187 protein-coding genes and 2 tRNA genes (2 of these 189 only partly in view) are annotated in these 230,686 nt (G+C 61.3%); 102 read left to right on the top strand and 87 right to left on the bottom strand.

Annotated elements, in window-relative coordinates; translation table 11 throughout:
• The 3 genes from NAP1_RS09825 to NAP1_RS09815 form a co-directional block, all read right to left on the bottom strand.
• A protein-coding gene (locus NAP1_RS09825) for an acyl-CoA dehydrogenase family protein (protein WP_007165134.1) crosses the window boundary here: on the bottom strand, positions 1–1,186 show its 5' portion. Its footprint begins 149 nt before the window's first position; the window shows 1,186 of its 1,335 coding nt (coding positions 1–1,186); its start codon is at positions 1,184–1,186; the stop codon falls past the left edge of the window.
• Positions 1,187–1,280: 94 nt separating this feature from the next.
• The gene (locus tag NAP1_RS09820) at positions 1,281–2,768 is read right to left on the bottom strand and encodes an MFS transporter (RefSeq protein ID WP_007165133.1); all 1,488 of its coding nucleotides are present in this window, start codon (positions 2,766–2,768) and stop codon (positions 1,281–1,283) included.
• On the bottom strand, positions 2,768–3,640 hold the full coding sequence (locus tag NAP1_RS09815; RefSeq protein WP_007165132.1) for an SDR family NAD(P)-dependent oxidoreductase: 873 nt from the start codon (positions 3,638–3,640) through the stop codon (positions 2,768–2,770). The genes NAP1_RS09820 and NAP1_RS09815 overlap by 1 nt, the downstream gene beginning before the upstream one ends.
• A gap of 198 nt (positions 3,641–3,838) precedes the next feature.
• Here NAP1_RS09815 and NAP1_RS09810 point away from each other — a divergent pair, with 198 nt between their 5' ends.
• From NAP1_RS09810 to NAP1_RS09790, 5 genes are all read left to right on the top strand, one after another.
• Positions 3,839–5,032, top strand: a complete 1,194-nt coding sequence (locus NAP1_RS09810; RefSeq protein WP_040464906.1) for an acyl-CoA dehydrogenase family protein — start codon at positions 3,839–3,841, stop codon at positions 5,030–5,032.
• A gap of 3 nt (positions 5,033–5,035) precedes the next feature.
• A complete protein-coding gene (locus NAP1_RS09805) occupies positions 5,036–5,419 on the top strand; it encodes a PH domain-containing protein (RefSeq protein WP_007165130.1) in 384 nt (127 codons plus the stop codon).
• A gap of 24 nt (positions 5,420–5,443) precedes the next feature.
• Positions 5,444–6,583, top strand: coding sequence for an acyl-CoA dehydrogenase family protein (locus tag NAP1_RS09800; protein ID WP_007165129.1), 1,140 nt, complete (start codon positions 5,444–5,446; stop codon positions 6,581–6,583).
• 14 nt (positions 6,584–6,597) lie between these two features.
• The gene (locus tag NAP1_RS09795; protein ID WP_007165128.1) at positions 6,598–7,404 is read left to right on the top strand and encodes an SDR family oxidoreductase; all 807 of its coding nucleotides are present in this window, start codon (positions 6,598–6,600) and stop codon (positions 7,402–7,404) included.
• Between the two features lie 510 nt (positions 7,405–7,914).
• Positions 7,915–9,342, top strand: a complete 1,428-nt coding sequence (locus NAP1_RS09790) for a serine hydrolase (RefSeq protein ID WP_007165127.1) — start codon at positions 7,915–7,917, stop codon at positions 9,340–9,342.
• Positions 9,343–9,486: 144 nt separating this feature from the next.
• Here NAP1_RS09790 and gmk read toward each other — a convergent pair whose 3' ends face one another.
• The 3 genes from gmk to NAP1_RS09775 form a co-directional block, all read right to left on the bottom strand.
• Positions 9,487–10,131 (bottom strand): guanylate kinase, encoded by a 645-nt coding sequence (gmk, locus tag NAP1_RS09785; RefSeq protein ID WP_007165126.1) that lies wholly within the window; start codon positions 10,129–10,131, stop codon positions 9,487–9,489.
• A gap of 48 nt (positions 10,132–10,179) precedes the next feature.
• Positions 10,180–10,650, bottom strand: coding sequence for a hypothetical protein (locus tag NAP1_RS09780; protein ID WP_007165125.1), 471 nt, complete (start codon positions 10,648–10,650; stop codon positions 10,180–10,182).
• 70 nt (positions 10,651–10,720) lie between these two features.
• Positions 10,721–11,221: an SspB family protein gene (locus NAP1_RS09775; protein WP_007165124.1), complete on the bottom strand. Its 501-nt coding sequence runs from the start codon at positions 11,219–11,221 to the stop codon at positions 10,721–10,723.
• A 116-nt stretch (positions 11,222–11,337) separates the two neighbouring features.
• Between NAP1_RS09775 and hisB the strand changes: the two genes are divergently transcribed.
• The 12 genes from hisB (at position 11,338) to pal (ending at position 19,423) form a co-directional block, all read left to right on the top strand.
• Complete coding sequence (hisB, locus tag NAP1_RS09770) at positions 11,338–11,943, top strand: imidazoleglycerol-phosphate dehydratase HisB (RefSeq protein WP_007165123.1); 606 nt, start codon at positions 11,338–11,340, stop codon at positions 11,941–11,943.
• Positions 11,936–12,562, top strand: coding sequence for an imidazole glycerol phosphate synthase subunit HisH (gene hisH, locus NAP1_RS09765; protein ID WP_007165122.1), 627 nt, complete (start codon positions 11,936–11,938; stop codon positions 12,560–12,562). Before hisB ends, hisH begins: the two co-directional genes overlap by 8 nt.
• A complete protein-coding gene (hisA, locus tag NAP1_RS09760; protein ID WP_040464904.1) occupies positions 12,559–13,287 on the top strand; it encodes a 1-(5-phosphoribosyl)-5-[(5-phosphoribosylamino)methylideneamino]imidazole-4-carboxamide isomerase in 729 nt (242 codons plus the stop codon). Before hisH ends, hisA begins: the two co-directional genes overlap by 4 nt.
• Positions 13,284–14,084 (top strand): imidazole glycerol phosphate synthase subunit HisF, encoded by an 801-nt coding sequence (gene hisF / locus NAP1_RS09755; protein WP_007165120.1) that lies wholly within the window; start codon positions 13,284–13,286, stop codon positions 14,082–14,084. The genes hisA and hisF overlap by 4 nt, the downstream gene beginning before the upstream one ends.
• A gap of 16 nt (positions 14,085–14,100) precedes the next feature.
• Positions 14,101–14,412, top strand: coding sequence for a phosphoribosyl-ATP diphosphatase (locus tag NAP1_RS09750; RefSeq protein ID WP_007165119.1), 312 nt, complete (start codon positions 14,101–14,103; stop codon positions 14,410–14,412).
• 22 nt (positions 14,413–14,434) lie between these two features.
• Complete coding sequence (locus NAP1_RS09745; RefSeq protein WP_007165118.1) at positions 14,435–14,818, top strand: histidine triad nucleotide-binding protein; 384 nt, start codon at positions 14,435–14,437, stop codon at positions 14,816–14,818.
• Between the two features lie 99 nt (positions 14,819–14,917).
• Positions 14,918–15,388 carry a YbgC/FadM family acyl-CoA thioesterase gene (locus tag NAP1_RS09740; protein WP_007165117.1) on the top strand — a complete coding sequence of 157 codons (471 nt, stop codon included), beginning with the start codon at positions 14,918–14,920 and terminating at the stop codon, positions 15,386–15,388.
• Positions 15,389–15,391: 3 nt separating this feature from the next.
• Positions 15,392–16,114, top strand: a complete 723-nt coding sequence (tolQ, locus tag NAP1_RS09735) for a protein TolQ (RefSeq protein ID WP_007165116.1) — start codon at positions 15,392–15,394, stop codon at positions 16,112–16,114.
• The gene (locus NAP1_RS09730; protein ID WP_007165115.1) at positions 16,115–16,564 is read left to right on the top strand and encodes a biopolymer transporter ExbD; all 450 of its coding nucleotides are present in this window, start codon (positions 16,115–16,117) and stop codon (positions 16,562–16,564) included. It begins immediately after the preceding gene.
• A gap of 12 nt (positions 16,565–16,576) precedes the next feature.
• Complete coding sequence (locus tag NAP1_RS09725) at positions 16,577–17,386, top strand: hypothetical protein (protein WP_007165114.1); 810 nt, start codon at positions 16,577–16,579, stop codon at positions 17,384–17,386.
• A 4-nt stretch (positions 17,387–17,390) separates the two neighbouring features.
• Positions 17,391–18,812: a Tol-Pal system beta propeller repeat protein TolB gene (tolB, locus tag NAP1_RS09720; protein ID WP_007165113.1), complete on the top strand. Its 1,422-nt coding sequence runs from the start codon at positions 17,391–17,393 to the stop codon at positions 18,810–18,812.
• Between the two features lie 83 nt (positions 18,813–18,895).
• Positions 18,896–19,423 carry a peptidoglycan-associated lipoprotein Pal gene (gene pal, locus NAP1_RS09715; protein WP_156777242.1) on the top strand — a complete coding sequence of 176 codons (528 nt, stop codon included), beginning with the start codon at positions 18,896–18,898 and terminating at the stop codon, positions 19,421–19,423.
• Between the two features lie 74 nt (positions 19,424–19,497).
• Here the strand turns inward: pal and NAP1_RS16480 are convergent, their stop codons facing one another.
• Complete coding sequence (locus NAP1_RS16480; RefSeq protein ID WP_007165111.1) at positions 19,498–19,650, bottom strand: hypothetical protein; 153 nt, start codon at positions 19,648–19,650, stop codon at positions 19,498–19,500.
• A gap of 181 nt (positions 19,651–19,831) precedes the next feature.
• On the opposite strand from NAP1_RS16480, the gene NAP1_RS09710 reads away from it, so the two are divergent.
• From NAP1_RS09710 to NAP1_RS09700, 3 genes are all read left to right on the top strand, one after another.
• Complete coding sequence (locus NAP1_RS09710; RefSeq protein ID WP_007165110.1) at positions 19,832–20,365, top strand: J domain-containing protein; 534 nt, start codon at positions 19,832–19,834, stop codon at positions 20,363–20,365.
• A gap of 227 nt (positions 20,366–20,592) precedes the next feature.
• Positions 20,593–20,847, top strand: a complete 255-nt coding sequence (locus tag NAP1_RS09705; protein ID WP_007165109.1) for a hypothetical protein — start codon at positions 20,593–20,595, stop codon at positions 20,845–20,847.
• A 78-nt stretch (positions 20,848–20,925) separates the two neighbouring features.
• Entirely contained in the window at positions 20,926–21,120 is a 195-nt protein-coding gene (locus NAP1_RS09700; protein ID WP_156777241.1) for a hypothetical protein, read from the top strand.
• Between the two features lie 83 nt (positions 21,121–21,203).
• Here NAP1_RS09700 and NAP1_RS09695 read toward each other — a convergent pair whose 3' ends face one another.
• From NAP1_RS09695 to NAP1_RS09670, 6 genes are all read right to left on the bottom strand, one after another.
• Positions 21,204–22,034 carry an SDR family NAD(P)-dependent oxidoreductase gene (locus NAP1_RS09695; protein ID WP_007165107.1) on the bottom strand — a complete coding sequence of 277 codons (831 nt, stop codon included), beginning with the start codon at positions 22,032–22,034 and terminating at the stop codon, positions 21,204–21,206.
• A gap of 43 nt (positions 22,035–22,077) precedes the next feature.
• Complete coding sequence (locus NAP1_RS09690; RefSeq protein WP_007165106.1) at positions 22,078–23,394, bottom strand: cystathionine gamma-synthase family protein; 1,317 nt, start codon at positions 23,392–23,394, stop codon at positions 22,078–22,080.
• Positions 23,395–23,642: 248 nt separating this feature from the next.
• On the bottom strand, positions 23,643–24,863 hold the full coding sequence (locus tag NAP1_RS09685) for a DUF547 domain-containing protein (RefSeq protein WP_007165105.1): 1,221 nt from the start codon (positions 24,861–24,863) through the stop codon (positions 23,643–23,645).
• A gap of 111 nt (positions 24,864–24,974) precedes the next feature.
• Positions 24,975–26,126, bottom strand: a complete 1,152-nt coding sequence (locus NAP1_RS09680) for a DUF547 domain-containing protein (RefSeq protein ID WP_007165104.1) — start codon at positions 26,124–26,126, stop codon at positions 24,975–24,977.
• 12 nt (positions 26,127–26,138) lie between these two features.
• Positions 26,139–27,365, bottom strand: a complete 1,227-nt coding sequence (locus NAP1_RS09675) for a DUF547 domain-containing protein (RefSeq protein ID WP_007165103.1) — start codon at positions 27,363–27,365, stop codon at positions 26,139–26,141.
• Between the two features lie 160 nt (positions 27,366–27,525).
• The gene (locus NAP1_RS09670) at positions 27,526–28,650 is read right to left on the bottom strand and encodes a DUF547 domain-containing protein (protein ID WP_007165102.1); all 1,125 of its coding nucleotides are present in this window, start codon (positions 28,648–28,650) and stop codon (positions 27,526–27,528) included.
• Positions 28,651–29,089: 439 nt separating this feature from the next.
• On the opposite strand from NAP1_RS09670, the gene NAP1_RS09665 reads away from it, so the two are divergent.
• Together NAP1_RS09665 and NAP1_RS09660 are read left to right on the top strand one after the other, a co-directional pair.
• A complete protein-coding gene (locus tag NAP1_RS09665) occupies positions 29,090–29,479 on the top strand; it encodes a hypothetical protein (RefSeq protein ID WP_007165101.1) in 390 nt (129 codons plus the stop codon).
• A 17-nt stretch (positions 29,480–29,496) separates the two neighbouring features.
• Positions 29,497–30,081, top strand: a complete 585-nt coding sequence (locus tag NAP1_RS09660) for a GNAT family N-acetyltransferase (protein WP_007165100.1) — start codon at positions 29,497–29,499, stop codon at positions 30,079–30,081.
• A 3-nt stretch (positions 30,082–30,084) separates the two neighbouring features.
• Here the strand turns inward: NAP1_RS09660 and infC are convergent, their stop codons facing one another.
• Both infC and pdeM read right to left on the bottom strand, forming a co-directional pair.
• A complete protein-coding gene (gene infC, locus NAP1_RS09655; protein ID WP_007165099.1) occupies positions 30,085–30,603 on the bottom strand; it encodes a translation initiation factor IF-3 in 519 nt (172 codons plus the stop codon).
• Between the two features lie 99 nt (positions 30,604–30,702).
• Positions 30,703–31,410 carry a ligase-associated DNA damage response endonuclease PdeM gene (gene pdeM / locus NAP1_RS09650; RefSeq protein ID WP_007165098.1) on the bottom strand — a complete coding sequence of 236 codons (708 nt, stop codon included), beginning with the start codon at positions 31,408–31,410 and terminating at the stop codon, positions 30,703–30,705.
• A gap of 106 nt (positions 31,411–31,516) precedes the next feature.
• Between pdeM and hemF the strand changes: the two genes are divergently transcribed.
• Positions 31,517–32,374 (top strand): oxygen-dependent coproporphyrinogen oxidase, encoded by an 858-nt coding sequence (gene hemF / locus NAP1_RS09645; RefSeq protein WP_007165097.1) that lies wholly within the window; start codon positions 31,517–31,519, stop codon positions 32,372–32,374.
• Between the two features lie 6 nt (positions 32,375–32,380).
• Here the strand turns inward: hemF and NAP1_RS09640 are convergent, their stop codons facing one another.
• Positions 32,381–34,210, bottom strand: a complete 1,830-nt coding sequence (locus NAP1_RS09640) for an ATP-binding protein (protein WP_007165096.1) — start codon at positions 34,208–34,210, stop codon at positions 32,381–32,383.
• 139 nt (positions 34,211–34,349) lie between these two features.
• Between NAP1_RS09640 and NAP1_RS09635 the strand changes: the two genes are divergently transcribed.
• The 3 genes from NAP1_RS09635 (at position 34,350) to NAP1_RS15950 (ending at position 38,710) form a co-directional block, all read left to right on the top strand.
• Complete coding sequence (locus tag NAP1_RS09635) at positions 34,350–36,440, top strand: bifunctional (p)ppGpp synthetase/guanosine-3',5'-bis(diphosphate) 3'-pyrophosphohydrolase (protein ID WP_007165095.1); 2,091 nt, start codon at positions 34,350–34,352, stop codon at positions 36,438–36,440.
• Positions 36,440–36,805 carry a VOC family protein gene (locus NAP1_RS09630; protein WP_007165094.1) on the top strand — a complete coding sequence of 122 codons (366 nt, stop codon included), beginning with the start codon at positions 36,440–36,442 and terminating at the stop codon, positions 36,803–36,805. Before NAP1_RS09635 ends, NAP1_RS09630 begins: the two co-directional genes overlap by 1 nt.
• Positions 36,806–36,910: 105 nt before the next feature.
• On the top strand, positions 36,911–38,710 hold the full coding sequence (locus NAP1_RS15950; protein ID WP_007165093.1) for a methyl-accepting chemotaxis protein: 1,800 nt from the start codon (positions 36,911–36,913) through the stop codon (positions 38,708–38,710).
• Here NAP1_RS15950 and NAP1_RS09620 read toward each other — a convergent pair.
• The 3 genes from NAP1_RS09620 to NAP1_RS09610 form a co-directional block, all read right to left on the bottom strand.
• Positions 38,707–39,225, bottom strand: coding sequence for a CBS domain-containing protein (locus NAP1_RS09620; RefSeq protein ID WP_007165092.1), 519 nt, complete (start codon positions 39,223–39,225; stop codon positions 38,707–38,709). The genes NAP1_RS15950 and NAP1_RS09620 overlap by 4 nt on opposite strands.
• 234 nt (positions 39,226–39,459) lie before the next feature.
• Entirely contained in the window at positions 39,460–39,777 is a 318-nt protein-coding gene (locus tag NAP1_RS09615) for a DUF1905 domain-containing protein (RefSeq protein WP_007165091.1), read from the bottom strand.
• Entirely contained in the window at positions 39,774–40,892 is a 1,119-nt protein-coding gene (locus tag NAP1_RS09610) for a peptidylprolyl isomerase (protein WP_040464392.1), read from the bottom strand. The genes NAP1_RS09615 and NAP1_RS09610 overlap by 4 nt, the downstream gene beginning before the upstream one ends.
• Positions 40,893–41,195: 303 nt before the next feature.
• On the opposite strand from NAP1_RS09610, the gene NAP1_RS09605 reads away from it, so the two are divergent.
• Positions 41,196–41,286 (top strand) — tRNA-Ser (locus NAP1_RS09605).
• Positions 41,287–41,369: 83 nt separating this feature from the next.
• On the opposite strand, the gene NAP1_RS09600 is transcribed toward NAP1_RS09605, so the two are convergent.
• Entirely contained in the window at positions 41,370–41,936 is a 567-nt protein-coding gene (locus tag NAP1_RS09600; RefSeq protein WP_156777240.1) for a hypothetical protein, read from the bottom strand.
• Between the two features lie 184 nt (positions 41,937–42,120).
• Here NAP1_RS09600 and NAP1_RS09595 point away from each other — a divergent pair, with 184 nt between their 5' ends.
• Positions 42,121–45,195 carry a TonB-dependent receptor domain-containing protein gene (locus NAP1_RS09595; protein WP_007165088.1) on the top strand — a complete coding sequence of 1,025 codons (3,075 nt, stop codon included), beginning with the start codon at positions 42,121–42,123 and terminating at the stop codon, positions 45,193–45,195.
• 86 nt (positions 45,196–45,281) lie between these two features.
• Here NAP1_RS09595 and NAP1_RS09590 read toward each other — a convergent pair whose 3' ends face one another.
• Complete coding sequence (locus NAP1_RS09590) at positions 45,282–45,821, bottom strand: helix-turn-helix transcriptional regulator (protein WP_007165087.1); 540 nt, start codon at positions 45,819–45,821, stop codon at positions 45,282–45,284.
• 149 nt (positions 45,822–45,970) lie between these two features.
• Between NAP1_RS09590 and NAP1_RS15945 the strand changes: the two genes are divergently transcribed.
• From NAP1_RS15945 to NAP1_RS09565, 5 genes are all read left to right on the top strand, one after another.
• Positions 45,971–47,083 (top strand): histidine kinase, encoded by a 1,113-nt coding sequence (locus NAP1_RS15945; RefSeq protein WP_162013480.1) that lies wholly within the window; start codon positions 45,971–45,973, stop codon positions 47,081–47,083.
• Positions 47,076–48,191, top strand: coding sequence for a sensor histidine kinase (locus tag NAP1_RS15940; protein ID WP_007165085.1), 1,116 nt, complete (start codon positions 47,076–47,078; stop codon positions 48,189–48,191). Before NAP1_RS15945 ends, NAP1_RS15940 begins: the two co-directional genes overlap by 8 nt.
• Positions 48,188–48,970, top strand: a complete 783-nt coding sequence (locus tag NAP1_RS09575) for a LytTR family DNA-binding domain-containing protein (RefSeq protein ID WP_007165084.1) — start codon at positions 48,188–48,190, stop codon at positions 48,968–48,970. The genes NAP1_RS15940 and NAP1_RS09575 overlap by 4 nt, the downstream gene beginning before the upstream one ends.
• 781 nt (positions 48,971–49,751) lie before the next feature.
• On the top strand, positions 49,752–51,749 hold the full coding sequence (locus NAP1_RS09570) for a TIR domain-containing protein (RefSeq protein WP_007165083.1): 1,998 nt from the start codon (positions 49,752–49,754) through the stop codon (positions 51,747–51,749).
• Positions 51,750–51,786: 37 nt separating this feature from the next.
• Entirely contained in the window at positions 51,787–51,999 is a 213-nt protein-coding gene (locus NAP1_RS09565) for a hypothetical protein (RefSeq protein WP_007165082.1), read from the top strand.
• Positions 52,000–52,079: 80 nt separating this feature from the next.
• Here the strand turns inward: NAP1_RS09565 and NAP1_RS09560 are convergent, their stop codons facing one another.
• The gene (locus tag NAP1_RS09560; protein WP_007165081.1) at positions 52,080–54,362 is read right to left on the bottom strand and encodes a trypsin-like serine protease; all 2,283 of its coding nucleotides are present in this window, start codon (positions 54,360–54,362) and stop codon (positions 52,080–52,082) included.
• Between the two features lie 163 nt (positions 54,363–54,525).
• On the opposite strand from NAP1_RS09560, the gene NAP1_RS09555 reads away from it, so the two are divergent.
• The 4 genes from NAP1_RS09555 to NAP1_RS09540 all read left to right on the top strand — a co-directional run bounded on the left by NAP1_RS09555 (position 54,526) and on the right by NAP1_RS09540 (position 63,195).
• On the top strand, positions 54,526–56,475 hold the full coding sequence (locus NAP1_RS09555; protein WP_007165080.1) for a hypothetical protein: 1,950 nt from the start codon (positions 54,526–54,528) through the stop codon (positions 56,473–56,475).
• A gap of 206 nt (positions 56,476–56,681) precedes the next feature.
• Entirely contained in the window at positions 56,682–57,932 is a 1,251-nt protein-coding gene (locus tag NAP1_RS09550) for a serine hydrolase (protein WP_007165079.1), read from the top strand.
• Positions 57,929–59,362, top strand: coding sequence for a metallophosphoesterase (locus NAP1_RS09545; RefSeq protein ID WP_007165078.1), 1,434 nt, complete (start codon positions 57,929–57,931; stop codon positions 59,360–59,362). The genes NAP1_RS09550 and NAP1_RS09545 overlap by 4 nt, the downstream gene beginning before the upstream one ends.
• Entirely contained in the window at positions 59,359–63,195 is a 3,837-nt protein-coding gene (locus tag NAP1_RS09540) for a GMC family oxidoreductase N-terminal domain-containing protein (RefSeq protein ID WP_007165077.1), read from the top strand. The genes NAP1_RS09545 and NAP1_RS09540 overlap by 4 nt, the downstream gene beginning before the upstream one ends.
• Here the strand turns inward: NAP1_RS09540 and NAP1_RS09535 are convergent, their stop codons facing one another.
• Both NAP1_RS09535 and NAP1_RS09530 read right to left on the bottom strand, forming a co-directional pair.
• The gene (locus NAP1_RS09535; protein ID WP_156777239.1) at positions 63,196–64,332 is read right to left on the bottom strand and encodes a hypothetical protein; all 1,137 of its coding nucleotides are present in this window, start codon (positions 64,330–64,332) and stop codon (positions 63,196–63,198) included.
• A gap of 113 nt (positions 64,333–64,445) precedes the next feature.
• Positions 64,446–65,960: a tryptophan halogenase family protein gene (locus NAP1_RS09530; RefSeq protein WP_007165075.1), complete on the bottom strand. Its 1,515-nt coding sequence runs from the start codon at positions 65,958–65,960 to the stop codon at positions 64,446–64,448.
• Positions 65,961–66,200: 240 nt separating this feature from the next.
• Between NAP1_RS09530 and NAP1_RS09525 the strand changes: the two genes are divergently transcribed.
• The 6 genes from NAP1_RS09525 (at position 66,201) to NAP1_RS09500 (ending at position 77,088) form a co-directional block, all read left to right on the top strand.
• Positions 66,201–69,482 carry a TonB-dependent receptor gene (locus NAP1_RS09525; protein ID WP_241761208.1) on the top strand — a complete coding sequence of 1,094 codons (3,282 nt, stop codon included), beginning with the start codon at positions 66,201–66,203 and terminating at the stop codon, positions 69,480–69,482.
• 135 nt (positions 69,483–69,617) lie between these two features.
• Positions 69,618–70,610 (top strand): family 16 glycosylhydrolase, encoded by a 993-nt coding sequence (locus NAP1_RS09520; RefSeq protein WP_241761207.1) that lies wholly within the window; start codon positions 69,618–69,620, stop codon positions 70,608–70,610.
• A 24-nt stretch (positions 70,611–70,634) separates the two neighbouring features.
• Positions 70,635–71,690 carry a LacI family DNA-binding transcriptional regulator gene (locus NAP1_RS09515; protein WP_007165072.1) on the top strand — a complete coding sequence of 352 codons (1,056 nt, stop codon included), beginning with the start codon at positions 70,635–70,637 and terminating at the stop codon, positions 71,688–71,690.
• The gene (locus NAP1_RS09510; protein WP_007165071.1) at positions 71,687–72,886 is read left to right on the top strand and encodes an MFS transporter; all 1,200 of its coding nucleotides are present in this window, start codon (positions 71,687–71,689) and stop codon (positions 72,884–72,886) included. The genes NAP1_RS09515 and NAP1_RS09510 overlap by 4 nt, the downstream gene beginning before the upstream one ends.
• A 255-nt stretch (positions 72,887–73,141) precedes the next feature.
• Positions 73,142–75,382: a glycoside hydrolase family 3 protein gene (locus NAP1_RS09505; protein ID WP_241761206.1), complete on the top strand. Its 2,241-nt coding sequence runs from the start codon at positions 73,142–73,144 to the stop codon at positions 75,380–75,382.
• 122 nt (positions 75,383–75,504) lie between these two features.
• A complete protein-coding gene (locus tag NAP1_RS09500) occupies positions 75,505–77,088 on the top strand; it encodes a sodium/sugar symporter (protein ID WP_007165069.1) in 1,584 nt (527 codons plus the stop codon).
• A gap of 7 nt (positions 77,089–77,095) precedes the next feature.
• Here NAP1_RS09500 and NAP1_RS09495 read toward each other — a convergent pair whose 3' ends face one another.
• Both NAP1_RS09495 and NAP1_RS09490 read right to left on the bottom strand, forming a co-directional pair.
• Positions 77,096–78,607, bottom strand: a complete 1,512-nt coding sequence (locus NAP1_RS09495) for a tryptophan halogenase family protein (RefSeq protein WP_007165068.1) — start codon at positions 78,605–78,607, stop codon at positions 77,096–77,098.
• 17 nt (positions 78,608–78,624) lie between these two features.
• A complete protein-coding gene (locus NAP1_RS09490) occupies positions 78,625–79,320 on the bottom strand; it encodes a DUF6445 family protein (RefSeq protein ID WP_256364605.1) in 696 nt (231 codons plus the stop codon).
• A 392-nt stretch (positions 79,321–79,712) separates the two neighbouring features.
• Between NAP1_RS09490 and NAP1_RS09485 the strand changes: the two genes are divergently transcribed.
• Complete coding sequence (locus NAP1_RS09485) at positions 79,713–82,487, top strand: TonB-dependent receptor (protein WP_040464386.1); 2,775 nt, start codon at positions 79,713–79,715, stop codon at positions 82,485–82,487.
• Positions 82,488–82,579: 92 nt separating this feature from the next.
• Here the strand turns inward: NAP1_RS09485 and NAP1_RS09480 are convergent, their stop codons facing one another.
• From NAP1_RS09480 to NAP1_RS09465, 4 genes are read right to left on the bottom strand one after another with little or no spacing between them, the layout of a single operon-like run.
• The gene (locus NAP1_RS09480; protein ID WP_007165065.1) at positions 82,580–84,103 is read right to left on the bottom strand and encodes a tryptophan halogenase family protein; all 1,524 of its coding nucleotides are present in this window, start codon (positions 84,101–84,103) and stop codon (positions 82,580–82,582) included.
• Position 84,104: 1 nt separating this feature from the next.
• Positions 84,105–85,133, bottom strand: a complete 1,029-nt coding sequence (locus NAP1_RS09475) for a LacI family DNA-binding transcriptional regulator (protein ID WP_007165064.1) — start codon at positions 85,131–85,133, stop codon at positions 84,105–84,107.
• Positions 85,134–85,136: 3 nt separating this feature from the next.
• The gene (locus tag NAP1_RS09470; protein ID WP_007165063.1) at positions 85,137–86,792 is read right to left on the bottom strand and encodes an alpha-amylase family glycosyl hydrolase; all 1,656 of its coding nucleotides are present in this window, start codon (positions 86,790–86,792) and stop codon (positions 85,137–85,139) included.
• A complete protein-coding gene (locus NAP1_RS09465) occupies positions 86,789–88,552 on the bottom strand; it encodes an alpha-amylase family glycosyl hydrolase (RefSeq protein WP_007165062.1) in 1,764 nt (587 codons plus the stop codon). Before NAP1_RS09465 ends, NAP1_RS09470 begins: the two co-directional genes overlap by 4 nt.
• 353 nt (positions 88,553–88,905) lie before the next feature.
• Between NAP1_RS09465 and NAP1_RS09460 the strand changes: the two genes are divergently transcribed.
• Together NAP1_RS09460 and NAP1_RS09455 are read left to right on the top strand one after the other, a co-directional pair.
• Entirely contained in the window at positions 88,906–90,513 is a 1,608-nt protein-coding gene (locus NAP1_RS09460; protein WP_007165061.1) for an MFS transporter, read from the top strand.
• Positions 90,513–91,892 carry an alpha-amylase family glycosyl hydrolase gene (locus tag NAP1_RS09455; protein WP_007165060.1) on the top strand — a complete coding sequence of 460 codons (1,380 nt, stop codon included), beginning with the start codon at positions 90,513–90,515 and terminating at the stop codon, positions 91,890–91,892. Before NAP1_RS09460 ends, NAP1_RS09455 begins: the two co-directional genes overlap by 1 nt.
• Here the strand turns inward: NAP1_RS09455 and NAP1_RS09450 are convergent.
• The gene (locus tag NAP1_RS09450) at positions 91,889–93,571 is read right to left on the bottom strand and encodes a CRTAC1 family protein (protein WP_007165059.1); all 1,683 of its coding nucleotides are present in this window, start codon (positions 93,569–93,571) and stop codon (positions 91,889–91,891) included. The genes NAP1_RS09455 and NAP1_RS09450 overlap by 4 nt on opposite strands.
• 178 nt (positions 93,572–93,749) lie before the next feature.
• Here NAP1_RS09450 and NAP1_RS09445 point away from each other — a divergent pair, with 178 nt between their 5' ends.
• Complete coding sequence (locus tag NAP1_RS09445) at positions 93,750–95,822, top strand: glycoside hydrolase family 97 protein (RefSeq protein WP_007165058.1); 2,073 nt, start codon at positions 93,750–93,752, stop codon at positions 95,820–95,822.
• A gap of 8 nt (positions 95,823–95,830) precedes the next feature.
• Here NAP1_RS09445 and NAP1_RS09440 read toward each other — a convergent pair whose 3' ends face one another.
• Both NAP1_RS09440 and NAP1_RS09435 read right to left on the bottom strand, forming a co-directional pair.
• Entirely contained in the window at positions 95,831–96,643 is an 813-nt protein-coding gene (locus tag NAP1_RS09440; protein WP_241761205.1) for an alpha/beta hydrolase, read from the bottom strand.
• 125 nt (positions 96,644–96,768) lie between these two features.
• Complete coding sequence (locus NAP1_RS09435) at positions 96,769–99,984, bottom strand: bifunctional cytochrome P450/NADPH--P450 reductase (RefSeq protein WP_007165056.1); 3,216 nt, start codon at positions 99,982–99,984, stop codon at positions 96,769–96,771.
• 29 nt (positions 99,985–100,013) lie between these two features.
• On the opposite strand from NAP1_RS09435, the gene NAP1_RS09430 reads away from it, so the two are divergent.
• Positions 100,014–101,237 (top strand): acyl-CoA dehydrogenase family protein, encoded by a 1,224-nt coding sequence (locus tag NAP1_RS09430; protein ID WP_206740588.1) that lies wholly within the window; start codon positions 100,014–100,016, stop codon positions 101,235–101,237.
• Positions 101,237–102,259 (top strand): acyl-CoA dehydrogenase family protein, encoded by a 1,023-nt coding sequence (locus tag NAP1_RS09425; RefSeq protein ID WP_007165054.1) that lies wholly within the window; start codon positions 101,237–101,239, stop codon positions 102,257–102,259. Before NAP1_RS09430 ends, NAP1_RS09425 begins: the two co-directional genes overlap by 1 nt.
• Here the strand turns inward: NAP1_RS09425 and NAP1_RS09420 are convergent.
• The gene (locus tag NAP1_RS09420; RefSeq protein WP_007165053.1) at positions 102,256–103,782 is read right to left on the bottom strand and encodes a DASS family sodium-coupled anion symporter; all 1,527 of its coding nucleotides are present in this window, start codon (positions 103,780–103,782) and stop codon (positions 102,256–102,258) included. The two genes, NAP1_RS09425 and NAP1_RS09420, sit on opposite strands and share 4 nt — an antisense overlap.
• Positions 103,779–104,921, bottom strand: a complete 1,143-nt coding sequence (locus tag NAP1_RS09415) for an acyl-CoA dehydrogenase family protein (protein WP_007165052.1) — start codon at positions 104,919–104,921, stop codon at positions 103,779–103,781. The genes NAP1_RS09420 and NAP1_RS09415 overlap by 4 nt, the downstream gene beginning before the upstream one ends.
• A 233-nt stretch (positions 104,922–105,154) precedes the next feature.
• Here NAP1_RS09415 and NAP1_RS09410 point away from each other — a divergent pair, with 233 nt between their 5' ends.
• Both NAP1_RS09410 and NAP1_RS09405 read left to right on the top strand, forming a co-directional pair.
• Positions 105,155–106,351, top strand: coding sequence for an acyl-CoA dehydrogenase family protein (locus NAP1_RS09410; protein WP_007165051.1), 1,197 nt, complete (start codon positions 105,155–105,157; stop codon positions 106,349–106,351).
• A 30-nt stretch (positions 106,352–106,381) separates the two neighbouring features.
• Positions 106,382–107,515: an acyl-CoA dehydrogenase family protein gene (locus NAP1_RS09405; protein ID WP_007165050.1), complete on the top strand. Its 1,134-nt coding sequence runs from the start codon at positions 106,382–106,384 to the stop codon at positions 107,513–107,515.
• Between the two features lie 75 nt (positions 107,516–107,590).
• Here NAP1_RS09405 and NAP1_RS09400 read toward each other — a convergent pair whose 3' ends face one another.
• The 5 genes from NAP1_RS09400 to NAP1_RS09380 form a co-directional block, all read right to left on the bottom strand.
• A complete protein-coding gene (locus NAP1_RS09400) occupies positions 107,591–110,377 on the bottom strand; it encodes a DUF3857 domain-containing protein (RefSeq protein WP_007165049.1) in 2,787 nt (928 codons plus the stop codon).
• Between the two features lie 44 nt (positions 110,378–110,421).
• Positions 110,422–111,642 (bottom strand): two-component regulator propeller domain-containing protein, encoded by a 1,221-nt coding sequence (locus NAP1_RS09395; RefSeq protein ID WP_007165048.1) that lies wholly within the window; start codon positions 111,640–111,642, stop codon positions 110,422–110,424.
• 19 nt (positions 111,643–111,661) lie between these two features.
• Complete coding sequence (locus NAP1_RS09390; protein ID WP_040464381.1) at positions 111,662–112,783, bottom strand: histidinol-phosphate transaminase; 1,122 nt, start codon at positions 112,781–112,783, stop codon at positions 111,662–111,664.
• Between the two features lie 24 nt (positions 112,784–112,807).
• Positions 112,808–113,629 carry a sulfite exporter TauE/SafE family protein gene (locus NAP1_RS09385; protein ID WP_371170579.1) on the bottom strand — a complete coding sequence of 274 codons (822 nt, stop codon included), beginning with the start codon at positions 113,627–113,629 and terminating at the stop codon, positions 112,808–112,810.
• A 70-nt stretch (positions 113,630–113,699) separates the two neighbouring features.
• Positions 113,700–115,412: an FAD-dependent oxidoreductase gene (locus NAP1_RS09380; protein WP_007165045.1), complete on the bottom strand. Its 1,713-nt coding sequence runs from the start codon at positions 115,410–115,412 to the stop codon at positions 113,700–113,702.
• 410 nt (positions 115,413–115,822) lie between these two features.
• On the opposite strand from NAP1_RS09380, the gene NAP1_RS09375 reads away from it, so the two are divergent.
• The 4 genes from NAP1_RS09375 to NAP1_RS09360 are packed head-to-tail and all read left to right on the top strand — an operon-like array spanning position 115,823 to position 125,704.
• The gene (locus NAP1_RS09375; RefSeq protein ID WP_007165044.1) at positions 115,823–117,190 is read left to right on the top strand and encodes a multiheme c-type cytochrome; all 1,368 of its coding nucleotides are present in this window, start codon (positions 115,823–115,825) and stop codon (positions 117,188–117,190) included.
• A gap of 2 nt (positions 117,191–117,192) precedes the next feature.
• Positions 117,193–119,187, top strand: a complete 1,995-nt coding sequence (locus tag NAP1_RS09370) for a heme-binding protein (RefSeq protein WP_007165043.1) — start codon at positions 117,193–117,195, stop codon at positions 119,185–119,187.
• 2 nt (positions 119,188–119,189) lie between these two features.
• Positions 119,190–121,193, top strand: coding sequence for a hypothetical protein (locus NAP1_RS09365; protein WP_007165042.1), 2,004 nt, complete (start codon positions 119,190–119,192; stop codon positions 121,191–121,193).
• Positions 121,193–125,704 carry an LVIVD repeat-containing protein gene (locus NAP1_RS09360; protein ID WP_007165041.1) on the top strand — a complete coding sequence of 1,504 codons (4,512 nt, stop codon included), beginning with the start codon at positions 121,193–121,195 and terminating at the stop codon, positions 125,702–125,704. The genes NAP1_RS09365 and NAP1_RS09360 overlap by 1 nt, the downstream gene beginning before the upstream one ends.
• Before the next feature lie 287 nt (positions 125,705–125,991).
• On the opposite strand, the gene NAP1_RS09355 is transcribed toward NAP1_RS09360, so the two are convergent.
• Genes NAP1_RS09355 through NAP1_RS09340 form a run of 4 tightly spaced genes read right to left on the bottom strand, consistent with a single transcriptional unit; the run spans position 125,992 to position 132,224 of the window.
• Positions 125,992–126,876 (bottom strand): phosphodiesterase, encoded by an 885-nt coding sequence (locus NAP1_RS09355; RefSeq protein ID WP_007165040.1) that lies wholly within the window; start codon positions 126,874–126,876, stop codon positions 125,992–125,994.
• A 2-nt stretch (positions 126,877–126,878) separates the two neighbouring features.
• Positions 126,879–128,834: a cytochrome c3 family protein gene (locus NAP1_RS15935; RefSeq protein WP_007165039.1), complete on the bottom strand. Its 1,956-nt coding sequence runs from the start codon at positions 128,832–128,834 to the stop codon at positions 126,879–126,881.
• Positions 128,835–128,844: 10 nt separating this feature from the next.
• On the bottom strand, positions 128,845–129,708 hold the full coding sequence (locus NAP1_RS09345) for a hypothetical protein (RefSeq protein WP_007165038.1): 864 nt from the start codon (positions 129,706–129,708) through the stop codon (positions 128,845–128,847).
• Positions 129,708–132,224, bottom strand: a complete 2,517-nt coding sequence (locus NAP1_RS09340) for an NAD(P)-binding domain-containing protein (protein WP_050750423.1) — start codon at positions 132,222–132,224, stop codon at positions 129,708–129,710. Before NAP1_RS09340 ends, NAP1_RS09345 begins: the two co-directional genes overlap by 1 nt.
• A 111-nt stretch (positions 132,225–132,335) precedes the next feature.
• Here NAP1_RS09340 and NAP1_RS09335 point away from each other — a divergent pair, with 111 nt between their 5' ends.
• Positions 132,336–133,277, top strand: coding sequence for a tetratricopeptide repeat protein (locus tag NAP1_RS09335; RefSeq protein WP_007165036.1), 942 nt, complete (start codon positions 132,336–132,338; stop codon positions 133,275–133,277).
• An 84-nt stretch (positions 133,278–133,361) separates the two neighbouring features.
• Here NAP1_RS09335 and gdhA read toward each other — a convergent pair whose 3' ends face one another.
• Entirely contained in the window at positions 133,362–134,714 is a 1,353-nt protein-coding gene (gene gdhA / locus NAP1_RS09330) for an NADP-specific glutamate dehydrogenase (RefSeq protein ID WP_007165035.1), read from the bottom strand.
• A gap of 221 nt (positions 134,715–134,935) precedes the next feature.
• Here gdhA and NAP1_RS09325 point away from each other — a divergent pair, with 221 nt between their 5' ends.
• The 3 genes from NAP1_RS09325 (at position 134,936) to NAP1_RS09315 (ending at position 141,727) form a co-directional block, all read left to right on the top strand.
• Positions 134,936–136,651, top strand: coding sequence for a BCCT family transporter (locus tag NAP1_RS09325; RefSeq protein WP_007165034.1), 1,716 nt, complete (start codon positions 134,936–134,938; stop codon positions 136,649–136,651).
• Positions 136,652–137,025: 374 nt separating this feature from the next.
• On the top strand, positions 137,026–139,683 hold the full coding sequence (locus NAP1_RS09320) for a TonB-dependent receptor (RefSeq protein ID WP_040464377.1): 2,658 nt from the start codon (positions 137,026–137,028) through the stop codon (positions 139,681–139,683).
• A gap of 79 nt (positions 139,684–139,762) precedes the next feature.
• Complete coding sequence (locus NAP1_RS09315) at positions 139,763–141,727, top strand: tetratricopeptide repeat-containing sulfotransferase family protein (RefSeq protein ID WP_007165032.1); 1,965 nt, start codon at positions 139,763–139,765, stop codon at positions 141,725–141,727.
• Here NAP1_RS09315 and NAP1_RS09310 read toward each other — a convergent pair.
• Entirely contained in the window at positions 141,724–142,065 is a 342-nt protein-coding gene (locus NAP1_RS09310) for a tRNA-binding protein (RefSeq protein WP_007165031.1), read from the bottom strand. The two genes, NAP1_RS09315 and NAP1_RS09310, sit on opposite strands and share 4 nt — an antisense overlap.
• Positions 142,066–142,141: 76 nt before the next feature.
• On the opposite strand from NAP1_RS09310, the gene NAP1_RS09305 reads away from it, so the two are divergent.
• From NAP1_RS09305 to acs, 6 genes are read left to right on the top strand one after another with little or no spacing between them, the layout of a single operon-like run.
• Positions 142,142–142,621, top strand: a complete 480-nt coding sequence (locus tag NAP1_RS09305; protein WP_007165030.1) for a (2Fe-2S)-binding protein — start codon at positions 142,142–142,144, stop codon at positions 142,619–142,621.
• A 3-nt stretch (positions 142,622–142,624) separates the two neighbouring features.
• Positions 142,625–144,877, top strand: a complete 2,253-nt coding sequence (locus NAP1_RS09300) for a xanthine dehydrogenase family protein molybdopterin-binding subunit (RefSeq protein WP_007165029.1) — start codon at positions 142,625–142,627, stop codon at positions 144,875–144,877.
• Positions 144,878–144,893: 16 nt separating this feature from the next.
• Complete coding sequence (locus NAP1_RS09295) at positions 144,894–145,334, top strand: cytochrome c family protein (RefSeq protein ID WP_007165028.1); 441 nt, start codon at positions 144,894–144,896, stop codon at positions 145,332–145,334.
• 5 nt (positions 145,335–145,339) lie between these two features.
• Complete coding sequence (locus tag NAP1_RS09290) at positions 145,340–146,284, top strand: XdhC family protein (protein WP_007165027.1); 945 nt, start codon at positions 145,340–145,342, stop codon at positions 146,282–146,284.
• Positions 146,277–146,855: an NTP transferase domain-containing protein gene (locus NAP1_RS09285; protein ID WP_007165026.1), complete on the top strand. Its 579-nt coding sequence runs from the start codon at positions 146,277–146,279 to the stop codon at positions 146,853–146,855. The genes NAP1_RS09290 and NAP1_RS09285 overlap by 8 nt, the downstream gene beginning before the upstream one ends.
• A 54-nt stretch (positions 146,856–146,909) precedes the next feature.
• Complete coding sequence (gene acs / locus NAP1_RS09280; RefSeq protein WP_007165025.1) at positions 146,910–148,835, top strand: acetate--CoA ligase; 1,926 nt, start codon at positions 146,910–146,912, stop codon at positions 148,833–148,835.
• Positions 148,836–148,841: 6 nt separating this feature from the next.
• Here acs and NAP1_RS09275 read toward each other — a convergent pair whose 3' ends face one another.
• Positions 148,842–150,236: a TolC family protein gene (locus NAP1_RS09275; RefSeq protein ID WP_371170577.1), complete on the bottom strand. Its 1,395-nt coding sequence runs from the start codon at positions 150,234–150,236 to the stop codon at positions 148,842–148,844.
• On the opposite strand from NAP1_RS09275, the gene NAP1_RS16780 reads away from it, so the two are divergent.
• A complete protein-coding gene (locus tag NAP1_RS16780; RefSeq protein ID WP_371170012.1) occupies positions 150,139–150,357 on the top strand; it encodes a hypothetical protein in 219 nt (72 codons plus the stop codon). The genes NAP1_RS09275 and NAP1_RS16780 overlap by 98 nt on opposite strands.
• Here NAP1_RS16780 and NAP1_RS09270 read toward each other — a convergent pair.
• On the bottom strand, positions 150,317–151,363 hold the full coding sequence (locus NAP1_RS09270) for an HlyD family secretion protein (RefSeq protein ID WP_007165023.1): 1,047 nt from the start codon (positions 151,361–151,363) through the stop codon (positions 150,317–150,319). The genes NAP1_RS16780 and NAP1_RS09270 overlap by 41 nt on opposite strands.
• A complete protein-coding gene (locus tag NAP1_RS09265; RefSeq protein WP_007165022.1) occupies positions 151,360–153,069 on the bottom strand; it encodes an ABC transporter ATP-binding protein in 1,710 nt (569 codons plus the stop codon). The genes NAP1_RS09270 and NAP1_RS09265 overlap by 4 nt, the downstream gene beginning before the upstream one ends.
• A gap of 244 nt (positions 153,070–153,313) precedes the next feature.
• Here NAP1_RS09265 and NAP1_RS09260 point away from each other — a divergent pair, with 244 nt between their 5' ends.
• The 4 genes from NAP1_RS09260 to NAP1_RS09245 are packed head-to-tail and all read left to right on the top strand — an operon-like array spanning position 153,314 to position 158,557.
• Complete coding sequence (locus NAP1_RS09260; RefSeq protein WP_156777237.1) at positions 153,314–154,441, top strand: FAD-dependent oxidoreductase; 1,128 nt, start codon at positions 153,314–153,316, stop codon at positions 154,439–154,441.
• A 54-nt stretch (positions 154,442–154,495) separates the two neighbouring features.
• A complete protein-coding gene (locus NAP1_RS09255) occupies positions 154,496–156,634 on the top strand; it encodes an FAD-dependent oxidoreductase (RefSeq protein WP_040464881.1) in 2,139 nt (712 codons plus the stop codon).
• A gap of 38 nt (positions 156,635–156,672) precedes the next feature.
• Positions 156,673–157,950 carry a NupC/NupG family nucleoside CNT transporter gene (locus tag NAP1_RS09250; RefSeq protein WP_007165018.1) on the top strand — a complete coding sequence of 426 codons (1,278 nt, stop codon included), beginning with the start codon at positions 156,673–156,675 and terminating at the stop codon, positions 157,948–157,950.
• A 4-nt stretch (positions 157,951–157,954) separates the two neighbouring features.
• Positions 157,955–158,557 carry a CDP-alcohol phosphatidyltransferase family protein gene (locus NAP1_RS09245; RefSeq protein ID WP_007165017.1) on the top strand — a complete coding sequence of 201 codons (603 nt, stop codon included), beginning with the start codon at positions 157,955–157,957 and terminating at the stop codon, positions 158,555–158,557.
• Between the two features lie 7 nt (positions 158,558–158,564).
• Here the strand turns inward: NAP1_RS09245 and NAP1_RS09240 are convergent, their stop codons facing one another.
• A complete protein-coding gene (locus NAP1_RS09240) occupies positions 158,565–159,368 on the bottom strand; it encodes a DUF1499 domain-containing protein (RefSeq protein WP_007165016.1) in 804 nt (267 codons plus the stop codon).
• A gap of 288 nt (positions 159,369–159,656) precedes the next feature.
• Between NAP1_RS09240 and NAP1_RS09235 the strand changes: the two genes are divergently transcribed.
• Entirely contained in the window at positions 159,657–160,130 is a 474-nt protein-coding gene (locus tag NAP1_RS09235; protein WP_156777236.1) for a cytochrome c family protein, read from the top strand.
• Between the two features lie 137 nt (positions 160,131–160,267).
• Here NAP1_RS09235 and hemA read toward each other — a convergent pair whose 3' ends face one another.
• The 14 genes from hemA to bchF all read right to left on the bottom strand — a co-directional run bounded on the left by hemA (position 160,268) and on the right by bchF (position 175,946).
• Positions 160,268–161,488 (bottom strand): 5-aminolevulinate synthase, encoded by a 1,221-nt coding sequence (gene hemA, locus NAP1_RS09230; protein ID WP_040464880.1) that lies wholly within the window; start codon positions 161,486–161,488, stop codon positions 160,268–160,270.
• Positions 161,489–161,526: 38 nt separating this feature from the next.
• Positions 161,527–162,366 (bottom strand): putative photosynthetic complex assembly protein PuhE, encoded by an 840-nt coding sequence (gene puhE, locus NAP1_RS09225; protein ID WP_007165013.1) that lies wholly within the window; start codon positions 162,364–162,366, stop codon positions 161,527–161,529.
• Entirely contained in the window at positions 162,360–163,421 is a 1,062-nt protein-coding gene (gene acsF / locus NAP1_RS09220) for a magnesium-protoporphyrin IX monomethyl ester (oxidative) cyclase (protein ID WP_007165012.1), read from the bottom strand. Before acsF ends, puhE begins: the two co-directional genes overlap by 7 nt.
• Entirely contained in the window at positions 163,418–163,759 is a 342-nt protein-coding gene (locus tag NAP1_RS09215) for a hypothetical protein (protein ID WP_007165011.1), read from the bottom strand. The genes acsF and NAP1_RS09215 overlap by 4 nt, the downstream gene beginning before the upstream one ends.
• 3 nt (positions 163,760–163,762) lie before the next feature.
• On the bottom strand, positions 163,763–164,242 hold the full coding sequence (gene puhC / locus NAP1_RS09210) for a photosynthetic complex assembly protein PuhC (RefSeq protein ID WP_007165010.1): 480 nt from the start codon (positions 164,240–164,242) through the stop codon (positions 163,763–163,765).
• The gene (gene puhB, locus NAP1_RS09205) at positions 164,239–164,961 is read right to left on the bottom strand and encodes a photosynthetic complex putative assembly protein PuhB (protein WP_007165009.1); all 723 of its coding nucleotides are present in this window, start codon (positions 164,959–164,961) and stop codon (positions 164,239–164,241) included. The genes puhC and puhB overlap by 4 nt, the downstream gene beginning before the upstream one ends.
• Positions 164,952–165,779: a photosynthetic reaction center subunit H gene (gene puhA / locus NAP1_RS09200; protein ID WP_007165008.1), complete on the bottom strand. Its 828-nt coding sequence runs from the start codon at positions 165,777–165,779 to the stop codon at positions 164,952–164,954. The genes puhB and puhA overlap by 10 nt, the downstream gene beginning before the upstream one ends.
• Positions 165,780–165,864: 85 nt before the next feature.
• Positions 165,865–167,298 carry a BCD family MFS transporter gene (locus NAP1_RS09195; RefSeq protein WP_040464375.1) on the bottom strand — a complete coding sequence of 478 codons (1,434 nt, stop codon included), beginning with the start codon at positions 167,296–167,298 and terminating at the stop codon, positions 165,865–165,867.
• Positions 167,295–168,002 (bottom strand): magnesium protoporphyrin IX methyltransferase, encoded by a 708-nt coding sequence (bchM, locus tag NAP1_RS09190; RefSeq protein WP_007165006.1) that lies wholly within the window; start codon positions 168,000–168,002, stop codon positions 167,295–167,297. Before bchM ends, NAP1_RS09195 begins: the two co-directional genes overlap by 4 nt.
• Complete coding sequence (bchL, locus tag NAP1_RS09185; RefSeq protein ID WP_007165005.1) at positions 168,002–168,898, bottom strand: ferredoxin:protochlorophyllide reductase (ATP-dependent) iron-sulfur ATP-binding protein; 897 nt, start codon at positions 168,896–168,898, stop codon at positions 168,002–168,004. Before bchL ends, bchM begins: the two co-directional genes overlap by 1 nt.
• 14 nt (positions 168,899–168,912) lie before the next feature.
• Complete coding sequence (locus NAP1_RS09180; RefSeq protein ID WP_050750421.1) at positions 168,913–172,551, bottom strand: magnesium chelatase subunit H; 3,639 nt, start codon at positions 172,549–172,551, stop codon at positions 168,913–168,915.
• Complete coding sequence (gene bchB, locus NAP1_RS09175) at positions 172,541–174,103, bottom strand: ferredoxin:protochlorophyllide reductase (ATP-dependent) subunit B (protein ID WP_007165003.1); 1,563 nt, start codon at positions 174,101–174,103, stop codon at positions 172,541–172,543. Before bchB ends, NAP1_RS09180 begins: the two co-directional genes overlap by 11 nt.
• Before the next feature lie 2 nt (positions 174,104–174,105).
• On the bottom strand, positions 174,106–175,404 hold the full coding sequence (locus NAP1_RS09170; protein WP_007165002.1) for a ferredoxin:protochlorophyllide reductase (ATP-dependent) subunit N: 1,299 nt from the start codon (positions 175,402–175,404) through the stop codon (positions 174,106–174,108).
• A complete protein-coding gene (bchF, locus tag NAP1_RS09165; protein WP_040464374.1) occupies positions 175,401–175,946 on the bottom strand; it encodes a 2-vinyl bacteriochlorophyllide hydratase in 546 nt (181 codons plus the stop codon). The genes NAP1_RS09170 and bchF overlap by 4 nt, the downstream gene beginning before the upstream one ends.
• Before the next feature lie 253 nt (positions 175,947–176,199).
• On the opposite strand from bchF, the gene NAP1_RS09160 reads away from it, so the two are divergent.
• The 7 genes from NAP1_RS09160 (at position 176,200) to NAP1_RS09130 (ending at position 183,121) form a co-directional block, all read left to right on the top strand.
• The gene (locus NAP1_RS09160; protein WP_007165000.1) at positions 176,200–177,114 is read left to right on the top strand and encodes a B12-binding domain-containing protein; all 915 of its coding nucleotides are present in this window, start codon (positions 176,200–176,202) and stop codon (positions 177,112–177,114) included.
• A gap of 13 nt (positions 177,115–177,127) precedes the next feature.
• On the top strand, positions 177,128–178,552 hold the full coding sequence (gene ppsR, locus NAP1_RS09155) for a transcriptional regulator PpsR (RefSeq protein WP_007164999.1): 1,425 nt from the start codon (positions 177,128–177,130) through the stop codon (positions 178,550–178,552).
• Between the two features lie 273 nt (positions 178,553–178,825).
• A complete protein-coding gene (gene chlG, locus NAP1_RS09150; protein ID WP_040464372.1) occupies positions 178,826–179,752 on the top strand; it encodes a chlorophyll synthase ChlG in 927 nt (308 codons plus the stop codon).
• Positions 179,752–181,113, top strand: coding sequence for a BCD family MFS transporter (locus NAP1_RS09145; RefSeq protein ID WP_007164997.1), 1,362 nt, complete (start codon positions 179,752–179,754; stop codon positions 181,111–181,113). The genes chlG and NAP1_RS09145 overlap by 1 nt, the downstream gene beginning before the upstream one ends.
• Positions 181,110–182,318 (top strand): geranylgeranyl diphosphate reductase, encoded by a 1,209-nt coding sequence (locus tag NAP1_RS09140; protein ID WP_007164996.1) that lies wholly within the window; start codon positions 181,110–181,112, stop codon positions 182,316–182,318. The genes NAP1_RS09145 and NAP1_RS09140 overlap by 4 nt, the downstream gene beginning before the upstream one ends.
• Before the next feature lie 34 nt (positions 182,319–182,352).
• Positions 182,353–182,841 carry a TspO/MBR family protein gene (locus NAP1_RS09135; protein WP_241761204.1) on the top strand — a complete coding sequence of 163 codons (489 nt, stop codon included), beginning with the start codon at positions 182,353–182,355 and terminating at the stop codon, positions 182,839–182,841.
• A gap of 22 nt (positions 182,842–182,863) precedes the next feature.
• On the top strand, positions 182,864–183,121 hold the full coding sequence (locus NAP1_RS09130) for a hypothetical protein (protein WP_156777235.1): 258 nt from the start codon (positions 182,864–182,866) through the stop codon (positions 183,119–183,121).
• A 606-nt stretch (positions 183,122–183,727) separates the two neighbouring features.
• Here NAP1_RS09130 and pufM read toward each other — a convergent pair.
• From pufM to NAP1_RS09095, 9 genes are all read right to left on the bottom strand, one after another.
• A complete protein-coding gene (gene pufM / locus NAP1_RS09125; protein WP_007164992.1) occupies positions 183,728–184,654 on the bottom strand; it encodes a photosynthetic reaction center subunit M in 927 nt (308 codons plus the stop codon).
• Entirely contained in the window at positions 184,654–185,490 is an 837-nt protein-coding gene (gene pufL / locus NAP1_RS09120) for a photosynthetic reaction center subunit L (RefSeq protein WP_007164991.1), read from the bottom strand. The genes pufM and pufL overlap by 1 nt, the downstream gene beginning before the upstream one ends.
• 128 nt (positions 185,491–185,618) lie before the next feature.
• Positions 185,619–185,747: a light-harvesting antenna LH1, alpha subunit gene (pufA, locus tag NAP1_RS16320; RefSeq protein ID WP_007164990.1), complete on the bottom strand. Its 129-nt coding sequence runs from the start codon at positions 185,745–185,747 to the stop codon at positions 185,619–185,621.
• A gap of 86 nt (positions 185,748–185,833) precedes the next feature.
• Positions 185,834–185,992: a light-harvesting antenna LH1, beta subunit gene (gene pufB, locus NAP1_RS16315; RefSeq protein ID WP_007164989.1), complete on the bottom strand. Its 159-nt coding sequence runs from the start codon at positions 185,990–185,992 to the stop codon at positions 185,834–185,836.
• 120 nt (positions 185,993–186,112) lie between these two features.
• Entirely contained in the window at positions 186,113–187,570 is a 1,458-nt protein-coding gene (gene bchZ, locus NAP1_RS09115; protein WP_007164988.1) for a chlorophyllide a reductase subunit Z, read from the bottom strand.
• Positions 187,567–189,045, bottom strand: a complete 1,479-nt coding sequence (bchY, locus tag NAP1_RS09110) for a chlorophyllide a reductase subunit Y (protein ID WP_007164987.1) — start codon at positions 189,043–189,045, stop codon at positions 187,567–187,569. Before bchY ends, bchZ begins: the two co-directional genes overlap by 4 nt.
• Positions 189,046–189,097: 52 nt before the next feature.
• On the bottom strand, positions 189,098–190,087 hold the full coding sequence (locus tag NAP1_RS09105) for a chlorophyllide a reductase iron protein subunit X (protein WP_007164986.1): 990 nt from the start codon (positions 190,085–190,087) through the stop codon (positions 189,098–189,100).
• Positions 190,084–191,019: a chlorophyll synthesis pathway protein BchC gene (gene bchC / locus NAP1_RS09100; protein ID WP_007164985.1), complete on the bottom strand. Its 936-nt coding sequence runs from the start codon at positions 191,017–191,019 to the stop codon at positions 190,084–190,086. Before bchC ends, NAP1_RS09105 begins: the two co-directional genes overlap by 4 nt.
• Before the next feature lie 138 nt (positions 191,020–191,157).
• Positions 191,158–192,291, bottom strand: coding sequence for a methyltransferase (locus NAP1_RS09095; RefSeq protein WP_007164984.1), 1,134 nt, complete (start codon positions 192,289–192,291; stop codon positions 191,158–191,160).
• A 124-nt stretch (positions 192,292–192,415) separates the two neighbouring features.
• Between NAP1_RS09095 and crtD the strand changes: the two genes are divergently transcribed.
• Positions 192,416–193,990 carry a 1-hydroxycarotenoid 3,4-desaturase CrtD gene (gene crtD / locus NAP1_RS09090; protein ID WP_007164983.1) on the top strand — a complete coding sequence of 525 codons (1,575 nt, stop codon included), beginning with the start codon at positions 192,416–192,418 and terminating at the stop codon, positions 193,988–193,990.
• Positions 193,924–194,832, top strand: coding sequence for a hydroxyneurosporene dehydrogenase (locus NAP1_RS09085; protein WP_241761246.1), 909 nt, complete (start codon positions 193,924–193,926; stop codon positions 194,830–194,832). The genes crtD and NAP1_RS09085 overlap by 67 nt, the downstream gene beginning before the upstream one ends.
• Positions 194,833–194,838: 6 nt before the next feature.
• On the opposite strand, the gene NAP1_RS09080 is transcribed toward NAP1_RS09085, so the two are convergent.
• The 5 genes from NAP1_RS09080 to NAP1_RS09060 all read right to left on the bottom strand — a co-directional run bounded on the left by NAP1_RS09080 (position 194,839) and on the right by NAP1_RS09060 (position 200,355).
• Positions 194,839–195,030: a hypothetical protein gene (locus NAP1_RS09080; protein ID WP_007164981.1), complete on the bottom strand. Its 192-nt coding sequence runs from the start codon at positions 195,028–195,030 to the stop codon at positions 194,839–194,841.
• A 15-nt stretch (positions 195,031–195,045) separates the two neighbouring features.
• Positions 195,046–195,939 carry an alpha/beta fold hydrolase BchO gene (gene bchO, locus NAP1_RS09075; protein WP_007164980.1) on the bottom strand — a complete coding sequence of 298 codons (894 nt, stop codon included), beginning with the start codon at positions 195,937–195,939 and terminating at the stop codon, positions 195,046–195,048.
• A complete protein-coding gene (locus NAP1_RS09070) occupies positions 195,936–197,606 on the bottom strand; it encodes a magnesium chelatase subunit D (protein ID WP_007164979.1) in 1,671 nt (556 codons plus the stop codon). Before NAP1_RS09070 ends, bchO begins: the two co-directional genes overlap by 4 nt.
• Positions 197,603–198,604 (bottom strand): magnesium chelatase ATPase subunit I, encoded by a 1,002-nt coding sequence (gene bchI, locus NAP1_RS09065; protein WP_007164978.1) that lies wholly within the window; start codon positions 198,602–198,604, stop codon positions 197,603–197,605. Before bchI ends, NAP1_RS09070 begins: the two co-directional genes overlap by 4 nt.
• Before the next feature lie 77 nt (positions 198,605–198,681).
• The gene (locus tag NAP1_RS09060) at positions 198,682–200,355 is read right to left on the bottom strand and encodes an iron ABC transporter permease (RefSeq protein WP_007164977.1); all 1,674 of its coding nucleotides are present in this window, start codon (positions 200,353–200,355) and stop codon (positions 198,682–198,684) included.
• 32 nt (positions 200,356–200,387) lie between these two features.
• Here NAP1_RS09060 and NAP1_RS09055 point away from each other — a divergent pair, with 32 nt between their 5' ends.
• From NAP1_RS09055 to NAP1_RS09015, 9 genes are all read left to right on the top strand, one after another.
• On the top strand, positions 200,388–201,413 hold the full coding sequence (locus tag NAP1_RS09055; RefSeq protein ID WP_007164976.1) for an ABC transporter ATP-binding protein: 1,026 nt from the start codon (positions 200,388–200,390) through the stop codon (positions 201,411–201,413).
• Between the two features lie 60 nt (positions 201,414–201,473).
• Complete coding sequence (locus tag NAP1_RS09050; RefSeq protein WP_007164975.1) at positions 201,474–202,520, top strand: Fe(3+) ABC transporter substrate-binding protein; 1,047 nt, start codon at positions 201,474–201,476, stop codon at positions 202,518–202,520.
• A gap of 150 nt (positions 202,521–202,670) precedes the next feature.
• Positions 202,671–203,504 carry a ferredoxin--NADP reductase gene (locus tag NAP1_RS09045; RefSeq protein WP_371169993.1) on the top strand — a complete coding sequence of 278 codons (834 nt, stop codon included), beginning with the start codon at positions 202,671–202,673 and terminating at the stop codon, positions 203,502–203,504.
• A gap of 86 nt (positions 203,505–203,590) precedes the next feature.
• Positions 203,591–203,986, top strand: a complete 396-nt coding sequence (locus tag NAP1_RS09040) for a hypothetical protein (protein WP_007164973.1) — start codon at positions 203,591–203,593, stop codon at positions 203,984–203,986.
• Positions 203,987–204,078: 92 nt separating this feature from the next.
• Entirely contained in the window at positions 204,079–205,221 is a 1,143-nt protein-coding gene (locus tag NAP1_RS09035) for an acyl-CoA dehydrogenase family protein (RefSeq protein WP_007164972.1), read from the top strand.
• A 97-nt stretch (positions 205,222–205,318) separates the two neighbouring features.
• Positions 205,319–205,624 (top strand): hypothetical protein, encoded by a 306-nt coding sequence (locus tag NAP1_RS09030; protein ID WP_007164971.1) that lies wholly within the window; start codon positions 205,319–205,321, stop codon positions 205,622–205,624.
• A 137-nt stretch (positions 205,625–205,761) separates the two neighbouring features.
• Entirely contained in the window at positions 205,762–206,502 is a 741-nt protein-coding gene (locus NAP1_RS09025; protein WP_007164970.1) for an SDR family NAD(P)-dependent oxidoreductase, read from the top strand.
• A gap of 194 nt (positions 206,503–206,696) precedes the next feature.
• Positions 206,697–207,719, top strand: a complete 1,023-nt coding sequence (locus NAP1_RS09020) for an aldo/keto reductase (RefSeq protein ID WP_007164969.1) — start codon at positions 206,697–206,699, stop codon at positions 207,717–207,719.
• A 134-nt stretch (positions 207,720–207,853) separates the two neighbouring features.
• On the top strand, positions 207,854–208,540 hold the full coding sequence (locus NAP1_RS09015; protein WP_007164968.1) for a response regulator transcription factor: 687 nt from the start codon (positions 207,854–207,856) through the stop codon (positions 208,538–208,540).
• An 86-nt stretch (positions 208,541–208,626) separates the two neighbouring features.
• Here the strand turns inward: NAP1_RS09015 and NAP1_RS09010 are convergent, their stop codons facing one another.
• Positions 208,627–211,335: a TonB-dependent receptor domain-containing protein gene (locus NAP1_RS09010; RefSeq protein WP_007164967.1), complete on the bottom strand. Its 2,709-nt coding sequence runs from the start codon at positions 211,333–211,335 to the stop codon at positions 208,627–208,629.
• A 118-nt stretch (positions 211,336–211,453) separates the two neighbouring features.
• The gene (locus NAP1_RS09005; protein WP_007164966.1) at positions 211,454–213,016 is read right to left on the bottom strand and encodes a hypothetical protein; all 1,563 of its coding nucleotides are present in this window, start codon (positions 213,014–213,016) and stop codon (positions 211,454–211,456) included.
• Between the two features lie 328 nt (positions 213,017–213,344).
• Between NAP1_RS09005 and NAP1_RS15930 the strand changes: the two genes are divergently transcribed.
• The 11 genes from NAP1_RS15930 (at position 213,345) to NAP1_RS08950 (ending at position 226,012) form a co-directional block, all read left to right on the top strand.
• A complete protein-coding gene (locus NAP1_RS15930) occupies positions 213,345–213,767 on the top strand; it encodes a tetratricopeptide repeat protein (protein ID WP_162013478.1) in 423 nt (140 codons plus the stop codon).
• Between the two features lie 282 nt (positions 213,768–214,049).
• The gene (locus tag NAP1_RS08995) at positions 214,050–214,730 is read left to right on the top strand and encodes a lytic transglycosylase domain-containing protein (RefSeq protein WP_007164964.1); all 681 of its coding nucleotides are present in this window, start codon (positions 214,050–214,052) and stop codon (positions 214,728–214,730) included.
• Between the two features lie 48 nt (positions 214,731–214,778).
• Complete coding sequence (locus NAP1_RS08990) at positions 214,779–215,084, top strand: TrbC/VirB2 family protein (RefSeq protein WP_040464869.1); 306 nt, start codon at positions 214,779–214,781, stop codon at positions 215,082–215,084.
• 8 nt (positions 215,085–215,092) lie between these two features.
• Positions 215,093–215,377, top strand: a complete 285-nt coding sequence (locus tag NAP1_RS08985; RefSeq protein WP_007164962.1) for a type IV secretion system protein VirB3 — start codon at positions 215,093–215,095, stop codon at positions 215,375–215,377.
• 35 nt (positions 215,378–215,412) lie between these two features.
• Entirely contained in the window at positions 215,413–217,863 is a 2,451-nt protein-coding gene (locus NAP1_RS08980) for a VirB4 family type IV secretion/conjugal transfer ATPase (protein WP_007164961.1), read from the top strand.
• Complete coding sequence (locus NAP1_RS08975) at positions 217,860–219,044, top strand: type IV secretion system protein (protein WP_007164960.1); 1,185 nt, start codon at positions 217,860–217,862, stop codon at positions 219,042–219,044. The genes NAP1_RS08980 and NAP1_RS08975 overlap by 4 nt, the downstream gene beginning before the upstream one ends.
• The gene (locus tag NAP1_RS08970) at positions 219,044–219,889 is read left to right on the top strand and encodes a TrbG/VirB9 family P-type conjugative transfer protein (RefSeq protein WP_007164959.1); all 846 of its coding nucleotides are present in this window, start codon (positions 219,044–219,046) and stop codon (positions 219,887–219,889) included. The genes NAP1_RS08975 and NAP1_RS08970 overlap by 1 nt, the downstream gene beginning before the upstream one ends.
• Before the next feature lie 13 nt (positions 219,890–219,902).
• The gene (locus NAP1_RS08965; RefSeq protein WP_241761202.1) at positions 219,903–221,039 is read left to right on the top strand and encodes a TrbI/VirB10 family protein; all 1,137 of its coding nucleotides are present in this window, start codon (positions 219,903–219,905) and stop codon (positions 221,037–221,039) included.
• A 21-nt stretch (positions 221,040–221,060) separates the two neighbouring features.
• Positions 221,061–222,110, top strand: a complete 1,050-nt coding sequence (gene virB11 / locus NAP1_RS08960) for a P-type DNA transfer ATPase VirB11 (protein WP_007164957.1) — start codon at positions 221,061–221,063, stop codon at positions 222,108–222,110.
• A gap of 168 nt (positions 222,111–222,278) precedes the next feature.
• Positions 222,279–224,480, top strand: a complete 2,202-nt coding sequence (locus NAP1_RS08955) for an RNA degradosome polyphosphate kinase (RefSeq protein ID WP_007164956.1) — start codon at positions 222,279–222,281, stop codon at positions 224,478–224,480.
• Entirely contained in the window at positions 224,477–226,012 is a 1,536-nt protein-coding gene (locus NAP1_RS08950) for a Ppx/GppA family phosphatase (RefSeq protein ID WP_007164955.1), read from the top strand. The genes NAP1_RS08955 and NAP1_RS08950 overlap by 4 nt, the downstream gene beginning before the upstream one ends.
• On the opposite strand, the gene NAP1_RS08945 is transcribed toward NAP1_RS08950, so the two are convergent.
• Positions 226,009–226,899, bottom strand: a complete 891-nt coding sequence (locus tag NAP1_RS08945) for a queuosine precursor transporter (RefSeq protein WP_007164954.1) — start codon at positions 226,897–226,899, stop codon at positions 226,009–226,011. The genes NAP1_RS08950 and NAP1_RS08945 overlap by 4 nt on opposite strands.
• A 72-nt stretch (positions 226,900–226,971) precedes the next feature.
• Here NAP1_RS08945 and NAP1_RS08940 point away from each other — a divergent pair.
• Positions 226,972–227,048 (top strand) — tRNA-Arg (locus NAP1_RS08940).
• A gap of 121 nt (positions 227,049–227,169) precedes the next feature.
• Positions 227,170–227,520: a hypothetical protein gene (locus NAP1_RS08935; RefSeq protein WP_007164953.1), complete on the top strand. Its 351-nt coding sequence runs from the start codon at positions 227,170–227,172 to the stop codon at positions 227,518–227,520.
• 9 nt (positions 227,521–227,529) lie between these two features.
• Here the strand turns inward: NAP1_RS08935 and NAP1_RS08930 are convergent, their stop codons facing one another.
• From NAP1_RS08930 to leuD, 6 genes are all read right to left on the bottom strand, one after another.
• Complete coding sequence (locus NAP1_RS08930; protein ID WP_050750420.1) at positions 227,530–228,318, bottom strand: NUDIX domain-containing protein; 789 nt, start codon at positions 228,316–228,318, stop codon at positions 227,530–227,532.
• A gap of 286 nt (positions 228,319–228,604) precedes the next feature.
• Positions 228,605–228,937, bottom strand: a complete 333-nt coding sequence (grxD, locus tag NAP1_RS08925; RefSeq protein WP_007164951.1) for a Grx4 family monothiol glutaredoxin — start codon at positions 228,935–228,937, stop codon at positions 228,605–228,607.
• 39 nt (positions 228,938–228,976) lie between these two features.
• Complete coding sequence (locus NAP1_RS08920; RefSeq protein WP_040464368.1) at positions 228,977–229,210, bottom strand: BolA/IbaG family iron-sulfur metabolism protein; 234 nt, start codon at positions 229,208–229,210, stop codon at positions 228,977–228,979.
• Positions 229,211–229,217: 7 nt separating this feature from the next.
• The gene (locus NAP1_RS08915) at positions 229,218–229,541 is read right to left on the bottom strand and encodes a DUF1476 domain-containing protein (protein ID WP_007164949.1); all 324 of its coding nucleotides are present in this window, start codon (positions 229,539–229,541) and stop codon (positions 229,218–229,220) included.
• Positions 229,542–229,625: 84 nt separating this feature from the next.
• Entirely contained in the window at positions 229,626–230,624 is a 999-nt protein-coding gene (locus NAP1_RS08910) for an NADPH:quinone oxidoreductase family protein (RefSeq protein ID WP_007164948.1), read from the bottom strand.
• A 14-nt stretch (positions 230,625–230,638) separates the two neighbouring features.
• Positions 230,639–230,686 carry the end of a 3-isopropylmalate dehydratase small subunit gene (gene leuD, locus NAP1_RS08905; protein ID WP_007164947.1) on the bottom strand. 552 nt of this gene lie beyond the right edge of the window, so 48 of the gene's 600 nt are visible here — the last part of the coding sequence; its start codon lies off the right edge, out of view; the stop codon is at positions 230,639–230,641.

Genomic DNA, 230,686 nt, shown 5'->3' with positions numbered 1-230,686 from the left:
CGGGACCATCGGCAAGGCGAAGCGTGCGCTGGTGAGCGTAGGCACTCGCGAGGCCATAATCCTCGGACACGCCGCCGCCGCCATGGGCCTGGATCGCATCGTCGATGATCTTGAGGGCCATGTTCGGGGCCTGCACCTTGATCATGGCGATTTCCTGCTTGGCCGACTTGTTGCCGACCTTGTCCATCATGTCTGCGGCCTTGAGGCACAGGAGGCGCGTCATGTCGATGTCGATGCGGGCACGCGCAATGCGCTCTTCCCAGACCGAGTGCTTGTAGATCGGCTTACCGAACGCTTCGCGCTCTTGCAGACGGCGGCACATTTTCGCCAGCGCTTCTTCGGCAACGCCGATGGTGCGCATGCAGTGGTGGATACGGCCCGGGCCGAGGCGCCCCTGTGCGATCTCGAAACCGCGACCTTCGCCCAGCAGCATGTTGGAGACAGGGACGCGCACGTCCTTCATCTCGACTTCCATGTGGCCGTGCGGTGCATCGTCATAGCCGAAGACGGGCAGGTGTCGGATCACGTTCACACCGGGCGTGTCGATCGGCATGAGGACCATCGATTGCTGCGCGTGACGCTTGGCTTCGAAGTCGGTCTTGCCCATGACAATCGCGACCTTGCAGCGCGGATCGCCAAGGCCCGACGACCACCACTTGCGGCCGTTGATGACATATTCGTCGCCGTCGCGCTCAATCCGGGTCTCGATGTTCGTCGCGTCCGAGGATGCCGTGTAAGGCTCCGTCATGAGGAAGGCGCTGCGGATTTCGCCGTTCATCAGCGGACGCAGCCACTCTTCCTTCTGTTCACGCGTGCCGTAGCGGTGGAACACTTCCATGTTGCCGGTGTCGGGAGCGGAGCAATTGAAGACTTCCGATGCCCAGCCGATGCGGCCCATTTCCTCTGCGCACAGCGCATATTCGAGGTTGGTGAGGCCGGGACCTTCGAATTCGAAGGTGTCGTCGACATGGTGGTGGCTGTCATTGCGCGGGGGCATGAACAGGTTCCAGATGCCTTCGTCCTTGGCGATGGCTTTCTTGTCTTCGATGATCTGGATCACCTTCCAGCGGTCGCCCTCGGCGTCCTGCTGCTTGTAGGTGTCCATGTTGGGACGCACGTGCTTTTCGATGAAATTGCGCACGCGGTCGCGCCAATAGGCCTGGCGTTCTGTGGGTTCGAAATCCATGGGGGTGTTCCTCTCTCGTCCTTATCTGAAACCGAATCTGTTGAAATCGACCGTGGCAGAGCCGGTAAGCTGCGCCAAGGGTAAGTTTTGCCGATCAAATCACCGAATGGGCATCGGGGTCGGCGCGCGCGGCGTCTCCGATGGTCTTGCCTCCCAGTGGCACGCCTTCATCCTTGCCGGCATGCCGACGATGGAGGCGTTCGAGCCGCGCCTCGTGCTCTTCACGTCCGATTGGAAAGCTGCCGAGCCAGTATGCCGCGAGCAGTGCGAGCACGATCGAGGCGCTGCCATAGTAGAGCACCATGTCGTTAATCACCGCGCCGGGTACCGAGCCGGGATCGGCGTCGGTCGAAAGCTGTGCAAGGCCGATAATCTGCCCGGTCAGAAAAATGCCTGCTCCGGTGGCGCATTTCTGGATCAGCCAGTTACCCGAATAAAAAGCAGCCTCGGCGCGGCGGTGGGTGCGTTCTTCGAAGGCTTCGACAATCTCCGCGATCATGGAGGTGGCCGAAATCATCATCACGACGCCCAGCGTGTTGCCGAACAGAAGGAACGCGAAATAGCCATAGGTCGAAGCAGGCGTGCCGCGCTCGAACCACAGACCGGCAAGCAGCAGCGCGTAGGGCGTGAAACCGATCAGCAGCGCGCCCAGCGCGGCAATTGCGGCTGAGCGGGCCTTGCCCCATCTGCGGTGCATCGGGCCGACGATGACGAACATCAGCACTACGGACAGGAACAGTGTCGCCGGGAACAGGATCAGCTCGTTTTCCTTCAACTGCCAGACGAACAGGTTGAGGTAGTTGAGGATCGAGAACGTCATCCCTTGGCTGATATATGCCGCGAGCGCGCCCGCGGCGAAGATCAGGAAGCTTTTCTCAGAGAACGCATCGAAGATCTCGGCGAACGCGCCCTTCAATGAAAAAGGTGGCGGCTTGTGCTCGGGCAGGTGGGCGACAAGGTAGTGCTGGCCCGCAGCCGACCCGATCACCGAAATCGCCATCAGCCCGGCTCCGAACGCACCGAAGTAAATGTAACCCTCTTCCTGCAGGAGCCCGTCCGCCCCCGGCATGAAGACGGTGTAGGCGAGCGCCATCATCAAGAGCCCGCCAAGCCAACCCGACAGGAAGCGATAGCGGAAGAGCGTGGTACGCTCGTCATAATCCTGCGTGATTTCAGGCACGAGGCTGACCGAAGGCACTTCGCAGGCTGACAGCAGAATGCGTACCGCGATGGCGATGCCGACGAGGCCATAGAAACTCGGCGCTTCGCCCCCCGGCGGGGACCACAGCATCACCCAAACCACTGCAAGCGGGATGGGCGCGATGTAGAGCCACGGCAAGCGCCTGCCCCAGCGGGTGTAAGTGCGGTCGGAGAGGTTGCCGATGATCGGGTCAATCACCGCATCGACCAGAAGCGCAATCAGCAAAGCGAGGCTGACCAACCGCGCATCCATGCCGAGCACCTGATTGTAAAAGATCAGCAGGAAGAATGAGAAACCGGAATCCTTCACCCCGAACGCAACTGCGCCGAAGCCGTGGATCAGCTTGAGACGACCGGGAAGCTTGCCTTGCGTAAACGCCATTACTGGCCTGCCGCATCAGCAGCGGCGGCGGCCTTGGCTTGTTCTTCCATCGCTTCGAGCCCGGCAAACAGCGTCTCTTCCTCCGGGTCCCAGCAATGTCTCGGGCCAATGGTGATCCCGCCATCGACGATGAGGGACGTGCCGGTTACGAAGCTCGCAGCCTCGCTTGCGAGATAAGCCACCGCTTCGGCAATGTCATTGGGCTGCCCACCGCGTTTGACCGGCTGGGCGTTGGAGGAAAGCTGCGCGATGGCAGCGTTCGCCATCGTCTTCATCTCGTCCGGAATTTCGAGCGTGGAGGTGAAGATGTTGGTGTTGATGAAGCCGGGCTGGATCGCGTTCACGCGGATATCGTGCTGGGCCAGATCGGCAGCGGCACACTTGGTCAGGTGAAGAACGCCCGCTTTCGCAACGGCATAGGCGGTCGGCGAATAGCCCGGACCGACTGCTGCGACGCTGGAGACATTGACGATGCTCGCGCCTTTTCGCCCCTTCATGTGCGGCACGGCATAGCGGATGCCGAATGCGACCGAGCGAAGGACAAGGTCCATCGTCATGTCCCATTCTTCAGGCTCGATCTCGTCGATGCCGGGGCGCGCGCCGCCCGCTGCTGCATTGTTGAAGACGGTGTCGATGCCGCCTGTCTCGCTCGCAGCCTTGTCCATCAGGGCCTTGATCGAAGCGGGGTCGGTGACGTCGCTATGGACGAAGCGGACATCGCCCTCACTCTCCGCCGCCAGTTTTTCACCGCCGACGCTGTCGATATCGCTTGCAAAAACGGTAGCACCCTCGCGGGCGAAAAGCTGCGTAGTGGCAAGGCCGATGCCCGATGCCGCGCCCGTGATGATTACCGTTTTTCCGGCGAATCTCATTAATTGTTACCCTCTCTTGCATCCTCAATTGCAACCTAATCGCAATGAGGCTTGCGTCAACGTAATCCGGATGACGTTACGGCATGCAAGCACACGCGAAGTGTGCTTGCGGCGCATGGGCAAATGACGATAACGTAAGCGTCAACTTATCCCGCGAGAGACAAGAGAGAGGAGTCGCCTCCAATGGCTGACCAAACTGTGACCGATCTGGAAGCCTTCCGTCAGGAAACCCGAGAATGGCTTGAAGCCAATTGCCCCCCAGAAATGCGCCAACCCGTGCGCGAGGACGATGACGTCTACTGGGGCGGCCGCAATGCAACCTTCAAGAACGATGCGCAAAAGGCATGGTTCGAAGCCGCCCGCGACAAGGGCTACACCGTGCCAAGCTGGCCCAAGGAGTATGGCGGTGCAGGCCTCAGCGCACCCGAGGCCAAGATCCTGCGTCAGGAAATGAGCCGCATCGGCGCGCGTCCGCCGCTCTCATCTTTCGGCATCTGGATGCTCGGCCCTGCGCTTCTGCAATTCGGGACCGAGGGCCAGAAGAAGCGCTTCCTCAACGAAATCGCACGCGGCGAAATCCGCTGGTGCCAGGGCTATTCGGAGCCGGGCAGCGGTTCGGACCTTGTCTCGATGCAGACCTATGGCGAAGACAAGGGCGACCACTGGGTCGTCAACGGTCAGAAGATCTGGACCTCCTACGCCGATCAGGCCGACTGGATTTTCTGCCTTGTCCGCACCGACAAGAACGACAAGTACAAGGGCATCACCTTCATGTTGTTCGACATGGCGGGTGAGGGCGTCTCGACAAAGCCGATCCTGCTGATCAGCGGCAACAGCCCGTTCTGCGAAACCTTCTTTGACGACGTGAAAGTACCCAAGTCCTACGGCGAGGACGTTCCCGGCCATGTCGGCGAGGTGGGTCGCGGTTGGGACGTGGCGAAGTACCTCCTCGGCCACGAGCGCGAGATGATTTCGGGCATGGGCGGCGGTGAACGCACCGCAGCCATCGGCTCTGCCATGAAGCGCCATGCGGGCAAAACCGGCGACGACCTCGATCCGATCCTGCGCAGCGAGCTTGCGCTGTTCGACGTCGACGCGCTCGCCTTCACCGCCATGGCCGAAAAGTTCATGGACGAGATGAAAGCGGGCAAGGGCCACCCGGCTCAGCCCAACATGATGAAGTATGTCGGCACCGAGCTGAACAAGCGCCGCCACGAACTAATGATGAGCGCAGGCGGTTCGCGTAGCCTTGAATGGGAAAGCGAAGAAACGAGCGGCGGCAAGCCCTCGCGCAACTGGCTCCGCACCAAGGCAAACTCGATCGAGGGCGGAACCTCGGAAGTCATGCTCAACGTCATTTCGAAGCGCATCCTCGAACTGCCGGGGTCGTAAGCCGTGGGCGACACAAACATACTGCTCTCGCATTTCTGGGGAGCAGCTCTTGGTGATGAGACGGGCGGTGGGGAAACCATCGAGCAGGTAAACCCACTGCTCCTTGATGGTGAGGAAATAGAGATCGCGACCCGTGGCGAAAGCGGCGGCGCGGCCTTCACCAACCTCCGCCTCATACTCGTCAACAATGCAGGCCTGTTCAAGAAGCGTTCGATCATCAGCTTCATCCGCACAGCGTCGATTGATGTCGTTTCGGTAGATGCAGGGACGCTCTTCGAAGTGAAACTGGCAGGGCGCGGCTTCGATGGCGCCTACCTCCTGTTCAACGACCCGATCGACAAAATCAAGCTGACCCGTTGGCTGTCCAACGCGGTTTCACAGCAATAAGAAGACAAATTCGAGGACCCTGAAATGCCCCTTTTTCACGACGAAGATCAGGCCATGCTGGCCGACAGCGCCAGCGGCTTCATGGCCGAAGAAGGCAACATCGCGAAGCAGCTGCGCCACTGGCGTGACCGCGATTGTAAGGACGGTTTTGGCCACGGTCTGTGGAAGCAGATGGCCGAAATGGGCTTCACCGGCATGCTGGTTGCCGAGGATGATGGCGGGCTGGGCATGGGCCATGTCGAGGCAGGGATCGTGCTTGAAGAGATCGGCCGCAACCTGACGCCATCGCCGTTTCTGACATCATCCGTACTCGCCGCGACTGCGCTCGGTCACGGCAGTTCGGACATGAAGGGCCGCTATTTCCCGGGCCTGATCGAAGGCGAGAGCGTCTTTGCCGTCGCCATCGACGAGACCGCCAAGCACCGCCCTGACCGCATAACCACCCGCGCCGAGAAATCGGGCAACGGCTTCAAGCTGACCGGCTCCAAGAGCTTCGTGATCCACGGCGCCAGCGCGGACATGCTGGTCGTCGCCGCTCGCACCAGCGGGGCAGACGATGACGAGGATGGCATCACGCTCTTCGCCGTTCCCAAGGATGCGGCCAACATGAGCCACGACAGCGTTCGCCTCGTCGACAGCTCGATGGCGACACACACGAAGTTCGACGGGACCATGCTCGATGGCGATGCAGTCATCGGCGAAGTCGATGGCGGGCGCGAGATCCTGAACGCGATGCTGAAAGCAGGCCGCGTGGGTGCAGCGTCCGAAGGCGTCGGCGTTGCGCAAGGGGCGATGGACATGACCGTCGACTACCTCAAGCAGCGCAAGCAATTCGGCAAGGTCATCGGCGAGTTTCAGGCGCTCCAGCACCGCGCATCGCACCTCTATTCCGAAGTCGAGATCGCCCGCGCCGCCACGATCAAGGCGCAGCAATTGCTCGACGCCGACAGCGAGCGCGCCGACCTGATGATCTCGGTCGCCAAGGCCAAGGTCGCCAAGGCAGCCGGGCTCGCGGTCAAGGAAGGCGTGCAGATGCATGGCGGTATTGGCATGACCGACGAATACGACATCGGCCTTTACATGAAGCGCGACCGTGCGCTGCAGGAGTTCTTGGGCGATGCCTATTTCCACGCCAGCCGCGTTGCCGAGCTGAGCGGGTACTGAGGAGTTTACGAAGCATGGACATCAATTCACTTTTCGGCCTCGAAGGCCGCATCGCTCTTGTCACCGGCGGATCGCGCGGCATCGGCAAGATGATCGTCGAAGGACTGCTCGCTGCAGGTTGCGCGCGGGTCTACATCGTCGCCCGCAAGAAGGAGCAGGTCGACGAAACCGCCGCTGAGCTTGGCGAGAAGGTCATCGGCCTTGTCGCAGATCTCTCCCAGATGGATGGCATCCAGCAGCTTGCCGACGAGATCGCGAGCCGCGAGGACAAGCTCGACATCCTCGTCAACAATGCAGGCGCTGCGTGGGGCGAACCCTTCACCGAGTTCAGCGAGGCGGGCTGGCACCGCACGATGGACCTCAACGTCAAGACGCCGTTCTTCCTGACCCAGAAGCTGCACGGCCTGCTCAAGGCCGCCGGCACGCCCGAGCGTCCGGCCAAGGTGCTGATGATCGCCTCGATCGACGGGATGAAGACCAATCCGTGGCCGACCTATCCCTATCAGGCATCGAAGGCTGGCCTCATCCACCTCACCCGCCGCATGGCCGCAGAGCTGGTGAACGACAACATCATCGTCAACGGCATCGGCCCGGGCGCTTTCCCGAGTTCGATGAACAAGGCCGCGCGCGACAACGAAGACCTCGTCAAGCGCGGCATCCCTTCAAAGCGTGTCGGCGTGACCGAGGACATGGCAGGCGGCGCGATCTATCTGCTCAGCCGTGCAGGCGATTATGTCGTCGGCACCACCATCGCGATCGACGGCGGCGTCGTGAACGCCAATGTCGGCGCGGGCAACTTCGTCGATCCGTCGGGCGAGTGATCGCCATCGGCAACTGACTTTTCCAGCCTTTCGCGCCCTGGAAGTGGACCGCATGTTACACGGTCCAGGGCCGAAAGCTGGCGAAGCGTCACCCTAGTAAGCAAAGGCGTCACTCTGGCGCCAAAAGTGTGACCCTTGCAGGTCCAAGCGTCACTGTGCGAGCATGCAAAGTGTGACCTTGGGGCCGCGCGACTTGGGTTTTTCAAACGCCGACAATGTAAAACAACACTGCGCCGGTTAGCAGTTCGTCCGTGAGTAGGAAAATGTCGGCAAGGTGACGGGGAGCGGAATATCTGGTTGCAGAAGCGAAGGCCCGAGTTTCCGGGGCTTTCTTCGCAGACTTCCTATGTCTGCTTGGTCCGCTTGAGACCCTAATTGCGGTCATCTAGGCTCAGGCCGGCATTTCGTCGCAATGTGAGAAGCAGTTCAGTTGGAGCCGAGCCTTTCTGACCTTCCCGTTTCGTTTTCGGGTCCAGTCGACTAGCTTCGAACCCATAGGGGGATTTGAGCATGATGAAGGGCTGGACGCTCGGAGCTTTGTTTTTTCTGGCCTCGGCCCTTTCAGCAAACACGACCAGCTCTCGTATAGATGCTTTTGTAGAAGCAGAGCTTCCACAAAGCGCAGCACCGGGGCTCGCCTATGCGCGAGTGGAAAACGGAGAGATCACCACAAAAGCTTTCGGCGAACGGACCAAAGGAGGCGGCGAGAGCGTGTCCTCCGAAACGCTGTTCCCGGTCGGATCGGTCACCAAGAGCTTTACAGCGCTCGCCATCATGCAGCTGGTCGAAGCCGGAGAGCTCACGCTGGATGACTCTGTCTCGCAGCACCTGTCCGCTTTCGCGACAGGGCCAGCACGCGGCGTGACTGTGCGCCAGCTCCTGAACCACACAAGCGGGTTTTCGACCGTTCAGGGCAATAACCTACATGGCAATGCCGATGCATCGCAGTTTGGACTTGTCGAATATGCGGAGCAGCTTGCGCAAATGGGCCCCGCCAATGCGCCGGGCGTGGTCTGGGAATACTCAAACGCAAACTATCAGATCTTAGGAGCGGTGATCGAGGAAAAGAGCGGCCAACGCTACCCGGACTACATCGACGAACGGATTTTCAAACCCCTTGGAATGACAAGCAGCATTGTGGTGAGCGGACCCAATCCTGCCGGCTTGGCAACTGGGCATCGTCCGTGGTTTGGCAGTGTCCGTGCCTATGGAAGCGGTGAAGGCTATCCGATCAACGCCCCGGCTGGCGGGATCGTGGCGAGCGCGGAGGATATGGGACGCTATTTAGCCATGTGGCTTAACGGCGAGGACGACATCCTCTCGGCCGAAAAAAAGACGGCGATGGTAACATCATCGGGTCCGGCCTCGCCTTTCTACGGACTGGGCTGGTCGATCGATGCTGATCGCGGGGCAGTCTATCACACCGGATTGGTGCCCGGGGCCGAAGCGCTGGCCTCCTTCAGACCCGCTGAAAAGAAAGGCGTGGTGGTTTTGGTCAACGCCAATGGCGGTTTGGGCTTTGCGGATACGTGGTACCTAATAGGTGGCGTTGGGGCGCGAGCCTTGGGCCAACCTCATGATGATGACGGGTCACGTTTGGGACCGAAGGTCGCCTATCTCTCAATCGCGATCTTGCCCCCACTGTTCGTGCTGTTCGCCTTCGTCTCCTGGAGAGGAAGATCAGCTTTGATTGCGAAAAGGGAGAGCATGAGCGGCAAGCTCAGCCTCTGGTTCCCACTGGCGGCGATGCTCGGTCTTTCATGGTTCCTGATCTCGACACTGCCGAACATATTCGGCGGGTCGATCGCAACCCTCCAACTCTACCAGCCCGACTTCGCCTTGTGTTTGATCGCAGCAGCATGGCTCGCTCCCGCTTGGGCAGTGTTTCGCTTGGCTCTGGCATACTCCAAAGGCAAAGCCTCTGCATCAACAGGGTAGACCTGAGGGTCTCAGATAGCCTCTCGTTGCGCTTTCCACCCAATTTTGCCGTTTAAACAATCAGCGCAAACCGTGTCCGCTAATCGCAGCGAGGAGACACGCATTGTGTGGCCAAGGTTCGGGCCGCAAGCAGCCCGGCACCACCTACCCCATCAACTCCCGCACAAACGGGATCAGCCCGGTTTGCCGCGTCCTGCGCATGCGTTCTGCGTCGAGCACTTCGCATACCCGCGCGAAGCATTCATCGACATTGTCGTTGATGACGACGTAATCGTATTCTGCCCAGTGGCTGATCTCGGCGCGGGCGCGTTCCATGCGAGCGTCGATCACCTCGTCTGTGTCCTGCGCGCGCGCTTCGAGGCGGCGGCGAAGTTCATCGAGGCTGGGCGGGAGAACGAAGACGGTAACGACGTCCTGGTCGTCCTTCTGCTTCAGCTGCTGCGTGCCCTGCCAGTCAATATCGAACAGGTAGTCCTGCCCCTGTTTCAGCCCCTCGCGAATATGGCCCTTGGGCGTGCCGTAGCGATGGCCGAAGACGTGCGCCCACTCGTAGAAATCGTCCTCCTCGACCATGCGGTCAAACTCGGCATCGGACACGAAGTGATAGTGCACGCCGTCTTCCTCGCCGGGGCGTGGCGGGCGAGTGGTGGCGGAGATCGACAGTCGGATTTCGGGATCTTTCGCCAGCAGCATGCGCGAAAGCGTCGTTTTGCCTGCGCCCGATGGCGAGGACAGGATGAAAAGCAGGCCGCGGCGTGCGAGTTTGTCGATGGTTTGGAAGTCGCCCATATCGCCCACTGACGTTATCGCGGCTCCAAATCAAGGGGGCTTTCGCCGCTATTCCTCCGAAGAGGTGAGCTTCGCAGCCCCTTCGCGGCGTTTGCGCAGCTGGCGGCTCTTGCCTCGGTCGTAGAGCGTCTTTGCAACCAGCGCGCCGGTCACGACGCCCAGGCCAAGTGGCGAGCGCGTGGCAAGCTTGCTCGCGCCGTAAAGAGCGAGCGAGGTGACGATGGTACGTCCGTCGAGAACTTCGCGGGCCTTGCCTTCATCGCCGTAGCTCGCCTTTGCGACCTGGCGTTCGACGTTCTGGCGAAACAGGGTCGATGCCCCGCGCATGATGATCTCTGCGATGACGAGGTTGGTGGCCGGATTGGTGCTGGGCACCGGGATGCGGGAATTGGCCTTTGCATCGGCGCTTGGCCGGACAAGTTCGCGCGCAACACTATCCCTGCCCAGCGCCTCATCCTTGAGTTTGCTGGCCTTGTCGCGGGCGTAGTCACGCGCTCTGCGGGATCGTTTTTCGCTCATACCTTATCAACAAGGATAGCCGCAGATGGTTTCCAGCGCGTGTAAATGCACCAGATCAGGTGAGGCTTTGCTATTTCTTGCGCCCGAAATCGACGGTCACGACGTTCGAGCCATCGCCGCCATCATCGGGATCGCCCTGAACCAGCACTTCGGCGTCGTTTTCAGCGTCTTCGTGCTCTTCAGGAGCAAGTTCACTGACCGATGCCTGGAATTGAAGGCCGAAATCCACCGCCGGATCGACGAAGGCCGTGATCGCGGCAAAGGGAATCTCGAGCTTGGCCGGGATCTGGTTGAAAGAAAGGCCAACGGTAAAGCCGTCCTCGCGCACTTCGAGGTCCCAGAACTTGTTCTGCAGGACGATGGTCATTTCGTCCGGGAAACGTTCGCGCAGGTGAGCGGGAATCGAAACGCCGCTCGCCCCGGTCTTGAAAGTGATGTAGAAATGATGGTTGCCGGGCAGTTCGCTGCCCCCACGCTCGATCTCTCCGAGCACACGCCCAACCACGGCGCGCAGCGCCTCCTGAACGATCTCGTCATACGGGATCAGGCTATCGGGTGTGTCTTCGGTCATCACGATACAAAGCGTGGCGAGCCTCGCGGCGCGGGTCAAGCGTTTCGTGAGCGATTGTATGCAATTATGCCAATCACCCGTTTGCACACCCCGACGAGAAGCCTATAGCGCGCGCCATGACTGACCAGCCAAGAACCGGAAAAGTTGAGCGGAAAACCGCAGAGACCTCGATCGAGATCGCGGTGAACCTCGACGGAACAGGCACTTATGACGTTTCGACGGGAATCGGTTTTCTCGATCACATGGTTGAGCAATTCTCGAAGCATTCGCTCATCGACGTGACGATGAAGGTCGAAGGCGACCTGCATGTCGACCAGCACCACACGACCGAGGATTCTGCGATTGCGCTGGGTCAGGCGCTCACCGATGCGCTTGGCGACAAGGCCGGGATCGGGCGGTATGGCAGCGCCTATTCTCCTATGGATGAGACGCTGAGCCGCGTGTCGCTCGACATTTCGGGCCGGCCTTATCTCGTATGGAAAGCACAGTTCAGCCAGGAAAAGCTGGGCGAATGGGACACTGAGCTGATCGAGCATTGGTTCCACTCGGTCGCGCAGTCGGCTGGTCTGACGCTCCACTGCGAGCTGCTTTACGGCACCAACAACCACCACATCTGCGAAAGCCTCTACAAGGGCTTTGCCCGCGCGATGCGCATCGCGGTCGAGCGCGACCCGCGCAAGGGCGGCGCTATTCCCAGTACGAAAGGGCAGCTCGGTGGCTGAGGTTGTCGCTCTCGTCGATTACGGCGCGGGCAATCTGCATTCGGTTTACAATGCGCTCAAGGCGGTGGGGGCGAATGTCAAAGTTACCGCCGATGCCAGCGTCGTGCGCGCAGCCGACCGCATCGTGCTTCCCGGAGTGGGCGCGTTCAAGGCGTGTGCCGATGGGTTGAAGGCCGTGCCGGGCATGGTCGATGCGCTGCATGAGCGGGTCGAGATCGGCGGTGCGCCGTTCCTCGGCATCTGCGTCGGCATGCAATTGCTTGCAGATCGCGGGCTCGAATATGGCACGCATGAAGGCCTTGGCTGGATTCCGGGCGAAGTGCGCCTGATCGAGCCGCACGACCCGGCGATCAAGGTGCCTCACATGGGCTGGAACGACGTTGCGATCATGCCTCATGCGCGCGGCCATCAGGTGATTGAGGAGGGGGAGGCCTATTTTCTCCACTCCTACCACTTCGTTTCCGAGGACCCGTATCACGTCGCGGCTTTGACCGACCACGGCGAAGGCCTTGTGGCAGCGGTCAGCCGCGCGAATATCGCCGGGGTGCAATTCCACCCCGAAAAGAGCCAGGCCTATGGTCTGGCGACCCTCGAACGTTTCCTGGAGTGGCGGCCTTGATTGTATTCCCAGCCATCGACCTCAAGGGCGGCGAAGTCGTGCGCCTTGCCGAAGGCGACATGGACCGCGCCACGATCTACGGCGATGATCCGGCAGCCCAAGCCATGATCTTCGCCGAAGCAGGGGCCGAGCACCTCCACGTGGTCGATCTCGACGGAAGCTTTGCTGGCGAGGGCCGCAACATCGAGGCGGTCAAAGCCATCGTCGAGCGCTTTCCCGGCTACGTGCAGTTAGGTGGCGGCATCCGCGATGCCAAGGCAGTCGAGGGCTGGTTCGACCTCGGTGTTGCGCGCGTGGTGATGGGTTCGGCTGCGCTCAAGGACCCCGAGTTCGTGCGAGAAATGGCGCGCGAATGGGAAGGCGGCATCGTCGTCGCGGTTGACGCGAAAGACGGCATGGTCGCGACCGAGGGCTGGGCGGAAGTGTCCGACGTGCCCGTGGTCGACCTCGCGCGCCGGTTCGAGGATGCGGGCGTCGCTTCGCTTCTCTTCACTGATATTGGGCGCGACGGGCTGCTCAAGGGCGTGAATATCGACGCGACCGTCGACCTAGCGCAGCGGGTCGACATTCCCGTGATTGCGAGCGGCGGGGTGAAGGGCCTCGATGACATTCACGTCCTCAGCCTCAACGCGCATAACGGGATCGAGGGCGTCATCACCGGACGTGCTCTCTACGAGGGCAAGCTGGACCTCGCGGCAGCAATCCAGATGGGAGCGCGGGCGTGACCGTCCGCATCCGCGTCATCCCCTGCCTCGACGTCGCCGATGGGCGTGTGGTGAAGGGTGTCAATTTCGTCGATCTGAAGGACGCAGGCGACCCGGTCGAACAGGCGCGCGCCTATGACGAGGCGGGTGCGGACGAGCTGTGCTTTCTCGACATCTCGGCCAGCCATGAAGGGCGCGGGACACTGCTCGATATCGTCAAGCGCACCGCAGAGGTCTGCTTCATGCCACTTACCGTCGGAGGCGGGGTTCGCAGCGTCGAGGACGCGCGTGCGCTGCTGCTCGCGGGCGCGGACAAGGTTGCAATCAACTCAGCGGCGGTCGCGCGGCCTGAACTGGTGAGCGAGATCGCGGCGAAGTTCGGCAGCCAATGCGTCGTTGCCAGCGTCGATGCGCGCCGCGTCGCGCCCGAAATCCCGGTGCAGGGTGAAGCACCAGAACAAGGGCCCAAGTGGGAAATCTTCACCCATGGTGGGCGTGAGGCCACCGGCATTGACGCGGTCGAATATGCGAAGAAAGTCGCCGAGCTTGGCGCTGGCGAATTGCTCGTAACCAGCATGGACGGCGATGGGACGCAGGCCGGGTACGACCTCGAACTCACCCGCACCATTGCCGATGCAGTGAGCATTCCGGTGGTCGCGAGCGGCGGCGTGGGCAATCTCGGACACCTCGTCGAAGGGGTACGCGAAGGGCATGCGAGCGCGGTTCTGGCCGCCTCGATCTTTCACTTTGGCACCCACTCGATTGCCGAGGCGCACAAGGCCCTGCGCGATGCAGGCTTGCCTGCGCGCGGCGTTTGAGCGAGACCTCGCGTCCATGGAAACCCTCGAACGCCTCGAAAAGACCATCGCGCAGCGCCGTGCTGCCTCGCCCGAGACCAGCTACGTCGCGAAGCTCAACGCCAAAGGCCTGCCCAAGATCGCGCAGAAGCTCGGCGAGGAAGCGACCGAAGCGGTGATCGCGGCGGTCTCCGGCTCGAACGAGGAACTGGTCAGCGAAAGCGCCGACCTCATCTTCCATCTGCTCGTCCTGCTTCAGGCCAAGGGCGTCAGCCTCGACCACGTCCTTGCCGAACTCGACCGGCGCGAAGGGCTTTCGGGGCTCGAGGAAAAAGCTTCACGCCCCTGATTCTAGTAGCACGGAGTAATTCATGCCGATCGACCCGACGCTGCCTTACGACGACGACAACATCTTCGCGAAAATCCTGCGCGGGGAAATCCCGTCAAACAAGGTCTACGAGGATGAGTGGGCTTTCGCGTTCGAGGATATCAACCCACAGGCGGAGATTCACACGCTGGTGATCCCGAAGGGCAAGTATGTCAGCTGGGACGATTTCAGCGCCAAGGCGAGCGCCGACGAGATCGCCGGTTTCATCCGCGCGGTCGGCGAAGTCGCACGGATGAAGGGGCTCGTCGAACCCGGCTATCGCCTCATGGCGAATATCGGCGCGCATGGCGGGCAGGAAGTCCCGCACCTGCATGTCCATATCTTCGGCGGCCAGCCATTGGGGCCGATGATCTGGAAAAAGGGCTAACACCTCACCGCAGCTGAGATTCGTTTCGTCCCCGTTCATGCGGCCAGCGACAAACGCACCTTTCCAGCGAATCTCCGCTGCGCTAGGTGGCTTTGCAACATGGTAAAACCAACTCCTCCGGGCGGCGTCATCGATGGTTCGCAGCACCTTTATGCGGTGCGCGTCTATTACGAGGATACCGACCTGTCGGGCATCACCTATCACGCCAATTATCTGCGTTGGTTCGAGCGTGCTCGCAGCGATCTGTTGCGCATGCTCGGCATCGACCAGCGCGCCGAGATCGAGGCTGGGGCGGACGGCGCAGGCGTTGGCGGGGCCTATGCGGTTTCCGAAATACATCTCAAATATCTGCGGCCCGCAAAGCTCGATGACGACGTGGTGATCACCACCACCTGCACCGAGCTTGGCGCGGCAAGCTGCCGGATGCACCAAGTGGCGCGGCGCGGAGACGAAGACCTGTGCGAAGCAACCTTGCGCGTCGGGTTCATCTCGCTCGAAGGCCGGCCCAAACGCCAGCCTGCCGAGTGGCGCGCCGCGTTCAAGACCTTCATGACACGAGAGGATAGCTAGAGAGTGCTGATTGACCTGTTGAGCGCCGGACTTGCCGAGGCTGGGGTGACCTCTCTTGGGCCGACGCGGCTCGATCCGATCGAGCTGTTTCTGGAAGCCGACATCGTGGTGCAGGCGGTGATGATCGGCCTGATCCTCGCCAGCATCTGGACCTGGGCGATCATCGTTTCGTTCCTGCTGCGCATCGGCAAGCTCAACTCCGCCTCGCGCGAATACGAGGCCGAGTTCTGGGACACCCGCGACCGAGAAGCCGTGCTGACCAAGCAGCGCCGCGCCAAGGTTCCCTCGGCGCGCGTTGCGGGCGCTGGTTTGGACGAATGGCGCCGGTCGACCAAGGGCGGGGCACCCGATCGCCCCGCCGCTCGCCAGCGGATCGGTGCTGCGATGGAGAGCCAGGTTGCCGAAGAGGCAGACGATCTCGCGGGCAAGCTGAACTTCCTTGCCACCACCGGATCGGTCGCGCCCTTTGTGGGCCTGTTCGGGACCGTGTGGGGCATCATGAACAGCTTCTTCCAGATCGGTGCGCAGCAATCGGCCTCGCTCGCCGTGGTCGCGCCGGGCATCGCAGAGGCATTGTTCGCCACCGCCATCGGCCTGTTCGCCGCTATTCCGGCGGTGATCGCTTACAACCGCTTCTCGAATTCGGTGAACCAGTACGAGGCAAAGCTGCAACGCTTTGCCGACAAGGTTCACGCAGGCCTCAGCCGCGAGCTGGACCGCGCATAAATGGCGATGGGCCTCACCACTCCCGGCAAACGCCGAGGGAAGCGCGGAAAGCGCGCGGCCATGGCGGAGATCAACGTCACGCCGCTCGTCGACGTGATGTTGGTGCTGCTCATCATCTTCATGGTGACGGTGACGCTTCCCGCCGTGGGCGTGCCGATCGAACTGCCGGAAAGCAGGGCTAACGCGGTCGAGGAAGCACCCGAGCAGGTGACTATCAGCATCGACAGCGAAGGCCGCGTCTATATCGGCGATAATGCCGTGCCCACGGGCGCTCTGCCCGACGCGCTGGCCACGCTTGACCGCAACGCTGCGGGCGAGCTTCCGACGATTGTCCTGCGCGGCGATCGCAGCCTCGACTATGGCCGGGTGATGGCAGTGATGGGGGAACTGGGCCGCGCCGGCTTCACCTCGATATCGCTGGTCACCGACGGTTCAGTTACTCCCCCATAGCGAGTGGCAGAGATGGGAGAGAGCACGTTCAGGAGAGAAGACAGGATCGGGCTGATCGCCGCGATCGTGCTGCACGGCGCGCTGGTCGCGTTGCTTGCCGCGCAGGTCCTGTTCGCGCCTGAACCCTTCGCCCCACCTCAACGCGTCGCGGTAAGTCTCGCGACCGAGGTTAGCCTTGAATCGACAGCGCCCAATCCAACGCCCGAAAGCCGCGCGGCGATTGCGCCGACGCTTACTGATGTGCCTTCTCCGCCTCAGGAGGCTTCGTCCGAGCCTGCCGAGGAAACCGCGCCGCCAACCCCGCCGCGCCCGCAGTCTCGCACTCAGCCACGCACACAAGCGCCGCCCGACACCCGCGACCGTCGCCGTCCAGAGGAAACGCGCCAGCAACCCTCACAGCGCCGCGCCGAGCAGCCCGCAGGCGGCAGCCGCATCGGCGACAACTTCCTCGAAGGGCAGGGCAGCTCGACTCAGACCGACGCGACGAGCGCCCCGGCAGCAGCATTTGGCCGCGCCGAACGGGCCGCATTGGCATCGGCGATCACCCGCCAGCTTCGTCCGCATTGGAACGCGCCGTCAGGCGTTGAAGCGGAATTGCTGGAGTCGGTGGTCACTTGGCAACTCAACGAAGACGGCAGCCTCAAAGGCCGCCCGCGTTGCCGCAACGTGTCGAGCAGCGTCACCGACAGCAACCGACCACAGGCGGGCCTGCACTGCGAACGCGCAATTCGCGCGGTCCAGCTTGCCGCCCCTTTCAACTTGCCCGAGCAATTCTACAATCGCTGGAAAGACCTCGAATGGGAATTCAACAGAAGGCTCTGACCCCATGAAGACCAAGATTTTCGTCACCCTACTCGCCGGCCTGATGGCCACGTCCGCGTCGATAGCGACCGCTCAGAATCAGGACCTTGGCGAACCGCTTGGTGAAGGCGGCGAGGTCGAGGATATCGCGATCGAGGGCGGTGACGGCGAGGAACTCGGCCCGCTGCGCGGTACCGTGACCGACGAAAGCGACTGGCAGGATCTCGGTATCGCGATCCCGTCTTTCGCGACCGACTCCAACCGTCCGACGCCTGCGAACAGCGATGGCACCGCAGCGCTTGGCCGCGAGATCGCGCGCGTCATCACCGCGAACCTTCGCAACAATGGCCTGTTCAAGCCGACCGGTCCCGACAGCCTCCCCGAACCGCGCTTTCAGCAGATCACTGCTCCCAGCTGGTCGAGCTGGACCGGGCGCGGGGCGGAGATGCTGGTGCACGGCTATGTCCGCGCGCGTGGTGACGATCGGCTGGTGGTGGGCTGCTACCTCTACGACGTCGCGCTTCAGGACGAACTCATCCGCGAAGGCTGGGTTGTGAGGCCTGCAGACTGGCGCCGCGCGGCACACAAATGCTCTGACCTTATCTATGCACGTCTGACGGGGGAGAGCCCGTTCTTCGACAGCCGCATCGCCTATATCGCGGAAACCGGGCCCAAGGATAACCGGGTCAAGCGCCTCGCGGTGATGGACAGCGACGGCGCGAACCACCGCTTCCTCACCCTCGGCAGCGCAACCGCGCTCACCCCGCGCTATTCGCCCGATTATTCGAAGATCCTCTACCTGTCCTATGTCGACGGGAACCCGCGCATCTATGTCTATGATATTGGCAGCGGTCAGCAGACGCTGGTGACCGAAAACCAGAATCCGACGCTTGCGCCGCGCTGGTCGCCCGATGGGCGCCATATCCTCTATTCGATGGCCGTTGCGGGCAACACGGACATCTACCGCGTGCCTGTCACGGGCGGTCGCAGCGAGCGGCTGACCGATACGCCGGGGATCGACATTGGCGGCTCTTATTCGCCCGATGGTCGTCGGATCGTGTTCGAGAGCGACCGTTCGGGCACGCAGCAATGCTATGTCATGGATGCGGACGGTTCCAACCAGCGCCGGATCACCTTTTTCGGAGGCCGCTGCGCGACGCCCGAATGGAGCCCGCGCGGCGACCAGATCGCCTTCACGCGCATTGCAGGCGACTTCAACGTTGCCGTCATGACGCCATCAGGGGGCAGCTTGCGCGTCCTCACTAACGGTTGGCAGGACGAGGCCCCGACATGGGCGCCCAATGGCCGAATCATCCAGTTTTTCCGGACCACCCGCGACGCGGGACGGTCCTCGCTATGGCAGGTCGACCTTACGGGTCGCAACGAAAGGAGATTGCCGACGCCGGTGGACGCGTCGGATCCCGCATGGGGACCTATTCGGCCCTGATTGCGTTTTATCCTCACCAACTTACAAGGTTAAACCTGACCGGCGCGCTCTGCCGCCCGGTTCAAAGACAGGAGATCACCGATATGACTTTCTCCATTTCCAAAGCGGCCACCGTTGCCCTGATGACCTCGGCTCTCGCGCTGGGCGCGTGTTCGAAGAAGGCTCCCGAAGAGCTTCCACCCGCACCGGTCTCGACCCCGACCCCGGCGCCGGCGCCGGCTCCGACCGCTCCGACTGGCCCCGTTCCCGGCACTCAGGGTCACTTCGAGGCCGCAGTCGGATCGTCGAGCGTCATCTATTTTGACACCGACCGCTTCAACATCGACAGCACCGATGCTGCCGCGCTTCAGGCGCAGGCGCAGTACTTCGCACGCTTCCCGCAGCTGACCTTCACCATCGAAGGCCACTGCGATGAACGCGGCACGCGCGAATACAACCTTGCTCTTGGTGAGCGGCGCGCCAATGCGGCGAAGAATTACCTCGTCAGCCTGGGCGTGTCGCCGAACCGCATCCGCACGGTCAGCTACGGCAAGGAGCGCCCTGTCGCGCTTGCCTCAACGCCTGCGGCCTGGTCGCAGAACCGCCGCGCCGCGAGCATCATCATCAACTGATCGCGATAATCACGAACCATGCGCCCGTCTCTCCCGATAGGGAGGGGCGGGCGTTTGCTTTTGCGTTGGAGCGCTTACTTCGCGCTTGAGCTTGTAGAGATGACCTGAGCCACGGGACCGGCAGCGCTGATCTGCACGTCGCGGTCCGCTCCGACCCGCGCGACAAGCGCGAGGCAGACCAGCGCGAGGGCTGAAAACAGACTGGATATGGTCAGTTGCTGGCTCATCGTGTCCTGATTGAGTGCTGCGATATGCAGCGAAGAAGTGAACGCTTAGTTGCAATGCAACATTTCACATCGCAACTGGTTCCACATCTTTGCAATCTGCGCCACCGACCCTAGGTTAGGCGCGTGATCTATCCGACCAACGACATTTGCTCACGCGAGCCCAGCCCAATCGCTTTCTGCCATGCCTAAGGCGCGTCGCTCGAATGACTGGGGCTTCCCGCGCTGGCGTGGCTACGGCTCGTCGCGCGAGACAACCAATGTGCGCATCTGCGACCGGCATGGCTGCGATGAGCCGGGTGACTGTCCCGCGCCCAAGTCACCCAACAGTCCCGACCGCTGGTATTTCTGCCAGGCCCACGCCGCTGAATACAACAAGGGCTGGGACTATTTCGAAGGGCTCGACAAGGAGCAGAAGGAAGAACGCGCCAAGGCCGAGCGCGCCGAGAGCGCGGGCTATGCCGAGGCTTCGCATTACGGCTGGACCGGATCAGGCGATGGGTCGCGCTCGGCAGATGAGATGCGCGCGCTCGATGTGCTGGAGCTGGAGGCGGATGCCGATTTTTCGGCGATCAAAAAAGCCTACCGCGCCAAGGCCAAGCTGGTGCACCCTGACGTGAAACCGGGAGACGAGGAGGCCGCTCAGGAGTTTCAGAAGCTCCAGGTCGCTTATGAAGTCCTGCGCGCTGCCGAAGAGCGACGCGAGTGGAAAGGTTAGGCCGCCCTACCCGAAACCGGGCGTTTACCGCAGACTTGGTTCACACAAATATATAATGCGATGGCGGCTGTTGTATTCATGGCCCGGCATGGCCATCTACTAATCAGCTACCAGTCGTAATCGACGGTAATCGCTTTCTACATCGAAAGCCCTTTCCTTCAGTTCCGCCTCATAGTCGCAGCCGGGTCAATTCTGGCGCGCTGCAAACTCGTATGAAGGAATGACACATGGCACACTTTGGCAAAATCAAGAGCTACGACAGTAGCATGGGCGCAGGCTCGATCACCGCAGAGAAAGGCGGCGACGTGCTCAGGTTCAAGAAGGCCGACCTTCAACAGGAAGGTCAGGTCCCGAAGGTCGATCAGCGTTACAGCTACGAACCGAAGGAAGTCGATGGCGGCAAGAAGTCCGCCGTGAACCTGCAACACCAGCAGGGCGACGGCCAGAACCAGAAGAATCAGGCCAGCAAACAGCAGGGCTGACAACAACGCAGGGCCGGGGGGCAATCATCCTCCCGGCTCACGCTTCCTTCCCTCTTGCAAGGGTGCACCGAGATGCCGATGAACCAGTTTCTGTTCGATCACCAGCTCGCCGCAATGAAGGTCGATCGCTCTGGCTCGCTGCGCGAGCGCAGTCTCGCAATCGAGCTGCTGGAAGCGCGTGCGAAGAGGGTAGCCGACTGGCGATTTGAGAACGGGCTGTCCAATATGGGATGGCCTGGCGAGGTCGTTTCTCCTGTCTCAAAAGGCCGATAGGACGAACGTGCTCCCTGCCGCTGAGCCTAGGCCAGTCTGAGGCAACCTGAAAAAGCAGGCTTACGGTCAATCCTGATCGAAGCTTAGTCCTTCTCGCCTCCGAACGCGGCCTTGCCGTCGCGTGCAGAGGTGTTGATCGCGGCTGGCGGATTGTCGTTCCACCACGGTGTGTCGGTCCAGGGACGCACATCGATTTCGTGGGTCCAGCAGTTTCTAGGCTGCTGCGCGAGATGCCAGTAAGTGTCGGCAAGGTTCGCAGGGTCGAGCACGCCATCTTCGCCCTTTGACGCCTTGTAGGCATCGAACTTGTCGCCAAGCAGCTTGCCGAGCGTGTCAGGCGCATCGACCGATCCGTCGACGACTACATGCGCAACGTGAATGCCCTGCGGCCCGAATTCAGCGTTCATCGTCTGGCACAGCATCCGGCGACCGCCCATCGCGGCGGCGTGGCTGTGTTGCCCCGCATTGCCCCGCACGGCTGCCGTAGCCGAGGTGACAAGCAGCGTCCCACCACCTCGCTCAAGCATCGCCGGGAACATCGCGTGAGCGAGCCGGAACAGCCCGAAGCACCCTAGCCGCCAACCCAGCTCGAACGTCCTGTGCGGCGTATCCAGCAAGCGCCGGTTCCCGATCTGCGCGCCCAGATTATAAAGCGCGGTATCGATCGGCCCGATATCGCTCTCGATCCGGGCGACCATGTCCTCGATAGAGCCGTCCTCGCTTGCATCGACCATCATTCCGGTGGCGCTGCCGCCGCCGCTCTCGATGGCGCTGACAAGCCGGCCCAGACCTTCCTCGTCAGATCGGCGTGCGAGGACCGCGTGATACCCTTCACGTGCGAAGCGGGCGGCGACATGCCCCCCGATCCCCGCGCCTGCGCCAAGCACGAGACAGACCTTTTCAAACTTACTCATGTGAAGCTCTCCCGTACTTTCACGGGAAAGCTTAGTCTGACAGTCAGACTTTCTCAAGCGCCTGTTCGAAGTCGGCGATGAGGTCGTCTGCGTCCTCGATCCCGATGCTGATGCGCACCAGGCTATCGGAAATGCCGAGCATCTGGCGGCGCGCATGCGGCACAGACAGGTGAGTCATCGAAGCCGGGTGGCTCGCAAGCGTCTCGGTCCCGCCAAGGCTGACTGCGAGCTTGGCGATGGTGAGGTTGTCGAGGAAGCGGAAGCACTCCGCCTCGCCGCCTTTCAGGAAAACGCTGAAGGTCGAGCCTGCACCCAGGCAATGCCGGTCGTAGATGTCCTGCTGGCGCTCATCCTCGATCATGCCGAGATAGCCGAGGCCTTCGACCTTGGGGTGATCTTTGAGGAATGCGCAGACCTTGGCCGCGTTCTCTCCGGCACGCTGCATGCGAAGTTCGACCGTCTCGAGGCTGCGCAGGAGCATCCATGCGGTGTTTGGATCGACGATGCCGCCCATCGTGTTGCGCAGCGCGCGCACCGGGTCCATCCACTTTTTCGCGCCCGCAATCGAGCCTGCGACGAGGTCGGAATGGCCACCGACATATTTGGTCAGCGAATAGGCAACGATATCCGCGCCGTGGTCGAGCGGACGCTGCCACAATGGCCCAAGGAACGTGTTGTCGATTGCGATCGGGCAGGGCTTGCCCAGCACCTTGTCGCGCGCAGCCTTCACTGCTTCGATATCGACGAGTGCATTGGTCGGATTACCCGGGCTTTCGAGGTAGATCATCGCAACCTGGCCGCCATTCTCGCCAGCCTGGCACTTTGCCTTTTCTATCACTTCCTCGATTTCTTCAGGCGACGCGCCTGCGGGGAAGTCGACATAGGTGACGCCGAACTTCGCAAGCACTTTCGCAACGAAGCCTTCGGACGCGGCGTAAAGCGGGCCCGAGTGGACGATCACGTCGCCCTGGCTGACATAGGCCATCATCAGGATGCAGATCGCGGTCATGCCGCTGGAAAATGTCAGCGCATCTTCCGCGCCGTCCCAGATCGCGAGCCGGTCCTCGAGGATTTCCTGGTTCGGTCCATTGAAACGCGAATAGACGAGGCCCTCCGCGCCGCCCGGGCGCTTGCCGGTGATGCCTTCGAAGTGGCGCTTGCCGTCGGCGGCGCTGGGGAATGCGAAGGTCGAGGTGAGGAAGATCGGCGCCTTGAGCGAGCCTTCCGACAGCTCAGGGTCATAGCCATGGCCCATCATCAGCGTGGATGGCTTCAGCGGGCGGCCTGCGATCTCGGTGCGCTCTGGCTTGGGCTTGCGGCGAGGGGTGGGCGTGTCGGTGGCGTCAATTGCGTCAGTCATGGCGCAGCGTCCTTCCTAAAAAAGCGCTCCCAGGAAGGCAGGAGCCGATTGGCAGGACGAACGGGGCACCCGCTTCTAACCTCCGCAGAAGCGCCTCTCCCCTCGGCCCTTTGAACGGGAGTTATCGCGCACTGGTTGCACTTGCAACCGGTTTGAGGCGGGCTTTCGGCAGGATCATGTGGGCAAACGAAACAGCCCCGCGCAAAGCATGTCACGTTGCGCGGGGCCGCCGAGGATCAGGCGAAAAACTATTCGACTTCGGGCGGCGCTTCGCCTTCGGCGTATCGGCCATCGCCGAAGATCACCATACCGGTGCGAATACCGGCACGCCGCGCCCGCTCGAGCTTCTCGGCACGCTCTGCCATCAGCCTTTGAATGGCGGGATTGGTACGGGTGAGGGTGGTCGCGCAGTTCGCGACATCGACGACGGGGGGCTGACCGCCATTCATGCCCGGGGGCTGGACGCAAAGGTTGGTGTAAGACGGCTCACGCTCACCGCGCGAAAGATCAGCGAGGTCCGTTTCGAGCGGTCGGTATGCGACCTCTGTGGTCTCGCTCACCAGCTCGCGCACTTCGTCACGTGCATATTGCGACAAGTGCGCGCGCAAATATTCGCTGTCCTCGAAATAGAAGCGCTTGGCTTCCTCGTATATTGGGCTCACGCGCAAGGCGCCGCCCCAGCGCTCAACACCACGAAGCGAATTGACGAAGTCCTCAGCCGAAAGAGCAAGGAGCGGGTCGACATTCGCGCCGTTGAAGGCAAGCCGCTGGATCGATGGCCCCCCCAGGATACCGCGCCAGAAGCCATAGATGACCTTCGGATCGCGCCAGTTGGGGTAGACAATGCCTTCCCGGATATCACGCGGCGACAGCGGCACGCCGGCGACCGTCACCAGTTTGGCATCGTCGAGCGCGGTCTCGTTCGGACCGAACGTGCGGTCATCTGGCTTGACCATCGGATACTCGCCCGAAAGCGCCTCAACCATCGCGACATTGTGCAGGTTCAGCCAGTAGGCGAGCTGCTCGTTGCGCGGCAGGCTTGAGATATCGAGCTCGGAGCCGACCCGCTCAAGATCGGCCCGATAGTCGCTGATCGCCTGCCTGATGTCAGGGGTGATGTAGGAAAATGCGAGCCGGTTGCCTTCGAGGCGAAGGCGCGATTCGTGGCCGTAAGTGCGGCGAGTGCCAGTGCGCGGATCGACGCGCGGCGCAGTTTCGCGGATTGAGGGACCCATTGGCACCACGAGCCATTCGAGCGCCTCGTCCCAATGTTCGTAATCGATACGATGCTCGCGCAGTTCGGACTGCGGAGCGAAGCGGGCTAGCTCGGATTGGGCGTCCACAGAGGAGGCGTCTGCCTGATTTTGAGCGGGCGACACAAAGGTCGTACTCTCGGCAGCGAGCGGCAGGGTGAGGCCGCTTGTAACAAAAAGAGCCGCGGCGAAGCGGTATTGCGTGGAATTGAACATAAAGTGTCTCCACCTGACAGTTTGCGTCCGAGAATCAGGAGTTTAGCCTGAATCGATGCACCCAGAATGAACGCGCGCGGCCTAGGTCATCAGGCCCATGACCTAGCTCACCTACTCGACCGCGTTCTTGTTCGGCGGATCGCCGGGCAGGTCGATATTGGAGAAGATCACGCGGCCGGTAGGCGCATCTTCGCGGCGCAGCACCTCTAGCTTGCGCTCGCGCTGAACCAGCAGAAGCGCCGCGCCTGGAGGAATACCTGGGCGGCTGCCACTCGATGACCCGTTGAGATAGTTTGCCCCGCGCGATCCGCCTGCCAGATCGGCGATATCCTGCTCCGCTATCGAAGCGCGGATTACGCCGGTTTCGGCGAGGATCTCTGCGACTTCCTCATTGGCATATTCGGCCAGATGCGCGCGCAGGTCGTTCTCAAAATCCGGGAAGTAAAAGGGAGCCGCTTCGGTGTAGAGCCGCGAGACATTGAGCTGGTCGCCGCGCTTCTGAGTGCCGCGAAGCGAGTTGACGAAGTCTTCTGCCGCCACGTCGAGAAGCGAGCCGACATTGTTGCCGGTGTAAGCCATGCGCTCAAGCGCCGGGCCGCCGATCTCGCCGCGCCAGAAGCCGTAGATGACTTTCGGGCTCTTCCAGTTGGCAAAGACGATCCGCTCTCGGATGTCCTTGAGGCTCATCGAAACGCCGGCAACCGTGATGAACTTCGCGCTATCGAGCAGTACGCCGTCCACTTCGATCCGGTGCGGCTGGCGCACGGGCCATTCGGCCGCAATCTTCTCCATCAACGCGACATTGTGGAGGTTGATCCAGAAGGCGAGCTGTTCGTTGCGCGGAAGGGTGGAGATATCGAGCTTGTCGCCGACGCTTTCGAGGTCGCGGCGATACTCGGCAAAGCTTTCGATGGTCTCGGTCTGGAAGCTGGAGAAGGAAACCATCGAACCTTCGAGGCGGTACCGCGAATTGTGCCCCTGGCGGATGCGCGTGCCCACTGGCGGGACTTCGGCATAGGGCCGCGACCTAGTGGAAGGCCCCATCGAGATGACGATGTTCTTGAGCGCGAAATCCCAGATTTCGTAGTCGATCCGGTGGCGGATCGGATCGGTCGTGGGCACGAATTTGGCAAAGGGGTCCGCGCGCTCCCCGCCCGACTGGACCGAGGCATTAACAGCGCCTTCCTGCGCAGCCGAAAGCGGCGCGCCTAGAAGCGCAAGAGAAGAGACGCCGAGAGCGGCGGCTTTGCGGAATTTATTCATTAAAGAGCGTCCTTATTCGACCGCGTTCTTATTCGGCGGATCGCCCGGCAGGTCAATATTGGAGAAGATCACGCGGCCTGTCGGAATATCGTCGCGCGCCATGCCCTCAAGTTTGCGCTGGCGATCGTTGAGATGCAGCCACAGCGGGATCGGTACCCGGCTGGACGGCGCATCGTCGTAGAACATCGGATTGCCTTCGGTCGAATTGAACAGATAGTTCGCAAAGCGCGCTCCGCCCGAAAGATCCGCGATGGTGCGATCGCGGATCGAGGCGTTCACCATGCTGGTTTTGGAAAGAATCTCGCTCACTTCTTCATTCGCATAGGACGATAGGTGCGCGCGCACATCGGTCTCGAAATCGGGGAAGTAGAACGCGCGCGTTTCGTCATACAGAGTCGAGACATCGAGCCGGTCGCCGCGCTTTTGCGTACCGCGCAGCGAGTTGATGAAGTCCTCCGCTGCGATATCGAGAAGCGAGTTCACATTGGCTGCGGTGAAAGCTTCGCGTTCAAGCGCCGGACCGCCAATTTCGCCGCGCCAGAAGCCATAGATCACCTTCGGGCTCTTCCAGTTGGCGAAGACGATGTTTTCGCGAATATCGCGCAGGCTGATCGGGATACCGCGCACGGTCAGCCACTTGGCATCGTTGAGCGGCACGCCATCGATCTCGATCTCCGCCGGTTCGCGGGTGGGCCAATTGTTGGCGAGCTGTTCGAGCATCGCGATGTTGTGGAAGTTGAACCAGAAGGCGAGCTGTTCGTTGCGCGGCAGGCTGGCAATGTCGAGCGTGTTGGTAATCCCTTCGAGTTCACGCCGATAGTCGCTAAACGCAGCTTTCGCATCGTTCTCCATGAACAGAAACATCACTTGGCTGCCTTCGAGCCGATAGGGTGACTTGTGCCCCTGACGAATCCGCGTACCGACCGCTTCGGGACGACGGAAGGGAAGCTGCCGGATGCTCGGCCCCATCGAGACGACAATGTTCTTTAAGATGAAGTCGTAATTCTCGAAGTCGATGCGGTGGCGTACCGGTTCGTCGGTCGGGACGAATAGCGCGAAACGATCGCTGGAGGCTGGCTGACCAACCTCATTTGCTGCCGGTACGTAGGATGCGCGTTCCTCGGCATCTTCCGATTGGCGTTCCTGGGGAAGAGCGCTTTCCGCAGCCAGCGGCGCTGCAACCAGAGCGGCGAGGCTGGAAGTTCCGATCAAGAGGACGGGGAGACGAAAGCTTGGCATGGGAGAGGCATCCTTGCTGCGATCAATGATGCAACATTACATGCCCTAAATATCCCCTCTTTTCAAATAGGTAACAATATTACCCGTGAGGGAAAGAAAAGGCCGCAGAACCTGTGTGGTATTTGCGGCCTTTTCTTTGGTTTTGGGATGTGAAATCGGGTTATTCGACTTCGCCGTCGCCCTCTGGATCGCCAGGCAGATCGATGTTCGAGAAGGTAACCGTTCCGGTGCGGCCCTCGCGGATAATGCGCTGGAACTTCTCTTCGCGCTGGGCAAGGAGGCGCTGCATGCTCTGCGGGATGCGGAAGCTCGCCTGGGTGCCGTCGGCGCTCTGGATGTTCTGGTAGCTCGGTTCACGCACGCCGCCGGCGAGGTCGGCAATGTCGGGCTCGCTCACCGATGCTTCGAGGCGGCTCGTTCCGGCGAGCAATGTGGCGGTGTCCTCGTCCGCATACAGGGCGATGTGCGCGCGCAGATCGGCTTCGAAATTGTCGAAGAAGAAGGGAGCTGCCTCTTGGTAGAGCTCAGAGACTTGAAGGGTTGAGCCTGTCTTTTGCGTACCGCGCAGCGAGTTCACGAAGTCACGCGCGCCGCGGTCGAGCAGGCGGGCAACGTTGTCGGCGTTGAAGGCTTCGCGCTGGATCGACGGTCCGCCGATCTCACCGCGCCAGAAGCCGTACATGACCTTGGGATCGCTCCAGTTGGCAAAGACGATCTTCTCGCGAATGTCGCGCGGGCTCATGGCGATGCCTTCGACCGTGATGAAGCGAGCCTCGTCGAGTGGCACGCCGCCGATCTTGATGTCACGCGGCTGGCGAACCGGCCAGGCATCGGCGATCTGTTCGATCATCGCGACGTTGTGGAGATTGATCCAGTAAGCGAGTTGTTCGTTGCGCGACAGCGACTGGATATCGACCTGGTCAGCCACGCTTTCGAGATCGCGGCGATACTCGGTGAAGCTTGCCCGGATGTCGGCATCGAGGAAGCTGAACATGATACGCGAGCCTTCGAGGCGATAGCGCGAAGTGTGCCCGTACTGGCGACGCGTGCCAAAACTCTGCGGCGGGGAACCAGCGGTTTCGCGAAGGCTCGGACCCATCGAAATGACGAGGTTCTTCATCGCCTCGTCCCAGATCGAATAGTCGATCGTGTGATCGATCGGTGCACCCTGGGGCGCGAAGGTTTCAAACTGGGGGTCGGCTGCGGGCTGTGCCTGAGCGGTGGCCGGGACAGCGGTGAAAGCGAGAGCGGATGCTGCCAGCAGAAGAGCCTGAGTGCGGGGCATGTGCGTCTATTCCTTCCTGAAAGATGCGGCCCTTCTTGAGCGGAGCCTTTGGCGGGGTGGGTGGCCGGGGGATGAGGGCCGTGGGGATGATTTTGTTGTCGCGAGAGGAGTGGGACCGGTGCGTGGGGGATAGCCCGAAAGTTCGCAAAAGGGCCTGCGCCCCGGTCCGCGCCTCTGGTTTTATTGTATAACCTGTCTTGATCTACGAGTGTTCCCGGCAATCGGATGATTAGTGTTTTTCGTCGAAACCGATTGTCGTTCGTCGTCGCGGATCAACGCTTTGTTGAAATGGCAATGACCCTTTAGTCCGGGCTCGGGCGAAATTCTTACAGACAGAATTCGTCGTTGATTTCTGCGCCCTGTAACTTGCGAGAATGGCGCAGCTATTTGAAGATGTGTTCCGGCTGGGCAGGGCCCGGTTCGAATGAGAGGGGCGGCGATGAATTATCTTGATCTGATCCTCCTGATTAAGATCGCCGGAACCGGGCTTTTCGTGGGCCTGCCATTGCTGTTGATCCCGACCCCGCAGCTGGTGCGCTTGCTTGGGATCGAAGGGGCCGAAGCGGCGATGCCATTGATCCGGCTTTATGGCTGGGCGGTGCTCGCACTTCTCGTCGGCTACAGCTTTGGCCTCTCGTGGGTGGTAGGAGACACCTTTCCTCTTGGGGTGGTCACGATGGGACTGGTTTCAAATGCAGGCGCGACCGTGTTGCTCGTGATCACCGGCGCGTGGCGCAAGTCGATTGCATTGACCGTATTGCTCGGCTGCATCGCTCTGGCGTTCGCGTTTGCCCTGATTGATCAACCAAGCGTCATGCAAAGCCTGTGAGGGACGATCGCCCCATTTTGCCAGTCCAGCCGGGCGAGAAGTCAGAGCAGATAGCCGAGACACTCGCGCGCGCGTTTCAGGACGATCCGGCACTGAGATGGCTGTTACCCAAGCCCGAACGTCGACGCCGTGCGCTTCCGGCATTTTTCGCCGTGATGGCCGAGCAGTCGCATCGTCATGGTGAAGTGCTGGCTTCGCCCGATGCCGCCGCCGCATCCCTGTGGTATCCGCCCGGCGTGGTCACCGATGGCCTGATCGCGAGCTTTCGGGACAATCTCCGGCTTGCGCGGGTCTTTGGCCCGGCTCTCGCTCGCGGGCTCAAGCTGGCCGAGGCGATGCATGCACGCCATCCCGACCCACAGCCGCACGTCTATCTGCGCTATGTCGGCGTCGCGCCTGAGGCACAGGGCAAGGGCTGGGGAGGCGCCTTGGTTCGCACAGGCGTTGAGCATGCCGCCGCGCAAGGCTTCGGCACGCTTCTGGAAACCGCGACCGAAAGCAACGTCGCGATTTATGCCCGGCTGGGTTTTGAGATTATCGAGGAATGGCAGGTGCCGAGTGGCGGTCCAAAATTCTGGACCATGGTCCACCCGGCTCCCTGATCCTTACTTCGGTGCGAGCACCATCAGCATCTGGCGGCCTTCGAGGCGTGGGAATGCTTCGACCTTGGCGATTTCCTCGACGTCTTCCTGAACCCGCTTGAGCAGGTCCATGCCGAGATGCTGGTGAGCCATCTCACGGCCGCGGAAACGCAGGGTGACTTTCACCTTGTCGCCCTGATCGATGAACTTGTTCACGTTGCGCATCTTCACGTCGTAATCGTGCGTGTCGATGTTGGGACGCATCTTCACTTCCTTGATGTCTTGCGTCTTCTGCGTCTTGCGCGCGGCGTTGGCCTTCTTCTGCGCTTCGTAGCGATACTTGCCGACATCGAGGAACTTGCACACCGGCGGGTCAGCGTTAGGGCTGACTTCGACCAGGTTGAGGCCCTTGTCCTGGGCCTGCTCAACTGCTTCGCGGGTGTACATTACGCCCAGATTCTCGCCTTCGTCGTCGATGACGCGGACCTTGGGAACCTGGATAAACTGATCGTAGCGAGGGCCGCTTTTAGTTGGCGGGGCCATCGAACGCCGAGGTGGACGGGCTATGTGTGTTCTCCTGTTGTAGCCTGAGTCTTGATGCGCCTTATGTAGTGCTCCGGGGCGCAAAACTCCAGATGAGTCTTACGCTGCCGCGCGATAAAGCGGAAAGGTAACCAATTTGCCCTTCGCGGGCAGCACGGCGTCGATGCTGTTTGCCGGGCTGAGTGCCTTCAGGATTTCGGGCGAGCCTGCATCCATTCCGCCGGTGTACGCACCAAACGCCGGAAGGATCATGCGATCGCCCGATAGCGGTGATCGGCTGATCACGCCGCAAGGTCGCGCAATGTGCCGGTTCCTGACATGAACGCGCATCTTGGGGTGGTAATGCCCCGAAAGCTCTGGCCGGGTCTCACCCATCCGCGCTTCATGACGAAGGACGATGCCGGCGACGTCCATCTCGCTCGCCAGCTGAGCGCCAAAGCTGCGGTGCATGTTCTCGTCGTGGTTGCCGGTTATCCAGACCCAGTCGAGCGCGCGCGTCAGCGATTCGAGCATTCCAGCCGCATAGGGGTCGAGGCGCGAGACACCGTCATCATCGTGGAAGTTGTCTCCAAGCGTAATGACCCGCCGCGCGCCCGTTGCCTTGACCGTGTCCGCCAACCGCTCGAGCGTTTCACGGCTGTCATAAGGTGGAAGCATCTGGCCATGGCTTGCAAACCAGCTTCCTTTTTCAAGGTGCAGGTCAGCGACCAGCAAAGCACGCTCGCGCGGCCAGTAAAGCGCATTCGATTTGGTCAGGACAAGCTCTTCCCCGGCGAAGGGGAGTGGAGCGAACGAAACGGGAACCATTTGCCTCATCTGGCGCGATTGCAGGCGTTTGACAAGTGTCAAAGCGGGTGGACACTCATGCTGTCATCGGGCAATGCCAAGCTAAGACGGGAAGGGATCGACAAGCATGAGCGAATGGGCAGGCCATACGGGCCGCGCGAAGGAATGGTTTGAAAGTCTGCGCGACCAGATCTGCGCGGCTTTCGAAAGTATCGAGCGCGAGGCCGGCTCGGATGCGAGCTTTCAGTACACGCCGTGGAACCGCGAAGAAGAAGGCAATGACGACCCCGGCGGCGGTGTGCAGGGCCTGATGAAGGGCAAGGTGTTCGAGAAGGTCGGGGTCAATGTCTCGACCGTTCGCGGACGCTTCTCCGAACAGTTCGCAAACCAGGTCAACGGCGCGAGTGTCGAGCATCCCGAGTTTACCGCGACCGGCATCAGTCTGGTCGCTCACATGCACAATCCGCATGTGCCCGCCGTGCACATGAACACGCGCTTCTTGACCACGCAGGCCGCATGGTTCGGCGGCGGCGCGGACCTCAACCCGCCGATTCCCTACGAGGAAGATACCGAGGAATTTCACGCGAGCATGCGGGCCGCCTGCATGGCTCATAATCCGACCTACTACGAACGCTACAAGAAGTGGGCGGATGATTACTTCTACATCCCCCACCGCGAAGTTCATCGCGGCGTGGGCGGGATCTTCTACGACCACCTCGAATGTGAGGACGACCAGAGCTTCGACCGCAATTTTGCCTTTACGCAGGACGTAGGGAAGGCGTTTCTCGACATCTATCCCAAGCTTGTGCGCAAGCGGATGGAGAGCGACTTCGACGATGCCGACGTTGCGCAGCAGCTCGAATATCGCGGGCGCTATGCCGAGTTCAATCTGGTCTATGACCGGGGCACGATCTTCGGCCTCAAGACCGGCGGCAATATCGACGCCATCCTGATGAGCCTGCCGCCGCGCGCCACCTGGAGCTGATCCGCCTTACCCGTTGATCGCTCTTGCCGCGCAGCTACGGCGCATGCCGGAGGCAGCGTCGGTGCCCTTGAGCCAGCGTTGCAGGGCATCGCGCAGTCGCTGCAATTCAAGCGGCTTTGCGACGTGTTCCTGAATTCCAGCCTCTCGGCACGCCTCGATATCATCCTCGAAAGCGTTGGCGGTTAGCGCGATGATGGGCAAAGTCTCTGCATCAAAACCGGCGGCACGGATCGCGCGGGTGGCTTCCAATCCGTCCATGCGCGGCATCTGCAAGTCCATCAGGACCAGCGAGTAAGGTTTGCCGCGCGCGTTTGCAGAAATGACCGCATCGAGGGCGGCGCGACCGTCTTCGACCAGGTCGAAATCGAGGCCCAATTGCTTGCCCATTTCGCGGATCAATTCCTGATTGATGTCGAAATCCTCGGCGAGCAGGATCCGGCAATGGCAGGCATCGCAAGGATTGGGATCAAAGTTCAGCGGCTCTTGTCGCGGCGGTATCTGCGCAGAAGTTGCTGGTACGAGCGGCAAGGTCAGGATGAAGGAGGAACCCAGCCCGACAGTGCTTATCACGTCCAGCTCACCGCCCATTAATTCGGCAAGCTGACGGCTGATCGAAAGGCCAAGACCGGTTCCCCCGCGCCGAGTGCTGTTACCTCCGTCGGATTGCGAAAACGGATCGAAGATGGCCTCGATCATTTCTTCCGGAATGCCGGTGCCAGTGTCTCTCACGGTAAAGGCGATGCCTGATGGCGAGGGCTCGACGATGACGCTCACACCTCCGCGATCGGTGAACCGGATAGCATTGGCCACGAGGTTGCTCAGCACCTGCCGAAGGCGCAGCGCGTCCAGCATCGCGAACTGGGGCAGCGTATCTGATACCTGGCTTGAAAGCCCAATGACTTTTTCGCGGGCGAGCGGCTCGAACAGTTGGATTGTCCGTTTGACCAAGTGAGAGATATTCGCTGGCTCTTCCTTGACGCGGAACTCGCCGGATTCGATTTTCGAAAGATCGAGGATGTCATTCAGCAGCGTCTGAAGCGCCTTCCCCGATTCCCTTATCAATTCGACATGCCGGGCCTGTTCGTGTGAGAGATCACTGCGCGACAGCAACTCGGCAAAGCCCATGACGCCGTTCATCGGTGTCCGGATTTCATGGCTCATCTTTGCAAGGAACGAGCTCTTGGCTTCGGCCATCGCATTCGCTTCATTGCGCGCGGTGCGCAATTCGCTTTGCATGACCTCTTCGTCGGTCCGGTCGCAGAAAACCCCGAACAAGGCCACCGGAGCGCCGTCTTCGCCGTACTCGACCAGCGCGGTGCTTTGCGTGTGGCGAACCGAACCATCGGCGCGGATCAGGCGAGCACGAAACTCGAACGGGAGGCCGCTCCGACGCGATTGTTCGACGGCGTTCTCGACAATGTCGCGGTCATCTTCGTGAAACAGCTCTATCGCCTTGTCGAGAGGGGGCGGGGTCGTGCCTTTTATCCCATGGATGGCGAAGGTGCCGGGCGACCAGTAAACTTCGTTGGTGGCCAGATCGAGCCGCCAGTGCCCGACCCTTGCCGTTGTCTCGGTGAGTTCAAGAAGCCTGTTGGCTTCCTCGAGTTTGCGAAGCTTGGTCCGCAGGTCTGTATTCCTGAGCCGCGCCCGTTGGCGCGACACCGCTTCTCGCAGGAATACCGAGGCAAGCAGGCAAACAATGGCAGCAAGGCCAAGCTCGTCATTCGATCCTGTCTGGACGAGTCCCAGAACAATGGCCGCCACGGCCCCCACGCATGCGAGGAGGCACGCAAGGCTCGCCAGGTAAAGCCAGCGGATGAAGGAGGGGGAGCGCATATGGGCCACCAGGAATGGCTAGCGCGGTCATGACCAAGATAGCGTGCTCTCACCTGTAGGGACAAACCCCGATCACAACCTTTCATGCTTGCAAGCTTTGCGCTTGCCGGATGACGCGGTGCAGCACATATTCACGTCAATGCTGCGCCAGTACGAACTTGTTGAAAGGGTCAAGGATTACGACCCTGAGGCCGACGAGGCCGCGCTTAACCGCGCCTATGTCTACACCGTGCAGAAGCATGGCAGCCAGAAGCGCGCGAGCGGCGATCCCTATTTCTCGCACCCGATCGAGGTGGCAGGCCTGATGACCGACCTGCAGCTCGATCAGGAAACGATCATGACCGCGCTCTTGCACGATACGGTCGAGGATACGCTCGCGACGATCGACGATATCGAGGAAAACTTCGGTCCGGAAGTCGCCCGGCTGGTCGATGGCGTGACCAAGCTGTCAAAGATCGAAGCGATGCCGGAAAACGAGCGTGCGGCGGAGAACCTGCGCAAGTTCCTGCTCGCCATGTCCGAGGATATTCGGGTTCTGCTGGTCAAGCTCGCCGACCGGCTTCACAACATGCGAACGCTTCACTTCATCAAGAAGCCCGAAAAGCGCCAGCGCATCGCGCGCGAGACGATGGATATTTACGCGCCGCTCGCTGAGCGTGTGGGCATGTACGAATATATGCGCGAGATGCAGGCGCTCGCCTTCAAGGAGCTCGAGCCCGAAGCCTTCACCACCATCACCAAGCGCCTCGATGAACTGCGCGGCAAGGATGGCGGGCAGGTCGATGCGATTGCGCTGAAGATCAAGCAGGCGCTGGCCGAAGCGGGGCTTCAGGTCGAAGTCTCGGGCCGCGAGAAGCATCCCTATTCGATCTGGACCAAGATGAGCGAACGCCACGTCTCGTTCGAGCAGGTCACCGACATCATGGCCTTCCGCGTCCTGACCGAGGACGTCGCGGACTGCTACCGGGCGATGGGCGTTCTGCACACGACGTGGCAGTTCCTTCCGGGCAAGTTCAAGGACTACATCTCGACGCCCAAGAACAACGGCTATCGCTCGCTTCACACGTCGCTGATGTACGAAAACTCGATGCGCGTCGAAGTGCAGATTCGCACGCGCGAAATGCATCAGAGGAATGAATTCGGCCTCGCCGCGCACTGGGCCTACAAGCAGGACGACAAGGCCGACGGGCAGGTTGGCTGGTTGCGCGATCTGATCGAGATCGTGGACGCGAGCCACGATGCAGAGGAGCTGCTCGAGCACACGCGGCTTGCGATTTATCAGGACCGCATCTTCGCTTTCACGCCCAAGGGTGCGCTGTTTCAGCTGCCGAAGGGATCGACCGCGGTCGACTTCGCTTTTGCGGTTCACACCGACCTGGGACTTGCGACCGTTGGCGCAAAGATCAACGGGCGCCACATGCCGCTTCGCACGCAGCTCACGAATGGCGACGTGGTCGAGATTATCAAGGGTGCAGGCGCGGAGCCGCAATTGTCGTGGCTTGGCTTCGTCGTCACCGGCAAGGCGCGCGCGGCGATCCGGCGCGCGGTGCGCCTGAAGGAGCGGGACGAGATTGCCGAGATCGGCTCGAAACTGTTCGACGCCATCGCTGCCCGCGTGCCTGCGCGCATCGGCAAGAAAGCGATCCGCAAGGCGGTCGAGCGGCTCGGCATGGATGAACCTGATGACCTGATGTTCGCGGTGGGCGCGGGCAAGATTTCCGACCGCGAAGTTATGGAAGCGCTTGTGCCCGGCTGCACGGCGGAATTCGAAGAGGACGAGGAATGGTCAAAGCATGAGCGCCAGATCTCGATCCGCGGTCTGACGCCCGGAGTTGCTTTCGAATTGTCAGAATGCTGCCACCCGCTTCCTGGCGACCGGATCGTGGGTTTGAGGCGCAAGGGCGAACGCGTGGCGGTTCACACCATCGACTGCCTCGAACTGGCAAGCGGCGTCGACACGGATTGGCTCGACCTCAACTGGGGGCGCCGTTCGCATGGCGCGGTGGGTCGACTGACCGTGACGATCTATGACCGGCCAGGTACGCTGGCCGAAATGGCGGGCGTGTTTGCGCAGAACAAGATCAACGTCAAAAGCCTGATCCAGACACAGCTCGACCATCCTTTCACGACTTACGAGATCGACGCCGAGGTCAACGACCTCGCACACCTCACCCGTATCCTGAGCGCCCTTCGCGCGAGCGACGCGGTCGCACAGGCCGACCGTATCTGATGGCCGTAATCGGCCTCGACCACGTCCAATTGGCCATACCCGAAGGCGGCGAGGACGAAGCTCGCGAGTTCTTTGCAGGCCTGCTCGGTATGCGCGAGGTGCCAAAACCGGCGAACCTGTCATCGCAAGGTTGCTGGTTCGAAAGCGGGACACTCAGCCTCCATATCGGCGTTGACCCAGACTTTCGCCCCGCCAGCAAAGCGCACCCGGCGCTGCTCGTCGACGACATTGATGCGCTAGAAACCGCACTTGTCGAAGCCGGTTACGAGACCAAGCAAGATAAGCCGGTCGAGGGTTATCGCCGGTTCTTCACCAAAGACCCGTTCGGCAACCGGATTGAAATCATGCAGCGGACCGCACAGTAACTGCACGCGCACCGCGCATGGTTAAATCCGGGTTTACTCAATTTTAGGGAGCATCGCTTTAGGGTTCCGGATCAAACTTCCCGGTTTGATCGAGGGGGAACTGTAGTGAACATTCAGTCTGCCGGCTTCGTGCCTGCAACGGACGTTGAGGATGGGGTCGGGCGTGAGAGCGAAGAGCACACGCACGCCTGGCATGAGCGTCTTTCTCTGGCCGTAAAGCTCAAGGCTGTGGTGTTCGCGAGCACGCTTGTCACCTTCGTGCTGGCTGGCGCGATCCTCGGGACGATGACTTACTTCAGTCACGCTGGCGAAGATCTTCGCGCGCTCAGCACGGCCGATGCCAGCAGTGCAAATGCCTCGGTCCAGCTTTTCAATGCTCGCGACGACATTACCGCGTTTGCGCAAAGCGGTGATGGGGCCGACCTTACCGCATCGCGTGAGGCGCTCGACGAAGCTTCAACGCTTCTTACCGGCGCACTCAACAGCGATGTCAGCCGACTGGACGCCGGTCTGCTCAGTGCCATAACCACCGCAGGACGCGATGTGGAGCGCATTGCTCAGCAAGCCTCCGCGACGACGCCGAGCGCTGAAGAGGCCGGATCAATCGCCGCGCGGATTGATGAAATCAACGCATCGCTTCAGATCGCAACCGATGGCTTGAACCAACGTTCCACCCAAGCAGCCGAGCCAGTTTTCGCAGGTATCGCCCGCTCGCTCGTTTTTTTACTCGTCCTTTTTATCGCGCTGACTTTCGCCTCTTTCGTAGGATCGCGCCGCATCGCCAGCAGCGTCTCGGGCAAGATCACCGAGATGACCCATGCCATGGAAGAGATTTCTCAAGGGGCGTCCGACACGGTTATTCCTGGCCGCGAACGCGGCGATGAAATTGGTGCGATGGCGCGGGCGCTGGAGGTCTTCCGCAGCAGTGCAGAGACCTTGCGTGAAATGACCGATTCCCGTGCCCGCGAGGTCGAGGAGCAACTGGCTCAACAGCAAGATGTGAGTGAGCAAATGCGCAAGCTGCGCCTTGAAAAAAGCCAGCTGCTCGAAGGGCTGGCAGACGGGTTCGAAGTTTCAGTCGGCGAATTGATCACCGCCGTTTCAGCGGCATCGGAACAGCTCAAGGCGACGTCAAAACAGATGGTCAGCCTCGCAGATGGCTCGAACAACCAAGCCGACAGCGCCAGCGATGCGATGGAAAAGGCAACCGCGAACGTTACAGCGGCCGCCGCAGCAACCGACGAATTTGCATTGTCGATCACCGAGATTAGCCGTCAGGCTTCTGCATCGGCGACGCTTGCGCGCGATGCGACCACTCTCGTTGCAAGCGCGAACACGCGCATGAACGACCTTGCGAAAGCCGGTGAAGAGATTGGCGAGATTGCAGGTCTCATCCAAACCATCGCTCAGCGCACGAACCTGCTTGCCCTGAACGCGTCGATCGAAGCGGCGCGCGGCGGCGAAGCGGGCCGCGGTTTCGCGGTCGTCGCGAGCGAGGTGAAGGAATTGGCCATGCAGACCTCGAACGCGACCAGCTCGGTCGCCGAGAAGATTCAAACAATGCAGGATTCTACTCGCTCAAGCGCGGGCGACCTGACCTCGATCGTCGAACAGATCGGCGAACTCGAACAGGCCGCAGTCATGATCGCGAGCGCGGTGGACCAGCAATCGGTTTCGGGCGAGGAACTGGCGCGCAATATCGACACTGTCGCCGAAGGTTCGCGTCAGGTCAGCCAGCGCCTCTCCGAGTTGCGTAAAGCTAGCGAGGAAACGGGCACGGCTGCCGATGACGTGGTTGCAAGCGCAAACGCTCTGGGCGACCATGCCGATGATCTTCGCACGAAGGCAGGCCGCTTTATCGCTGATGTTCGCCGCTCGGCGCGCGATCTCGAGGTGGGCGGCTAACGCGTTGCGTAAAGCAGCACGATCACAAGGATGATCGTGTAGACCGCAATGCCACCGGCAATGGCTAGCTGATTGAAGCGCGGACCCAGCGTCGCCTGCGCCATCTGGCCGACCTGCCCGAGCAGTTGCGGCCACGTGTAGCCGACGAAATCACCCTGCGACATCACCGCGATGAGGCGCTTGTCTTCGTCGACGATAGGCAGTCGGCGAAACCTCTCATTCGACATGATCTGCATCCAGTCGAGGATCTGGTCGTCCTTGTGAGCAGCGCGCACTTCGGTCGTCATCACTTCGCTGACCGGCGTGGTCTTTGGATCGCGGCTTGCACCGATCACGCGGCGGAAGATGTCTCGCTCAGTCATGACGCCGAGAACGCGATTGTCCGGATCGGTCACGAAGATCGAGCCGAAGTTCTTCTCTGCCATTTGTGTAACGGCGTCGAAAACAATCGTGTCGGGCGTGCAGGTGAGTGGCGGGGCCTTGCTTGCGAATTCTGTCCGGTCGGCGATCCTCATGTCAGCATATCCTCGTAAAGCCACGCGTGGCGACGATGCTGAGCCGTATCGCGTTTGAGGTCAAGAGCGCCGCGAAGACCGAAAAACCGCGCGAAACGTCCAGTAGAGGAGGCCTCGCAATAGCGCTTGCGCGATCGTTCGGGTGATTGAGGGGGTTCTGAGTGTGCGTTTTGTATGTCCACCATGCTGAAACTTACGCAAGATACAGCGCGCCGGATGCAAAATGCTTGAATTTCACAGGATTGTGATGCGCACCTCGACTTCGTCACCGGCTGCGAGATCCTCTGCCCGCATGACCTTTTTCGATACCAAGAGAACCCATTCGGACTTCTTGTTTTGCGGAAAGACCGAGCTCTTCCAGACCGTATCGCCGATGCAGGCGCTTACTTTGACGGACCCGAAACCGCGCGAGCGCCCGTATTCGAGCTTCTCCATCAGCGCGTGGCCCGCAATGGTCTCCGCCTCTTCGCCGGTGAATGTGACGAGGTGATAGACCGCTTTCTCGCCCTGCCAGCGGCGCAGGGGCAGAGTTGCAGTGATAGTCTCGCTCACTCGTCTTCCGCATATTCGAAGGCGCGCACCGGCACCGGGATGTTGCAGATATCTGCGCCGCCAGCCGGTACGATAAAGAACGGATCACGGCGATTGGCGCGGGCGTCCGCGTAGCGTGCGAAGGTCTCGCTTTCGGTTGAGAGATACTCGAACAGCGGACGTTCATCCTCAGGCAGGTCGCTGGCGACACGGATCGAGAGGATCGGCATGCGCTTGTCGGCTTCCTCTTCGGTGTAGAACCCAAGCGTACCCGAACCACGCGGCAGCGAGGACAAATGCTCCATCCCGCTAACGATCCGGCCGACAAGCGCGATGTTGCGATCGAGATGACGCGGCGCGTGGCCGATAACGGTATAAAGCTCTGCGCCAGAGCCAGTGTCGGGCGAGTAATTTCGGCCGACGCCAACCATGCCGTAGCAGTGGACGGGCCAGAACTGGTTTGCCGGTTCCTCCGCGTTTCCAAAACTGCCGGTGACCGGCCAGCCCAAGGCAAGCGTTGCGAGCTCACCATAGGCATCGCCCGTCTCGAGCTTGATGGGCGGTGGAGTCTCGCCGCTTTCAAGTGCCTCGGTGAATGTTGCGGGCAGTTCGATAGCGCCGTTTGCCGCGATCATCGCATTGCGCATCATCGCTGCACCGAGCGTGTAATTGATGCGCGGACGTCCACGCGGATCCGGAACGCTGATAAGGCCAGTCGCAGCATAGTCTGCTTCGCTCATGACGTTCAGCCCGTCGGGCAAAGGCTTGGTCTCAGTCTCCCCGCTTTCGGGATTGTCGTATCCCGGATCGCCCCATTGAACGACGTAGTTGTCCTGCACGCGGTTTACCGAGATCCCATCATACCACTCAGCGCGGGCAAGAGTGCGGATGTTCTGGGTCCAGCCTTGTGAGAAAGGCGCTGGCATGAGCTGGATCACAACCTTACGCGCATTGCCTTGAGCATCAGGGGCAAGCGTCATCACGAGCAGGTCTTCCGCCTCGATCGCGACCCATTCCTCTTGCGCGGCCGTATTGACGATTTCGTTAGGCGAAGGGGCGCCCTCCGGCGCCTCCTGAGCTACAGCGGGCGAGGCGAGTGCGGCGATGGCGGTGAGCGTGAGCAGGTGCTTTTTCATGGAAAGCTTCTTGCCATCCGGGGCGCTCAAAAGAAAACCCCTTTCCACGCGTTTTCGAGGGCGGAAAGGGGCTCTTCAGACAGCGTTCGCAGCGAATTTCTACGCGCGCAGCGCCATCCAATGCGACTCGTTTACCACAATTCGCCTCGGCCAGAAACCATTGGCGACAAGCCGTGGTTGCGATCCGGTTGTTTCGTGGCTAGAGGCACGCCTTCGCGCTTCCGTGTGTACCGGTCAGGTGCTGCGGTGGCCCTGATGGGAAGCTTGTCCTTAAGCAGCAAAGCAGTGGGACAGCCAAGGCGCGGAGCAGTGGCCGAGTGGTCGAAGGCGCACGCCTGGAAAGTGTGTATACGGTAACCCCGTATCGAGGGTTCGAATCCCTCCTGCTCCGCCACCTATCCACATTGCCGACCATCCCTGCACTAGCTTCGCCACCTCGCGGAGCGTGCACCATTTGAAATGGCTTCAAGCCTGCAATCAGGGGGCGCGTCGTCTAGCGTCCATCCTGTACACATCTTGCCATGTCTCGCCTTCATCGCGCGATATAGCCAGCATCCAGGTAAAACTGTCGTCGATGATCGGAGTGAATGTTATCCGCCGCATTGGGTCGAATGCGGGCGTTTTATAGTGCATCACGATCGTGCCATCCTCCTGAAGCTCGCCGGTCAGTTGGTTCATCGCCTGACTTCCTTCGCCGGTATAGATGATGTCCCACTTCCCGGTTTCCGGGTCGACCATACGCACAGTCATGCCAAACACTCCGGTTCGCGAGCGAAAGAAGTCGGTGACCGCAATCCCGTTGCCAAGGCAATGGAAGTCCCACTCGCCGCCCGGGCCCTCCTGCCAGGTTCCGTCCTCGGTGATCATGCTGTCATCAAAGACCCAATCGCCGAGATAGCGACCGAAAGCGGACGTGTTGCCATCCCGACAAGCCGCGGCCTGCGCTTCGGGATTCGTTTTATCCGGGTCCACAAATGGTGACAGCGAAGAGAGAGGCGATCCGACTAGGGCTAGGCCTGCGCCCAGCAGCGAAAACATACTCATGCAAAACTCCCGATTTTCGAGCCATGCCGGGCATGGCCACTGTTTTTGTTGCCAAATTGCAACGATGCGGCCCTAATTAGTGCGAATCGTACTAATTGCAATTGCTAATAGTGCGAATCGGACTAACTATGCCCTGGACACGGTCGATATCGGATCGCCGTCTTGCAAATCAGGGGATTTCTCAGTGCAAATTTCTCAGACACGTCGCCGGCTGTTCGGATCCTGCGCCGCACTTTCAATCGCGATCGCAGCATCGCCTGTAAGCGCGCAGGACCTTGAAGAGCCTGCTGAGGACGTCACTTCGGACGTCACCGACGCAGACGTTGAATCGGGTGGCCGGATTATCGTTACCGGGTCGCGCATCCTCTCTGACAGTGCTGCCTCGACGCAGCCATTGCAGGTGCTCGACGCCCAGAACATCGCTCAATCAGGTGTCACCAATATTCAGGACCTGCTTCTGGAAAATCCCGTCTTCGGCGCGCCGACCTTCGCGCGCACCAATAACGCCTTTGGCGTGACCGGTACCGGGGTTGCCACTGTCGACCTGCGCAACCTCGGGATCGCCCGGACCCTTGTCCTCGTGAACGGTCGCCGCGTAGTGGGCGGACTTGCAGGGACCAACACGGTCGACCTCAACGTCATCCCAACCCAGTTCATTGGTCGTATCGATATCCTGACGGGCGGCGCATCTTCGCTCTATGGCTCCGACGCGATCGCGGGTGTGGTCAACTTTGTCTATCGCGACGATCTGGAAGGACTAAACCTTGAAGGTCGCTATGGCGTCACCGAACAGGGGGATGCAGAGGACTATCGCCTGAATGCCACATTCGGCGGATCAATCGACGACGGGCGAGGGCGCTTCATGCTCCACGCCGGTTATTCCGATCAAGGTCAGCTGCTATCGCGCGAGCGCAGCAACACTCTGGTCGACGATATCGACCTATTCCGCCTGAGCGGCGACCCGGCCGATTTCGGCACTCCCAGCGAGCCCTTCTTTTCGAGCTTCCCGCCTCAGGGACGCTTCGATGTGAATGGCACTGCCAGCAACGCCGACGACTTCACCTTCAATCCTTCTGGAGTCCTGCAACCGTGCTTCTCCACAAACGGAACCCCGAGCTGCACCGCATTTGACGGTTCGCCAGCGAGCGGACCAAATGGCTTCAACCGTCAGTTCTTCCGCACGCTCGCATCGCCGGTTCAGCGCTATGTTTTCGCGGGCACCGCTGATTACGAAATTACGTCCGGCGTTACCGCCTTTCTTGAAGGTACCTACGTCAAGACACAGAGCGCACGGATCATCGAACCCTTCCCCTCATCGTCGAGCGGGACCAACGGACTGTTCCCGGCCACCGGTCGTGCCCCGATTGAAACCCGTGTGCTGGTCGATAGCGACGGCGACGGTGTGCTCGACAGTTCCGAAATTCGGGTCAATCCACTTGTGCCGGACGAAATCGTCGCGGCAGCTTCCGATCTTGACGGTGATGGGCTGCGCGATATCGGCTTCGTTCGCCGCCTGCTCGAGGTAGGTGAGCGTACCAACGACACCACCCGCGATTTCTTCCGCGTCGTGGCCGGATTGCAAGGCGAGTTCGCCGATGGGCAATTCCGGTGGGATGTCAGCTACAACTACGGCCAGACCACTGAGAACCAGCGTTCGGCTGGCGCCCTCAACGTGCCAAACTTCCAGCAGGCATTTGCCGCTGTGGCGGACATTGACGACGTCGATGGCGACGGCGACACGACCGAGGTGATCTGTGCAAGTGCTGATGCCAGAGCACAGGGGTGTGTGCCGGTAAACATCTTCGGGCAGAACGCGATTTCCCCAGAGGCACTCGCCTATATCGACGCCCCAGGCTCGTTCCAGACGGAGATTGAACAAAGAGTCTTCCAGGCAAACCTTTCAGGCGAATTGTTCGAGATTTGGGGCGGCCCGGTCGGCTTTGCGACAGGCATTGAATATCGCGAGGAGGCTTCGCTCGCCGACTTCGACTCTCTGACCAACCAGGGCCTGAACGCGAGTAACCAGATCCCTGATACGCAGGGCGAATTCGACGTGATCGAGGGGTTCGTCGAAGTGCGCGTCCCGATCCTGAGCGACGTGCCTTTCTTCCGCACGCTTGAACTCGCTGGGGCAGTCAGGCTTTCCGATTATTCGACTGTCGGCTCAGTGACGAGCTGGAACGGACAGGTCCTCTGGGAGCCAATCGACGATATTCGCTTCCGCGGGACTTATTCGAGGGCGGTGCGCGCACCGAATATTGGCGAGCTGTTTTCCGCTCAATCGCAGACCTTCCCGCCGGGCCTGACCGATCCTTGCGTTGGCATCGGTCCAAGTGGCGGCGGCATTCTGGGCGATACGTGCCGCTCGTTCGCGGGAGTGAACGACAACATCGCATTGAATGGAGTTTTCACGCTCAACCAAGCCGATATTCAGGGCATCAGCGGCTTCAATGGCGGCAACCCGAACCTTACGGAGGAAACCGCTGATACTCTGACGCTAGGCCTCGTCATCAACCCGCGTTCGATTGAGCCGCTGCGCAATCTGACACTGACGGTCGATTACTTCGACATCGAAATCGAAAACGTGATTGCAGCGCCGACAAGGCCTTTCACGCTCGATCAGTGCTTCAACAAGGGCAATCAGGTCTTCTGCGACCTCATCACCCGCCGTGCAGCTGGGGACAGCACCAACAGCGCCGGTTCGCTCGAATTCGTGAATGCGATCCAGTCCAATGGCGCGCTTCGCGAGACCGAGGGTGTGGACGTGACAGTCCAGTACAATACATCGCTAGACGGGATCGGGCTCGAAAACGCCAATCTCAACCTGTCCGGCGCGTATACGCACCTGATCAAGCTCAATTTCTTTCCTGCCGTTGGCGAGCCTGCGAACCCGCTGGCCGGGGAAGTCGGCTCGGCCAAGGATCGTTTCACAACGACGGCCCTGTTCGATTTCGGCGCAATCAGCTGGGGGCTTACAGGTACATACATTGGCGCATCGACCGAAGACGACCAGTTCTGCTCGGCGTTCGGGCTTGATGCGGGCTGTTTCCGGCAAGGAGCGGAGTTCAATCTCGACACGCAGGTGGTGTTCGACATCGACGAGCTTCAAATCTTTGCCGGCGTCGACAACCTGCTTGATAATGATGCTCCGAACCTGCTGACCGGTACGACATTTAACGCGACCAGCACGGATACAGCATCTGGTGTCTACGATATCCTTGGTCGCCGGTATTACGCCGGTGTCCGCTTCCGCTTCTAAGGACAGGACGAGATCTCTTCCCCGCGTGTGTTGCGACAGCGGGACCCTTGGAGGGCCGGTGCGAAAGTGCCGGCCCTCTCTTCAATTCATGACGTCTTGAGGCGCGCCCGTATCCCACTGAGAGTACGCTCGACCCATTGAAGCCGAGCCTGGCTTGTGGCGTTGATGTTATCCGCCATGATTGACGTCTCTGGCACTTCGGTCGCTTCGATATAGGCTGCGACTTCCTCCATTTTCGCGCGCATCCCTTCTGCGATCTGTTCGAGCCAGGCGATCTGTTCATCGACTTCAAGCAGATGAAGAGATTGTATCCGGGTCCGAAGCGGGTCGTCGAGAAGCAGGTGCGCTGGATCAACGCGTTTCGCCCACTCCCGTAATGACGCGATACCTTGCTCGGTGCACCTAAGGTGTTCGGTCCGCCGTTTGTCTCCAGCGATTTCCTCACCCACGAGGAGGCCCAGATCCTTCAGTCGACGAACCATTGGGTAAAGCTTGCCTTTGCTTGTCCCGAAATGGGTGACAGGCGAGGACATGTAGATTTTTGAGATCTCATAGACTGTGACCGGCTGGGCGCGCTCGATGAGCGAAAGGAGCGTGCCTTCTCCATCCGAAACCGCATGTGTCATACGTGGTGCGCCATCGCCGCAAGTCTCCCCTGACCGGACGCCATAGGCATGTGTCAGAGTCGCATCAAGTTAGCCGAAGCGGGACGGTCAAAACTACGCACTTCCCAAAAGGTACTTATCGCACTATCGCCCGGCTAGCGATGGAAGACGTGCACCCACCCCTGAATTCGAGTGAGGAGCTTTGGCGCTTCCGCAGCAAGGTGTTGCTGTTCACCCTCCTTGCGATTTGCGCAGAGCTCGCTCTTCACGCGATGCGATTTCTGGGCATATGGCAAAGCGTATTCTGGGACATGTATGCACTGCGTTTCGTCGTACTGCTGTTCACCTGCGTCCTTGCGTACGTCGTCCTTGAATGGCTCGAAAGGGAGAGCCAGCTCGCGGCGATACTCGCGCTTGCGCTTGGGTTCTTTCCACTGGCGATAGGTCACGCCCACGTGATGCGAGTGCTCGGCAGTGCGTTTGGGTTAGTGCAGGGTGAGCAGGGGCCGATCGTCTTTGCTGCAGAAAGTTGGGCGCTGTTCCTGCTGCTGTGGGGTTCGGCAGTTCTTGCAAGTTTCTATCGCACTCGTCTCACGCGCGAAAAGACCCTGCGCCGGGAGGCCATCGCCACTGCGCATCGCGCGAAGATGCGAGCGTTGAGATACAGGTTGAACCCGCATTTCTTGTTCAACACTCTCAATTCAATCGGTCTGCTTGCTCTTGAAAAGCGCAAGCACGAAGCGGAGACGCTGATCAGCCGTCTTGCGACCTTCTTGCGTGCGAGCCTGCGCAAGGACGTGAGCGGGTATCATTCTCTCGCTGCAGAATTCGCACAGGCTGACGACTACTTGCAAATCGAGCAGGTCCGCTTTCCCGATCGGCTTTCGACCAAGGTCGACTTGCCGAAGCACTTGGAGAACGCTGCTGTTCCGCCGTTCCTTATTCAACCGCTAATTGAACTAGCGATCGGCGAAGGGGTGTCTCGCAGCCCAGGACCAGTCACCTTGGAGATCAGGGCCATCCGCGACAACAAGACCCTTCAGGTCGAGCTTGGCTGGCGAAGCGAGCAACTTGCAGATGATGGTCCTTCAAACTCGGTTGCCGGACTTCCAGATCTTACAAGTGTTATCTCTGAGGAATACGACTTGGCGGTTGAAAACCGGCGGGGGGGTGTACTGCTGAAATTGACGGGGACACTGCGTTACATCGTCGACGCTGAAAGCCAGGCGGCATCGAATTTGATCGGCGAATCGGCGTTAGCGACAGAGCAGGTCGATGGCTAATTCGCATACGCTTGAGACCAACGTGATTTCGCAGAGCGATCGAGCGCGTCTTCGTCAGCGTGCGCTTGTTCTCAGCCTAGCGCTGTGGGCCTTCATGATGGGACTGCTTTATTACGCGGGCACCTTCACTTCGGGAGGGCCAATCCCGCCGTTTGAATTGTGGTTGATACGTCTTGTTTGGATGGCCTCTGGCTTTGCGTTGGGGTGGCTTATCTATCGCATTCTCGAATGGAGTATGGAGCGCAGTTCGGTCGGACCGATTGTCTCCCTTGTAGTGCTTGTCTGCGTATTTGGTGCGCTCCATACCATAGCCAATTCGCTTCTCTATTTCGAATTAGCCGGGTTGTCGGCGACGCCCTTTCAAATGTTCGGCTTGGTGACTTACTGGCTTCACTTCCAACTCGCTTGGGGAGTGCTGATCCTGACTCTGGTGATGGGCGCGCAGGCGAGCGCGGAGCGGCAGGCGCGGTTGCAAGCACAGCGCGAGGCGCAAGTTGCGCAGCTCGATGCACTTACCTTTCAGGTGCATCCTCACTTTCTCTTCAACACTCTCGGAGCGGTGTCTTCGCTGGTGGGTGAAAACCAGTTCGAAAAAGGCGAGGAAATGGTGCGCAAGCTCGCGGTATTTCTCAGGCGCAGCTTTCGGCGCGAAGCGAACGACGATGTTACGCTAGAGCAGGAGTTTGAGGACCTTCGGGTCTATGTCCGGATCGAACGGATTCGTTTCGAAAAGCGCTTCGATCTAAAGTTCAGCCTTTCCGATTGTGCAAGCGATGCATTGGTTCCCGGTCTGCTTTTGCAACCACTGGTTGAAAACGCGATCAAATACGCAGTCGCACCGTCGGCTGATTTCGTTTCGCTCGAATTGGCGGCGAAGCGGATCGGAGACGATGTTGAAATTACACTCACTGATGATGGGCCAGGTGCCCCGCAAACACATGGGCTCGGCACTGGCGAGGCTAACGTCCGAAACCGACTTGTAGCGAGATTCGGCGGGCGAGTTCTGTTCTCTTCGGGCGCGCGCCCGGAACGCGGTTATCTTGTCCGTATGAGGTTTCCCTATCAGGCGAGCATTAAATCAGAGCAGGATCAGGCTCGATCAGAATGAAACCACTGCGCGTGTTCATAGCAGATGATGAGCCCCTCGCGCTTCGGCGTGTGCTTCGCTCGGTCAAGTCGGTCGACGACACTGAAATCGTAGGGACCGCATCAGACGGAAAAGAGGCGCTGGCGGTCATTGCCGCCACCAGGCCAGACCTGCTCCTGCTCGACATCATGATGCCCGGCCTGACGGGCTTCGAGCTCCTCGAACATCTCGATGAGGATCAAACACCCTCGGTGATATTTATCACCGCGTTCGACAACTTCGCTGTCGACGCTTTCGCTCAAGGGGTGGTGGATTACATTCTCAAGCCGCTCGACGACACAAGGCTCGCTCAAGCAATTGAGCGTGCGCGAGAAAGGATGGAGCTGGACGCGAACCAGGAACGCTTCGCGCAATTGCGTAGCGCACTGAGCCAAATGAACACCGACTTTTCAACCGCCATACCGTCGCCATACGAACGGGATATCTGGGTGCGAGAAAACGGGGTCGTGCGTCGCGTCAGAGTCGAGGATATCGACTGGATTGAAGCGGCCAACGACTACGTATCGCTGCATACAGCAGGCGGCCAATATCTTGCTGACGACAGCATCCGCTCGCTCGCCAAGCGCCTCAACCCTGATCAATTCTTTCAGGTACATAGAGGCGCCATAGTCAGGATCCAGGCGATCAGTGAGATCAATCGGGAGAAGTTCTCTGCGATCAGCCTGACTTTGAAGTCTGGCGCGCGAGTACGAGTAAGCAAATCGTTCAAGCGTGCGGTCTTCGACGCTCTAAAACTCTGATCAGGTTGGCATTTTAAAGACGCGCTAGCCACTCACAGGGCAAAGCGAGCCACTCACCGATTTTCGGTCAGTGCGTCGGCAACTCCTCTGCATCTTTCAGAAGGGATCAGCGGAGGGATTGATGGACGAGAAACTCACGGCGCGCGCAGGTTTGATCGGAACTTGGTTCACGAAGCCAGATCGGCACAACGCAACGTCGCCTGATACATCGTCGCGACTGACGCCGGCGCAGGCGCATTTGCGCCGAAAGCCGCTCGGCTTACTCTAGCACTGTTACCTACGGCGTCCGCTCTCGCTGCAAAACGTCCAAGACCTGCTGTTCAAGCATGGCATCGAAACTTTTCATCGGTCCTTACGGCTTTAGTGGGACAGGCTCGGCATTAAGTTCGTAGCCCACATCAAGCGCAGGCGGATCAGTAGCATGAAGAGCTACGCAGACTGGCGCGAATATGCCGATCAGGTGTTCGTAAATCCAAAGGCGAGACGCACTATCTGAGGCTGCCGCCGATCATGAATGTGAGATCTTGGCATCGAAAACCGGCAGAGAATTCTACAAATCGAACCGCTCGACTGAATTGGCCAAATACCCCATCAGCATAGTATGATCGTGTATTGGGGTGAAAGCGGCCCTGCTAAGTGCAAGCGACTTGCTAATCGACTGCCTCCACCGCCACCCTTCCTCAAGGTAGATGACGTGATGCGTCCGGTCTGCTCGCGAAGGCTGGTCATCGGCAACACCTCGCTCTAGGCTCGTCCGCGTAAGGGGTCTCTTGGAGGGGATATGGCTGGTCTCGATGCAGCAGACGAAGCGCGTCACTCGCCGCGTCCCAAACTGTTCCTGAGCTACACCCGCGCCGACATCGACCAAGCCGGCAATTTGCGCAAGATACTCGAAGCCAACGGTTTCGAGGTCTGGTGGGACCAATTGCTCGAAGGCGGCGTGAACTATCTGCCTACGACCGAAGCCGCCCTTGAAGGGGCGGATTGTGTGGTCGTCTTGTGGACCGAGCGGTCAGTCGATTCGAGCTGGGTGCGCGACGAGGCGCAACGCGGGCGGGAGCGAGGGTGCCTTGTTCCAGTCACTCTGGACGGAACGATGTCACCTCTTGGCTTCCGACAGATTCAGCTTCTGGATATGAGCAACTGGTCAGGGGCATCCGATGCGCCTGAAATCACGAAACTGGTGAACGCGATCAACGGACAGGTCGCAGCCAATGCCGGCGAAAGCGGCATGGCTGCGCCAAAGGCCTCACCCGCCCCTATTTCATCAGTATCGAGCGCGCCAGCAAAGGAAGGCGTTTCGCGCAGGGCGTTAATGACTGCGGGGGCAGGGGTCCTTGGCGCGGGGGCAGTGTTTGCAGCGTGGCAGCAGGGCCTGTTTTCGAGCGGCGATGGCGATGCTTTCCTATCGATGGCTGTCCTGCGCTTTGCCAATCTGACAGGGGGCGAGGATCAGATCTGGTTCTCCGATGGACTGTCCAACGAATTGAGGCAGGCGCTCTCTCGCAATCCTCGGCTCAGGGTCTCGGCTCCGACCTCGTCCAATGCAAGCGACGGAGACGACGATTTTGCGATCGGTCTTGCGCTGGGCGTTAGCTCGATCCTGCGCGGTAATGTGCAGCAAGTGGGCGAAACGGTTCGCATCTATGCGGAGCTGCTAGAAGTGGACGGCGGGGTGGTCCAATGGTCTGAAAGCTATGACCGCAATTTCAGCGATGTTCTGGGCTTGCAAAAGGAGATCGCCGCGGCGGTTGCCCTATCGCTCGTTGCACGCATTGCCAGCGACAGGGCGGCGCGCAGCAGCGTGGAAGAGCAGGAAGGCGTCGGCGGAACCGAAGATGTGCGCGCATACGAGGCATTCCTTCGCGGTGAGGCGCTCTATGCGTTGGGGCCGGGCGAAGAGATCAAGCGATCCGCGCTCGATCAATATGACGTAGCGATCGGTTTCGATCCTCAATACGCCGCAGCCCATGCAAGGAGGGCAAACACGCTTGCCGCTATCGCCAACTCTGCTTCCGATCCGGACGAGGTAGGCCGCCTTTTTGACCAGTCGATTGAGGCAGCGAGGCGAGCGATCGAAATTGCACCCGACTATGCCAAGGGACATCTCGCGCTCGGATATGTGTTGAATTTTGGCCGGATGGATCGCGCTGGCGCCTACCCTCACTACAAGCGCGCTGAGGAACTGGCTCCGGGCGATGCCGACACGATGCGCTCAGTCGCCACTTTCTATTCCTTTGGGAACCAGCGGGCTTTGGCGATGCAAATGATCGAGCGCGTTGTCGAGCTTGATCCGCTCAACGCATTGGCGTTTCGCAGCGCTGGCTTCGTCGCGCTTTTTGCCGGGGCTTTCGATCAGGCGATTGCCTACATGGAAAAGGCGCTCGAGCTTAATCCCAGCCTTGCCAATTCCTTTTACGCGATTGGCGCCGCCAAGCTTGCATTGGGAGATGATGTCGGCGCACGCGATGCGTTCGAGGCAGAGGCGATCGACCTCTTTGCTCTGCCCGGCCTTGCGATCGCGAGGCGACGGTTGGGTGATGAGGCAGGCGCGAGTGAGGCGTTCTCCAAGCTTGTTTCCGATTATGGCGATTCAGGGCTTTACCAACAGGCGCAGGTGCTTGCGCAATGGGGTGAAAGCGAACGCGCTCTCGCGGTGCTCACCCGCGCTTTCGACAAAGGCGATCCAGGCGTGCTGCTTACTACCAACGATCCTCTGCTTGACCCTCTGCGAGGGGAGCCGGGGCTTGATCGTTTGCTTTTGCGGCTTTCCTCGTGATAGCCGTGTCGCGGGTCGATTTTCCAAGGGGGAAATAATGAAGAAAACATACCTGACGGCATTGGTAGGCGCAGCTGCGCTTTCCCTTTCCGCCTGTGCCGGCGAAGCCACTGACGCCGCTGAAGAGACCACCGACGAAATGGCTGAAGAAGCCAGCGAGGAAATGGCCGAAGAGGGCGCTGAAGAAACTGCGGAAACTCCGGAAGCCGATCCGGTCGAGGGTAGCGGCAATCCTGTCGACCCGATGTAAACCGCGGCAGGACTGCTTATTCGAAGGCCCGGTTCAGGATCGTCTGAACCGGGCCTTTTGATTCCGACGAGGGCTGGACCTCAGGGACGGATGCCGAGCATGTCGTCCAGCCAATCCCGTGCCGCCGCGACGCGGGTGTAACGGCTGGCTTCGCCGGTTTGGCCGCAGGAGCGACCAGAACTCACCACTCCGATTACGCGCGGCCTCCGGTCTGCGTCGCTATAAGTGATCAGCGGGCCGCCGCTGTCCCCCTTGCAGGCCTGTTCGCGATTGGGGCCGGCAGCGCATAGCATCGTGTTCCATTGCTCACGCGGAAAGCGGGTGATGCCGTTGCAACGTGCCTGCGATTCCAGAAGCAGCCTCGCGCTCTGAAGCGATGCGGTGCTCGATGCATCATCAAGCTGCGTGCGTCCGAAACCGTATACGTAGACAGGCGCTCCGCGACGGATCACGCGGTCTTCGATCGTTTCGCGGTCGGTCGCGATGCTGGTGATCGAGTTGACCGGGCCGTCGCGCCGACCGGCGCGCGGATTGTAGCGAACAAGGGCAATATCGTAGGCGAAGGTTTCAGGATCATAGTCCGGGTGATCCAACACCTGCACGATTGGAAAAGAGATGCCCTGATCTTCATGCGGATCGTGAACGCCCAACCTTACCGTGTAGCCGCGACCCTCGATCAGCCCTCCATCGTCGGTCAAGCAGTGCGCCGCCGTCAGGATCCAGCCGGTTGCGATAAGCGAGCCACCGCACAGCACCCGCTGACTTTCATTGAGATCGATCCCGAAGCCTCGTTCAGGCCGCCAGATCAAGGCCTGCCAGGGCGCCGCGCCCGGCTCTAAACTCTTGCCGCCAATGACGAGATCCTGCGGCATGCAGACGGTGTCGGTATAGACCGTGCCTTCAAACTCGATCTCGCTTGTGGCGCACCGATTGCGCCTTGCTTCGCGCTCCTGCTCGGTGAGGAAAGGCTCGATCCAATCGGTATCGCCTTCCTCGATCGGAGCGGGGTAGCGAATGCCGGCCTGTGTCAACGGAGCGTCGGGATCGGTCGCGTAGGCGTTTTCGAGATCCTGACAGCTTCTGCCCCAATTCGCATCGCAAAGGCGCAGCATCAGATCGTAATGGCGAGCCATGTCGCGCTCTATAATCTCGCCTCGCTCGAGATGCTCGGCAAGCTGCGAGCATGCAAACGCGTGCTCCGCCGCGCAGCCGCGCTCGAGATAGGCGATGCCTTGGTAAATGGCGTCGGCATCGAAAGGCCCAGGGCCATCCAACACCATTTGCCCCGCCTGCGCACACGCTTCGTTGGCTCCGGCATAACAGGCGTATTCGTAATAAGCCTGGGCCAGCTCTGGGTCGTGAAGCGGCGTGTCGAAATAGCCGTAGATCTCGCCCAGCCTTGCGCATGCCGAATTGTCGCCGGATTGACAGGCATCGGACTCTATCCGCTCCTGGCGCAACGCTTTCGCCTCCCAGCACATGCGATCCGGGCTCAGGTAGCAGGCGCGATCATAGTAAGGCAGCGCTGCTTGGTTGTCGCGGTAGCCGCCGTTGGCCAAGAGTGCGACCTCGCCGCGCCGTTTGCAGGCCAATGCGTCGCCGAGCTCGCAGCCACGTTCAAAGAGTTGCACCTTGCGGGGATGGCGGGGCGTTGTTTCGTCGAGGCCGTAATAACTCCACAAGTCGGCGCAGGAGCGTGCATCGCCCCCAAAACAGCCGCGCGAGTATAGCGAGACGACCTCTTCGCGGCGTAGGTAAGCGGGGTCGGACGACGCGATCTGGTCCGCGATGTCACGGCAGGCAAGCGCGCCGCCCTTTTCGCATGCATTGCGCACGAGTTCACCCGCCCGTGCCTCGTTCTGTTCGACACCGTCACCACGGCGATAGGCGCGGGCGACTTCCGCGCAGCCATCAAGCGAGCCCAAGTCGCAGGCGCTGCTGAAAGACGCGAACGCGCGGATTCGAGGCTGCTCTAACCGTGACGCGAGAAGCAATAGCCCAAGATCGACGCAGCTTTGGGCATTACCAGCCTCGCACGCTCTATCCATTAGGATCCCCGCTATCGGGCGGTTCTGGGGCGTTCCCTCACCGTTCTCGTACGCTTTGCCGAGCTCGCCACAAGACGCGAGCTGACCCATCTCGCAGGCCTGCTGTAACGCGGCGAAGGTTGCGGCTTCATCGCGCAGCCGCTGCTCGGATTTGCCTATGGGCGCCTTGGGCGTTGAGATCCGGTCGTACTCGATCCTGTCGATAGGCGTATCGACCGGCTGCTTTAGATCGTTTCCAGATGTTTGCGCATGGGCCGCAATTGGCGCCATCGCTATCGCCGCAGCCAGCAATCCGCTTGCAATTTGTCGGTGCATTACTCGCATCCTTACCCCGCTGCAGGGCAGGCTGCGCCCAGCTCTCGGGGGTGTCAACCTGTGCGGGCTTGTGCCCGGTAATGATCGGACGGTAAGGAATGGCATGCACTTGCTCAGGCAGCGTGCATTTCGGGTGACAACAGGGGCATAAAGCGAAGCATTAATGGATCCCAAAGCGCTCGCTCCCTGGACGCCGCATCTGGCGCTCGCGATTACCGGACACCGTCCCGACAACGCTTCACTTGAAGCGAACGAGGCTGAGGTTCGAGACGTCCTTTCCGACCTCTTTGATCGCTTTGACCGCCTGCGACGCGAAGATGTCGATTCTGCGCGCGCAGTTCGACTGCATTGCCTGCTTGCGGGCGGTATTGATCAAATTGCAGCCCATCTCGCGCTTGAGCGGGATTGGTCGCTGGTTGCGCCGCTGCCATTCGGGGCCGAGCTGAACCTTGCAATCAACGCAGAGGCGAAAAGCGCCGCAGATGTGCAAGCTCTCGCAAAGGGCGAACGTCCTGGCGATGCTGAGGTCGAAGCCCGGGCTGCCGCTATACGCGACCTCATGGACCGGGCGCATGTGTTCGAGATCGCAGATCGCGATGACGAGATACGCAATGTCTTGGAGCAAACGCTCGACGATCCCGCCGACAAGGGTGCAGCGCATCGGTTTGCTGCGCTTGCATCAGACAACGTCGCTTTGGCGGGCCGCGTGATGATCGAGCGATGTGACCTCCTGATCGCGGTCTGGGACGGCAAGATGACCGACCTGCCAGGAGGCACGGGGCACACAGTACTTCACGCGCTGGAGCAGGGCACGCCGGTTTTGGTGATCGACCCTGCAAAGCCGCGCAGGTGGTCGATCCTGGTTCGGCCCGAGGAACTTGGTCATCGCGGGGCTGATCGTGGCGGTCCCGACAGGGACCGGCTGGACGCGCATATCCGAAGTGCGCTCGGCCTCGACGGTGAAAGCATGGACGCGCTTGACCGCGAGAAGTGGCGGCGCAAGCCCGGTTTCGCATTCGGGTTCTATCGCAAGATCGAAGCGCTGTTCGGAGGGCGTTCCGTCAAATCGGGCACTACCAAGGCCGCTTACGAATCTCCTGAAGCGATCGCGGACGGATCAGCTTCGGCGGTTCTCGATGCAACGCGAGGACTGCTCGGGGAAGACCAGCATCTGCATCGCCGCTTGCGCGACAGCCTGCTGCCCATGTTTGCGTGGGCTGACGGGGTGTCGAGCCGATTGTCCGATGCCTATCGCAGCGGGATGTCGGTCAACTTCATCCTCTCGGCGCTCGCGATCATTGCCGGGATTGCTTACCTGCCGTTCGACCTCGCCAAGTATAAATGGATATTCGCATCGACCGAGCTGGTTCTGCTCGTGCTCATTCTCGCAATCACCTACGCAGGATCACGCCGAGCCTGGCATCGGCGCTGGTTCGAGACGCGCCGCGTCGCTGAATATCTGCGCTTTGCACCCGGTATCCTGATGATGGGTGTCTCGCGCCCGATCGCGCGCTGGCCGAGAGGCGAGACGGCGCAATGGCCCGAGCGCTTTGTCAGAGACGCCCTGCGCGATGCAGGACTGCCCGAAGCCCGTGTCGATCGCGATTATCTTCGCCGTGTCCTCTCAGACGTCGTGCTTCCGCACGTACAGGGTCAGCGCCAATACCATGCGGCCAAGGCCGAGCAGCTGCACCGGGTGCACCATCGGATAGACAAGACCGCTGAATGGGGTTTTCTCGCCGCGGTGTTCTCGGTCTCGGTCTATCTGCTCCTCGAATTGGGCGCGTTGACCGGCGTTCTTCCTCGGGACTGGCCCTACGCCACGGCCAAGGTTTTCACCTTCCTCGGAGTGGCATTTCCCACTATCGGCGCGAACCTTGCCGGTATCCGCTATTTTGGCGATTTCGAGCGCTTTTCCTCGATTTCCCGCGTGACGGCCGCGAAACTGGGCGATGTTGAGGAGCGGATCAAGCTGCTCCTCGATGGCAACGAGCAGCGCCTTACCTACCATGTGACCTCTGACCTCGTGCGCGCGATCGACGATATCGTGGTGGAGGAAATTGAGAGCTGGCAGGCGGTCTACGGAGCCAAGCATCTCGCGCTGCCCGCCTAACGGATTGCGTCAAACAATACTTGTCTGCCGAGAACAGAATTATGCTGAAAATTGGGCTTTAATGTATTCGGCAAGTAAATTGCGGCTGACTTTTCAGGTCGAATAGATCGGTTCGGTAAACGCCCCTAACTCGCAATTAACCATTCTCCCCTAGCCCTGTTCACGAGGCGCGAGGCGTTCTGTCATCGCGAAAACGGGGACGCATTATGCATTTATCAAGCAGCCCGTTTCTGCACGCCGATGTGCAGGGCGGTGATTTGCGGGCGGGGATCGGCGGTTTCGTGGCCGATGGGTTTGAGCCTGTTGCCCACGCTTTCGAAGCATCAATCATCTCGGGAAGCGCCTTGGGCGCAGCTTGCACGATCATGCACCGCGGCGAACCTGTGGTCGATCTTCAGGGCGGCTGGAAAAGCGTCGAGCGAGCGCGGCCATGGACCAATGACACGGTCGCACTGGTTTACTCACTCACCAAAGGTCTGACCGGCATTGCTGCCGCCGTGGCCGTATCGCGTGGTCTGTTTTCCTATAACGAACCGGTCGCCGATATCTGGCCCGAATTTGCAGCCAATGGCAAAGGGGCGGTGACGGTCGGCGAGGCATTGTCCGAGCAGGCTGGCCTTGCCGCGATAGACTACAAGCTGACGGTCGAACGTCTCGGCGATGAAGAGGCGATTTGTGCCGCGATAGCGCGTCAGAAACCAAATTGGACGCCAGGCGACCATTCGGGGAACCACGCCTACACTTTGGGCTGGATCGCCAGCGAACTGATCCACCGCCGCGATCCTCAGGGACGCCGACTGCCTGAGTTCTTCAACGAAGAGATCGCACAGCCGCTCGGTGCTGACGTTTTTGTGGGGCTGCCTGAGGATTTCGACCGGCGTCGCATCGCGCGGATCGAAGGGTTCGGGATGCAGGACCTCTTCATCCATCACACCACGATGCCCTGGCCGCTCACCTTTAAGATGTGCCTGCCGGGAACGCTCGCTTTCCGCACGCTCAACAATCCGCTGGTGCTCGAAGGGCCCGGCGCGCTCGATAACGAAGCGTTCTGGCGCGTCGGGCAGGGGGCGGCTGGCGGCATGGCGTCGGCGCGCGGTCTCGCGACGCTCTACGATGCGTTTGCGCAAGGCGGCGACATGCTGGGGGTCACGCCTGAAGTCATGGCAACGCTCAAGCAGGGGCATCCATACCCTCGCAAGGGTCTGAAGGACCAGATCCTGACCGCCGACATGTACTATTCCTACGGTTTCGAAAAACCGTTCAGCGAGTGGGAGTTCGCCCGTACGCGCAGCGCCTTTGGCAGCTTTGCAGTCGGTGGCTCGCTGGCCTTTTGCGACCCCGAAGACGGGGTCTCCTACGCATGGATCACCAACCAGCTTGGCACCGGAAAATGGGACGACCCGCGCGAGAAGATCGTTCGCGACGCCTTCTACGCATGTCTGGAGAACACGAAATGAGCATTCGTCACGTCGTCCTTTCGGACATCCACCTCGGCGCGCGCGATAGCCTGTTGACCCATGTCGATGTCACCGGCGCGATTGCCGATGGCCCGTCAGACGTTCTGCGCGCCTTTGCCGCTACGATCGGCGAGACCATGCAAGGCGAAAAGCCGCAGCTTGTGTTGCTTGGCGATGCGCTCGACCTTGGTCTTTCCCCATTCGGGGATGTGTCGAAGAGCTTCCTGCAATTGCTCGACGCTTTCTTTCCCAAGGATGGGCCCGAGCTGTTCCAGCGCGAGATCATCTACATTGCAGGCAATCACGACCATCACCTGTGGCGCATGGCGCAGGATCACGGCTTCGTGACCGCGCTCCAGAGCGGCGAACTGCCGGGTGACCTTGAAGCAGTCACGACGATCTTCGGTACGCCGCGCCATCGTTGCCGCCTGATGGAATCGCTGATCGCGCACCGTCCGCATCTGGAGGGCGCTTCGGTCAGGATTGCCTATCCGAACTGGGGTCTGTCGGACCGTGAGAGCGGACGCGCGGTGGTCATGCATCACGGCCATTACCTTGACGGCATGTACCGGTCGCTCTCGAATGTGCGCGGCTTCCTCGAAGATAGCGATGCGCGCCCTTCGACCATGCGCCAGCTGGAACAGGAAAACGGTCCGTGGATCGACTTCCTGTGGTCCGATCTGGGAAGTGCTGGCGATGTCGGCGGCGAGGTCGGCTCTCTTTACGAAACCATGTTGAGCGCTGGCGCGAGCCACGATTTCGCAGAGGGTCTCGCGCGCCGGATCACGGGCGGTCTCCATGCCAAAATGGGCATCAATCCCAAGATGCCGCTCAAATACGGGGTCACCCTCGACAACCTAATTCGTGCAGGCATCGACATCACCGCGGGTCGCACCGCAGAGCGTCAGCGCGATGGCTACGGCCACGTGCTCGGAGCAGACGAGGTCGACGATCTTGACTGGTACATCGGCACCCCGCTCGCAAAAGCGATGGAGGACGAGCTACCTGGCCGCCCGCGCGAGCTTTCCTTCATTTTCGGGCACACCCACAAGCCGTTTCAGGACGAGCTCAAGGTCGACGGCTTCGACCTGCCCGTCGCGGTCTTCAACACCGGAGGCTGGGTGCTTGATGAGCCGACCCTGATGCCGGTGCAGGGTTGTGCAGCGATGCTGGTGTCCGACACGCTCGAAGTCGCATCCTTGCGGCTGTTCAATGATCCCACCGACGGCACCATCGCCCCTGTGCGGGTCGAGGGAAGCGGCCGCATCAGCCGCCTCGTCGACGATGCATCGCAGGCCGTGGACCGCGCTTCAGCAAGCTGGGCCGACTTTTCGCGCCTCGTCCACGCCCGCATCATCGAAGAGGCGGAAAAGCGCACCCGTCTGTTGCTCGATCGCTCCAACGCACAGCTGCGGGAGGCAGCAGAATGACCAAGGCAGTTCCAAATTACGGCCAGAAACGTATCGCCAAACCGCTTGCCGAGGCGAAATCGCATTACACCGTCCTCGTCGTCGGCTCTGGCTATGGCGCAGGCGTCGCAGCCTCGCGCCTTGCGCGGGCGGGACAGGATGTGTGCGTGCTTGAGCGCGGCAAGGAGATCCTCCCCGGTGAATATCCGAACAAGCTCGAAGACGCGCAGGGCGCTATGCAGTTCAACGCAAAAGGTGGTCGGATCGGTTCGCCTGATGCTCTTTTCGAAGTCCACGTGAACGATGACCAATACGCGCTCGTCGGCTGCGGGCTTGGTGGAACATCGCTGATCAACGCCAACGTCTCGCTCGAACTCGACAAACGCCTGCTCGACCAGGCGCATTGGCCGGCGGCTTTCCGCGAGGACCCCCATGCAATCGACGTCTATTACGAACGCGCGCGCGAGATGCTTTCGCCTAATCCTTACCCGGATACCTACCCCGCGCTCGGCAAGCTCGATGCGCTGGAGCATTCGGCCAAGGCGATGGGCAAGCGCTTCTACAAGACGCCGATCAACGTCACGTTTGAGGACAAGACCAACAAGTTCGGCGTGCCTCAGCCTGCCTGCACCAATTGCGGCGATTGCACATCGGGCTGCAATGTCGGCGCGAAGAATACCACGCTGATGAATTACCTGCCCGATGCGGCAAATCACGGCGCTGAAATCTTGACGCAGGCCAAGGTGCTGTGGATCGAGCGCGATGGCGAGCAATGGCGCGTCCATGTCGAACACAACGCGGAAGGTTCGACCGGCGAGGTAACGTCGATCACTGCCGAGCATGTTGTGCTGGGCGCAGGCGCTATCGGGTCGACCGAGATATTGCTGCGTTCGCGCGAGAAGGGGCTTTCGCTCTCCGATCATCTCGGCAAGCGTTTCTCGGGCAACGGCGATGCGCTCGGCTTTGCCTATGACAGCTATTACAAGACCCGGAAGGACGGCGACGTCGTCACCGCTCAGCCGATCTATGCGCTGGGCGTCGGCACGAATGACGTGAGCCAAGAAGCCTATCCCGGCCCTTGCATCACCGGCATTATCGACATGCGCGATGCAGAGGATGTGACGCAAGGCCTTGTGATCGAAGAGGGCGCTGCTCCCGGTATTATCGCGGCCGCTCTCGGTCCTGCGTTCTTCTTCGGAGAGGCGCTGGCCGATGGCTTCACGCGCTTCGGCTTCGATCAGGTGAAACCACGCCTGCTCGACGCAAAAGCGATGGGCGAGGCGGTGCAGACCGATCCGGGCAGCATCGCTGACTGGGCCTACAAGGGCCCGATGTCGCGCACGCAGACCTATCTCGTAATGAGCGTCGACGACACGGGCGGCTCGCTCGCTCTCGAAGACGACCGCATTACGATCAACTGGGCACATGCCGGCGAGCAGCAGACCTTCCGCCACGACGATGACAAGATGCGTGAGGCGGCGGAGGCCATCGAGGCGCAGTATTTCTCCGATCCGCTCTGGTCGGACAAGCTTGGCCGCAAGCTCATCACCGTCCACCCAATCGGTGGATGCGGCATGGGCGATGATGCGTCCTCCGGCGTCGTCGATGACACCTGCCGCGTCTTCGCGGGCGCTGATGGTCGCGAGGTTCATCACGGGCTCTATGTCTGCGACGGAGCGGCGCTTCCGGGCGCCGTGGGCGTAAACCCGCTGCTGACGATCACCGCCGTGGCTGAGCGTGCTGTCGAAAAAATGGCAAAGCGCGAAGGCTGGACCATCGACTATGCGCTAGGTAAGGAATCCGCACTGCCGCCGCCGGTGACTGAAGAAGAGGAGATTAGCGAACACAAGCCGCTGCCTCATCACGAACACCTCAAGCTCGGCATCGCGAAGTGGGTGGCAGGTCATGCGATCGGGCCGGTCGCCGATGCCGTGACAAAAGCGGGCAAGCACTTCGAAGACGGTGCGATCGAAGAGGGCAAGGCCGCGATCCGCAAACTGGTGAAGGACCATCCGGAAGCGATGAGCCCTGGTCTTTCCTTCACAGAAACGATGTCGGGGCACATCAGCGCAACCGGCTGCCACCATCGCCCGTACGGCCATGTCGAGCGTATTCGCGACGACTATGCCAATGGCGCGGCATGGGGCGAGGCCGAGGGCGGCGAGTGCCGCTTCAAGCTGACTGTCACCACCGAAAACCTGCACCGCATGATCGAGGAACGCGAACATCGCTCAAAGATCACTGGCGAGGTGCTTGTGAGCGCGATCGCTCCTGACCCCTTGCCGGTGCGCGAAGGCACTTTCCGCCTGCTGGTTGCCGATCCCGACAAGGCGGAGAGCTGGAAAATGCTCTACGACATGGTGCTGGAGGGTCCGGACGGACCGATCCTCTTCCACGGCTTCAAAACGCTGGAACAGCGCGGCTCGGGCACTAGCAAGTCCGATCCCTGGACCGACCTGACCACGCTGTTCGTGACACTGCGTCATGGAATGGATGAAAGCGGCGATTTGATCGGGCGCGGGGTGCTCAAGCTGGGCATCGACGAATTCATGCGTCAGCTTACGACCATCACCGTCCATGATGCAGATACGCTGGTCGGCCACATCGTCGGGCTGATCCCGCGTGCGAAGAAGGCGGTCGAGACATTCTTCGTCGCGAAATACGCCGGGTTCTTCGCGATGACGGTGTTCCGCGCATATGGCGGCATGCTGGCGACGCTCAACGACTTCGCAAAGTCGGACGCAGCCGAGCTCAAGCTGCGTAACCTACGCTTGCCGAGCGCCGAGCGACATATCGTTCCAACCGGCGACGGCGTGAATATCGGCCTTACCCGCTATCGCGGCGGCTCGCGGGGGCCGATTGTGCTCGCGCCCGGTTTCTCGGTGCGCGCATCGAGCTTTGCGACGCCGACGGTCGATGAAAACCTCAGCGAAAGCCTTGTCGCGCAAGGATACGACGTGTGGCTGTTCGACTACCGCGCGAGCGCAGATTCCGGCAACGACACCGAGCATCCGCCCGAGTTCAACATCGACGATATCGCGCGCTACGACTGGCCCGCGGCTGTTGCAAAGATCCGCGATGTTACTGGCGCTGCCGACGTGCAGGCGCTCGCTCACTGCGTCGGCTCAATGAGCCTGCTGATGGGCATCGGTGCGGGCTGGGTGAGCCACGTGCGCTCGCTCATCAGTTCGCAGCTGACGCTTCACCCTGTGACCGACTGGCTCAACTACATGAAGGCCGATCTGGGTATCGCTGGAGCGCTGGGAGAGATCTCCCTGCTCGACGGGCACATGGACTTCGTGAGCCAGGGGACCGAGGCAGACTACGAGATCGACGCGGTTGCCTATCAGTTGCCCGTGCCGGAGGGCCAGGAGTGCAAGAACCCGACTTGTCGTCGTGTCTTTGGCACCTTTGGCCCAAGTTGGGATCATCGCCAGCTTGGCCATGACACGCACCTCGCTTTGGGTAGCATGTTCAGCCGCGTGTCGCTTTCACCGTTCAAACACCTGGGCGATATCATGCACAAGGGGCTGGCGGTGAACGCCGACGGCAAGGCTATCTACACCGACGAAGACGCCGCGCGGCGTCTCGCGCTGCCGATCACCTTCCTGTCAGGCGCGACCAACCAGATCTTCTATCCCGAAAGCGGACAGCGCACGCGCGTCTGGCTGACCGAGCACAATGGCAGCGAGCTTTATCGCCAGCGTATTGTGCCCGATTACGGCCACATGGACCTCTTCATCGGTCGCAATGCGAGCCGCGATGTGATGCCGCTTTTGCTTGAGGAGCTTGAACGCCTCGACCGGATGACCGGATCGGGAGATCTGACAGGCGAAGCGCGCAGGATCGCCTGATTACTGCCCGCTGCCCGTCTTGAAGACATAGACAGGGCCGAGGTCGACTTCCTGCGCGGTCCCGCCGAAATAGACCTCAAGCTCGGCGCCGCCTGCGCCGTAGTCGCGCGGGGCCTTGGTCTCGATCCGGATGAGTTGCCAGTTGGAGCCGATCCGGAAGCGGTTCGAGGCGAAGCTTTCGAACGGGGGCAGGGTGCCCTGAATGCGCGTGGCTGCGACTGCCTTGCCGTCTTCGGTGCTGGCGCTGACAGTGCGAGCGGCGATTGCGATCAGGAGGTCGTCGCCTTCCTTGATCGTCCGGGTGATCGGGATTGTCGCGGCGATATCGGTCAGCTGCGATGCCGGATCATCGACCGCGAACCGCGTGGCGCGCATCATCCAGATTTCGTTTTCGGCGCGATTTTCGAAAGTCCCGGTCGAACCACCGAACTTCCATGCCGACTGGCTTGGGTCGTTGATAAGAAGACCAGCGTCCTCGAGCGCTTCGGGCATTTCGAGTTCGGGGATTTCGTAGACCACCGGGGCGAGCGTCGCAGGGCCAGTCGCCGCGATGGTCTCAGCGCCGGTCACGACGATCGCCTGGCCGATCTCGATCGTCTGGCGTGTGCGACCGAATTGCAGCGCGATAATGCCGTCGCTCGATCGAAGGCGCTGTTCGGCACTGGCGGTGACTTCGTACCATTCCCAGTCATTGCCGATGCTCAGCGTCTCCTCGCCGAAACCGGGAAACGGCTCGACGTTGCGTTGGAAACGGACCCGCACGACACCGCGACCATCGTCGGTGTCGGCGGAAATGGTGCGGGCATAAAAGCCGACAGTCACTGTATCGCCTCGCGAAACGCTTTCGGTCAGCGGGATGTTGGTCCCGGCAGTGTAGATGAACTCCGCTGCACGGGTGACCTCGAAACGACGCGCCGCGCCGCCGCCAGGAATGCTCTCGTCAACCACTGAAGACGCGTTGAGATCAGCGCCGTAGCTTTGCCAGTCTATGCGCGAGGGATCGTTCACGAGGTCGCCCGGCAATTGCGCGTCGAGCGCAGCAACCTCATCTTCACTCTGGGCGGTCGCGATCTGCGGCGAGGCGATCCATGCAAGCCCCATCAGGACTGCCATAATCCGGTTGGTTTGCTTTCTCATGCTTCTTCTCCGTGTCCGCCTTTCCTTACGGACGATCCTGTCAATATTGATAACGCTAACAACAAGGAATGCAAAAATTTGCAGGCGATTGCGTGGGTTACGTCTGGTGCTGGTCAGGCAGCCTTGGCAGGGCAGTAGCGCGAGAGATATTCGCCGTGGCCAGGCATGTGCTGGATGAGGAAACGGATGGACTGCTCCATCTCGTCGATCTCCTTGCGCGTCGAGGCCGGGTCGAGCGAATCCGCCATCGCGTTGTGGCCCGTCATCGCGATGCCTTGTCCCATCATCACTGCTGCCCAGCTGGTCTCGGTGAAGAGCTCGTCCTCCTCGCGGAAGATCTGCCCATTCGCCTTGAACAGCTCGACTTTTTCGGTGAGCGTTTCGGGCACGTCCATCGTGCGCACATAGTTCCAGAAGCCGGAATCGTCGCGGCTGGTGGCGTTGTAGTGCAGGATCAGAAAGTCGCGGATGCGGGCATATTCGCGGCCCGTCAGCCGGTTGAACGTGTCTTCCTGCGTCTGCGTCACTCCGTCCAGCGACAGAAGCGAAAGAAGCTTGTCCACCCCGGTGTTGATGAGGTGGATAGATGTCGATTCCAGCGGCTCCATGAAACCCGCCGAGAGGCCGAGCGCTACTACATTCTTGTTCCAGAACTTCTTGCGGCGACCCGTCGTAAAGCGCAGGAAATTTGGATCTGCCTGAGGTTTGCCCGCTATGTTGCCCAGCAGGATATCAAGCGCCTCCTGGTCTTCCATGAATTCGCTGCAATAGACATGGCCGTTGCCGTTGCGGTGCTGCAGCGGAACCTGCCACTGCCAGCCCGCACTGTGCGCCGTCGCCCGGGTGAAAGGCGGGGGAGGGCTGCCATCATCGCGCCCGCAAGGCAGCGCGACTGCGCGGTTGCAAGGTAGCCAGTGAGTCCAGTCTTCATAGCCTGTCCCAAGCGCCTGCTCGATCAGCAGACCACGGAAACCCGAGCAATCGATGAAGAGATCGCCGTCGATCTTGCGCCCATCGTCGAGCGTGACGCCGGTGACGAAGCCCGTTTCGCCATCGAGCGATACGTCATCGACCCTGCCTTCCTGGCGCACCACGCCGCGCTTCTCTGCGTAACCGCGAAGGAAGGCGGCATATTTGCCCGCGTCGAGGTGATAGGCGTAATTAATCGGCGGCAGGTCGTCGCGCTGCTTCTGGTAGTCCTCACTGCGCATAAACTTGCCGAAATAGGCAGCCATCGTTTCGACGTTGAAGACCTGGATCGGACGGTTGTCGCCCTCTTTCGCAAGCTTGTGCCAGACATGATGGAAGGAAATGCCTCCCATCGTGTAGCCGTACGCGCCGAAGGGGTGAATGTAGCTGTCGCCACGCTTGCCCCAGTTCTCAAACTGGATGCCAAGCTTGAAAGTGCCCTGAACGTTGGACAGCAATTCGCTCTCTGGAATGCCCAGCAGATCATTGAAGCCAACGAAGGGCGGAATGGTCGCTTCCCCCACGCCCACGGTTCCGATCTGCTCCGACTCGATCAAGGTGATGTCGAGCGTGCGACCTGACTTCAGACGAGACAAGGCTGCCGCCGCCATCCAGCCCGCGGTCCCGCCGCCGACGATCACTATGTGTTGAATTGCCATGTGTTCCTCTATCCCCAGACCGGCAGCGTAACAGACCTTTCGCGCCCCTGCCAAATACCACGCTGTGGCATGATGGCCACATCAATTATGAACGATTTGTTGCAAGCCTTGTGAACGCTAACAAAATGAGGTAGCCCTCTGTCAATCGAATTGTCGGCACAAAGCCCGCATGCGATTTTTCGGAGGGGATACCTAGTAATGAACACCGGTCGAATTGCGCCCAAAGGGCGTCTTTTTGCATTGAGCACCGCTTCCGGCCTCGCCATCTCGATGGCGGCAGCGATGCCAGCCTATGCTCAGGACAACGACGCTGACGAGGACGAACAGGTCGCGTCCGAAACGGCGGATACCGAAAATGTCATTATCGTTTCAGGCTTCCGCGCCTCGCTGGAAAACGCGCAGAACATCAAGCGCGACTCCGACACCTTTGTCGATGCGGTGACCGCAGAAGACATCGGCGCGCTGCCCGACCGCTCGGTTGCAGAGACGCTTCAGCGGATCCCCGGCGTCAACATTGGCCGGTTCGAAAAGACTTCCGACCCCGACCGTTTCTCGGTCGAAGGTACCGGCGTCATCATTCGCGGCCTTCCGTTTGTGCGCTCCGAGCTCAATGGCCGCGACATCTTCTCCGCGACCGGCGGCCGCGTGCTTAGCTTCAACGACGTTTCACCTGAGCTTCTTGGCCGCGTGGAGGTGTTCAAGAACGTCACCGCCGACATGGTCGATGGCGGTATCGCCGGTACTGTCAACCTCGTCACCCGCAAGCCTCTCGACAACCGCGGTACGCGCCTTGCCGGTACGATCGAAGCCAACGTTGGAGATCTTGCCGAAGAAGTCTCGCCAGGTTTCTCCTTCCTTGGCTCGACGACTTACGAAAGCGATGCAGGCTCTGTCGGTCTGCAGTTCGGCTATGCGCGCTCTGAACTGATCAGCCGCACCGATGCCTCGCAGGTCACTGACCCATGCTTCCGAGCCGATACGCTGGATGGCCCATGTTTCCGTACCACTGCGGTCTCGTCAGATGGCGTCGGCGATCCGACGGGCTTTGACGCATCGAATTTCCCTCCGGCAAACACCGTCGTGGTGCCCAAGGGTGCAGGTGTTCGCACGACCGAACTCGAGCGCGATCGCGAGGCGTTCAATGCTGTCGTTCAGTATGAAAGCCCGAACCGCGATTTCCTCGTAACGGTCGAGTGGCTGCGTGCTGAGACATCGTTCTTCACCGACGAGAACGCACTTCTCGCGCTCGTCAACGACGATGCGCTGTTCCCGGTCGAAGCTCCAGGCAGCACTTGGCAGTTCGACAGCAATGGCGTCTTCCAGAGCGGTGTGCTGAGCCAGCGCGTTGGCGATGCTTATGCCAACCCGTTTGGTCGTGGCGGCATCCCGCTTGAGTCCCTCCGCTTCCAGCGTGAGACGCAGGCCAGCACGCAGGACTTCTCGATCGACGTCGACTGGGAGGTCACGGATCGTTTCCGCGTCAATATCGAAGCGCAGCGTATCGAAAGCGATCTTCGCCAAGATTCGATCATTGGCGTGATGAACAGCTGGGCAAACATCGGTCTCGACCTCACCGGCGAGACGCCGCAAGTCAGCTTCCTTGCGCCTCCGGGAGCCCCTTCGGATTACTTCACCAGCGGAGCAAACACCTATTACTGGTTCCTGCTCGACTCGCTTGCGCAGAACGAAGGTGACCTCGAAAGCGTCCGCTTCGACGCCGAGTATGACATCAGCGACGACGGCTTCTTCAAGAGCGCCCGCTTCGGTGCGCGCTGGGCAGAGCGTGAGCGCATCACCCGCGACACCAACTTCAGCACCTGGGGCAACCTGTCGGCTCCTTGGGCAGGCCGTGCCGGTTGTGCGCCGTGGGGCGCAGGCCCGGGTTGCGGCGCAAGCGGCCCCGGACCTTTCGGCAACGGATTTATTCCGGGCCGTTTCTTCACCGGTCTTCCCGGCCAGGAATTTGCGATTGCCGGCGGCGCCTATGTGGACGATTTCCCGGCGTTCTCGAACTATCGCACTCCGTTCGGTGACGGCTTCCAGCGCGGAAATGCGCCAACCCCGATTGAGGGCGGTGGTGCTTTCTTCTTTGGCGGTGACGACTTCCTTGGTGAATACCTTTCGGGAGACTCGGCGCGTCAGGCTCGCGAGATCAACACCTTCTCGCAAACCCCTAACCCGTTCTTCGGTGTTCAGGGCCGCTCGTTCACCGACATCGCAGGCAATGTCACCGCATGTGATCCCTTCTGCCCGCCCGAAGTTTCGGACGTCGCAGAAGTTACCCGCGCGGCCTATGGCCGGATCGACTTTGGTTCCGACTTCGACAATGGCTGGAACCTCGAGGGCAACTTCGGCTTGCGTTATGTCGAGACCGAGGTTCGCACCGGCGGCCTGATCGGCTTCCCGAGCCCGTTCGGCTTCGATGATCCCAGTGTGACCAACGGTCAGGGCAACGGCGATGGCATCGTCCAGGTGGCGGAGATCGACGCTTCGTGCGGCCGCACACCTCCCGGTCAGACGCTGCCGGGCTTCTGCGGTCTTTCCGATGCTCGCAAGGCCGAGTTCGCTGCCGCGTTCACGGGCGACCTTATCGTCGATGATCGCGACATCACCTTCGATCACTGGTTGCCCAGCTTCAATGCGCGCCTCGATGTGGGAGGCGGGCTGTTGTTCCGTGCTGCGGTTTCGAAGGGCATTTCGCGGCCAGACTTGCAGCTGTTCCGCTCGGGCGGGACAATCGCGGACAATACCGGCGATCTGCAGGCCGAGGGCACTTTGGGAACAGGCCCGCTGTTCCAGCTGTTCACCGGCAACCGCAACGTTCGACCGGTCGAATCGTGGAACTACGACCTATCGGTCGAGTGGTACTTCGACGATGTCGGCTCGCTCACGCTTTCGGGCTTCGTCAAGGACATCGAGGGCATCGTCAATTCGGGCATCGACACGGTCGATTTCATCGCGCCGAGCGGGAACCTGACCGTTCCGGTCGAGGTCAACGGACCGGTCAATGCCGAAGGCGGAACGCTCAAGGGCTTCGAGGTCGGTTACCAGCAGGTCTACGACTTCCTGCCGGGTATCCTGAGTGGCTTGGGCCTTGCTGGTACCTACACCTACATCGATGGCGGATCGTTCTCGAACGCCGACATTGCTGGCAACACCGGCCCATTCTCCTCAAGCCAGCCTCTGGCAGGCATCTCGGAGCATACGGTCAACGCCACGATCTTCTACGAGAAGGACTGGCTGTCCATGCGCGCCGCGTACAATTGGCGCTCTGACTTCCTGATCACGCCGCGAGACGACATCTTCCCGTTCTCGCCGGTATTTCAGGAGGATACGGGACAGCTCGATGCGTCGATCTTTGTATCGGTCACCGATTACCTCAAGCTCGGCGTGCAAGGTGTGAACCTGCTCGACGAAGTTACCGTGACCAGCCAGGTTATCGACTTCGACGGCACACGCATCACGCGTTCGGCGTTCCGCAACGACCGCCGCTTCACGTTCCTTGCCCGCTTCGACTTCTAGGGGATCTGTCGAAGCAATCGAAACCTCGAGTTAGTGTATCGGGTAAGGGCAAGAGGGGGCTTTGCTTGAGGGGGCAAAGTCCCCTCTTCTTGCTCGGGCTCCATGCACCTAGAGATCGTTGCGGGAGGGAATGACATGAAGCGAACCATGCAGATCGTAACGGCTTGCACGGCGGCGCTCGTGCTCTCAGCTTGCGCGGAGCCTGGCGTGGCCAAGAGCGATGTGTCCGAAACGACAGTCGCCCCGCTCGAAGGTGCGGGGTGGGAGCTGGTCTGGTCGGACGAATTCGACGGCGATAGCCTCGACCGCACGAACTGGACACCTGAGCAATCGTGCTGGGGCGGCGGCAACAATGAGCGCCAATGCTACACCGACCGGCCTGAGAACATCTCGGTTGAAGATGGAGTCCTGCTGCTGAAGGCGCGCAAGGAGACCTTCACCGGCCCAGACCGACCGCCTGAAATTGCCGCCGACCCCAATCCGCAGGTCACGCAGGAATACACTTCCGGCAAGGTCCGGACACGCGGTCTTCATGCATGGCGCTATGGACGGGTCGAGGTTCGAGCGAAGGTCCCGCCCGGACAAGGTATGTGGCCAGCGGTCTGGATGATGCCGGCGGATGACCATTATGGTGGATGGCCGCTTTCGGGTGAGATCGACATTCTCGAGGCGGTCAATATTGGCGCGCAGTGCGATGAGTGCGAGGGCGATGTCGGCGAAAACCGCACGGTCAGCGCGCTCCATTTCGGCGATCTTCCCCCGAACAACCGCTATGTCGACAGCAAGACCGCGCTGCCCGATCTTTCGCTGCCTTCGGACGAGTTTCATGTCTACTCGGTCGAATGGGGCGAGGGGATCATCCGCTTTCTTGTCAATGATCGCGTCCATGCGGTCTACACATCGGAAGACTGGGACACCGGTTCTGCCAAGGCGCAAGGCAACGCAAACGCTCCCTTCGATCAGCCAATGTATGTTATGGCCAACCTTGCAGTGGGCGGGCGCTGGCCTGAACGCGACAATGAAAAGGGGCTTGCACCTCAAAGCGTTCCGGCTCAATTCGAGATTGACTGGATCAGAGTTTACCAATGCAGAAGCGACCCAGGGACGGGGCGTGCCTGCATCAAATAGGCGAAGCTAAGGACGGGCATCGCAATGGGCAGAGGCCACAAATCGGTCACCATCCGCGAGGTTGCGGAGGATGCAGGCGTGTCCTTGCAAACGGTGAGCCGTGTCATAAACGATGGGCCGAACGTGCGCCCACAAATGCGCGACAAGGTGCAGGCCTCGATAGACCGGCTGGGCTATGTCCCGTCGCTTGCCGCCCAGCGGATGAGTGGTTCGCGCTCGTACATCATCCTTGCCATCAACGACCGCGAACGCACGCTCGCCGACTGGCGCGAGCGGCAAGGGACCGACTGGGTCGACCAGATGCTTCTGGGCGGAATCCTGACCTGTTCGAAGCATGGCTACAGGATGATGGTCGAACTGGTCGATACGCACGCCGACCATGTCGAGCGCGAGTTGGCCGCGACGATCGCGGCTTTGCAGCCGGACGGTGTAATCCTGACCCCGCCGCACTCGGAAAATCCGCTGATCACCACGCTTCTCGAAAAGCGCAGCGTGCCGTTCGCGCGGATTGGATCGAACCGCGAGGAACCCGGCATCCCGATGACGATGGGCGATGAAGGCGCGGCTTACACCTCGACCAGACGCCTGATCGAATTGGGGCACAAACGCATCGGCATCATCGCAGGTCCACGCGAATACAGCCTTTCGGGCTGGCGCGTTGCGGGCTGGGAACGCGCGATGGGTGAGCATGGCCTCGATATTCACGGCCTCAATGAGCGCGGCGACTTCAGTTACGAGTCCGGCACGCAGGCCGCGCGAGCCTTGCTCGACCGCAATCCCGATATCACCGCGATCATCGGCAGCAGTGACCAGATGACGCTTGCCGCTCTTGCAGTGGTGCGCGACCGCGGTATGCATGTGCCGCGCGACATGTCGCTCATTTCCTTCGACAATACGCCGATCGTCCGGTTCTCGCAGCCGCCTCTGACCGCTGTTGACCAGCCGATTGCAGAGACCGTTTCGCTGGCCGTCGAAAAGCTCATCACGCTCAAGGGTCAGCCTCACAAGGGCGGCGTCATCGATGTAAAGGCGTCGCTGGTGGAACGCGCCTCGACGGGCCCCGCTCCCAGATCAGTTTGAGCAATCCCGCATCCACTGCCGAGCGCCAGCCTCTCTGGTTCCTTGTCCTGTTCGCATTGGCGGCGGGCGGCGGTTCGATTGCCTATGTGCCGCTCCTGACCGTTCTCCTTCCATTGAAGATCACCGAGCTCACCGGGGCTGAAGACGTGCCCGCGCTCGCGCAGGTGACATTCTACGGCGCGTTGATGGCGAGCGCAGCGAACATCATCATCGGAATGCTGAGCGACCGGAGCGGCAGGCGCCTGCCATGGATCGTCGCGGGTCTTGCAGGATCGAGCATGCTCCTGATCGCGATCGATCGGGCCAGCAGCGTGAGTGAGCTGATCCTTTTCGTGATGCTGTGGCAGGTTGCGCTCAACATGATGCTCTCGCCGCTCTTCGCATGGGCGGGGGATTGTTTTCCCGATGAGCAGAAGGGCACTCTTGGCGGCGCGCTGTCGCTGGCTCCGGCGATGGGGGCGATTGCGGGGTCTTTGGTTACCTTCGAATTGCTTGTGCCCACAGGAATGCGGCTCGAAGTGGTGGCGTTGATGGTGATCGTGCTGATGGTGCCGGTCACTGTGCTCGGCCGAGACCGAGTTCGTCCGGAACTGATGCAGCCACGCGAGCAGACGACACAAACGGTAAGTAAAGCCAGCGATCGCTCAACCGTGGCGCGCATGTGGCTCGCGCGGTTCCTTATCCAGATTTCCGAGGCCGGATTGTTCGCCTTCCTGCTTTTCTGGCTGCGCTCGATTGTTGATGGCTTTCACGAGAATACCGCAGCAAATATCTTCAGCATCGTGCTTGTTGTCTCGGTCCCCCTTGCGCTTGTCGCCGGGCGGTGGTCGGACCGGGCAGGGCGACCCATTTTGCCGCTGAGCGTCTGTGCTGTTCTTGCTGCTCTAGGCCTTGGCACCATGGCAATCGCGGCCGGGCTTGAACTGGCAATCGCGGGTTATGTGGTGTTCGGGATCGGCGCCTCGATATTCCTCTCGCTTCACACAGCGCAAACGCTGCGAGTGCTTCCCCAACCGCAACATCGCGGGCGCGACATGGGAATTTTCAATCTCACCAACACCGTGCCGTCGATCGTGATGCCGTGGCTGACGCTAACGCTGGTGCCAAGTTTCGGATTTGCTGCACTTTTTGCGCTCTTTGCCGGATTTGCGCTGCTCGCAGCCATCTTGCTCGCGGCGCTGCATGTGCGCCGATAATCGCTGGATACTTGCATTTCGAAGGACGAGATGTAGTATCTTGATAACGTTCTCAACGAGCGCAGAATCATAGAGCCTTTGGGAGGGGCTTGCCTTAAAATGCGACTGAATTTTCGTCTGGCGTTGGTCAGCGCCGTCAGCCTTGGTGCCTTGTCTGCATGCGGCGAAGGCAGCCTTCAATCTGCGAGCAGCGCGCCCGTAGCTGCTACAGCGCCACAAGCTGCGTCTACCGCTTTAGATGACATGATCGCGGACATGGTTTCGCGCATGAGCCTTGAGCGCAAGGTCGCGCAGCTGATTCAGCCGCAGATCAACTCGTTCGATGCAGAAGAGATGCGCGAGTATCGCTGGGGCAGCTATCTCAATGGCGGCAATGGCGGCCCTTACGGCGACGAGTTTGCGCCAGCATCGGAATGGCTGCGCCTGGCAGACGAGATGTGGGATGCATCGACGCAGCCTCTTCCCGATGGCGAGCCTATCATCCCAACGATGTGGGGAACCGATGCGGTTCATGGCCACACCAATGTCGTTCAGGCGACAATTTTTCCCCACAACATCGCGCTTGGTGCGACAGGCGATCCGGACCTTGTCCGGCTGATCGGTGCTGCGACCGCTACCGAGATCGAGGTGACCGGGATCGACTGGAACTTCTCGCCGACCGTTGCGGTCGCGCGCGATGATCGCTGGGGTCGCACTTACGAAAGTTATTCCGAAGATCCTGAGCTGGTCGCTCAGATGGGCGCTGCTCTCGTAGAAGGTTTGCAGGGCAAGAAGGGCGCCGAGGATTACCTCGGCCGCGGCCGCGTTATCGCAACCGCCAAGCACTTCTTTGGCGATGGCGGCACCGATCAGGGTGTCGACCAGGGCGACGTCAACGGTGACATCGATGCGCTCAAATCGATCCATGCGGTTCCTTACCCCGTCGCGATCGAGGCCGGTGTCGAAACCATCATGGCAAGCTTCAACTCGATCAATGGCACCAAGATGCACGGCAACGAAGCTTTGCTCACGGGCGTGCTTCGCGGCGAAATGGGCTTTGAAGGACTGGTGGTCGGCGACTGGAATGGTCACGGACAAATCGCTGGCTGCACTGTTTCCGACTGCCCGCAGGCGCTCATGGCAGGGCTCGATATCTATATGGTGCCCGACGATGCTGTCGCATTGCATAGCTCACTGGTAGCCCAGGTTCGCGATGGCACCATTCCCGAAGCGCGCGTTGATGAGGCGGTCGCCCGCGTCCTTCGCATCAAGCAGCGTGCCGGACTGCTGGGTCCAGATGCTCAGCGTCCTTCGGCGCGGCCCAATGCCGGCGAATACGACAAGCTTGGCATGGCGCCGCACCGCGCGGTCGCTCGCGAAGCTGTCGCCAAGTCGCAGGTCATCCTCAAGAATGACGGCGTGCTGCCTTTGAAGCCGGGCGCAGACATTCTCGTGGCTGGTGTTGCCGCCGACAGCATCGCGCAGGCCGCTGGCGGCTGGACGCTCACCTGGCAAGGCGGGCGCGAACTGACCAATGATTACTTCCCGGGAGCGACCTCGATCTGGGCAGGGATCGAAGAGGCGGCGCAGGAAAGCGGCGGAAGCGCAACGCTTTCTGCAGACGGCACCTTTGAAGAACGTCCCGACATCGCGATCGTGGTCTTCGGCGAAGAACCCTATGCCGAGTTTGCAGGCGATCGAAAAAACCTGATCTTCGCCGATACCGAGGGTCTCGAACTGCTACGCAAATTCGAGGAGCAGGGCATTCCTACGGTGTCCGTATTCCTCTCCGGCCGTCCTATGTGGGTGAACCGCGAACTCAACGCATCCGACGCATTTGTTGCCTCGTGGCTTCCGGGCAGTGAAGGCGCGGGCGTTGCTGACATTCTGTTCGGCGCCAAAGCTGCGACGGGCAAGCTTTCCTTCAGCTGGCCTGCCAACTGCGAAGGCAATCCACTCAATGGACCCGATGGCGCCTTGTTTGCTCTTGGCTATGGTCGTTCGCTCGACGACACGGCGCCACTGGGTGACCTTGATGAAGGCTGCGGCTTCCTCGATGGGGCTCCGGCTGCGGACTGGTTCGTCAACGGTCGCCTGTCTGCCGGTATCAGCGCGAGTGCTGGCGGAATGGACCTGCCGAACCTGCGCGGCGAGGGCGGGGGCGTTGTCGCTCGCGGTATCGACCGCAACCGTCAGGAAGATGCACGCGAACTGACCTTCGGGCCGGATTCGAGCTTCACCGTCTCGGGCGAAGGCGAGGGCGCTTATATCATCACTTACAACCTGCCCGCCGCTCCCGCAGGCACTGTGACCATTGCAAGCGGCGAGCGGACCGAAGACGTCACGCGCCGTATGACGGTCGCAGCTGGCAAAGGCTGGCGTGAGATGGTGCTAACCGAGGCGTGCCTAGGCGAGTTTGGCGATGGTCTCACCATCGCCACGAACGCGCCGCTGCAATTCTCGATCGCGCAAATTTCGCGCAGCACTCTGCCAGAGGGCACGGAGTGTTCATTCTAGGGAATAGCTGAGGACATGTGCGCGAGCGTGGCTGGGAAAGACCGCGCCGCGTGCTAGTTCGCAGTCATGGGGAAATACGACGCGCCTGAAAGAACTCGCGCGCATTGGGGAGTGAAGCAGCGATGACGCTTGAGACTATCGATATCATTATCATCGCGGGCTATGCGCTCGCGCTTCTCGGCATCGCTCTGTATGTGAGCCGCGAGCCAAAGGGGCATAACAAGAACACCGAGGATTACTTCCTCGCTGGTCGTGCGCTCCCGTGGTGGGCGATCGGCGCATCGCTGATTGCATCGAACATCTCGGCCGAACAGATCATCGGCCAGTCAGGCGAAGGCTTTGCCATCGGGATCGCGATTGCTGCCTATGAATGGCAAGCGGCCATCGTCCTTCTGATCGTCGCCAAGTACTTCCTCCCGATCTTCCTCAAGCGTCGCATCTACACGATGCCGCAATTCCTCGAGCAGCGTTACGGCGCAGGCGTGAAGAACCTGATGAGCGTCTTCTGGGTCGCTCTTTACACCGCAGTGAACCTCACGGCGGTGCTTTGGCTTGGCGGTCTTGCGATCGACACGCTGACCGGCTGGGGCGTGATGCCAGCAATGATGGCGCTGGCCGGGTTTGCGGCGCTCTATTCGCTGTATGGCGGTCTGAAGGCTGTCGCGCTTACCGACATCATTCAGGTCGTTATCCTGATCATTGGCGGCTTTGCGATCACGTGGTTTGCGCTCGATGCGCTGCCTGCTGATGGGGCGGTCGCTGGCTTCAGTTATCTCATGCAGGAGATGCCTGGGCACTTCGAAATGATCCTCGACACTGACGATGTGGGCTACGACAAGCTGCCGGGTATCTGGACGCTTCTGGGCGGTCTGTGGGTGCTTCACTTCAGCTATTGGGGTTTCAACCAGTACATCATCCAGCGCGCGCTTGGCGCAGAGAACCTTGGCGAAGCGCAAAAGGGTCTCGCCTTTGCGGCATTCCTGAAACTCCTGGTGCCTTTCATCGTGGTCATTCCTGGCATCGCGGCGGTAATTCTGGCTCAACAAGGTCTGCTCAATGGCGATGCACTGAGCGAGGCATCGGACCGCACCTATGGCGAACTTATGGGCTTTGCACCGGCTGGCCTTCGCGGACTGGTCTTTGCAGCGCTGATTGCGGCGATCGTCTCGTCGCTTGCATCGATGATGAATTCGATCTCGACGATCTTCACGATGGACCTCTATCGCAGTTGGAAGCCTGACGAGGCGGAGACGCACTACGTCACCGTGGGCCGCATCGCTGCCTTCTGCGCGATGGTGATCGCGCTTGTACTGGCTCGGCCCTTCCTTGGCGGCTTCGAGAGCGCGTTCCAAACCGTTCAGGAATACACCGGCTATATTGCACCGGGTATCGTGATCGTCTTCCTGCTCGGTTTCTTCGACAAGCGCGCGAACACAGCTGGAGCGTTCACGGCGCTGATCGGGTCGGTTGCGCTCAACCTCGTGGTCAACGCGGTCTTCCCCGAACTGCCGTTCGTGGTCCGCATCTGGATTGTGTTCATGGTCGGCATCGTGGCGGCGATGGTAGTGTCGCGCGTCACGGCGCGACCCGACGAAGAGCGCACGGTCAATCTGTCGGACATCGCCTTTGCGACGAGTACGCTGTTCAACACGCTCGCCGCGATCACGGTGGCGATCCTCGTGGGGCTTTACATCTGGCTCTGGTAAGCCTGCGTCAGGCGGCTTCGGCCGCCGCGCAGTTCTGCTTCAGGTATTGCTCATGCGTGGGAAGAGTGCCCACTGCGCGTTCGATCAAAGTCCGCACATTGCCGAGGAATTCGGAAAGCTGAGCATCGCTCAGCCCGTTCGCCATCGCGTCGTGACTTTGCGGAGTGACGCCCTGACCCAGCATCACCTGCACCCAGCTTGCCTCGCGGAACAGATCGTCGGCATCGCGGCCAACGCGGCCTGAGGAGGCGAACAGCTCCTGTTTGTGCGTCAAGCTGTCCGGCACATCCATGTTCCTGCAGTAGCGCCAGAACTCAGAATCCTCGCGATTGGTCTGGTGGTAATGCAGGATCAGGAAGTCGCGGATCTGCTCGAACTCGGCCTCGCAGCGCCTGTTGTACTCGGCGCGCTCGACGTCGGAGCGGTTGCTGGCCGGGAACAGCTGAAGCAGGCGGCTGACATGCGACTGGATCAGGTGGATGCTGGTCGATTCCAGCGGCTCGAGGAATCCGCTCGATAGGCCAATCGCTGCGCAATTGTTCGACCAGAACTGCTCGCGCCGTCCGGTGGTGAAACGGATCGGTCGCGGATCGGCCAGCGGTTTTGTGTCGAGACCGGCCAGAAGCGTCTCTCCCGCTTCCTCATCTGAAATGAAGTCGCTGCAATAGACATGACCATTACCGGTGCGGTGTTGCAATGGAATGCGCCACTGCCAGCCAGCCGTCTTGGCGGTCGCGCGGGTGAAGGGCACTAGTGTTTCGAGCCGCTCACTCGGCACGGCCTGAGCGCTGTCGCAGGGAAGCCATTTGGACCAGTCCTGATAGCCGACGCCCAGTTCCTGACCGAGCAAGAGCGCTCGAAAGCCGGTGCAGTCGATGAAGAAGTCGCCTGCGATCTCTCGTCCGTTGTCGAGCGTGATCGAGGTAATGTCGCCGCTCTCACCATCGCGTGCAACCGATTGGACGATGCCTTCGGTGCGAGTGACGCCCTTCTGCTCCGAAAAGGCACGAAGATATGCCGCATAGAGGCTCGCGTCGAAGTGATAGGCATAGGCAAGACCTGTCATCGATGTGTTGCCGACACGGTCGAGCTTGCCGAACTTGGCGTGATTGGCGGCGAGCTGATGAAGCGAATAATGCCAGAGGCTGTGGCGCGACCCTGATGCCTCAGCGCGTTTCCAGTAATGGTGGAAAGGTACGCTGGCGAGGTTCATGCCGGCATCGCCGAAGGTATGCAGGTAGCGCGTACCTACATCGCCCCAGTCGACGAATTCGATACCGAGCTTGAAGGTGCCGTTCGTGCGCTTGACGAAGTCATGTTCGTCGAGGCCTAGAATCCTATTGAGGCGGATGATCTGCGGGATCGTCGCTTCGCCCACGCCGACCGTGCCGATGGCATCGGACTCCACCAACTCGATCGAAAGCGTGCGTCCCATGAGGCGTGAGAACGCGGCGGCGGTGATCCAGCCAGCCGTTCCGCCCCCAACAATGACGAGTTTCTGGACGTTTGTGTTGCTCATCGTGATCCCATTCGTGCCTATTCAATAGGCCGGAAGAAGGCGTTGATCGTCAAGCGGCCCTTCGCAGGATCGGGTGACAATTCCTGCGATCCGTCGATCAGCCCCGAATGCAACACGTTGCCGCGATAGAAGAACGCCTGGTTGAATGCCCCCTCGCATGTGTGCGTGCGCTCAAAATACGGTGCGCCGTCCGTTACGTATGCAGCGGGCGGCAGGCCGTTGGTGCGAACATCGTTCTCGAGCGCCTGACGGTAGCGCGGGAAATTTTCGTCAGTCAGCGCTTCGAGCCCAGTGGAACGTTGGCGAAAGAAGCCGGTCCCTCCGTGCGGCGTATCATGAAGGTAGAGCATCATCGCAAGCTGGCGCGGATTGGTGCCGTCGACATGCGGAAACCGCTGCATCGGTACAAGCTCGCTCGGCTTCGCTGTGACAAGCGAGAACCACGCCTGCATCTCCCAGCCATTGTCTGATGCACCGAACGCCTTGTCCAGCAAGGGTGACAGCTCTTTGAGCCATGCAAGCGAGACAGCGCGCGGCAGCTCGGAGCGCACTCCGGGATATTGCGGCGTGATCTTTGCAAATTTTTGCAAAGTTGCAGCGCGAATGACTTCTTCGGGCGATGCGAGCAGGTTCGATACCGACGCAAACACATGATTTTGCGTCGAAAAAGTCCCAATCTGTGTATCCGCGAGGGATAGTGTCCAGTCTTGCATGATGTGCGAAGCCGTTTTTCTCGATCCGAGTTGCCTATGAAGGCTAACAGAGCGTGCGAGTGAATCCAATCGGCCCGATTTAAAGCACTGATTAAAAGTACTAAAATATCAATTGTCCGTGATTGACGCTACATTCTGGGGGCCCCAGCCCCGTGTCGGCGCGGGCTCTGGCGCGCAAAAGTGTGACACCTCAGACACAATATGTTGATAGTTGGCGTCGGATTCCGAGCGAGAGGCGCAATACACAGTTCAAGATACTGAGATAATTAGAAAAAGTATGCCTCCACCCCTGCCACGCGACTTTCACGATTGGTGATTTACGCGGGCGAAATTTGTCGCTATGAAAAAAACTGCAAACACGCAAAGATCGTGATGCGTCGGGGAGATGATTAATGGGATTGAAGCGTTATTCCGCTAACACTCGTCTGCTGTGCAGTGCAGCAACGGGCTTGGCATTGGTTGCCACCGCTGCGCCAGCGGTCGCACAGGAAAACCAGGAAGAAACCGTTGCGGAAGGCGAGGACAACCAGATTGTCGTCACCGGTATCCGCAGCGCTATTCAGAACTCACTTGAAACGAAGCGCGAAGCGACATCCATCGTTGAGGTGATCTCGGCGGAAGACCTCGGGCAGTTGCCCGACCTTTCGATCGCGGATTCGCTCGCACGCCTTCCGGGCGTCACCGCACAGCGTGTTCGTGGTCGCTCGCAGCAGATTTCGATCCGCGGCCTCGGCCCGGATTTCAGCCTTGCGCTGCTCAACGGCCGTGAAGTCGTTTCGGCAGGCAACAATCGCGGGATTGAATTCGACCAGTTCCCGAGCGAGCTGATCGGTCAGGGTGTTGTCTACAAGACGGGCGATGCGCGCCTCGCTGCAATCGGCATCGCCGGTGCGGTCGACCTTCGCACCGTGCGTCCGCTCGACTTCAACGACACGCAGCTCAGCGTTTCGGCCACCTACGTCCTTAACGACAGCGGTTCGCGCAACCCGGACTTCCCGGATGACGGCTACCGCTTCTTCGGTTCGTATATTGACCAGAATGCCGACGGCACTCTTGGCTGGTCGCTGGGTGTCACCGTTCAGTCGAACCCGACCCACTTCATCAGCCGCGAACTCAAGACCAACCAGTTCCAGGTCGCGACCGATGAAAACGGCATCATCTATCCTGCCGACAACCCGCGTCAGGGTGCGGTGAGCCGCGAATTCGAGCGTACCTCGATCGCCGGTTCGCTCCAGTTCGAACCGAGCAGTGACTTTGCTCTCATGTTCGACGCGTTCTACACCGACACGCAGGACAACGGCATCTTCCGCGGCACCGAAACGCCGATCGCTTCGTGGAGCGGCGCGCAGTTCGACGGCGCAACCGGCAGCGGTCCGTTCGCCGACAGCGCGCAGTATTCGGCTGTCGTTCCAATCCTTCGCACCGACACCGAAGGCAATGACAGCGAGATCTTCGCTCTGGGCGCGAACGCAGATATCGGCGTGACCGACAATCTGAGCCTCATCCTCGACTACGGATTCTCGACCCTTGATCGCACGGATATCGATTACGAATCCTATGCCGGTACGGGCCCCGCACGTTCGGGCGCCCAGGACACGCTGAACTTTACGTTCCCGTCCAACGGCGAGTATTCGATCGACGGTCTCATCGACTACACCGATCCGTCGAACGTCCTGCTCACCGATCCGGGTGGCTGGGGCCAGGTCGGCTTCCTTCGTGAGCCTGTCATCAACGACGAACTTCACCAGCTGCGTGCTGAGCTCGCATACGAGTTCGACGGCGGTTTCCTCGACAGCATCATCGTGGGCTGGCTCCACACCGATCGCGAGAAGGACTTCGACAACAACGGCACGTTCCTGCGCGCCGGTGCCCCGTTCGTCGACAACGCCGCACCGATCCCGGCTGACCTGATCCGCGGTGCAACCGACACCGGCGATCTGGGCCAGAACATCATTGCCTACGATCCGTCGAGCCTGCTCACCGACGGCACTTATGTGCTCGAACGGGCAACCGACGACACCGAGTGGGTGGTGAATGAAGAGGTTCATAACTTCTACATCCAGGCGAACATCGACGGCATGCTCGGCAATGTTCCGGTTCGCGGTAATCTCGGGCTTCGCTATGCTGACACCGACCAGTCGTCGACCGGTACGATCGGCGGCGGGTTCACCAACACCGTTGCTGAAAGCTACGACGACTGGCTTCCAAGCCTGAATCTCAGCTTCGAAGTGGCTACCGACACGTTCATCCGTATCGCAGCAGCGAAGACGGTGACGCGTGCTCGTCTTGATCAGCTGGCTGCAAACCAGAACATCAACTTCAACCCGCTGAGCTGTGTCGACACCGACGAAGACCAGTTCCCGGACACTGTGATCGGCTTTGCTCCGCCGCAGCTGGTCTGCTTCAACCTGAGCGGGGGCAACCCGTTCCTCCAGCCGTATGAATCGCTCGCATTCGACGTCTCGTTCGAGAAGTACTTCTCACCGGGCAGCGCGATCATTGTCGCGGCGTTCCACAAGGACCTGTCCGACTGGATCATCGACTTCAACGAGCTGATTGACCTCACTCAGCCGATCGAGAACGCTGGGTTCGGCGGTATTCTGGACACCGCTCCTGAGCTTGCAACGGGTGTGTTCAGCGGTCCGGTCAACTTCGCTGACGGAACGATCACCGGCATCGAAGGAACGGTTCGCGTCGACTTCGGCGATGTCACGCCTGCACTCGAAGGCTTCGGCGGCTTCTTCAGCTACACCTATGCCGACGCAGAGATCGAAGATCAGGCCATGAACCTCCTGCCCATTCCGGGCTATTCGGAGCAGACCTGGTCGGGTGACATCTTCTACGAAAACAATGGCTGGCGTGCGAAACTCGCGGCTCGCTATCGCAGCGGCTTCCTGTCCGAAGTTCAGAACTTCGACGGATCGCTAAGCGGTGCGGACGCGCAAAGTGAGACCATTCTCGACGCGCAGATCGGGTACACCTTCCAGGAGGAAGCTGGTCCGCTCAAGGATCTCGGCATCCTGATTGAGGTGTTCAACCTCACCAACGAGCCATTCGTGACTCAGAACGATCTGTTCGGTGCAGGCGGCAATCAGGTGGGCACGTTCCCGAGCCGTCACGAAATATACGGTCGTACGTTCAACTTCACGATCCGTAAGAACTTTTAGAGCCTGAAGGGTCGCAACCTACAGGACACCGGGGAGGGCTCGCCGAGAGATCGGCGGGCCCTTTTTCTTGGCATTTCGGAAGAGAACTGCGCCTAGCTGGCGAGCGGGGAGGGGCAGTGACGAGCAAGGAAGTCGGCATGCGTCGGCATTTGCGCGACCGCTTCGCGCATGGCCTGCGAAATCATCTGCATGCGCTGCGCCACGGGAACGCCGTCGCGCATTTCGGTGATTGCAGGGGCACGGCGCGGCATGATGTCCTGACCCATATAGACCGCGATCCAGCTGGGATTGGCGAACAACTCGCGCTCATCGGCAACCAGCAGGCCGTAATTGCGGAAGTGGTCGATCTTGTATTGCAGGCTCTCCGGGATATCCATCGCCGAACAATAGCGCCACAACTCCGCATCATCGCGGGTCGTGGCCTTGTAGTGCAGGATCAGGAAGTCGCGGATGCGCGCATATTCATCGGCCGTCTGGCGGTTGTATTCGCGCGCGAGCAGCGGCGACATTTCGCTGTCCGGCAGCAGCGCGATGAGCCGCAGAATGCCGTACTGTATCAAATGCAGGCTGGTCGATTCCAGCGGCTCCATGAACCCGGCGGATAGCCCGATGGCGACGCAGTTCTTGTCCCAGAACTTCTTGCGGCGTCCGGTCACAAAGCGAAGCGTGCGCGGGTCTGCCTGCGCCTCGCCGTCAAGCGAGCCCATCAGCGTCTCGGTCGCTTCATCCTCGGAAATAAACTCGCTGCAATGGACATAGCCATTGCCCGTGCGATGCTGGAGCGGGATCCGCCACTGCCAGCCTGCCTCTTTCGCGGTCGAGCGGGTGTAGGGCGTGATCTCGGCCTGCTTGGCACAGGGGACGGCAACTGCTCGGTCGCAGGGGAGCCAGTGCTGCCAATTCTCGTAGCCTGCTTTGAGCGTGTCTTCGATCAGCAGTCCGCGAAAGCCGCTGCAATCGATGAACAACTCGCCTGAAACGCTCGTGCCCTTGTCGAGCGTGACGCTTTCGATGAAGCCATCCTCACCGCGCTGGATCACATCGGTGACGCGGCCCTCGATCCGCTTCACCCCGCGCGCTTCGGATACGCGGCGCAGGAACGCAGCGTAGAGACCCGCGTCGAAGTGGTAGGCGTAATCGAAAGTCGACTGGATTTTGCGACGGTCCGGTTCGGGCCGCGCAAACTTGCCCGCCTTGGCCATCGCCCAGCACATCGAAAACTCGTCAATCGGTCCCGCGATGCGGCCATCGAGGGCCTCGCGCATCCAGTAGTGGTAGAAGGGAACCTTATCGAATTCCGCACCGTACTGACCGAAGGGATGGAAGTAGCTGTGACCTTTGCGCGACCAGTCAACGAACTGAATGCCGAGCTTGTAGGAGCCTGCCGTTTCCTTGACGAAGGTCGCCTCGTCGATGCCGATGCGGGCATTAAACTGTCGGATAGGCGGGATTGTTGCTTCGCCAACGCCGACCGTGCCGATGGCCTCGCTTTCAATGAGAGTGATCGAGCACGATTTACCAACCGCATCGGACAAGGCCGCGGCCGTCATCCAACCGGCGCTTCCCCCGCCGACGATGACGATGCTTTTGAGTGGGGCGTATGCTTCCTCAGCCATGTCAGCCGCCGCAACTCTCCCGGATCAGGAGGCTCGTCTCAAGCCGCTCCGAGGCGGCTTGCGCACCTTGCGTGTCGATCAGCTTGGAAACCAGCATCCGGCCTGCAAGGTTGGTGTCCTGGTCGATGGTTGTAAGACGCGGAGTGACAAGCCGCGCAGCCGGAATGTTGTCGTAGCCGACGACCGAGACATCGCTGGGGACCGATCGGCCCGACTTGGTGAGCGCTCGGATCGCGCCGATGGCGATAAGGTCACTGGCTGCGAACACGGCGTCAAACTCAATCCCACGCTCGATAGCGGCGCGCGTGGTAGCTTCGCCCGAATGGACATCGAAGTGAGCTGGCAGGGCAAGGCTGTCGTCAAGCGGCACCCCAGCCTCAGTGTGAGCGATACGATAGCCGCGATGGCGCTGCTCTGCTTCGGGCGCTTCGGTGTCGCCAAGGAACAGCACGCGCTTTCGGCCAAGCCGCAACAGGTGTGAGGTTGCTCGCTTCCCGCCTGCGACATTGTCCGACCCGACGGTGCAATAGCGCGCATCGCCAAACTCCGCACCCCAGACAACGAAACGGTCATTGGTGTCGGACAAGGTGTTGAAGGCATGATGCAGCGAGCTCTGCCCGATGAAGATCATGCCGGTCGCACGGCTGGTGGTCATCGCGAACTCGAGGTCTTCAGCTGAGCGCGGGAAGACGTGGCTGATGACCAGGTCTGCGTTCCGCTCGCGCGCGGCCTCGGCGATCCCTGCGAGAAGCTCGAGGAAGAACGGGTCGGCAACCCGCGTCTCACGCGCTTGAGGGGCAGGGACGATGACGGCGATGGTGGCCTCTGCCCCCACCGGTCCATTGGGCATATTGGTGCGGAAATCGTAATCGTGCTCGCGCGCGATCTTCCAGATTTCCTGTTTGGTTCGGCGCTTGACCGCTGGGCTGTCGTTGAGAGCGCGGCTGACGGTCGAGATCGATACGCCCGCCTGGCGCGCAATATCTTCGAGGCGCGCGTTCTTCCTAGATTTCAGACCGGCCGAGCCCATCGTCTACTTTCCCCCGATAGCCGCCCAATATCCCGTTCGCGGCGCCATTGTCGTTAGCACGCCTTCGCGCGCTTCAGCCACCGCTTCGCTTGCGATAGTTGTGGCTGACTGGAAGCGCTGAGGGGGCGTCCAGTCGATTGCTGTATGGCCAAGATTGAAGGCGCAAAGCACCTCGCTTTCCACGCCATGACGGATGAAGGCGATAATGCCTTCGGGCGTGTCGAGCAACTCGCTTGACCCATTTACGAGCGCTGGATTGTCGCTGCGGACTGAGAGGAGCTTGCGCGTGTAGTTCAGCACTGCTCCGGGCTCTGCCGACTGGCGATCAATTGCGCGTGCGGCGTGATCGGGGTCGACCTTGAGCCAAGTGCGGTTAGCCTGCGAAAAGCCAGCCTGCGGCGCTTCGGCAGACCATGGCATGGGCGTGCGCGCACCATCGCGGCCCAGCGTGTGTGGCCAGTTGGTGATCGCTTCGGGGTCCTGAAGGTCGGCAAAGGCGACGTGGCCTTGGGGCAGACCCAGTTCTTCGCCCTGATAGATGATCGGATTGCCGCGCAGCGACAGAAGCAGGAGCATGCTCAGCCGAGCGATCTTTTCGAAATCGTCATCGCCCGCCCAGCGCGTGGTCGCGCGAGGCGCGTCGTGGTTCGAGAAAGCCCAGGAGGGCCAGCCTTCGCCCGGCGTCTGGTCCCAGTTCGAAAGCGAGCTTCGCACCCGCTCCGCTGTCAGGTCGGGCGCGTAGAGGAAGTCGAAATTGTAAGCAGAATCGAGCCGTTTTCCGCCATCGGTGAACGCCTTCATCTCTTCAAGCGGTTCAGGACCGCCCACTTCGGCCACGGTGAAGCGGCCGGGGAATTCGTCGATAGTTGCGCGAATGCGCTCGAGGAATGCCGGGATGTCCGCATGGCTCTGATTGAAACGCTTGATCTGCATGTCGAACGGCCGCGTAACCTGGCTCATCGGCACGCCAGAGGGCGGATTGTCGCGCAGCTCGGGATCGTGCATCGAGAAGTTGAGCGCATCGAGCCGGAAGCCATCGACTCCGCGATCGAGCCAGAACCGCGCGACGTCGAGCAGCGCGTTCTGCACGTCCGGGTTGTGGACATTGAGATCGGGCTGGCTGGTGAGGAAATTGTGCAGGTAATACTGCCGGCGTGGCCCGTCCCACTGCCACGAGGAACCACCGAACACCGACTGCCAGTTCGATGGCGGTGAGCCATCGGGCTTCGGGTCGGCCCAGACATACCAGTCCGCCTTGGGGTTATCGCGATCGCGGCGGCTTTCCTGGAACCAGGCGTGTTCGTCAGACGTGTGCGAATAGACCTGGTCGATGATCACCTTGAGCCCAAGCTCATGCGCCTTGGCGATCACTGCGTCGAAGTCTTCGAAGGTGCCGAAGCTCGGATCGATCCCGCAATAATCGGAAACATCGTAACCGAAATCCTTCATCGGCGAGGTGAAGAACGGCGAGATCCAGATGCCGTCGACGCCCAGCGAAGCGATGTAATCGAGTCCCTCGACCACACCGCGAAGGTCGCCGACCCCGTCGGCATTGGTGTCGCGGAAACTGCGCGGATAGATCTGGTATATGACGGCGCCGCGCCACCATTCGGCAGCGCTGGTCACCATTCGGCTGGTCATTTCGGTCATTTCACTCATTGAGAAGTCTCGGATACACGGGCGATGCACCACCCGTATGGCCTTAATTCGAGGGCAACGCTGCCCGGCGCCGAAACTTCGGCGGGGCACGAGCCACCAAGCGTTTCAAGCTTGCGCGCGGTATAGCCGATCGTGGATGCGACGCTCAACGCCTCGCTGCTGGTATTGAAGGCGAGCAGATATTCGTCGCCAGTCTCCGGATCGAAGCGCGAGAAGCTGATGAGGCCGGGGCCGGTGTCGTTGTAGGTTCGCGTGACCTGCTTGCCGCGCCGCAAGGCCGCGTGATTGGCGCGCACCTTTGCGAATTCGCGAACCAGCACGTAGAGCGGATGGGCTGTGTCGAAGTTCTCGTCCGCCGTCGTCGCATCGGTGCCGATAAGCGCGTTGTCATTGTAGCTGTCGGTCACACTGGGGAACATGTCCTCTCGCGCGGCCTGGTCGTTGCCATCGCCGACGAAGCCCTGCTCATCGCCGTAATAGATCACCGGATTGCCGCGCAGCGTCATCAGCATGGCGTGGCCAAGCTTTACCCGTGAGAGCAATTCGTCCTGCGAGATATCGGGATTGTCGGCTTTGATGAGGGTCGAGAAACGGCCCATATCATGATTGCCGAGGAAGGTCGGCATGGCCCGCGCCGCTTCCTCGCCGCCTTCGTAATTCACGTCGCCATCGAACATGTCGACGATGACAGTTGTGGGCGCGCCGCGACTGATCGCTTCCTGCATCGAGGCCTGGAACGCGAAGTCGAGCACGGCGGGAAAGCCGTCGCGACGGGTGAACTGGGCAAGATATCCGCTGTTGGGGCTTGCCGAATAGACCTCGCCGAAGATCAGGAAATTCGGAATGCCTTCGGCCTCAGCGGTCTCAAGCATGGCGGGCACGAAGGATTGCCAGAATTCGGGGTTCACGTGCTTGGCCGTGTCGATGCGGAAGCCGTCGATGCCGAAGCGGGTGATCCAGCTGGCGTAGATGTCGATCATCCCTTCGAGCACGCGCGGATGCTCGGTGTAGAGATCGTCGAGCCCGGCAAAATCGCCATAGCGGCTGCTCTCACCGCTGAAAGTCGTGCTGCCGCGGTTGTGATAGTAGATCGGATCGTTGAGCCAGGCGGGCACTTTTGCATCGCGCTCGGCCCCGGGCACGAACGGCACGTTGGCATAATCGGGCGAGGTCAGCTTGGCGAAGTTCTCCGCCGTCTGGACATCGTCGCCCAGGAAGCCCTCGTTGATCGGCTCGCTATCGACGCCGCCGCGGCGCGTGTAGGGATAGTCGGCGAGGCTGCGATAGTCGTAGCCTTCCGCGTATTGGATCACGTCGGCGGTGTGGTTGGTGATGATGTCCATATAGACCTTCATCCCTCGCGCATGCGCTGCGTCGACGAAGGCCTTGAATTCTTCATTGGTGCCGAAATGCGGATCTATGCTGGTGAAGTCGGTCACCCAGTAGCCGTGGTAGCCTGCGCTTTCCTGGCCTTCCGGGCCCTGCACCGGCTTGTTCTTGAAGATCGGCGCAAACCAGATCGCGGTCACGCCCATACCTTCAAGATAGTCGAGCCGCGCGGTCAGGCCGGCAAGATCGCCGCCGTGGTAAAAACCCTTGTGAGTCGGGTCGTAGCCATGATCGAGCGCGGTTCCGGTCAGACCGCCGCGATCGTTCGAAGCATCGCCATTGGCAAAACGATCCGGGAGGACGAAATACACAACTTCATCTTCAGGCAGGCGGTCTCGAAAACTCGATTCGCTTGCCGGTGCCTCGGTCATTGCCCAGGCACTGCCCGCGCTAAGCGACAAAGCTGCAAGGCATGACAGCCAGATTCGTTTGCTCATGAAGTCCTCCCAAACTCTGATTGCCACCAGAAGCGACAATTTGCAATTGTTTGTGAAAATTCGGACAGAGACAAGCGAGTGCTTGTTTAATTCGGTAAATCAATGGGATAGTGGGTATAGGCCTGCCCTAACGGCGACTTTCCTCACATCTTCGCCAAAGATTCTTGCAAATTTTTGCATAAGCGCCACACTGCGCGTTCGAAGGTTGGTATATGCAATGTTCCAACCGGGAGGCGCAAAGGCACCGTGTGCTAAGCATGGGCGGGCGCAGGAGAGGGATACTAGCGATGAATCAGGCAGCGGCCACCGGCTCTGCACGCAAGCCGGCAATGAATGCAGGCCAGATTTGGAACATGAGCTTTGGCTTCCTGGGTATCCAGATCGGCTTCGACCTTCAGAACGGCAATGTCAGCCGCATCTTCCAGACGCTCGGCGCGGAGGTGAACGAGCTGGCGATCCTGTGGATTGCAGCGCCGATGACCGGGCTGATCGTGCAGCCGGTCATCGGGCACCTTTCCGACAACACCTGGGGCCGGTTCGGGCGTCGTCGCCCCTACTTCCTCGTCGGCGCGTTGCTGGCGACGCTGGCCTTGTTCATCATGCCCAACTCGCCAACGCTCTGGATTGCGGCGGGGATGCTGTGGATCATGGACGCCTCGCTCAACATCACGATGGAGCCATTCCGCGCCTTTGTCGGCGACAACCTGCCCGACCGCCAGCGAACGCGTGGCTATGCGATGCAGAGTTTCTTCATCGGTGTGGGCGCGGTGATCGCGGGCGCGCTGCCTTGGGTGATGACCAACTGGATGGGGCTGAGCAACGTCGCGCCGGAAGGGCAAATTCCCGAGACGGTGCAGTGGGCATTTTATATCGGCGGCGCGGCGCTGTTTGCGGCCGTCTGCTGGACAGTTTTCAAGACCAACGAATACAGCCCCGAACAACTCGCTGGGTTCGAGGCTGCGCGGCATATGGCTCTGGGCGTCACGCCGCGCGATGCCTCAACCACCCGCCGCAGCGCCGCGAAGTTTCAGCGCGGAGGCCTCCTCTGGATCATCATCGGCATCGCATTCGCCGCTCTCGTGATGGCAGCACGCACCGACCCGCGCCCGGCATGGCTCGGCGATCTCGAGATCGCGCAGGAGCTTTACGTGCTTGCCGGCCTGATTGCGGCGTTCGGCGTGATCCAGTTCATCGCATCCTTCCTTCGCAAGAGCGGGCGCGACGACAACGGCTTCATGGAAGTCGTGAACGACCTGTTCGCCATGCCAAAGACTATGCGCCAACTGGCGGTCGTACAGTTCTTCAGCTGGTTCGCGATGTTCTCGATGTGGATTTACGGAACGCCCGCGGTTGCCGAGTACCACTTCGCCTCGCCCGATCCGGTGACTCAAGGATATCAGGACGCGGCCGACTGGTGGAGCCTGCTTGGCTCGGTACGTAACGGAATTGCCGCCGCAGCCGCGCTCGGCTTCATCATCATCGCTGCCAAGATGGATCGCTGCCGCCTGCATGCTCTCAACCTTACAATCGGCGCAGTGGGTTTTGCCTCGATGCTGCTGATCCGCGACCCGGGGCTGTTGTGGCTTCCGATGGTCGCTGTCGGGATCGCCTGGGCCTCGATCGTGTCGCTGCCTTACGCGATCCTTGCAGGGTCGGTTCCGGCGAAGAAGATGGGCATCTACATGGGCATCTTTAACATCTTCATCGTCGTGCCGCAGCTGATCGCCGCGACGCTGCTCGGCTTCCTGCTGACGACGTTCTTCGATGGCGCACCGATCTACGCGATGATGATTTCGGCGGTCTCCTTCGCGCTCGCAGCGGTCGCCACATTCTTCGTTACCGACGGGACTAGCGCGATCCTTGAGCGGCAGGCTCAGCTGAAGGAGGCATCGTGATGCTGCGTATCGGATTGACGCTGACCGCCGCGCTGGTGCTGACTGCTTGCGATGCAGCAATAGGGTCGGAAACGGCGACTTCTTACGAGCCGCAGCCTTACGTTCAGGTCGAGGCGCCCGAATGGGCGGCGGACGCAGTCATCTACCAGATGAACACGCGCCAGTTCACCGAGGAAGGGACTTTCACCGCCGCCCAAGAGCACCTGCCACGCCTCGCCGAGATGGGCGTCGATATCGTCTGGCTGATGCCGATCCATCCGATTGGCGAGGAGAAGCGCAAGGGCGGGATGGGAAGCCCCTACTCGGTTCTCGACTATCGCGCGGTCAATCCGGACCTTGGCACAGAACAAGAATTCCGCGCCTTCGTCGATGCCGCGCACGAACAAGGCCTCAAGGTCATTCTCGACTGGGTTGCGAACCATTCGGCTTGGGATAATCCGCTCACCCAGAGCAATCCCGAATGGTACACTCGCACGCCCGAAGGCGAGATGATGCCGCCCGAAGGGACCGACTGGTCCGACGTCGTCGACTTCGACTTCTCGAACCCCGGCCTTCGCGAATACATGACCGGAAGCCTTGCCTATTGGGTGCGCGAGTTCGGCGTCGACGGATACCGCGCCGATGTCGCTGGCTATGTACCGACCGACTTCTGGGAGACCGCCCGCGCTGAGCTCGACGCGATCAAGCCGGTTTTCATGCTCGCGGAATGGGAAACCCGCGACCTGCACCGTAGCGCCTTCGATGCGACCTACGCCTGGGGCTGGAAGGAGGTCATGCAGGATATCGCCAAGGGCGAGGCTGATGCCAATGCCATGCGCGGCTATTTCGCAGGCCAGAAGGTCACCTGGCCGCATGCCGCGATGCGCATGACCTACACCGACAACCACGACCAGAATTCGTGGGACGGCGTTGCCTCGGAAATCTACGGCCCGGCTTACGAGACCGCAATCGCGCTCAGCTTCACTTCGCACGGCATCCCGCTGATATACAACGGCCAGGAAGCCGATCTCGACCGCCAGCTCGCCTTTTTCGAGAAGGACGAGATCGAGTGGAAGGTCGGCGAATATGACCCGCTTTTCCGCCAACTGATTGCGCTCAAGACAGAGGAACGCGCTTTGTGGAATGGCGCGAGCGGTGCGCCTATGATCGACATTCCGACCAGCGTCGACGAAGATGTCTTCGCTTTCGTCAGGGGCGAGGGTGATGCCCGCGTCTTCGGCGTCTTCAACCTCTCCCCGCGCGAGCACACCGTGACATTCGACTTCGCCCGGCATCACGGCAGCTTCGCCAACGCGCTGTCAGGCGAGGGTAGCGAATTCGGAGCTGATACGGCGTTGACCCTCGGCGCTTGGGATTACCGGATTTACACCGCCAACTAGGGCTGTTCGATCACCAGCGTTTGGCCTGCTGAAACATTCGGCTCGATCGTCTCTGTCCCATCGGGCCAGATGATGCGCAGGCCGCCGCTCGTATTCGGGCCCATGCCGAAGATCTGGTCGGTCGAATTGTGCGAAATGAAGTTGCTGTTCACCGAGACCATGCGGGTCTGAACAGTATCGGCAATCGTCAGTTGCACGATCGCTCCCACGGCGAAGGTGTTGGGAGCACGCCCGCGCAGCCGCACTTTTACCGAGTTGGCGTTCGCCAGCTGGTTCTCCCAGTAGTACGCAGCGCCGGTCGGCTCCGCGGTCAGCAGCAGCGCATCGACGTCGCCGTCATTGTCGAAATCGTCGCACACGACGCCGCGCCCTTGGTCGGTTTCGGCAATCGCAGATCCTTCCGCCGCATCGGCGAAGGTTCCGTCTCCTCCATTCATCCAGAGGCGAGTGACGTCGTTGACGTAAAGCGAGGCGGACGGATCCTTGCCCGCTTCCCAGCCATTGGTCTGGTAGATGTCGAGCCAGCCATCGGCGTTGAAATCGGCAAAGCAAGAGCCCCAGCCCCATCCGCCCGGCTCAACGCCAGAGGCGGAGTTGCGCAGGAAGCTTCCACCACCAAGATTCTCGAACAGGCGGTTGCCGTTGATCGAGGAGACGAACCAGTCGAAGTCCCCATCATTGTCGAAGTCGCCGATCGCAGCGCCCATGCCGTTTTCATCGTCGGGCGTGAAGGTGGAGGCGCTGAACGTCCCGTTGCCGTTGTTGAGCAGCACCTTCGACCCGCGAAAGTCCGACACCATCAGGATGTCGAGGTCACGGTCGCCATCGATATCGGCAAATCCGGGGGCGAAGGTGTAGTCGAAATTCGCCCCGAGCACCCCTTGCGGCAAGTCAAAGGCAAGCAGGTTTGCAATGCCTGTGGTCGCGCTCACCGGAGTAAAGGCAAAGGCGCCCGGCTGGCTGTCATTGCGCCACAAAGTCTCAGTCTCGCCCGGTATCGCCGGATCGCGCGGCGTGCCCCAATGCGCCATCAGAACATCGAGATCGCCATCAGCGTCATAGTCGCCAAGTGCCATCGAGATCGTCTGGTCGGCCTGTGCACGATCAAAGCCCGATGCCGCGGTCACGTCGGTAAAGCGCCCGGTGCCATCGTTGGCGAAGAGCTTCATCGGACCGCCTTCGAGCCCTCCCAGTAGCAAGTCGAGATCGCCGTCACCATCAAGGTCGCCAAAGGTTGGCCCGCTGTGCCTGCCATTGGTGGAAGGGCCGATGGTGAAGTCGAGGCCAGCCACCCCGGCGCTTTCGATGAAGGAGCCGCCCTGGTTCACGTAAAGCAGGTTTGGTTGCAGGTCGCCGCGCGCGACGAACACGTCGATATCTCCGTCATTGTCGATATCGCCCGCTGCCGCTCCGCCCGCGAACTGCGCGACCATCGGGTTGAGGCCCTCGGAAAAGCCAAACGAATGGTCGATCCCTGCCAAAGCGGTACTGTTTGCGAATGTCGTAATCGGCCCCGCTGGCAGAGTCGCGCTCGCGATCGAAGGGGTAGGGGTCGGCGTACCTCCGCCACCGGTCGGCCCGGCGCTGTTCCCGCTTGACGAACCGCCTCCGCCGCAAGCTGCAAGCCCCGCCGTCAAGGCAAGAACGCTGGCGAACGCAAATGCGTGCCGGTAAACCATCTCTATCCCTCTCCCCATTGAGCGATACTTCGCCGCCCATTGCAAAATTTTGCATAAAAATGATTTGCAGGGAAGGGGGAATTCCATGTTATTGTCGCTTTAGAGAGGCAATGAATTGCAAAAATTTGCAAAAGCTCGCGAAGCGGGCAGATCAAGCCTTGCCAGGGAGAGGTCGATAATGCGTTTGGGGATCAAACTTGCCGCTATTGCGGGGCTCGCTTTCGGGGCGGCCATGCCTGCCAGTGCGGAGACGCTGACGGTCGCGTCGCCCGATGGTCGAATCACCGTCAGCATCAGCGACGACGGCGGTCATGCGAGCTATCGCATCACACATGACGGCGAACAGGCTGTCGACACTTCGCGTCTTGGCCTGCTTTTCGAAGACCATCATGGGTTTGAAGACGATCTGACCATCATTGCTTCGGTCCGCGCTTCGCAGGATGAAACCTGGGAGCAACCGTGGGGAGAGCGCCGCTACGTGCGCGACCATCACAACGAACTGGCCGTGACCTTTGGCGCATCAGAAGGACCGGAACGCTCGATGGTCGTCCGCTTCCGCGTCTTCGATACCGGCGTTGGGTTTCGCTACGAATTGCCTGAGCAGGAGGCGCTTTCAGGCGATATCCGCATCACCGACGAGCTGACACAGTTCTCGATTGGCCCGGACGCTGACACTTGGTGGACGCCGAGCCGCCAGTTCAACCGCTACGAATACATTTACCGCAAGGGCAAGGCAGCGATCGTCGATGATGCGCATACTCCTGTGACCTTCCGTCAGCCCGATGGGCTGCACATCTCTATCCACGAGGCCGCGCTGGTCGATTACTCGGCCATGTCGCTGCTCGCGCTTCGCCCCGGCAGCTTCGAGGCCGCGTTGCGTGCAGGCTCTGACGGGATCAAGGTCCATACCAAGGCGCCTTTCAAGTCGCCCTGGCGCACAATCCAAATCGCGCCCGATGCCGCGGGCCTCATTAACTCCGACATCATTCTCAACCTCAACGAGCCCAACAAGCTCGGCGATGTCTCATGGGTGGAGCCGGGCAAGTATATCGGCATCTGGTGGGCGATGCATATTCGCGAGCGCACCTGGGGCAATGACGGCATTCACGGCGCGAACAACGAAGACGTGATGCGCTACATCGACTTTGCGGCCGAGCATGGCTTCAACGGCGTGCTGGTCGAAGGCTGGAACATCGGCTGGGACGGCGACTGGTTCAACAACGGCGAGCTATTCGACTTCACGCAGGCCTATCCCGATTTCGACCTGCCGATGCTGGCTGACTACGCCGCCGACAAGGGCGTGCGCATCATCGGCCACCACGAAACCAGCGGCAATGTCGCCAATTACGAAGCGCAGATGGAAGACGCCTTCGCGCTCTATGCCGAAAACGGCGTGCGCGAGGTGAAAACCGGCTACGTCGCCGATGCGGGCGATATCGTGCGCTACGACGAGAACGGCGTGAAGCAGTATGAGTGGCACGACAGCCAGTTCATGGTGGGCCACCATCTGCGCGCGGTCGAAGCGGCGGCTCGTCACCAGATTTCGATCAACGCGCACGAGCCGGTGAAGGATACCGGGCTGCGCCGCACATATCCCAACTGGATGACCCGCGAAGGCGCGCGCGGGATGGAGTTCAACGCATGGGGCAGCCCGCCTAATCCGACCGATCACATCTCGATTCTCGCCTATACGCGGATGCTGTCCGGTCCGATGGACTACACGCCGGGCATCTTTGACCTGCGTCCAAACGAGCGGCCTCCGGTGCGCGAGGACATGCAGCGCGGCGATGCTTCGAACCGTCCGCAGACCACGCTGGCGAAGCAGCTTGCGCTCTACGTGGTGCTCTATTCGCCGCTCCAGATGGCAGCAGACCTGCCTGAGAATTACGAGGCGAACATGGGCGCCTTCCAGTTCATCAAGGACGTCGAGGCCGACTGGGAAGAGAGCGTCGCGATTGCTGGTGAAGTGGGCGAATATGTCGCGATCGCTCGTAAGGGCCGTGCAGGCGGCGAGTGGTTCCTCGGCGCGGTCACCGATGAGGACGAGCGCGAACTGACGCTGCCACTCGACTTCCTCGAGGACGGCAAGAGCTACACCGCGCAGGTCTATCGCGATGGCGAGGGCGCGCATTGGGACACCAACCCCTACGCACTCGTGATCGAAGAGATCGAAGTCACCGGCGGCGGCACGATGGATGCGAAACTCGCGTCATCGGGCGGGCTCGCCGTGCGCTTCGTGGAACGCGACTGAGCCGCTCGCTAACCGAGCACCCAGTCGTAGATTTCGGGAAGCCGCGCTGCCCAGGCGTTCTCCTCATGCTCCGCGCCTGGGTAGACGCGGCTTTCCCACTCACTCCCTCGCTCCCAGCCTGAGCCTTGCATCAGAGTGTCGATGGCGCGCTGATAAGGTGGGTAGAAGGCATCGAGCGTGGCAGTCCCGTGGTCGAACCAAAGCCGCCGCCCGTCCGTTTCGCCCAGCTGCGTGGTGAGCAAATTCTGCCAGATGTCGAGAACTTCGGGATCGGTCGCATCGACGCTTTGCGGTGCGATGGCGGGCCAGTGGGTGCTGACACAGCCAGCGCGTCCGAAGATCGCAGGGTATTCGAGAAAAGCGTAGAGGCTGATGAGTCCGCCCATGCTGGAGCCGACGATCGCGGTGTCGTCGCGCGCGGTTAGGGTGCGGAAGGAACGGTTTACCCACGGCCTGAGCGTGCCGGCGATCCAGTCGATATACTCGCGGCTGACGATCGGCTTGCCATTCCCGAACTGGTCCATCTTGGCGCGCAGGACCGGTCCAGCTGCATCATAGGCGGACCTGGGCATGTATTGGCGATAGCGATCCTCGCCCGGTGACCAGATGCCGATGATGATCCAGGGGTCTTCGCCGTGCGCGTCGGCATGGTTCAGCATCGCGCGGTCGGCAGCCCACACCTTGTTGAAGTTCGACAGCGCCGGATCGAACAGGTTCTGCGCGTCGTGCATGTAGAGCACGCGGAATCGCCCTGTTCCCGCGTCGTAATCGGGAGGCAGCCAGATGGTGAGCCGCTGATCGGGCAGGCCGAGTGCCGCCACGTTGCTGTATTCGATGAACCTGCCGGGCGCGGTTTGAGCATGCAAAGCTGCGGGGAGCGCCGCCAGCGCCCCCGCACCGGCAATCGCCTTCAGCGTTGTGCGTCTATTCGTACCTGACGTGTGGCTCACCCGACCCACACGTCGAGCGAATAACGTTCGTTCGTAATCAGATCGCCGACCCAGCTTTGCGCCTCAGCAGGGGTGGAGCCGGTCTTATCGCTGTGGATCTTGGCGAGAGCCGCTCGCACATCGGGCTCCATGCGCGCCCCGTCTCCACAGACATAGATACGGCCACCAGCCTCCAGCATTTCCCAGATCGCGTCGGCGTCGTCGGCGATGTGGTCTTGGACGTAGCACTTGCCTTCATCGACGCGAGAGAAGGCGGTGCGCAGTGTCACGATGCCGCGTTTGTCATAGTCCTCCAGCTCGTCGCGATAGAGGAAGTCCTCATCCGGAGTGCGGCACCCGAAATAGAGCCGGGCCGGTCCGAGTTCCTCGCCCGAACTAGCGAGTGCGTCGCGCTCCTGCAGGAAGCCGCGGAACGGCGCAAGGCCTGTGCCCGGTCCGACCATGATTAGAGGTACCTTGGGATCATCGGGCAAACGGAAGTTCGCAGTCGGCTCGCGCACCACGGCGTTGAACGACGCGCCGGGTTCAAGCTCGGCAAGGTAATTCGAGCAGGTGCCCTTGAACGTGCCCTTGCCCGAAAGCGCCGGTCCTTTGACCACGCCAACCGTGATCGAACAGGTCTGCGGCGTGTCTCCGGGGGCGGACGAAATCGAATAATAGCGCGGCGACAGGAACGGGATCATTTCGAGGAAAACCGCCAGCGGCAGGTCGCAGGCGGGGTAATCCTCAAGCAGGTCGAGCACCGATTTGCGCTTCGCCAGAACATCGGTCGCGTATTGGTCCGTGCCGTCTTCTTGAGGCGGCTGGGCAAGCTTTTCGAGAGCGGGCTTCGAATTTGGGCACTCGGTGTAAAGCGCAAGGGTGGCAATGTCCTTGCGGGTTGCGACCGCCTGCAATTCGCCCGCCGTCTTGGCGAGGTTGTAGACAGAGAAGGTGCTTCCACTCGGGAAGGGCCCGCGCATTTCACTGCGCGATTCGATCCGAACGTAAGTATCGGCATCAAGATTGAAGCGGCGCAGCAGCCGTTCGACCACAGCATCGTCATTCTCGGGTACGACGCAAAGGTGATCGCCCGGCTGGTAGGTTTCGCCTTGCGCCAGTTCGACCTCGATATGCCGGGTCGAGCGCCCTTCGCCAATGTCGGTGTTCTTCAATTCGCGATTGGCGACCATCTTGACGGCATGCGCTCCGACGCGCGAGGCGACCGTGTTGGCGGTGACGCTTTGGGTGACTTCAACCTTGTAGAGCGGCTCTGCGATCCCGGCAGCCTCGCCCGAAAGGTCGAGGTCGAAATGCTCGCCCAGCTGCGGCATCAGCGCGTCGAGCCATGTGTGGAACTGCGTGTCGACATCGCTGCGCGCGTCGAGTTCGGTAGTGGGGACGATCCGCTTCGCGCCAAGCTCTTCCATTCGCGCATCGATCAGGCGCGGTACAGCCTGAAAGGTCGCCGCCCAGTCGGAATTGCCGCAACCAAGCATCATGTAGGAAACGCCCGAAAGGTCAGGCGCAGCGCCGTCCTTGCCCTCGATCCAGTCGATGAATTTCGCGGCGTTGTCGGGCGGCATGCCATTGTAGGACGCGCATGCAATCGCGACCGCACCATCCTCGGGCAGTTTGCCGACATAGTCGTCGAGCGGAGCCATCTCGACCTCAAAGCCGCTGAACTCGCCCTTCTGCGCGACCTCTCGTGCGAAGCTCTCGCTTGATCCCAGGTTCGATCCGTAAAGGACCAGCAGCGGCGTGTCGTGCTTGGGAACCTTGGGTTCGGCGGGTTCGGTTGATGCCTCTTCCGCATCTTCGGTCGCTTTGCCGCCGCGCTCCACGTCCTTGCGCATCCGCGCCTTGATCGTGAACTCGTCGGGCTTGATCGAGAGCGTTTCCTTGATGTCGAGCTTGTAGTCCGAATGGTCGAACAGCTCGAACCGCTGGAGTATCATCGCGAGGACAAGAATCGATTCCTGGATCGCGAACTGCCGTCCGATGCAAGCGCGCTGTCCGTTGCCGAACGGCTTGTAGGCATGCGGCGGCCGCGCGGCCTCGGCCTCGGCAGTGAAGTTCTCCGGATCGAAGACCTCCGGGTTCTCGCCCCACACCGATTTGTCGCGGTGGAGCGAAGGGATCAGGACGGTCGTGAACGTGCCCTTGGGGATCAGGTATTTGCCGCCCAGCACCTCGTCCTCGAATGGAGCGAGGCCGAAAGCGGGCGCGGTCGGCCACAGGCGCAGGGCCTCGAACAGGATCGCACGAATGTAAGGCAGCTGGCCGATCTGCTTGAGGCTTGGCGGCTGGTCGATGTTGCGGCCGAGCACCGTGTCGACCTCGGCATAAGCGCGGGTCAGAACGTCGCGGTTCTTGAGCAGGTAGTAGAGCGTGAACGACAACAGGCCCGAAGTCGTCTCGTGGCCTGCGATCAGGAAGGTGTTGATCTGGTAACGGATGTTCTCATCCGACAGCCGCTCTCCTGTCAGCGGATCGCGGCCCGACAGCATGAAATCGAGCAGGTCTTCCGGCCCATCGCCACCGCTGCGCTGGCGTTCGCGAATGATCTCATCGACGAGATTGTTCATGTATTTCGCATCGCGGTGAAGCTGTTTGACGGCGTCGCCCTTGAGCAGCTTTTCGCCTGGAATGCCGCGGATCTTCTGGGTCGTTTCCAGCGTACGGGTGAGCGCGCGGATGAAGGGGTGGAAGTCCTCGCGGTAGAACGAATTGAACCGATATCCGAAGCCGCAGACCCCGATTGTATCGAGCGTCAGGCGGATCATGTCCTTGGGCACGTCGATGACATCGTCCGAATTCATCCGCTCCCACTTCATGACCAGCTGCGTCGCGATATCGGTCATCATCGGCAGATAGCTGCCCATCGCCTTCTGGCTGAAGGAAGGGAGCAGGATGTTGTGCGCTTTTGACCAGTTGGGCGCATCAGTGTCTCCGGTGAAGAGGCCGTCGCCGCCGATCAGTCGCAAGCGCTTGAGCGGCCCGCGCACCGACTTGTCGAAGCGCTTCTCGTCGCACACTTCAGCGACCAGATCCGCGCCCGAAATGATCACGATCGGCGTGCCCATCATGTCGAGTTGAAAGATCGGGCCGTACTCTTCCGCAAGCTCCATAAGCGACTGGATCTGCTGACTTGCATCCACCGTCAGAGCGTTGCCGATCAGCGGCTTGCCGGGAGGTTGCGGGATCGGTGTTAGCGTCGCGTTCGTGGCCATGGTTCGATGTCTGCCAGACAATTGCGAGAGTGAAAAGCCGCGATGGCATTCGCTCTGCCATCCGCACTGGACGCGCAGTCGCTTGCCGATTACGCCTGCGCCTGATGTTCCAGTTCCCCCGTTTCGCTTTCGACGCTGAGGCCGACGAGCTACGCTCACAGGTGCGCACCTTCCTCGAGGCCGAGCGCGCGTCGGGTGGCTTCGTGCCGCAGGCCGATTGCTGGGTCTCGGCAGCGGACCCGGAATTCAGTCGCAAGCTTGGCTCAAATGGCTGGCTCGGCATGACGTGGCCGAAGGAATATGGCGGGCATGCGCGGCCCATGGCGCACCGCTTCGTCGTGACCGAGGAATTGCTCGCAGCGGGCGCGCCGGTTGCCGCGCACTGGATCGCGGACCGCCAGACCGGCAGCCATATCCTGCAATACGGCAGCGAAGAGCAGAAGCACGATATCCTGCCCCGCATCGCTGCGGGCGAGTGCTTTACCGCCATCGGGATGAGCGAGCCGCAGGCGGGATCGGACCTCGCAGCGATCAAGACAGCGGCGAGGCGCACGGATACAGGCTGGGTGCTGTCGGGTCGCAAGATCTGGTCGACCGGGGCCCATTTTTCGCATTACATGATCGTGCTCGCGCGCACGTCGCCTGCCGAGGGGCGCAACCGGCAGGTGGGCCTGTCGCAATTCCTGGTCGACCTCTCGCTTCCCGGCGTCGACATTTCAGGCATCCGCGATCTTGGCGGGACGCCTCACTTTAACGAGACGCTGTTCGAGGATGTCGAACTGCCTGCGGACGCCCTGCTCGGGATCGAAGGCAATGGCTGGGCGCAGTGCATGGGCGAGCTTGCGCTCGAGCGTTCGGGGCCGGAGCGATTTCTGACCTCGCTGATCGTGCTCGAAACCGCGATGCCGGTGATCGCCCGTCATGCCGATGATCGCCGAGCTGGCGAGATCGGGTCGATCCTTGCGAATCTGCGCGTGCTGCGGCGTATGTCGCTCGGTGTGGCGGAGTTGCTTGAGCGCGGGGAATCGCCTGCGACTCTTGCCGCCGTGGTCAAGGAGATGGGCAATCGTTTGGAGAACGACGTTGTCGCAAAGCTTCGAGGCGTGCTGGCGGGCATCCCAAAGGCAGAGTGGCCGGATGAACTCGGGACGCTGTTGAGAGACGCGGTGCTGCATCTGCCGTCCAACACCTTGCGCGGTGGGACGACCGAGATCCTGCGTGGCATCATAGCCCGCGAAATGGGAATGCGGTGATGGCTGGCGGGATGGAAGCAGGCGACCTGCAGATGATCGGCGAGGGGCTGGAGCGTATCCTTGCCGATGCGCCGCTCGAAGCCATCGACCATGCGGGCGGGGTCGGTGAAGACATGAACGCCCTGTGGCAAACGCTTTACGAGAATGGCTACCCGCTCCTTTGCGCGAACGAGGAGCATGGCGGAATGGGCGGTTCGCTCGGCGATGCCGCGTTCGTTGCGAGCATCACCGCGCGTCACGCGCTTGCGGCTCCTTTGGCTGATACGGTGCTCGCAATCGGTATCCTGTCGGCTTGTGGGATCGAGCCTGCGGTGTATCGCATCGCGATTTCCGATCCGCTCAATGAAGGCGCGCCGCTGGCTCATTCGACGCAGAGCGATGCAGTTCTGGTCTTCAAGGATGGGCGCTTGAGGTTGGAGCCTCATTCGCCCGGCCAGGTGGAGCCCTTGAAAGGCGCGGAGGACGGTGCGGCGCCGCGCGGCTCGCGGATTGAGGCGATGGAGGACATCGCTGCGCCGAATTGGCTGACGGCAGAGGCTTTCCATGCACTCGCCGCGCTTGTCCGGTCGGCGCAGATGGCGGGGGCGATGCAGGCGGTGCTCGACCTGACGCTGACCTATACGAGCGAGCGCGAGCAGTTCGGCAGGCCCTTGTCGAAGTTTCAGGCGATCCAGCATCACCTCTCCGACATCGCCTGCGAAACCGCTGCTTCCATCGCGGCGGTCGAGATCGCGAGCGATGCGCTGGCGGCTGATCCGCATTGCGGCGCGCGCACGATCGAGGAAATCGCGATTGCCAAGATCCGCTGCGGCCAGGCGGCGGCACGGGTCGCTGCGGGCGCACATCAGGCGCATGGTGCGATGGGCTTCACCCGCGAATACAAGCTGGGCCGTTACACCCGCCGCCTGTGGCAATGGCAGGACGAATTCGGCTCGGAAAGCGAGTGGGCGATCCGGCTTGGCCATGCTGTGCTGGCTGAGGATGAGCCTGCGCTCTGGCCCCGGATCAGCGCGCCGCTCTAGCTGAAGACCAGCCCCATCGCTGTGCCGCCGAGCCAATAGACAAAGCCGGTGATGAGCGCGATGCCGATCAGGTTTAGCACCACGCCGCCGCGCGCCATCTCCCCGATGGTAACGGCGCCGGTGCCGAAAACGATGGCATTGGGCGGCGTGCCGACCGGCAGCATGAACGCGCAGGTCGCGGCGAGCGCTGCGGGCACGAGCAGCCCCATCGGCTCCATCCCGACACCAAGCGCCACGCCTCCCAGAACGGGAATCAGCGTGGCCGATGTTGCTGTGTTGCTGGTGAGTTCGGTCAGGAACAGCACGATGGCCGTGACACTTGCGATCAGCAGGATCGCGGGAAGGGTGGTGAGCCCGGCGACTTGAGTTCCGAACCAGGAATCGAGCCCGGTTCCCGCGACCGCTCCGGCAAGGCTCAGTCCCCCGCCGAACAGCAGCAGCACGCCCCATGGCAGGCCCTCTTCCGCGTCCTTCCAGTTGAGCACCATCTCGCCCGGACGGCTTGCAGGCAGCAGGAACAGGGCTACGCCCGCGCCGATAGCGATGACTGCATCGTCAAGGACGCCAAGCACTGCGAGCATGCCTTCGGACAGCGGCAATTGTTCGAGCAAGGCGGGTACGATCCACAGGAAGGCAGCGCTTGCAAACACCCACGCCACGCGCCGCTCGCCCGCATTCATCGAGCCCAGTTCCTCAACCTCGCGATCAATCAACTCTTTGCCGCCCGGTATCTCAGCAAGGTCGAAGCGGTAGAGAAACCGCGTCATCACGAACCAGCCGATGGCGATGAAGCTGACCGACAGCGGCAGGCCGAGCATCATCCACTCGGCAAACCCGATGGTGATGTCGAGCTGCTCGCGTGCATAACCTGCGATAAAGGCGTTGGGCGTGCTGCCGGTGAGCGTCGCGAGACCGCCCATGCTCGACGACCATGCGATGGAGAGCACCAGACACACGCCAAAGGTCGCGATGTTGGCGTCTGCCTCGGCGTCTCCGCCTCCTGCGACCGCAGCGTTGGCGCTGACCAGCGACAGCACCGAGATCGCGATTGGCACCATCATCAGCGTCGTCGCAGTATTAGACACCCACATCGAGAGGAACGCCGTCGCGATCATCATGCCGAGCACAATGCGGGTCGGTGAGACGCCTACGCGTTTGACTGTGAGCAAGGCAATGCGTCGGTGCAGTCCCCATTTCTGCATCGCAATCGCGATCAGAAATCCGCCGAGGAACAGGAATACGATCGGGTTCGCATAAGCGCTGGTCGTTTCGCGCACGGTCCTTTCTGTCAGAGCAGGGACAAGTACGATGGGAAGCAGCGATGTGACCGCAAGCGGTGCGGCTTCGGAAATCCACCAGACCGCCATCAGCGTAGCGATGGCGGCGACAAAGCGAGCATCGCCCGACATTTCCGCCGAACCGAGCAGCGCGTAGACCAAAGCGGCAAGCGCAATGCCGAGCGCGCGATATGTCCAAAGCAGTGAGGCTGGTCTTGCCCTGTTCGTCGCGTCGGGAAGGCTCACGAACCCGCCTGTCGCGAGAGGATTTGCAGCATGACCTCGTCAGCCCCGCCGCCAATCGAGCCCAACCGGCTATCGCGATAGGAGCGCGCGACAGGCGAGTCCCACATGTAACCCATGCCGCCCCAGTACTGCAGGCAGGCATCGGAGACCTCGCGGCTCAGTCGCCCGGCCTTCAGCTTCACCATAGTCGCAAGCCGCGTCACGTCCTCACCCGCTATGTGCAGTTCCGCCGCGCGGTAGGTAAGGCTGCGCAACAATTCGACCTCGGTCTCCAGCTCCGCAAGTCGGAAAGCGACCGACTGGAAATCGATCACGCTCTGACCGAAAAGCTTACGACCCGCCGCATATTCGCGCGTCGCGGCGATCAGGTTCTCCATGCTGCGAAGCCCCGCCGCGCCTGCCCACAACCGTTCGATCTGGAACTGCGACATTTGGTAGGCGAAACCTTTGCCTTCCTCGCCGATGAGGTTCGCCTGAGGCACGCGCACGTCCTCGAAAAACACCTGCGTCGTGTCGGAGGAATGCATGCCCAGCTTCTTGAAACGCGGCGCGGTCGAGATGCCGGGCGTATCCATCGGCACGCAGATCAGCGACTTGTTGTGGTGCACGCCGCCTTCGGGATCGGTGATCGCGAGCAGGCACATCCAGTCGGCCTGTGTGCCGTTGGTGGTCCACATCTTGGTGCCGTTGATGATGTAATCATCGCCATCCTTGCGCGCCGTGGTGCGGATGCCCGAGACGTCCGACCCCGCGCTGGGCTCTGACACGCCAAGGCAAGCGACATAATCGCCGCTGATCGAGGGGCGCAGGAACCGCTCGCGCACATCGTCATTGCCGAAACGGGCAAGGGCAGGCGTTGCCATGTCGGTCTGCACCCCGATCGCCATCGGCAGGGCGCCGCAATTGATCGTGCCGACCGTCTCGGCAAAGACGAGGCCGTAGGAATAGTCGAGCCCTGCGCCGCCAAACTCCTCGGGCATGTTGATGCCGAGGAACCCGGCATCGCCCATCTTCTTGAACAACTCCTTGGCAGGGAAGATGCCTTCATCCTCCCACGCATCGACATGCGGATTGATTTCGCGCTCGATAAACGATTCGAGCGAGGCCTTGAGAGCCTCGTGCTGCTCGGTGAATTGCATGGCTGATCCTGTCCCAAGTGTGCGTTTTGACCAGTCCTAATCAGCCCCAGCCCATGCAGCAACGCCCAGCGGCGGGAAGTGGAAAACACGGGCATCCCGCCGTGACGTTACGTCAGGTGGCGCTCTTGCGCACTTAAGCACTCGATACGGGTTCAAAAACGAAACTTATCCTTTAAGTGCTGCGTAGCTCGTGGCACATTGAACCGCAGAAAGTTTGAAGAGAGAGCACAGCTATGAACCTCGAATTCACCCCCGAAGAAGTGGCGTTCCGCGAAGAGGTCCGCGCCTTCATCGAAGAGAACCACCCCAAGCATCTCGAAGGCATGGGCAATCGCGAGGACATGTCGCCCGAAGACATGACCGCGTGGCACAAGATCCTCGGCAAGAAGGGCTGGTCTGCGCCCGCATGGCCGGTCGAATATGGCGGCACCGGCTGGACCGCGACGCAGCGCTACATCTGGTCCGAAGAGAACGCGCGCGTCGGCACCTTCATGCCGCTGCCGTTCGGCGTCTCGATGGTCGGCCCGGTGATCTACACCTTCGGCAATGACGAGCAGAAGCAGCGCCACCTTCCCGGCATCCTGTCGGGCGATGTGTGGTGGTGTCAGGGCTATTCCGAGCCGGGCGCAGGGTCTGACCTCGCCAGCCTCAAGACCACTGCCGTGCGCGATGGCGACCATTACGTCATCAACGGCCAGAAGACCTGGACGACGCTTGCTCAGCACGCCGACTGGGGCTTTTTCCTGTGCCGCACCGATCCCGATGCCGCCAAGCCGCAGGAGGGCATCTCCTTCATCCTGATCGACATGAAAACGCCCGGCGTTGAGGTAAAGCCGATCAAGCTCATCGACGGCGGTTACGAGGTCAACGAGACCTGGCTCACCGATGTGCGCGTGCCGGTCGAGAACCTCGTGGGTCAGGAAAACATGGGCTGGACCTATGCGAAGTTCCTGCTCGCCCACGAACGTTCGGGCATCGCAGGCGTTGCACGCTCCAAGCGCGGCGTTGAGAAGCTGCGCGAAATTGCCGGCAGCGAAACGCTCGACGGCAAGCCGCTGATGAGCGACTTCGATTTTGCTCGCAAGGTCAGCCAGCTTGAGATTGACCTCGCCGCGCTCGAAATCACCGAACTGCGCACTCTTGCAGGCGAGCAGGCGGGCAAGGGACCGGGGCCGGAAAGCTCGATCCTCAAGATCAAGGGTACCGAAATTCAGCAGCGCCTGACCGAACTCACGCTCGAAGCGGTCGGGTCGTACGGAACGCCGATGTATGGTTCGATCGCGGATGCGAGCTCGAACCAGTACCCGATCGGGCCTGATTACGCGCAGCACTCGGCTGCGACCTATTTCAACATGCGCAAGACATCGATCTACGGCGGATCGAACGAAATCCAGCGCAACATCATCACGAAAATGATCCTCGGCCTTTAAGGGACCGAGCGACACCAGAGAGGAACACACGTGGATTTCAATTTCACAGAAGAACAGGACATGGTGCGCGATGGCTTGTCGCGCCTTGTCCGCGAGCAATATGGCTCGGAAACCCGCCGCGAAGTGATCGCGAGCGAGGCCGGATGGCGTCCCGAAATCTGGGCGCAGCTGGCAGAGCTTGGCATCCTTGGCATGCCGTTCAGCGAAGAAGATGGCGGCTTTGGCGGCGGTTCGATCGACGCGATGGTCGTGATGGAAGAGTTCGGCAAAGGCCTCGTGGTCGAGCCGTTCGTCCCGACCGTCGTATGCGCAGGCGGTTTCCTGAAGCACGCTGGTACGGCGGCGCAGAAGGAAGAACATATTGGCGGCATCGTCGATGGCAGCCGGGTCTTCGCCTTCGCTTATGCCGAGCCGAAGGGCCGGTATGATTATGCCGACCTCGAGACCACCGCGAAGAAGGACGGCGACGCCTATGTTCTCAACGGCCACAAGGCGGTCGTAATTGGCGCACCTTGGGCGAGCCACCTGATCGTTACAGCGCGCACGAGCGGTGATCGCCGCGACAGCGAGGGCGTGTCGGTGTTCGTCGTCGACAAGAGCGCCGACGGCGTCGTCACCCGCGATTATGCGACCGTTGATGGACGCCGCGCTTCGGAAGTCTATTTCGAGAATGCGCAGGTGCCTGCCGACGCCCTGATTGGTGAAGAGGGGGGCGCCCTTCCGCTGATCGAACGCGTCACCGACGAAGCCATCGCAGCGCAATGCGCCGAAGCATGCGGCGCGATGAAGGTCGCGAACGAAATCACGCTCGAATATTCGAAGCAGCGCAAGCAGTTCGGCGTGCCAATCGGCAAGTTCCAGGTGCTCCAGCACCGCATGGTCGACATGTACACCGAGTATGAAAGCTCGGTCTCAATGACCTATCTTGCGACCCTGCGCCTCGACGCTGAAGAGCGTGAGCGCAAGCTTGCCGTGTCAGCGGCGAAGGTTCGCGTGGGCCAGGCGGCGCATCATGTCGGGCAGGAATCGATCCAGATCCACGGCGGCAACGGCATGACCGACGAATATGCGATCGGGCACTATTTCAAGCGCCTGACGATCTTCGACAACGAGTTCGGCAATATCGACCACCACATGAAGCGGCACGTCGCGCTGTCTTCTTAAAATCGGTCGCGACTGATATCATGGCGGGCGGCTACCGAGATGTGGCCGCCCGTTTGCTTTAGAAGTCGAGGCCCCCTAGAAATCCAGTCCCCACGCGCGGTAGGTCTGCTCAATGGCCGGAGTCATCGCCAGCGCAAGCTCGATCTCGCGGCGACCCTCCGCCTCCTCGCCCTGACGGACCTTGATGATCCCGCGAAGCAGGCGTGATGCGGTCAGGCCCGGCTGTGAGAGAAGCGCTGCATCGACATCGGCCAGAGCCGCATCGAGGTTGCCCATTCGCAAGTGAGCCAGCGCGCGGCTGTCGAGCGCGGCGGCGGAATAGTCGCTCTTTTCGACCGCATCGATGCAGGACTGCATCCGCTCATCGTTGAGCACGTTCCAGATGCTCGCATTCCAGCACACCGAATTGAGCAGCGTGCCATCGCCCGGACGGCGGCGCACTTGTGCGGCGAGCAGGTCCAGCCCTTCCTCGACCGATCCCGCCCAGCCAAGCGCGGTCGCCATCAGGTTCGCCTCATCAACCGGATCTTCGGCGAAGCTTGCAAAGTCCTCGGCTAGCGCAAGCGCTTCTTCGGTCTCTCCGAGCAGCGCGAGCACCTCTACCTGGTTCTCGTAGGTCGCGCCGTCGGGCTTGAGGTCTTCTGCGAGCTGCAGGTCGGCAAGCGAACCCTCAAGATCGCCCAATTGCCGGCGAAGCGACGCGCGGCGCAGGTAAAGGTCGCGCGAAGCTTCGATTTCGATCGCGGCCTCGACGTCTTCGAGCGCGCCTGCATGATCGTAGACTCCGGCGCGGAAGGCCGCGCGGTTGAGGTATGGATTGCCTTCATCCTCGTCGGCTTCTGCGATGGCCTGCGCGTAGAAGGCCTCGTGCGCTTCGAGCAGCGCGCGATCCTCGCCAAAATACTCCCACAATTCGCGCACGCCGCCAGAGGTCTGCACCACTGGCAAGGCTCGGTCGAAACGAGCAAGAGCGCGGCGGGCGACCGGGATGTCTTCGGCAGGCAATTCTTCGGTTACGCTTCGCATGGACTGCGACAGGATGAAGCGGTCGCCTTCGAGCTTGGCCATCGAGGACAACTCGACCCCGCCGATTGTTTGCGAGGATTCCTCGCTGCCTTCGAGCTCGAAATCGGGACCGGTCGATGGGAGCTTCATCTCCAGCTCGGAAGCGAAGTAGATCGGGCCGTTGAGCTTAAGGGGAATGTCGCGCCATGCCGCCCGTGCGCGGTCGGTGTTGAAACCGACCGCTTTTGCAGCCTGAGCGGGGGCGACGAGCTTGTATTCAATATCGTCGCGCCGCCATGGCGTCGTTCGAGCGCCGCGAGCGCTGACGCGGGCGACACCGGTTTCAACGTCGTAGGAGATCTCGTGATCGACCAATTGCGCTGGGCCGACGACGCCGGAAACTGCACGGTAGACCGCGCCTTCGCGCATCTCCTCGTCGCCTTGCTCCGCCACCGAGCGCCACTGCGCGCCGGCCGTACCGCGAAACTCGATTTCGACGTTGAAAAGCGCAGGCAGGCGCACGCCGGATGAATGGTCAACTTCAAGCCGCACCAGCCGGTCGGGCGTCGCCTTCGCGCGTTCATCCAGTTTGAGGAGTTCGGCGCCCTCATCGCGCAAGGGAAGGGCATAGAAGAAGCGTGGGACCGCATCAATCGTGTCGATCCGCGTGCCCGAGGATGTGCCGTCGAGCCAGTAGTTCACCCCGTCGATTTCCGCGCGCACGATCATGTGATCGAAATTGCCCGGCATGGGGGCGAGCTCTGGGACAGAATCGCCGCCCTGGCTCTTGACCAGAACGACCTCGGATGTGACGCCAAGCTCGCGCAGCATGGCGAGCAGCAGCACCGATTTCGCCTTGCAGTCGCCGAAACGGTTTTCCCATGTCTCTTCGGGCGACTGGGGCAAGTAATTGCCGCCATCGAGGCCGTTCAGGAGGTAGCTGATATCGTCCTGCACCAGCTTCACAGCCATCGCGGCGCGGGTGAGTGGATCATCGCTCGCCTCGGCGATGCGCGCGACCTCCCCGGCCAGATCGCCTCCCGGCTCGATGCTGCCCTCGACCTTGTAATGCTTGGCCATGTTGGAGGAGACAGCCTGCCAATCGGCATAGGTCGAGACCTGCATCAGCTCGCCAATGCGGAAGCGCGAGGGTGCATCGCCTGGAGTGGGGTCGACCTCGCTTACCGGAATGTCGACCGACCAGACATTGTAGCCATCGACAAGCTGAGGCTCGCCCACCTCGGCGTCGCCTTTGCGCAGGCGTGCAACGGCCAAGTCTTCGGGCCAGGAAACGCTGATCCGGCCACTTCCAAGAGGGAAGGGATCGGCGATGATGCCCGATTGCCATTGCACGTTATCGCCCATGGCCTGGTCGCTGGTGGTGACCGAATAGGCGAGGCGGATGATATCGCCCAACCGCGCGCCCGGCACGTTCATCGTCGCTGTCAGCGCACCGTTCAACAGCCGCGATTCAAGCCCCTGTTCGCGGCGAAGCACTTCGAACCGCGTCTCACCTTCGAGCAGGTCGATCACCTCGTCGTCGCGGATGATTTGGACCGCGTGAACGATGAGGTCGCCCTTGTCCGGAAGCCAGTTGGCGGAAAGCGTACCGAACTGGGTCAGGGCTTGAGGGGAATCGACGGCAACGGCGGTGTCGCTATAGCGCCAGAGCTGCCCGCTCTCGATCCGGGCCTGCTGGTCGAGAAGCAGGATCGGCGTACCTTCCTCGCGCGCTTCTGCGTCGATCTCGCGCACATCGACCCAATCGGGCCGATCGTCATACAGAACTTCATCACCGGCCAAGGCAGGCTGTGCCACGAGCGCTGTCGTGGCGAGGAGCGACCCCAAGTAACGCATTGAATTATAGTCCCCGTTTGAATCCCGTCAGGCTTACGTAAAGCCTAGTCCTCGGCTCCTTGCAAGACGAAGCGCTGGACGCGGCGTCCGGTATTTACCTCGCTTGTGTAAACGTTGCCCTCGCTGTCGACGTCGACGCTGTGGAGCCAGATGAACTGGCCCGGATAACGGCCATTGCGTCCGAACCAGCCGACGACATTGTGCGTGTCGCGCAGCAGGATCCAGACCCGCCCGTTCATCATGTCGGCGACGTAGACGTAGGTGCCGTCCGGGCTGAACGCGACGTCGCTCGCGGTGCGCGTTCCTCCCGTGCCGTCGGCGATGACGACATCGCGGACAAACTCGGTACCGTCATCGGTTTCTCGAAAGACTTGCAGTCGATTGTTGCGGCGGTCGCAGACATAAACGGTGCCGTCAGGGCCACGCACCACGCAGTGGACGATATCGCCAAAGCTGCGGCTTTCCGGGTTCGCGCCACCATCGCCGGTGCTTGTCGCCTGGCTCTGGTCGAAGGGTTCGTCGCGCGTGCCGCCATCGGGGTCCTCGGCATAAGCGCCGTAGAGCTCGTCAAAGGCGAGGTCGCCGTGGTCGAAGGCGATGATGCGCTTGTTGATGTAGCCGTCGGCCACCAGCACGCTGTCACCATCGGCAGCGATATCAGCCGGGTTGCCGAGATATTCCTCGCTCGCATTGCCTTCAGTCGTCTGGCGTCGGCCGATCTGGCGGATGAACTCGCCATCGGCGGTGAAGTTCAGCACCACATGGTCGCCATTTCCGTTGCCGCCGATCCAGACGGTGCCGTCCTTGTCGACATAGAGGCCGTGCACGTTGGCGGGCCATTGCTCGTCGCCTTCCTCGACCGCGTTGCGCCCGCTGCCCGTGACCGTGCTTTCACCCGGCGCAAGCTCTGTGCCTCCCCAACTGCGCAGGAGATTGCCCTCCTGGTCAAACTGCAAAACATGCGGCGGAGCGGTGCAACAGGCCTGAGTGATCGGCGGATCAGTGTCGCGCCCGATTTCCGTGGGGCCGAGCGAATTGGGGCGGGTGAGCACCCAGATCGTGTCGTCCTCGGCAATCGAGAGGCCGGGTATCTGGCCAAGGATCATGTCATCGGGCAACTTTGGCCAGCTCGTGTCGACCTTGAAGGTGGGCATGGCGACGCTTTCGTCGACATGCTCGCTCTCTACATCGACCAGCGTGTCTGCCAGCGCAGGGCTCGCCAGACCGATCGCAGCGCCAAGCGCCGCCCATGCCGAAAACCGCATCAGGCTAATCCTCTTCTCTCTATGCTCTCATCCCATCGATAATCTCGGGCAGCGCGGATGCATAGCGCGAAACGTCCTCGAGCATGCCGGTGCTGACGCGTGAATACTGGGTCCACTTGCCGTAGGCGCCGCGGATAGAGATGCCGCGCTCAGCCATGGCAGCCCGCACGGCGTCGGCATCGGGCACCTTCACATAGACGAAGTTGGTTTGGGTCGGCAGCGCGGTGAGGCCCGCCTTTGCAACCGCATCCATGATCATCTCGCGCCCTTCAAGCACCATCGCACGTGAACGGTCGAGAAAGCCGTGATCGTTGTAGCAGGCGATGGCGGCGGCAACGCCAGAGATATTGCCGCCAAAGCTCATCAGGTGGCCGCGGATGCGCTGCGCGTTCTCTTCACTCGTGATCGCATAGCCAACGCGCATTCCTGCCATGCCGTAGATCTTCGAGAATGTGCGGCACACGATCACATCTTCGCCTGCGCGCACCAGATCGATCATCGTGTTGTCGTCGGGATTGTCGGTGAGCTCGTTATAGGCCTCGTCCACCAACAGCGTGGCTTTGCCTTTCACCTTGCTGGCAAAAGCGCGCAGGTCAGCTGCGGGGATCAGAACGCCGGTCGGGTTGTTGGGATTACAGATCTGGATCAGCGAGGTTTCATCACTCACTGCCGCTTCCATCGCATCGAGGTCGAGGTTCATGTCGGTGGCCAGAGGCACGCGCACCGATTGCACGCCCTGCCGTTCTCCATAGAGCAGCGTCGTATCCCAGAACAGTTCAGCGCCCAGCACCGAACCCTGCCGCCCCCATGCAAGCGCGATGGCGCACAGGATTTCGGTCGAGCCTGATCCGATCACCACCATCTGAGGAGAGACATTGTGCCGTTCTGCGATCATGTCGCGCAGGCGGCGCTGTCCGCGGTCTGCGTAATAGCAGCCCATCTGCGCGCTCTCGTTCACCGCGCGGATCGCCGAAGGGGCGGGGCCATAGGGGTTCTCATTGCGGCTCAACAGCGCCTGTCCGTGCATGGGTCCGAAATCGGGCTCGGCCATTGGGGACGTTGCGGTGGAGGCTACGGGAAGGGCGGAAAGCCCGGCTCCGATGGAGGCTCCTGCAAGGAATGTGCGGCGATTGGCGTGCATGATTGGTCCCCTTTTCAACTGGCACTAGAACTTGGCGATCATCGTTACTCCAACGACAATGAGGTAGATTCCGAAGACGCGGCGAAGCACCTGCGGCGCGAGATTGTGAGCGACCGCTACTCCGAGCGGCGCGAAAATGATCGAGGTGACGATGATGCCGAGCGCGGCTGGCAGATTGACGTAGCCCAGCGACCCCCACGGCAATCCCGTCTCTCCAAACCCGATGATCGCAAAGCCTATCGCGCCGGGGATTGCGATGATCGCGCCCATGCCCGCAGCGGTTCCGATTGCGCGGTGGATCGGCGCGCCGCACACGGTCATGGTGAGCGTTGTCAGGGTCCCTCCGCCTATCCCGAGCAGCGCCGAAAACGCGCCGAGCGTGCCCGCAATCCCTGCGCGGGGAATGCCTGCGGGCATGCCAGCAAACATTGGCTCGGCAGCGCGCGCAGGCAGCAGGAAATAGAAAGCGAAGCCAAGCACGCCCACGCCAAAGATCATCGCGAGCTGAGCGCCTGAAACGAAGTCGGCGATCCACGCGCCTGCGAACGTGCCCAGCACCACCCACAGGGCCCAGCCCTTGAGTAGATCGAAATCGACCGAGTCTCGCGCGGCGTGGCTCATGGTCGAGCGGACCGATGTGAAGATGATTGTTGCAAGCGAGGTTCCGACCGCGACATGCGCCGTTTGTTCGGCAGACACACCCATCAGCGGCAGCAGGAAGACGAGGGCTGGGACAACGACGAAGCCGCCCCCGATGCCGAACAATCCGCCCGCGAAGCCAGCAGCCGCCCCTGCCAAAAGCAGTGCGGCCCCTGTCAATGCGAGATCAGATATGTCGCCCACCAACTCGAACATACGCGTGTTCGAGGATTCGCCAAGCGCTTTGTTGCAGCGCAGCAAAAATGGCGGATGGGCTCTACTTCCCGGTCAGCCTCGTTCTCCAGTATTCGGTGAAGAACAAATCATGCGGATCGCGCTGCGCCCGCAGGTCCATGAAGTCGCCAAAGCGCGGCAGATTGTCGCGGTAATACTTTGCCCAGAAAGGGAGGCTGTCACGCGGGATGAACTTGCCCCAGTGCAGACGGAACGGAATGTTGTTCTGCTTCAGGATGTCCCAATACTGGTCGAGGAAGCCCTCGTCGTCGTTGGGAATACCGTCATTGTCGCGGTACCAGTAGACGTCGATCCGCACCGCGCCGTTTGCATATTCATCCGCGCCATCGCTGTATCCGGGATGCATCCAGCCACGGGTGGGCGAGCCGCCATAAACCTCGGTCGAGAAATAGCCGGTGGCCTCTTCGCCGCCTTCCTCGAACATGGTCTGATAGATGTTCATCACCTCCTGCGTTCGGTCGATCGGCACCCAAATCTCGGTGAACTCGGTGCCGAGCAATTCGTCGCTGACGGTATTGTCCATGCACAGCGAGCGCCAATACCAGTCGTTGAATGTCGTCTCTTCCCCGCGCTCGGTCATCGGCTGGAAGATCGGCAGCAGCTTGGGAAAGACCGCGGTGATGGCTGCGTTGAAGAAGGCAAGCACCGTCGCGATTGCCCCGGCGACAACCCCGGTCAGGCACCCGAGCAGGAAGGTCAGGAAGCGCGAGATCTCGCCCTTCTCGCTCTGCCGCAGTACGAATGCGAGGTTTTCAAGATAGGCGCAGGTCTTTTGCCAGATCAGTCCGATAATGCGCCCCGGGTTGGTGTTCCCCACCAGTACGAAAATGAGCGCGCCGAGATATTGCTCGGTCTGGCCGCCATAGTTCGGCGTGAACTGCTGATAGGGCACGTTGTCGTCGGGGTTCTTCGGCGGATCGACCCGCTTCGCCTGCCACGTCTGGATGCGCTCTGCGCCCTTTTGTGGCCACCACACGACGCGCGTGTACTCCGTGTCCTTGAGGAACTGCTCTAGGCTAGGCTGGTCCGCGCTGCCTGAACCGAGGAAATCCATCGGCGCTCCTGAGCCCGAAAGAGGCGTCGTTTGTTCGGAGCCTTCGACGTTGTACATCTTGATGAGCTGCATGCGGACCGCGACGACAATGCCCAGCAATCCCATCGAGGTCGCATAGGCGTGGAAGTGCTCATGCCCCTCCTCGATCCATTCGCAATTGCCAGTGCCGTCGACCACCTTGAAGGCGATTGCGTTGTCCCAACCAAAGCGAGTCGATCCGCCCGCCGATCCGGTGGCGGTAAACCCGGCAAGCGTTTGGTGCGTAATCCCGCCTAGCGTGCTGACGGCCCAGCCTTGCTGGAAAATCTGGTAGAGCAGGCTGTTTTCCAAAGTCGAGACGCCGAACGGTTCCTGCGGGTCCCAGCCAAGATTGATGCCCGGTCCTGCCTCGATCACGCCCTTGTTAGCATCGACCCATTTGAGATCGCGCATCTTGTCGAAGGCGATGTTGATCTCGCGCTTGCCATCCTTGGGCGGAGGCGGGCTTTGCTGGAGCGTGCGATTGCGCGGATTGTCGCTGCTGGGGTCGGTGTAGATGCTCCACGCGACCGAGTGCGTCGCACCGCGAGCACGGATCTGCACGCCAGCCTCGCGCGCGTAATGGACAAGCGCAATCACCTGATCCTCGTTTGCAGGATGGAAGAGGCCGTCGCTGCCGACGGGAATGGGCGGTGGTGTCATGATATCGGCTCGGCTCCCCTGAAAATCGCGCCTGACCTATTCATGACAAGACTGCTCGATCCGCGAAAGGACTGAGACGACACTTTCGCTCATATTGAGGCAACACTTGCAAAAAATTCGCGAGGTTTGTCCGGGAAATCATCGGATTGAAGGTTGCATCTACCCGTCGCTACTGTGACAAAGGTGCACTTGCCTGGGAGGGCAGAGTCGGGGGATCACCCATTACTTGACGTTACCATACAAGTATCGCGGTCTGCGCATTGCTAGCCTTTGGGCGTAGTTTGCGCAGGTAGCAGACGGGATATCTGGGTGCGCATGGCGCTAAGGGCTTGCGTCGCTCGGATAAAAAGGCAAAGTTGCAGGCATCTCGTGGGGGGTATGAGATGACAAGATCAGGGCCGAAGTGGGGATTGGCTAATTCCCTGAGCCGGAATGTCGCGGGTTTCGCGCGCGTCTTCGCCGTGCTCGGGCTCATCGCAATCTATCCAGCAGCGACCGCATCGGGCAACGCGCAGTTCGAAGGCGTGGCCAGTTGCGCAGGTTCGACCTGCCATGGCCGTGCCGAAGGGAACGGCGCTGTAGTCAGACAAGACGAGATCGCAACTTGGCAGGAGCCTTCCTCGCCAAGCGGCGCTCACAGCCGCGCCTATGCAGTGCTCGCCGGTCGTCGTGGCCAGCAGATTACCGCAACGCTCGGCCTTGGTGATGCGACGCAGGCCAAGGAATGCCTTGGCTGTCACGCCACATACGTACCCTCCGCTCCCAAGGGTCCGCGCTTCCAGCTATCCGATGGCGTCGGCTGCGAAAGCTGCCATGGCCCCGCAGGCGATGCGTGGCTGTCGAGCCACTATGCTCGCCCTGCGACGCATGCCTCGAACGTCGCCGACGGCCTTACCCCGCTCGAGCAGCCGCAGGTTCGCGCCAATGTCTGCCTCGATTGCCACTACGGTTCGACCAAACCGGGGCAATTCGTCACGCACTCGATGATGGCAGCGGGCCACCCGCGCGTCTCGTTCGAACTTGACCTGTTCAGTGCGCTTCAACAGCACCACAATATCGACGACGATTATGTCCAGCGTAAGCGCAAGCCCAACGCGGTGCGCTTCTGGGCGGTGGGCCAGGCCGAGGCCGTGCGCCGCGCAACCGGACTTTTCGCCAATCCGAAGTTCGGAATGGAAGGGATCTTCCCGCAATACTACTTCCTCGACTGCCATTCATGTCACCGCGAAATCCAGGATTCGAGCCAGCGCCGCCTGACGTTCGAGGAAAATCCGGGGCGTCCGATCCCGTTTGGCAATGCGCCGTTCAATGATGAGAGCATCATCATGCTGACCGCCGTTGCCGGGGCTCTGGTGCCGGGTCAGGCCGACGAATTCCGCGCAGCTAGCCGCAGCTTCCACGCAGCGATGGGCGGCAACGGCTCCGATCCGCGCGAGGCTGCGATTGCGCTGTCACAGCGGGCAGGGGCGCTTTCCAATGCTCTGAGCCAGCGGGCCTATGCCAACGCCGACGCCTTCCGGGTGATCGGCATCATCGGCGACAACGCGATCCGCCCGCGCTTCACGGACTATTCCGGCTCGGTGCAGGCGGTGATGGCTATCGACACGCTTCTGAACGGCCTTGTCACCAATGGCCGCGTCACATCCGGCGCTGCCGCCGGTATCCGCTCCGACATCAACAAGGCCTATGCTGCTGTGCAGGAGCCAAACGCTTACGACCCCGATAACTTCCGCGCGTCTTTGGCTTCGGCCATCGCGGCGATCCGCAGGTTGAGCTGACCATGGCGGGGGGATGGAAAGTTCTGGCAGGTGCACCGCTTCTGGTGCTGGCCGCCTGTGGCGGTGGGGACTCCGCTCCCGGCGGCGGGGGCACGGGCGGTAATCCGCCGCCACCTCCACCACCGCCGCCTCCACCGCAGGGGCAACTCTTCAACTTTCCAGCGCAGGAAAGCCTCTCGGTCGGCGAAGTTCAGCAGATCATCGCCCAGGCCGCAGGTGAGGCGAGCGCGCGCGGCATTCCATCGACGATCGCTGTCACCGACCGCGTGGGCAATGTACTCGCCGTGTTCCAGATGGCAGGCGCACCGGGCACAACGCAGGTTAGCCTCAATCAGATTGGCGGCACGGCAGCACCGGGCGCAGGGATCGGTCTTCAGGGCGTTGACGTTCCCTCTTCAGCAGCGGCCATCGCAAAGGCCGTCACCGGCGCATATCTGTCGAGCGGCGGCAATGCGTTTTCGACCCGCACGGCAAGCCAGATCGTGCAAGAACACTTTCCGCCTGCCCCGACCACGGTGGGGCTTGAAAGCGGCCCGCTGTTCGGCGTGCAGTTCAGCCAGCTTCCGTGCTCCGACCTTAGCGAGCGCTTTTCGGCATCGGGCGGGCCTGGGGCCTTTATCGGACCCAAGCGTTCGCCGCTTGGCCTTGCAGCCGATTCAGGCGGGCTTCCGATATACAAGAACGGCGTGATCGTCGGCGGGATCGGGGTGGAAGGCGATGGCAATTACGGCTTCGATGCCAACATTCTCGATGTCGACAACGATTCCGAAGAATTCGCAGCGCTCGCCGGGACGCAGGGCTTCGCCGCACCCGAAACGATCCGCGCCAACCGCATCAATGTCGACGGAACAGCGCTTCGCTATGTTGATGCGCGTTTCGACCAGCTGTCTCCGCTCCAGACGAATTTTGCGGCGGTAAACGGTCCGGGCGGCGGGCTGATTCCAGTCGCGGGCTATACTGACGGCAACATTCGCGCAGGCACTGCATACGGCACCGAGGCAAGCGGCATCCGGGCCTCGACCCGCGCCGAATTTTCCAACCCCGACGCCTTTGTCCTTACCGATGGAAACGGCAACAACCGCTATCCGATCCGCGCCGGGACCGATGGCACTTTGGTTAGCCAGCCCCTGACGGCGAGCGAGGTTCGCGCGGTTCTCGAAGAAGCGTTTGTTGTATTGAGCCGCGCTCGCGCACAGATCCGTCGCCCGCTCGACAGCCGGATGCAGGCGACGATCAGCGTGGTCGACACGAACGGCCAGATCCTCGGCATCGTCCGCAGCCCTGACGGGCCGATTTTCGGCACCGATGTGTCGCTGCAAAAGGCGCGCACCGCGGCGCTTTTCTCGAACCCGATTGCCGCGCAGGACTTCTCGGCAGCTCCGCCCGAAGTGGCGGCAGTGGTGCAGCGGGTGCGCGACTTTCTCGGCGATCCCAATGCCCTGACCGGGACATTCGCCTTTGCAGACCGTTCGGGCGGCAACCTTGCGCGTCCCTATTTCCCGGATGGCGAAGTCGGCCCGATCGCAGGGCCCCTCTCGGTTGAGGATCCGCAAACATTCAGCCCGTTCGCGACTGGGCTTCAGCTGACGCTAGTTGCCGGAAACATCTTCCAGCACGCGGGCTTTATTGTGAGCAACGGGACACAGCCCGATACGCCGCGCGCCTGCACAGGGCTGCCCAACACTTCGCAAGGCACGCCGCGCATTTCCAACGGCATCCAGATCTTCCCCGGCTCGGTCCCGATCTATCGCGGCGGCCAGCTGATTGGCGGTATCGGGGTTTCGGGCGACGGTATCGATCAGGATGACATGGTCAGCTTCCTCGGCCTTCACAATGCAGGGGTGCGCACCGGCTCGATCAACAACGCGCCCAACGAGATCCGCGCGGACCGCATCGTCGTGAATGTCGCCGGGCGGCAGGTTCGGCTGCGCTACGTGAACTGCCCGTTCGCGCCGTTCCTCGATGATCCGACACAGAACGTGTGTGAGGGGCTGTAACGATGTCGGCCTTCTCGCTTCTCCCGCTCGTTATCCTCTCGCAGCCAATGGCGCAGGACTCCGGTGGCGGCGTGCAGCAGGAGCAGCCGCCTGAGCCCGAACAGAGCCAGGGGCAGGAGCAGGATCACAATCGAAGCGTAGGCGAAGGCCTCAACACCACCGCGCGCGAAGAGGGTGAGGATCTCGACCGGCAAATCCTCGAAGGGCGCGAGCGTCCCGGCTTCAACGAAGAGCTTCCCGAAGAGGTAATACAGGTGAACGAGGGCGCCGTGCGTGCCCCGCCGCCGCAGGCTTTCGATCCCTCGCAGGTGCCGATCCCGGATCGCTGGCGTCTGATTGAATCGCTTGGCGTGGTCGAGGAAGACTTCTTCGATCCCTACGCGCAGAACACCTACAAGGGCGACCGGCCGATCTGCATCCCGACCGAGGACGAGCAGGAACGCCGCCGCCGCCTTCGCGAAGCGGCAGAGGCAGCGGGCGAAGAGCCGCCCTATGGCAGTGCGCCTTGCGGGACGCCGAAGTTTCTCGGCCTGAAATCGCCGGGCAAGTGGTTCTTTGTCCTGAACGCGATCAGCGACACGGTTTACGAGCCGCGCACATTCCCGATCCCCGTCGGCGTTCAGACGACCGAAGACCCGGACCGGCTCGATGTGTTCGGCAACGATTTCTCGACCGTCCTGTCACAGACTTTCATCGTCGGCGCAGCGCTGCTCAAGGGCAACACCGCCTACCAGCCGCCCTCGGTCGAATACCGCGTCACGCTTGCCTACAATGTGAACTATGTCGACGTGCCCGAGCGGCGCGTTCTGTTTGTTGAGCCGTCGAAGGGGACCGACCGTCTCGACCATTTCCTGGGCGTCCAGGAATTGTTCGTCGACTATCACTTCACCCCGCTCGACACCGATCGGTTTGACTTCATCTCGATCCGCGCCGGCATCCAGCCGTTCCAGGCCGATTTCCGCGGGTTCCTGTTCAACGATCAGCAGCTTGGCGTGCGGCTGTTCGGCAACCGCGACAACAACCGTTTCCAGTTCAACCTCGGCGCGTTCTGGCGGCTTGAGAAGGACACGAACAGCGGTCTGAACTCGGTCGTGCAGGAACCGCGCGACGATTTCGTTTTCATCGCCAACGCCTATCGTCAGGATTTCCTGATCCCGGCGCTGACCAGCCAGATCACCTTTGCCTACAACCGCAACCGCGAGGGCAACGATATCGAGATCGACGATAACGGCTTCCCGGTCCGCCCGGCGCTGCTCGGCGATATTCGCGGGCGCGATTACGATGTGTTCTATCTCGGCTACAACGTTGATGGCCGCATTGGGCGCATCAACATCACGGGCAGCGCCTATTGGGCGCTGGGTGAGGATCGCAACAACTTCTTCACCGGCGAAAAGGCCGACATCAACGCGCAGTTTGCTGCCGTAGAGCTCAGCTACGACCGCGACTGGGCGCGTTTCCGCCTGTCGGGCGCTTTCCAGAGCGGCGACAGCGATCCCTATGACGACACAGAGGGCGGGTTCGACGCGATCTTCGAAAACCCGGTCTTTGCAGGCGCTGACACCTCCTACTGGATCAGGCAGACGATCCCGTTCGCAGGCGGAGGCCGCGCGGTTGCGGTTAACGGCCGTAACGGCATCCTCAACAACCTGCGCTCCTCGAAAGAGCAGGGGCAGTCGAACTTCAACAATCCGGGCCTGTGGCTGGTCGGCGTTGGCGCGGACTTTGACCTGACGCCGGAATTCCGCCTCAGCGCGAACGCCAATCACCTCTGGTTCGAAAACACCTCCTCGCTCGAGGCTTTGCGTGTCGAAGGATCGATCCCGAGCGAGATTGGCTATGACCTTTCGGCCTCGGCCATCTGGCGGCCCAAAGCCAACCAGAACATCGTTTTCCGCCTGTCGGGCGCAGCGCTCCTTTCGGGCGACGGGTTCAAGGACCTGTTCGACAATCTCGGCAACCAGGATGAGTATTACTCGATCCTCGCAAACGTGACGTTGACCTACTGATGCTTGGCAAACTCATCTCGCTACGAGGCCTCATTTCACCTGCTCAGGCGCTTTTTGCGCTTGCCGTGATGATGCTTGGCGTATCGGTGTTCCAGTCGACCGGATTTGCGGCGGCAGAGGAAAAGCCGGTCTATCGCAATTACAAGGACGCAGGCGTGCTCGCGCCGCCCGCTCCTGCGCGGCAGTCGCAGGCCGAGGCCGATGCAAAATCAATGGGCTGCAAGACCTGCCACAAGGCAAGCGATGCGGCGACGATGCACGAAACGCCTGCTGTCGTGCTGGGCTGCACCGACTGTCACGGCGGTAACGCAGGCGTCGAAGGCAATCCCGCGCTGCCATACGACCATCCTGATTACGCAGCCGCGCGCGATGCTGCACACGTTCTGCCCAAATATCCAGACAGCTGGCACGCCCCCTCATCGGCGAACCCCAAGCGCTCCTATGCGCTGCTCAACAAGGAATCGCCGGAGTTTGTGAAGTTCGTGAACCCCTCGGACTACCGCGTGGCGCGCGAGGCATGCGGTTCGTGCCACATCCAGTCGATCGAAGCCGCCGAACGTTCGATCATGGCAACCGGCGCAATGCTGTGGGGCGGGGCGACGTACAATAACGGCATTCTGCCCTTCAAGAATTACATCCTTGGCGAAGCCTACACCCGCTCGGGAGACCCGGCGACGATCTCGGGTGTTGCCAATGTCATTTCCTCGCCCGGCTATGGCGAAGACGGCACGCTTTCCGAGGCTCAAGAGGCGCGCGGCGTGCTCGGCCAGCTTTACCCGCTGCCGACATGGCACGTGATCCCGCCTGCCGACGTCTTCCGCGTGTTTGAACGCGGCGGGCGCACAATCAACTCGCAGTTCCCCGAAATCGGCCTGCCAAGCCCGACCGGCCTGATCCAGCGCCTCGAGGAACCGGGCCGTCCAGACCTCAAGCAGTCGAACCGTGGTCCCGGCACCGGCCTTCGCGTCGCGATCCCGGCCTTGAACATTCACAAGACCCGCCTCAACGACCCGTTCACCTGGTTCATGGGCACGAACGACCAGCCGGGCGACTATCGTCACTCGGGCTGCGCAAGCTGCCACGTGGTCTATGCCAACGACCGTGAGCCGCGTCACAGCCTCACTTACGCGCAATATGGCCGCGACGGGCAGACGCAGACGGTTGATCCCTGCATCAACCCGGTTGCCAACGCCAACGCCGCCGCTGCGGCCCAGTGCTACTCCCGCGAGAGCGCGGGCTACGGCGGGCGCATTCCTGGCGAAGGCTATGACGGTAACGGCCACGGCGATGACCATGGTGGTGACTACACCGACGGCCACGGCGCGCTGAAGGGGCCAGGCGACGATCCCTATGGCGACGGTCACGACACGCATTCGGACGAACCAACGCGCGAAAGCGGTCACCCGATCCGCCACGTCTTCACCCGCTCGATCCCGACCGCGCAGTGCATGAACTGCCACATGCACCAGCCCAACATCTTCCTGAACTCGTATCTCGGCTACACGATGTGGGATTACGAGAGCGACGCGCCTTTCATGTGGTCGGGTCCCGAAAACACCACCCCGCGCCCGCATGGCATGAGCGACGAGGATTACGAGGCATTCTACAAGGAACAACGCTTCCCCACCGCCGAGGAAGTGCGCGCCATCATGGATCGCAACCCTGAAGGCGCTGCCGCTCGCGGTATGTGGGCGAACCTCGACTTCCTGCGCAACGTCTATGAGCTCAACCCGGAGCTAGAGCACACCCAGTTTGCCGACTATCACGGCCATGGCTGGAACTTCCGCGGCATTTTCAAGCGCGACCGCGAAGGCAATCTGCTCGATGCCGAAGGCAACATCCTGCGCCCCGGCGATCCGGAAACCGACAGCGCTGAGGAATTCGCCTACCACCAGGACCGCTGGCGCCAGCGCTGGCGCAAGGATGGCGAGGAACTCTTCGTCGAGGTTGAGAAGAACCCGGCTGAAAACGACACCAACAATCCCGGCGTCGCGGTCCACATGATGTCGATCCACGCCGAGGCTGGGATGCAGTGTGTCGACTGTCACTTCGAACAGGACACCCACGGCAACGGCCTCATCTACGGCGAAGTCGCCAACGCGATCGAGATCGGGTGCAAGGACTGCCACGGCACCGCCGATGCTTACCCGACGCTGCGCACCAGCGGCCCTGCCGCACCGCCCGAAGGCCACAATCTCGCGCTCCTTCGCAACCCGGACGGCCAGCGCCGCTTCGAGTGGAAAGAAGACGACAACGGCCACCGCATCCTGATCCAGCGCAGCCTCGTCGATCCGGAGCTCGAATGGCAGGTCAGCCTCACCAAGGACTCGGTCAATCCCGAGCTTCCGGCCTGCGACAACGAAGGCAGCACCTCGAACGGCGCATGCTTCAACGACCGCTCGGCCCGCTCGAAGCTGATGAGCAAATATGGCGGCGAAACCGGCCGCTATGAATTCGGCCCCGGCATTGCCGAGGAAGACCGCGCCCACCGCGATCCGGAAATGGCATGTTTCACCTGCCACCTTTCCTGGACGACATCGTGCGGCGGCTGTCACCTGCCGATCGAGGCAAACTGGAAGACCAAGTCGCACCGCTACGAAGGTGGCGAGACGCGAAACTTTGCGACCTACAACCCGCAGGTTGCGCGCGACCAGATGTTCCAGCTTGGCGTGCACCAGACGACCAAGGGCAACCAGACCGCTCCGATCCGGTCGTCTTCGGCGCTGATCCTGTCCTCGACCAACATCAACCGCGAGCGCATCTACGTGCAGCAGCCGCCGATCAGCGCGGTTGGCTTCTCTTCGCAAGCCTTCGCACCGCACTTCCCGCACACGGTCCGTCTAAACGAGACGAAGACCTGCACCGATTGCCACCTCTCACAAGCAGAGGACAACAATGCGATCATGGCGCAGCTGCTGCTGCTCGGCACGAATTATGTGAACTTTGTCGGGATGCACGCCTTCACCGGCCTCGAAGGCGGCATCAACGCCATTCGCGTCACCGAATATGACGAGCCGCAAGCGGTGCTCGGTTCCTACCTCCACCGCTATTCCTATCCCGACTATTGGCGCCGCCACGTCGAGGACAATGGGCGTGAGCTCAAGAACTGGGTGCGCGGCGAAGCGTTCGATGATGACTATTCGGGCGAGACCAAGCCGTTCGAGGAATTCGTCAACGTCCACGAAGGCACGCGCGACCGCGTCGGCTGCCTTCAGATGCGCGGCGAATATCTGTTCGTCGCCGAAGGGCGGGGCGGTTTCCGCGCCTATGACATCGCCTCGATCGGGAACAAGGGCATCTCGGAACGCATCATCACCGCGCCGTTCTCGCCGCTCGGCCACGATACACATGTCGACACCGAAGACGCGACCTGCATGGCGGTTGCTACCAACCAGCCAATCGCGCCTGAGCGCAACACCGCCCAGATGCGCGAAGTCAATCAGGAGCAGGCGTTTAGTCCGGTCTATGACTACGCATTCATCACCGACAGCGTCGAAGGCCTGATCGCAGTCGACGTCAACACGCTGGCCGACGGCGAATTCCGCGACAACTTCTTCGAGCGCGCGATCTTCCCCGATGGCTCAGATGCGTGGAACCCGGACGGTGTTCTGACCGGCGCGAAACACATTACGCTCGCAGGCGATTATGCCTACATCACTGCCGATGCAGGGCTGGTCGTGGTCTACCTGCCCAAGGATATCGCCGACGATCCGGCGACCGCCTGGCGCGATGAGTGCGAAGTCGATCCCGAAAACCCGGCGGAAAGCTGCCTCGCCCCGCGCGTGACCAAGGTCATCCCGATGACCGACGCCCGCGCGACGACGATCCAGTTCCGTTATCTTTGGGTGACTGATGCGGAAGGCCTGAAAGTCTTCGACGTGACCAAAATGGACGATCCCGTCGCGGTTCCCGAGGCGACCTATCCGATCGCGGATGCCCGCCGGATCTACGTCGCGCGCACCTATGCCTATGTCGCGGCGAAGGGCGACGGTTTGATGATCTTCAACGTGACCAACCCGCGTGCGCCCAAGCTTTACCAGCAGGTGACGCTCGACGGGACGCTCAACGATGCGGAGGACGTGGTGGTCGGTTCGACCAATGCCTCGCTGTTCGCTTACGTCGCGGACGGGGTGAACGGGATGAAAGTTCTCCAACTGACCTCGCCCGACAGCCAGCGCAACTTCTACGGCTTCAGCCCTGCGCCGATGCCCGAACTCATCGCCTATGCGAAAACACCATCGCCTGCGATTGCGCTTTCCAAGGGCCTCGACCGCGACCGCGCGGTGGATGAGACGGGCGGCCAGATGGCAGTCTTCGGCAGGCTCGGCTCGCGGCCCTTCACGCGCGAGGAGATGGAGAAGCTCTTCATCACCCGCTCGGGCGTGCCGTACCGCGTAACTGACGAGGTCGACATGAGCCGCTGGGTCGGGCGCAACAGCGTATGGCGCCGCAGCGCTGGCATGGACGCCGAGCGCGAAGAGACGGACGAGATCGCTTACAGCTCACGCTGAGTTAGGGCGGGCGGATTACGCTCCCGCTCACATCAACTTTCCTACAATGGGCCGCTCGCACTAGGGTGCGGGCGGCTCTTTGATTTGGTGGTCGTTTTGTCGGAAGATTGCGCGCGCCGGGCGCGAACTTGGAAAGTCACACGTCCTACAAGTGCAAGCGCGTTCTGAAACGCCCGCAAACCCCGGTTTCGCGCCATTTTCGAGCTTCTGGGCGGGGCGAGCACGTTTTTCCAAACGCACCCCTTGCGTGGTCCACTCGCTTGCAGATCAGGTGAGTGCGGCGCGGACTAGACGCGCTCTGCGAACAGGCCCTTCATCATCGGCTTCAGGTGCTCCTCGAAGCGAGCGAGCGTCTGCCAATGGCCGACAGGCTGGAAGTGCGAGACGAACTCGCCACCGCGCCACAGGTGGAGCGAATAGAAGGGTGGCTCTGCCGCGACGATCGGGCGGCTGTCCGCGACCTCGGCATCCATTGGCCTTAGGTCGAGTGCGACCGCCGGCGCGACCGCGGGCGTGACGCTCAAAGGAATGCCTTCGACCACCGAGTGCAGAGGACGGTGCAGGTGCCCAGCCTGGATCGAGATGATCTGGTCATGACCTTTAACGGTGTCATGGAACCGCTTGAACCACGCTTCGCCGGGCTTGGGGTCCATCCAGTCGATCCCTGCTACCACCGGTGGGTGGTGCATGAAGATGACTGTCGGCGTATCGGGATGGGCGGCAAGCTCCTTGGCGAGCCAGGCGGCGCGCACCTCGCAAAAGGCGCCGCCGTGGCGGCCCGGCTCGAACGAATCGAGACAGAGCACCCGGAGAGCATTGCCCGCTCCATCGTCGCAATCGATCGCGAATTGCGCAAACCCATCGGCCGTGGGACAGTCGGGGAAGGCCTTGAGCAGCTCATCGCGCGAATCGTGATTGCCCGGGATCACATGGACCGGAAAGGGGCATTCAGCGACAAGCTCGCGAATACGGGCGTAGCTGTCTGGCTGCCCGCCGTCGGTGAGGTCGCCTGAAAGGATCAGCATGTCGGGCAGGATCTTCTGGTTCAGCAGATGTCCCAAGACATTGCGAAACCGCACGAAGTTGAATTCGTTCTCTCCCGCCTCCGGCTCAAAGCCGACATGCGTATCGGTGATCTGTGCAATCAGCACACCGCGTTTCTCGCTCTCCATTCTTAGCGTCTTAGACTGCTCAAGATTGCTGCGACATTATCGTTAGCACCATTTCCGGGCATATCTGGATGATCTTCGGGCCGCCAGGGAGAGGTTGGCGTGTGATAGCCGTGGCACATCGCGCAGGTCGAGGGCACGATTTCCTCGGTCTTTGCTGCGGCTTCGCCAAGGTGGCAATCACGGCAGCTTTCGAGGTCCGGGATCAGCAGATCGGTCGCTTCGTTCGAGGTGCTGGTCGCATGGCACTCGGTACATTCGAGCGGATTGCCGGCTGCGTCTTCCTCATGCGCTGAGTGATAGAACGCACCGTGCATCAGGAAGCGGTTGGGCAGATTGACCGGCGTCAGGTCGCGCCTGCCATCGGTCATGGTCGGAATGTGGCACTCGCCGCAGACCCCGTCTCGCTCCAGAGCGCGGTTGATCGCGATGTAGAGCCCCATGGGACGGCCAAAGTTCGAGTAGTAACGCCCGCCACGAGCAAACTGCCCCGGACGACCGCGCCCGCTCACGATATCGCCGCGCGGACCGCGGTCCATGGTAGCAAGGTCGGCCATCAGGTCATCGACATTGCCGTGGCGAAGGGTTCGGAAAGCGGGGCCAGCGCGGTCGAAGACGAGGCTGTGACATGCCTCACACGAATCCTCCATGACGACCGGCTTGTAGTCGCCAAGGTCCTCAACCCGGCGCTTTGAAAGGCCAGACTGCTTGAGGTTCTTGAGATCGGCCTGCGACCACTTCACGTTGCCCAGTGTTCCGATGGCAGCATCGGCCAGCCCGCCCTCGCGCATCATGTCGCGTTCAGCCTCGCTCCAGTCCGAGTGGCAGTCGCTGCATTCGAGCGGCGCACCATACTTGCCGAGGCTGATCGCCATCCGCGCAACGCCGCCTTGCTCGTCCATGTGTTCGTCGTGCGTGAACTTGAGACCGCTCATTTCGACCGGCTCGGTGTCGAGCGACACGCGCACTGGCTTGTCGGAGAAGTGTGCGGTGTAGATCAGCGGACGGAATTGCGGGTGCTTGTCGCCAAAGTCGTTCGCGTTGCCGAAACTGACGTCGGTCAGCCGCGCGTCGAGATCGTCGTGGCAGTCAGAGCAGAATTGCTGGTCCCAGAACTGGTGCTCTTCGGCGGCGAGATCGACTGGTCCCTCATGCTCGGAATGGCATGAGACGCAGCCAAGCGGGCCTTCCTTGCCGAGCGTTTCTGCAATCGACCACTGGATCGCATCGCCGGTGCTGAGCGGCGCCATGCCTTCGCGGAGGCGCGGCATCTCGGCGTGATCGCCAAGGCCAAGTTCTTCGTGGCAGGAAAGGCAGGTTTCGTCCTGAACCGATACGAAGGGCGTTGCGTGGCAAGCTTCGCAATTGTCTTCGAGGTGCGCGTGCTCGACGCTCATCCCGCCCGAGATCCAGGCGGCGTCGAACTTGGTTGCGCCCACGACGTCTTTGTCCATCGGGTCGTTCTCGGGCGCCGTGCTTGTAAGGTTGGTGACGATAGGAACCGCGAGCAGCAGGCCCAGGATCGCGACCGTGAAGCCCCATGCCATCGTGCGCTTGCTGGGCAGGGCGGCGGCAAGTGCGAAGGAGGACAACGCGTCTCCTGCTGCCTCGTCCCTTTCGACCTGCTTGATGATGATCTGGACCGGGCCGTCACCTTCGCGCGAGATCGCGAGGCGCGCAGAGCCGACAGACACTTCGGCCCCGACATTGGGATCAATGGTCCCTTCCTTGACCGAGCGGCCGTCCAGCCCGAATTCGAGTCCACCGAGCGACTCCGCGCTCAGCATTCCGCCGCCCGCATCGGCAAGGCGCACGTGGCGTTGCTCAACCGCGAGGTCAGCCAGGTGAATATCGCTTTCCGCTGCGCGGCCGACGACAAGTTCGGACTTGCCGACTTCACGGTCACGGACAATCTCGCGGCCCGAGGCGGTGATGTCGATGGTGCGGATCAGGAATGCCATGACGCCAGCCTCACCAGTAGTAGAACACGCTCACGACATGCGCGAGCAGTGCGGCGAGCAGGGCAATCGTCGCCGGAATATGGATGAAGAGCCACACCTCAAGCAGCGCCCTGATGCGCAGGTGGCGACGGATCTGGCCGAGCTGGTCGGCACGTTTGACGAGCAGCGCATGGACGCGCTCTTCAGCCTCGCTCCCGCTCTCGGAAATGCGAGCAAGGGCGCGGTTGGTCTTGCAGCCCGGATAGGTTCCGGTGAGACGGCCCCATGCCCCGCCATAGAAGACGTCCTGTTCGAGCGCGGCGATGACGAGGTCGGTCTGCTCACGACCCAGCGGCTGTGCTGCGCTTTCAAGCTGGCGGTCGAGCGCGGTCAGAGCATCGAGCATCTCTGCACGCGTCATCTCCTTGCGGTTGGACGAGAGCGTGGAGGGCAAGGTGGCGTAGGCGATGACCCCGTAGATGCCGCTGATGATGACCAGCAGCATCAGGAAATAGGCGAGCGTGTGGACGTTCCACCCGATCTGGAACCCGGTGTGGAGCGTGCCGACCACGATCAATGCAAGGCCGAGGTAAACATGCGCGCTCGTCCACGCCTTCAAGCTCCATTGGCCGGTCGTGATCTTGCGTTTGCGGACGCCGAGCAGTGAGAGCCAGACGATCAGCAGCAGCCCGATCGTGCCAAGCGTATAGCCATACCAGCTGCCCCCGTTCGGGCGCGGTTCCTGGTCGATCATCGCGTAACCGAGCCCGGTCACGATGCACAGCATGAGCGCGATCCAGAGCCAGCGGAAACGCCGGTGCTTTAGGAAGCTGACATGATCGGCGTTGCGCCGACGCTCGTCTTGTTTGAAACGGTTGCCTGCCACGCTCGCCATCAGTCTTCGACGTCCTCTGTAATCTTGGCAAAGGTGAGGAACTTGTCAGGCGCCACGCGGATGGCAGCACCGGTCGGGCAGGCGCGCACGCAGGCGGGGCCTCCGTCGATGCCAGCGCACATGTCGCACTTGATCGCCTTCTTCGCGAGGTCGGGGTCGCCGTGAGACTTGCGCCACGAATAGGATGCTTCGCCAGGGCCAGGGCCGCTGCCGAAGAACAGCCAGCTGAGCAGCGATGGCTTCTTGGGTGGCACCGGATCCATGCGGATCACGCCGTAAGGACAGTTGCTCTTGCAATTGCCGCAGCCGATGCAGGTTTCCGCATTGATCGAGACCTCACCATCGGGACCGCGCTGGATCGCGTTGGGCGGACAATCGGCCATGCAGTGCGGATGCTCGCAGTGTCGGCATGACGTCGGAACGTGGAGGTGAGCAAAGCTCTTGCCCGCTTCCCGGTCGAGCCGCGAGAGCCCTTCATGCGCATCGGCACAGGCGCGCTCGCAATTGTCGCAGCCGATGCACAGCTTCTCGTCGATGAGGAGTGCGTCGGTTGCCTCGCCAATTCCCTGTTCGGACAGAAACTTGGCGGTTTCGGTGTAGAGTTCGAGCGCGTTGTCGACGCTGTCTTTCTGGCTTTCGATGAAGTCGGTAGTGCGGCGGCGATCCGCCATCACTTCGAGCGCGCGTTCACGCAGTTGCGGCTTCTTGTCGAGCAGTTCGAGGAAGCCGTCTCCCGGCAGGCGGATGACTTCGGACTTAACCGATGCCTTGACCGTTGCGGTACGCTTCGAGCCGTCGATAACGGCCATCTCGCCGAAGAACGTACCTGCTGGCAGGTAGGACAGGAAGATCTGGCGGTCGCCGATTGCCTTTTCGACCAGCATTGAACCGAAACGCAGGATGAAAAGGTCCTTGTCGTCGTCGCCTTCCTGGATAACGACCTGGCCTGCCCGCACTTCCTCTGTCTGCGCGCTGGCGACCAGAGGAGCGATGTCGTCAGGCGTGAGGCCCGATCCGAACATCTGCAGGATCTGGCGCTCGATCGAGATGCGTTTCACGGTCTCGTTCGCTTCGGGCGAGGAACCGATCAGCTTGAGCGCAGCCTTGCGCGACAGTTCGACCACCACAGTTTCTTCCGCAGCGCGGATCGTCGAACCGCGGCGGCGGCCCGAAATCAGACCGACCTCACCAAAGATCGACCCTTGGCCGATCGGCACGGTGATCGAGGGATCGTTCGGGTCGACCTCAACCGCCACGCTGCCTTGCGCAATAGCGAATAGCGAGGAGCCTTGTTCGTTGCGGCGGAAGATCACTTCGCCCGGCGCAAAGGCCGTGCAAGTGGAATCGAGCATGAGCTCACGCATCTGCAGCGTGGAGAGACCTTTGAAGATGTCGACGTTCTTCTGGTAAACTTCGAGCCAGTGGTCGACCGGCTTGTTGCCGGGAAGGCCAGCAAAGACTTCCTCTAGCAGCGGTTCGTCGGCAGGTTTGGGCGATTCGCCGGTCGCGAGATATTCGACGACGTCGTAGCCCTGGTTCATGCAGTGCTTGATCAGCGGATAGCCCGCCAGCGCCCCGATCACGAAGATACCTGGCTTGGTCGATTCAAACACCGGCGAGAGGATTGGAAACGCACTGCGGTCTTCGCTGGTGAATTCGACGCCCATCGCCTCGATGAACTTGCGCGGCGGCTGCGAGCCGATGCGCGCAATGATCGTATTACAGGGAATGGTTTCCTGACCGGTCTCGGTCTCCAGCACCATCTCCCCATCGCGCACCTCGGCAGGCGAAGTCTTGAAGCGAATTTGCAGCTTGCCATCGTCATGCGCGGCCTGAAGCAGGTCGGCGTTACGCTGCTTTGCCTTTGCAAAGTCGGTGCCACGGTTGAGGATGGTGACGGTGTTGCCGAGAGCTTCTTCCGACAGGCCAAGCGCGTTCTCGATGCCGGCATCGCCCGTACCCACGACGGTTATATGCGTGTCGTGGAAGTCGGCAGGATCGTCGAGCTGCGAGGTGATCATCGGGTGATCGGCCCCCGGGCAGCGCAGCTTGTTGGGGTTACCCTGCGTCCCGATGCCCAGGATGATGGTCTTCGCGCGGAATGTCGCCCCGGCTTTTGTCTTGAGCGTGAAGTCGCCTTTCTCGCCCGAAACTTCGACCACTTCTGCGTTGTATTCGACATTGACGCCCATCTCGGCGACCTGGCGATCCCAGGTGTCGAGGATGAATTCGCGCTTTCCTTCGTCGAATTCCATGCCGCCGCCCGCGCCCTCCTCGTACCCGCCAGCGCGCAGCTGGAGGTTCGAGGGCGTTGCCATGACGTGCTTGCCCTTCTGGTATTTGTAGATCGTGTCCGAGAGGTGGTCGGTCTTTTCCAGGAGGACGTGCGACAGACCGCGCTTGGCAGCCTGACCAGCGGCGCTCATCCCGGCAGGACCGGAGCCAATAATGGCGACTTCATACAAGTCTGACAATCTACCCCCCCCTTTGGATAGATCAAATCCCAGTGCCACCATAAGGAAAGTGGCCCCCAATGCCAGAGTCAATTGCCGTTTTCTGCACCGCTTGCTAGTGAATTTCTTATGTGATCCGATGCAAATAGCGCGATTGAAGGGATTTATAGCATTATGTCTGGGGGTAAGGCGGGCTGGGTCCTGCTAGGTGGTGCGGCTGTGCTTGCGGCCGGTTCGATTGGTTATAACGTTATTGGCAGCGGTGAACCCGAGGCTGAGACCGTCGCTACGGCTGATACCGGCCCCTCGATGGAAGACCTTCGCGCCGCAGCAAACGCGTCGAGCGACGATGCGGGGCCTTGGAGCGAGCTCGCCTTTGCGCATTTTCAACGCAACGAATTCGGCGATGCCGTGAGCGCCTATGAACGCGCGGTCGAGATTGACGACAGCGCCGCAGCATTGTGGTCGGCACTTGGAGAAGCGCGGGTTATGGCGGTGGATGCAGCGAGTGCCGCTGCCGATCCGTTGCCGCAGATTGCGCTCGATGCTTTTGAAAAGGCCCTTGAACTCGACCCTTCCGATCCACGTTCGCGTTACTTCCTTGCCGTGAAGAAGGATATCGACGGCGATCATCAGGGCGCGATTACCGACTGGCTTGCGCTTCTTTCCGACACGCCTCCGGGCGCTCCTTGGGAATCGGACGTGGTGCGAACGATCCAGCAGGTCGGTGCAATCAACGACATTGCCGTCGACCAGCGTCTGGCAACAGTCATGGAAACCCGCGCGGCGCAGACTCCGATGCTTCCCGGATCGGGCGCGGCGGCTGGGCCGGCAGCATCGGCCAACATTCGCGGTCCCTCGGCACAGCAGGTTGTCGAAGCGAGCCGCATGCCTCCGGGGGAACAGCGCACGATGGCCGAGGGCATGGTGGCAAGGCTCGAAAGCCGGCTCGAAAGCGAGCCCACCAATGTCGATGGCTGGGTAATGCTGATGCGCAGCCGGATGACTTTGGGTGAGCCCGACGCGGCACGCGCTGCGCTCGATTCCGCAATCGCGGCGAACCCTTCGCGGGCCGGAGAATTGCGCGCGGCAGCAGAACAGCTGGGCGTGCGGTGACGGGCTAGGGGCCTATAACCGTCATGAAAAAGGGGCGCCTCCATGCACGGAGACGCCCCTTTTTCTTTGCTTAAATCGAGCGGCTTAGACGACGCCGAATGCGAGCATTGCGTCAGCGACCTTCTTGAAGCCCGCGATGTTTGCGCCCTTCACGTAGTCGACGTAACCACCGTCCTGCTCACCATATTCGGTGCACTTCTCGTGAATGCCCGACATGAGATCTGTGAGCATTTCACCGAGGCGTTCGTGGTTCCAGCTGATGCGCTCGGAGTTCTGGCTCATTTCGAGCCCGGAGACGGCAACGCCGCCTGCATTGGCCGCCTTACCGGGGCCGTACAAGATCTTGGCGTCATGGAATACCTTCACGCCTTCGAGCGTGGTCGGCATGTTTGCGCCTTCCGACACGCCTTTGCAGCCATTGCTCACGAGCGCCTTGGCCTCGTCTTCGTTGAGCTCATTCTGCGTTGCGCATGGAAGGGCTAGGTCAGCTGCGATGTTCCACGGACGACCTTCGTGGAAGGTCGCACTCTTGAACTCATCGACATACTCGCTGATCCGGCCGCGCTTGACCGTCTTGAGATGTTTGACCCAGTCGATCTTCTCCTGGTCGATGCCATCGGGATCGTGGATGAAGCCGCCCGAATCTGACAGGGTCAGAACCTTGCCGCCCAGCTGAGTGATTTTTTCGGCAGCGTGCGTTGCCACATTGCCCGAGCCCGAAATGACGGCGGTGTGCCCTTCGACATCCTTTCCCTGGTGCTTGAGCATGTTCTGCAGGAAATAGACCGCGCCGTAGCCGGTCGCTTCGGGACGCATCTGCGAGCCGCCATATTCCTGGCCCTTGCCCGTCAAAACGCCTTCCCAGCGATTGGTGATGCGCTTGTACTGGCCGAACATGTAGCCGATCTCGCGACCACCAACGCCGATGTCACCGGCGGGAACGTCGGTGTCGGGCCCGATGTGGCGGTAAAGCTCGGTCATGAAGCTCTGGCAGAAGCGCATCACTTCGGCGTCCGACTTGCCCTTCGGATTGAAGTTCGCGCCGCCCTTACCGCCGCCCATGGGCAGGCCGGTCAGCGAGTTTTTGAAGGTCTGCTCAAACGCTAGGAACTTCAGGACGCTTTCGGTCACGCTCGGGTGGAAGCGGATGCCGCCCTTGTAAGGGCCGATCGCGTTGTTGTTCTGAACGCGCCAGCCACGCTGAACGCGGATGTTGTGATTGTCGTCTTCCCAGCAGACGCGGAACGACACGATGCGATCCGGTTCTGCGATACGGCGCAAGATCTGCGCTTCGTGATATTCGACCTTGTCTTCCATGAACTCGAAGATGTCCTGTGCAACTTCATGTACTGCCTGGACAAATTCGGGCTGTCCCGGATTGCGCTTTTTCACGCCTTCCATGAACTGTTCGAGATTTACGTGATCAGTAACGGCCATTGCTTTCTCCCCCCACTAGGAAACACGCGACCTATGAAAACTATGTTCTTTTTGTTGCTCCCTTGTATCTGCGTAAAGTCCTGAATGCGCAAGGGGCTTGGCAGCGAATGTTCCGAAGTGAACGCGAAAAGGGGGTGGGGTTGCAAAGAGGCGCTTGGCCCCTGTAGGTGCGATGCTTCCAATAATGGCTCCCGCGAAGGGTTGCCGAACCAAGGTTGCACATGACCAGCGAAAGCGCTGACGCCTCTTCTACCGGAAATTATCCGATTGATCCGCCGATCATCGAACTTCCAATTTCAACCCATGACAGCGGTTTTTACGACGGCTTCAGCCGTGAAGTGACGATCCCGGGCAAGATCATTGTCTCGCTGATCATCATGTGGGCGATCTTCTTCCCTGTCAGCGCGATGGAGACGCTGCAGGTCGCCAATTCGACGATAATCTCTTCTTTCAGCGGCTGGTACGTTTATCTTGTGGCCGCTCTGATCGTAGTGTGTGGAGCGCTCGCGCTGGTGCCTCAAACGGGCTCGCTGCGGATTGGCGGGCCGGAGGAGAAACCGGAGTTCTCGCGCTTCTCGTGGTTCTCAATGCTGTTCGGGGCAGGGATCGGTATTGGGATGCTGACCTATTCGACGGGAGAGCCGCTCGCACATTTTGCGAACAACCCCGACATCATTCGCGGAAGCATCGAGGCAGGCACAGCCGAAGCCGTGCGGCCAGCTTACATGTGGACCTTCCTGCACTGGGGTTTCGGCGCATGGTGCACCTACGCGCTTGTCGGGCTGGCAATCGGATACGTCGCACATCGGCGCGGTCTGCCTCTGACGATCCGTTCGAGCCTTGCGCCCATTTTCGGCAAGTCGATGTCGGGTATTGCGGGCCATGTCGTCGATATCGTCGCGGTGGTCGCCACTATCCTGGGCGTTGCCGTTACGATGGGGCTGGGCGTGCAGCAATTCGTTGCAGGGCTCTACCGGGTCGGAATGGGTGACTGGCTGATGGTTGAAGCGGGCGACGGCAGCGGGCTAACTGCTTCGGCTGCTGCCATCGTGACCGCGCTCTTGGTGCTTGTCGGCGCATCCACGTTAAGCGCGCTGTCGGGCGTCGGGCGCGGAATCAAATGGCTTTCCAACATCAACATGGCCTTGTCGTTTGGTTTGCTGGCATTGTTCGCGACCGTCGGCGTCGGGCTGGGCGGGTTGGAGCTGCTGGCCCTTGGAATCTGGGATTATATCGTCACGCTTCCGGCCAACTCGCTGACCCTGTTCACAAGCGATGGCAGCGCAGCGGGGGATGCACTCGTGCAATGGCAGCTCGACTGGTCGGTCTTCTATTGGGCGTGGTGGATCGCCTTTGCGCCCTTCGTCGGAATGTTCATCGCCCGCATCTCGCGCGGGCGCACGATCCGTGAATACGTGCTGGGCGTGGCTCTGGTGCCGTCGCTGATGTGCTTCTTGTGGATGGCGCTTGCTGGCGGGACGGCGATCGAGCTGGAGCTCAGCGGACAGGCCGGTGGGCAGATTCTTGAAACGGGTATTTCCGATCAACTCTATGCAACTCTTGCGGTGCTCCTCAGCCCGGGAGTGGCATTAATCGTATCGGGTCTCGTGGTGCTTCTCTTGATGACCTACCTCATCACCTCGGCGGACAGCGCGATCCTGATCGTGAACACGATCAACGGCGCCGGGGATGACGAGGGCGCTCGCCGCTATCACATCATCTTCTGGGGCATGGCGCTCGCTTTCGTAGTCGGCTCAATGCTCATTCTTGGCGGTATCGAGGCGATCCGTATCACGATGATCATCGGCGCATTGCCTTTCTCGATCGTAGTCGTGGCCATGTGCGTAAGCATCATCAAGGCGGTCGTGTTCGACCTCATTCGCAAACGGCACGGCGTTCCGACGACTGCCGAGGCGTGCGAAAGCTGGGCTGGCTAAGTAACAGTTTTCGCGAGGACTTTGCTTTTCACTCGGCGAAGAACCAGTAAAAAGTTATATTTTCTGCACTTTTCTTGAGTTATTTGCGGGGGTCCACGCACCTTTGCAAATATAAAATAAGTTGATCTTCGCTCCATTTGAGTGACGAAGAGTTATATTTGCAAATTGCGTTTTTATCCATTTCTGTGTGGTTATTCTGCAACAAGCATCCGCAGCTTCTGCAAAACACACCTGACCCGGTGGTCAGACACGGTTCGGGTTGATACCCGACCCCCACACGCGCGCCGTTACTTTCATGAGCGCGCGGGTTTGCTTGATCCTGCTGATGCGTCCCACGCATCGCGCAAACAACAAAAACCTTAAAGGGGTTCAGAATGAGAAAACAAATTGCTGGCGCGTCGATGGGCGCGCTTGCGGTCGCACTCGCAGCGCCAGTCGCCGCGCAGGAACAGGCTCCGGCCCCTGCGCAAGCAGAACGCCAGGGCGGCGTTCGCACTATCGTCGTCACCGCGCAGCGTCGCAGCGAAGACCTGCAGGACGTGCCGGTTTCGGTCTCGGCCATCGGCGCACAGGAGCTTGAAGAGCTTAACATCGACACGTTCGAAGATTACCTCGAACAGATCCCGTCCGTGACCGCAGGCGGTAACGGCCCGGGCCAGAGCACGATCTACATTCGCGGTCTTGCCTCGACCACGCCGAACATCACGGTGGCCGGTGTCGCAGGTCTCGCACCGAACGTTGCGCTCTACCTCAACGATCAGCCGCTTTCGCAGCCAGGGCGCAACCTCGATGTCTACGCCGCTGACCTTGAGCGTATCGAAGTTCTGTCGGGCCCGCAGGGCACGCTGTTCGGTGCAAGCTCGCAGGCAGGCGTGGTTCGCCTCATCACCAACAAGCCCGACCTAAACGGCTTTTCGGTCAATGGTTCCGCTGGCGTCTCGTTCACCAAGGGCGGCGAGAGCAGCTATCAGGGTGAAGTTACGGTCAACGTGCCGGTCACTGACACCTTCGCGCTGCGCGGGGTGGTCTATCTCGATGACCAGGGCGGCTACATCGACAATGTCCAGGGCACGCGCGATCTTACGGAAAGCGCTCGCTTCCGCCCTGAAGGCTTCGTGCGCGAAAACGGCGTTCCGGTGAACGCCAACCGCGCCGGTTTCCAGTCGACCTCCGACCTTTCCGGCGTCACCTTCCTCGAAACCAACAACGCCGGGCTTGTTGAAGACGACTTCAACGACACCCAGTATGCCGGTTTCCGCATCAGCGGCCTCTGGGAAGTCACACCTGACTGGACCGTAAACGTCTCGCACCAGCGCCAGAGCCTTGAATCGGACGGCGTATTCTTCGCCGATCCGGAACTTGGCGGTCTCGACGATCTGGAGATCGAGCGTTTCGAAGAAGATCGCCTCGAAGACGATTTCTCGAACACCAGCTGGACTGTCGAAGGTCGCATCGCGATGCTCGACGTGATCTATACGGGCGCATACACCGACCGCGAAAGCGACCAGCGTGCGGACTACACCGACTACCTGTTCGCAGGTCAGTACCTGCCGTACTACATCTGTGACGGATCGGTGAGCTATCCGGGTTCCGCTGATCCCAGCGGCACATGTCAGCCGCCCAACCTTTACATCAATTCGTTCTCCAAGACCGAGGTGTTCACGCAGGAACTGCGTCTGAGCACGCCGGATGACTGGCGTGTTCGCTTCCAGGGCGGCGGCTTCTATTCAGACCTGAGCCTCGAAGAGCGCGTCGACTTCGCCTATCCGGGCAATGTCGCAGCGGCACCGTTCGGTCCGTTCAAAACCAACTTCCCGCAGATGACTGGTTTCGTCTCGGATCCGGGTCCATTCCCGGCTGACACGATCTTCCGCAACGACATTCGCCGCACAGACGAACAGTTCGGCATCTTCGGCGAAGTCAGCTTCGACATCGTGCCCGACCTCCTCACGGCAACCTTCGGTGCACGTTATTACGATGTCGAGGTCGATTTCGAAGGAAGCGCGAACGGATCGTTCTGCAACAGCTTCAGCGCGGAAGACCAGAACGCCTTCGGCACCGATATAAGCGACCTCTATAACGGCGACGGCGTGTTCAACTTCATCGGTTCGTGCGATCCGGCTTTGCGCCAGACGTTCGACCTGAACGACACGCTTGAGGACATCCAGAACGCGGGGCTGAGCGCAGGCCAGGCACAGCAGGTCTTCAACGCCATTCGCGCGCCTGACACGGCATCGACCAGTGGCACGATCTTCAAGGGTACGGTCACGCTGACCCCGACCCCCGATCTGCTGTTCTACGCGACTTACTCGGAAGGCTTCCGTCCGGGTCTGCTCAACCGTCCGGGCGGCGCAGTCGCTCCGGGTACGGGCTTCGTGGTGCCGTTCGAAGTCGATACCGACGAGGTGAAGAACTACGAGCTTGGCTGGAAGATGGACCTCATCGACGGCCAGTTCCGTTTCAACGGTTCGGCCTTCTTCGTGGACATTTCGAACCTGCAGACGCAGATTTTCGATCCCTCGATCACCAACCTATTCTTCTCGTCGAACGCGGCGGATGCAGAGATTTACGGGATCGAAGCGGACTTCGTGATCGCGCCGTTCTCGACACCGGGTTTGACGATTGCAGGCGCATTCTCGATCCTGGACACCGAGATCACCGACGTGCTCATCCCGACCACCGATGTGATCGAGGGCGAGGAACTGGCATACGCGCCGGGCTTCCAGGGCAACCTGCGCGCTCGGTATGAGTGGGATGTTTCTGACGAGCTGACGGCCTACATTCAGCCGCAGGTTTCCTACTCGGCCTCGAAGTTCACCGACATCATCGAGATCAACAAGATCGAGCTCGATTCCTACACTTTGTTCGACCTTTCGGTCGGCGTGAAGGCAGAGCAGTGGGGCTTCGAAATTTTCGGTGAGAACCTGAGCGACGAGCGTGCCGAAATCTCAGGCATCTTCGGCAACGATCGCGAACGCATCATCACAAACCGTCCGCTGACGGTGGGTGCACGGGTGACGTTCAACTACTGATCGAAAGCGATCCAACAATTGGCGGCGGGGGTGAACGGACTGTTCACTCCCGCCGTTTGCTGTGTAACAGGCGGGCATCATGAGCTCACGCGACGAACAGCTTAAGACTGCGCAGACCGCGCTGCAGGCAGGCCGCTTTGCCGAGGGACTGGCGCATGTCGAGGGGGTGCTGTCCGGAGACGCGGCTGATGGCGAAGCGCTCTACATAGCGGCGGTTGCGTGCCGGTACCTGAAGCGGTTCGATGATGCTTCGGCGTATCTCCAGCGGCTCCACGCCGCGATGCCCGAGTATGGGCGCGCCTGGCAGGAGGAAGGCCACCTTGCGCTTGCGCGTGGCGATGCGAACGCGGCGCTGACTGCGTTCGCGCAGGCAACCCGGTTCAATTCTGCGCTCGAAGCAAGCTGGCGCGAGCAGGCGCGGCTGGCAGGCCAATTGGGGCGCAATGATGATGCCGTGGCCGCAAATGCCCAGCTTGAGCGATTGCGTTCCCTGCCGCGCGAATTGGTGGCTGTGACCAACCATTTGCACGAAGGGCGCTTGCTACGGGCAGAGGAAATCTGCCGGCATTTCCTTCGCCAGAACCCGCGAAACGCTGAAGGCATGCGACTGCTCGCGCGCATCGGGATTGAGCTTGGCGTGCTCGACGATGCGGAGTTCCTGCTCGAGACTGCAGTGACCTTCGAGCCCGAGAACATCCAGCTTCGCCTTGATTTTATCGACGTTCTGCGCCGCAAGCAGAAGTTCGAACGCGCCTGCGAAGAGGCGGAGACGCTCTACCAGCGCGACCCGGACAACGCCCTGTTCCAGTCGCGGCTTGCGATCGAGAGCATGCAGGCTGGCGAATATGAGCGCGCCTTTGAGTTGTTCGACAAGGTGCTTGAAAAGCTCCCGCGCGACCACTCGACTCTGACGAGCAAGGGTCACGCGCTCAAGACCATGGGCAAGCAGGACGAAGCAGTCGCAAGCTACCGCGCCGCCTTCGCCGTGCGCCCCGATCACGGCGATGCCTATTACGCGCTCGCCAATCTCAAGACCTATCGCTTCACCGATGATGAGATCGACGCGATGCGCGAGCAGGCTGCGCGCGGCGATCTGGCTTTCATGGACCGCGTTCACATCGCCTTCGCACTCGGCAAGGCTTTGGAAGATCGCGGCGACTACGAAGCGAGCTTCAAGCACTACGATGAAGGCAATGCGCTGAAGCGCGCACAGACCCGCTACAGCGCCCAAGGAATGAGCGAGGAACTGGCGCGACAGAAAGAGTTCTGCACTGCCGACCTATTCGAGAGACATGAGGGTGTGGGCCACGATGCACCCGATCCGATTTTCATACTCGGCCTCCCGCGCGCAGGCTCAACGCTGCTCGAACAGATCCTCGCAAGCCATTCGATGATCGACGGGACGCTCGAGCTCCCCGATATCCTCGCTCTTGCTCACCGCCTGAGAGGTCGAAAGGCGGGCGCTCCGCTTTATCCCGCCAATCTACACGATCTGCGCGCCGAGGACTATGCCAAGTTCGGCGAGCAATTCATCGAGAACACCCGCGTCCATCGTCAGGGTGCGCCGTTCTTCATCGACAAGATGCCGAACAATTTCCGGCATATCGGCCTGATCCACCTGATCCTGCCCAATGCGAAAATCATCGATGCGCGCCGCGCGCCGATGGATTGCTGCTTTTCCGGTTTCAAGCAGCTGTTCGCGCAAGGGCAGGAATTCACGTACGGACTTCACGAGATCGGGCGGTACTACGCCGACTACGTCGATCTTATGGATCACTGGGACAAAGTGCTTCCGGGCAAGGTTCTGCGCGTCCAGCACGAGGATGTGCTCGACGATCTCGAAGGGCAAACGCGGCGGATGCTCGACTTCCTCGAAGTGCCATTCGAGGAGCAGTGCCTCGCCTTCCACAAGACCGAGCGTGCCGTGCGCACCGCTTCGAGCGAGCAGGTGCGCGAACCGATCAACCGAAAGGGGCAAGGCGCGTGGAAGCCGTTTGAGCCGTGGCTCGATCCGCTCAAGGAAGCGCTCGGCGACCTCGCCTAGCCCATCCGTGCGCCGTTCGGCACCTGCCTGTCTGGCGCAGCGAGAACGATTGCACCTTCCGCATCCGGGAAGCCCAAGACCAGCACCTCGGACATGAACGGCCCAATCTGGCGCGGCGGAAAGTTCACCACCGCCATGACGGTGCGACCCACCAACTCATCGGGCGAATAGTGATCCGTAATCTGCGCTGAGCTTTTCTTCACGCCGATCTCCTCGCCGAAATCGACCCAAAGCTTGATCGCGGGCTTTCGCGCCTCGGGGAAGGGCTCGGCTGCAGTCACGGTGCCCGCGCGGATATCGACCGCCATGAAGTCGTCAAAGCTGATCGTGTCCACCATCGTTCCCCTTTTACAAGCTCGCGCCCATCAGATAGATTGCGGATAGCAACTCAAGAGCGCTCGGGGAAATCAAGTTATGGCAAGTTTCATCCTCAATGGGGAGCCGGTGACAATCGACGCCGATCCCGCGATGCCTATCCTTTGGGTAGTGCGCGAAAAGGCAGGGCTTGCCGGCACGAAGTTTGGCTGCGGCATCGCACAATGCGGCGCTTGCACCGTGCATCTCGATGGTCAGCCGGTGCGTTCGTGCTCGACACCCATCTCTCAGGCAGAGGGCCGCGAAGTCACCACTATCGAAGGTGTTGCCGGACCTGAGGGTGAGCTCTCTGCGATCCAGAAAGCCTGGATCAGTGAGCAGGTCCCGCAATGTGGCTATTGCCAGTCGGGCCAGATCATGAGCGCGACGGCCCTGCTGCGCGAAAACCCGAACCCGAGCGATGAAGACATCGATATGGCAATGCGCGGCAATATCTGCCGCTGCGGCACCTACACCCGCATCCGCCGCGCTATCAAAGTCGCCGCCGGGCAAGCTCAACCCCGCAATGAGGAGGCATAAGCCATGAACGACATGTCTCCTGAAAAGAAAGAACGCTCGCGCCTCGCCAAGTGGAGCCGCCGAGGATTCATCGGTGCTGGCGTGCTTGCGGGCGGCGGCCTGCTGATCGGTATTGGCGTTCGTCCCGGCAATCCGATTGGCAAGCTTTCTTCCAAGGTCGCCCCTGGCGCGGATGAGCAGCTAGTCAATAGTTGGGTGAAGATCGACACCAACAACATCGTCACCGCCATCGTCCCGCACTGCGAGATGGGGCAGGGCGCTCACTCGGTTCTCGCACAGATGCTCGCGGACGAGCTAGATGCGGACTGGAGCAAGGTGAACGTCATGCAGGCGCCGACCGATGGCTCCTACATCGTGACCGACACGGCTCGCATGTTCGTCGCACCGTTCACGATGAACGCCGCCGACTGGATCGAGCCGACCTGGAATGGTCTGTTCACCCAGATCGGTCGTCTGGCAGACGCGCTCATCACCGGCGGTTCGTCGTCGATCCGCACGACGGGTCAGTACCAGATGCGCGTCGCTGGTGCGGCCGCGCGCAAGATGCTGGTCGGAGCAGCTGCCGATGAATGGGGCGTGCCCGCAAGCGAGATCGAAACACGCGACAGCACGCTGATCCATGAGGCAAGCGGCAGGCAGGCAAGCTATGCCGACTTCGCAACCGCTGCGGCAGAGCAGCCCATGGATCAGACGCCTGAGCTTAAGTCACCCGACCAATATCGTCTGATTGGCAAGAGCAAGGCGCGCACCGACATCCCGGCCAAGGTCGACGGCACCGCCAAGTTTGGCATCGACGCTGCCCCCGAGGGTGTGGACTACGCCTATGCGGCAAGCCTTCGCCCGTCCGTGCCCGGCACGCGCGTCGCAAGCATGGACGCGTCAAAGGCCCAGACCATGGGCGGGGTGCTCCAGGTCCTCAATATGGGTGATTTCGTCGCAGTGGTGGCCGACAGCTACTGGCAGGCGCAACAGGCGCTGGATAAGATCGACGTCACCTGGACAGAGTCTGAAAGCCCGATCCGCTCAACACAAGACCAGTTCGCAGCCTATGCCAAGGCTATCGACGAAGCCGGGCCGACCGGCGGTGAGGAAGCGGCTGCTAAAGGAGATGTGCAGACCGCTCTCGGCAACGCCGCCACTGTGATCGAGGCCGAATACAAAGCACCCTATCTCGCGCATGCACCCATGGAGCCGATCAACTGCACCGCCCAGGTGACCGACGGTAAATGCGACGTCTGGACCAGTACGCAGGTTCCGCTGATGGTGCGCTCAGCGCTGTCTGATGCGCTCGGCATTTCGAAGGACGATATCACCGTCCATCATCCTTATCTGGGCGGTTCGTTCGGGCGGCGACTTGAGGCCGTCTATGCGGTGATGGCAGCACGGGTTGCACAGGCGACCGGCTATCCGGTCAAGTCGATCTGGAGCCGCGAAGAAGATACCCAGAAGGCGCTCTATCGTCCGGCTGAATTGAGCCGCTTCAAGGCAGGGCTTGATGAAAGCGGCGCGCTGGTTGCCTATGACAACATCTTCACCCAGCGCCACGACCCGGCTGAAGCCAGTGTACCGGGTATCTACGCGATCCCCAACACGAGCGTCCGCGTCGCAGAAGCGCCTTTGCACTTACCATTTGCGGCATGGCGCTCGGTCGACCATTCGCAGCACGGCTTCTTTATCGAGAGTTTCATCGATGAGGCAGCGCATGCGGCTGGCAAGGACCCGATGGATTATCGTCTCGCGATGGTATCCGGCTCGCCGCGCCATGTGGCCGTGCTCGAAAAGCTGCGCGAGATGAGCGGGTGGGATGAGCCGCGCTCCGAAGGGACGGCGAAAGGCGTCGCAATCGTTGAAAGTTTCGGCACGATCGTTGCCGAGGCGATCGAGGTCGACATGAGCTCGGGGAAGCCAAAGATGCTCAATGCGTGGGCGGTTTGTGACGCGGGCTATGTCGTCAATCCGGATGGGTTTGCGAACCAGATCGAGGGCGGGATCGTCTTTGGCCTGACCGCTGCGAAGTATGGCGCACTCGACCTTGAGGACGGGGCCATCGTCCAAAGCAACTTCCACGATTACAAGATGCTGCGGATCGACGAGACACCCAATATTGAAGTCGCGGTGATCAATAGCGGGCTTGTCCCGATTGGCGGTGCGGGCGAACCCGGTCTTCCTCCGGCAGCGCCTGCCCTGACCAACGCGATATTCGCAGCCACCGGCAAGCGCCTGCGCGAACTGCCGATTGCCAAGCAGTTTGCCTGATCGAAGGGCGTAAGGGATGAGCATTCGCGCATTGGGCGCATCGGGGCTTGCAATCCTCATCGCCAGCGCCAGCGGCGCATCGGAAACCGAGCCTCCTGCGAGTTTCGATCCAAGCGATGTGGCGTTTGGCCGCGAGGTCTTCGACATGTGCGACGGGTGTCACACGGTCGAGCCAGGCGGGACCTCCGCTGCGGGGCCCAACCTGTTCGGCGTAGTCGGGCGAAGGGCAGGCAGCCTTGAGGGATATCTCTTTACCGAAGCGCTGGCTTCCTCCGAGATCACTTGGGACGCCGCTCATCTCGATGCCTATCTGGCCGATCCCGAAGGCTATGTCCCGGGCACCGATATGGAGCGCGGCACGGTGAGGGAACCCGAGTTTCGACGCGCGCTGATCGCCTACCTCTCAAATCTGAATGAAGCGGCGTCGGAGCCAATTGCGACCGAGACAGGCGAGTAGTTGCCTTGGACCTGAAGCACGTTTGCCAATTCCTCGCCGATGCCGCTCGCGCGGAAAAGAACTGCGTCCTTGTCACGGTGGTCGCGGTCGAAGGGTCGTCGATGCGCAATCCGGGCACGATCATGGGCGTTGCCGAGGATGGCACCTACGCCGGTTCCTTATCCGGAGGCTGCATCGAGAACGCGGTGGTCGCCGAAGCGCGCGAGGTCTTTACTAGTGGCGACGCTCGGATCGTGCGCTTTGGCGCCGGGTCGCCCTATCTCGACATCAAGCTCCCATGCGGTGGCGGGTTGGATCTCCACTTTCAGCCTTTGGAGGGCGCGGAGCTTTCAGAACAGTGCCTCAGTTCCATCGCGGAGCGCGCTCCCTTCTCCATCGCCCTTGGCCCCGATGGCGCAAGGCACGTGGGAGAATGGTTGCCCCCGACCTTCGATGCCAACGTCGGCATGGCAGCGTTTGGCCATTGGCCAGAGCCGCTGTTGCAGATCATCGGTCACGGTGCGGGGGTCGAGGCTCTGGCTGTGCTTGGGCGGACACATGGGTGCTCGACGCGGATCCTGACGCCGGATGAGCGGATCGTTTCTGGCTTGCGCGAGAAGGGCATCGAAGCGCTGCTGCTAGAGCGTACGAGCCAGACGGACCTCCTCAAAAGCGACCCGTGGACCGCGACGATCTTCCTCTTCCACGACCACGATTGGGAGATCGAGCTGATGGAGCGCGCTCTCACGCAGCCGCATTTCTATCTGGGCGCGATGGGTGGTAGAAAAGCGCATGCATTTCGTAGTGAAGCCCTCGCCGCACGAGGCGTTAGTGATGAGTCGCTCGCCATGATCCGCGCGCCGATAGGGCTGTTTCACTCCTCTCGCGATCCGCAGACCCTCGCGCTGTCGACGCTTGGAGAGGTCATTCGCACATACGAGGCTACCCGGTTCGAGGGCGATCTTGGATGACCCACCGCGTCTTGGTGTTGCATTACTTGCAGCAGGCGCATCGCGGCGCTTCGGCAGCGAGGACAAGCTTGAGGCGATCTTCAGGGGCAGGCGGCTGGGCGAACATGCTGCGATGGCAATTCCGATCGAGGAGTTTGCCGCGTCGTGGGTTATCACTTCCCGCTCAGGCCATGCTTGCGAGCAGCTCTGGAAGGAGCGCGGTCTTGAACCGATTGTCAATCCAAGAGCAGCCAATGGAATGGGCACTTCTGTAGCCTGCGCGGCGAGGCGCGCCGAGGCAGAAGGTCTCGATGGCCTTGTGATTGCGCTGGCGGATATGCCGATGATCCCGCGAGGGCATTTCATGACGCTCATGTCCGCGCTCGATGGACCACAGGCAATCGCCGTTTCCGCTTTCAAAAAACATCGCTCGCCGCCGGCTGTTTTTGGGAGAGGCCACTTTTCGGCACTCGCTTCGCGTGAAGGAGACATCGGCGCGCGGGATCTTCTCGCGAGAGGCGAACCGATCTTATGCCCACCCAACTGGTTGGTGGACATCGACACTCCGGAGGCTCTCAAATCTCTTGATTGAACAATGGACAGGCCGCCCTGAGGGCCCTTAAGAACCGTTGCAAGGAGAGAGATAATGACTGGATTTGTCGAGCGGCCCGAGCAGGCGCACACTCCCAATTGCACCGGTGTTCAATACGCTGCGATGTATGAGCGTTCGCTGGCTGATCCTGATGGCTTCTGGCTTGAACAGGCCAAGCGCCTCGATTGGACCCAGCAGCCAAGGAAAGGTGGCGAGTGGAGCTACGACCCGGTCGATATCAAGTGGTTTGCCGACGGTTCGCTGAACCTTTGCCACAACGCGGTCGATCGGCATCTCGACAGCCGCGGTGACACACCCGCTATTATCTTTGAACCCGACGACCCAGCAACGCCTTCGCGCACGCTCACCTATCGCCAGCTTCACTCCGAAGTCATCCACATGGCCAACGCCCTCAAGGCCATCGGGGTGACCAAGGGCGAGCGCGTGACGATCTACATGCCGAACATAGTCGAGGGCGTGACGGCTATGCTCGCCTGCGCGCGGCTGGGCGCGATCCACTCCGTTGTCTTTGGCGGCTTCTCGCCTGAGGCGCTTGCTGGTCGGATCATTGATTGTGAAAGCCGCTTCGTGGTCACCGCGGACGAAGGCAAGCGCGGGGCAAAGAGCGTTCCTTTGAAAGCCAATGTGGACGCCGCCTTGGAAGTCGAAGGGGTCGATGTAACTGGAGTGCTGGTCGTCCAGCACACCGGATTAGCCGTGCCGATGACCGAAGGGCGAGACCACTGGTTCCATGAGGTCAAATCGGACGCAGATGTGCCCTGCGAGACCATGGCAGCCGAAGACCCGCTCTTCATTCTTTACACATCGGGCTCAACCGGAAAGCCCAAGGGTGTGCTCCACACAACCGGCGGATACGGCGTGTGGACCGCGACGACGTTCAGTTACATTTTCGACTATCAGCCCGGTGAGGTGTTCTGGTGCACGGCCGATATCGGCTGGGTCACTGGCCACAGCTACATCGTCTATGGCCCACTACAGAACGGCGCGACGCAGGTGCTGTTCGAGGGTGTTCCCAACTACCCCGATTTTGGTCGGTTCTGGGATGTTGTCGCAAAACACAAGGTCAGCATCCTCTACACCGCGCCAACCGCGATCCGGGCCCTGATGCGTGAAGGCGATGACTACGTGACAAGCCGCGATCGTTCCTCGCTCCGACTGCTCGGAAGCGTAGGAGAGCCGATCAACCCGGAAGCCTGGCGCTGGTATTTCGACGTGGTCGGAGAGGGGCGTTGCCCGATCATAGACACATGGTGGCAGACCGAAACAGGCGGTTGCATGATCACCACTCTTCCAGGTGCGCACGACATGAAACCGGGCAGCGCCGGTTTGCCGATGTTCGGTATCCGCCCGCAGCTGGTCGACAATGATGGAGCCGTGCTGGACGGAGCGACCGAGGGCAATCTGTGCATCACGCACAGCTGGCCCGGACAGGCGCGCAGCGTTTACGGCGATCACGACCGGTTCGTTCAGACCTATTTCTCGACGTACTCCGGCAAGTACTTCACCGGGGACGGGTGCAAGCGCGATGAGGATGGCTATTACTGGATCACGGGCCGCGTGGACGACGTGATCAACGTGTCAGGCCACCGAATGGGAACTGCCGAAGTCGAAAGCGCATTGGTGCTCCACCCGCAAGTCGCCGAAGCGGCGGTGGTTGGATACCCGCATGATGTGAAGGGGCAGGGCATCTACTGCTACGTCACAACCAATGCGGGCGTCGAAGGCTCGGACGAGCTTTATCAGGAGTTGCGCGCGCATGTGCGCAAGGAAATCGGACCCATCGCGACGCCTGACCAGATTCAGTTCACCGACGGCCTGCCCAAGACACGTTCGGGCAAGATCATGCGCCGAATTCTGAGAAAGGTCGCCGAAAACGACTACGGCTCGCTGGGCGACACTTCGACACTTGCCGATCCCTCGTTGGTCGACCGCCTGATCGAGGGCCGACAGAAAACCTAGGGGACGCTATTCGAGGCCCAGCTCGTCGAGGTTCATCACCGCCGCATTGTAGCTTGCCGTGGCGAGCCTGCCGACTAGCTGGGCACGAATGCCTCGGATCTTGGCATCGGCTGCGCTTTCCTCGCGCAGGTTCACGCGGAAGAAGTCGCCAGCGCCAAGTCGAAAACGCCTTCGTTCTGCCGCGACCATGGCTTCGGCTTGTTCCACCTCTTGGGTCGCCAGGTTCGCCAGACGGAGCGAGGCGTCGAGATTGGTCAGAATGTTGTCGAGTTCGACGGATATCTGGTCAGCGACCCTGCGCTCGCGAAGCTCGATCTCGCGCAATTCTGCCTCGGCCCGCTGAAGCCGTCCGCGCGCCGTGCGCCGCTGTAATGGCACAGTGAAGGTAACGCCGATTGTGGTGTCGGTGGAATCGAAAGTCGGTCCGCCATCGCCGATCGCCCCGAAATCGCGCGAAACCTCTGCCCGAAGCTGAAGGTCGGGCTGCAAATCGTTCTGGCGCAGGGCCACCTTGTTCTCAGCGCGCTCCACCGCGAGGCGAAAATTCAGAAGTTCGGGGCGATTGGCGAGTACTTCGCTCATTTCAATCGCCATCAAGCTTGCCATGTCAGGCAACTCGGCAATCACGTCTGACGTTGGGAGATTTGCTCTGGTCGGGACAATCAACTCGCCGTCATACCCCCGAAGGTAATAGGACAGCGAAGTCGCAGCCATCGTGAAATTGCGCTGCGCCTCTCGCAAAAGCGTGCGACGGCGAAGGACATTTTGCTCGTTTTCGATAAGGTCGACTTGCGCTCGCGCACCAAGGCGAACTTCGCGCGACAGCCCGACCGCGCGTGCTTCGGCGATTTCGAGCAATTCCTCGTATACGCGGATCTCTTCACCCGCCGCCACCCAGCGCCAATATGCGCCAAGCGCTTCGTGCTGAACTTTCAGCTGCACCAGCAGCACGTCGAGGCCCGCCTGGCCAGCGGCGAGGCGGCTGTCCTCGACATCGAAACGGCGTTGATCGATCCTGTTGTTGCGCAGTAGCGACAACAGGCCACCGACCTTGAATTCGCCAAGCTGGTTGGTGTTGTAGATATTCTCGTAGATCGGAAAGGTGCCGTCAGACAGGCGGTAGGTTCCGTAGATTTCCGCACCCATCGGGGCGAGCGGCTGGCGTGCGCCGACTTCGGCATAGCCGCCTGAAAAAGTGCCGGTGATACGGTCGTAGGCCTCGCCTTCGAGGATCAGATCAAAGGCACCATCGGCCGCAAGCTGGTCCGACCGGGCAGCGGCCTCGCGCTGGAAGCTTTCAAGGATGCTGGGGAACGTGAGCGCAGAAGAGCGCAGCACTTCCTCAGGCAGGAGCGGGCCCGTTTTGATCGCTTGTTCAAGCGGTTCTTCGAGGGCCTCGATATCCTGCGCGTTGGATGGCTGCGCTGCAATCATCGCAGCGCATAGTAAAGCAGCTCTGGTGGCAGAGCGGACCTTCATGATCAGTAGCCCTGCGACCCGTTGGTTGAGCCGTTGGCGCTGACCGGCGGAAGTTCGGGCGGGAAGTTGTTGAGCTGACGCCAGATCTCATATCCGACAGGCACAGTTTCAAGCAGGATCCAGGCCCGGACCACCGTCCCGATGCGGGCATAGCGATCTTCCGGCCAGCCTTCTTCGGCATTCGGGTCTTCCTTGATGAGTACGCGGAAACGCCCGTCCGGCTGTGCGACCTGATCGACGGTCTCGACAATGCCGGGGAAGGTGCCGATCGCGACCGAGGGCCATCCGCTGAATTGTACGGCGGGCCAGCCTTCAAACTCGATCCGGGCTTCTTCGCCGGTCTGCACAAGCGCCACATCGCGGCCATCGACGAACACTTCGACGACCCGCGTCTGTGTTTCCGGCACGAATGTTGCGAGGACCTGCCCTGCGCTTATGAACGTCGCTTCGTCGCCTGCATTGATAGACTGGATAAAACCGTTGCGAGGGGCCGTGATCAATTGTTCCGACTGGCGCGCAAGGTTCGTCTCTGTCCGCACCAGGCTCGCCTCGGCTGCGGCCACGTTGCCGCGCATTTCTTCGACCCGGATTTGCGCCTGCTCATATTCGCGGCGGGCTGCGAGGCCTGCCTGAAACAGCTCCTGCATACGCCGAAGGTCGATCTCTGCGGTCGCGAGCGCGTTGCGCGCTGTCTGGAGCTGAACCTCGACCTGCCCACGTTCGGCTTCGAGTCTTTGCAGCAAATTTGGGTCGATATCGGCGATGCGGACGATCGGGTCTCCTCTTTGGACCCGGCTGCCATCTCCGACATACCACTCCTCGATCCGCCCTGAGACCAAAGCGTTGACTTCCTGCTGGCGCTCATTGGGGTTGAGCGTCGTCACGGTTCCGCGTCCGCCAGTGGTCTGGACCCAGGGGACATAGATCAGGAACAGGACCGCAAGCACGATCGCAATCAGCACCGTTACGAAGATCGTGCGGAAGATACGCGGGGTCCGCACGCTCTGGAGCGCGGTGAAATGCTTCATGTGCAAGGCGCGCAGGGTCATTGCGATGCTCCCACAACGTCATGGAAATGCTCGAAGTCCTCGAAATAGCCCTGCTGTTCGACATCGAGATAAAGGAATTTGTCGAAGCCCAAATCGGTCTCGCGGTTCGAGAAATAGATCACGGTCGAATAAGCTTGCTCGCGCAGTTCCCGAATTGCGGCGGCGAGATGCCTTTCGCTCACAAGATCGAACAGTGGGCTCAGGACCAGAATGCGCGGTTGTTCGAGCAAGGCGTTGGCGAGCTTCAACTGCTGCACTTCGACTGCTGAAAGCGGATAGCCGGTGTAGGCAATGGGTGTATCGAGCCCATTTTCTAGCTTCGACATCGTGTCGATGAGCCCGACGGTTTCGAGAGCCTTGACCATGCGCTGGTTCGCCGTGTCGGGGCATGACAGTGCGAGATATTCGCGGATTGTCATGCCGACGAATGTCGCGCGCTCAAGAACGTGAACGTCTTTCCTGAGGTTATATCCCTCGATGTCGCGGAAGTCGGTGCCGCCGATGGTGAGAAATCCAGAATCTGGCCGTCTGTGCATCTTCAGAAGGTTGGTGAAAAGCCGCTGGATGCCATGATGGCGGGCGACAGCCATGATGATCGCGCCGCTAGGAATTTCGAGGTTGAACGTGATCTCATCACTGCGCGCCTTGGCTTTCACGCCGGTGAATACCAGTGTGTGATCACTAAGATCGACAGGGTCTTGCGAAGTCGGCTGCTCTTGCTCGACGTCGTAGAACAGAGAGATCTCTTCGACTGCGGCGCAAAGGTCGTAGAAGTACGTGAGGTAGGTCCCCAGCTGCGCGACACCGAAGAAGGCCACCGAAAGTACGAGTTCCGCCGCGACGAGCTGGCCGAGCGTCAATTGCCCCTGAATGACAAGCCAGCCTCCAAGACCCAGCAACGCTGCGCTTGCCGCTGCATAGAGCAGCAGGAACGCCAGGGTCTGGGCAAAGTGCTGGCGAAAGTGGCGTTTGTGCTGTTCGAGGTAGGCGTGCGTATATTCGTCCGTCCGGTCGAGCGCGTAGTCGACCCGGCGCTCTGACTTGAAGAAGCCATTCGAACCGCCGACCGTTTCAAGCCAGTTGGCCGTCTCGTGCTTGGCATGGCTCAAATCGATGCCCGTGCGGATCGCCTTTGCGCCCCAGATCAGCCAGATCACCCAGATCAGTGCCGACATGACCAGCGTGAACACCAGGAACAACGGGTGATAGAGCGACACCAGAACGAAGCCCACTGCGACCTGAAGCACGACCGAGAAGCCGCCAATGAAAAGCACAGGCAGAGCTTTTTGCACGTTCACGACGTCAAAATATCGATTGAACAGCGCTGACGATTTGCGATCGGAGAAGAACGGATCCTGCGCGTAGACCGCAATCAGCGATATCTCCGCAACCATTCGGGCGTAAAACCGTCGCCGAAACAGCTCCATCAGATGGATACGAAGCGCGTACAACAAACCAAACAGGATCAGCAGGCCGAACAGTGTCAGCGAGAGCACCACCAACGGCGCAGTTAGAGCAGTGTTCGCGACCGTGTTGACGAGCATCTGAACCGAGATCGGCGTCGCTAGTGACAGCAGGCTCACGCCCACGCCGTAGACCACCGCCAACCAGTAGAAACTGGCCTCGGGCCGCAGAATTGCGAAGAAGTGCCGGAAAAATGTGACCAGCGAAATTTTCGAGCCGTGAGTAGGGGTCTCGAGGGCCATCTATGCTGTCCTGTCCAGTCAGCTTTGTTTCAATCTATGCACCAACGCTTACTGGAGCCGGATGATCCCTCTACGGTCCCAGTGAAGCCAGCCAAACGGCCGGCGCATTGCAGAAGGCCTTAGATGTATGAGGGCGAACGGTCAAAGCAAGGAAATGCGCCGGATGCCGCATTTTTTGCAAAATGGCTGGCGACGCTGAGCTTGCGCTCGACACAAGCTGCCCAATCAGGGAAGGCTTCGTGTGATGAATATGCCGTCCTCACATGGCAAACCAGAGCATCTGCTGCTGATCGGTGGCGGCCATGCGCATGTCGCGGTGCTTGCCGATTGGATCAGGCATGGGCTGCCCTGTCCGCGCGCCACCATCCTCACGCCTTCGCGGCAACTGAGGTATTCGGGGACAGTACCCGGATGGATTTCGGGCCACTACAATCGTGATGAGGGTCTGGTGGACGTGGCCGGGTTGGCGCTTCGTGCAGGTGCGAGTTTGGTCGAGGGGCGGTGCGCCCTGATTGATCCGGATGCTCGCCGCGTCGAAACCGATGCTGGAGAGCGAGTTAAATTTGACATCGCCTCGCTCGACACTGGCGGCGTTGGGCAAGCGAGCGATGTCTTGGGCAAGGATCCGCGCCTTATCGATATCCGTCCCATCCAAGGCTTCGTTGAGAGGATGGACGCGCTAGGCCCTTCACCCAGGATTGCGGTCATTGGCGGCGGGGCAGGCGGTGTTGAACTCGCCTTTGCCCTCCGCAACCGCGCAGGTTTTGAGAAAAAGCCGCAGGTGGCGCTCGTTGCTGGCACAGCCGGTCTGCTCCCTGAATTCTCATCCTCCGTCAGAAAAACCGCTCTTGAAGAGTTGTCGAGGCAATCAATCGTGCTCGTTCAAGAAGATGCACGCATCGACGAGAACGGACTTTATGCCGGAGGAGAGCCTCTCGAGCCTGTCGACACGATAGTCGCGGCGATCGGCAGCGCAGCTCCTGATTGGGTGAAGGCAAGCGGGCTCGCAGTTGACGAAGCCGGGTTCGCGGCGATCGACCAGCACCAGCGCTCACTTTCGCACCCACACATATTTGCCGTCGGCGACGTTGCCGCCCGGCAAGATCGTCATGTGCCACATTCAGGTGTTCACGCGGTGTTTGCCGGACCTGTACTTGCGGCAAACTTGCGCGCCGTGATGGCAGGGCGGCAGCCTCGCGAAACCTACGTCCCGCGCTGGAACAACATTTACCTATTGTCGACCGGAGATGGCCGCGCGATTGCGAGCTATGGCCGCTTGTCAGCGAAGGGCCGCTGGGTTTCGCGGCTCAAGCACTTCATCGATATGCGATGGCTCAGGAAATACGCTGGTCTTGCTGGCGGATCGGGCTAGAGCCGTAACAAATTGGCCAAGGCGCGCGAAGAAGGGTCGTACAAAGGGGCACACATGAAAAAGATCGTAATCCTTGCCGCGTTGGCTGCGCTCATCGCCGCGTACTTCTTCTTCGACCTGGGGGCGTATCTCACGCTAGACGGGATCAAGCAGGTCTCGGACGATGCAAGTGCGTTCTATGATGAGAACCCTGCGCTTGTGCTCGGCGTGTTCTTCGCCGCTTATGTAGCGGTGACGGCGGCCTCGCTTCCGGGCGCTGCGATCATGACGCTGGCAGCGGGCGCGCTGTTCGGACTGGTGACGGGCACCATCCTCGTCTCTTTTGCATCGACGCTCGGCGCAACGCTTGCTTTCTTGTCGTCGCGCTATGTCCTGCGCGATACGATCGAGAGCAAGTTCGGGGAGCGGCTGAAGGCCATCAACAACGGGCTTGAGCGCGACGGCGCGTTCTACCTCTTCACGATCCGCATGATCCCCTTGTTCCCGTTCTTCGTGGTGAACCTCGTCATGGGGCTGACCCGGATCAAGACCTGGACCTTTGCCTGGGTCAGTCAGGCTGGGATGCTGCTGGGTACAATCGTCTACGTCAACGCAGGCACGCAGCTGGCGCAGATCGACAGCCTTTCGGGGATCGCGTCGCCTGCGGTCATCGGCTCCTTCGTGCTGCTCGGCATCGTGCCCTGGATTGCCAAGGGGATCATCGGCCTGATGAAGCGGCGCAAGGTCTATGCAGGCTACACCAAGCCCAAGAGCTTCGACCGAAACATGGTGGTGATCGGCGCGGGATCGGCTGGCCTTGTAAGCGCCTACATCGCCGCAACCGTCAAGGCGAAGGTCACACTCGTCGAAGCGAACGAAATGGGCGGCGATTGTCTCAATACCGGCTGCGTCCCCTCCAAGGCCTTGATCAAGAGTGCGAAGGTCGCTGCCATGATGGAGCATGCGGACCGATACGGCATCACACCGGTCAAACCCGAAGTGCCATTCCGCCAGACGATTGCGCGCGTGATGGAGATTATCAAGACGATTGAGCCGCATGACAGCGTCGAGCGCTATGAAGGCCTGGGTGTGGATGTCATCAAGGGCTACGCAACGATCATTGATCCCTGGACGGTCGAAATCGCGCTGAATGACGGCGGTACGCAGCGCCTGACTACACGAAGCATCGTTATCGCCAGCGGCGCTGAGCCGGTGGTTCCGCCGATCGAGGGCGTTGAAAGTTCTGGTTATCTCACGAGTGAGACGATGTGGGATGCGTTCTCGCAGATGGACAAAGCGCCAGCGCGTGTCGCGGTGCTTGGCGGTGGCCCAATTGGCTGCGAGATAAGCCAGGCTCTCTCTCGGCTCGGGTCGCAAGTCACCCAGGTCGAGATGGGCGAGCAACTGCTTGGCCGTGAAGACGAGGACGTTGCCGAAATTGCAAAGTCGTCGCTCGAAGCGTCCGGCGTGAAAGTGCTGACAGGGCACAAGGCGGTTCGTCTGGCTGACAAAGTGCTTACAGCTGAAGGCCCGGAAGGCTCAGTCGACATCCCTTATGACGCGCTCATCCTCGCGGTTGGGCGCAAGGCGCGGCTCAAGGGCTTTGGACTAGAGAAACTCGGCGTAGACACGGACAAGACCGTAAATACCGATGAGTTTCTCGCGACCAAATTCCCCAATATCTTCGCCGCCGGCGACGTCGCGGGCCCGTATCAGTTCACCCACACTGCCAGCCATCAGGCCTGGTATGCGAGCGTCAACGCGCTCTTCGGCCAGTTCAAGAAGTTCAAGGCCGATTACCGCGTCATCCCGGCCGTGACCTTCACCGATCCCGAGATCGCCCGCGTTGGCCTCAACGAAACCGAAGCGCGCGATGAGGGCATTGAGTTCGAAGTGACGACATACGGCCTAGACGACCTCGACCGCGCGATTGCCGAAAGCGAGACCAAGGGCTTCGTCAAGGTTCTGACCCCTCCTGGCAAGGACACGATCCTTGGCGCAACAATCGTCGGCAGCCACGCAGGGGAGTTGCTCGCCGAGTACACGCTGGCGATGAAGCACAAGCTGGGGCTCAACAAGATTCTGGGTACGATCCATCCCTACCCAACCATGGCGGAGGCAAACAAATTTGCTGCCGGCAACTGGAAGAAAGCAAACAAGCCTGAAAAGCTTCTCGAATGGGTCGAAAAGTATCACGGCTGGCGACGCGGGTGAGGCAGGCCTAGAGAGGCAGCGCTCAAGGGGATCGCTTTTTGGAATATTTCGATCAGTTTCGCGGAATAATCGGCATTGCGGCGCTGCTCGCACTGGCCTGGGCGGTGAGCGAGGATCGCGCGGCGCGTCCCGGCTGGCGCTGGATATTGGGCGCGCTGGGCCTCCAGGCTGCGCTGGCGCTGTTGATCGTGCGCGTGCCGTTCGTTTGGGACCTAGTGACGCTCGCCAATGAAGGCGTTGCGGCTATCGAACGCGCGACGCTCGATGGATCATCCTACATGTTCGGATATCTCGGCGGGGCGGACCTGCCGTTCGAGTTGAAAGAGGGCGCGCAGCCGCCGCTCATCATCGCATTCCAGATCCTGCCGCTGGTGATCGTGTTCTCCGCGCTAGCCGCGCTGCTGTGGCATTGGGGCGTATTGCGCTGGCTGGTTAACGGGCTGTCTTTCCTCTTGCGGCGAAGCCTTGGGGTTAGCGGCGTTGTCGGGTTGTCGGGCGGGGCGAACATGTTTCTCGGCGTTGTCGAAAGCCCGCTCGCGGTTCGCGCCTATTTCGCCAGAGTCAGCCGCGCCGAGCTGTTCCAGATCATGGTGCTCGCGATGGCGACGATTTCGGGCGCGATCCTGATCCTCTACGCGACAACGCTTCGCCAGACCGTGCCCGATGCGGTGGGGCACATGATCTCGGCGTCGCTCGTTTCGCTGCCCGCCGCGCTCCTGATCGCGAAGCTGATGGTGCCGGGCAACCCGGAGGATGCTGCGACCGACGCCGACGAGGACGAGCCGGGGCTAAGATATGAAAGCTCCATCGACGCGATCGTCAAAGGCACGATGGACGGGATGCAGCTGTTCTTGGCGGTCATCGCGGTCATCATCGTGATCTTCGCGCTCGTGTCGCTTACCGACCAGGTGCTCGCTCTCCTCCCGCTTGTCGGTGATGAACCGATCACTTTGAAGCGCGTATTCGGATGGCTCTTTTCACCCTTCATGTGGCTTATCGGGGTGCCGTGGGCCGAAGCGCAGGCGGCGGGCGGATTGATGGGCACCAAGGCGATCCTCAACGAATATGTCGCTTACCTTGAGCTTGCAGCCTTGCCGCAGGACACATTCGGAGAGCGCAGCCTTCTGATCGTCACCTATGCCTTGTGCGGGGTCGCAAACCTCGCGAGCGTCGGCTTGCTAGTCTCGACCATCGGAACCCTGTGCCCAGAGCGCCGTGCGGAAGCGGCAGGTCTTGGCATGAAAAGCTGGATCGCGGGCAACATCGCCACGGCTATGACGGGTGCATGGATCGGCCTCGTGACATTCGGAGCCTGACGCGATGCTCGATGCAAAGCTGCGCCCGATCATCGACCCACCACTCAACAGGGCAGGGCGAGCGCTGGCGCGGATGGGCGTGACGGCCAATCTTCTTACGTTCACGGGACTCGCGTTGGGGTTGGGTGGTGCGATTGCAATTGGATTTGGCGAGGTCGCGATTGGCCTTGCGCTCATCATCGCTAACCGCCTGCTCGACGGGCTGGACGGCGCGGTCGCTCGCGCCACCGCCCCGACCCCACTGGGCGGCTATTTCGATATCGTCGCAGACTTTGCCTTCTACGTATCGATCCCGCTCGGCTTCGGCGTCATGGCGCCCGAGCACACGCTCCCCGCCCTAGTCCTTGTCGCCAGTTTCGTCCTGACGGGGGTCAGCTTTCTCGCGTTCGCCGTGATTGCCGCTGAGCGCGGCGAGGAAACGCAGGCGCATGGAAAGAAGAGCTTCTTCTATTCAACAGGCCTTGCCGAGGGGACAGAAACAATCGCGGTCTTCGTTGCGATGTGCCTGTTTCCCGCATGGTTCGGCGCGATCGCTTATGGCTACGCGGCCTTGTGCGTGCTCACGGTCTTTCAGCGCAGCGCAATGGCCGCCGCGCAATTCAGGTAGGCAGGATTTAGCGCTGGCCGATCTGTTCGGCGACGCGGCCTCGAAGCTCCGCGATACGCTTGGCATTGGCGCCCAAATCGCTGCGTCCCACGCGGCTTACCGAGCGGAAGTCGATCTCGCTCTCGCCTACGCGGGCGACAACATCGTCCTTGAAGCCGTACCAGAAGGTCTCGGCAACGCCCTCAACGCGGCCCTGTTCGACATCGGAGCGGATGTCGACGAAGCCCATATTGCCCATCGCGGCGGCGACTGCAGCAACAGCGTCTGCCCTGCTTGCACCGCCTAGCGGGAGCGGGGACAGGTCAGCGTAAGTGTCGTTGATGATCTGCGCGTGGCTTTTGATGGCAAGCTCTGGTGCGGCGCCTGCATACATCTCGATCTCGCTCAGCGGCGTCTGATAGTCGCTCAGCGGATTGGCGCCGCTTTCCTCGCGCACGGCCATGGTCTCAGCCGAGAAAGCCGGAGGATCAGCGGTGTCGGTGGCAACATCGTGAATCGGATTCTCGCCCGCCGTCGAACGCGCCGACATGAAACTCGTGAACATCAGCGCCGGGAGCACGATGCCCACCAAAGCGATGCCGATGGTCACCTTGCTGCGCGGCTTTTTGACGAGGCCGATGATGAGCGAGATCAGTGCAATCACGGCCACGATGCCGAGCAGGATCGGACCTGCAGTGAAAGTCATGCTGACCAGACCTGTCACCCAGCCCCACAGGCCGACTTTTGTGCCCAGCGCTGCGATCATGAAGTAGATCGGCAGGAACACGATCAGGGCGAGGACAAGCTTCGAATGCCACGATAAGTTTTTCATCCGCGTGTCTTTAGCGTTCGTATGTCGATTGGCAATCCATTCGCTACGTGTCCGGTTGGAAGGGGTGAGTTTCCAAGCGGGGTTTTTTCCGAGGAATCGGAAACCAATCGCCAGGCAGGTCGTTGTTGGTTTGCATCGATATCCCGTGAACCCGTGCTACTGCCGGGATGCGACGGTGTTGAAAATCCGGACCTTGGCTTCTACACAGGGGTCGGGATCAATTTGGACGGTTCGCAGGCGCTCTCCATCAGGGGGGCCGTGTGAATAAGTAAGAGGGAATTAGATCCTATGCGTAAGATTGTTATGAGCGCTGTCGCTGTACCCGGCATGCTCGCACTGGCCGCTTGTGGCGGCGCCCCCGCAAATGAAGAACCTGCCGACGCCGAAGAAGTGGCCGAGGTCGAAGAACCCGCTGAAGAAGAAGTCCCGATGGACGTCGCCTTCGCTGACCTCACCGGCGATGCGTCTGCTGGTGAAACCGTCTTCGCACAGTGCCGCACCTGCCACCTCGTTGAAGAAGGCAAGAACGGCGTTGGGCCGTCGCTATACGGCGTGATTGGCCGCGAAGCTGGCTCGATCGAAGGCTTCAACTATTCGGACGCCAACGCGAACAGCGGCATCACGTGGACCCCCGAAGTGATGTTCGAATATCTCGAAGCACCGCGTGAATACATGCCTGGCACCCGTATGGCCTTCCCGGGGCTCAAGGACCCGCAGGACCGCGCTGACGTCATCGCTTATCTCGACGCGACAGACGAATAAGCTGAAAGCTTTGACCGGGATCCCGGTCACACAAAAAAGGAAAGGGCGGCGTGGGATACTACGCCGCCCTTTCTTTTGGCCCAGGCCCGGATAGGTTTGGGGGGAAGGGCCCGGCCTCAATCTGTCCGCTCAGGCTCTCAGGCAGCGATAGCGCCGCGAGCAAGCTCACACTGCGACCAGATTTCGCTCAGCGCCTCTGTCAGCCGAGTTATATCGCCATCGTCATGGACAGGTGAGGGCGTGAGGCGCAGTCGCTCGGTCCCGACCGGAACGGTGGGATAATTGATCGGCTGCACATAGATGCCGTGATTGTCCATCAGCCAGTCGCTGATCATTTTGCACTTCTTCGCATCGCCAACCATCACCGGAATGATGTGGCTGGGATTGGGCAGGTGCGGAATTCCCAGAATGTCGAGCTGTCGGCGGACCTGCGCGACCCGCTCACGCTGGAGTTCACGCTCGGCATCGCTATCCTTTAGATGCCGGATGCTTGCCGCCGCGCCGGCTGCAACAGCAGGCGGGAGCGCGGTCGAGAAGATGAACCCGCTGGCAAAAGTACGCACGAAATCGACAAGGTCGCGGCTGGCAGCGATATATCCGCCCATGACGCCGAAGGCCTTGCCCAGCGTGCCCTCGATCACTGTAATGCGATCCATCAGGCCCTCACGCTCGGCAACGCCGCCGCCGCGCGGTCCGTAAAGGCCCACAGCGTGCACTTCGTCGATGTAGCTCATCGCGCCGTGCTTTTCGCAAACGTCGAGGATTTCCGCGATCGGTGCGATGTCGCCGTCCATCGAATAGACGCTCTCGAACGCGACCAGCTTGGGCACCTCGGGACCGAATTCGGACAGGTGCCGGTCGAGGTCCTCGACATCGTTGTGCTTCCAGATCTTGTAAGGTGCGCGTGAGTGGCGGATGCCTTCGATCATCGACGCGTGATTGAGCGCATCGGAGAACACCACACAGCCGGGGATCTTGCTGGCAAGGGTGCCCAGACCCGCCCAGTTCGAGACATATCCGCTGGTGAAGAGCAGCGCGCTTTCCTTGCCGTGCAGATCGGCAAGCTCAGCTTCGAGCTCGACGTGATAGTGATTGGTGCCAGAGATATTGCGCGTGCCCCCTGCGCCCGCGCCGCATTCATCGAGGCACGAATGCATCGCTTCGATCACCTTGGGATGCTGGCCCATGCCGAGATAGTCGTTCGAGCACCACACCGTGACGGCACGCGTCTCGTCATCGACGAAGCGCGTCGCGTGCGGGAACTTGCCGCAATGGCGCTTGATGTCGGTGAAGACGCGGTAGCGCCCCTCTTCGCGCACCGCATTGAGCTGCTCCGCGAAATAGGCTTCGAAATTCATGGGAATTCCCCTGTTCTGCATGGTCTTGTTGTCGTTGCTCATGACGGCTGAGAGCCCCCCTTGCCGCCAAGGTTTGAGTGCGAGCCGGAGCGTGCCCCGGCCTGCGGTAATGCCCACCCCCACAGCATCCCATCTCTGAAGGGCAGGGCGAGGAAAAGATGTTCAAGCACGCCAAGCAGGCACAGCGCGGTCAGCAGGCTTGCACCCGTCATCTCTACGCTGCCAAGCGGAGCGGCGATCGCAAGGCTGCCAAACCAGGCCGAAGCCGCTAGGATCGCGGATACCGAAACTGCAAGCAGCCAGGTCATACGGTTGCGACCGAAATAGCTCTTCAGATAGCTCAGGTGAGCGGGGAGCATTTCAGTCGTCGAGTTGGGAACGCCGACAAACAGGTTCACCTTCGTCGAAAGGCGAAGAGCGAACATCAGCACGAAAACCATCGCTCCGATCTGGTTCGCCGCATTCCAAGAAAGCGTAATCAGCATGAGGGCGGTGAGAGCGAGAGCCACTTCGTGATGGATCACGGTTGCGCTTGCCTGCATGAACCGGTCCATGCCTCGCGCGCCCGGCTGGCACGCCGACCTGCGCGGGCCGGCAGCCGCGCCTGTCAGGAAACCGACTTCGTGCCAGCCCCAGACCAGCAGCGCTCCAACAAACGAGACGTAGACTGCGGCAACGCTCACGCTTTTTGAGGCCAGCAGGATCGCGATCAGCCCAGCGATTCCGGCAGCACCACCCAATGCAACGCTGCGCCTGAAAGTTGCGCGACCGCGATTGTCAGGACCAACGCTCACGGAAAAGGCGATGAGCCCGGTTGCGAAGAACCAGATCACGACCGTTACGATGAACGGCAGAATATGGCCGCTCCAGCTTACCACGCAGGGTGCAGCCTGATCGTCTGCGGAAGCGTGTTGGGCTTCGTGCGGTGGAAATACATCTTTGCAAAGTTGAGGCCGGCACCAGCCATGCCGCTGACGCGCTTGGCGAAGCCGCCAAGACCGCCTTGCGCCTTACCTTCCTCGATCCGAAGGGCCGCCAGGCGAAGCGCTTCCATGTTGGCACGGAAGGTCGGGTCATCGATGTCCAGTTCGACCGGGAAGACCTGTCGGCTGATCTGGTTGCAGATCGAAAACACCTTGTAGTCATACTCGGTCGGATCGACGCCCAACGCACGGTGAAACACCGGACGATTGTGATCGCGCACATACATTGTGGCGTAGACCGACAGCAGGAAGAACCGGATCCACAGCTTGTTGCGGCCCTTGAGCAGGTCAGGGTCCGCGTGCATCAGCATCGCAAACGCCTCGCCATGACGGAACTCGTCGTTGCACCACTCTTCGAACCAATCGAAGATCGGGTGGAACTTGTGCTGCGGGTTCGCGGCGAGGTGGCGATAGATCGTGATGTAGCGCGCGTAACCGATCTTTTCGGACAGATAGACCGCGTACCAGATGAATTTCGGCTTGAAGAAGGTGTACTTCTTGGTCCGTGTCAAAAAGCCCAGATCGACCCCGACGCCGGCATCCTTAAGGCTTTCGTTGATGAAGCCCGCGTGCCGACTTTCGTCGCGAGCGAGCAGCTTGAAGAGCTGCTTCACGTCGGGGTTCTTCGTGCGCCGCGCAATCTCTGCATAAAGGACGCAGCCCGAAAACTCAGAGGTCATCGAGCTGACGAGGAAGTCCATGAATTCTTTGCGCAGTTCGGGTTCGAGGCCTTCGATGACGCCTTTGAAGCTGTCATTATGCTTAAAGTGCTGCTTGTTGGGATCGCCGATCATCTCCTCGATTAGCGCGTCCCATTCCTCGCGCACCAGCGATACGTCGATCGCATCGAGCGCGTCGAAATCGGTCGTGTAGAAGCGCGGCGTGAGCATCGTGTCTTCGGTCGCCAGCGCCATGGCCTCTTCGCTCGTCATGGGCTTGTAAGCGTTCATTTGATCCTCCCGGCGTTGAAGCTGACTTCGTAGAGTTCGGCCAAGTCGAAATAGGCAGCGCAGCGGGTCAGCAGCCGCTTCAGCGGTCCTGCGCGCGTGACTGTCGCGGTGCGTTCAAACACTTCGCGGCTTCCGAACGGAATTGAGATTGGATCGCCGTGGACGCGGACCTTGTCGCCCGGCTCCATCACGATTTCCTCGGGCAGTTCTACATGCGCGTGGAAGTGCTCCGACGACTGTTCGACTGTGATCGTGCAGGGCGTGTCGAAGCGACGCGCGCCGTGCGCTGTCGCGGCGCCTTTTGTGGCTTTAGCCGATCCCTGGGCTAGCGTTGCCATTGTTCAGCTTCCTCTCTCGAGCATGGCTGCGAATGTTTCCCGGTTGCCGGGTCCGAATGATCCGAGTTCGACCGTTGCATCGGTCGTGCTGTCAATCAGGGTGAGTTCGCCATTGTCCCACTCGATGAGATCGAAGGGCACTTCGCGCCCGATGCCGTTGACGCGGCGCTGGTAGGTGAGGCTGCGCAGCGAGGTGCGAACAAAGCCTCCGGTGCCGGGGCCATATCTTTCGATCACCTCGCCGGTCTCAGCATCCTCGACTCTGACCGTTCCGTCGGTTTCGTCGAAGAAATAGAGTGCGCGCGTGTCGAGCGGCTGGGCGCCGGAAGTGGCGCGGGCTTCGCTGGGCACCGATTGCCGCTCGAAATAACCCATCGTGGTGCCCGCCGTCAGGGCGAGAACGCTCACGATCAAGGCTCCTGCCATCATGAGAGGCACACGGTGGACGACGATCTCATCATCTTCATATTCGCGGACGATCATGCATGCGCTCCTTTGAGCTCGCTGTCGGAATAAGCTCCCGCCGCAGCAGGGCCGTTCACCTGCTGAGGCTCTTGGGGCGCGGCGTCCTTGATCTGCATCAAGTTCTGCTCAATCGCGGTGTGATCGGCGCAGGCCTCGGCCAGCATTTTCGCCACCGCCTGTGCATCAGGCACAGCCCGCAGCATCGGCTCGGGCTTGGCAAAACGCCACGGGCGGGCATGCGGCCAGAGGAGCGCATATCCAAGCGTCCGTTCGCCGGCCAGCTGCACCGCGATATCGCCATGGCTCTCGCCGCGCATCCTGAGGTCAGCTGAAGTGACACGCTTGAGCGGAATATTGACCCGCGTTTCAAGCGCCATCCCGATCCGCATGATCAGGCGCGCATCGGTCAGGATATAGAGCGTCGTGCGCCTGCTCACCCAGGCCAAAGCATGCAGGATTGCAACCGCCAGCACACCGAGGACCGTGCAGACAATCGCCGCATTAATGTTGCCGAAGGCAGCCGAAACGCCGATCAGGAGCAAAAAGTATATCCCGACACTGCGCGTGTGGAAGGCAGTGCGGGCGAGCACCGACAACTCGGGCTGCCCGCGCCAAAGCACCGTCTCTTTTTCGCTCGGCGTGCCCATTGGATCGCCGAAGGCCTTGGGGCCGACGGCCTCAAGGTCCTCCAGGCTGTCTTGCGCGCCTGCGTCCGGCTTGCTTTCGTTTACAGCCACGGCTCAGAGCGCTCCGCGGTCGCATACATGTAGCCCCCGCCAAAATAGCCTTGGATCTTGTCTTCCTCGAGACGGGTGATCTGGCCGGCGGTGGCAATGGCAGGAACCGCGTCGAACTGGTCGGCGCGAATGGCTGTGATGTCGATCAGAGCGGTCTGGTCATCCACCAGCGGAGTGATCCCGCCAAGGAATCCTTTGCCCTGAACCGCGCAGAAGCCCATCGGTGCGAGGACTTTCTTGCCCGAATTGGTCGTCACCTCGAGATAGCGGATGATGTGCTCTGCCTGGTCGACCCAGACATCGCTCACCACGCCCGCTTTCTTCTTGTCGGCGGCGTAGACTGGCAGCCCGACCGGATCCATGTCCATTTCGGCGATCGTGATGCCGTGGCTGGCTGCGATCGGAACGATGCGCGGTGCACCTTCCATGGTGAGGTCGGGATAGTCGTTGCGATTGGCGTAGGCTGCCGGGCCGAGGCCATCGGCCATGGCATCGCCGGTCGGCACGAAAGGCGCGCCAGCTGCTCCGAAGGCTTGCTTGGCCGGGATATCGACCGGATCACGCGCTACATCCTCGGGAGTGTAGGTGCCGCGACCGTGCGGCAGCTTGAAGGTCTTCTTCCCCGCATCGAACAGCGGCGTTCCGCGTTCGACCACGCCGGTTTGCTCATGCTCAAGCGGATAGCCTTCGCGGCGGCTCTCGCGGTTGAGATAGATAACGAGCCCGACGAAGAAGATGAAAAACAGGATGAATGCCAATTCGGCAACATCAAACACGCCCACGATGTAAGCGGTCCCCAAAAGGTTGGTGGCAGTCATGGTACTTTCCTCTCAAATGCAAAGGAGCGGACACGCCTCTCGCCCCTTGCTGCGGTAACGGCCGCGCTATCCCTGCTGGCGCGGCTCATGTCGGGAACTCGCGCAGGCCGAACGGCTGGCCTGCGCTATCCCTTGAACGGTTGTCATTGGTGCGAGAGTTGCCGACAAGCGGCCCAATCGCGGCGAGACCTGCAAGAAGCAGCAGGATTTCTAGAGCGTAGACGGTGGTGTAACCGGCTGCGCGGCTCGACAGGAGGGCGGCATCGGCGTTGACGCCGATGGCTGCGATCACATCGCGCAGCGCGCCGCCAGCCGCGATGCCTGCACCAGCGCAAGTTGCCTGAACGGCACCCCATGCGCCGAGCGCGAGACCGGCAGTTTCGCTTTTTGCGAGCGCCATCGCCTCGATGAGCGTGCCGACCGAGAACATGCCGAGCCCCAGACCGATAAGCGCCGCGCCAACGAACAGCATGGTGGGTGAGCCGATGGGCGCGGCGAACAGCACGAGCAGAAATGCATTAAGCCCTGCAACAAGGCCAAGGCCCGCGATCCGCAGCGGATCGCCGCCGCGCGACAGGGCGCGGCCCGAATACATGAAGCCCAGCAGCGCTCCGAGTGCCCAAAGGCCGGTCAGCGTCGTTGTCGCGCCGACCGAGAGGCCGAGGATCTCGCCGCCATACGGTTCGAGCAGCGCGTCTTGCATGGCAAAACCGGCAGCGCCGATGCCAATGCCGGTCAGCAGCCGCGCATTGCGCCCGTCGCGCACAAAATTGTTCCAAAGCTCGCTGAAGCTGGGCGCGTTCGGGTCAGGCTTGGCCCGCTCGGGCGCTCGCGCTTCCTGTTTCCAAAGCGCAATGACATTGAGCACGAGGGTCAGAACGGCAGCGCCCTGGATGACCTGCACGAGCCGGGTGGGCGAGAAGTCAATCAGCAAACCGCCGATGACGAAGGCTGCCAGCATCATGCCCACCAGCAGCATCACGTAAAGAAGCGCAACCGCGCGCGGGCGCTTGTCTTCGGGCGCAAGGTCAGTCGCGAGCGCAAGGCCAGCGGTCTGCGTCACATGGAAGCCAAGGCCCGTCAGCAGGAACGCCACCGCTGCTGCGCCAAGGCCCAATTCAAAGCGCCCCTCGATCTCAAGCAGAAGAAGCGCGAAGGGCATGATAGCCAGCCCGCCAAACTGCATCATCGTGCCAAACCAGATGTAGGGTACGCGCCGCCATCCGAGCGCGGAGACGTGCTGGTCGGACTTGTGCCCGATCAGCGCACGGAAGGGTGCAACCACAAGCGGCACCGCGATCAGCAGCGCGATAAGCCAGGTCGGAGTGCCGAGCTCGACAACCATGACCCGGTTTAACGTGCCCGAAAGCAGCACCATCGCCATCCCGACGCTTACCTGAAAGAGCGCAAGTCGTAGCAGCCGCGAAAGCGGCAGCTCGGTGCTGGCCGCATCCGCGAAAGGCAGCAGCCCTGCGATCATCCGGGCAAACCGGTAGGATTGGCGAGGGGTTTGGCTCATCCGCGTCTCACCAGTTCGAGTGCCTGCGAGGTGTAAAACCCGCTCGAAATGCGCTCGCTGCGACCGATCTTCCAGTCAGAGAGGCGGCCAAGACGTGCGCGCAGCTCGGTTTCCGAGACGGGCACGATAGCGGGTGAACGGTCGCTTTTAGGGAAGGCCTTGCCCACCGTATGCATCGCGCCGAGCAGCTTTGTGTGCGGCGCAAAAGTGAACAGGATCGATCTTGTCGTGCGTTCACTCAGGCCCTCAACGGCGTCGACCAGATCCTCGGGCGAATAGTGAATGAGCGAATCCATCGCGACGACATGCGCGAAAGTGCCGTGCGAGGGATCGAGCATGTCGCCAGCCCGCCAGCGGACCTTCCCATGCCCAGTAAAGCCGGTGGCGCGCTCTCTGGCGACCTCGACCAAACCGCCCGCTACATCGACCGCTGTGACGTCTGCGCCGCGGCAGGCTGCGTCGATTGCGAGAGCGCCTGTGCCGCAACCGGCATCGAGAATGCGCGTGCGGCGCAAATCCGAGGGAAGCCAGCTCACCAGCAACTCGCGCATGGACTTGCGCCCGGCGCGCACGGTCGCGCGGATACCGCTGACCTTTGCGTCGGAGGTGAGGTCGATCCACGCCTGTTTCGCGGTGGAATCGAAATAGGTCGCAAGCGCCTCGCGGCGCATCGTGTAGGGCGTGTCGTCGATCCGGGTGGCCATCACTCAAACCCCAGAAAATCGAAGATGTCCCGGTCCTTCATCGGCTGCGCGGTCGATGGCTCGACCCCTGCCCAGAGCATCGCTGCAAGGCGCAAATATTCGTCCTGCGCGGCAATCACTTCGGGATCGTCGCCCATTTCAAAGAGCGTGCATTTCTTGAGCCGAGAACGACGGATCGCGTCGACGTCGCGGAAATGCGCGAGCCGTTGCATACCAATCTGGTCGCAGAAACGATCAATCTCATCAGTCTCGCGGCTACGATTGGCGACGACGCCTGCGAGGCGGACGTCGTAATTCTTGGATTTCGCACCGATTGCCGCGACGATGCGGTTCATCGCGAAGATGCTGTCGAAGTCGTTCGCGGCCACGACCAGTGCGCGCTCTGCGTGTTGGAGGGGGGCAGCGAACCCGCCGCACACCACGTCGCCAAGCACGTCGAAAATGACGACATCGGTGTCTTCGAGCAGGTGGTGCTGCTTGAGCAGCTTGACCGTCTGCCCAACGACATAACCGCCACAGCCGGTGCCTGCCGGAGGCCCGCCGGCCTCGACGCACATGACGCCATTATAGCCTTCGAACATGTAGTCCTCGGGCCGCAATTCCTCCGAGTGGAACTCGACCGTCTCCAGCACGTCGATCACAGTCGGCATCAACTTCTTGGTCAGAGTGAAGGTGCTGTCGTGCTTTGGGTCGCAGCCGATCTGGAGCACGCGGTGGCCAAGTTTCGAGAACGCAGCCGAAAGGTTGGACGAGGTGGTCGACTTGCCGATCCCGCCTTTGCCGTAGACCGCGAACACTTTCGCTCCCTTGATCTGGTCGCGCGGGTCGAGCTGGACCTGGACCGATCCTTCCCCGTCAGGCTTCGAAAAGCCGGATTTCGGTGTGTGCAGGTTCATGTCGTCGATCCCTCTTATTCTTGAGCCACGAAGACGCCTTCGAGGCGATCTTCGAGTTCGTCATTGGCTTCGCGCAGCGCAGCGAGGGTGGCCTCGTCGGGCTCCCACAGATGGCGGTCGCAGGCTTCAAGCAGGCGTCCGGCCACGCGCGCGCTGGCTTTCGGATTGAGCTCGGAGAGACGTCGGCGCATCTCTTCGTCGAGCACGAATGTCTCGGAAATCTTCTGGTAAACCCACGGCGCAACCTTGCCCGTGGTCGCCGACCAGCCGAGCGTGTTGGTGACGTGCTGCTCGATGTTGCGAACGCCTTCGAAACCGTGATCGAGCAGGCCTTCGAACCATTTCGGGTTGAGCGTGCGCGTACGGGTTTCGAGGTCGATCTGTTCGGCGAGTGTGCGCACCTTCGCGTTCCCGCGCGTCGCATCGAGGATGTAAACGGGTGCGTCCTTGCCCCTGGCCCGAGCCACCGAGCGACTGACCCCGCCAAGTCCGTCGACATATTGGTCGAGGTCGGTGATGCCGACTTCGATGCTTTCAAGGTTCTGGTAGGTGAACTCGACATCCCTCAGGGCCGAGGTGAGCAATTCGCGGCGCTGCACGGGTTCGCCATGCACGCCGTAAGCGAAGCCCTTATTGATCTCGAACGCATTGGCGAGTTCGTCGGGATCGGCCCAGACGCCGCCGTCGATCATCTGGTTCACCTGCGCGCCGTAAGCGCCTTCCTGGTTGGAGAAGACCCTTAGCGCCGCCGTTTCCAGATCGACGCCATGCGCCTCGGCGTGGCTGAGAGAGTGCTTGCGCACGAAGTTGGCATGGGCAGGTTCGTCGGCCTGAGCGGCGAGGAAGGCGGCTTCGGCCAGCATTCGGGTCTGCAGCGGCAGCAGGTCGCGGAAAATGCCCGAAAGCGTCATGACCACATCAATGCGCGGGCGGCCGAGTTCTTCGAGCGGGATAAGCTCTGCCCCGCACAGCCGGCCATAGGAATCGCGCCGAGGCCTTGCGCCCATTAGCGTCATCGCCTGCGCGATCTGGACGCCTTCGGACTTCATGTTGTCTGTGCCCCACAACACCATGGCGATGCTGCTCGGGAATTCGGCGCCGCTTTCGACATGGCGGGCAAGCAGCCGCTCGGCCTGTTCGGCGCCCTGTTTGCAAGCATATGCGCTCGGGATGAGGAAGGGGTCGAAGCCGTGAATGTTGCGGCCCGTCGGAAGGACATCGGGGTTCGCCACCACATCTCCGCCGGGAGCAGGCTGGACGTAGCCACCGTCGAGCGCGTGGATCAGCGAGGCGAGTTCATCGCTTGAGTCGAGCTTTTCACCGAGCGCTTCGCGGTCGGTGTCTTCTCCCGAAGCCTCCACCATCGCGTCGAGCATCGCCTCGCGCCGTTCGCCAGCTGGGTTGCTCCCCAAGACATGCAGACCATGCGGGATCAGTGCCTCTTCCAGCTCGTAGAGCTTGGCCGGAAGCTCCGATAAGTCCGCATAACTGATGTCGAGCGCGTCGCTCTGGTCGGTAATGATCTGCGCCAGGTCCGCGCGTTCCTGTGGGTCATCGCTCATGCGCCAGCGTTCGACGCTGGCTTTGAGTTCGCTGAGTCCCTTGTAAAGGCCAGCCTGAGCGAGAGGCGGCGTCATGTAGCTCACAAGTGTCGCCGCGCTGCGCCGCTTGGCGAGCATCCCTTCGGTCGGGTTGTTCGCGGCGTACAGGTAATAGTTTGGCACATTGCCAATCAGGCGCTCCGGCCAACATTCGCTGGTCATGCCGGTCTGCTTGCCAGGCATGAATTCGAGCGCACCGTGTGTGCCGAAATGCAGGACGTTCTGCGCGCCGAAATCCTCGCGGATGTAGCGATAAAAGGCGCTGAAGGCGTGCGTCGGCGCGAAGTTGCCAGCGAACAACATCCGCATCGGGTCGCCTTCATATCCGAAGGCAGGCTGCACCCCGACAAAGACGTTACCGAAATGCGCACCGAGAACCTGGATGTGCGAGCCGTCCGTCTGCGCCTTGCCCGGTGCCGGGCCCCACTGTGCCTCGATCTCGGCCAGATGGGTTTCGCGCCGCACATGTTCGTCGGCAGGCACACGGTGCGCGACATTGGCATCAGCGCCGAATTGCTCCGAATTGCCGTTTAGGATCGCGTCACGCAGGGCGTCGACACTTTCGGGAAGATCGACCGAATAGCCTTCTGCCGCAAGCCGGGTGAGCGTTGCGAAGAGCGATTCGTAGACCGCGAGAAACGCCGCCGATCCTGTCGCACCTGCATTGGGCGGGAAGTTGAAGAGGACGACTGCGAGCTTGCGGCTCGCCCGCTCCGACCGGCGCAGTTCGATCAGTTTCGCGACTCGGTCTGCCAGTGCCTCGGCCCGCTCGGGGCAGCCCTGCATCGGATTGAGGCGCTCGGACGCCACGCGCTCGCACTTGCGCTCGCAGCCATTGCAAACGGGTGATCCGGGGGCGGGGCGACCGCCGAAAACGCTCGGCGTGATCGAACCGTCGAGCTCGGGAAGGGCGACCATCATGGTTGCTTCGAGCGGGAGCAGGCCCTGGTCGCGCGAGCGCCATTCCTCGAGGCTTTGGAATTCGATGGCGTGCGCCGCGACGTAGGGCACATCGAGATCGCCCAAAATCTCGCGTGCGGCCTTTGCGTCGTTGTAGGCGGGGCCGCCCACAAGACTAAAGCCGGTCAGATTGACGATGGCATCGACCACGGGCTCACCGTTCTCGACAAAGAATTTCTCAATGGCGGGGCGCGCATCGAGCCCGCTTGCAAAGACGGGAACGACCTTCATTCCCGCCGCTTCGAAAGCAGCGATAGCGCCGTCATAGTGGCCGCTATCGTGTCCCAGCAGGTAGGAGCGCAGCAGGATCAGTCCGACCGTGCCGTTCTTGCCGTTGCCGTTTGCCTTGCCATCGCGCGGCAGCAGGCGCAGCGTCTCTGAGATCCGCTGCTTGGTGCGCGGGTGATAGACGCCGGTCTCAGGATACTCGATTGGTGCGTCGGCCTTGGTTTCACCGCGGCGATCAGCGCGCTCGCCCGCGGCGTAGCGGTCGATCAGGGCACGGGCCATGGCGATGACGTTCTCGTCCGAACCGGCGAGCCAGTATTGCAACGTCAGGAAATAGGCCCGCACGTCCTGAGCGGTGCCCGGAATGAATTTCAGGATCTTTGGCAGGCGTCGCAGCATCTTCATCTGCCCCGCGCCCGAACTTGCTCCTGCCTTTTTCGATCCGCGCAGCTTCTTGAGAAGCGCGAGCGGGCCCTTGGCGGGCGCATCCATGCGGTAGCCGCCCATGCGGGTCAGCTTCACCACTTCGCCTGCCGACATAAGGCAGACCATCGCGTCGCATTCCTCGCGCCGCGCTTCGAGCGTAGGCAGAATCGCGCGCACATGGTCGTCGAGGAACAGCATCGTTGCGATGACGATGTCGGCGTTCTCGACCGCTTCCTTGGCGCATTCGAGCGCGCCGTTCTCGCTGCCCCATTCGGACGCGGCGTGGAGCGTGAGTTCGATGTTATCTCGGGCAAGCACCTCGTCAGCACGGTCAACCGCGCCTTTCAGGTGGCTGTCGAGCGTGATGATGGTGACGCGCACAGGAGCCTTGCGCTGGTCACCACCTGGGGCAGTAGGATGGTCTGCCCTACCGTGCATAATGCGCTTTGGCGTCGTACAAGGTTTCGAGGTCGATCTCTGATCGGCCCTGATCCTGGGCGAAGGCTTCGGTATTACGCCGTGCCTTGCCTCTTACGAAGAACGGGATTTTCTTGAGCTCGCGCTCTGCCTCTACCGTCCAGATGCTGTCCGGGTTCGTCGGCGTTTGAGGAATGACCGGCTCTTCTGGCACTTCGGCGTCGATTGTCGGGGCGCGTGGTGAGTGTGCTGCGTGATGCGATGCACCTGCCTCGTCCGAGAATTCGAAATCCTCGCGGAACATGGTGAGCAGGTGCTCTTCCAGGCCCATGACGAGCGGATGAACCCAGGTATCGAAGATCACATTCGCGCCCTCGAAACCCATTTGCGGGCTGTGGCGCGCCGGGAAGTCCTGCACGTGAACCGGCGCCGAAATGACCGCGCAAGGCATACCGAGACGCTTGGCAATATGCCGCTCCATCTGCGTGCCGAGCACGAGTTCGGGAGAAGCCTCTGCAATCGCATCTTCGACCGCAAGGTGATCGTCGGTGATGAGCGGTTCGACGCCGTAGAGCTTTGCCGCTTCGCGAATTTCGCGGGCGAATTCGCGGTTGTAGCAACCAAGTCCGCATACCTCGAAGCCAAGCTCGTCCTGAGCAATGCGCGCGGCCGCGACGGCGTGGGTTGCGTCTCCGAAAATGAAGACGCGTTTCCCGGTGAGATACGTCGAATCGACACTGCGGCTCCACCACGGGAGCCTGGATGATTGGTCGCCGAGGGCAGGCGTGGGATCTGCACCTGCCAACTCGGCGACCTCGGCAATGAACGCGCGTGTGGCGCTCACACCGATAGGCGTTGTGCGGACCGTTGGCTGCTTGAACGTACGTTCGAGCCAGCGGGCCGCCTCATCTGCGATTTCGGGATAAAGAACGATGTTGAAGTCGGCAGCGCCAATGCGCGCGATGTCCGACGGGGTCGCGTCCAGCGGCGCGACGAGATTGATCTCGACGCCCAGCGCATCGAGGATTTTGCGGATCTCCACGAGATCGTCGCGGTGGCGGAAGCCAAGCGCGGTGGGGCCGAGGATATTGGCGCGAGCGGCGCGTCCTTCGCGCGGGGCCTGCGTCAGGTCCTTGTCCGCCAGATGGCGCACGATCTGGTAGAACGTTTCCGCCGCGCCCCAGTTTTCCTTGCGTTGGTAGCTGGGAAGCTCAAGCGGGATTGCCGGGCAGGGCAGGTCCATCGCTTCGGATAATCCGCCAGGATCGTCCTGGATCAGCTCCGCCGTGCACGAAGCGCCCACGATCATAGCCTGCGGCTTGAACCGTTCCGCCGCGTCGCGCGCGGCGTCTTGGAACAGCTGGGCTGTATCCTTGCCAAGATCGCGCGCTTCGAATGTGGTGTAGGTTACCGGCGGACGCTCACCGCGCCGCTCGATCATGGTGAAGAGCAGGTCGGCATAGGTGTCGCCCTGCGGCGCGTGGAGCACGTAATGCAGGCTCTTCATCGCGGTGGCGATGCGCATCGCGCCAACGTGGGGCGGTCCTTCGTATGTCCAGACAGAGAGCTGCATCCTTACACCTCCAGCCTGTCTCGGCGGCGCAGGGGCCGGGCGAAAAGTTCGGCGAGGTCGCCTGCCTGATCGAAACCGTGGATCGGTGAGAAGACGAGCTCGATCGCCCACTTCGTGCTGAAGCCTTCAGCCTCGAGCGGGTTGGCAAGGCCGAGGCCGCAGACGGTCAGATCGGGCTTGTCCTCGCGTACGCGGTCAAGCTGGCGCTCGACGTGCTGGCCTTCGCTGATGCGTGCCGATGGCGGAATGAGGTCAAGCTCCTGAGCGCAGTGAGCGCGGTGGAGATAGGGCGTCCCGACTTCGACCGGGACCATGCCAAGCTCGGTCGAGAGGAAGCGAGCCAGTGGCACTTCAAGCTGCGAATCCGGCAAGAAGCTTATGCGCTTGCCCTCGAGGTTTTCGCGGGCATGCTCGATGGCGCGCTTTGCCCGTTCGCGGCCCGGTGCGACGACGGCGTTGAAGTGTGCTTCGTCGATGCCGAACTCGCGCGCGGCAGCGTGTAGCCAACCGGTTGTGCCTTCCGCGCCAAACGGGAAGAGCGCATCGATCCGCCTCGCTCCGCGACCCTCGAGCGCCATGGCCGTGTCTGACAGGAAAGGCTGGGCTAGGAGGTAGCGCGTATTCGGGCCGACGGGCGGCAGGTCGCGGGCATTGCGAGCAGGCAGGACGCCGACATTGTCGATGCCGAGCTGTTCGAACAGCCGCAGGAATTGGTCCTCTACGATGTCGGGGAGGGAGCCGACCACGAGCAATTGCTTGGGCGCGTCCGCTGCCAGAACCGGCATTTCCGGCACAAGCGCGGCAAGGCAGGCGTCTTCGCCTTGCGTGAAGGTCGTCTCGATCCCGCTGCCCGAATAGTTGAGAATGCGCACATTCGGCATGTGCTGGGCGCCGAGACGCTGTGCAGCCTTGGCAAGATCGAGCTTGATGACCTCCGAAGGGCACGAGCCAACGAGGAACAGCGTCTTGATATCGGGCCTGCGAGCCAGAAGGCGCGTCACCACCCGGTCGAGTTCGTCCTGCGCATCGACCATACCTGCAAGGTCGCGCTCTTCCATGATCGCGGTTGCAAAGCGCGGTTCGGCGAAGATCATCACGCCCGCTGCCGATTGCAGAAGGTGCGCACATGTGCGCGAGCCAACCACCAGGAAGAACGCATCCTGCATCTTGCGGTGCAGCCACACGATCCCAGTGAGCCCGCAGAACACCTCGCGCTGTCCGCGTTCACGCAGGATCGGGCGTGATTGTGCGGCCTGAGGGGCATCGCAGCCAGCCAGTGGAGTGTCGAGCGGCGGCGTCATGCGGGCACCGCCTCGGCATTGCTGCCCTGCAGGCGCGCTATGCGTAGTTTCCAGAGAAACTGTCCGGCATTGATGACATAGGCCGCGTAAGCCGCCAGCGCGACGCCGAGTCGCTGCTCCATCGTGCCGATCGCACCAAAGAGCATGACAAGGTAGAGCGTGTGCAGCGCAAGCACCGCCATCGAGAAAACGTCTTCCCAGAAAAAGGCGGGGGCGAAGAGCCACTTGCCGAACACGACCTTCTCCCAGATCGAGCCGGTGATCATGATGGTGTAGAGCACCAGCGTCTTGATCACGATCGAGGCGTCCGCGAGCCATGCGCCTTCGCCGCTTGAAAGCGTGCGAAGGACAAGTCCGAGACTGACAAGGAAAACAAGGAATTGCAGCGGCGCGAGGAAGCCTTGGACCAAGGTCCAGACCGACTCGTCCCTCCGTCGGCGCTCCTCTGGTGAGTAGAGCGCCCCCTGGATCCCCGCTTGTCCTCGCGCACTGCCGGAAGGCGGTGCGGAGCCAGCCGAGGATGAGAGATCTTGTCGAGTCATCCTCATCGATAGCCTTTGCTGTCAGAATGCAAGACTACGCCCCTCGACCTGTGAGTGTCAAATAAATTAGACGTAAAATAAAGTGGACAGTCTGCCAGCGAGTTCCTTAGGCTATTTGCTAAGGAAGAGTGATTGGTGTAGTGGAGTCGCGTTGACGGAACAGGTGTCGGGCATCATCCGACCTCGTCAGCCTCGACGCGGGGACCCGCGCCATCACCGGAGACTATCAGCCGGTGGACGGGAAGGGTCAGCAATGGCAGCTCAAAAGGGCACAGGAATGATCGGCGCCGGCTCGGCCGCGTTGCGCAGGGTCATGTCCGCTTCCTTGAAGCTTCGCAAAGACTCCGAGGACGATGATCAGTCCGCCAATCCGGACAAACAAGCGCTTGCCGGCGACTCTATCAACGCAATCATCGAAGGCGAGATCATACCGCGCCTGCTGATGGCTCACGCCATTGGTACAGGCGGGGCCGTACCCCATTCGGAAATCGATCCTTCCGCCGCGAACAAATTCGCGCTACTGCCCTTGCGGCTCGAGGCGGCAAACTTGCTCGAGGAGGTCGATGCTTTCCTCGCCGATGGTGTCAGTGTCGAAGCGGTTTTCCTCGACCTTCTTGCTCCCGCAGCGCGCCGTCTTGGCGAGATGTGGGAAGACGATGAAGCCGATTTCCTGGACGTCACGATGGGTTTGTGGCGACTGCAGGAAGTTATGCGCGAGATTTCCGCGCGCGCTCCCATTCGCCCGCCGCTTGCGCCGCCTGAGGCGGCCCGTGCGCTGTTCGCGCCGATGCCGGGCGACCAGCACAATTTCGGCGCGCTGATGATGGACGAGATTTTCGCCCGCGCAGGGTGGAACAGCAGGGTTCTGACCAAGCCTTTGCGCAAGGAGCTTCTCGACGCGCTCTCTAGAGAGCCGTTCGACGTCGTAGGATTGACGCTTTCACGCGATTGCCCTAGCGCCGCTGTAACAAACATAATCAAGGCGATGCGCAGCGTGTCTGCAAATCCGCACCTCTCTATTTTAATCGGTGGTCGAATGATCAACCAAAACCCAGCACTAGTTGCCGAAGTGGGAGCCGATGGGACCGGCGCCGACGCTCGGGCCGCACTCGATGTGGCAGAGCGATTGGTCCAGTCCGCCGTGGTGCGTGCGCATATGCTGAAATAGGGTGGGCCTGTAGATGCTGACCCGAAAGCACTCCATCGAAGGCAAGAATCCGTTCGGCAAGGCCGCCGAGCTTTTCAACTCGCTTGACGCCGACGCGGCGATGAAGCTCGCGATGGTTGCCGGTGACATTACCCTCGTCCTCGACGACACCGGGATGATTGTCGACACCGCCTTCGATCCCAAGGAATTCCCCGGCTTTGAAGGCTGGGAAGGCACCAACTGGATCGACACGGTAACCGTCGAGAGTCGCCCCAAAGTCATGGAAATGCTGGCCGCCGCGAGGCGCGGTGAGGTGCAGCATTGGCGCCAGGTCAATCATCCGACCCGCGATGGCGATGTACCGATCCGCTATGCCGTTTTGACCGTCAATGGAGGCGAGCACCGCATCGCCTTCGGGCGCGATCTGCGCGAGGCCGGCAAGATGCAGCAGCGCCTGCTTCAGGTGCAGCAATCGCTTGAACGCGACTATCTGCGCATGCGCCAGCTCGAAGCGCGATATCGGATGCTGTTCGAGATGTCGGGCGAGCCGGTTATGATCGTCGAGGCTGCAACCCTGCGAATCCGTGAGGCCAACCCCGCTGCTCACACGCTGATGGGTGTTCGGTCGGGTAGCTTGCCGGGCAAGAAGCTCCCCACGCTTGTGGAAAAGGGATCGCGTGACACGCTTCAAAATCTCGTCGGAGCGGCACTGGCGTCCGAGCATGTAACACCTTTGAGTGTGACCCTCACGAAGGGCTCCACAGAGGTAGCGGCCACCGCTGCGGCCTTTACTCAGGACCGGGGGCAATACCTCCTTCTCAAGCTTTCGCCTCAAATGGATCAAGGCGATGCAGGCGGCTTCTCTCCGGCGCTCGAGCTGGTCGATCAGATGCCGGACGCATTCGTCTTGGCCGATTCCAACCTCGACCTCGTCAGTTGCAACAACGCTTTCGTTGAGCTGGTGCAGGCCGCCAGTGTTGACCCGTTGCGAGGCCGGGCGCTGGCAAGCTGGATTGGACGTCCGGGCATCGATCTGGAACTGATCGAGGGTCAGATCGACCAGTATGGATGTGCCCGCAACGTTTCGACCGTGCTTCGCATCGGCGATAATATCGAGGGCGAGCCGATCGAGTTGTCAGCGGTGCGCTCAAGTGGCGAAGGTGGACTGTATGCTTTCGTGATCCGTCCGATCGGCCGCCGGTTGCGCGATCTGCCGCCCGGATCGCAGGACCTGCCGCGTTCGGTGGAGCAACTCACCGACCTGGTCGGCCGGATGTCGCTCAAGGAAATCGTGCGCGAAAGCACCGATTTGATCGAGCGCTTGTGCATTGAGGCGGCGCTTCAATACACCTCGGACAACCGCGCATCGGCCGCAGAAATCCTTGGCCTGTCGCGTCAGAGCCTCTATTCCAAGCTTCACAGGCATGGGCTTGGCAACCTGCCGAGCGATCCCGAATAGGCACACTTCAACGCGCGCCGAGTGCCTGCGCAGGAGTGCTGGGTAGTCCTCCGCTGGCTCATTCACATCAATTGCATCGTGAAATCAGGTGTTTGGAGATTCGCGAAATCCAGGCGCTTTCGGCGAGGCTGTGCTGCATGCGCGCACGCTCTGCGCCTCTAGAGACGCGCAATTGGCGCTCAAAATCCGGATATCGGCGCAAAACGGGCGATCGGACACATCATAGTGTCCAATTAGTTTGACGCATACGCCTGTCAGGCATAGATTTACGACATGGAGAGGTCCGCCGTCTCGACTCGCGAAGTGCCCATTACTCAGGCGCCAGCGCCCTTGCGTCCCAGACCTCGTGATATTCTCGAACTGCTCAAGCCGATCACGTGGTTCCCGCCAATGTGGGCTTTCATGTGTGGTGCTGTCTCGTCTGGGGCAGGTCTGGACGGACGATGGCTCTTCGTGCTGGGCGGTGTGCTGCTTGCAGGTCCGCTCGTTTGCGGGACGAGCCAGGCCGTCAACGACTGGTTCGACCGCCATGTCGATGCCATCAATGAACCTGACCGTCCCATTCCCTCAGGCCGCATTCCCGGACGCTGGGGGCTCTATATCGCCATAATGGCGACCATCATTTCAGGAGTGGTCGCATGGCTGCTCGGACCGCTGGTCTTCGTCGCGGCACTCGTCGGGCTGGCGCTCGCATGGGGTTACAGCGCGCCGCCGTTCCGCTTCAAGACAAGCGGTTGGACAGGTCCGGCCGTGGTCGGCCTTACTTATGAAGGGCTGAGCTGGTTCACGGGCGCTGCGGTCATCCTCGGCGCCATGCCTCGCGCAGAGGTCCTGATAGTTCTGGTGCTCTACAGTCTGGGCGCTCACGGCATCATGACGCTCAACGATTTCAAGGCGGTTGAGGGAGACAGGGCGACAGGCCTTCGCTCGCTTCCCGTCATACTGGGCGTGACGCCCGCAGCGCGCTTTGCCTGCGCGGTCATGGCGCTCGCGCAGATCGCGGTCATTGCGCTTCTGGCCTATTGGGGCCTTACGCTTTCAGCTTTGATCGTCGGCGGGGTGCTGTTGGCTCAGTTTGCGGCCATGCCGCGCCTGCTTGGCAATCCGAAGCGCTATGCACCCTGGTATAATGGTGTGGGCGTGACGCTTTACGTTCTCGGCATGCTTGCCGCTGCCCTCGGCCTTGGGGGTTACATCTGATGCACGCGCCAGCACCGCCTCCGGCGAATCGTGGCCTGTCATGGCTGGCGATCATCCGCATCGGCCTGGTGCAGGCCTCTATCGGGGCAATGGTGATGCTGATTACCACGGTCCTCAACCGATTGATGGTGGTCGAGTATGCGTTGGCGGGAGCCATCCCGGCAGCACTTGTTGGTTGGCATTACGCGGTCCAGCTGGGCCGCCCCCTGTGGGGGCATGGCTCGGACAAGGGCGGCAGCCGCTCGCTCTGGATCGCCGGCGGGATCGTGGTTCTAGGCCTTGGCGCGATCATGGCGGTTCAGGCGACGGTGATGATCCAGCAGGAATTCACGCTCGCCATGGTCATCGCTGTGCTCGGCTACACGCTGATCGGCGTCGGCGTCGGGGCGAGCGGGACTTCGGCGCTGGCGCTGCTGGCATCGGGTGTTGCGCCCGAACGGCGCGCAGCTGCTGCGGCGGTCACATGGATCATGATGGTCGCCGGTATCGTCGTATCGGCCATCACGGTCGGCGCTTTGCTTCAACCGTTTTCGCCCGAGCGCCTGTTATCGGTTGCGTCCGGCCTGCTGATCACCTGCATCGCTATAACCTGCATCGCGGTCTACCGGATTGAGCCGCGATCGGGCGCGGTGCTTGCCTTTGCTGAAACCGCAAAGAGCGATCCGCCTCCCGACTTCAAGGAAGCCCTGCGCGAGATCCTGCACGAAAAGGCCGCGCGCCGCTTCACGCTTTTCATCTTCGTCTCGATGATGGCCTTCAACATGCAGGACCTGATCCTTGAGCCATTCGCAGGATTGATCTTCGGCATGACGCCGGGCCAATCCACGCAGCTTGGCGGCATGCAGTCTGGCGGCGTGCTCGTCGGCATGATCGTCGCCGGGATCGGGGGCAGCGCCTTTGCCGGACGGCTCCCGTTCGAGCTTCGCCACTGGATCGTGTTCGGCTGCCTTGGATCGGCGCTCGCACTCGCGTGCCTCGCGATCGCCGCGCAGGTTGGACCGGGCTGGCCGATTGCCGTGAACGTCTTCGTCCTCGGCTTTTGCAACGGGTTGTTCGCGGTCGCTGCGATCGGCGCGATGATGGGTCTTGCCGGGGCCGGTGAGAAAACGCGCGAGGGCGTGCGTATGGGCGTCTGGGGCGCGGCGCAGGCGATTGCATTCGGTCTGGGCGGAATGCTCGGCGGGGGAGGGCTGGACGTCGCTCGACGCGCCATCGCGCATGACCCCAGCGCATTTCAGATAGTTTTTGCCATTGAGGCGGGGCTTTTCGTGCTCGCCGCCTGGCTTGCGGTGCGTGCCACCGCCAGAGGGCTCGCGCCTGCGCGCGCCATTATCGAGAGGGACGAAGAGGTGTTTGCATGAGCGAGAAAATCTACGATGTCGTCGTCGTTGGCGGAGGCCCCGCTGGCGCAACCGCTGCAAACGATCTCGCGCTTGCGGGCCATTCGGTGCTGCTGATGGAGCGAGGGGGACGGATCAAACCGTGCGGTGGAGCCATTCCGCCCCGTGCGCTCGACGATTTCGACATTCCGCAATCGCTACTGGTCGCGCGCGCTCGTTCAGCTCGCATGATCGCGCCCTCGGGACGCGCCGTCGATATGCCGGTCGGCGAGATCGGCTATGTCGGCATGGTCGACCGCGAGGAGTTCGATGAGTGGCTGCGTGAGCGTGCCCGTATGTCCGGCGTGGAGCGCCTGACCGCCACTTTCGACAAGGTCGAGCGCGACGAGCATGCGCACCCAATCGTAACCTTCAGGCGCGAACGCGGCGGGCCAATCGAAAAGGTCCGTGCACGCTGCATCATCGGCGCAGACGGAGCACGCTCCTCCGTTGCCAAGCAGTGCCTGCCCGATGCGGAACGGGTCAAATGCGTCTTCGCCTATCACGAGATCATCAAGTCGCCGCAAATGGGCATGATCGCAAACGATGATGCCTACGATCCAGACCGCTGCGACGTCTTCTATCAAGGCAAGCTCTCGCCCGATTTCTATGCGTGGGTGTTCCCGCATGGCGATACGGCTAGCATCGGCGTCGGCAGCGCAAACAAAGGCTTTTCGTTGCGCGGCGCGGTTTCCGAAATGCGCAGTGAGCTCGACCTCACCCGCTGCGAGACGATCCGCCGCGAAGGCGCGCCCATTCCCTTGAAGCCGTTGAAGCGCTGGGACAATGGAGCAGACGTCATCGTCGCGGGCGACGCCGCCGGCATTGTCGCCCCGGCATCGGGCGAGGGCATCTATTACGCGATGGTCGGCGGACGCTACTCCGCTGAGGCGGCATCGCAAATGCTCCTGACCGGCGAGGCCAAGGCGCTCAAGACAGCGCGCAAACGCTTTATGAAGGATCACGGCCGCGTTTTCTGGATCCTCGGGATCATGCAGTATTTCTGGTATTCGAGCGACAAGAGGCGCGAGCGTTTCGTCGATATGTGCGACGACAAGGACGTCCAGCACCTCACCTGGCAGGCCTACATGAACAAGAAGCTGGTCCGGAAAAAACCGCTCGCCCATGTGAAGATATTCCTGAAGGACACAGCGCACCTGCTCGGCCTCAGACCGGCGAGTTCGTAACGTTTTTCAATCGGCGGGAGAGGGATCACCAGCCATGAGTATGAGCAAGACCTGGATATTGCCCGCTGTCGTGGCGGCCATTGCCGCAGCGATTGTTGCGGTTCTCGGAGCAACGATCACCGATCTGGGGCCATGGTATCAAAGCCTCGAAAAACCGGGCTGGAACCCGCCCGATGTCCTGTTTCCGGTGGGCTGGACGATCATATTCGCTCTTAATACCGCAGCGATTGTCTCGGCGTGGCGCGCCGCGCCTACGCCCAAGGTTTCGGATACGATCATCGGGCTGTTTGCGCTCAATGCGTTTCTCAACATCACGTGGTCGATGATCTTCTTCCGCATCCAGCGGCCCGACTGGGCGTTCATAGAAGTGTTGCTCTTGTGGCTCTCGATCGTGGCGCTGGTTGTCTATTGCGGGCGGTATTCGAAGCCAGCAGCCTTGCTGTTCCTGCCCTATCTGCTTTGGGTGACTTTTGCCGCAGCGCTCAACTGGGCGGTGGTTGATCTCAACGGCCCCTTCGGCTGAGCGCGCCTGTACGACCATGGACATGATCGAAGCTTTCTTCGCGAGCGGTCACGCCGCCGATCTTGTGCTGGCGGTGCTGGCGGCGGAGGCGGTGTGGCTTCGCATCCGCGAATGGAGTTGGGCGCAGATCTTGGGGCTTGTGGGGCCCGCGGTATTCATAGTGCTTGCTCTTCGCGCCGCCTTGGTCGGGGCCGGTTGGGAGTGGGTCGCGGTCTTGCTCGCGCTTTCGCTTCCCCTGCACCTTATGGACCTGCGCACGCGGTTGTCAGGGGCCGGGTAGGTTGGTGCAGGCTTTATCTGGTTGTCGACCAGATTTGCGTACATTGACAGCGCGATCCTAAGGCGAAACAACGCGCTCCCACCTCGATGACGTCAAAGGCGCGCCTTGATCAGGATCCTCTTCGCTATTTTCGTTCTACTGGTCGGAGCCGCCGTTGCGTGGAATTTCGTACGGGGTGATGAGTATTCCTCGGTAACGATCTACGAGAGCGACCGAAGCCTGCGCAATGTGATGAAGTGCGTCTCCAGCAACCGCACACGGATCAAGACTGACATCCAGCCTATCAATACCTGCCGGACCAATCGCAGGGCTTGCTCAAGAGGTATGACGTATCTCTCGGCAGACGGGCAAATGCGTATTTCAGCGCGGCATTCCGATGACATCGTCGAGATCAGGGTTTCTCACAATCAACCACTCTCATCATCGGCTATCGAGACTTTGGAGCACTGCATCCGGTAGGTCCATTGCGCCCCAGTCCACCCGCTTCGCCTGTGCTCTCATCGGACACAAAGAGCTCTCATTCATTCTCAAACCAAAAAGCCCGGCCGCGCATCGCTGCGCAGCCGGGCCTTCTGGATAGATAGACCTATGAGGCGTTTGAACCGCCTAATTCATCGGAGCGTAGTAGTGCTCCTGTGCCCATAGGTACCAGTTGTCGACAACGGTTCCTGAAAGCAGGATGCCGATGCCGCCGGTAAGGGTCGTGAGAACCGCGAACCACCACGCCCAGCGGTGGATCGATTCCATCGTGGCGTTGAAGCCCATGGTCCAGCGCCAGAACAGACCTGCACGCTCAGACGCAGTCCCGCGATCGGTGATCTGCTCGATCTCGCGTTCACCGCCGTAGCGGCCAACCGCGAGGATCGTAGCGCCGTGCATGGCGAACAGAACTGCCGAGCCATACAGGAACACGATCGAAAGCGCGTGGAATGGATTGTAGAACAGGTTCCCGTGAATGAGCGAGAAGTTGTTCGTCCAATCCAGGTGGCTAAACACCCCGTAAGGCACTGCCTCTGCCCAGCTGCCAAGCAGCAGCGGCCGAATGAAGCCAAGCACGAGGAACAGCCAGATCGCCGAGGAAAACGCCCAGAAGATATGGAGGCCCATGCCAAGCGCCTTTGCCCGGTAATATGTCCGGGCGAGCCAGCAGAGCACCGCAATCGTCAGGAAAGCGCCGGTCATGATAAACCAGCCACCCTCATTGAGCGGCACGAACGGGCTGAAGCCGTATTCCGGTCCCGGAGGATCAAGCGAAAGCCAGAACAATTCGCGCATGAAGGTCTGGGGATCCCAACCGGCCTGAGCCCAGAAGTTGAGCCCGATGATCATGAAGGCGGCAAAGCCGAAGACCAGCGAGAGCGTGCCGAGCAGGCCAAGATAGATCGGACCGATTTGAGCCTGACCGAACTTGCCCATCCAGTAGCTGTAGCCAGTGGCCTTGATCCGCGGCTCGTTACCGGGCGGCAGCGGCACGCCCATTTCGGGCGGCCCCTTGACCTGGATTTGGGTGAAGATGTTTTGATAGGTAGCCATCAGATCGGTTCTCCTTCCCAAATCGGGATAGCCCGCCAGAAGTCCCAGAACTCGATCCAGCTTCCTGCGTACAAGGTACCCGAAATCACGATGCAGATGGCGCTCCAGAACCCTGCGTTGAGCGCAAGGAATAGCCCGACACGGTGGATGCCCAGCGTGCCGACCGAATAACCAATGAAGTCACGGAAATACGTGTCTTCGTACTCGGGTGAACGGACCTCATTGCCTTCGCCGGTGTTGACCGCCGAAAGAACCAGACCACCATGCAATGCAAGCGCGAGACAGTTCGTGAAGAAGAACGTGATCGCCAGCATGTGCACCGGATTGTAATGGAAATTCACGTAGTTGTAGCCCGTGTACGAAACCCAGTCCAAGTGCGACCAGATGCCATACGGGAATGCGTGCCCCCAGGCGCCCATCCAGAACGGACGGATCACGTTGAGAGTAACGAAGGCGAAAACCGCGACGCTGAATGCGATCGGCACGTGGTAATTCATGCCCAGCTTGCGTGAGATTTCCGCTTGCCTCATCACCCACGACCCGAAAGCGACGATCGCACACAGGGTAATCACCTGGTGGTATCCGCCCTCGGCAAGAGGTGCAAAGGCTAGCCCGGCTTCTATCGGCGGTGGCTGGATGTCGATAAGCCAGGGGTTGAGGGTCGGTCCCTGCGCTGCAGCGGCAAAGATCAGCATTGTGCCCAAAAGGGCGCTGATCGCTACCAATACACCGAAGAACCCGACGTAAAACGGCCCGACCCAGAAATCAAAAAGGTCGCCGCCGATTATTGTGCCACCGCGCACGCGGTATTTCCGCTCGAAACTAAGGAGCGCCATAGGTCCATCCTTCCCACCTCAAGGGCGGGCGTTATCGTTGCGTGTCGGTCTGTGGGAGGCAGGCAGGCGAACCTGCCCCCTCACGAAGTTTGGCTGTTCAGCTTCAAAAGCTTGGCCAACTCAGCGGATTAGCTGAGCCAGTTGTAGCTTTCGGTGCTGAGCAGGATGAAGTGGATCGTGAACGCCAGGACAGCGAGGCCGACATGAAGTGCGACCAGAGTCCGGCGAACATCGAAATGATGCCAAATCTTGTACATAATTGTTTCCTTATTCCATGAGCTTGGTTTGCCGATGCGCACGCCCGATAAGGGCGAGAGCGAGGGCAATCAGGCGGTTTGGAAGATCAGAGCGGCAGCCAGGGCTTGTTAGCCCAGATGAGAATGTGGGCTACCACTGCAATCGCGACGTAGAGTCCAAAGGTTCCCATGAACGCGCCATGGATTTCCTTTGCTTCTTCGTCGGTCAGGTAAGTCCCCACGCTGGGGCGATCACCATCGGCCATAGTCGTATCTCCGTATAGTTACATTGGAGCGGGAGCTGGATTGCCCCCGACGGTATCCGCGCGTGATCCCCCACGTGGATTGCGGATGCCCGATACATTCAGGCAAGTTGCGTAGCCTCATCATGCCACCTCTCCTTCGAGAAGCGCCTTGGCGAGACAATCTGCGGAAACTGTTGTTGCGCCCTTTCGGCGCGCGGCTGCCTCAGCGGCATCGCGCAGCCTCTTGGCAGCGGAAATTCGGATGAGGACGGGCTGTTTCTCGACCAGCTCGTCGAGCCGGACCTTGGCGTCCGCATCCCATTGCAGCTCTCGTTCGAGGCGGGCAGGGGTTGCCTCGCCCTTATCCATGTCGGTGCCGAGCGGGAGGATATGGAACAGCGCATCGAACAGCGCGTTGCACACTTCCTGCACAAGATAGGTCGCACCCGAATAGCCCATGAAGGGCGTGCCGATGTGGCGGCGAATGGCTGCACCGGGAAAGCTTGCCGGAATGAACATGCCGCTCGGGCCGAGCCCGCCGGCGCATTCGGCCATGTACATGCGCTCATTATAGCTGCCGAAGACGACCAGGGGACGGCTGTTATGAATGGCGGCGCGCACTTCGTCGTTCTTGGGCTTTACGCCAGCCTCACGGCTGAAGGCGAAGGCGCAAGGCAGCCCCATGTCTTCTTCGAGGAAGTGACGGATGCCGCGTGCATAAGTGTCGTTTGCAACGATGCCGAAATTGGCGGTGCCGAAGAAGTCCTGGGTGACAGAACGCCAAAGGTCCCAAAGCGGCTTGATCGTCGTGTGTTTTTCGCGCTCGATGAAGGGTTCGGGATCAAGCCCCAACTCTTCGCCGAGCGCACGGAGAAACTTGGTGGTGCTGGAAAGGCCAACCGGCGCCTGGAAATAGGGCCTTTCAAGCGTTTCGCACAGGTTGCGACCGAACTCGCGGTACATGCAGACATTCGCGTCTGCCGTGCCAAGCGCGCGGATGTCAGCAAGATGGCAGCCGAGCGGGAAGACCACGCCGACTTCGGCTCCGATCCCTTCGATCAGGCGGCGAATTTCCGCAAGATCCGAAGGCATGTTGAACATGCCGTAGGACGGGCCAATGATGTTGACGACCGGCTTCTCGCCTTCCTTGCGCTCTTTGACCTTGGGCGCTTTCTTCGGGCCGAATTCGGTCCAAAGCCAGGTCAGCGCGCGGTCTGCCGATTGCCACTGATCCTCGTCGATCGTGCGCGGCAGGAAGCGCTTGATGTTGGTGCCTTCGGGCGTGACGCCGCCGCCGATCATCTCGGCGATGGAGCCGGTTACCACGACGGCAGGCAGTTCCGGATCGAGCGTCTCCCATGCGCGCTTCATCGCGCCTTCGGTGCCGGTTTTGCCCAGTTCCTCTTCGCCAAGCCCCGTCACCACGATGGGCAATTCATGCGGGGGCAGGGCGTCGGTGTAATGCAGCACGCTGGTCACGGGCAGGTTTTCGCAGCCCACCGGACCATCGATGATGACCTGCAGGCCCTTCACCGCCGTAAAGACGTAAGTGGCACCCCAATATCCGCCGGCGCGATCATGGTCCAAGACGAGTGTCATGTGCCCACCGCCTCGGACGCCTTGCGCGCCGCTTCGTTGAGGGCCGCGTATTTCTTGCGGAATTTGGGCCTGTCGATGGGAGTGTCTTCCCATACTCCGGTGGCGTGGCCATCGCCGACGCCTTCGAAGAAATCGCGCATTTTGTCGAAGCGATGTTTGTTCGAAATTGCCGCGTTCACGACTTGCGCGAGACTGCCTGCGCCAGCTGGCCCCATCAGCGGGCGAGCAGAAATCAGGTTGGTGAAGTAAAGCGACGGGATCGCCTTCGCCTTTGCGTGCTGGACCACCGGGGTGGTGCCGATTGCAAGGTCGGGCTGGAATTCGTCGACAGCCGCGATGTCGTCTTCGAGGCTCGCGCGGAAGTTCACACGGATGCCCTTCGCCTCGAGCCATTCGCGGTCCGGATCGGACCACTTGGTGCGAGGGCAGGCGCTCCCGACATAGCGGACGTCCGCGCCGCTTTCGACAAGCAGGCGCGCGACCAGCAATTCAGAGCCTTCATAGCCTGACACCGTGATGCGTCCATTGACCGGCATTGCCGAAAGCGCGCCGCGGATTGCGCCGACAAAGCGATCTTTCGCGACGTCGACCTTCGCTTGCGCGATACCGCAGGTCTGTCCGATCGCATCGAGCCAGGCGGCGGTTCCTTCCGCTCCCACCGGGGCGGAGCCCAGGACCGGGCGGCCAGCGGCTTCGAATTCGCGAACGCTGGCGGTGTAGAACGGGTGGATGGCCGCGACCGCAGCGCAGTCGAGCGCCGAATACAGTTCACGCCACTCGCGAGTAGGAACAACCGGACCGGCCGCAAGCCCTAGCGGTTCGAGCATCTGTGAGATGCCGACGGGATCAGCCGGGAACATCTCTCCTAACAGAGTGATGGTGGGCCGGTCCGGTCGTTCCTTTGGCGCTGCGACAGGGCCCTGGGTGGCCTCTTCGCGCGCATAAGCGAGCATCGCGCCCGCGAGTACGTCTTTCGCCTCGGCGTGGGTAGGAATGCCGAAACCGGGAACGTCGATCCCGATGATGCGTACGCCGTTTATCTCGTTCTTGAGCAGCCGCAGCGGGACACCGCTGGCCGTGGGCACGCACAGATTGGTGACGACGATGGCGTCGTAGTGTTCGGGATCGGCGAGGTCTTCGACCGCTTCCTTGATATCCTCGAACAGCTTGCCGGTGACGAGCGTTTCGGACGAGAAAGGCACGTAGCCCACCGTCCGCCGAGCGCCGTAGAAATGCGATGTGAAGGTCAGACCGTAGACACAGCAGGCCGAGCCCGAGAGCACGGTCGCGGTGCGCTTCATGCGAAGGCCGACGCGCAATGACCCGAAGGCAGGGCACATCGATTGCGGCTGGTCGTGCGGGCCGACGGGATAGTCCGCCTCGTAACGGTCGAGCACTTCGCTCTTACCCGCCTTGCGCGCAGCTTCGCGCATGGTGTCGCCGCTCGCGCAGCCGCCTTCGGCAGGCGCGCTCATGTCGAGCCGGTCAGCGGTGCGTTGCGCGTTCGAGGCGGGTAAATCGGTCAGATCAAATCTCGTCGTAAATCACTTCAAGTGACGGCTTCTCTTCGAATGTTCCGCCGCGCATATCGGCCTGGGTGGCCGGGATCAGCTCTACGTTCCCGCCCGTTTCCTCCGGGCTGAACAGATTGAGCAAGCCATCCTGGTCGAGTGGAGAGGGTTGGCGCGGCGGTGCCTCCGCGACGTTCGTAGCAAGCTCTTCGAAAAGGCTCGCCCATTCGCCGCCCGGCGTTCCGATAATCTGGTAATTGGCGCTCTTGCGCCGGATGTCTTCGTTAGCGGGGATCGCGGTGAGCACCGGGATATCGACCGCTTTTGCGAAGGCTTGTGCCTCGCCCGTGCCGTCATCCTTGTTCACGATCATGCCGGCAACGCCGACGTTGCCGCCCATCTTGCGGAAATATTCGACCGCGTGGCAGACATTGTTGGCGACATAGAGCGATTGCAGGTCGTTCGAGCCGACCACGATCACTTTCTGGCACATGTCGCGCGCGATCGGCAGGCCGAACCCGCCGCAGACCACGTCGCCGAGGAAGTCGAGCAGCACGTAATCAAAGCCCCATTCGTGGAAGCCGAGTTTTTCGAGCAGTTCGAAACCGTGAATGATCCCGCGCCCGCCGCAGCCGCGACCGACTTCCGGCCCGCCAAGCTCCATCGCGAACACGCCGTCGCGCTGGAAACAGACGTCCTCGATCGTGACGTCTTCACCTGCGAGTTTCTTCTTGGATGATGTTTCGATGATGGTCGGGCAGCTCTTGCCGCCGAACAGCAGGCTGGTCGTATCCGACTTGGGATCGCAGCCGATCAGCAGCACGCGCTTGCCCTGCTGCGCCATCATGTAGCTGAGATTGGACAGGGCAAAGCTCTTGCCTGAGCCACCCTTGCCATAGATCGCGATGACCTGTGTCTCGCTCTTGGCTTCACCGGTGTGGACCGGATCGGGCTCTTCTGCGGCTTCGTCGCGCAGGGCCTGAGCCTGGGATTCAAGCATCGTCATTCAGTACCGTTCCAATCGAGAACCATCTTGAGACAATCGGGATCGCTGAAGGCCTTGGGATAGGCCTCGCTTGCGGATCCTGCGGGACTGTGGTCCGAGATCAGTCCAGTGAGATCGAGATCGCCGCGTTCGATCAGCGCCAAAGCTTGGGCCAGATCGTCCGGGTGCCATTCGGCAGCGATGCGCAGGCGCGCTTCCTTCATGAAAGCGGGCGCAAAGGCGAAGTTGATGCGGTCGGAATAGAAGCCGGCGAGCGTCAGCTCGCCGCCCTTGGCGAGCCTGCCAATTAGGGTGTCGAACAGCCCTGCATCGCCGCTTGCATCGTAGATCGAGCGATAATCGCGCCGATCATCGGTTTCGCCGTCCGTCACCGCGTAACCGACCGCGCCGCTGCTGCGATGCGCGTTCTTCTCCCAAACGGTGGGAGCAGGTGCGCCGAGCGCCAGGGTCAGCCGGGCCAGCAAACGTCCGAGGACGCCGTGGCCGATGATGAGATCGGGCGGTGTGCCGCCATTGATTGCGTGAAGCGCGGTCGCGGTGAGGGCGCAAAGCACCCCGTCAGCGCCCAGTCGTTCTGGCACGGGAAGGGCGCGGGCCGATGGGAGCACCACCCGCTCGGCAGTGCCGCCGAACAGTCCGCGTGCGCCGGAATAGCAATTGGCACCGGGCACAAACACCCACTCACCAATACGCGACCGGGCCGACGGGCCTGCGTCGACGACGCGTCCAACCGATTCGTAACCGGGGACGAGCGGATAACCCATGCCGGGGAATTCGGGCATCTGCCCGGTCCAGAGGAGTTTTTCAGTGCCGGAGCTGATTCCGCTCCACGCAATATCGACGAGGACGTCGCTGTCACCGAGCGCGTTCAACTCAAGCGCCTGAAGCGCAAGGCGCTCAGGTCCCTCAAGAATCACGGCCAATGTTTGCATGGTCCTGTCACACTCCCCGTCAAACCACTGCCCGAGCCGCGATCCCTTCGACTCGTCCAATGTGAGCAAAAACCTTTTTGCTCATCCGTGTGCTACGCCTTACACCTCTAAGTGTCAATTAAAGCGGACAGCTTATAGTCAGGCTGACGCGACAATTATGCTGGCGTTGACCGGTTGCGGGGTCGCGACGAAGCGAACCTTGGCAAATCCGGCCTTGCGGAGCATGTCGGCAATCTCATCTGTTGATCGGGCGCGGCCAGAGCCCATCGCCCATAGATAGAGCCCGAAGAACGCCTCCCCCATGCCCTCAGCGCCGGGCGCGCGGGCCATGGGCTCTGCGATCATCAGGCGGCCGCCGGGGGCAAGGCTGGCGCGGATATTGGCTAGCAGCCGTGAGGCGGGTCCGTCGTCGTGATCGTGCAGAATGCGAACAAGGCTGACGATGTCGTATCCGGTGGGGATCGGGTCTTCGAAGAAATTGCCTGGATGCGCGCTCACCCGATCGCTGCCGAACCTGTCCTCGAGCACCGCGGCGCCTTGGTCTGCGACTTCCGGCAGGTCGAACAGGCCGAGGTGAAGCGAGGGGAAGGCTTCTCCCATGCGGGAGAGGAACGCGCCGTGCCCGCCGCCAACATCAAGCAGGCGTGCGCCTTCGGGAAAGCGGAAGCTTGCTAGCACCTGGTCGGCGACGAAGTGCTGCGATGCGGCCATCAACTCGGAATATTCTGAGGTCTCCTGTCCGCGCTCGGCAGCACCGTGCAGTGCGCCTGCATAGGACCAGTAGCGCGAAAGCTCGGTCGGTACCTTGCGGTCTTTGCGCAAAAGCTCCAGCGGGTCGGCGAGATCGCGGTAAAGGAGCCGATGGTGGCGGATCATCGCCTGCGCGCCCGTGTCAGCTGCCAGAACCGCGCCCGCTTCGCCGAGCATCCAGCCATCGCTGATCGGCTCTTCGGATAGATTTAGCGGCCTTCCTGCGCGAAGCAGGGTCAGCGCCGCTTCCTCACTCAGATCGAGGTCGACCGCGACGCGCCGGTGGCTCACCGGGCCGGAAGCGAGCAGGTCGAACAACCCGCTTTCGACATAGGCGCGCAGGATCTGCGAATAGGTGAAGCCTGCCACCAGGTCGAAAGCCTCGCTCGCGCGGGTTTTGGCGATGCGCCGGACAAGCGGCAGCTTGGCAGCCCAGTACTGGAATCGCGGGTTCGCGAACACGCGGTTACGGCGTGCGACATAGCGCACCTTCCAGCTGTCTTTGGGCGACCCCTTGGTCATGTGCGCGGCTGCGATTTACACTGCATATGTCCAAATGATTGGACAGATGCTAGGCTTGCGTCAATGATGTTGTCCGGACTCGGAGCTTTTGCAGCATCGGGCAAGGCGCACGGAAAGTGGGGAGATGGGCGGCAGAGTCGTGGTGATCGGAGCCGGAATGGGCGGGCTTGCCAGCGCCGCACGGCTCTCTGCGCGCGGCTATGACGTGACGGTCGTCGAGAAAGAAGAGGGCGTCGGCGGAAAGGCGCGCCGCGTGACTGTCGATGGCCACCCGGTCGATGCTGGCCCCACCGTCTTCACCATGCGCGACGTGTTCGACGAGATCTTCGCCGAATGCGGGATGCGGCTCAACGATCGCGTCCGCATCCGCCGCGCCGAGATCATCGCCCGCCACGCTTGGGACGACAGCGAAACGCTGGACCTCTTCGCCGACCCTCTGCGCAGCGAGGAAGCGGTGGGCGACTTTGCCGGAGCAGAGGCAGCGCGCCTCTATCGCGAGTTCCGCCACACGACGCGGCGCATGCATGACATTCTCGACAAGCCGATGATGCGCGGCGACAACGTTTCCTCCCCGCTCCCGCTGCTGTGGCGCATCGGCCTGTGGCGTTTTTCTGATTTCGCTGCGATGCGCCCGCACCAGTCGATGTGGAACGCGCTGGGTGAATTCTTCCCCGACCCGCGCCTTCGCCAGCTGTTCGGGCGCTATGCCACCTATTGCGGCTCCTCGCCTTTCGATGCGCCTGCGACGCTCATGCTGATCGCGCATGTCGAGGCGACCGGTGTCTGGCTGATCGACGGCGGCATCCACGCGCTTGCAGAGGCGCTGAAAGACGCGGCTGAGGCGAAGGGCGCGCAATTCCGGCTCGGCACGTCGGTGGCGCAGATCCTGACTGAGCGTGGAAGCGGCGCGAAGGGAGTGCGGCTCGAAAATGGCGACGTGATCGAAGCCGATGCGGTAATCTGCAACGCCGATCCCAACGCCATCGCGCAAGGATGCTTTGGCAAATCGAGCGAGCGCGCGGTCAAGGCGCTCGCCCCAGAAAAACGCTCGCTTTCCGCGATGGTCTGGTTCGCCCATGCCGGGACGAGCGGTTTCGACCTCACCCATCACAACGTCTTTTTCTCGCGCGATTACCGGCGCGAGTTCGACGAGATCGCAAGCGGCCAGGTTCCGAGCGAACCCAGCGTCTATGTCTGCGCGCAGGACCGGGGAGGCCATGCGGCCACCGCCTCGTCCATCGCGCAGGGCAAGCGCGAGCGCATCCAGATCATCGTCAACGCACCCGCCAACGGCGACACCCATCCCTACCCAGACGAGGAGAAAGAGCGATGCACCACGCAGATGAGAGCGACGCTCGAAAGATGCGGGCTGGAGCTGGAGCAGGACATGCCCCAAGAGCTCGCCAGCCCGGCGGAATGGGAACGGCTGTTCCCGGCAACCGGGGGGGCACTTTATGGCAGAGCGTCTCACGGCTCGGCAGCTTCCTTCCTGCGGCAAGGCCCGCGAACGAGGATGCCGGGGCTGTATTGCGCGGGCGGGGCGACGCATCCGTCAGCCGGGGTCCCGATGGCCGCCTTGTCCGGGCTGTTGGCAGCGAAGAAGGTCGACGCGGACCTCGCTTCAACGAGGCGATCGAGCCGGGTGGCTATTCATGGTGGTACGTCGATGCCATCAGCGAGGAGGGGCGTCACGGGCTGACAATCATCGCGTTTCTGGGAAGCGTATTCTCACCCTATTACAAGAGTAGCGGGCGGGGCGATCCGCTCGACCATTCCTCGCTCAATGTCGCGCTCTATGGCCCCTCGCATCGCTGGGTGATGCACGAGCGTCCGAGCAGCGATGTAAGCCGCGATGAACGCAATCTCGAAATCGGGACAAGCGCTGTTCGCTGGGATGGGAACGTGCTCGAAATCGATATTGAGGAGCGCGACACGCGGCTCTTCAACCCGATCCACCGAAGGGTGGCTGGCAAGGTGCGCGTCCATCCCGAAGCGCTTAACCCAGCGAGCTTCGCGCTCGACCCGGCGCAGAACCATATCTGGCACTGCATGGCCCCGCGCGCCCGGATCGAGGTCGAGATGGAGGAGCCGGGCATTTCATGGAGCGGCAGCGGCTATTTCGACCACAATCGCGGACGCGAAAGCCTCGAGAGCGGCTTCAACATGTGGCATTGGTCGCGCGCTCACATGCGCGAAGGCGCTGTGGTCTGTTACGAAGGTGAGCGTTCGGACGGTTCGGTTTTCGCAAGCGCAATCCGTTTTAATGCCGACGCGATCCCGGAAGAAGTCGACCTGCCTCCCATCGCCTCACTGCCGAAGAGCGGCTGGCGGATCGAGCGGCGCACGCGCTCCGACATTGGCGTGGGCCATGTGCGCAGGACCTGGGAAGATACGCCTTTCTACGCGCGCAGCGAGCTTGCCTCAAAGCTATACGGTGAAGAGGTCGTCGCGGTTCAGGAAAGCCTCGACATGCGTCGCTTTGCCTCGCCCGTGGTGCAATTCATGCTCCCGTTTCGGATGCCGCGCAAAGCGGCGAAGTAGGCTGGTCTAGCCTACGTCCTCGGCAGAATTGGCCTTGGCCTTCTGAGCGGCTTCTTCCGCTTCGCGCGCCTCGCGTTCGGCGCGCATCTCGCGCACTTCCTTGCGCATCTTCCACCACTGCCAAAAGCACACCCCGATCGCGATGCCGTAAAACAGTGCGATCTCGATCCAGCCGAAGTTTTCGGTGAAGTTTTCCATCGCGGTGGCTCCTCCTCAATCGGCGGGTGCGAGCGTTTCTGCGGCGAATGCGCGGATCAGTCGCACCGCATGCTCGGGCACTTCCTCATGCGCAAGATGGCCGAGGCCTTTGAGCACTTCAAGCCGAGACGTCGGAAGCCAGGAATGCGCCTCCTTCGCCCAGTCGAGCGGGATGGCCGCATCGTCGGTCGAATGAACCAGCAGCACCGGATTGACGACCTCGTCCATGCGGGTACGCAACGTCGGCAGATCCCAGTTTGCCATCATCGCCAGCGCGCCTTTCGTGTGACGCGGATTCTTGAGAAGCGCTGAATAGCAGGCAAGCCCTTCGGCATCGATGCGCGAATTGGTCGACTTGTAGAGGAACCGATCCGCTTCCCCGCCAAAGCTCGCCGCGGCCGAGAAAATGCGCGGGACGAACGGATTGACGAAAAGCACCTTTGCAATCGCCGGAAAGACCTGCGCGGCGAGCCCCGGAAATGGGCGAAGCGCGGAATTGAAGCCGATTATGGGACCGCGAAATCCGTGGTCGAGCGCGATCTGCAAGGCCAGCGCCGCTCCGGCAGAATGGCCGACGATCATGTCAGGCTCGAATGCGGTGTTGTCGAGCAGCCGCCTTATCGCGCGCGCCATGCGAAGGAGCGATGTGTCGTCGGGCAAGTGGCCATGGGTGAAGGCGTGGCGCGGCAAGTCGCAGGCAAGCACCTCGAAATCGTTCGCCAGCGCTGGCATGATACCGCGCCAGCTGTGCACCGATGCGCCCGTTCCGTGGAGCAGCAAGATGCGCGGGGTTCCCGCGTCTCCCATACGCTGGACGTGCCAGTTCGCGCTGCCGATACGCACGAAGCTCGACGCCTCGCGATGCGGCCAGATTTGCCCTTGGCGGTTCCAGTCTAGCGCTGCGCTCATGCTGGCTCTCGCATGTTGGTCGAGATCGCCGAATGCAGCGCCTTGGCATCGGCGCGGGGTAAGGCGAGGTAGCGCGCTTGCATGTTGGCAGCGAGTTCCTGCCCCTCGCGTCCCGGCCTTGCCGAAATGTCGACCACGAGCGCATCGTATCCTTCGCGGGCGATGGCCTTGGCGGCGACTTCGGCGTCTTCGCCCGCCTGCTTGCGACCCGGCTGGCCCCCTGCATCGAGGTTGGCGCGGCCATCGGTGAGGACGATCAGGCTCGGCGTACGGCCCTTGCCCGTAACCGACCGTGCCAGTTCGCGTGCGGCGTTGAGCCCCATGGCGAGCGGGGTTCCGCCGCCGCCGGGAAGCTCTGCCAGCGCGCGCCGGGCGCGGGTGAGAGAGCGGGTGGGCGGCAGGAGCAGGTCTGCATTCTCCCCGCGAAAAGCAATGAGCGCGACTTCGGACCGGGTGACATAGGCCTGTGCGAGCATCAGTTCGACCGCGCCCTTGGCCTCGGCAAGCCGGGCTGCAGCAGCCGATCCGCTCGCATCGACCGCGAAAATCGTGACGCGCGCGGCTTTTTCCTCATAGCGGCGGATGCGCAGGTCTTCCTTGCGCATCAGGATCGGGGCATCGGGATCGGCATCGCGCTCGCGGCGTCTCACGCCCTGCCACGGAACGGCGGCGCGCAGTGTGTCGATGAGCGCGAGTCTCGCACCTCCACGCGGCATACCGGCGCGAGCGCCCAGCGGCTTGCCGCGCAGGCCTGCCTTGCGTTTCTGCCCTGTGCCCGACGCGCCGCGCTTGGGCGTCTTGCCATTCACGAGCTGTTCGAGAAGATCGCGCGGGATCGACGCAGCAGCAGCTTCGACGAGCATTTCTTCCAGCTGCTCGGGCGAGGGCATGTCGGTGTCGTCGGGTGTGTCGCTGCTTTCTGGCGGAGGAGGGGGTGGTTCCTGCTCCTCCTCTGGCGGTGGTTCTTGCGGCGGCAGCTGCGTGGCACGAGGCGCAATTACAAGGCGCGCGGCCGCTTCAAGGTCGGGTTTGGCGACCTCCTTGCGTCCCTCCAGCGCAGCATGAGCGCGGGCGGCCTCGGCGGCGTGAATCAGCGGGCGCAGCGAAGGGACGCCAAGCGCGGCTCCGGTCGTGGCAATCGCCCCGAGCGCATCATCCGACAAAGGCGCGGCTTCGCCCGATGCCTTCGCGCCAAGCTCTACTCCGCGCCATTCGCGCGACTGCGATAGGTCGCACAGGAACGCCAGCCGCTCGGTCAATGCCGCAGGCGGGGCGTCCTCGGGCTCGATCCCATCGTCGAGCAGAACCAGTGCAACCCGCCGGTCATCGAGCGCTTGTGCAAGTCTGCCCGCAACGGCCTCGTCCAGGCGTTCGGCCATGGGCACGACAAGCACGCCGCCCTGAGCTTCGGCCAGCAATCCTGCGGTTTCGATCGGCTTGCCGGCAGCAAGGCTCGCCGCAATGTCTATTCCGCCGAGCAGTCGCTCATCATCGACATGACCGGGCAGGCGGCGGGTAGGGAGCGCCTCGCCGATGGCCGCCACCAATGCGTCGCGCGCAGGCGAAGCGCCTCGCAGCACCATGCCGCCAAAAAGGGTGGGGTTCTGGATGAAGAGCTGTGCGGCGCGGATCGCGTCGTGGAGCGGGTCAGGAGCGCTTCCGCTCACCCGAACAGCTCGTCAATCGCGCGCGTGATGCGCACGGTCGAGCCGGTTTCGTCGAGCACATCGCGCCGCAATCTGTGGCGCAGCGCCGAGGGAGCAACCGCAATCAGATGCTCGCGCCGCACGGCCTTGGCGCCCTTGAGCGCCGCCAGCGCCCGCGCTGCCCGCATCAAGGTGAGTTCACCGCGAAGGCCATCGGCTCCCACCGCAAGGCACAGATGCGCGGCATCGGTCAGCACGTCTTCGCCCGGCTCAAGCTTTTCAAGCCGCTTCTTGCCCCGCGCGATCTGCTTGAGGATTTTCTCGTCTTCGCCCGCCCACTTCGCCGCAAAGGCTTGGGGGTCGCGTTCGTTCGCCGCGACGAGGCGCATGATCTCGACCCGCGTTTCGATGTCGGTGGGCGTGCGCACTTCGACCGAAAGGCCGAAGCGGTCGAGCAATTGCGGGCGAAGTTCGCCTTCTTCCGGGTTGCCGCTGCCAATCAGGACAAAGCGCGCAGGGTGGCGCACGGAAAGACCTTCGCGTTCGACCACGTTCTCACCCGAGGCGGCAACGTCGAGCAGCAGGTCGACGAGGTGGTCTTCGAGCAGATTGATTTCGTCGATATAGAGAAAGCCGCGGTGCGCTTTTGCAAGGAGGCCGGGCTCAAAACCTTTCTCGCCCGATCGCAGCGCACGTTCGAGGTCGAGGCTGCCAATCACCCGGTCCTCTGTCGCACCCAGTGGCAGGTCGACGAAGGGCACCGGCCTCTTGCGCAACGGCCCGCCGCCGCACACGTCCGGATAACGCTCGGCATCCTCTTTCGAGCCACCATAGGCGCAGTTCTGGTGCGCGGTAATCGGAGGAAGCAATCCAGCAAGCGCGCGCGCCGCTGTGCTCTTGCCCGTCCCGCGGTCGCCGAACACCATCACGCCGCCCACGCTGGGGTCGACCGCAGCGATCAGCAGCGCCTGCTTCATCTCGTCTTGTCCGACGATCGCGGAGAATGGGAACCGGGCCATGTAAGGCGCCTTGTGAACCCTCAAGCGCCATTCGACAAGCTTAGGTTACACTTGGACTGACAATTTATCCTGACAGTTCAGCGCTTCGCGCTCCGCGTGAGCAGCAAGACCGGGAGCAATCCGGCGGCGAGCAGGATGAGCGCGGGGATCGAGGCTTCGACCAGCCGCTCGTCGCTGGCGAGGCGGTAGGTGCGCGTGGCGAGCGTTTCGAGATTGAAGGGCCGCAGGATCAGCGTCGCGGGTAGTTCGCGAACCGTGTCGATGAAAACGAGCGCGGCGGCTGCGGCAAGGCTGGGCGAGAGCAGCGGCACGTAAATCTTCGCCAACACCCGTGCAGGGCCTGCGCCAAGCGAACGCGCTGCCGCGTCGAGCGAGGGCGGGATTGCAGCAAGCCCTCCATCGACGCTGTTGTAAGCGACGGTCAGGAATCGGACAGCGAGCGCATAGACAAGTACCAACGACGTGCCGGTCAGCACCAGTCCGCCGGTATAGCCAAATGTGTCGCGCAGCCCCCGCGTCAGCCCGATATCAAGCGCGCCGAGCGGAGCCAGCAAGCCCACGGCGAGCAGCGCGCCCGGCATCGCATAGCCGAGCGTCGACACCCGGATTGCCCCGCGCGCGATGCGGCTTTGCGAGCGCGCCTTGGCAAATCCGAGCACCAGCGCGGCGACAAGGCAGACGAGCGCGGTGGCTAGGCCCAGCCACAGGCTGCCGCTTGCATAGTCCCAAAGGTCGCCTGCCGCCGCGATTGCCGTATCGCTCATCGACATCATCGCGAGATGGACCGCCGGAACGACGAAGCCGAGCAGCAGCGGAAGCGCGCAGGCGATGCTCGCCAGTGCCTTGCCCATGGGAGAAAGCTCCACCAATGGCGTGTCCTCGCGCGCGGCAAGACCGTCCTTGCTCGCTGTGCGACCCGTTCGTGTACGCGCTTCCCAGGCGATCAGCGCGATGACGAAGATCAGCATGAAGGCGGCAAGCTTTAGCGCAGCCTGCTTGTCGCCCATCGCAAGCCAGCTGCGAAAGATGCCGGTCGAGAAGGTGGGGATCGCAAAGTATTGAGCCACGCCAAAGTCCGCGAGCACCTCCATCAAAACCAGCGCCAGCCCGCCAGCAATCGCGGGGCGAGCGGCGGGTAAGGCGACGCGCCAGAAGGCTCGCGCAGGTGTTGCTCCAAGACTGCGCGCGGCGCGGAATTGGGACAGGCTCTGCGCTGCAAAGGCGGAGCGGGCGAGCAGATAGACGTAAGGGTAAAGCACGATGCCGAGCACAAACGCACCGCCGGTGAGCGAGCGCATTTCGGGGAACCAGTATTCGCCCACAGACAGGTCGAATGTGCTGCGAAGCCCGCTTTGGACAGGTCCTGTAAAATCGAGGAGGTCGGCATAGAGATAGGCCGCGATGTAAGCCGGAACCGCGAGCGGCAGCACCAACGCCCAGGCGAACAGGCGCCTTCCCGGAAACCGCGCCGCGCTCACCAGCCACGCGCATCCCGTGCCGACCACCAACGCAAAGCCGCCAGCCATCACCATCAGCGCCAGCGTGTTGGCGACATATCGTCCCAACACGGTCTGCGCGAGGTGCGCGATCGCCTCGAACCCGCCTTCGGGCGCTGTGGCAAGAATGGCGACAATCGGCAGCGCGGCAAAGGCGGCCAGCACGAGCGCGCTAAGCGTCCAGCCATCAAGCTGCAAGCGCGCAGCTGTGCTTGCCTTGGCCCCATCGACCTGCGTAATGCGGCTCACCTGCATTTGCCGGGTGCGTTTCCAAAACGGACAATCGTGTGAGCCTTGAATTTCGTCATATTGCCCATGCTTACGGAGATGTTGCGGCGCTTAAGGCCGTGTCCTTTAGCGCGAATGCCGGAGAAATCACCTGCCTGCTTGGATCGTCGGGTTGCGGCAAGTCAACCTTGCTGAACCTCGCGGCGGGCTTGCTCGAAGTGCAGGAAGGCAGCGTCAGCGTCGGCGGAGAGGTGATGGCGGAGCCCGGACGAAACCCGCCTCCCGAGGCGCGTCCGGTGGGCCTCGTATTTCAGGACGGCGCGCTTTTCCCGCACATGACGATCGCGAAGAACATCGCGTTCGGCCTGCCGCGCTCAAGTGCGAGCGAGGCGGTGATCGAGGACTGGCTCGAGCGGGTCGGGCTTTCGGGGCTGGGCGGGCGGTATCCGCATGAACTCTCTGGCGGGCAGCAACAACGCGCGGCGCTCGCCCGCGCGATGGCTCCGGGGCCCAAGGTGCTGCTGATGGACGAGCCCTTTGCGAGCGTCGATATCGTGCTGAGGCGGCGTCTGCGGCGCGATTGCCGACGCCTGCTGCGCGAGGCAGGGACGACCACGGTGATGGTCACGCACGACCCGGAAGAAGCGCTCGACGTCGGCGACCGGATCGCGGTGATGGAAGGCGGACGGATCGTCCAGTTCGGCACGCCTGAGGACCTGCACGAGCGGCCCGCGACCGCATCGGTCGGAGCGATTTTCGGCGGCGCGCAGATCCTCGTTGCGGCGCGCGAGGGCGAGCAATTGCGCACTCCGCTCGGCATCTGGCCGCTCGCCAGCGTTTCGGGCGATATCCCGCAAGGGCCCGATCTCGACCTTCTCATCCATGCAGAGGCACTCGAATGCGCGCCGGATGCCGGTGGCCTCGCGGTGCTCGACGTTCACCCGCTCGGCGTTGCGAGCCGGGTGCTGGTCAAAAGCGAAAACGGCGAGGAAATCAGCATCCAGACCACATCGCCGGTCGAGGAAGGGCAGCGCTATCGCGTTACCCCGCGCGCAGGGAGCGTTCGCGCCTTTAAGCGCGATTAGAGCTTGCATTCGCCATTCTACTATTGCAAATCATTCGCAAGAATGACGGAAGGAACATCCATGAAGAAACTGATTCTCGGCAGCGCGTCGCTCGTGCTTGGCGCTCTTGCTGTGACGGCTTGTGCCGACGGCGAAGATGAGGCGAGCGTCGCTGGCAATGGCGAGGTCAACATCTATTCCTCACGCCACTACGACACCGATCTGGCGCTCTACGAGGACTTTACCGAGCAAACGGGGATCACCGTCAACCGCATTGAGGCCGATGCGGACGCGCTGATCGAACGGATCGAGAGCGAAGGCGAATTTTCGCCTGCCGACCTTCTCATCACTGTCGACGCAGGCCGCCTCTGGCGCGCCGAGGAAGCGGGCATTCTCTCCGCCGTCCAGTCCGACGTGCTGACCGAGCGTCTGCCCGATCACCTGCGGCATCCCGATGGCCTGTGGTTCGGCCTGTCGACCCGTGCGCGCGTCATCATCTACAACAAGGACGCAGGCGAGCCCGAGGGCCTCGAAACCTATGCCGATCTCGCCGACCCGGCTTATCGCGGCGACATCTGCATTCGCTCCTCCTCGAACATCTACAACATCTCGCTGCTTTCCGCGCTGATCGCGCATGACGGGGTCGAAAGCGCAGAGGAGTGGGCGAGCGGCGTGGTCGCCAACTTTGCCCGCGATCCGCAGGGCAACGACACCGCGCAGATCGAAAGCGTGGCCGCAGGCGAATGCCGGATTGCGGTGGTCAACTCCTACTACCTCGCGCGCTTTGCCGGCGGCGATGAGGAGCAGCGCGCGATCTTCGACAAGCTTGGCGTTATCTTCCCCGACCAGGATGGGCGCGGCACGCACATCAACCTGTCGGGCGCAGGCGTGACGATGAACGCACCCAACCGCGAGAACGCGATTGCCTTCCTCGAATACCTGACTTCGGAAAGCGCGCAGCGTTACTTCGCGGATGGCAATAACGAGTATCCTGCCGTTGCCGGGCTCGAAGCCAACTCGGCGGTCGAACAACTTGGCGAGTTCAAGGCCGACACGCTCAACGCCGCCGAAATCGGGCGCAATCAGGCGCAGGCGGTGCAGGTCTTCGACCGCGCGGGCTGGAACTGATCGGGCGTTGACGGACACGTCACCTTCAAAAGGCGCGCTTTAGGGCGAAAACGCTAATCTACCTTGATGCGCGGGGGCAAAACCGCCATTTGCCCCCGCAAGCATGAGGTGCGCCCCGCGCCTCGCACACCTGAATTCGAGGCCGATGTTTTGACTGAGACTGCCACCACCACCTCCCCGATTCCCCCGCGCGATGCGTTTCAGGAAAGCGGAGCGATTTCCGTTGAGACCGTGACAGAGGTCCACCAGTGGAATGAAGAGCTTTTCAGCCTCAAGATGACGCGCCCGGCCCCGTTCCGTTTCCGCTCGGGTGAGTTCATCATGATCGGCCTGCCCAAAGACGACGGAAAGCCGCTGCTGCGCGCTTACTCCATGGCGTGCCCATCATACGCGGAGGAGCTCGAGTTTCTCTCGATCATCGTGCAGGACGGCCCGCTGACCTCGCGCCTTCAGCACATCAAGCCGGGCGATCCGATCTATCTCGGCAAGAAGCCGACCGGCACGCTCGTCACCGATGCGCTGCTTCCAGGCAAGCGGCTGTTCATGTTATCGACCGGCACCGGCCTTGCGCCGTTCATGAGCCTCGTGCGCGATCCCGAAGTGTACCAGATGTATGACGAGGTGATCGTCGTTCATTCGGTACGCCGGGTTGCCGACCTTGCCTATCGCGAGCTTCTTGAAAGCAAGCTCGAAGGTGATCCGCTGCTCGAGGACGAGGATCGCGAAAAGATGATCTACGTCCCCACTGTGACCCGCGAGGAGTTCCACACCTCGGACCGCATCCAGGTGCTGATCGACGACGGCCGCCTGTTCAAGGATTCCAAGGGCCCCAAGAAATTCGACCCCGAAACCGACCGCGTGATGCTGTGCGGCTCGATGGCGATGATCAAGGACCACGCCGCCGACCTCGAAGCGCGCGGCTTCGAAGAGGGCGCGAACAACAAGCCCGGCCAGTTCGTGATTGAGCGCGCTTTCGTGGGCTGATCTCGGCCACGCCGCAAGGGCGAATTCACCCCGCGTTCATGGCTGAACTCGACACTCTCCGACGGGGGTAACAGGAGGTGTCTCAAATGTTCGCACGGTCTCTTTCCGCAAAGTCCCTTGGCTCAGCCGCGCTGCTCGCTGCAACAATCGCTCCGGTCGCTGCTTCCGCGCAGGTGGTCGAAGGCGCGCGTGGTTCGTTTCAGCCCAGCTATCACCTCGTGCAATTGTCGGTCGCATCGGCTGGCATGTCGGCAGAGGCATTCGAGGCGCGCACCAGGGAAATCGCTTCCTGCGCGGACGCGATCAACGTTGCCCGCGACATCGACGCAGAGATCACCCGCAACCGCCACGTCCCGCAGGAACGCCTGCCGGGCGCGGTGCAGGAACTGCTGCGCGATCTGCCAACCGGGCAGGCCTCACCCGTCTTCAGCAATGACGGCGAAACGATGCGCGTCCTGGTGATCTGCAACAAGGCGAATTGAACCGCCGCGGGCAGATTGCCCCCTTTACATGAGCGTGGCTCTGAGGTTCAGTTGCACCTCGAAACTGGACCTTAGAGAGAGACCACACCCGCATGCTCGATACCGCGCACCGCACCGCTTACAACGACGACCACGAAGCCTTCCGCGACACCGTTCGCAAGGTCTTCTCCGAACACATGGAGCCGTATCTCGACGACCACGAGGCGGACGGCCTGGTCCCGCGCAAGGCGTGGAAGGCGCTGGGCGAAGCGGGCATGCTGTGCCCCACGGTCAAGGAAGAGAACGGCGGGCTCGGCCTCGATTTCGGGTTCAACTGCGTGCTCGCCGAAGAGCTTGCTTACATGGGCTCGTCCGCCGGCTTCACGCTCCAGAACGACATCACCGTCAACTATTTCGAGCGGCTCGGCAGCGAGGAACAGAAGGCGAAGTACCTGCCCGGCATGATCTCGGGCGACATCATCAGCGCCATCGCGATGACCGAACCGGGCACGGGCAGCGATCTGCAAGGGATAAAGACCACCGCGATCGAGGATGGCAATCACCTCGTCGTCAACGGGTCCAAGACCTACATCACCAACGGCCAGAACGCCGATGTGGTGATCGTGGTCGCCAAGACGAATCCAGCAGAAGGCGCCAAGGGCACTTCGCTTGTGCTGGTCGATGCAGGCACTCCGGGCTTCGAGAAGGGTCGCAATCTCGACAAGATCGGCCAGCATTCGGCCGACACCTCGGAACTATTCTTCGCCGATGTGCGCGTGCCTAAGACGAACATCCTTGGCGGAGAAGGGCGCGGCTTCATCCATCTGATGGAAGAGCTGCCGCAGGAACGCCTCAGCATCGCGGTCTCCGCACAGGCCGGGGCGCAGCGCGCCTTCGACGAAGCGGTCAACTTCACCAAGGACCGCAAGGCGTTCGGCACCACCGTCTTCGAATTCCAGAACACCAAGTTCACGCTCGCCGACCTCAAGGCCAAGCTGCAGGTCGGCTGGGCGCATCTCGACTGGGCGATAGCGCGCCACCTTCGCGGAGAGCTGACCACCGACGAGGCATCGGCTGCCAAGCTGTGGCACACCGAGATGCAGTGGGAGATGGTCGATGCCTGCCTGCAACTGCATGGCGGGGCAGGCTATATGAACGAATACGCCATTGCCCGCCTGTGGCGCGACGCCCGCGTCGCCCGCATCTATGGCGGCACGAGCGAGATCATGAAGGAAGTGGTCAGCCGCGCGATCTGAGGGTTCTGGTGGTCGGGTGTGTGGGCCGGGCTATATGGAAGCGGACATATTGCTCTCGACCCATTGCGGACAATCGGTAGTCGTGTGAAACAGTGGCATGCGCTGGCCATATCCTAGACCACCGGCTCTCGGTTACGACCTGCCCTCGAACTATGCCGAAGGCGAGAAGGTCTTCGACGAGCGCGTGAAGGCCAAATTCCCGATTGGTATGAGCGAAGCCGAGCTTCTCAAGGAGCTACGGAGCCAGGGTTTTTCGGTTCGGTCCTATCCGAACAAGGCCGATTTCAAGTCGGCCACAGTAAAGCGAGGCCTCATCTTCCGAAACCTGTGGTCAGTCCGCTGGCGGACCAAGGACAACCAGATCGAAGACATTTGGGGTGTCTACGGCGTGATCGCCCCCTAATCGCTGCTATCCGCTTTCCACCCCGTCCCCGCCATCTGTTTCGCGCATGCTCTAGTCCACTAGCGGACTTGCGCCGCAACCTCTGACTTTACAAACCGGTCGTCCCGCTCTTCTAGTATGGCTAGCGGAGAACAAGCATGACCAACCCCCTCGATTTCACCGGCAAACGCGTCCTCGTCATCGGCGGGTCGAGTGGGATCGGCAATGGCATCGCGCAGGGCTTTCGCGCTCGCGGTGCTGAGGTTTATGTCACCGGTACGCGGCCCGATGAGGGCGATTATCTCGAGGCGGAGGACAGCGATCTTACAGGGCTCGGCTATCGTCAGCTGGACGTGACCGACCGCGACGGCGCGGCGGCGCTGGCGGCGGATTTTGGCGCGCTCGACGTGCTGGTTCAGTGCCAGGGCATCGTGCGCTATGGCCGCAAGGAATTCGAGCGGCCCGGTTGGGACGACGTGATCGAGGTCAACTTGAACTCGGTCGCCGACTGCGCGTGGGCGTTTCATCCTGCACTTGGAGAAAGCGACGGGACGATGATCGTCGTTTCCTCGGTCGCGGCGTTCAAGTCGGTAATTGGCAACCCCGCCTATGCGGCGTCAAAGGCCGGCGCGGCGAGCCTTGTGAAGACACTGGGCGAGGCGTGGGCGCGCGACGGCATCCGCGTGAACGGCATCGCGCCGGGGCTGGTCCCGACCAAGTTGACCGCTGTCACGACGCAGCATCCTGAGCGGCTGGAGGCTTCGCTGCGCTCGATCCCGCTGCGCCGAATGGGTACGCCCGAAGACATGGCTGGCGCGGCGCTGTTCCTTGCATCGCCCCTGTCGAGTTACATGACCGGGCAGACGCTGGTGGTCGATGGCGGACTGACGCTGAGTTGAGGCCCGCGTCGGTTTCCTACTGAGTGGGCGACTGATAGAACGCAATCTCAAGCATTGTCACGCCGCCGAAATCTGGAAAGTCACACATCCTACAGCCGCATTTCTCGAAAACTCCAATATTCACAGGACCTTGCGGGAACGGCTCATATTTTCAAACCACCCCCTTGCGTGGTCCATCGAAGGAGTAACCGCTCATGAAATTCACCCGTCTTGGAAACTCGGGCCTGACGGTCTCGCGCCTGTGCCTTGGCTGCATGAGCTATGGCGATACGACCAAGGGCTGGCACGGCGACTGGCTGCTTGATGAGGATGCAAGCCGCCCGTTCTTCCGGCAGGCGCTGGAGGGAGGGATCAACTTCTTCGATACCGCCAACGTCTACTCCGGCGGAACGTCGGAAGAGATCACCGGCAAGCTGCTCGGCGAGATGGCGCGGCGCGATGAGATCGTGGTTGCGACCAAGGCCTACTTCCCGTGGCGGCAGGCGCCCAATGCGGGGGGCAATTCGCGCAAGGCGCTGATGAAGGCGATGGATGACAGCCTGACGCGGCTGGGCATGGACTATGTCGACCTGTTCCAGATCCACCGCTGGGACGATGCAACGCCGATCGAGGAGACGATGGAGGCGCTGCACGACATAGTGAAGACGGGCAAGGCGCTGCATATCGGGGCGTCCTCGATGTATGCGTGGCAATTCGCCAAGGCGCAGGAGACCGCGCGGGCGAACGGTTGGACGCCCTTCATCTCGATGCAGAATCAGCTGAACCTGCTCTACCGCGAAGAAGAGCGCGAGATGCTGCCTCTGTGCGAGGATGAAGGCGTGGGCGTGATCCCGTGGAGCCCGCTTGCACGCGGTCGACTGGCTAGGCCGCTTGGCGAGGAAACGGTGCGATCGAAAACCGACGGGGTGGGCAAGGCGCTCTACAAGGACGAGGACGAGGCCGACCAGTCGATCATCACGGCGCTTGCAGAGCTTGCCGAGGAACGCGGCGATGCGATGGCGAGCATCGCTCTCGCCTGGCACTTCACCCGGCCAGCCATGTGCGCGCCGATCATCGGCGCGACCAAGCCGCACCACCTCGAAGCTGCGCTTGCCGCAGTGGAGCTTGAACTGGCCGATGACGAGGTTGCTTTGCTGGAGAAACCCTATCGTCCCAAAGAGCCCACGGGGCTGGGCATGGGCTTGCCGCCGATGGAGACGGTTTCGGTCAGGAGTTGAGCGTCTTAGCGCCGGTTTCGGGCGGTTTGTGACAAGCATGACGAACTCGCGTGCTTCTCGTCACGAACGCGTCACAAGCGCGCGTCAGTTCCCGTGGTGCACTGCCTTTGCAACCACTGGACTTGGCCCGGCTCATGGATGTCATAACCGTCTTCCTGACCAGCGATCTCGGCGATGGTCCGGATAGCTTTCGCGAAGACTTCATCCATGATGGTCGCCGGATCACCTTCGACCGGCTGGGCTCTGATGGTCCCAAAAGGCTCGTCGATGGCGCGTTGTGGGTCTTCGTCGACTGGGTGATGGAGGACCTCGCAGGCCTCGAAATGTGCCGCCGGTTGCGCGCTGATGAGCGCACCGCCGAAGCGCACATCACGATGGTGCTCGAAGAGGACGACGAAGAGGATCGCCGCCGGGCGCTTAAGGCAGGAGCCGATGACTACGTGGTCGGACCGCTCAGCCGCACCGGCGTGCTCGACCGGGTGCTCGCGCTGCAAAGCAAGACGCCCGACCGGCATGCAACACGCCGCACTCAGATCGGCGAACTGTCGATCGACATGGCGGCGCTTCAGGCGCGCTGGGCCGATGAGCCGATCAAGCTGCGGCCCAACGAGTTCCGCCTGCTGCGCTTCTTCGCCGAGAACCCCAACACGGTGATGAGCCGGGATGACCTCATCGCAGGGCTGGGCAAGCGCGAACCGGAGATCGACGAGCGAACGGTCGATGTCTGGGTCGGACGGCTGCGGCGCGCGATCAAGGCGGCGGGCGGCGGCAACCCCCTGCGCACCGTGCGCGGGGCAGGTTACGTCTTCGACATCGGCTGAGCGCGCCAGCACTTCCAGAGCTCCAACGAGAAGGGCCGCTCCCATGATGGAAGCGGCCCTTCTGGAGTGCGGGAGAGGTCAGGCGATCAGAAGTCGGCCTTGATCCCCAGCGAGAAAGACGTGCCCACGTCGAAAGTGTTGAACTCCACGCGGTTCGCGCCGAGCTCCTGGAACTCGAAGTTGTCGCGGCCAGTGATGTTGCGGACCTCGAAGCTCAGCTCCATCGGAACGCCAAGCTGAAGCTCGGTGCGGGCAACGATGTCGATCGTCAGGCCCGGATCCTCAACGAAGTCAGGCTGCGCGCCGGCACGCTGCGTCACACGCTCGCTCGCATAGTTGAAGAGCACTGAGAGCTGCTGCGTCTTCTCGGTGTCCTCGATCCCGATCGAGATGTTGGCGAGGTGGTCGGACTGACCCACCAGCGGAGCGCCATCATCGAAGATGAGGCTTGCGAGCTGGTTGGCGTTGCCGGGCACAGGAGCGATATCGGTGTCGCTGACCGAAAGCTCCGACTGGGTGTAGGTGTAGTTGGCGATGAAGAGCAGCTGCTTTGTCTCCCAGAAGCTGCCGCCCATGCCATACAGGTCAATGCCGTAGACCGCGTCGAGCTCAAGCCCGTAGAGCTCAGCCGAAGGTGCGTTTGCAAAGCTGGTGAAGACCTGGCCCGATGCGACGTTGAACGTGCTCTCGATCGGGTTGTCGATCTCCTTGTAGAAGCCTGCAAGGCTCACCCGGTTGGGACCGCCCATATAGTACTCGGCGCGGACTTCGGCGTTGATCAGCTCGGAGTCCTGAAGCAGCGGGTTACCCTGGAAGAGCCGGTTGGATTCCGGATCGAAGTAACGCTGCTCGACGAGTTCGCGGAACTGCGGGCGGGCGATCGTCTGCGATGCCGAAGCGCGCAGCTGGAAGTCGGGAATCGGCTCCCAGGTAATCGTACCCGACGGCAGGAAGTAGTCGTTGAAGATGTCGGTCGGCGTGGCACCTGCAATCGGGGTGTTGAACACCGACTGGTCAAGCGCGACGACCTGGCTTGCATCTTCGTAGCGAAGACCCGCTTCCAGCGTCAGCGTGTCGGTCGGCAGCCAGCGCACGAGGCCGTAGCCAGCCTGCGTTTCGAGAGCTGCATCGAACACAGGGAACGGCGTTGCTTCGGTCAGGTTCACGTTGAACCCTGAGAGGGTTGCGCCGTTGATGATGTCGCCCGGACGACGAAGGCCGAGCGCAACCGCTGCGGTTTCGTTCAGGCCCAGATCGACATTGGCAGGGTCGGGCGAAATGAACGGACGGAACTCGCGGCTCTCCGAACGGCGGTCGGTGTCCGAATAGGCGTAGCCGACGGTCGCTTCAAAGTTGTCGGTGATCTCGTAGCCGAGGTCGATGCCGCCATACCACAGCTCTTCCTGCAGATCGTCGAAGGCGACGGTGGTGATCCCCGCGTCCGACAGCTGGTTGAAGTAGGCGACGAACAGATCGCCGAACTGGTTGCCGGTGAAGTTGGTGCGGGTGTAGCTGAAGGTCGTGTTGAACGGCGCTTCGCGATCGGTGCGAGCATAGCCGCCACGCAGATCAACGCTGAGACGATCAAAATCGAGCTCCGCCACCAACTGCGTGTCCATCAGCTGACGCTCAAACCATGCGGTCTGCTGGTTGATGAAGTCAAAGCCTGTCTCACCGGGGAAGGGATCGAAGGCTTCCTCAAGACGTGCGGTCTTGAGAGTGTCGCGGATGTAGAGGTTGGTCCAGCGAACGGTATGCGGTCCGAAATCGAGACCGAAGCCGAGGAGGCCGTTCACCAGGATGTTCTCATCGGTGATGAAGGTCTCGCTGGTCTCGAACACTTCGCTGAGGTCGTTGTTACCCCTCTGCGAGAGGACCTGGCGGTTGCGCAGGCTGTTCTTGATCGAAGCCGTCGCAATCACGCCGAGGAAGGTGTCATCACCAAGCTCGAACGAAAGCCCGCCGGTGATCGAGCCCGAGAAGTTCGGGCGCTGCGAGTTGTCACGCTGGAGAGTTACCAGGTTCAGCGGGAAAAGCTGACCGGCAATGCCTTCGGACGTTGCAAGGTCGACCGTACCGATACGCTCGCCGCTGTCGAAGAAGGCCTGCAGGTTCGACGGAATGTCGCGGTTGCCGTTGTCGAAACCGAATGAGTCGAGATCGGAGCCGAAATAGGTCAGGCCGTTCTCGAACGTGGTCTCGCTGTCACCGCTGATGCCGAAGCTGACGGAAAGGAAGTCCTCTACCGGGACTGCCTTGGTGGTGAGGTTGATCACACCGCCGCCGAACTCGCCCGGATAGTTGGCAGAATAGGTCTTCTGCACAAGGCTTGATGCAATGACGTTGGTCGGGAAGATGTCGAGCGGAACGACGCGGCTGAGCGGTTCCGGGCTTGGAAGGGGAAGACCGTTGAGGAGGGCGAGCGAGTAACGATCACCCAGACCGCGAACGAAGACGCGGCCGTCGCCGACGAGCGAAAGGCCCGTCACACGGCCGAGCGCGCCTGCAATGTCGCCTTCGCCGGTACGTGCGATGTCCGCCTCGGACAGGACGTTGAGCACCTGCGTGGAGGAACGCTCCGGATTGCGGTTGCGACGTCCAGTGACAATGATCCCCGATCCGCCGGGAACCGAGATATCGGGCTCCTCAACCTGTTCGTCCTGCGGGTCCTGCTGGACGTCCTGCGCCAGTTCGTCGGTCTCGTTCGTATCGGTCGACTGAGCGTGCAGGACCGTTGGAAAAGTGAGCGACGTGGTGAGAAGCAGCAGCCCTGCCAGGCGCTTGCCAGTCAACATAGTATGAGACCCCCTCATGATTAGGTCTTGTAGATCGGATCGAGCCGGAAGGGCCCGTAAATGGCAAAATGGGAGGCGCCAGAAACGGGCGCCTCCCACAAAGATCGAAAGGCGCCGATTAGTAGACCGGCAGCGAGGTGCAGTCGCCGGTGGCGCTGCCGAAGTCGAGGATCGACGAGTTGCAGGTCCAGTCACCGAAGTCGTCGGCGATGGCGCTTTCAATTGCGCCAACGAAGCCGAGGTCGGTGAAGAAGGACGAACGGGCGGTCGCGTCGAAAGCGGTCACGCCGTTTTCGAACGAACCGTTCACAACCGTGTCGGTCAGTGTCAGCGTCGCGGTCAGGTCGTTGTTGGTACCGGCATCGACAACCGCCTGAACCTGTGCATCCGAAGGACCGTCGGAACCGCGAACCGGGCGATCGACGCCGTCGCAGACTACCGAGTCGAAGCCGATCAGGGCGTCGAGCGTGATCTGCTCGTCAACGCGGATGCAGACGTCGGCTGCGGTGTCGAGGTCGATGACCGAGTTGGTCAAGCCGAGAGCAGCACCGCCGCGAACGCGCAGAGCCTGGCCCGAAGCCGAAGAACGCTGGACGAACGTGAAGTTGTTGAACTGACCACGGCTCTGCGGGAGAGCGTTTCCAGGCGTGCCGTCACCCAGATCGTCGGGCGAGTCGAATTCGACCAGGCTGTCACCGGTGTTGGTGCGCTGAACAGCGATGCCGGTTTCGATGTTGGTCTGAACGCCGCTGTCGAGGTCGATCGAGTCGTCCGACGCGCCGATCACGGCGAGGTTACGGACGTTGACCGAGCCGCCGAAGAATTCGACACCGTCATCCGAGCTGTTGAACGAGAGGAGGTTCTCGATAACCGTGCCGGAACCGGTGCCGCCGGTGGTCAGCGACTGAAGTTCGTTCGCCTGCTGAAGCTCGAAGCCCGAGAAGCGGATCTGGTTGAAGGTGAACGAACCCGAGCTGTCAGCATCGTCGGTACCGCCGAACGGCGTTGCAACGACGGTACCTTCGAGCTGCTGTTCACACTGCGGGTTGGCGTTGGGAGCCGCTGCGGTGTTGAAGACCTGGGTCGAACAATCCGAGACCGGAGCGCGGCCCAGAAGAACGACGCCGCCCCACTGTGCATCGCTGCCGTCGCTCGAAAGGCCGAGAACGTTGTCGCGGCTGGTCCAGACAATCGGGCGATCGGCGGTGCCGTCAGCTGCGATGGTGTTGCCGCGGTTCACGACGAAGAACGATTCGGCCTGCGCGAAGAGGATCACGCCCGGTTCGATCGTCAGGTTGACGTCGCTGCCGGTACTCGAGAAGCCCTGGTCGGTGCCGACGTTTACGCGGCCCGAGATCTCATAAAGAAGGCCGTCGATGAAGGGCAGGGTGTCGTCTGCGTTGAAGGTCGTCGGCAGCTGACACACGCGATATTCGCCGGTCGGGCCTTCGATCGTGCCTGCGTCGGTAAGACCGCCGGTCGATGCAATTGTCGGGCAGCCGGCAGCCGGAGTGACGAGCGACTGGGTCGGCGTCGGGGTCGGCGTCGGGGTGGGAGTTGGCGACGGATTGTTGATGATGATGTCGCCGCTGGTGCCAGGCGAGACGATTTCGTCCGCGCCGCAGCCCGCAAGAGCAACAATGCTGGCGCCAAGGACGAGAGAGCGTTGGATATTCTTCACAGCGAGCGGTCCCCTAGAAAAACCGAGAATCGAAAAATCGAAAGCGCGCGAATGGTGGCGCCGCAGACTCCGCTAGGGACGGTAAGTGACAGAATTTTTGCTGTGCGATGCTTTTTGCGACAGGACTGTCACATGACTGAAAAAAGACAAATGCGACTGAGCAAAATTACGTAACTGTAACATAAACGAAATAGAGGTTCGTATTCAAACCACTGAAATATCAATAAAAAATGCCGTTCAATGGCAGCTGTATGACAATGTTACAGTTGTATTGCATTTTTAAGAAACACGTCGCATCATGCTCTCACAAGAAAAGGAGGGCATGCCAATGTCATACAAAAACAAGAACCGGCTCGGCCTGACAGCGATTCTCGCAGCAAGCGCTGCATTCGCTATGCCTGCAAACGCACAATCTGTGACGCCTACCGACGCAGGTCTGTCAGCGCAGACGCTGTCGGACGGACAGACCATCCGCGCCATCGCCGCGCTCGAGGCTGAGCTTGAGGCGCATCCTGGCGATCCTGCGCTGCTCATCAATCTTGGCATCGCACATGCGCAGATAGGCGAGACCGAAAAGGCTCGTGCAAGTTTTGAGGCTGCGATGCGCAGTCGCGAAGTGCTCGATCTCGAGACGGTGAACGGAACCACGACGGACTCGCGCCGATTGGCTCGCAAGGCCATCGCGATGCTGGATCGCGGGGAGTTCCTCCCTGAGCGGGCAAGTGGCAGCCAGTTCACCTTGCGTGACTGATTGACGGTCACAGCAACAAGCGCGGTTCGGGCTCGCAAAAGTTGGCTGCGCCCATTGCTTTAAAATCGGATGCCAAAGATCCGCACTGTGGCTTAATACTCTAGGGCGCGTCTGAGGTGCCCTTTACAGCTGGCGCGAAGCACATCGCTTCGCGCCCGCTTTTGTTTGTCGCTTCATTGCGAAGAAAGACTGCGAGGACGGTTCGGAGCAAGGCGTGTTCTGCGAGACTGTCACCCGCTTGTCATTTACGGTAGACAAAGGAGAAGCCTCTGGAGGACAGCAATGATTCTCGCGCGTGCGAGCAGATCTGTATCGCTGGGCATGACATTCCCGTCGGCGCTTCTCGCGCTGGCATTTGTGGCGAGCACGGCCCACGCTGACGTCATGGAAGTTGACGCAGACGGTGCCCGTTGGGTGGCCGGAGGTCAGCCCGTGGAGGCTGCAGACTCCGTGCTTGTCGGCGAAACGGATCAGGGCTTTCTCGTCAAAGACGGCGCGACAGAGTTAAGCGCGATCTACGTCCCGGAAAACATCGTGGGCGACACGGTCCGTCACGCTTCCGGCATCCCGCCGCAATATGCAGCCAAGATTCACGAGCTCGCAGAGAGGTTCGATCTGAGCCCCGCTTTGCTCGAAGCGGTCGTATGGCAAGAAAGCCGCTGGCGCCCCACCGCCGTGTCGCATGCAGGAGCGCGCGGTCTGGCCCAGCTCATGCCTGGCACGGCGCGCGATCTTGGCGTCGATCCGGATGATCCGATGCAGAATCTCGAGGGCGGGGCGCGTTACTTGCGCGAACAGCTCGATCGTTTCGAAGGCGATCTCGAAAAGGCGCTCGCCGCCTACAATGCAGGGCCGGGGCGAGTGATCCGCGCTGGCGGCATTCCCAATATTCGTGAGACTCGCCAATATGTTGCCGCCATCATGGGACGGCTGTCGAACCATTCTCGCCCTGGCGTGCGGTAGACGCAGGATTGCCCAGGCTTCTCCGTTTAAAGGACTATGGATTACCCAATGACTTCGCTTTCTCGTCTTTCGGCCCGTCTGGCTGCTATTCTCGCGCTCATCGCCATGCCGAGCGCCGCCTTCGCGCAGCAGACGCCCCAGCAGAGCGGTGATCCGATCACGACCGCGCTCGTCTGGATGCAGTCGATCCTGCTTGGCCCTATTGCGACCACCGTGGCCGTCATGGCTGTCGCTGGTGTTGGCTTCATGATGCTCACCGGCCGGATGAACTGGCGCTATGGCGCAACGGTCATCATCGGCGTCTTCATCATCTTCGGCGCGCCGCGCCTCGTTGCGACGATCAGCGCAGTGTGACCTAGGCCATGAGCGATCTCATCCGTCACCCGGTGCACCGCACGCTGACCCGCCCGCAGATGTTCATGGGCGTGACGATGAATTTCTTCATCATCAACATGATGGTGACGACGATTTCGTTCCTGATCCTGAATTCGTTCTGGATCGTGCCGGTGCCGTTCGTGATGCACGCCATCGGCTATTTTGCTTCGCTGCGCGAACCGCGTATCTTCGATTTGTGGATCACGAAGGTATCGAAATGCCCGCGCATTCCGAATTTCCGTCGTTGGGGCTGCAATAGCTACGCGCCTTAAGCGACGATTTATCCGCCTCTTAGGGAGGGGCACAGATGGTGAAATGGATCGGACCTGCCGCATGGAGCGCGCGAGAAACGCGTGTCGGCGATCGCCTGCCTTATGAGCGGCTGATCGACGAAAGCACCGTGCTGCTGCGCGACGGATCGGTCATGAGCGCGATCCAGGTGCCCGGACTGCTGTTCGAGACCGAGGATTCCGACGCTCTCAACGCACATGCCGCGACGCGCGAAGTGGTCCTGCGTTCGACCCTCGATGCTCGCTTCGTGTTGTATCACCATGTGATCCGCCGCCGGGTTGAGGTTGAACTCGACGCCGAGTTCCACGATCCGCTCTCGCGCCACATTGACGCGCGCTGGAAAGAGCGGCTTGCTGGCGGCTCGCTGTTCATCAACGACCAGTTCGTCACGCTCATCCGCCGTCCCGCACGCGGCAAAACCGGACTTCCTGAGCGCATGAGCAAGTTCTTCTCGCGCCAGGGCAAGGAAGAGCTTGAGGCAGATCCGAAAGACATCCGAAGTCTGAAGGCGGCAGTGACCGGCCTGACGGCCTCGCTTTCGGCCTACGGTGCGGCAGTCCTCGGCGATTATATCGCACCGGGAACCAAGGACGGCACCAATTCCGAAATGCTCGAGCTGCTATCGGCGCTCTATAATGGCGAGATGCGCCCGGTTCGTCGTCCCGATGCCGACACTGACATTGGACACATGCTGCCTTATCGCCGGTCCAGTTTCGGTCTCGATGCGATGGAGTTGAAGGGTTCGGGCAAGCCTGACTTTGCGGCGATCATCGGATTGAAGGATTATCCCGAGGCGACCTCGCCGGGGCTGCTCGACGGGCTGCTGCGCCTTCCATACGAAATGGTGGTCACCGAAAGCTACGCCCCGAATGAGCGTACGACGGCGCGTGAGAGGATCGATCTTGCTTTGCGTCGTTCGCGGTCGGTCGATGAAGAGGCTGCCGCTGAACGCGCCGACATGATGGCCGCGCGCGACGAGCTTGGTAACGGCTCAGTCGGCTTTGGCGATCATCACCTTACCGTGCTGGTGCGCGAGCGTTCGCTCGACCGGCTTGACGAAGCGACGGCCGCTGCATCGGCTGCGCTTGCCGACACCGGCGCGATTGCGGTGCGCGAGGACACCAATCTCGAGCCGTCTTTCTGGGCGCAATTCCCCGGAAACGAGGAATTCGTTGTGCGCCGAGCGCTCATTTCCTCGGCCAACATGGCGAGCTTCGGCAGCTTCCACGGCTTTGCGCTGGGGCAGGCGTCAAACAATCACTGGGGCGATGCGGTCACGCTGCTGGAAACGACCAGCGCGACGCCGTTCTTCTTCAATTTCCACCACGGCGACCTCGGCAACTTCTCGGTCATCGGGCCGTCGGGTTCGGGTAAGACTGTGGTGATGAACTTCCTGGCCGCGCAGGCGCAGAAGTTCAAACCGCGCACGATCCTGTTCGACAAGGATCGCGGGGCGGAGCTTTTTATTCGCGGCATCGGCGGACGCTACGACCGGATCAATCCGGGTGAGCCGACCGGCTTCAATCCGCTCTCGCTGCCCGATACGCCTGCAAACAAGGCGTTCCTGCGTGACTGGCTGGGCGTGCTGCTCAAAGCCGAGGGGCCCGAGGAATACGCGACGATCAGCGCGGCGGTGGATGCGACCTACGCCAACGATCCGAGCCTTCGCCGGCTGCGCCATTTCAAGGAATTGCTGGCCGGCGCTCGTCGCCCCGAACCGGGCGACCTTGCCGACCGCCTGAGCGCTTGGATCGGAAGCGCCTCTGGCGATGGCGGCGAACATGCGTGGCTCTTCGACAACGAGAAGGACGCGCTCGACCTCGACCAGCGCGTGCTCGGTTTCGACATGACGCAGCTGCTTGAAAACCCGCGTCTGCGCACGCCGACCATGATGTACCTGTTCCACCGGATCAATGAGCGGCTTGACGGTGAGCCGACCATGATCCTGATCGACGAGGGGTGGAAGGCGCTTGATGATGAGGTTTTCGCCGCGCGCATCCGCGACTGGCTAAAGACCCTGCGCAAGCGCAACGCGCTGGTCGGATTTGCGACGCAGTCCGCGCGTGATGCGCTTGAAAGCCGGATTTCAACGGCTCTGGTCGAGCAGACTGCCACGATGGTCTTTATGCCGAACAGCCGCGCGCGGCCCGAAGATTACTGCGATGGTTTCGGCCTTACCGACCACGAACTTGCGCTGATCCGCACTCTGCCCGCGCATTCGCGCTGCTTCCTCGTGCGCCAGCCCGATGCAAGCGTGGTGGTTCGACTCGATCTTTCCGGCGCACCCGAAGTGCTCACCATCCTTTCGGGCCGCGAAAGTGCTGTTCGGCGGCTCGACCTACTGCGTGAAGCCGTCGGTGACGAGCCAAGCGCATGGTACCCGGCGCTCACCAACAAGGCGTGGCCCGACGGCGGGAATGGCGCGGTCGACGAGGACGGCTCGCCCGTCTGGCAGGCGGCGGAATGACGACAAGCTGCGACCTTGCAGCCCAGGACATGGGCACAGGCGTCGCTGCGGCGCTGACCGCGGTCGACTGCATCGCCAGCCAGGTGAGCGAGCAGGCTTTCAACCGCCTGTTCGGCGCCGAAGGGCAGCTTGGCGTGGTACTGACTGTCCTGCTGACGATGTATGTTGCGTTTTTCGGCTTCAGCCTGATGCTGGGCCGCTCGAACCTGTCGGTGCGAGCAGTCATCCCGAAAATGATGACCATCGGCCTCGTCCTGACTTTCGCGACGAGTTTCGCTGCGTTCCAGACGGTGTTCTACAATCTCGTGGTTGGAGGGCCCGACCAGATTGCAGGCATCCTCACCGAAAGTCAGGGTTCGGCGACTGCCACTTTCGCAACCAAGCTCGACATCGTGTTTATCGCTGTGCAGCAGGCATCGACCGGTCAGACCGACATCAACCTGTTTTCACCACCTGGGATGATGTGGGCGGGGGCGATGCTGCTTCTGCTGGGAACAGTCGGCTTGCTGGTCACTGCGCGTATCGGGATTGCTTTGCTTCTGGCAGTTGGTCCGATCTTTGTTGTGCTTGCCCTGTTCAATGGGACGCGCGGTTTGTTCGTTGGATGGCTCAAGGGACTGGTCATGCTCGCGCTCGGCCCGCTTTTCGCAGTGGTGGGCGGTTCGATTATGCTGGAGCTTGCTGTGCCGATCCTCGCCGCGCTCGTCGCCGTACCGGGCCAGATCGATCAACAAGCCGCGATGGGTTTCTTCGTAGTCGGTTTTGTCCACGTGGTGCTGATGCTGATGGCATTGCTCGTTTCCGCAGTGATGGTCGCCAAATGGGAAGTCTTCGGCTTCGCACGGCCCGATAAGGTTGTGGACCGCTCCCCGGAGCCTGCACTCGCAGCCGCTCAAGCTGCCCCGGCGAGCCAGCCCCGGTCCACTCAGGTCGCCCCGACAGCGTCCGCCAACGCTGCAGCGCAGCGCCGCATTGACGTTAACGTGCCCAGCCAATCCGCAGCGAATGATAGTGGCTCCAATGGGCCTACGACCGTTCGCGAGACGAAGGTCTTCGCGACAACTTCAGGCAGCGGTCAGGCCGCGCCGGGCAATACGCAGGTTTCGCGCACCCGTGGGATCGGCAACCGGTTCCGCTCGGCAGGTGCCAACATCGCTCTTTCGAAATCGGAGACCAAGTAATGATCCGCGCCGAACAGCTTCGGCTCACACTGACTGCTCTGGCGGTTGCGCTTGCCCCGGTGGCTGCGTTGCCCGTCGCAGCGCAAGGAGCAGAAACCGTTCAGGAAACGCCCGGCGGCGATCCTCGGCTTGTGACGCTCGTCTTCGACGAAACCCGCGTTTACACCATCAACGGAAAAGTCCGCGTCCAGACGACGATCAAGTTCGCGCCTGATGAATCGATCCAGAATGTCGGCATCGGCGACAGCAATTCCTGGCAGGTCCAGCCAAATCAGGCTCAGTCGATCCTGTTTGTGAAACCGCTCGAAGCAAGCGCTCGCACCAACATGACGGTCGTGACGAGCAAACGCACCTACCTGTTCGATCTCGTGGCGAGCCCTCGCAACGCGCCGCTTTACGTGATGCAGTTCCGCTATCCCGAGCTTGAGAAAGCGGCTGAGGAAGCCGCCCTCGCTGCCGCCGCCGCTCAGGAGCGGGAGGAGGCCAACGAGGTCGAGCTTGCAGCGGCCAACGATCCCTATGCTGTGGCGGATCCTGCCATGCTCAACTTTGAATGGGCGGGCGAAGGTAAGAGCGAGCTTTTGCCAGCGCGCACCTATGATGATGGCGAGGCGGTTTTCCTGACCTGGCCTGCCGGCACAGCCATTCCGGCGATCCTGATCACCAACGATCAAGGCGATGAAGGGCCTGCCAATTTCACCGTGCGCGGCGATACCGTCGTGCTCGATATGGTCCCTAGCGAAATCATCCTGCGCTCGGGGAATGATAGTGCTACACTGACCAACAATGGCCCGGTGCCTTCGCGCCGCGTCAGCGCCGCGAGCGATCGCGGTCGCGGATCATGAGGGAGATGAAGTAATGCGTCTTGCCATGCGTCTTCCGCCCAAGAAGGGCGATAACGGCAATGCCGAGGGCGGCGACCCGCGCGACGGCGAATCCGCAGAAGTCATCGATCTGGCGAGCCGCAACGGTTATTCCGCCGTCGCCGAGCGCAAGACCAAGACCGAAGGGTTGGGCCTTGCGGCAGGTGTTGCGATTGTCGGCTTGCTTGGAGCGACAACCTTCTGGGCGATGACGGCGGCGGAACTGCCCGATGCGGAAAACACGGGCGGGGTTGGCGCTCAGCCAGCCCAGGCCGCTGCGGTCCCTGCGACCGAGCCTGCGTCGGTTCCTGTTCCTGCCCCCGTCGTTGCACGGCCAGATCCGGCGCCGGCTCCCATCCTTGCAAATCCGCCTGCTGTCGCAGCAGCCCCAGGGACCAACCCGCTCGCCAGCCCGACCATGATCTATGATGCAAGCCGTAACGCGTTGAATGCGCAGGCTGCTGAAGCTGCACCCGGTGCGGTGGTCGCCAGCGGACCGGGTGCCGGCGATTCCGGGGCCATCGGCTCTGCAGCAGCCTTTGCAAGCGCTGTCGGCGGCGTCGGCGGCGCACCCGCGCAGGCTCGCCCGATGGTCAATCCGGCCACCACCGTGACCGAAGGCACGATGATCCCGGCGGTGCTTGAAACCGCGATCAACACCGATGTTCCGGGCTATGTCCGCGCGGTCGTGAGCCAGGACGTGCGTAGCTTTGACGGGACGAACGTGCTGATCCCGCGCTCCTCGCGTCTGATCGGCCAATACCAATCGGGCGTGCAGCAGGGTCAAAAGCGTGCTTACGTGATCTGGACCCGCCTAATCCGTCCGGATGGCGCATCGGTCAACATCGCCTCTCCCGCTGTCGCCTTTGACGGCACTACTGGTCTGGAAGGCGATGTGAACAACCACTTCTTCCGCCGGTTTGGTTCTGCCATGCTCTTGTCGGTTGTCGGCGGCCTTGGCGCTATCGCGTCGGGCGGGACTTCGGTTGTCCTAGGCGGAGCAGGGCAGAGCGCTGCCAGCATCGCTGCACAGCAAGACGGCCAGATCGGCCCGACGATCCGCGTGCGCATGGGTGAACCGATCCGTGTCTTTACCGCGCGCGACCTCGACTTCACCGGCGTTGCCGAGTGATTTGAACCGATAGCGACGATTATGACTGCCGATATCCATCCGCTTCCTTCTGGAGCAGGCCAGTCCGCCTCCTCGCAGGAGCCGGAGGCGGCGAGCGCGTCTGATGCGCCGATCGGCGGTGAGCGCAGCGTCTATCTCGACGCCTATCTCGCGCCGTTCAAGCGCTGGCTCGACCGCGATACCGTGACCGAAATCATGGTCAACGAACCGGGCGAGGTTTGGGTCGAGGATGCGTCGGATCCCGGCATCAAGAAGATCATCACGCCTGAAATCGACGACCGGCTTGTCCAGCGACTTGCCGAGCAGGTAGCGCGGGTAAGCCACCAGGGCATCAACCGCGAACACCCGCTCCTGGGCGCAACACTGCCCGATGGTGCACGCATTCAGTTCTGCGGCCCTCCCGCAAGCCGCAAGCATTGGGTCATGGCGATCCGTCGCCACCGCCGTCTCGATCTGCCGCTTGATGCCTATGACACCGGGCCGCTTGCAGGTGAGCAGGTTATCGAGATGCCGGATCCGCAGTTCCAGCCTATCGAGTATCTGCGCGAGGCGATCCGGCATCGTCGCACGATCCTGATTTCTGGCGGCACCAGCACGGGGAAGACGACGTTCCTCAACGCCATGCTCGGGGAAATCCCGCGCGAAGAGCGCGTCGTTTTGGTCGAAGATACGCCTGAGCTGAAGTTTCTGGGCGAGAACTCGGTTGGCCTCGTCGCGGTGAAGGGCGAGTTGGGTGAGGCCAAGGTCACGCCCAATGAGCTACTCCAGGCTGCCCTTCGTCTTCGCCCTGACCGGATCGTTCTGGGTGAGCTTCGCGGTGCCGAAAGCGTCTCCTTCCTTCGCGCGATTAATACGGGTCACCCAGGCAGCTTTTCGACCATCCACGCCAACTCTTTGCGCGGTGCGCTCGAACAACTGTCGCTTATGGTGATGCAGACTGGGATTGGCCTGACCCGCAGCGACACGATCTCTTACGCCGCCAGCGTGATCGACGTAATCGTCCAACTTGGCCGAGACGCGAATGGCAAGCGTGGTATCACGGCGATAGCGGACAGTCGCACCTTGGTTTGAAGCTTCGCGCGCCGGTTCACCTGCCTGCGAATTTGACATTCGTGTGACAACAGCGTTTGCGTGATTTACACGTCGCGCGCGCACGAACATTGGGCGCAGTGTATAACGCAGTGAGCGCAACGCGTTGGCGTGCGTCAACAGCCGTGTGGAGCTTCGACAGAAACGCGAATGAGCAGCCAGCCTATTACCAGCGATCAAATCGTTTCGGCGGCGTCTCCGCCGTCGGCACCTCCTGCGTCCATCGCGCCCGGTGGCGAGGCTTACTTCAACCGCGAATTGTCATGGCTGGCCTTCAACGAGAGAGTCCTCGCAGAGGCATGTAACGAGCGTTATCCGCTGCTTGAGCGGCTGCGGTTCCTGTCGATCTCTGGCAGCAACCTTGATGAATTCATGATGATCCGCGTGGCGGGCCTGGTCGGTCAGGCGCAGCGCGGGATCGACAAACCAGCCATCGATGGTCGCACTCCGACCCAGCAACTCAGCGCCATACGCGAAAAGCTGGCCGAATTGTCCGCGCGCCAACAGGATATCTGGCGCAACCTGCATGCGCTGCTTGCCGAAGCCGACATTCATATCGCCGACGAACAGCGAGTGAAGCCCGCCGCTCACAAGTGGCTCGAGGCGTTCTTCCTTGAAGAGATTCTTCCCGTGATCACGCCGCAGGCGCTCGATCCGGCGCACCCATTTCCTTTCGTGCACAACGAAGGAATGGGCCTGCTGTTCACGCTGAGCCGCGATGCGGACAAGGAACAGATCATGGAGATGATCCTGATCCCGACCGCCTTGCCGCGTTTTGTCCGGGTGCCGGGTGACATCGCCGGGGCAGGGGAGGCGGTCTACATCTCGATAGCAAGCCTCATCCAGCGCTACGCAAAGAAGCTCTTCCCGGGCTTCACAATCGAGGGCGACGGACTTTTCCGCGTGCTGCGCGACAGCGATATCGAGATCGAGGAAGAAGCCGAAGACCTCGTGCGCACCTTCCGCAGCGCCATCCAGCGCCGTCGGCGCGGGCAAGTGATCCAGCTTGAGCTGGAAGAGGACTTCGATCCGCAGGGCGAGGAAATCCTACTCCAGCAGCTTGGCGTGCACGAGGCCGCCGTCATCAAGACCGACGGGATGATCGGTATCGACGGCCTTGCCGAGATTGTCGATGAAGACCGGCCCGATCTCAAGTTCGACGCCTATTCACCGCGCTATCCAGAGCGCATTCGCGAACATGATGGAGATGCCTTCTCCGCCATTCGCGAGAAAGACATCGTCATTCACCACCCCTACGAAAGCTTCGAAGTGGTGGTCGATTTCATTCGGCAGGCGGCTGCCGATCCGGATGTCGTCGCGATCAAGCAGACGCTTTACCGTGCAGGGTCTCAGTCCGCCGTCATCAGCGCGCTGATCGAGGCGGCGGAGAACGGCAAGTCGGTAACTGCGGTGGTCGAACTGAAAGCCCGCTTCGATGAGGAACAGAACCTCAAATGGGCGACTAAGCTGGAGCGTGCCGGGGTGCAGGTCATCTATGGCTTCACCGACTGGAAAACCCACGCCAAGGTTGCGATGGTGGTGCGGCGCGAGGAGAGCGGTTTTCGCACATACTGCCACTTTGGGACCGGGAATTATCACCCGATCACGGCCAAAATCTACACCGACATGAGCTTCTTCACCGCCGATCCCAAACTGGGTCGCGATGCGGCGAAGATGATGAATTTCGTCACTGGTTATGTCGAACCGCATGGCCTTGAAATGATCTCGATCGCGCCGCTCGACTTGCGCGAAGAGATCTACGAGCGCATCGACGCCGAGATCGCTAACGCTCGCAAGGGCAAGCCAGCCGCGATCTGGATGAAGTGCAACCAGATCACGGACGAAGGCATGATCGACCGCCTCTACGCCGCCAGCAATGCAGGAGTTCGCGTGGAACTGGTGGTGCGCGGCATTTGCTGCCTGCGCCCGGGAGTCGAGGGCCTTTCGGAGAACATCAGGGTCAAATCGATCATCGGACGCTTTCTTGAGCATTCGCGCATCTACGCCTTTGCGAACGGCCGCGCGATGCCGGGGCCAAATGCACGAGTTTACATCTCTTCGGCCGATCTGATGGGCCGCAACCTCGATCGCCGTGTAGAATCGCTTATTCCGATTACCAACCGGACCGTACATGACCAGATTCTACAGCAGGTGCTGCTCGCCAACATGCTCGACACCGAGCAAAGCTGGTGGCTCCATGCCGATGGCAGCTATTCGCGGGTTGAGACCGACGGGAAGCCGTTCAATTGCCACCGCTACTTTATGACCAACCCCTCTCTGTCAGGGCGCGGGGGCGCCTTGGAGGCGGGAGCGGTGCCTAAGCTCAGCTTGCGCCGGGGACGTGCTGGATGAGCTCGAAACGCAGGCGTGCCGAGCGCGATGGAACATTTGCCGGAGCCACCCCGGGCCGTGCAATCATCGACATCGGCTCCAACACGGTCCGCATGGTCGTTTACGGTGGCACGATGCGTGCGCCAACGGTGCTGCTCAATGAAAAGGTCAGCGCGCGGCTTGGCCGTGATATCGCAACTGATGGCAAGCTTGCCGATGAGGCAATCGACCTCGCTATGCGCGGGCTCAAGCGGTTCGCCCTGTTACTCGACGACCTGGGTGTCGACGACGTTGAGACGGTCGCAACTGCCGCAGTCCGCGAGGCGAGCAATGGCTCCCAATTTGTCAAAGAACTGAAGAAGCTGGGCTTCAAGCCCCGGATCATTTCGGGCGAAGAGGAAGCGTGCTTGAGTGCGAGCGGAGTGGCCGGCGCTTTTCCCGGCGCGACCGGGACCGTCGCCGATCTTGGCGGCGGGAGCCTCGAACTCGTCACCATCGAGAATGGCAAGCCAGGCCAGGCGGTATCTCTTCCGCTCGGCACTCTGCGTCTTCCAGAATACCGCGGAGACTCGCGAAGCGAGATGCGCAAAGCGCTGGAAAAAGCGCTCAAGAAGGGCGCACCTCAAATCGAGAAGGGGCAGCCGCTTTATCTTGTGGGCGGCACGCTGCGCACGATGGCGGTTTACGCCATGCAGGAGCAGGGGCATCCACTATCGGACCCTCATGGCTTTATGCTCGAGCCTGATGAAGCCAAGTCGCACATCGGCAAGGCGCTTGCCAAAGAGAGCGTTGAGAGCCTGAAAGAGCGCGACCGTATCTCCTCAATGCGCGCAGAAAAGCTGCCTGATGCGTCCGTCCTTGCAGAGGCGATGCTTTCGCGCTTTGGCCCCAGCTGCCTCATCTTCTCGTCATGGGGCCTGCGCGAAGGCCTGCTCTACGACCGGCTACCCGATCACGCGAAAGCGCAAGACCCACTGCTCGCCGGTGTAGGCGTTTTTGCGACCCAGCGCGGCTCTCCCCAGACGCTGGCTGCGCGGATAGCGGGCTGGACCGTCGATGCTGCCCCTCCGCAAAAGCATGGGACCGAACGGCTTAGACTAGCTGCAACCATGCTGGCTCTCGCATCGATGCAGATCGAGCCCAACATCCGTTTGCCACAGGCAATCGACTGGGCGCTGCACAAACGCTGGATCGCTGTCAGCAGCAAGGACCGCGCTATGCTCGCCGCAGCAATCGCGGCGAACGGCAACGCTCTCGATCTGCCCGACGAAGTCCGCGAGCTTGCCAGTGAAGACGCTTTGAACGAAGCCATGTGCTGGGGCCTTGCGGTGCGCCTCGCTCGCCGCTTGGGCGCGCGTTCGCGGCGTTCGCTTCAGGTCAGCCGTCTGCTGGTCGCGGACAAGACCCTCGTCCTGCGCCTTGCTGAAAGCCACGAGGCCTTGTTTGGCATCCCGACCGAGAAGGACATGAAGCTGCTCGCGGGCAGGCTCGGAGTCGACTGGAAGGTCGATATCATTCCCGATGACGAGCTTCTCGAAAACGAGCTGATCTAGGCTGATGACTTGGTTTCCTTGCCCGAAAAGGGTGAGAAATCAGTGTCGGTGTCGAACAGGTCCACGCCTTCGGCCTTCTTGAGCTTGGCGACGACCAGATAGGTCACGGGGGTGAGCGCGGCTTCCCAGATCACCTTGAGCAGCCAGTTTGTGATCATCACGGTGATGACGGCCTCGGTGGTCCAGATGCCGAGGAAGGCGACCGGATAGAAGATCAGGCTGTCGACACCTTGTCCCACCACGGTCGAGCCGATGGTGCGGGTCCACAGGGCCTTGCCCTTGGTCCAGACTTTCATCTTTGCCATGACATAAGAATTGACGAACTCGCCAGCCCAGAACGCGGTGATCGAGGCAAGCACGATGCGCCAGGTGCTCCCAAAAACGCTTTCATAGGTTTGTTGGCAGATCGAGCCTGTTGGTCCGGCGGGATCGGTGGTGGAGGTAAGAGGGCCTTGCCCGTCAAACCCGCTCGCCCCGCAAGCCCATCCGTCAAAGGCTGGCAAGCTGACCACGACGTAGCTCATGAACGCGAGGAAGATCATCGCCGCAAAGCCGGTCCAGATCACTCGCCGCGCTCTTGCGAAGCCGTATATCTCGGTCAGGACATCGCCGATGACGTAGCCAAGCGGAAAGAACAGGATGCCCGCGCCATAGATAAACACCCCATCGGGAGCGGGCCACCAGCCTTCGGGCCAGAACGCGACGTCGACAAAAGTCAGTTTGGCCGCACCGATAATATTCGACAACAGCAGGATCGCAACGAAAGCCGCCATGACGAAATCGTAGTAGCGGAAAGTCACCGGTGCATGGCTGGTCGCCTGGATTCCGTCATTCGGGTCTTGGTCGAAGGCGGCGCCGGGATCGGCCGGGTCGGATGCGTTTTCCATATGCGCGGGCACTAGCGCGATTCCCATTCGCCGCAAAGCACGCTAATGGGGGCCGGTTCCGACCAGGAATGCGCGCCCGTAGCTCATCTGGATAGAGCGCGAGACTTCTAATCTTGAGGCAGCAGGTTCGAGTCCTGCCGGGCGCGCCAACTTTCATCCATCGCAGCTCAGACACGGCTGGTGCCGGGATGGATCTCGTTGCGCGCCGAGTCCGCTCCCGTTCATCTTGGAATGACAAGTGTAGTCATCGAAGCAAACAGGAGACCAACCATGACCCGTATCCTCGTCGCCTCGCTGGCAGTTGCCGGAACTCTCTTCTCAGCGCCTCTAGCTGCGCATGACCGCGAAATCGTTGTCGAGCGCTACCGCTCGCTTCCGCCTTCACCCAACAACTTCACGAACAAATGGTGGGTCGATTACCAGACCGACATAAGCGAGGCTCGCCGCGAGCTGCGCAGCGATCTGCGCCGTGCGACCGATGCAGAAGACCGCTTCGATGCGCGCCGCGAATATGAGCGCGAGCTTGAAGATGCCAAATACGATTACGAGAAAGAAATGCTCGAGCGCGGCTATCGCGTCGTCAGTTTCCGCGAGAACCGCTACCGCATGGCGCGTCGCTAGAGCGCCAAGTCAGCCGCGCGCGACAGTTTCGAGCAGTTCGGAAGTGATCGGGTAGCCCGCGTCCTCCATGATCGTCAGCATCGGTTGGGCACCAGTGGTGTCGACGCGCGGGACGATCGTCTTGACGGGGATCGCTTCGGCCTGCGCGCGTGCCTCTTCGAAACTTGCGAAGAGGGCTAAGCGTTCCAGATTGCGGCGGGTCGGGAAGATAAGCTTGATCTCGCCTTCCTCTGCCATCTTCAGCGCGCCCTTGGCGCTGGTCCAGAAGAGGCGGGTGTTTTCAGAATTGTCGATCGAGACATCGACTTCGCCGGTGCCCAGATCGGCAAGGTAGAAGCGCGTGTCGTAGACGCGTGAAAGGTTCTCGTTCTTGGGAAACCAACGAGCGAAGGGCACGATCTGATCGAGGTCGAGTGTCCAACCGAACGCTTTCAGCACTGGCTCAAGTTCGTTGCGCTTTTCAAGCATCGCGCGGGCCTCGGCGGCTTTTGATGCGTCGATATCGCCTGCAAGTCCAAGCGCCAGTCCGGTTTCCTCGAGCGTTTCGCGAATTGCGGCGATCTGGTGTGCAGCCTCATCGGAGGTGATCGCGCCGCCGCTGTCTGCCGCGGCATCCTCCCCGAGAGCGAAGTCGTCAGGATCGACCCGGCCACCGGGAAACACCGCCATACCGCCAGCGAACACCATGGTGCGCGATCGGACCGTCATGAGCACCTGAGGGTCGCCGCCTTCAGGATCGTTTCGGAAGATGATGATTGTGGCGGCGGGAATACCTTGCGGTGCAGATTCGCTTGTCATGTAGCCAGTGATGGCGCGGCTTCGCCCGCTTGCCAAGGGCAGTGAGGCGTGGTGTCGGGATCCCTTACAGCCGAGACAAAAGTTAAAGGCTGCTAACCATCATAAACGGCACAATTCCGGGGCTTCGCTGTTTTGGCACGACAAGTGCATGAGAGAGCGCGAAGAATGTGGTCTTCGAATTGAGGTGCGGCCTTCCTGGTCTCTGGGTCTCACCTCCCCAAAGAAAAAGCCGCCTCGCACTTCCCGTTGCGAGGCGGCTTTTTTCTTTGCCGATCAGCGAAGACGGTCAGCTTTCGATCTTGGCGACTTTGTTCTCGTCCATCATCTGCTGAAGTTCGCCCGCTTCGAACATTTCCATCATGATGTCGCTACCACCGACAAACTCGCCCTTCACATAAAGCTGGGGGATGGTGGGCCAGTCGGAGAAGGTCTTGATCCCCTGACGCACTTCCATGTCCTGGAGCACATCGACGCTTTCATACTGAACGCCGCAATGGTCGAGGATCGCGACTGCGCGGCTTGAAAAGCCGCATTGCGGGAAGAGCGGGGTGCCCTTCATGAACAGGACGACGTCGTTCTCGCCGACGAGGGTGGAAATGCGGGTGTTGATATCAGCCATTCTAAAGGGCCTTCGTTCTGGGTGTTCTTGTGTCGAAAACTACGTGGGGACCACGGTGGTCACTTGCAAGGCGTGCAGTTCGCCGCCCATGCGCCCGCCGAGAGCGGCGTAGACCATCTTGTGCTGCTGCACGCGGGTCTTGCCAACGAATTGCGGAGCGGTCACGACCGCCGCCCAGTGATCGTTGTCGCCTGCAAGGTCAGTGAGTTCTACGCTCGCACCGGGCAGGGCAGCGAGGATCGCCGCTTCGATATCAGGGCCGGACATGGGCATGGGGCGATCAGCTCTCGCTCATGTATTGGCGCTTGGCCTCGATCGCCATTTCTTCGAGCTTTGCGCGGATGTCGGCTTCGCTGACATTGGTGTCCGCTGCGGTCAGATCGCCGAGCAGCTTGCGAATGACGTCTTCATCACCGGCTTCCTCGAAGTCGGCCTGTACGACAGACTTCTTGTAGGCCTCAGTTTCTTCGGGCGTGAGGTTCATGATCCCGGCAGCCCATTCGCCGAGCAGGCGGTTGCGGCGTGCCGCGATCTTGAATGCGGTTTCTTCGTCGAGTGCGAACTTGGCTTCTTCGGCGCGTTCGCGGTCTTTGAAATCGGTCATGGTGATCCCCTTGGAAAATACCTGCTTGAAATAGGGTCGGGCAGGGCGCGCGGCAACAGGCTTTCGCCCTGCTGACCCGTCAATTTAGTCCATCGTAACGACAAGCTTGCCGACTGCCTCGCGGTTTTCGAGCTTGGCGATCGCTTCGCCCGCGCGTTCGAGCGGGAAGGTTTCGGAAACGAGCGGGTCGATCTTGCCTTCCTTCATCAGCGCGAAAAGCTCCTTCACCTGCTGCACGAACTTGGCCGGCTCGCGTGCGGTGAAAGCGCCCCAGAAGACGCCGCAAATGTCGCAAGATTTGAGCAGCGTAAGGTTGAGCGGCATTTTCGCGATCCCCGCCGGGAAACCGACGACCAGAAAGCGGCCTTCCCATGCGATCGAACGAAGCGCGGGTTCGGAATACTGGCCGCCCACGATATCATAGACGATGTTGGCGCCGTTCGGTCCGCAGGCTTCCTTGAACTTGTTGGCGAGGTCTTTGGAGGCCGCTTTGTCCATCTCCTCGCGCGGATAGATCACCACCTCGTCAGCGCCGGCCTTGCGGGCTACTTCGCCCTTGGCCTCGCTCGACACAGCTGCGACCACGCGCGCACCGAACGCCTTGGCGAGTTCGACCGCCGAAAGACCAACGCCGCCTGCCGCGCCAAGGACGAGGACGACATCGCCTTCCTTGATGTGGCCGCGGTCCTTCAGGCCGTGGATCGTGGTGCCGTAGGTCATCAGCAACGATGCAGCCTTTTCGTGCGGCACACCGTCGGGAACCGGGAACATGCGATTGGCAGGCACGATCGCCTTTTCGCGAAGCCCGCCATTGCCGATCCCGGCCATGACATTGTCGCCAACCTTGAAGCCTTCGACGCCTTCGCCAACCGCTTCGATCACGCCAGCGATCTCACCACCAGGCGAATAGGGACGCTCCGGCTTGAACTGGTAAAGGTCGCGGATCATCAGCGTGTCGGGATAGTTGATCGCGCAAGCCTTCACCGCGACCAGTACCTCGCCCTTGCCGGGCTTGGGCGTGTCGATCTCGTCGAGCGTCAGCGTTTCGGGGCCGCCGACTTCGTGCGTGCGGATGGCTTTCATGTGAGGTCTCTCCCTTAGATATTGGTGCCTGCCGCGACCCACGCCTGCGCGGAACTGCGGCG

This window comes from Erythrobacter sp. NAP1 (genome assembly GCF_000152865.1).
Classification (GTDB): domain Bacteria; phylum Pseudomonadota; class Alphaproteobacteria; order Sphingomonadales; family Sphingomonadaceae; genus Erythrobacter.
This window is presented reverse-complemented; position numbering and strand designations above follow the sequence as displayed.

Coding starts and splice junctions, on each gene's coding strand:
- NAP1_RS09820 (WP_007165133.1), bottom strand. CDS start 2,768: ATGGCGTTTACGCAAGGCAAGCTTCCCGGTCGTCTCAAGCTGATCCAC.
- NAP1_RS09815 (WP_007165132.1), bottom strand. CDS start 3,640: ATGAGATTCGCCGGAAAAACGGTAATCATCACGGGCGCGGCATCGGGC.
- NAP1_RS09800 (WP_007165129.1), top strand. CDS start 5,444: ATGCCCCTTTTTCACGACGAAGATCAGGCCATGCTGGCCGACAGCGCC.
- NAP1_RS09795 (WP_007165128.1), top strand. CDS start 6,598: ATGGACATCAATTCACTTTTCGGCCTCGAAGGCCGCATCGCTCTTGTC.
- NAP1_RS09790 (WP_007165127.1), top strand. CDS start 7,915: ATGATGAAGGGCTGGACGCTCGGAGCTTTGTTTTTTCTGGCCTCGGCC.
- gmk (WP_007165126.1), bottom strand. CDS start 10,131: ATGGGCGACTTCCAAACCATCGACAAACTCGCACGCCGCGGCCTGCTT.
- NAP1_RS09780 (WP_007165125.1), bottom strand. CDS start 10,650: ATGAGCGAAAAACGATCCCGCAGAGCGCGTGACTACGCCCGCGACAAG.
- NAP1_RS09775 (WP_007165124.1), bottom strand. CDS start 11,221: ATGACCGAAGACACACCCGATAGCCTGATCCCGTATGACGAGATCGTT.
- hisB (WP_007165123.1), top strand. CDS start 11,338: ATGACTGACCAGCCAAGAACCGGAAAAGTTGAGCGGAAAACCGCAGAG.
- NAP1_RS09750 (WP_007165119.1), top strand. CDS start 14,101: ATGGAAACCCTCGAACGCCTCGAAAAGACCATCGCGCAGCGCCGTGCT.
- NAP1_RS09745 (WP_007165118.1), top strand. CDS start 14,435: ATGCCGATCGACCCGACGCTGCCTTACGACGACGACAACATCTTCGCG.
- NAP1_RS09740 (WP_007165117.1), top strand. CDS start 14,918: ATGGTAAAACCAACTCCTCCGGGCGGCGTCATCGATGGTTCGCAGCAC.
- NAP1_RS09730 (WP_007165115.1), top strand. CDS start 16,115: ATGGCGATGGGCCTCACCACTCCCGGCAAACGCCGAGGGAAGCGCGGA.
- NAP1_RS09725 (WP_007165114.1), top strand. CDS start 16,577: ATGGGAGAGAGCACGTTCAGGAGAGAAGACAGGATCGGGCTGATCGCC.
- tolB (WP_007165113.1), top strand. CDS start 17,391: ATGAAGACCAAGATTTTCGTCACCCTACTCGCCGGCCTGATGGCCACG.
- pal (WP_156777242.1), top strand. CDS start 18,896: ATGACTTTCTCCATTTCCAAAGCGGCCACCGTTGCCCTGATGACCTCG.
- NAP1_RS16480 (WP_007165111.1), bottom strand. CDS start 19,650: ATGAGCCAGCAACTGACCATATCCAGTCTGTTTTCAGCCCTCGCGCTG.
- NAP1_RS09710 (WP_007165110.1), top strand. CDS start 19,832: ATGCCTAAGGCGCGTCGCTCGAATGACTGGGGCTTCCCGCGCTGGCGT.
- NAP1_RS09705 (WP_007165109.1), top strand. CDS start 20,593: ATGGCACACTTTGGCAAAATCAAGAGCTACGACAGTAGCATGGGCGCA.
- NAP1_RS09700 (WP_156777241.1), top strand. CDS start 20,926: ATGAACCAGTTTCTGTTCGATCACCAGCTCGCCGCAATGAAGGTCGAT.
- NAP1_RS09695 (WP_007165107.1), bottom strand. CDS start 22,034: ATGAGTAAGTTTGAAAAGGTCTGTCTCGTGCTTGGCGCAGGCGCGGGG.
- NAP1_RS09690 (WP_007165106.1), bottom strand. CDS start 23,394: ATGACTGACGCAATTGACGCCACCGACACGCCCACCCCTCGCCGCAAG.
- NAP1_RS09685 (WP_007165105.1), bottom strand. CDS start 24,863: ATGTTCAATTCCACGCAATACCGCTTCGCCGCGGCTCTTTTTGTTACA.
- NAP1_RS09680 (WP_007165104.1), bottom strand. CDS start 26,126: ATGAATAAATTCCGCAAAGCCGCCGCTCTCGGCGTCTCTTCTCTTGCG.
- NAP1_RS09675 (WP_007165103.1), bottom strand. CDS start 27,365: ATGCCAAGCTTTCGTCTCCCCGTCCTCTTGATCGGAACTTCCAGCCTC.
- NAP1_RS09670 (WP_007165102.1), bottom strand. CDS start 28,650: ATGCCCCGCACTCAGGCTCTTCTGCTGGCAGCATCCGCTCTCGCTTTC.
- NAP1_RS09665 (WP_007165101.1), top strand. CDS start 29,090: ATGAATTATCTTGATCTGATCCTCCTGATTAAGATCGCCGGAACCGGG.
- infC (WP_007165099.1), bottom strand. CDS start 30,603: ATGGCCCCGCCAACTAAAAGCGGCCCTCGCTACGATCAGTTTATCCAG.
- pdeM (WP_007165098.1), bottom strand. CDS start 31,410: ATGGTTCCCGTTTCGTTCGCTCCACTCCCCTTCGCCGGGGAAGAGCTT.
- hemF (WP_007165097.1), top strand. CDS start 31,517: ATGAGCGAATGGGCAGGCCATACGGGCCGCGCGAAGGAATGGTTTGAA.
- NAP1_RS09640 (WP_007165096.1), bottom strand. CDS start 34,210: ATGCGCTCCCCCTCCTTCATCCGCTGGCTTTACCTGGCGAGCCTTGCG.
- NAP1_RS09635 (WP_007165095.1), top strand. CDS start 34,350: ATGCTGCGCCAGTACGAACTTGTTGAAAGGGTCAAGGATTACGACCCT.
- NAP1_RS09630 (WP_007165094.1), top strand. CDS start 36,440: ATGGCCGTAATCGGCCTCGACCACGTCCAATTGGCCATACCCGAAGGC.
- NAP1_RS09620 (WP_007165092.1), bottom strand. CDS start 39,225: ATGAGGATCGCCGACCGGACAGAATTCGCAAGCAAGGCCCCGCCACTC.
- NAP1_RS09610 (WP_040464392.1), bottom strand. CDS start 40,892: ATGAAAAAGCACCTGCTCACGCTCACCGCCATCGCCGCACTCGCCTCG.
- NAP1_RS09600 (WP_156777240.1), bottom strand. CDS start 41,936: ATGAGTATGTTTTCGCTGCTGGGCGCAGGCCTAGCCCTAGTCGGATCG.
- NAP1_RS09590 (WP_007165087.1), bottom strand. CDS start 45,821: ATGACACATGCGGTTTCGGATGGAGAAGGCACGCTCCTTTCGCTCATC.
- NAP1_RS15940 (WP_007165085.1), top strand. CDS start 47,076: ATGGCTAATTCGCATACGCTTGAGACCAACGTGATTTCGCAGAGCGAT.
- NAP1_RS09575 (WP_007165084.1), top strand. CDS start 48,188: ATGAAACCACTGCGCGTGTTCATAGCAGATGATGAGCCCCTCGCGCTT.
- NAP1_RS09570 (WP_007165083.1), top strand. CDS start 49,752: ATGGCTGGTCTCGATGCAGCAGACGAAGCGCGTCACTCGCCGCGTCCC.
- NAP1_RS09565 (WP_007165082.1), top strand. CDS start 51,787: ATGAAGAAAACATACCTGACGGCATTGGTAGGCGCAGCTGCGCTTTCC.
- NAP1_RS09560 (WP_007165081.1), bottom strand. CDS start 54,362: ATGCACCGACAAATTGCAAGCGGATTGCTGGCTGCGGCGATAGCGATG.
- NAP1_RS09555 (WP_007165080.1), top strand. CDS start 54,526: ATGGATCCCAAAGCGCTCGCTCCCTGGACGCCGCATCTGGCGCTCGCG.
- NAP1_RS09550 (WP_007165079.1), top strand. CDS start 56,682: ATGCATTTATCAAGCAGCCCGTTTCTGCACGCCGATGTGCAGGGCGGT.
- NAP1_RS09545 (WP_007165078.1), top strand. CDS start 57,929: ATGAGCATTCGTCACGTCGTCCTTTCGGACATCCACCTCGGCGCGCGC.
- NAP1_RS09540 (WP_007165077.1), top strand. CDS start 59,359: ATGACCAAGGCAGTTCCAAATTACGGCCAGAAACGTATCGCCAAACCG.
- NAP1_RS09535 (WP_156777239.1), bottom strand. CDS start 64,332: ATGAGAAAGCAAACCAACCGGATTATGGCAGTCCTGATGGGGCTTGCA.
- NAP1_RS09530 (WP_007165075.1), bottom strand. CDS start 65,960: ATGGCAATTCAACACATAGTGATCGTCGGCGGCGGGACCGCGGGCTGG.
- NAP1_RS09520 (WP_241761207.1), top strand. CDS start 69,618: ATGAAGCGAACCATGCAGATCGTAACGGCTTGCACGGCGGCGCTCGTG.
- NAP1_RS09515 (WP_007165072.1), top strand. CDS start 70,635: ATGGGCAGAGGCCACAAATCGGTCACCATCCGCGAGGTTGCGGAGGAT.
- NAP1_RS09505 (WP_241761206.1), top strand. CDS start 73,142: ATGGTTTCGCGCATGAGCCTTGAGCGCAAGGTCGCGCAGCTGATTCAG.
- NAP1_RS09500 (WP_007165069.1), top strand. CDS start 75,505: ATGACGCTTGAGACTATCGATATCATTATCATCGCGGGCTATGCGCTC.
- NAP1_RS09495 (WP_007165068.1), bottom strand. CDS start 78,607: ATGAGCAACACAAACGTCCAGAAACTCGTCATTGTTGGGGGCGGAACG.
- NAP1_RS09490 (WP_256364605.1), bottom strand. CDS start 79,320: ATGCAAGACTGGACACTATCCCTCGCGGATACACAGATTGGGACTTTT.
- NAP1_RS09485 (WP_040464386.1), top strand. CDS start 79,713: ATGGGATTGAAGCGTTATTCCGCTAACACTCGTCTGCTGTGCAGTGCA.
- NAP1_RS09480 (WP_007165065.1), bottom strand. CDS start 84,103: ATGGCTGAGGAAGCATACGCCCCACTCAAAAGCATCGTCATCGTCGGC.
- NAP1_RS09475 (WP_007165064.1), bottom strand. CDS start 85,133: ATGGGCTCGGCCGGTCTGAAATCTAGGAAGAACGCGCGCCTCGAAGAT.
- NAP1_RS09470 (WP_007165063.1), bottom strand. CDS start 86,792: ATGAGTGAAATGACCGAAATGACCAGCCGAATGGTGACCAGCGCTGCC.
- NAP1_RS09465 (WP_007165062.1), bottom strand. CDS start 88,552: ATGACCGAGGCACCGGCAAGCGAATCGAGTTTTCGAGACCGCCTGCCT.
- NAP1_RS09460 (WP_007165061.1), top strand. CDS start 88,906: ATGAATCAGGCAGCGGCCACCGGCTCTGCACGCAAGCCGGCAATGAAT.
- NAP1_RS09455 (WP_007165060.1), top strand. CDS start 90,513: ATGCTGCGTATCGGATTGACGCTGACCGCCGCGCTGGTGCTGACTGCT.
- NAP1_RS09450 (WP_007165059.1), bottom strand. CDS start 93,571: ATGGTTTACCGGCACGCATTTGCGTTCGCCAGCGTTCTTGCCTTGACG.
- NAP1_RS09445 (WP_007165058.1), top strand. CDS start 93,750: ATGCGTTTGGGGATCAAACTTGCCGCTATTGCGGGGCTCGCTTTCGGG.
- NAP1_RS09435 (WP_007165056.1), bottom strand. CDS start 99,984: ATGGCCACGAACGCGACGCTAACACCGATCCCGCAACCTCCCGGCAAG.
- NAP1_RS09425 (WP_007165054.1), top strand. CDS start 101,237: ATGGCTGGCGGGATGGAAGCAGGCGACCTGCAGATGATCGGCGAGGGG.
- NAP1_RS09415 (WP_007165052.1), bottom strand. CDS start 104,921: ATGCAATTCACCGAGCAGCACGAGGCTCTCAAGGCCTCGCTCGAATCG.
- NAP1_RS09410 (WP_007165051.1), top strand. CDS start 105,155: ATGAACCTCGAATTCACCCCCGAAGAAGTGGCGTTCCGCGAAGAGGTC.
- NAP1_RS09400 (WP_007165049.1), bottom strand. CDS start 110,377: ATGCGTTACTTGGGGTCGCTCCTCGCCACGACAGCGCTCGTGGCACAG.
- NAP1_RS09395 (WP_007165048.1), bottom strand. CDS start 111,642: ATGCGGTTTTCGGCATGGGCGGCGCTTGGCGCTGCGATCGGTCTGGCG.
- NAP1_RS09390 (WP_040464381.1), bottom strand. CDS start 112,783: ATGCACGCCAATCGCCGCACATTCCTTGCAGGAGCCTCCATCGGAGCC.
- NAP1_RS09380 (WP_007165045.1), bottom strand. CDS start 115,412: ATGACACCACCGCCCATTCCCGTCGGCAGCGACGGCCTCTTCCATCCT.
- NAP1_RS09370 (WP_007165043.1), top strand. CDS start 117,193: ATGGCGGGGGGATGGAAAGTTCTGGCAGGTGCACCGCTTCTGGTGCTG.
- NAP1_RS09365 (WP_007165042.1), top strand. CDS start 119,190: ATGTCGGCCTTCTCGCTTCTCCCGCTCGTTATCCTCTCGCAGCCAATG.
- NAP1_RS09360 (WP_007165041.1), top strand. CDS start 121,193: ATGCTTGGCAAACTCATCTCGCTACGAGGCCTCATTTCACCTGCTCAG.
- NAP1_RS09355 (WP_007165040.1), bottom strand. CDS start 126,876: ATGGAGAGCGAGAAACGCGGTGTGCTGATTGCACAGATCACCGATACG.
- NAP1_RS15935 (WP_007165039.1), bottom strand. CDS start 128,834: ATGGCATTCCTGATCCGCACCATCGACATCACCGCCTCGGGCCGCGAG.
- NAP1_RS09345 (WP_007165038.1), bottom strand. CDS start 129,708: ATGGCGAGCGTGGCAGGCAACCGTTTCAAACAAGACGAGCGTCGGCGC.
- NAP1_RS09340 (WP_050750423.1), bottom strand. CDS start 132,224: ATGGTGGCACTGGGATTTGATCTATCCAAAGGGGGGGGTAGATTGTCA.
- NAP1_RS09335 (WP_007165036.1), top strand. CDS start 132,336: ATGTCTGGGGGTAAGGCGGGCTGGGTCCTGCTAGGTGGTGCGGCTGTG.
- gdhA (WP_007165035.1), bottom strand. CDS start 134,714: ATGGCCGTTACTGATCACGTAAATCTCGAACAGTTCATGGAAGGCGTG.
- NAP1_RS09325 (WP_007165034.1), top strand. CDS start 134,936: ATGACCAGCGAAAGCGCTGACGCCTCTTCTACCGGAAATTATCCGATT.
- NAP1_RS09320 (WP_040464377.1), top strand. CDS start 137,026: ATGAGAAAACAAATTGCTGGCGCGTCGATGGGCGCGCTTGCGGTCGCA.
- NAP1_RS09315 (WP_007165032.1), top strand. CDS start 139,763: ATGAGCTCACGCGACGAACAGCTTAAGACTGCGCAGACCGCGCTGCAG.
- NAP1_RS09310 (WP_007165031.1), bottom strand. CDS start 142,065: ATGGTGGACACGATCAGCTTTGACGACTTCATGGCGGTCGATATCCGC.
- NAP1_RS09305 (WP_007165030.1), top strand. CDS start 142,142: ATGGCAAGTTTCATCCTCAATGGGGAGCCGGTGACAATCGACGCCGAT.
- NAP1_RS09300 (WP_007165029.1), top strand. CDS start 142,625: ATGAACGACATGTCTCCTGAAAAGAAAGAACGCTCGCGCCTCGCCAAG.
- NAP1_RS09295 (WP_007165028.1), top strand. CDS start 144,894: ATGAGCATTCGCGCATTGGGCGCATCGGGGCTTGCAATCCTCATCGCC.
- acs (WP_007165025.1), top strand. CDS start 146,910: ATGACTGGATTTGTCGAGCGGCCCGAGCAGGCGCACACTCCCAATTGC.
- NAP1_RS16780 (WP_371170012.1), top strand. CDS start 150,139: ATGCTGGGGAACGTGAGCGCAGAAGAGCGCAGCACTTCCTCAGGCAGG.
- NAP1_RS09270 (WP_007165023.1), bottom strand. CDS start 151,363: ATGACCCTGCGCGCCTTGCACATGAAGCATTTCACCGCGCTCCAGAGC.
- NAP1_RS09265 (WP_007165022.1), bottom strand. CDS start 153,069: ATGGCCCTCGAGACCCCTACTCACGGCTCGAAAATTTCGCTGGTCACA.
- NAP1_RS09260 (WP_156777237.1), top strand. CDS start 153,314: ATGAATATGCCGTCCTCACATGGCAAACCAGAGCATCTGCTGCTGATC.
- NAP1_RS09255 (WP_040464881.1), top strand. CDS start 154,496: ATGAAAAAGATCGTAATCCTTGCCGCGTTGGCTGCGCTCATCGCCGCG.
- NAP1_RS09245 (WP_007165017.1), top strand. CDS start 157,955: ATGCTCGATGCAAAGCTGCGCCCGATCATCGACCCACCACTCAACAGG.
- NAP1_RS09240 (WP_007165016.1), bottom strand. CDS start 159,368: ATGAAAAACTTATCGTGGCATTCGAAGCTTGTCCTCGCCCTGATCGTG.
- NAP1_RS09235 (WP_156777236.1), top strand. CDS start 159,657: ATGCGTAAGATTGTTATGAGCGCTGTCGCTGTACCCGGCATGCTCGCA.
- hemA (WP_040464880.1), bottom strand. CDS start 161,488: ATGAATTTCGAAGCCTATTTCGCGGAGCAGCTCAATGCGGTGCGCGAA.
- acsF (WP_007165012.1), bottom strand. CDS start 163,421: ATGAACGCTTACAAGCCCATGACGAGCGAAGAGGCCATGGCGCTGGCG.
- NAP1_RS09215 (WP_007165011.1), bottom strand. CDS start 163,759: ATGGCAACGCTAGCCCAGGGATCGGCTAAAGCCACAAAAGGCGCCGCG.
- puhC (WP_007165010.1), bottom strand. CDS start 164,242: ATGATCGTCCGCGAATATGAAGATGATGAGATCGTCGTCCACCGTGTG.
- puhA (WP_007165008.1), bottom strand. CDS start 165,779: ATGACTGCCACCAACCTTTTGGGGACCGCTTACATCGTGGGCGTGTTT.
- NAP1_RS09195 (WP_040464375.1), bottom strand. CDS start 167,298: ATGAGCCAAACCCCTCGCCAATCCTACCGGTTTGCCCGGATGATCGCA.
- bchM (WP_007165006.1), bottom strand. CDS start 168,002: ATGGCCACCCGGATCGACGACACGCCCTACACGATGCGCCGCGAGGCG.
- bchL (WP_007165005.1), bottom strand. CDS start 168,898: ATGAACCTGCACACACCGAAATCCGGCTTTTCGAAGCCTGACGGGGAA.
- NAP1_RS09180 (WP_050750421.1), bottom strand. CDS start 172,551: ATGCACGGTAGGGCAGACCATCCTACTGCCCCAGGTGGTGACCAGCGC.
- bchB (WP_007165003.1), bottom strand. CDS start 174,103: ATGCAGCTCTCTGTCTGGACATACGAAGGACCGCCCCACGTTGGCGCG.
- NAP1_RS09170 (WP_007165002.1), bottom strand. CDS start 175,404: ATGACGCCGCCGCTCGACACTCCACTGGCTGGCTGCGATGCCCCTCAG.
- bchF (WP_040464374.1), bottom strand. CDS start 175,946: ATGACTCGACAAGATCTCTCATCCTCGGCTGGCTCCGCACCGCCTTCC.
- NAP1_RS09160 (WP_007165000.1), top strand. CDS start 176,200: ATGGCAGCTCAAAAGGGCACAGGAATGATCGGCGCCGGCTCGGCCGCG.
- ppsR (WP_007164999.1), top strand. CDS start 177,128: ATGCTGACCCGAAAGCACTCCATCGAAGGCAAGAATCCGTTCGGCAAG.
- chlG (WP_040464372.1), top strand. CDS start 178,826: ATGGAGAGGTCCGCCGTCTCGACTCGCGAAGTGCCCATTACTCAGGCG.
- NAP1_RS09145 (WP_007164997.1), top strand. CDS start 179,752: ATGCACGCGCCAGCACCGCCTCCGGCGAATCGTGGCCTGTCATGGCTG.
- NAP1_RS09140 (WP_007164996.1), top strand. CDS start 181,110: ATGAGCGAGAAAATCTACGATGTCGTCGTCGTTGGCGGAGGCCCCGCT.
- NAP1_RS09135 (WP_241761204.1), top strand. CDS start 182,353: ATGAGTATGAGCAAGACCTGGATATTGCCCGCTGTCGTGGCGGCCATT.
- NAP1_RS09130 (WP_156777235.1), top strand. CDS start 182,864: ATGATCGAAGCTTTCTTCGCGAGCGGTCACGCCGCCGATCTTGTGCTG.
- pufM (WP_007164992.1), bottom strand. CDS start 184,654: ATGGCTACCTATCAAAACATCTTCACCCAAATCCAGGTCAAGGGGCCG.
- pufL (WP_007164991.1), bottom strand. CDS start 185,490: ATGGCGCTCCTTAGTTTCGAGCGGAAATACCGCGTGCGCGGTGGCACA.
- pufA (WP_007164990.1), bottom strand. CDS start 185,747: ATGTACAAGATTTGGCATCATTTCGATGTTCGCCGGACTCTGGTCGCA.
- pufB (WP_007164989.1), bottom strand. CDS start 185,992: ATGGCCGATGGTGATCGCCCCAGCGTGGGGACTTACCTGACCGACGAA.
- bchZ (WP_007164988.1), bottom strand. CDS start 187,570: ATGACACTCGTCTTGGACCATGATCGCGCCGGCGGATATTGGGGTGCC.
- bchY (WP_007164987.1), bottom strand. CDS start 189,045: ATGAGCGCGCCTGCCGAAGGCGGCTGCGCGAGCGGCGACACCATGCGC.
- NAP1_RS09105 (WP_007164986.1), bottom strand. CDS start 190,087: ATGACGATGCTTGAATCCCAGGCTCAGGCCCTGCGCGACGAAGCCGCA.
- bchC (WP_007164985.1), bottom strand. CDS start 191,019: ATGCAAACATTGGCCGTGATTCTTGAGGGACCTGAGCGCCTTGCGCTT.
- NAP1_RS09095 (WP_007164984.1), bottom strand. CDS start 192,291: ATGACCAAGGGGTCGCCCAAAGACAGCTGGAAGGTGCGCTATGTCGCA.
- crtD (WP_007164983.1), top strand. CDS start 192,416: ATGGGCGGCAGAGTCGTGGTGATCGGAGCCGGAATGGGCGGGCTTGCC.
- NAP1_RS09080 (WP_007164981.1), bottom strand. CDS start 195,030: ATGGAAAACTTCACCGAAAACTTCGGCTGGATCGAGATCGCACTGTTT.
- bchO (WP_007164980.1), bottom strand. CDS start 195,939: ATGAGCGCAGCGCTAGACTGGAACCGCCAAGGGCAAATCTGGCCGCAT.
- bchI (WP_007164978.1), bottom strand. CDS start 198,604: ATGGCCCGGTTCCCATTCTCCGCGATCGTCGGACAAGACGAGATGAAG.
- NAP1_RS09060 (WP_007164977.1), bottom strand. CDS start 200,355: ATGCAGGTGAGCCGCATTACGCAGGTCGATGGGGCCAAGGCAAGCACA.
- NAP1_RS09050 (WP_007164975.1), top strand. CDS start 201,474: ATGAAGAAACTGATTCTCGGCAGCGCGTCGCTCGTGCTTGGCGCTCTT.
- NAP1_RS09040 (WP_007164973.1), top strand. CDS start 203,591: ATGTTCGCACGGTCTCTTTCCGCAAAGTCCCTTGGCTCAGCCGCGCTG.
- NAP1_RS09035 (WP_007164972.1), top strand. CDS start 204,079: ATGCTCGATACCGCGCACCGCACCGCTTACAACGACGACCACGAAGCC.
- NAP1_RS09030 (WP_007164971.1), top strand. CDS start 205,319: ATGCGCTGGCCATATCCTAGACCACCGGCTCTCGGTTACGACCTGCCC.
- NAP1_RS09025 (WP_007164970.1), top strand. CDS start 205,762: ATGACCAACCCCCTCGATTTCACCGGCAAACGCGTCCTCGTCATCGGC.
- NAP1_RS09020 (WP_007164969.1), top strand. CDS start 206,697: ATGAAATTCACCCGTCTTGGAAACTCGGGCCTGACGGTCTCGCGCCTG.
- NAP1_RS09015 (WP_007164968.1), top strand. CDS start 207,854: ATGGATGTCATAACCGTCTTCCTGACCAGCGATCTCGGCGATGGTCCG.
- NAP1_RS09010 (WP_007164967.1), bottom strand. CDS start 211,335: ATGTTGACTGGCAAGCGCCTGGCAGGGCTGCTGCTTCTCACCACGTCG.
- NAP1_RS15930 (WP_162013478.1), top strand. CDS start 213,345: ATGTCATACAAAAACAAGAACCGGCTCGGCCTGACAGCGATTCTCGCA.
- NAP1_RS08995 (WP_007164964.1), top strand. CDS start 214,050: ATGATTCTCGCGCGTGCGAGCAGATCTGTATCGCTGGGCATGACATTC.
- NAP1_RS08990 (WP_040464869.1), top strand. CDS start 214,779: ATGACTTCGCTTTCTCGTCTTTCGGCCCGTCTGGCTGCTATTCTCGCG.
- NAP1_RS08985 (WP_007164962.1), top strand. CDS start 215,093: ATGAGCGATCTCATCCGTCACCCGGTGCACCGCACGCTGACCCGCCCG.
- NAP1_RS08980 (WP_007164961.1), top strand. CDS start 215,413: ATGGTGAAATGGATCGGACCTGCCGCATGGAGCGCGCGAGAAACGCGT.
- NAP1_RS08975 (WP_007164960.1), top strand. CDS start 217,860: ATGACGACAAGCTGCGACCTTGCAGCCCAGGACATGGGCACAGGCGTC.
- NAP1_RS08970 (WP_007164959.1), top strand. CDS start 219,044: ATGATCCGCGCCGAACAGCTTCGGCTCACACTGACTGCTCTGGCGGTT.
- NAP1_RS08965 (WP_241761202.1), top strand. CDS start 219,903: ATGCGTCTTGCCATGCGTCTTCCGCCCAAGAAGGGCGATAACGGCAAT.
- virB11 (WP_007164957.1), top strand. CDS start 221,061: ATGACTGCCGATATCCATCCGCTTCCTTCTGGAGCAGGCCAGTCCGCC.
- NAP1_RS08955 (WP_007164956.1), top strand. CDS start 222,279: ATGAGCAGCCAGCCTATTACCAGCGATCAAATCGTTTCGGCGGCGTCT.
- NAP1_RS08950 (WP_007164955.1), top strand. CDS start 224,477: ATGAGCTCGAAACGCAGGCGTGCCGAGCGCGATGGAACATTTGCCGGA.
- NAP1_RS08945 (WP_007164954.1), bottom strand. CDS start 226,899: ATGGAAAACGCATCCGACCCGGCCGATCCCGGCGCCGCCTTCGACCAA.
- NAP1_RS08935 (WP_007164953.1), top strand. CDS start 227,170: ATGACCCGTATCCTCGTCGCCTCGCTGGCAGTTGCCGGAACTCTCTTC.
- NAP1_RS08930 (WP_050750420.1), bottom strand. CDS start 228,318: ATGACAAGCGAATCTGCACCGCAAGGTATTCCCGCCGCCACAATCATC.
- grxD (WP_007164951.1), bottom strand. CDS start 228,937: ATGGCTGATATCAACACCCGCATTTCCACCCTCGTCGGCGAGAACGAC.
- NAP1_RS08920 (WP_040464368.1), bottom strand. CDS start 229,210: ATGCCCATGTCCGGCCCTGATATCGAAGCGGCGATCCTCGCTGCCCTG.
- NAP1_RS08915 (WP_007164949.1), bottom strand. CDS start 229,541: ATGACCGATTTCAAAGACCGCGAACGCGCCGAAGAAGCCAAGTTCGCA.
- NAP1_RS08910 (WP_007164948.1), bottom strand. CDS start 230,624: ATGAAAGCCATCCGCACGCACGAAGTCGGCGGCCCCGAAACGCTGACG.